We start from the raw sequence: 226,312 nt of genomic DNA on the forward strand, positions 1-226,312 counted from the left end.
TCATCCTGAGCCAGGATCAAACTCTCCGTCAAAAAACACGCCAACCCCCCACCCCAGGAAAATAAGGCAAAGGGCCGGCAGAAAACGATCCGGCATCAAAAACCACCCAGCCACGCACACAGGGGCGCACGCAACCAGGCAACAGACACCAAAAAAATGGCATCAACAAAACTTGGCACACTATTGAGTTCTCAAACAACAAGCACTTACGGGAAACGCGGACGGCCTTTCAGGCCGAACACCTCCCCGCGGCAACAAGATTCAAACTTACCCGCTTCTTCTCACGGAGTCAAACCGACCATTCGGCCGGACTGCTTTCCGCGATGGAACCAAAGCAATGGAATCAAGTGGTTGCCGCTACACGGCGGGGCGATTGCTCGTCCCCTCGTCTGCGGCGCGGATAAAACTATACCACCGCGGGGGTCCCAGCGCCAACTGGAACCCCCGCCGTCCTGCCCGTGTACGGACACCCCCGGTTCGTCAGCGGGAGGGCCGTGCCGCTTCCTCGCTGTCCGGAACGAGGTAGACCGCCCCCAGCGGCGGGAGCGTGAGAACGGCCGAGGCCGGCTTGCCGTCCCACTCCCGGGCCTCAGCCACAACGAGCCCGCCGTTCGTCACGCCGGATCCACCGAACTCGGTCGCGTCGGTGTTCACAGCCTCGCGCCAGCGGCCGGCAAGCGGCATCCCCACCATGTAGTCGAGGTGCGGGTTGCCCGCGAAGTTCACGATGCACACGAGCGGCGTGCCGTCCTTGGACCACCTGATGAACGAGAGCACGTTATGGTCGCCATCGTCGCCCCTGATCCACTCGAAGCCGGCCGGATCGTTGTCCTTCTCGAACAGCGCGGGCGTCTCGCGATACACCGTGTTGAGCTCGCGGATGAGTGTCTGCAGACCCTTGTGGGGCTCCATGTCAGCCATCCACCACTCGAGCCCGTGCTCCTGGTTCCACTCCCCCTCCTGGCCGAACTCGCAGCCCATGAAGATGAGCTGCTTGCCGGGGTGGGCCCACTGGTAGGCGTAGAAGGCGCGGAGGTTGGCCAGCTGCTTCCACCGGTCGCCCGGCATCTTGCGCAGCATGGAGCCCTTGCCGTGCACCACCTCGTCATGGCTGATGGGCAGGAGGAAGTTCTCACTGAACGCGTACACGATCGAGAACGTGATCTGGTTGTGGTGCCACTTCCGGTTGACCGGGTCCTCCTCCATGTACTTGAGGGAGTCGTGCATCCAGCCCATGTTCCACTTCAGTCCGAAGCCGAGGCCATTGAGGGAGGTCGGGCGCGTCACGCCGGGGAAGGCAGTGGACTCCTCGGCGATGGTGACGATGCCGGCGTTGCGCTTGTACGCGGTGGCGTTCGTCTCCTGGAGGAAGGCGATCGCCTCGAGGTTCTCGCGGCCCCCGTACTGGTTGGGCCGCCACTGGCCTTCCTCACGCGAGTAGTCGAGGTACAGCATCGACGCGACAGCGTCGACCCGCAGACCGTCGATGTGGAACTCCTCGAGCCAGAACAGGGCGTTGGCCACGAGGAAGTTGCGCACTTCCGTGCGGCCGAAGTTGAAGATGAGGGTGCCCCAGTCGGGGTGCTCGCCCTGCTGCGGGTCGGCGTGCTCGTACAGAGGCTCGCCGTCGAACTTCGCCAGCGCCCACTCGTCCTTGGGGAAGTGGGCGGGAACCCAGTCCATGATCACGCCGATGCCAGCCTGATGGAGGCTGTCGACGAGGTAGCGGAAGTCGTCGGGGTGGCCGAAGCGGGACGTCGGCGCGTAGTAGGAGGTCACCTGATAGCCCCAGGACCCCCCGAACGGGTGCTCGGCCACGGGCATGAACTCGACGTGGGTGAAGCCCATCGACGTCACATACTCGACCAGCTGTTCCGCGAGCTCGCGATAGCTCAGGCCAAGACGCCACGAGCCGAGGTGCACCTCGTAGACGCTCATGGGGCCGTTGTGAGGATCGGAGGCGGCACGGGCGGCCATCCACTCCTCGTCCTTGAACGCGTAGTTCGACTCGACGACGCGGGACGCGGTCCGCGGGGGGACCTCGGTGCCGAACGCCATCGGGTCCGCCCGCTCTACCCAGTGGCCGTGGCGGGTGAGGATCCCGAACTTGTAGCACATGCCTGCTACTACGCCGGGGATGAAGATCTCCCACACCCCCGAGGAGCCGAGGCTCCGCATGGCATGCTCGCGGCCGTCCCAGCCGTTGAAGTCGCCGCGCACTTGGACCGCCTGGGCGTTCGGGGCCCAGACCTTGAAGGAAGTGCCCTCGACGTTTCCGAGCACGGAGTGGTGCCGTTCGACGTGGGCGCCGAGCGCGCGCCACAGCTCCTCGTGGCGGCCCTCCCCGATGAGATGGAGATCCAGCTCGCCGATGCTCGGCATGTAGCGGTACGGATCGTCGATGGTGACCAGATGGCCCTCGCCGTACTCAACCTCGAGCCGGTAGTCCGGCACATGGCCGGCCTCGAGCTCGGGGACGGTGCCCGTCCACACGCCATGCGCCTCATGGGCAAGGGGGATCCGGCCTTGCGGCGTCACTGCGGTGACCCCGGTTGCCAGATGCTTCAGGGCCCGGAGGGTCACGGTCCCCTCGTCGTCCAGATGCGCTCCGAGGACAGCGTGCGGGGCGTGGTATGCCCCGGCCGCCACCTTGGCGAGGACATCCTGCTCCACCGGGATCGGCGTCCCCTCCCCCGCACCGTCGATCGTGTGGGTGGGCGCCTCTACCGGCCCGGCGCCACTCGCCAGGTGCTCGCCAGGTGCCGCCTCGTGATGTCCCTGTGCCACGTCCTTCTCCTCCCCGGGCCGCGTCTCCGCCGTCCCGCTAGCTGTCCCGTCAGGCTGCCCGTGGGCTCCGCCGGTCACACTGCTTGGGCGCTCGCCCGGCTGGGTCCCCGACGGCGCCGGCAGCCAGGCCGCGAGCGCGGTCCGGGCCGCATGGAGCGGGATCTCGGCCCACGCCGGCCGGTTCCGCTCCTCGTAGGAAACCTCGTACAGGGCCTTGTCCAGCCAGAGGGCGTCGAACAGCGCGGAGCCGAACGGGCTCTCGCCGCCGGCCACAGAGGCATACCCCGCCCAGAAGGCCTGGCCCGCTGCCTCTGCCCATCCCTCCGGCACGCGGGCTGCAGGGTCGGTGCGCTGCGCTGCGCCTGCCGCATAGTCGAACGAGCGGAGCATGCCCACCACGTCGCGGAGCACCACATCGGGGTGGCTCCGCTCGGCCACGGGCCGCAGCGGCTCGCCCTCGAAGTCCAGGATCGCGAACGGCCGGGCGGCGTCCGCGAAGTGCAGGACCTGGCCGAGATGGATGTCGCCGTGGATGCGCTGGACCTCGAGGCTTCCTCCAGAGTGGGAGAGGGCGGCCAGCAGGGCCTCGAGGGCGTCGTCGGGAACGCCCACGCTCGCGCTCACCTCGTCCCACGCCGCCCGGAGTCGGGCGGAGAGGCGGCCCATGAACTGGTCGGCTTCGCCTGGGGACAGAACCTCCGTGCCGAGCGTTCGGGCGAGGGCCTCGTGGATGCGGGCCGTGGCCGCCCCAAGGCCGCGTGCCTCGTCGGACAGGTCGCGCCCCTCCGTGGCCGCCTCGAGCGCGAACCGCCACATGTCCTCGCCGCCCTCGAGGAATTCATGGGCGACGGCGAGCTGTCCCCGCGCGCTGGAGCCCGATGGCTGGCGCCACTCGGCGTCGACCCAGCCCAGTGCCGTTGCGGCGTCGGTGGCGTGGGCGCGGGCGAGCGCGGCTCCGAGCTCGACTTCGGGGTTCGTGCCTTCAGCGAGCTGCCGGAAGACCTTCACCATCGCGTCCCCTCCCGGGGACCGGACGATGATCGAGGAGTTGGACTGCTCCCCGCGCAGCACGGAGGCGGTGAGCCCGCCCGAGGGCAGCGAGCCCTCGCCGCTCGAGGCCCCGATCGCCGTCGTGCCCTCCCCCTCCGCGCGCGAGCCCGAGGCCATCAGGCCGACGAGCGCGCCGACGAAGGCCGGGTCATGTACGCCGTCGTAGACCCACCGGGGGCCGCGCTCGGAGTGCCGGGTCTGGCCGACGAGCGCGTGCTCCGCTCCGGGAAGCGGCTCGGCGCGGTAGGTGAGGGGGACGTTGAGGGTGACCTCAAGCCGCCCGGCGGTGACCCGCACGAAATGGATCTCGATGTCCGCTGCCCCGTCAGCGTCCTCGAGTCGGACGCCGCCTGCGAGGGAGAACTCAGCCTCCCGGCCCTTTGCGGGGTACCAGCGCTGGGACGGCAACCACCTGTCAAGGAGCTCGGACAGCGGCGGGGTCAGGGTCGGTGTGGACGCGTTCGTCATTCGGTCAGCTCCCTGGTCATGGACTCGGGAACGATGACCGGCAGCGCGGTCGTCACCGGGCTCGTCGGCACGGACGCCGCGTTGCGGATTCGCAGCCAGAAGTAACCGTGCGCACCGAGGGTGACATGGAACCGGCCGTCGTCGCCGACTTGCGAGAACGGTTCGCCCCCGAATGCGTCGCGCAGCCCGCGGCCAGCGAACTCGGGCAGGTCCAGAGACGTGGCCACGGGGTGGCCGGCCAGGTTGAACACGCACAGCATGGATTCGCCGCGGAGGTCGTGGGCCGCGTCGTCCGGCATCTCGCGCAGGTAGGCCAGCACGCGCTCGCTCTCGGCGGGCACGTTGCGGTAGCCCCCGAGCCCGAACACGGGGTGCGCGCGCCGGACGCCGAGGATGTTGCGCATCCAGCGCAGCAGGCTGCCCGAGTGCGCCATCTCCGCCTCGACGTTGGCCATGGCGTAGTTGTAGACGAGGGACTGGATGGTGGGCAGGTAGAGCTTGCCCGGGTCTGCCGTGGAGAAGCCGGCGTTTCGGTCGGGGTTCCACTGCATCGGCGTGCGCACCGCGTCCCGGTCCTCGAGCCAGATGTTGTCCCCCATGCCGATCTCGTCGCCGTAGTACAGGAACGGGCTGCCCGGCAGGGAGAGGAGGAGTGCGTTGATGAGCTCGATCTCCGCGCGGGAGTTGTCGAGCAGGGGTGCGAGCCGCCGCCGGATGCCCACGTTGGCGCGCATGCGCGGATCGGAGGCATACCAGCCGAGCATCGCCTCACGCTCCTCGACTGTGACCATCTCGAGGGTCAGCTCATCGTGGTTGCGCAGGAAGGTGCCCCACTGCGCGCCGTCAGGGATGGCAGGGGTGTCGATCATCGTGTCGATGATCGGCTGGGCCCGGCCGTCCCGCAGCGCGTAGTAGAGGCGGGGCATGATCGGGAAGTGGAACGCCATGTGGCACTCCGGGGACTGGGGGGTGCCGAAGTACTCGACGACCTCATGGGGAGGCTGGTTCGCCTCCGCGATGATGATGCGCCCGGGGTACTTGTGGTCCATGAACTCCCGCAGCTTCGCGAGGAAGACGTGCGTCGCGGGAAGGTTCTCGCAGTTGGTCCCCTCCTCCGCGTAGAGGTAGGGGATCGCATCAGCGCGGATGCCGTCCACGCCCTGGTCCAGCCAGAACTGCACGACGCCGAAGATGGCCTCCTGGACCTTCGGATTCTCGTAGTTCAGGTCAGGCTGGTGGCTGAAGAAGCGGTGCCAGAAGAACTGCCGTCGGATGGGGTCGAAGGTCCAGTTGGAGTCCTCCGTATCGATGAAGATGATGCGGGCGTCCTGGTACTTCTCGTCGGTGTCGCTCCACATGTAGAAGTCGCCGTAGGGCCCGTCCGGGTCCCGCCGGGACTCCTGGAACCAGCGGTGCTGGTCGGAAGTGTGGTTCAGCGGCAGGTCGATGATGATGCGGACGCCCCGCGCGTGGGCCTCCGCCACCAGCCGCTGGAAGTCGCTGATCGACCCGAACTCGGGCAGGACCGACTCGTAGTCCGAGACGTCGTAGCCGCCGTCGCGCAGGGGCGACTCGAAGAACGGCGGCAGCCAGAGGCAATCCACACCGAGCCACTGCAGGTAGTCGAGCCGGTCGATGAGCCCCTGGATGTCACCCGAGCCGTCGCCGTTCGCGTCGTTGAACGCGCGCACGAGGACTTCGTAGAAGACGGCCTTCCTGTACCAGGACGGATCGTGCCTGAGGCCGGGGGCGTTGACATTGAAGTTCGGCTGAGCCTGCTGGCCGATGTTCATGGTCTTGGTGGTCTCCTTCGCGGGGGTCGCGCTGGTTCAGGTGTACGACGTTAGCGTGACGCCCTCCCGGGCGGCTAGCGACGCACGTGCAGGATGTGCGCAGGCTCCACGTGTGCGTCGAGCCGCACGTAGTTGTGCTCCCCCCACTGCCATGACTGCCCCGAAAGCAGGTCATCGACACGGAATCGGCCCTCGGCGTCCAGCATGCCGGGGTCCAGCTCAAGGGCTGCGAGGTCCAGGGTCACGGTGCTCTCCCGGGCCGAATGCGGGTCGACGTTCACCACCACGATGACGGTGTCCTTCCTCCCGTCCGGCAGCACCTTGTGCTTCGAGTACACGACCGTCGCGTCGTCAGTGCTCGAGTGCAGCGTGAGGTTCTGCAGGTCGAGCAGGGCCGGATGCGTGCGGCGGATCTCGTTCAGCCGGGTGATGTACGGGGCGAGGGAGCGGCCTGCTGCCTCTTCGGCTGCCCAGTCGCGCTGCTTGTACTCGTACTTCTCGTTGTCGATGTACTCCTCCGCGCCCGGACGCGCCACGTGCTCGAACAGCTCGTATCCGGCGTAGACGCCCCACAGCGGGCTCGCGGTCGAGGCGAGGACCGCTCGGATCTTGAAGGCCGGGTGGCCGCCGAACTGCAGGTACTCGGTGAGGATGTCCGGGGTGTTCACGAAGAGGTTGGGCCGGTAGAACGGCGCCCACTCCCTGGAGATCATCATGAAGAACTCCTCGAGCTCCGCCCGGGTGTTCCGCCACGTGAAGTACGTGTAGGACTGCTGGAATCCGGCGCGCCCGAGCGCCTTCATCATGGCCGGCCGCGTGAACGCCTCGGCCAGGAACACGACCTCGGGGTTCTTCTTGGCCACCTTGCCCAGGAGCCACTCCCAGAACCAGACCGGCTTGGTGTGCGGGTTGTCGACCCGGAAGATCTTCACGCCGTGGTCGATCCACAGGTTCACGATCCGCAGGATCTCCTTCGAGAGCCCCTCCGGGTCGTTGTCGAAGTTGAGCGGGTAGATGTCCTGGTACTTCTTGGGCGGGTTCTCCGCGTACGCGATCGATCCGTCCACGCGCCGCGTGAACCACTCGGGGTGGGACGTGGCCCAGGGGTGGTCCGGTGACGCCTGAAGGGCGAGGTCGAGCGCGACCTCGAGCCCCAGCTCCTCGGCACGGGCCACGAACGCGTCGAAGTCCTCGAACGTGCCGAGATCGGGGTGGATCGCGTCGTGGCCGCCCTCGGCGGCGCCGATCGCCCACGGCGACCCGGGATCGTTGGGCCCCGCGGTGAGCGTGTTGTTCGGACCCTTCCGGAACGCTCGGCCGATCGGATGGATCGGGGGAAGGTAGATGACGTCGAAGCCCATGGACGCGACTCCCGGGAGCCGCTCGGCCGCAGTGCGCAGCGTGCCGGAGGTCCATTCTCCGGTCGCCGGATCGCGGCGTGCCCCCTCGGACCGGGGGAAGAACTCGTACCATGCGCCGCGTCCGGCGCGCTCGCGCTCCACGAGCAGCGGGAAGTGCTGGCTCTCGGTCACGAGTTCGCGGATGGGCAGACGCTCGACGGCGGCAAGCACCTCCTCGCTCTCCCCTGCGGCGAGGCGTTCCTCGACCGGGCGGGACGAGTCTGCGAGCGCCTGGGCCGCCGCGCGGAAGGTGCGGCGGTCCTCGGGAGTGCGGGCCTCGTCGTCGCCCGCCTCCCGCAGCAGCGCGGCGCCCTCGGCGAGCATGAGCTCAACGTCGATGCCGGCGGCGATCTTGACGTCAGCGTTGTGGTGCCACGTGCCGTAGCGGTCGTGCCAGGCCTCGATCGTGAACGTCCACTCCCCCTCCTTGGTGGGGGTGAGCAGTCCGTGCCACCGATCCAGCCCCTGGCCCTGCTCCCGGAGGCGGACCCTCTGCTTCTCCTTGCCCTTCGGCGAATACAGGACGGCGGTCACGCCGAGCGCGTCATGGCCCTCGCGGAAGGCGGTGGCCCCCACAGCGATCCCCTCGCCCACCACGGCCTTGGCCGGAAAGGCACCCCCCTCCACCACGGGTGAGACATCGGTGATGGGGAAGCGTCCGAAGCGGAGCTTGGATGGGATGTTCGGCTCGAGTGCGGGCACGTCACGTCCTTTCGCGAGGTGGTGGCTCGGTCGGCGCCTGTCCTGCGCCACGATAGCCCGCCTCCGAGCCGATTGCGAAGGCCGTGACGCCGCCGCCGGCGCGGGGCGCGGGGCCGGTCCACCGGCGTGTTGGGTGCAGTTCACCGGCGTGTAACGCGGCGCACTTCATCGGTGCTCCCGGCTCGGCTAATGTGGCGCAGGTGAAGGCCATCCGTAGATTCACCGTCCGGACCGTCCTGCCGGAGCCGATCGCTGCGCTCGACACGCTCGCCACCAACCTCCGGTGGTCGTGGCACGAGCCCACGCGCGAGCTGTTCCAGAGCCTCGATCCGGAGCTGTGGGAGGAGAGCCGCCACGATCCGGCGGGCTTCCTCGGGCTCGTGACGAGAGAGCAGTTCCAGCAGCTCGCCCTGGACCCGGATGTGGTCGAGCGGGTGCGGGCGGCGGCCGAGGACCTGCGCCGCTACCTCGAGGAGCCCCGCTGGTACCAGGGCCTCGGCGAAGACCGGCCCCGCTGCATCGCCTACTTCTCTCCCGAATACGGCATCACCGAAGTCCTGCCCCAATATTCCGGCGGCCTCGGCATCCTCGCCGGCGACCACCTCAAGAGCGCCTCCGACCTCGGCGTGCCGCTCATCGGCGTCGGCCTCCTGTACCAGGCCGGCTACTTCAAGCAGGCGCTCTCGCGGGACGCCTGGCAGCAGGAGACCTACCCCGTCATCGACCCGGACGCCCTGCCGCTGACCCTCCTGAAGGAGGAGGACGGCACGCCGTGCACCGTTACCCTTTCGCTGCCCAACGGGCGCAAGCTGCACGCCCAGATCTGGCGCGCTGACGTGGGGCGGGTGCCGCTGCTCCTGCTCGACTCCAACATCCCCTCGAACGACGACGGCGCCCGCTCCATCACCGACCGCCTCTACGGCGGCGGTGGAGATCACCGCCTCCAGCAAGAGCTGCTCCTGGGGATGGGCGGCGTCAAGGCCCTGCGCATCTTCCAGCGGCTCACCGGGGGCCGCGCGCCGGAGGTCTTCCACACGAATGAGGGCCACGCCGGCTTCCTCGGGATCGAGCGGATCCAGGAGCTCATGTCCGGGCCGCAGCCGCTCACGTGGGAAGAGGCCCTCGTGGCGGGGCGCGCCTCGACGGTCTTCACGACCCACACTCCGGTCGCGGCCGGGATCGACAGATTCGACGCCGCGCAGATCAAGTACTTCTTCGACGCCGGGCTCGCCCCGGACGTGCCGACCGCCAAGGTGCTCGAGCTGGGACGCGAGAGCTACGACGGCGGCGATCCCTCGGTGTTCAACATGGCCGTGATGGGCCTGCGGCTCGCCCAGCGGGCCAACGGCGTGGCGAAGCTGCACGGGGTGGTCTCCCGCGAGATGTTCTCCGGGCTGTGGCCTGGATTCGACAGCTCCGAGGTGCCCATCACGTCCGTGACGAACGGCGTGCACGTGCCGACCTGGGTGGACCCCCAGATCACCGCCATGGCGGAGGGCCTCGCCCCGAACGCGGGCGTCGGCAGGCGCTGGGACGTCGTGTTCAACGTGCCGGACGAGCAGATCTGGCAGACGCGGCGCGAGCTGCGCAGCCGCCTCATCGACGATGTGCGGCGCCGGGTTCGCTCGGCCTGGCGCAAGCGCGGCGCGGGCGAGGCCGAGCTGACGTGGACGGACTCGATCCTGAGCCCGGACATCCTGACGATCGGATTCGCCCGCAGGGTCCCGACCTACAAGCGCCTCACGCTCATGCTCCGTGACCCGGACCGGCTCAAGCGCCTCCTCCTGGACCCGGAGCACCCTGTCCAGATCGTCATCGCCGGCAAGTCCCACCCGGCGGACGACGCCGGGAAGAAGATGATCCAGGATCTGGTGCACTTCACGGACGATCCCGAGGTGCGCCACCGCATCGCTTTCCTGCCGAACTACGACATCGCGATGGCCCGCACGCTCTTCCCCGGGTGCGACGTCTGGCTCAACAACCCGCTCCGGCCGCTCGAGGCCTGCGGCACCTCGGGCATGAAGGCGGCCATCAACGGCTCCCTCAACCTCTCGGTCCTCGACGGGTGGTGGGACGAGATGTACGACGGCTCGAACGGGTGGGCCATCCCCACCGCGAGCGGCACCTCCACGCCGCACGAGCGCGACGACATCGAGGCGGCTGCCCTCTACGAGCTCCTCGAGACGCAGATCGCGCCGCGCTTCTACGGCGCCTCCGGGAAGGGCACGGGGGCGGAGTCCGCGGGAGCCGCCGGCCCCTCCTCCGCCGGGGAAGCCGAAGGCACCGGGAGCATCGACGCGGTGCCCACGCACTGGGTCTCGATGATCAAGCACACGCTCTCGCACCTCGGCCCGGCCGTCTCCGCGGACCGCATGGTCGGCGACTATGTCCGCGAGCTGTACACGCCGGCGGCGGTGGCGGGCCGGACCGCCCGTGCCGACGACTACCGGCTGGCCCGGGAGCTCGCGGCCTGGACCAAGCATGTGCGCAGCAACTGGTCTCAGGTCCACGTGGAGCACATCGACTCGGGAGGGCTGTCCGAGATGCCCCAGATCGGCGACAAGCTCCAGGTCAACGCGTACCTCAATCTGGGCGTCCTCAACCCCGCAGACGTCCTCGTCGAACTCGCCTACGGCAAGGTCGACGACTCGGACCAGCTCACCACGGTGGGCCTGGCCGACCTCGAACCGGAGGAGAACCTCGGCAACGGCCGGTACAAGTTCTCCGGTGCGGTCACGATCGAGAACTCGGGCGCGTTCGGCTACACGGTGCGGGTGATCCCGCGGCACACCGGCCTGGCGTCGAAGGCCGAGCTGGGCCTGGTGGTCAACGCCTGACCCGGCTCAGGCCGTGTCGGAGGCAACCGTGCGGACGGTCAGGGTTCCCTCCGAGGCCGCCGCTGCGTCCTCGAGGATGCCCTTCACGACCGCATAGGCGGCCTGGCGCCGGAAGGCGGGGTGCACGTGCCACTCGACCGCGAGCGGCTCGCCTTCGCCGTTGGCCAGCTCGGCGGCGAGGTCCTGGAGGCAGTCGTTGAGGGCGTCGAGGTTGGCGCCGTAGTACTCGGGGAACTCGAGCGCCTTCCCGAACGCCACGAGCACCTCGCGCTTCGACTCCGCGGGCGGCACGACGGCGGTCCTGCGCCGGGCGCTGCTGGGTCCGGTCATCACGTGGAGCCTCACTCTCCCTCGAGGATGAAGCGGAACGACGCATAGTGGTCGTCCGTGTAGTACTTCTCCCCCTGGTCTCCGGCCACGATGCGGCGGGCGCCCCGGTCCTGGGACCCCGGCGTCACGACCGTGTACTCGTGGTAGTAGCCGCTCGCCCTGCTGGGGAGGATCTTCTCGAAGTTGCTGTAGACGATCCCGTCCCGGCTGTACGGGTACGGGCCTCCCCGCTGGATGAGCCCCAGGGTCTCCCGCGCCTCAGGCGGCAGCTGTGAGGCGCCCACTTCGGCCAGCCCGCTCGGATTCGCCACGGTGGCGTGCGCGCGGGCGGAGGGGGCCGGCGTCGTGCGCCGTGAGGCCGCTGCCGCGGACTGGACCGCGCCAGCCGTCGATGCAGGGCCCCCGTCGGCGCTGCTGCCGCCCCGGGCCACGAGGAACCCGATGACGGCGACCGCGAGGATCACGAGCGGAACGAGGGCCCTCCTGAGGGCCGGGCTCATCCGGCGTTCCGCGCGCGGTAGATGGCCAGCGAGTACGGCTCCGCGACGTCCTCCTGCCCGGAGGCGAAGACCGTGCCGATCCGGTGCTCTGCCAAGGGGGAGGTGGAGTACCGCAGCTCGAACGCCAGATCGTGCTCGTAGGCAGGAGAGCCGCCGGGGAGCACGGGGAACGTGACGTCCAGCTTCTCGGGGCCGCCGTTGATCACCACGAACCCGTCGAGATACCCGTTCTTGGAGCCGAGCAGGACCTGGAGGAGCCGCTCATGCGGATCGTGCCAGCGGTTCGGGTCCATGGGACGCCCGTCCGCGCCGAACCAGTGGAAGTAGTTCCCTTCCTCCCGGCCCGGGTAGCTCGTGGGCTGGCGCATGAGGAAGTCCTTGCGGATGCGGATGAGCCACGCCGTGTGGTCGAGCAGCTCGTGCGCCCGGCTGTCGAGGTTCCAGTTCAGCCACGTGAGCTCGTTGTCCTGGCAGTAGGCGTTGTTGTTCCCCTGCTGGGTCCGGCCGAACTCGTCGCCGGCGGTGAGCATGGGAACTCCGAGGGAGACCAGGAGCGTCGCCATGAGGTTCTTGATGGTCTGGGTGCGCGCCGCGACGATGGACTCGACCTCCGTGGGGCCCTCGATCCCATGGTTGTACGAGCGGTTGTGCGTCGCGCCGTCGCGGTTCTGCTCGCCGTTGGCCTCGTTGTGCTTGCGCTGGTAGGACGTCAGGTCCGCGAGCGTGAAGCCGTCATGCGCCGCGATGAAGTTCACCGACGCGAGGGCCGTCCGACCCGAGGCAGCGAACAGTCCATGCGAACCCGTGAGCGCGTCGGCGAGCCGCGCCGTCGTCCCTCCCAGACCGCCCGAGTCGAGTTCGGCCCGGTCCGAGAGCCAGAAGTCACGCACTGCGTCCCGGTAGTGGTCGTTCCAGTCCGCCCAGCCCAGCGGGAAGCGGCCCGTCTGCCACCCGCCGAAGCCGAGGTCCCACGGCTCGGCGATGAGCTTGGTGCGCGAGATGACCGGGTCCGCGGCCGCCGCGACCAGGAAGGGGTGCGCGGGAGTGAAGGAATGCTGGCCGTCCCGACACAGGGACACCGCGAGATCGAACCGGAAGCCGTCGATCCGGTACTCCTCGGCCCACAGCCTCAGCGAGTCGAGGGCGAGCTGGACCACGCGCGGGTTCGAGAAGTCCAGCGTGTTCCCGCACCCGGTGGTGTCGATGTACCGGCCCTCGGGATCGGTCCGGTAGTACTCCCTGTCGCCGAGGCCGCGGAAGCTGATCGGCGGCCCGGCAGCGCCCTCCTCCGCAGTGTGGTTGTACACCACGTCGAGGAACACCTCGAGGCCGGCCTGGTGCAGGAGCTTCACCATGCCCTTGAACTCGTCCTGAATGGCCTGGGGTCCTGCCTTCTGGGCTGCCTTGGTCGCGTAGGCCGGGTGCGGGGCGAAGAACGCCGCCGTGTTGTAGCCCCAGTAGTTCGTGAGGCCCAGATTGTGCAGGTGCGACTCGTCCAGATGGAAATGGACGGGGAGCAGCTGGACGCTCGTGATCCCGAGCGTGCGGAAGTGATCGATCATCACCGGGTGGGCGAGCCCAGCATAGGTGCCCCGGAGCTCCTCCGGGATGTCGGGGTGGAGCATCGACTGGCCCTTGACGTGCGCCTCGTAGATGATCGTGTCCCGCATCGGAACGCCCGGGCGGCCCACCGTGCCCCAGTCGAAGTCAGAGTGCACGCGGACGTTGAGCCAGCGCCGGCCGACCCGGTCCACCGCGCGGCCGTACGGGTCCAGCAGGAGTGTCCCCGTCCCCGGCTCCGGGGCGTCGCCGTCGGCACCGGTGCGGGCAGCGAACGCGTACCGGGTGCCCTCGGGCATGCCGGCCACGAGCCCGTGGTGCACGCCGTCCGTGAATTCGGGCAGCGGCTCCTTCCGCCACGTGCCGCCAGGGCTGATGAAGTGGACGTCCACGGCATCGAGCCCCGGGGCGTAGACCGCGAGGTTGACCGTGTGGCTCGCCTGCTGGTCAGCCGAGCGTGCGGGGGTGAGGCCGAGCGGGAACGGCTGCGACGGCGTCACCACGAACGCCAGGGGCATCGTCATGTTGCTCATTCTCATAGCATTCCTCGGCCCTGTCCGGGGGCCAGGGTCCTTCCTCGTCGGTGACAGGGTCGGCGCCATCGGCCGCCCCCCGGCGGTCCCCATCCTAATATCCGCAGGGCTGGACCCGTCTTGGGAGCGCCGAGCGTCCACGCCACGCTTGTCCGCGGTCCTTCCCCTCGACGAGTGATTCGGGATACTGGTGCCATGCGGATTGCCCTCGCCCAGCTGACCTCATCACGTTCCCTCGACGACAACCTCGCCCTCGTGCGCACCACCCTGGCCGAAGCCGGCCGGCGGAGGGCGGACGTGGTCGTGTTCCCCGAAGCGACCATGCGCGCCTTCGGCAACTCGCTCAGCGACATTGCCGAGCCGCTCGATGGGCCGTGGGCCGCGGGCGTGCGGGAGGCCGCCGACGCGGCTGGCGTCGTCGCCGTCGTCGGAATGTTCACACCCGGAGAAGGGGGGCGCGTGCGGAACACGCTCCTCGTGCACGGCCGCGGCGTGGAGGCCCACTACGACAAGATCCACCTCTACGACGCGTTCGGATTCCTCGAGTCCGACACCGTGACGGCGGGCAAGGAGCCCGTCACATTCACGGTGGACGGCGTCACCTTCGGACTCGCCACGTGCTACGACCTCCGCTTCCCCGACCTCTTCACCGCGACCGCGGACGAGGGGGCCCAGATCCAGCTCGTGCCCGCCTCGTGGGGCGCCGGGCCGGGCAAGGCCGAGCAGTGGGACCTCCTGGTGCGCGCCCGCGCCCTGGACTCCACGTGCTTCGTCGTGGCGGTGGGCCAGTCCGACCCGGAGGCCGCCGGCGTCGAGGCGAAGCGCGGCGCGCCGACAGGAATCGGCCGCTCGGCCGTCGCCAGCCCGCTCGGGCACCTCATCGAACGGCTCGGGTCCGGACCCGACACGCTCTACGTGGACCTCGACCCCGCCGAGGTGGAGAGGGCCCGCACCGCGCTGCCCGTCCTGGCCAACCGGGTCCGCCTCTGAGGCCGGCCGCCGGGAGACCCTGATCGGCCGGCCGCCGGGAGGCCCCGATCGGCCGGCGCCGCAGCGTCAGCTGGCCGGGGCCTCCGCGGCCGCACGGCGCGTCGAGACCTCGTACAGGGAGATCGCCACGGCCATGCCTGCATTGAGCGACTCCATGTCAGAGTCAATGGGGATCGAGACGATCTGGTCGCACAGCTCACGCGTGAGCCGGGACAGTCCCTTCCCCTCAGAGCCCACCACGAGGCACACCGGCTCGGTGGCCATGGCGAGGCCCGGGAGCGCGACGTCGCCGCCGCCGTCGAGCCCGAGGACGAAGATGCCCAGCTCCTTCATCTGGCGCAGCACCGTGTTGAGGTTGGGGGCCTTCGCGACGGGCACGCGGACGGCTGCGCCAGCGGACGTCTTCCATGCCGACGCGGTCATGCCCACCGAGCGGCGCTCCGGGACAATCACGCCGTGGCCCGAGAACGCCGAGACGGAGCGGATGATCGCACCGAGGTTGCGAGGATCCGTGATGCCGTCGAGCGCCACGAACAGGGGTGCGTTCCCGATGTGCCCCTTGCGCCACTTCTCGTAGGTCTGCTCGGCCAGCTCGAACGCGTCCGGGTACTCGTACGGCGGCACCTGGAGGGCGAGGCCCTGATGGATCGCGTCATCGGTCATGCGGTCGAGCTCGGGCTTCTGGGCCTCGAGCAGCGCAATCCCTGCCTCCGCGGCGAGCTTCATGGCCTCACGCACGCGGTCGTCCATCTCGATGCGCACGGCGACGTAGAGCGCCTTCGCGGGAACGCCCGCGCGCAGCGCTTCGACCACCGAGTTGCGCCCGGTGACCATCTCCTCGGCACCCTTGGCACGGCCGGATCCGCCGGCGCGTCCCGCGGCGAGGCGGCCCGGCTGCCCGGCCCGCTTCGCAGCCGACCGCTCGGCGAGCTGCTTGGCGCGGTACGCCTTGTGGTACACGCGGTCCTCGGCTCTGGGCGTGGGGCCCTTGCCCTCGAGTGCCTTGCGGCCATGGCCGCCCGTGCCCGTGGTGGGGCCCTTCTTGTTCTTCGCGGCTCCCGGGCGTCCCTTGGCGGCCATCTATGCTCCCGTTCGGTTGGTGGGCGCGCCTTGGGCGCGTGGTTCAGTCGGTGCGGTGAGGGCCCACGTGGCCCCGTCTGCGGAGTCCTCGACGGCGATGCCCGCAGCCGCGAGCGTGTCCCGGATGGCGTCCGCCGCGGCCCAGTCCTTCGCGGCGCGCGCCGCAGCCCGCGCGGCGAGCTGGGCGTCGACGAGCGCGGACAGGGCACGGTGCGCGCCGCTCTCGGCGCCGTCCGCGGACGACGCTGCGTGGCCGCCGGCGGCGTCGAGGCCCAGGACCGCGGTCATCGCGAGCACCTCGGACAGCGCCTCGGACACGGCGGCTGGGTCTCCTGCCCCGCTGGCGGCGGCGAGTGCCGTGTTGCCGCGGCGCACCGTCTCATGGAGCGCCGCGAGGGCCTGGGGGATGTTCAGATCGTCGTCCATGGCGTCCGCGAAGGCCTCCGGGACCCTTCCGGCGGGCGGTGCGCCGGCGCCGTCGTGCGCGGACTTCCGTGCGTAAGCGGAAGCCTTGGCGATGAACCCGTCGATCCGCTCCACGGCGGCAGCCGCCTCCTGGAGGGAGGTGGGCCGGTAGTCGAGGACGGAGCGGTAGTGGGCCTGGCCGAGGTAGTAGCGGACCACGCGGGGCGAGGCCAGCGCGAGCATTTCCGCCGGCGAGATGACGTTGCCGATGGACTTCGACATCTTCTCGCCCTCGTACGTGACCATGCCGTTATGCATCCAGAAGTTCGCGAACCCGTCGCCAGCCGCGGTGGACTGCGCGAGCTCGTTCTCGTGGTGCGGGAAGCGCAGGTCGAGGCCCCCGCCGTGGATGTCGAAGCGGGGCCCGAGGTACTTGGTGGCCATCGCGGAGCACTCGAGGTGCCAGCCGGGCCTGCCGCGGCCCCACGGCGACGGCCACGACGCTGTCTCCGGCTCGCCGGGCTTGTGTCCCTTCCACAGGGCGAAATCCCGCGGGTCCCGCTTGCCCCGGGGATCAGCATCGGTCGCGGCCTGCATGTCGTCGATGCTCTGGTGCGTGAGGGCCCCGTATTCCGCCCACGAGCGGACATCGAAGTAGACGTCCCCGGAGCCGTCCTCTGCCGGGTACGCGTGGCCACGGTCGATGAGCCGGGCGATCAGCTCGTGCATCTCGGTGATGTGCCCGGTGGCGCGGGGCTCGTAGGTGGGCCGCTGCACGCCGAGCGTCTCGTACGCCGCCTCGAACTCCTGCTCGAACCGGTATGCGAGGGCGAACCACTCCTCATGGGGGATGTAGGAGCCGTCCGGAACGAAGTCGGAGGCGAAGCTCGCCTCCGACTTGGCGAGGATCTTGTCGTCGACGTCCGTGACGTTGCGGACCACCGTGGTGGCGAAGCCGCGGTACTGCAGCCATCGCGTGAGCTGGTCGAAGACGATCGCGGAGCGCACGTGCCCCACGTGGGGCGACCCCTGCACGGTGGCACCGCAGTAGTACACCGAGGCCTTGCCGGGCTCGAGTGGAACGAAGTCACGGACTTCGGCGGTGGCTGAATCGTAGAAGCGCAGGGTCACGGGATAAGGGTATACGGGCGGGTCGCGGCGGGTGCTGGCGCTGCGGCGCACGACGGCGCCGGGCCGGCTAGCCGCCGCAGACCTTGCCGATGCTGTTGAGCGCGTCAGTGAACTGCTGGCGCTCCTGAGGCGTGGCCACGGCGGTGGTGGACTCGGCGACCTTCTTCTGCAGGTCCGCCATGCCCTGGATGAGGGTACTGATCGAGGGGTCGACCTTCTTGGCGAGGTCCGCATAGTGGTCTGCCACCTGCTTCGCCTGCTGCGCCTGGTTGCCGACGGGCTTGAACTGGTCGTTGGTGAGCATCGTGCAGCTGTCGGCGACGCTGAGCCTTCCGTCACCGCCGCATGCCGTGAGCAGCATCGTGGCAGCCAGGGCGGCGGCAGCGAGCGTCTTCTTCATGCAGGACTCCAGAGCTGTCGGGTGCAGGGTTGGCCGGCCCCTGATGGGACCAGCCAACCAGTCTAGTCGATCCGGGTCCTTGTGCCGCACCGCCCCTCAGGGAGCGCTCGAATAGACCAGTGCCGTGGCAATCGCCGCAATGCCCTCGCGCCGGCCGGTGAAGCCGAGATGGTCGGTGGTGGAGGCGGTCACCCCCACGGGAGCGCCGGCGGCCTCGGTGAGCGCCCGCTCCGCCTCAGCCCGCCGGGGCCCGAACTTGGGCCGCTGGCACACGAGCTGGACCGCGACGTTGCCGATCTGGAATCCGGCCTCCCGCACGATGCGCGCCGTCTCGGCCAGCAGCGTCAGTCCCGACGCGCCGGCGTACTCCGGCCGGTCGGTGCCGAAATGCGTGCCGAGGTCTCCCACGCCCGCCGCAGAGAACAGCGCGTTCGCTGCGGCATGGGCCACGGCGTCGGCGTCGGAGTGGCCCGCGAGCCCGCGCTCGCCCTCCCACAGGAGGCCTCCGAGCCAGAGGGGACGCGGTGCGTCGTCCGGCGCGAACGCGTGCACGTCCACCCCGATTCCCGTGCGCGGGATGATCATGGTGCTCCTCGTCTCGGCCCTGCGCTCCAGCTTCTGCCGTGGCGCCCCTCAGGCGGCCCGCCTTCAGCTGCCGGCGGCAAGGATCGTCTCGGCGAAGTGGAGGTCCATCGGCGTGGTGACCTTGAAGGCCTGAAGATCGCCCGGGACCAGGTAAACAGGGGTGCCGAGCGACTCGACGAGCATCGCGTCGTCGGTGATCGCTGCCGCCTGCTCGGGTTCCCACGCGGCGGCGACCTCGTGGGCACGCAGCAGGGTGGCGGCGTCGAACCCCTGCGGTGTCTGCACGGCCCGCAGCTGCTCCCGCACGGCGGTACCGGTGACGACCTCGGCGGCGATCGCGCTCGCCTCGCCCTCCGTGGGCGCCGTGGACTTGATCGTGTCCACCACCGGCATGGCCGGGATCACGGCTGCGGCACCCCTGCCGAGGGCTTCGGCAACGCGGTGGAAGACCTCAGGAGGCGTGAGCGGCCGCGCGGCGTCGTGCACAAGGACGTGACGCGTGCCAGGGGTGAGCGCGGCGAGCGCGGCGCGCACCGAGTCGGCTCGCGTGGCGCCGCCGGGCACAACGGTGATCTCCGGCCCTGCATCGCCGAGCTCCTCGGCGAACGTGCGGCACAGCTCAGTCAGCTCGGTGTCCCCGGGCGGCACTGCGACGCAGACCTGCCGGGCGAGGCCAGCACCCGCGGCCCCGCGGAGCGAGTGGAGCAGGAGCGGCGCGCCCGCGAGCGGCACCAGTGCCTTCGGCATCCCGTACCCGAGCCTGGTCCCGGAGCCGGCCGCCACGATCACGACGGCGGTCGGCAGCGGCTGCGCGGCGGACGGGACGGCTTCAGTCATGGGCCCCAGCCTAGACGACGGGCCGCAGGTGCCCGACGCTGCTGGCCGGAAGCGGCTGGCCGGAGGCGGCTGGTGGCCGGGGATCGCATCCCCGGCCCGGACAGCACGAAGGCCCGGGCAGATGCCCGGGCCTTCCACGCTTCGCTCGCTCAGGAGGCAAGGACCTCGTCAAGCACGGTCGCAGCCTGCTCCTCGTCCGTCTTCTCTGCGAGCGCGAGCTCCGAGATGAGGATCTGGCGGGCCTTGGCCAGCATGCGCTTCTCACCCGCGGAAAGACCGCGGTCCTGATCCCTGCGCCAGAGGTCGCGGACGACCTCCGCAACCTTGATCACATCGCCGGAGGCGAGCTTCTCGAGGTTCGCCTTGTAGCGGCGCGACCAGTTGGTCGGCTCCTCGGTGAACTCGGCACGGAGCACATCGAACACGTGCTCGAGGCCTTCCTTGCCCACGACGTCGCGGACCCCGACAAGGTCCACATTCTCGGCCGGTACTTCAATCGTCAGATCCCCTTGAGCCACCTTGAGCTTGAGGTACATCTTCTCTTCGCCCTTGATGGTGCGCATTTTGATCTCTTCGATCTTGGCTGCACCGTGGTGGGGGTAAACAACCGTCTCGCCAACCTCAAAAACCATGTGGACATTCCCCTTTCCCGCAGACTAGTCTACCACGTCCACCCCGCCCTCCGGGCCCCCGGGTCGCCCGAGATCCGCGGAATCATGCGGAAGTAAGGCATTATCGTCCCGTCACGGGGGTTGACCCGGAGCGAAAAAGATGCTTCACGTCCGCGGGCGCGCGTGTCATTGATGCGTCATCCCCGCCAGGGGGTCGCCGGCGCGGAATCTACAGAACGTCGAAATTGGGGATAGGCTAGGCCCGACCAGACTTCCTCACACCCTCTCCAGGAGCCAGCTGTGCGTTTCACTGCAACGAAGCCGGCCAAGCGCGTCGCCCTCGTCGCCGCGCTGGGCGTCGGCCTGCTGACCGCCACGGGCTGCGGCTACATCAACGCCCAGCAGACCACCCACACGTATTCCGCGTCGGACGGCATCCGGGCTGACATCGGCTCGCTGCAGCTGCGCAACATGCTCATCGTCTCGGCAGACCAGACCGGCTCCGCGGGCTCGGCATCCGCCGGGGGCCCGGGCCGACTGCTCGGCACGGTCTTCAACACCTCCGACCAGGACGTGACCCTCACCGTCAAGGACGACGCGAACACGATCCGCATCGACGTGCCCAAGAAGGGCCAGGTCCAGCTGTCCCAGTCCGGCAAGGACGTGACCCTGAGCAAGGCAGGGGCCGTTCCCGGCTCGCTCGCCAAGCTCGCCGTCACCGCAGGCAGCGCGAGCCAGGACGTCGAGGTCCCCGTGCTCGACGGCTCGCTCGCCGAGTACCGCCAGTACATCCCGACCCCGTCGGCCACCGCCTCCCCGTCGGGTTCCGCCAGCGGTTCCGCATCGGGTTCCGCGAGCGGTTCCGCATCCGGCTCCGCCAGCCCTTCGGCCACGGGCACCGCGTCCGCGACCTCGACCCGGTAGGCAGCAGCACCAGCCTCAGATACGACGGCGGCCGGTCGCCTCCCCCACGGGAGGCGACCGGCCGCCGTCGTACGTCTGGGAGCCGGCCTACGGCTCGAACTTGTACCCCAGGCCACGCACCGTGACGAGGTAGCGGGGGTTCGAGGGATCCGGCTCGATCTTGCTGCGCAGGCGCTTGACGTGCACGTCCAGGGTCTTGGTGTCCCCCACATAGTCCGAGCCCCATACCCGGTCGATGAGCTGCCCCCGGGTCAGGACGCGGCCCGAGTTGCGCAGGAGCATCTCGAGCAGCTCGAACTCCTTCAGGGGCAGCGCGACCTGCTCGCCGTCCACGCTCACCACGTGCCGCTCCACGTCCATGCGCACCGGGCCGGCCTGGACCGTCGAGGAGATCAGCTCCTCCGGTTCGCCATGCCGGCGGAGCACCGCCCGCACGCGCGCCACGAGCTCGCGCGAGGAATAGGGCTTCGTCACATAGTCGTCGGCACCGAGCTCGAGGCCCACGACCTTGTCGATCTCCGAGTCCTTGGCGGTCAGCATGATCACTGGGACGCTCGACCGCGTCCGCAGCTGCCGGCACACCTCGGTCCCCGGGGTCCCGGGGAGCTGCAGGTCCAGGAGGATGAGGTCGGCGCCGTTGCGGTCGAACTCGACGAGGGCGTCGCTGCCGTTGTCCACGACCTCGACCTCGTATCCCTCCTTCGCCAGGAGGAACGAGAGAGGGTCGCTGAACGACTCCTCGTCCTCCACGATCAGGATCCTGCTCACGGAAATGCTCCTTGCTCCGGCGGCCGCCCGGCCGCCCGGTCATGCTGGTTCTGGGACGCGCCCCGGGCGGGGGCGTCTCCCATAGGGGTGTCCTCGGGGTCCTCTTCCATCTCCGGCAGCCGCACCGTGAAGGTCGAGCCCTTCCCGAGCTGCGACCACACCGTCACCTCGCCGCCGTGGTTCTCCATGACGTGCTTGACGATGCTGAGCCCCAGACCGGTGCCTCCGGTCTGGCGGGACCGGGCGGCATCCACGCGGTAGAACCGCTCGAACACCCTCTCCTGGTCCTCGGGCGTCATGCCCTCGCCCTGATCCGTCACGGACACGGAGACGAGCCCGTCCTTGTGCCTGATCCCGACGCCCACCTTGGTGTGCGCAGGCGAGTACCGGATCGCGTTGTCGATGAGGTTGCGCAGAGCGTTGGTGAGCAGGTCGGGATCGCCGAACACGGGCACGTCCACGTGACCGCCGACCCGGACTTCGATGGACTTGGCCTCGGCCGCAAGGCGGGAGCGGTCCACGGCGTCCGCAACCACCTCGTTGACGTCCACGGCCCTGCCCATGTGCACGATGTCCGCCCCCTGGAGGCGGGAGAGCTCGATGATGTCCTGCACGAGGGCGGCCAGCCGGCTCGCCTCCTTACGCATGCGCGCGGCGAACCGGCGCACCGCCTCCTTGTCATCGGGGCTTCCCTCGAGGGCCTCCGCGAGCAGCGAGATGGCGCCGACCGGGGTCTTGAGCTCATGGGAGACGTTGGCCACGAAGTCGTTGCGGATGCGCTCGGTGCGCGTGATCTCGGTGCGGTCGTCCGCGAGGAGCAGGATGTACTCGTCGCCGAGCATGGCGGCCCGGACGTTGACGATGATCGTGCCCTGCCCCAGCGGCCCGCGCGGCAGTTCGAGCTGCCTCTCGAGGATGACGCCGTTGCCGCGCACCTTTGCGGTCATGGCCAGGAGCTCCGCGTGCACCACCGTGTGGCCGCGGACGAGCCCGTAGGCGTAGGCGGCGGGGCTGGCCCGCACGACGCCGTCGATCGCGTCGACGACGACGAACGCCTTGCCGAGCACCGAGAGGACGTCTGTCGCGCCGGCCGGAAGGCTCGGCTCGCCGACGGGGCCGGCGAGCAGGCTCCGCTGCCGCTCGCTCGCCCGGAACGCGAGCACGCCGAAGGCGCCGAAGGACAGGCCGATGAGGCCCGCCACAATGCCGACGACGAGAGGATCCACGTAGCCAGCTTAGGCCGACCTGCTCCCCAGTGAGACCGTGCGGCTGGCCGCCCCGGCGCGGTTCAACTAACGTTCACCGTGGGGCGGGCAACTATTCACCCGCCGCTGAGACTGTGACGAGTCGGAGTGCCCTCGTCTGGGCCCTGTACCCGTCAACCCCTGTGAAAGGACGCCACTGTGCGAAAGGTATTCCAGGAGGAGCTGCAGAAGGTCCACGAAGATCTCGTCGAGATTGCCGCGCTCGTGGCCGAGGCGCTCGAGCGCTCGGTCGAGGCATTCACCTCTGCCGACGTCGAGCTCGCGCAGGAGGTCATCGCGGCCGACGCGCGCATCGACTTCCTCCAGACGGCCCTCGACGAGAAGGCCATCGAGATCCTCGCCCTGCAGGGCCCCGTGGCCTCGGACCTGCGAGTCCTGGTGGGTTCGCTGCGCATGAGCGCCTCGCTCGAGCGCATGGGCGACCTCGCCCGCCATATCGCGCAGCTGGCCCGACTGCGCTACCCCGAGAAGGCCGTGCCGGCGGGGCTCGAGAAGACGTTCGCCCGCATGGCCGAGCTCGACGCCACGATCATCTCCGAGGTGAAGGGCCTCCTCGAGGACCACGACCTCACCCGGACGTCCAAGATCCAGGCCGCGAACGCGGAGCTCGACGAGCTGCACGCCGGGGTGTTCCGCTCCATCGCCGACCCCTCCTGGACCGGCTCCCCCGCCCTCGCGGTGGACGCCGCCCTCGCGAGCCGCTACTTCGAGCGCTTCGCGGACCACGGGGTGTCCGTGAGCCGCAAGGTCTCCTACCTCGTGACCGGGGAGTGGGACGGGGACAACACCTCGAACTGAGCCCTTCTTACGGGAGTACGACGGCGGCCGCCCACCCCGCGCGGGGTGGGCGGCCGCCGTCGTGCCCGGGGCCTTACTTGCCCTGGTTCTTGACCGCCTCGATCGAGGCCGCAGCCGCCTCCGGGTCGAGGTAGGTGCCGCCCGGGTTGGTCGGCTTGAAGTCGTCGTCGAGCTCGTACACGAGCGGGATGCCCGTGGGGATGTTCAGGCCCGCGATGTCATCGTCGCTGATGGCGTCGAGGTGCTTCACGAGCGCGCGGAGCGAGTTGCCGTGCGCGGTCACGAGGACCGTCTTGCCGGCGCTGAGGTCAGGCTTGATCTCTGACTCCCAGTAGGGCATGAGCCGCTCGAGCACGTCCTTGAGGCACTCGGTGCGCGGGATGCTGTCGCCGAGGTCGGCGTAGCGGGGATCGCCCACCTGGGAGAACTCGGAGTCGTCGGGGAGGGGCGGCGGCGGGGTGTCGTAGGAGCGGCGCCAGACCATGAACTGCTCCTCGCCGAACTCCTCGCGGATCTGGGCCTTGTCCTTGCCCTGGAGGGCGCCGTAGTGGCGCTCGTTGAGGCGCCACGAACGCTTGACGTCGATCCAGCCGCGGTCGGCGACGTCGAGTGCGATGTTCGCGGTGTTGATCGCGCGCTTGAGGCGGGAGGTGTGCAGGATGTCCGGCAGGAGGCCCTTGTCCTTGAGCATCTGCCCGCCCGCGCGGGCCTCCTCGCGGCCCTGGTCGTTCAGGTCCACGTCCACCCAGCCGGTGAACAGGTTCTTGGCGTTCCACTCGCTGTGCCCATGGCGCAGCAGGATGAGCGTGTAGGTCATGGGGCCATGCTATCGGGCGCGACGGCCTCCCACCGGACTGTGACCTCGCCCAGGCGCCAGCGCGACGGCCCGTGCATCACCGGCCAGCCGGACGCCTTGGCCGAGCGGCACATGGCCAGCCAGCGCTGCCGCGCGCCGAACGGTGCCAACGGTGCCGCGGCCAGCCATGCGGCGTCGAGCGCGGCGAGGTACGCGTGGATCCGCTCGCCGGGGACGTTGCGGTGGATGAGCGCCTTCGGGAGCCGTTCGGCGACGTCGGACGGCAGCGCGAAGGAGCCGAAGCGCAGGGCGACGGTGAGCGACCGGGGGGCGGCGGCGTCGAGCGTCACCCAGGCGGAGCGGCGGCCGATCTCATCGCACGTGCCCTCCACGAAGATGCCGTCCGGGGCGAGCCGCGAGCGGACGAGGTCCCAGATCCCCGGCACATCGGACTCCTCGTACTGCCGGAGGACGTTGAAGGCCCGCACGAGCACCGGCCGGCCCGCCACGGGCAGCTCGAACCCGCCCACGCGGAAGTCCAGGCCCTCCCGCTCGAGGGGCTTGGCGGCCGCGACGCGCCCGGGCTCGATCTCGATCCCCGTGAGCCGCACATCGGAGCGCACGGCCCGGAGCCGGGTGAACAGCTCGACGGCCGTGATCGGCGACGCGCCGTAGCCGAGGTCGACCGCGTGCGGCGCCTGCGGGTGGGCGAGGAGCCGGCGAGCCTGGGTGCCCGTGATCCAGCGGTCCACCCGGCGCATGCGGTTGGGGTTGGTCGTCCCGCGGGTCACGTTGCCGACGACGATACCCGGCATGCGGCGCACGCCTCCCGTGCCGCCGGAGCCGAGGTGCCCGGACCGGGTCCGGATGGGCCTCGCCTTCTCGACCACGGTTCAGCGCGAGGCGACCGCCGGGCGCACGTCCGCGAGATACACGCCCGCGGCCGTCACCGCGGCGATGTTGAACAGGCCATACCCGCCGAAGCTGAGCAGCCCGCTCGTGGGGAACACGAGCCCGAGCACCGTCACGAACGCCGCGCCGCCGGTGATGGCGAGCCAGAAGCCCTTGGTGCGCTTGGACATCGCCTCGAAGCGCGGGCCCCTGCGGATGAGGCAGTCGACGAAAGCCCACACCGCGATGGCCGCGCAGAGGAACCCGGCCACGTAGAACGTGATCAGCTGGATCCAGGCGATGAGCAGTTTGCCGTCCACGGGATCAGCCTACAGGCCGGACTCGAGCGACTGGCGCAGGTCCTCCCAGAGGTCCTCGACGTTCTCGATGCCCACGCTGAGCCGGACGAGCCCCTCCGGGACCGTGAGCGGCTCCGCGGCATGCCGGCGGCGGCGCTCGATCGTGGACTCGACCCCGCCCAGGCTCGTGGCCGGGAGCCACAGCGCGACCCGCGAGACGAACGCGTCCGCCGCCTCGGCGCCGTCGAGCTCGATGCTCACGATCGAGCCGAACCCCGTCAGCTGGGCGGCGGCGCGCTCGTGGCCGGGGTCTGAGGGAAGGCCCGGGTAGCGCACGCGCACGACGGCGGGGTGAGCCTCGAGCCGCCGGGCGAGCTCTCCCGCAGTGGCCTGCGAGCGCTCGACCCGCAGCGCAAGGGTACGGAGTCCGCGCAGTCCCAGCCAGGCCTCGACCGGTCCCGCGATCGCCCCGTGCAGTGTCCGGTGCTGGTGCAGGCGCCCGCGGAGCTGCTCGCTCGCGGTGACGGCCACCCCGAGCAGCACGTCGGAATGCCCCGCGAGGTACTTCGTGGCCGAGTGCACGACGACGTCCGCCCCCACCCCGAGCGGCTTCTGCCCCAGCGGGGTGGAGAACGTGTTGTCGACGATGACCAGCACGCCGGCCGTCCGGGCGGCCGCGACGAGCGCCGGCAGGTCGGCGACCTCCATCATCGGGTTGGTAGGGCTCTCCACCCAGAGGGCGTCGGCGCCGTCGAGCGCGGCGACGGCCGCCTCCGTGTCGTCGATGTCCACCTCGAGGAGCGTGAGCTCGCCGCGCTCGGCCTTGAGCTGGGCGAGGCCCAGGGTGCCGGAATAGGAGTGGCGCGGGGCCACGAGCACGCCGCCCACCGGCACGAGGCTCATGGCGGCAGCGACGGCGCCCATGCCCGAGCTGAACAGCAGCGCCGGCAGGGGCGAGCCCTCGAGCTTGCCCACGGCGTCCTCGAACGGCTCCCAGGTGGGGTTCGAGAACCGGGCGTACCCGCGCGAGCCCTCGCCGACCCCGCCGAGGCCCACGAACGTCGAGGAGAGCACGATCTCCGGGTTGACCGGGGAATCCGGGCCGCGCTCGGGACGGCCCGCGGCGACGGCGAGCGTCTCGGGGGCAAGCGCGGCCAGCGCTGCGTCGTCGAGGTGGGGGAACGCGGGCTCAGAGGTCATGCCCTCCAATCTAGGACACCGGCGAGGACACCGGCGGCCTGGATCCGGCTGACGGGGGCTCCCTCAACCGCCGGTACGCTTGAGTCAGTGACATCCCCCGCCCCCGACTCCTCCCCGAGCCCCGCCGCATCCACCGCCCCGGGGCTCTTCGTCGCGTTCGAGGGCGGCGACGGCGCCGGCAAGTCGACCCAGGCCCGTCTCCTCGCCGACTCGCTGAGGGCCGAGGGGCGGGAGGTCCTGCTCACGCGTGAGCCGGGCGGCACCGAGATCGGCGAGAAGCTCCGCGCCCTCGTGCTCGAGCACGGCCACGGCGAGATTGATCCGCGCACCGAGGCGCTCATCTTCGCCGCCGCACGGGCCGCCCATGTCATCCAGGTGATCCGGCCCGCGCTGGCGCGGGGCGCCGTCGTGATCACGGACCGCTACATCGGCTCGTCGATCGTGTACCAGGGGATCGCGCGCGGGCTCGGCGCGGGCCAGGTGCGCGGGCTCAACGACTGGGCGACCGAGGGGCTGTGGCCCGACCTGACCGTGGTCCTCGACCTCGACGCCGGGCAGGGGCGCGCCCGGCGCACGGCAGGAGATGCCGCCGAGGACCGCCTCGAGTCCGAGCCGGACGCCTTCCACCGCAGCGTGCGGCAGGCCTTCCTCGACCTCGCCGGATCGCACCCGGCCGCCTATCTGGTCCTCGACGCCGCCCGCGATCCGGGGTCCCTCGCAGCGGATGTCCGTGCACGCGTGGCCGCGGAGCTTCCGGCACCGTCCCGCGGGGGTGCGGCATGAGCGTCTGGGATGACCTGCGGGGCCAGGCACCCGTCGTCGAGCAGCTGCGCCGCGCCGCGGCCGGCGAGGGGCTCACCCACGCCTGGCTCTTCACCGGTCCCCCCGGATCCGGTCGTTCGACGGCGGCGAAGGCCTTCGCGGCGGCGCTCACCTGCGAGGTGGAGGACGTCACGGAGCGCGGCTGCGGGGTGTGCCCGGGCTGCCAAGAGGTCCTTGCGGAGACCCATCCCGACGTCGAGTTCGTGCGCACCGAGAAGGTCACGATCACGATCGACGAGGCCCGCGAGATGGTCGCCAAGGCCGGTGACCGCCCGCAGAGCGGCCGCTACCGCATCATCGTGGTGGAGGATGCGGACCGCATGGCGGAGCGGACCACGAACGTGCTCCTCAAGGCGATCGAGGAGCCCACCCCCCGCACCGTGTGGATGCTGTGCGCGCCGTCGCCCGCGGACGTGCTCGTGACGATCCGGTCGCGCTGCCGCCCGGTGGGGCTGCGCGTGCCCCCGGTGGCCGACGTTGCGGCACTGCTCGTGGAGCGCGACGGCGCCGACCCGGCCCTCGCACTCGAGGCCGCCCGCGCGGCCCAGAGCCACATCGGCATCGCCCGGCGCCTCGCCCATGATGCCGAGGCGCGCGAACGGCGCGACGAGACGGTGCGGGCACCGCTCGACCTCACGACCGTGTCCCGGGCGGTGGCCCTCGCCGAGCGGCTCGTGAAGATCGCCACGGAGGAGGCGAACGCGTCCAATGACGAGCGGGATGCGGCCGAGCGGGCCCACCTCCTCGAGACCCTCGGGGTGGCTGAGGGCGACCGGCTGCCGCCGTCCCTGCGCGGGCAGGTCCGCCAGCTCGAGGAAGAGCAGAAGCGCCGGGCCAAGCGTTCGGTGACCGATTCCCTCGACCGCACCCTCACGGACCTGCTCTCGTTCTACCGGGACGTGCTCATGCTCCAGCTCGACGGGGGCGTGGAACCGGTCAATGCGGGACTGTCCGCCCAGATCCGGGCGTTTGCGGAGTCGTCCACGCCCGAGGCGACCCTCGCCCGCATGGACGCGATCAACACCACCCGTCAGCGCATCACCACCACGAACGTCGCCCCGCTCCTGGCGGTCGAGGCGATGGCCGTGGCCCTGATCTGAGGAGACCAGTGACCCCTGTCCGCAAGCTGTCCGTGCTGCTCGCCGCGCTCGCAGCGGCGCTGCTCGTGCTGACGGGCTGCGTGCCGTTCGGAGGGTCGGCCACGCAGCCGAGCAGTGACGCCGACGCGACGAAGGGCGCGCCGGCCGGGCTCGAGCGGTTCTACAGCCAGGCTGTGTCGTGGTCCTCCTGCGAAGGCGGCAAGTTCGAGTGCGCGACCGTGTCGGTTCCGATCGACTACGCGAATCCGTCCGGTGACACCGCCCAGCTCGCCCTCATCCGCCTCACCGGGCGCAAGGCGAAGGGGACGCTCCTGGTGAACCCCGGCGGTCCTGGCGGCTCGGGCTACGACATGGTCAAGGACTCGGCCCAGACCATGTTCACGGGCCGGCTCCTCGACTCCTACAGCATCATCGGATTCGACCCGCGGGGCGTGAAGCGCTCAGCCCCCGTCACCTGCGTGGGGCCAGCAGAACAGGATGCGCGCCGTCAGGTGAGTGACGACTACAGCACCCCAGCGGGCCTCGAGGCCGCCTTCGCGCGCCAGAAGCAGCTCATCGACGCCTGCACGGCGAATTCAGGCCCCATCCTCGCCCACACCGACACGGTCAGTGCCGCGAAGGACATGGACATCATCCGCGCTGCCGCGGCGCGCCAGAACCAGCTCGACTACCTCGGCTACTCCTACGGGACGTTCCTCGGGGCCACCTACGCTGGCCTGTTCCCCGACCGGGTGGGACGCATGGTGCTCGACGGCGCGCTCGACCCGGCCCTCGGCAGCACCGAAATCACCCGCGGCCAGGCCAAGGCCTTCGAGACCGCCGTCCATACCTACGTCCGGTCGTGCCTGGGCCAGTCGGGGTGCCCCCTGACCGGCCCCGAGGATGCCGCCGTCGAGCAGATCCGGGCTCTGATCTCGTCCGTGGCCGCGCACCCGCTGCCGACCGGGAGCGGCCGGGTCGTCAACGCGACCGACTTCGTCAACGGGTTCATCCTGCCCCTCTACAACGACAGCAACTACCCGGCGCTCACGGCCGCGCTCAAGGGCGCCCTCCGGGGCGACGGCAACGGCATGCTGCGCCTCGCCGACATCGCCGCGGACCGCGAGCAGGACGGCACCTACAGCTCCAACAGCACCTTCGCATTCATGGCCTACAACTGCCTCGACTACCCCGTGGACGCGAGCACGACGGCGATGCGCACCGAGGCGGAGCAGCTCGCCCAGGACTCCCCGACCCTCGGCGCCTACTTCGCGTACGGTGCCGTGAACTGCAGGGACTGGCCGTACAAGCCGGTGCGCACTCCCGCCCCGGCGCACTACACGGGGGCCAGCCCCATCCTCGTCGTGGGCACCACCGGCGATCCGGCCACCCCGGTCGAATGGGCCGGGAACCTCCGGAACGAGCTCGGGAACGCGGCCCTGCTGACCTGGCAGGGCGAGGGCCACACGGCGTACGGCCGGGGCTCCACGTGCGTGGACAACACGGTCGACTCCTACCTCGTCGACAAGAAGGCACCTGCCGACGGCGCGCGCTGCTGAGCCGTGACAGAAGGTTCCGGGAGCATGCGATCGCCCGCCTCCACGCTGGAGCCAGCGGGCGTTTTGACCCGGCGGCACCCCTCGTCTAGAGTGGTTTCCCGGTGGTTCCGCCCGTGCGGAGCACTGGAATGCCTCCTTAGCTCAGACGGTAGAGCGTCTCACTCGTAATGAGAAGGTCAGCAGTTCGATCCTGCTAGGAGGCTCAAAGAACCCCTTCTGGTCGGCGGAAACGCGGACGGGAGGGGTTTTTTCGTGTCGAACGTCCCGAGGCAGCAAGCGCGGGTCACCCGAGCCGGAAACGCATGCCAGGGTGCATGATGAGCGTGACGGGAACCCACGCGAGGGAGCAGCTGTTGTCCGACGAACTCGGTCTTGATCTGGTAGCCCTGCGCCGCGAATTGCATCAGATCCCGGAGACCGGCCTCGACCTGCCCAAGACCCAGGGTCTCATCCTCGAGGCCCTCCGCGGCCTCGAGCTTGAAGTCACCACCGGAACGCAAGCGACGTCGGTCACCGCGGTCCTGCGGGGAGGCAGGCCAGGCGCCGGCAGGGCGAGCGTCCTGCTGCGAGGGGACATGGACGGCCTCCCACTGTCCGAGAACACCGGCCTGCCCTTCGCCTCGCGCAACGGTGCGATGCACGCGTGCGGGCACGACCTCCATATGGCCGGGCTGGTCGGGGCGGCGCGTCTCCTCGACGCTCGGCGCTCCCAGCTGCAGGGGGACGTCATCTTCATGTTCCAGCCCGGCGAAGAAGGCTTCAACGGCGCCCAGGTCATGATCGAGGAAGGAGTCCTCGATGCCGCTGGCACCCGCCCCTCCGGCGCGTACGGGCTCCACGTCGTCTCCGACGCCGCGGCCGGGGTCTTCACCAACCGGCCGGGGCCCTACATGGCAGCCTTCTGCCGGCTCGATGTGGTGGTCAACGGCCGCGGAGGCCATGGCGCCCGCCCGTTCCAGGCGCTCGACCCGATCCAGGTGGGCGCCGAGATCATCGGTGCGCTCCAGACCTACGTCACGCGGCGGTTCGACGTCTTCGACCCCGTCATCCTCACCGTGGGCGAGTTCCACGGGGGAACGGCGCCCAACGTGATCCCGGACAGCGCCGTCTTCAGGGCCGGCATCCGGTGCTTCACCCCCGAGGTTGAAGACCGTCTGGAGGGCGAACTGCCTGATCTGGTCACGGGCATCGCCCACGCCCACGGGCTCAGCGCGGACGTGGCCTTCCGGCGCACGCTCCCTGCGACCATCAACGACGCCGAACACGCCGAATTCTGGGCGTCCACGGCCCAGGACCTCTTCGGCGAGGGCCGGTTCGAGGCACTGCCCAACCCCAAAGCGGGATCCGAAGACTTCTCCCGGATCCTCAACGAGATCCCCGGATCCTACGGACACCTGGGTGCCGGCTCGCGGGACATGGACCCCGTTGACTGGGCGCCGATCCACTCTGCGCGGGCAGTCTTCGAGGACAGCGTCCTCGAAGACCACGCCCTCTTCCTCGCGGCTCTCGCCGAGCGGCGTCTCCAACGTGTCGCGGCGCCCAGCGCCTAGCGCGCGCTGGCGCGATGTGCGGACCCACGCCGGGGGCAGCGGAGTCGACGTCGGCGCCATCACCTGAGAAGTCGCCAGCCGGTTAGAGACCGCTCCAACCGGTTAACTCCCCATGGTGGGCGGATCAACCTAAGGAGGCCCCACCATGCTCTGGATCGCACTGGTGCTTTTCATCATCTGGATCCTCGGTGTTCTCGTGAACATCGGGGTCGGAGTGCACATGTTCCTGATCGCAGCCATCGGGTTCTTCATCGTCGGCGCCATGGGCCGGGCCGCCCACGGGTTGGCCGACGAGGCTGAACACAAGACGAGAGTGCGCGGCGCGAGGCTCTCCAGAGGCGAGCGCCGCAGGGGCGAGATCACGCGCTAAGGCACCCGGCAACGCGAGCCGCGGCCCCGAAGGGGCCGCGGCATGCTGCGTGAAGGAATGTCCAGCTCAGTGCGAGGGCATCACCCGATGGTGCCTCGCCTCGGTGGCCGGCTTGAAGGCCGCGGCTGTCACTGCTGCCGCGATGATGCCGGCAATCCACGAGGTCCAGGATGCCCCTGTATGGCTCGTGTACATCCCGATCCACGGCGACACGAACAGGAGCACGCCAAGGGCGCACTGCACGTATTCGAGCCACGGCGTTCCAGGCATCGACAGATTGAGGACACCGGAAACGATCAGCAGGATCCCGAAGATGAGCATGAGCGACGTCGACGACGCGGTCTGCGCTGTCCATGTCGTTGCCAGCGCGGCATAGAGGCCGCAGATGAGTGCGACATAGTCTTCCCAACGCGTCCACTTTTTCATGGGTTGCTCTCCTCCCAACTCTCAACCCCCGGTCCCCCCGGGGGACTCGGTCAGTGCTGGTGCTGGTCGGTGCACATGCGCCGCGCAAGAAGCGCTGGCCGATTCCAGTACACGCCGGAGATCGCATGCTGTAAAGGGCACGAATCGATCTAGCTGTGGGCCAATTCCTCGGCTCCGGCCTCTTCACCGGCGCGCTCGTCACCGGGTTCGTGGAGCACCATGACGGGACATGCGGCATGCTCGGCACAGGCCCGGCTGACCGAGCCCAGCAGGAGGCCCATGAAGCCGCCGAGTCCCCGGGAGCCGACCACCAGCATCGACGCGTCACGGCTTGCATCGAGGAGCACCTGCGCGGGGCGGCCCTGGACAATGCGTGCCACGAGGCCAGCAGGCGGCTCGTCGCCGAAGGCTTCAGCGAGCGCATCCCGGAGCACGGTTCCGGCGTCCTCCTCGGGGTTCCAGTCGACCCCCGGGTATTCGGCGAAGCTCGCGGCGCTCGCGGGAATGTGCCAGGCGGCGATGGCGGTGATGGGGCCGCCGACGGTCGGCTCCATGCGGGCGGCCCAGCGCAGGGCCTCGATCGAGAGAGGTGAGCCGTCGACGCCGACGACGATGCCGTGCGGGGTGCGGGAGGTGTCCTGTGCTTCGGTCATGGGGCGAGGCTACAGGGCCCCTTCCGGCGACGGTAGGGACTTAGGGCTCCGCCCATCTAGCCGGTGAGCTGGGACCAGACAGCGAGAACGCCGCACACCACCATGATCCCCGCGGTCAGCCAGCCGAGGATGTTGGAGACGAGCCCATTGCGCTCATCGCCCATGATGCGGCGGCTGCGCGCAATGAGGAGCACGACGATGAGGAAGGGTGCAGCGGCCATGGCATTGATCATGGCGCTGAGCACCAGCAGATTGATGGGGTTGTCGAGAACGGCGGCCATCACGACTCCACCGATCGTGGCCACAAGCAGGAGGCTGTAGAAGACGGGCGCCTTGCGCGGACTGCGGTCGAACCCCCAGTCCTTGTCCAGCAGCGCGCTCATCCCCATGCAGGCCGATGAGGCCAGCACCGGGACGCCCAGCAGCCCGGTGCCGATGAATCCCAAGGCGAAGACGGCTCCCGCAAGGGGCCCGGCAATGGGCGCAAGCGCCTTCGCGGCGTCCGCCGCTGACTGGATCGACTGGCCGTGCGCGCCGAGGGTTGCACCGGTGGCGACGACCACCGAGAACATGATGAGCACTGCGAGGGTCATGCCGACAGTCACGTCGATCCGCTGCTGCCGCCGCCGGCGTTGGGCATGATGGAGCGGGATGTCCCGGTCGCCCATCCCCGGCTCCTTGCCCCGGTCCTCGGCATCGCGCATCTCCTCGACACGCTGGCCGCTCTCCCAGAAGAAGAGATAGGGAGAGATCGAGGTGCCGAAGACTCCCGCGACGAGCCCCCAGTAGGACAGGCCGGGAGAGAGCTGCTGGAAGGTCAGGCCCTCCCACACCTTCCCCCAGTCCACCCCCGCCGTGAACATCACCGCCACGTAGGCGAAGAGGGCCACGCACAGCGCCGTGAACACGTGTGCGACGACCCGGTAGGAACCGAGGATGAGAAGGAGCACGATGACAAGCCCGGCGATCCCGCTCCAAAGGTGGGCGGGCCCGGCCCCGAGCAGTTCCATTCCGCTGCCCACGGCCATCAGGTCGGCAGAGAGGTTGACGATGTTGGCCACAGCAAGGAAGACGAGGAGGATCCCCACCGTGACGCGTCCCCCGCGTGGGAAGCACTTCCGCACGATCCCGCCGAGGCTGTCGCCGGTGGCGGTGGCCGTGCGGTCGGACATCTCCTGCACGGCAATCATCAGCGGAAGCACGACCGGCGCTGCCCAGACCATCCCGAAGCCGTAGGTCGCCCCGGCCTGCGCGTAGGTCGCGATGCCGGAGGGGTCGTCGTCGGACGCGCCCGTGATGAGGCCTGGCCCGAAGACCTTGGCCGCGCGCTTCCACCAGGGGCCGCGGGCGGCGTCGTCCGAGCCCTTGCCGAGCGTTCCCCTGTCAGTCGTCGCCATCGCGGTGCTCCTCGTGGGACGGCCGGTCGTCGCCGTCGTGGGTGATGACCTCGCTCTCGGGCAGCTTCGTAGGCTCGGGAACGCGGGAGATCACGGCCGGCACGCCGAGGAACATCACGATCGAGAGCAGGCACAGGCACGCGCCCGCCACCCAGGACTGCCAACGGCCCAGGACCACGTCGAAGATCAGCGCCGAGGTGCCCATGATGAGCAGTGCCGCGAGGCCAAGGGCCACCTTGGCCGCCCACGCGCCGCTGGCCACGAGTCTGTCCTTCACCTGCTTGCGGAAGAGCCACCGATGAACGCTCAGGGGCGTCAGCACGACGACGAGCGCTACGGCCGCAGTGACGACCAGGATGAGGTAGAGCGCTTGGGCGTAGTCGTCGAGGATGGTGAAGCGGTTCTGGAAGGGCAGGGTCAGGAGGAAGCCCGCGACGAGCTGCAGGCCCGTCTGGAGGATGCGGAGCTCCTGGAGGATCTCAGCCCAATTGCGGTCCAGCTTCTCCGCGTACGTCTCGCGCCGGTGGTAGAGCACGTACTTCTGCACTCTGTCTTCCCTTCTTCTCCCACTGCCGTCCCCGCTCACACCGCGCCCTCACGGGCCGGCCTGCAGCCCGCTGTCAGAGAGCGCTTCCGAGGCCTCGACGCTCCGGTCCGTGACCGTCGTCGGGCTCTCGAGGTGGACCGCGTGGGACGGGACGATACCGGCCCCGCCGAACCGCTCCATCACCCTCCACTGGGCCACGACGTCCTCGCCCGCGTGGCCCGGGGGAAGCTCGCGCCAGAAGCCGAAGCCGCCGCACTCCTGAAGCGCCCCACGCCGGTAGAGCACGCACCCTCCGACCCAGGCCACCCTGTACGGAAGCCACTCCCCCGGGGCCAGCCGTCCCTCACGGCGGAGCCGCTCGGCCACATGCGCGAGGTTGGCCGCGTTGTGCAGCCTCCACCGGCCGAAGCCCGGGGCGATGCGGTCCATCCGCTCGGGCTCGACGCCGCGCTCCCACACAGAGAAGTCGCCCACCTCGTCGGGGCGGCGGTCACCGAGATAGGAGAGCCCCTGGACAGCCATCCCCACGAACCCGCACCCGAGGGCATCGAGCGCCGCGACGAGGGTGGTCACTGCTGCGGGGGCCAGCCACACGTCGTCGTCCAGGAAGAGGACCCTGTCCGCGGAGGAGGATTCGAGCAGGAACTGCCGGTGCTCGGCGAGGCCCTGCAGAGGCAGGTGGCGATAGCACCTCACCGGCCGCCCCTGGGCCCGCAGGACCCGGACCATGGCCTCCGCGGCCGGGTGTGACCACCCGGGCGCGCCGTCGCTCTGGTCGCTGACCACGACGCCGAAGTCGGCGTCCTGCGCGGCGAGCCCCCCCAGCGCCGTGGCGAGCTCCGCGGGGCGGTTGCGCGTGGGCACGAGGACCTCGAGGGGCACGGCGGCCGCTTCCCTGGCCGAAGCCGCCCACTCGGCCGGCCCGCGGGGCGTCATCGCTGGGCCTCGTCCGCAGGCTGCCGCGCCTTCCGCGCACCGGGGAGCTTCCGCTCAAGATAGCCGAGCATCTCGAGCCGGCCGCCCGACTCCTCGACCGCGCCGGCCTCGGTGAGCATCCCGGGGAGGTAGTCCCCGCCCTTGACGTAGATATCCGGCGAAAGTGCCCGGATGAGGGGGACCGCCGTCTCGGAGTCGAAGACGAGGGCGTGGTCCACGGAGGCCAGGGCGGCGACGACAGCGGCCCTGTCGTCCTCGCCGATGGCCGGCAGCTCGCCGTGCAGCCGCCGGACGGAATCGTCCGAGTTCACTCCCACGATGAGGAGACCCCCGAGACCCGCGGCCTCCTCGAGGAAGGCCGTGTGGCCCCGGTGGAGCCCGTCGAACACGCCGTTCGTCAGCACCACGGCGCGACCCTCGGAACGCGCTGCGGCGGCCGCGGCACGGGCGGCCTCGAGGGAACTGATTCCCCGCCGCGGACCGCCTCCCAAGGCGGCGGCGAGGCGCTCGGCGCTGCACGTCGTCGTGCCCGGGCGCTCGACGACGACGCCGGCCGCCGCCTGCCCGACGTCCGCCGCGGCGTCCACCGGGAGGCCGACGCCGAGCGCGTAGGCCAGGCCCGCGACGAAGGTGTCCCCGGCGCCGACCGCATTCTGCTCGGGTGCGGGGCGGGAGGCGGTGACGTGGGGGGCGCCAGAGCCGCCGAGGAGGATCGTCCCCTCCGTGTCAAGGGTGACGAGCGTGTGCCGGGCGCCGGTCGCGGCGGCCAGCTCCGAGGCGTGCGCAGTGGCCCACGCCCTGCGGTCCCCGTCCGGGCACGGCTCACCGATGAGCGCGGCGGCCTCCTCAGCGTTGGGGGTGGCCACATCGGCGCCGAGGTTGGCCCACGCGGCGGGGTGTCGGGCATCGACCACGAGCGCCTTGGCCCCGCGCCGCAGCGCGGCCCGATCCAGCGCCGAGAGGGCTCCGAGCCCGTAGTCGCAGACCACCACAGCGTCCGCCGCTGCGACCTCTGCCTGCGCCCTCTCTGCCACCGCTGCCGCCTCCGTTGGGCTGGCCTGCCGGCACGAGTCGACGCGCAGGAGCAGGTGGTCGTGGGCCATCATGCGGGCCTTGACCGACGTCGTCCCGCCGGGCTCGCGCACGAGGAGGCGCGCGCCGTCGTGCGTCCCGACGCCGGCCTCGCCCAGGCACGCCGTCAGCGCGCGGCCCGGCTCATCGTTGCCTATCACGCCGACGAGCACCACCTCCGCGCCGAGGGCCGCGAGGTTGACGGCGGTGTTCGCCGCACCGCCGGGCGCGTCCGTGACGCTCTCGACGTCGAGGACGGGCACGGGGCCTTCCCGGCACAGCCGCGCCGCATCGCCCTCGTGCCAGCGGTCGAGGATCACGTCGCCGAGGACGAGGACCCGCGGACGGCGTGCGTGCAGGGCTGCGAGGATGCTCTGTGCGTCCATGTGTCTCCTTCCGAGGGGCCACGCAGAGCGCTATTACCCCAGCTCTTCTCCCCCAAGCGCCGCAGACTCCCCAGGCACCGCACGGCCCCCAGGCGCCGCAGGGGTTTGCTGCGGGAGGGCTTCGGGTAGCGGCGGGGAAAGAGAAGGGGAGGTCAGCCCGGCATGACGCAGCACGATGGGCCTTTCGAGGACGTCCACAGGATCGCGGTGCTCCGCGGCGGGGGGATCGGGGACCTGCTCTCCGCCTTCCCCGCCCTCAACGCGCTGGCCGCGGCCTATCCCGCCGCCGAGACGACCCTGCTCACCACGCCCCTGCTCGCCGGGCTGCTCGACGGGCGCCCAGCGCCCTTCGAGCGGGTGCGGGTCGTCCCCGTCTTCCCCGAGCCGCCGGGCCCCGACGGCCGGACGTGGCGGGATGACGAGGCGACGGCGCGGCTCGTGGAGGAGCTGCGCGGGGAGGGTGTGGACGTCGGGGTCCAGCTCCACGGCGGCGGCCGGAACTCCAATCCGTTCATCCTCGCGCTCGGCGCGCGGCACACGGTCGGCTGCTCGACGCCGGATGCCGCGCCCCTCGAGCGCCAGCTCGCCCACGTCTACTACCAGCGTGAGGTGGAGCGGTGGCTCGAGGTCGCAGCCCTGGCCGGAGGCGAGGACGTCGGCCACGAGCCGGTCTTCAGCGCGGTCGAGGAGGACCACGAGGCCGCACAGCCTTGGATCGACTCCACCGCGCGTGGGCTCGTTGTGGTCCATCCCGGGGCGACAGACCCGCGGCGGCGGTGGCCCGCGGAGCGGTTCTCGCACGTGAGCGCCGCACTCGCCGAGGACGGCTGGCAGGTGCTGCTCGTCGGGGACACCGGTGAGAAGGCCCTCGCCGAGGCCGTGGCGCACGACGCCGCACGCGCGGCTCCCAGCGCGGCCTCGCGCATCGGTTCGGCGGCGGGCCGGACGGACTTCCATGCCCTCGTCGGGCTGCTCGCGGCTGCCCGGCTCGTGGTGGCCAACGACAGCGGGCCACGGCACCTCGCCCAGGCCCTGGGGACGCCCACGGCATCCGTCTATTGGGGCCCGAACCTTGTGAACGCGGGGCCGCCGCAGCGCCGCCAGCACCGCGTGCAGGTGTCATGGCGGCAGCACTGCCCCTCCTGCGGGGCGGACGGGACGGACCCTCTGGGCCGCTCGTGCTCCCATGAGGATCCCTGGGTGGCCGGGGTGCCGGTGTCCGGCGTCCTCGCCGACGCGAGGGCTCTGCTGGAGGGCCGCTAGAACGCCGGGTCACCGGCACCGGGCTACCGGCGCCGGCTCACCCGTGCCGGCTCACGGCCAGGAATCCTCCATGGACCCGGCCACGAGCAGTTCGCGGACCTCGCAGCCGGTCGGCTGCGACAGCGCGAAGAGCACCGAGCGGGCCACGTCTGAGGGCCGGTTCAGCGTGGTGCGGTCGTGGGGCTTGTACTCCTCGGGGCGGTCATCGAAGAACGGGGTGTCCATGCCGCCGGGGATGAGGGTCGTGACGCCCACCTTGCCCTTGAGCTCCGCCGCGAGGGCCCGGCTGAATCCGATGATGCCGAACTTTGAGGCGCAGTAGGCGGTGGCACCCGCGGCGCCGCGCAGCCCCAGCGTCGAGGCGACCGTCACGACCCGGCCGTGCGATGCCCGCAGGTACGGCAGGGCGGCGCGCACCACGGCAACGGTCCCGAGCAGGTTCACGGCGATGACGCGTTCCCAGTCCTCCGCCGGGACCTCGCCGAGCTCGCCGCAGCGGTCCATTCCCGCGGCGCAGACGACGGCGTCGAGGCCGCCCGCCTCCTCGGCGGCCTGTGCGACGGCGGCCTCGGCCGCCTCACGCTGGGCCAGGTCCACGGTCAAGGACCGCACGCCTGGCTCGCCCGACGTCACGCTCTGGCGGTCCAGCACGATCGGCTGGGCTCCTTCAGCGGATGCGGCGGAGACGATGGCCGCACCGAGGCCGGAGGCGCCGCCTGTCACGAGGATGCGCGCGTTCCGGAGGGGGCTCTGGCTGGTCTGGACGGTCTGGTTGAGGGTCTCAGTCATGATGTCCTTTCTCAGGGATGGTTCTGGGGTGGTGTTTCTGTCTCGTGGGGCCGCGTCTGGTCCGGCCGTCAGTCCAGGCCCGCGATCGCGGTGGCGAGGCCCGTCGTCGACCGTCCCGGTTCGAGCGGCACGGTGACGACTTCGCCCCCCCAGCGGCGCAGCAGGGCGGTCTCGGGAAGCTGCTCGGGATCGTAGTCCGCGCCCTTGACCCAGACGTCGGGGCGCAGCTCGGACAGCAGCTGCTCGGGGGTGTCCTCGGTGAAGACCTCGACGGCGTCCACGCAGCTGAGCCCGAGCAGCAGCTCTGCCCTGTCCTCCTGCGACATGAGGGGCCGAGAGCCGCCCTTGAGGCGCCGGATGGACTCGTCGGAGTTGAGGCACACGACGAGGCAGTCGCCGAGCTCCCGGGCGGCTTCGAGGAGCCGCAGGTGTCCCGCGTGGAGCAGGTCGAAGCAGCCGCCCGCAGCGACCACGCGGCCGCCGAGGGCCTGCACCCGGCGCGCGAGCGCGAAGGCCGTGCTCTCCTCCGGCTCGGCGGCCGGGGGCGTGCGGTGCGGGTGCGCGAGCGATGCGACGCCCCCTCCGCCCAGGAAGGCGACCGAGGCAGAGACGGCCGCCTCAGTGGCTGCCTGGAGGTCCCGCCCCGCACCGAGGGCGCTCGTGAGAGTGGCCGCGAAGCGGTCGCCGGCACCGCAGGAATCCTCGATGCGGAGCCCCGCGGCGGGTGCCGCGATGTGGACGTCCGACTCGGGGCCGCATACGAGCGCCCCACGCTCGGCGAGGGTGACGACGACGGCGCTGGCCCCCCAGCGCTCGCGCAGCCGCCCGGCCGCGCTCGCGACGGCACCGAGACCGTCGACAGGACGGCCGGAGAGGGTGAGGAGTTCGGGCAGGTTCGGGGTGACGGCGGCGGCGTGGGCGATGGGCCGGGCGCCCTGCGGATGCGGGTCCCACACCACGGGTACGCGGCGCGCCGCGGCTGCGAGCGCGGCACGGAGGGTCGGGGCCTCCGCGAGGCGGCGGCCGTAGTCGGCCACGATGATCGCCTCGGCGTTGTCCAGCGTGTCGACCATGTCCTGGTCCACGAGCGGGAACGGGCGGGGGCCGCAGCCCTCGTCGATACGGGCAATCCGCTGGCCATCCGCAGTGACGCGCATCTTCACGGGCGTCGGGCCGCCGAGTTCGCCCGCGCTCACGTGGACTCCCTGCAGGAGGCCGCGGAGCCGTTCGGCAGCGTGGTCGTCCGAGAGTGCGGTGATGAGGTCAACCTCGTGGCCGTCCCCGGCGAGCATGGTCGCCACGAGTCCGGCACCGCCCGCGCGCTCCTGCCGGTCGTCCACGTCGACGACGGGCGCCGGCGCGTCGGGGCAGAGCCGCGCGGCATGCCCGTTCAGGTCGATGTCCATGAGCGTGTCGCCCACCACTGCTATGCGCACGTCATTCCTCCCTTGATCCGGCACTGCCGGAGACCGAGCCGGCAGTGCTGCCGGCGATGCGGGCGTCGAAGCACTCGCAGAGCGCGTGGATGGCCACGAGCTGCGACTCCTGGACGTGACAGTTCCGCCCGTCCAGCACGAGCGCCTCATCCACCACGACTGAGAGCGGGTTGGGTCCGGAGCCGGTCAGGGCCCAGGTCAGGATCCCCTGTTCCCGGGCCGCCCCCGCAGCCGCGATGAGGTTCTGGCTCTTCCCCGAGGTCGACAGCAGGACCAGGACGTCCCCGGGCCTGCCATGCGCCCGCACCTGGCGGGCGAACACCTCGTGGTAGCCGTAGTCGTTGCCGATCGCGGTCACGGCTGAGGTGTCGCCGTGGAGGGCGATGGCCGAGAAGGGGCGCCGATCGCCGTCGTACCGGCCCACGAGCTCGGCGGTGAGGTGTTGGGCCTCGGCTGCGGAGCCGCCATTGCCGGCCACGAGAAGGCGTCCGCCCCGCTCGAGCCGGAGCGCGAGCTCCGCCGCCCATCGGGCCAGGAGCGGAGCGTGCTGCTGGAGCACCTCGAGCGTGGCGATGGACGCCCGGATGTGTTCTGCAACCTCAGGGGCACCGAGCAGGCCCAGTGCGCTGGGGCGCGCGGCGGCGGGGCCGAGCGGGGCGGCGGAGGGGGTAGCGGCGTTCCCGGCGGCGGGCACGGCCCGCAGGGGTGCCGGGCGCCGAGAGGCCTGGGCGGCGTTCGCCCCACGGTAGAGTGCGCACATCCTCAGGCCCCCTCCTCGACGCGGCGGAGGCGCTGGCGCGACCGGGCAACGTCCGGCTCGGGCTGCTCCCAGTGGTCCCGCATGGCGCGGTAGATCCGTTCGGTGTCCGCAGCGATCCGGTCCCAGGTGTAGCGCGAACGGGCGCGCTGGACCCCGGCCTCACCGAGCCGCGAGCGCAGCTGGGGGTCGTCCGCGAGCCGGCCGATGGCTGCGGCGAGCGCCGCGGAATCCTTTGGGGGCACGTGGAGCCCGGTGACGCCGTCGACCGTAGTCTCGGCGAGGCCGCCGACGGCGGCGACCACCGTGGGCACCCCGCTCGCCATGGCCTCGAGGGGCACAATGCCGAACGGCTCGTACCAGGGGCAGCACACCACGACGTCGAGGCTCCGCATGAGCTCCGGCATCCCCTCGCGCGGCACCTGTCCGGTGAAGATGACCTGGCCCGCGACCCCGAGGGACTCCGCCAAGGCCCGAAGGCGGCGCACCTCCGGATCTGAAGCCACACGGTCCTTGGCCAAGGAGCCGCCGACCACGAGCAGCTCGATGTCGGTCCGTCCCTCCTGGGCCAGGCGTGCGAGGGCCTCGATGATGGTGTCGATGCCCTTGCGCGGGACCAGCCGTCCGATGGTGGCGAGCCGCAGCCGGCGCCCCCGGGTGCGCGCCGGGCCGTCTGGTGTGAACACGTCGGTGTCCACCCCGCACGGGGCGATGGAGATGTGCCGCCGGTTCACGCCCAGGCCGCGCAGCTCGAACGCCTCGTCGGGGCAGGTTGCGATCACGCGGTCCACGGACTTCGCCACCCATGGTTCGAGGGATTCGCGTTCGGGCGGGCTCGTGTCCTCGACGCCCTGGTGCCGGCGCTTGACTACGCCGAGGGCGTGGAACGTCTCAGCTACCACGGGTGGGGCGATGCCGCGGTCCTGCAGCTGCCCGACGGCCTCGACGCAGGCCACTCCGGACATCCAGAAGTGCCCGTGGACCACGTCCGGAACCTGCTCGGACCAGAAGCGTGCGAGCCGGTCGGCGAATTCGGGGATGTAGGGCAGGAGCTTGTCCTTCACGATCGCGCGCGGCGGCCCGGCGTCGACGTTCACGAGGCCCACCCCGGTGGGCAGCATCTGCTCCCAGTGGAGCCGCTCGCTGTCGCGGCGGGTGAACACCGTGACAGCGTGGCCCCGCCGGACCAGCGCGGCGGAGAGCTCCGCCACGTGGACGTTCTGGCCGCCCGCGTCCTCGCCGCCGATCGCGGCGAGGGGACTCGCGTGCTCCGAGACCATGGCGATCTTCATGCGATTTCTCCTTCCGGCACCCGCGCGACGTCGGCGAGCACCTCCTCCCAGTCAGCAAGGAAGCGTCCCAGCCCGTAGCGGGCGAGGGCTGCTTCTCGCGCGATGAGGCCCGATTCGCGGGCCTGCTCCGGATACGAGATCAGGTGGCGCGCAGCGGCGGCGAGCTCGGCGGGGCTGGAGCTCACGGAGCCCGCCCCCGCAGGGACGGCGCGCCACGCCTCGGTCGAGCCGATGGCGAGCACGGGCATCCCGAGGTGCATGGCCTCGATGAGGGCCAGTCCGAGCGACGTCCACCGGAAGGGATGCAGGTAGGCCCGGCGCGCGGCGAGCTGCGGGTGGAGCGTCGCGGAGGGGAGGTCTCCTCCCCAGGCGAGCCGTGCGCCGTCGAGCCCCGTCGCGGCCGCGAGCCTGTCGCCGCCCATGCCGTAGACGTCGAGCGGAGCCTCCTGTGCGAACAGCGGCAGCAGGTCGAGGCCCACCACCCTGCCGCGCCGGACGGGCTCGTTGACCACGACGCCCAGCCGCGCCAGCTCGCCGGTGTAGAGCGGGCCCGGGTCACGGACGCCGTGCTCGACGACGTGTACGGGCGCGCTCCCGTTGTCCCACATGAGCGCGTTGAACTGGGTCACGTGCACGATCGGGATGGAACTCTGGTCCGCCAGCGGATGCGGCGTGTCCGGGACCTGGCCGCGGGGCGTGTTGTGCTCCACGTACACCGCCGGCAGGTCGGCCCCCGGCCGCCGGCCCGTCAGCGAGTGCACGAGCTCGATTTCCTCGGGACGTTGGAGCACGACGGCGTCGAGCCGGTCTGCGCTCTCGGCGAGCTCCTCCGCGGTGGTCTCCACTGCGGAGGGCCAGTCCCGGCCCGCGATGCCGAGGCCCCGGGGGCCGCGTTCCGCATCGACCGGGAGGACGTACTCGTGGCTCCCGCGCACGAACCCGTCCATCCAGCCCCCGTGGACGTGCCAGACGAGGATGCGCATCAGGCCACCGCCCCTGACTCGGCGGCGAGGAACTCCTGCACGGCTGCGAGGACATCCTCTGGCCGGACCTCGGTGAGGCAGGGATGCCCCGGGACGGGACAGATCCTGGCCCGGGTGCCCGCGCAGGGGGCGGTCCGGTCTCCGAGGAGCGTGACGGGCGCGCCGCGGGGCTTCCACACCTGCGCAGGGACAACGGGGGCGAAGAGGCTCACCACCGGCGTGCGCACGGCCGCGGCCAAGTGCGCCGGACCGGTGTTGCCGGCCACCACCACGGAGGCGCCTGCGAGGACGTCGACGAGTTCGGGCAGGTCGGTGCGGCCGCCGAGGTCGATGCCGCGGCGCCCCGCCACCCGTGCCGTCAGCGCGCGCTCATCCGGACCGCCGGTCACAGCGACCCGCATCCCCAGAGCGTCGAGGAGCGTGACGAGCGCTGCCGCGTTCTCGGCCGGCCAGGCCCGCGCGGGTGCGTCGGCACCGGGGTGGACAACGACATAGGGCCCGGGGGGCCGGAGCCCGCTGCGACGCTGTGGGCTCAGGGCCGGGAGCGCGTCGTCCTTCGCGGGGAGCGTGAAGCCCGCCGCCGCCGCGATGCCGAGGGCCCGGTCCACCTCGTGGAGTGACCAGGGCAGGTCCCGCGAGGTCACCCGAACGTCGAGGAGCGATCCCGGGTAGTCCTCGGACAGCGCGGTGATCCGCGGCACGCCCGCGAGCCGGAGCTCGAGTGCGAGGGGCAGCGGGGACTGGTGGAAGGAGGTGAAGATGACGGCCTCGTCCGGGGCGATGTCGGCGATGATCCGCTCGAGGCGCCGCATATGGCGCGGCGAGGCCTCCGCTGCCGGGTTGCCGATCCACGGGCAGTCCCACTGGCGGACGTGGTGCACGTGCGGCAGGAGCCGTGCGGCTCCCGCGCCTCGGGGCCCGGTCAGGAGGTACGGCTCCGCGGCACCGGCGATCGCACGGACGGCGGGGCCGGCCATGATGACGTCGCCGAGGCTGTCGAGCCTTACGGCCAGGACCCGCTTCACGCTGCGCTGCCCAGACTCTCGGAGCCGCCCTCGTCCCCCGGATCCGGGTAGGCGGCATCGCCTGCCAGCTCCGGGCCGAGGGCGAGGGTCACGGCCGACCACAGGTCGCCTGCCACCGCCGGCGCGTCGAGGACCTCGCGCCGCAGCGTCGCCGGCCCCGGCACCATGATCCCGCGGGCACCGGCATGGCGGGCCGCACCCATGTCCGAGCCGATGTCACCGATCAGCACCACATCGCGGGGTGAGACGCCGAGGTCACGGCAGGCGGCGAGCACGAGGCCGGCCTTGGGCTTGCGGCATCGGCACCCGTCCTGGGGCCCATGCGGGCAGAACTGCCAGGTGTCGAACGGGCCGAGCAGGTCCTCCACGCGGGCGTTGACGGCGCGCACATCCTCCAGATCCAGGAGTCCGAGGGCCACGCCCGACTGGTTGCTGACCACGCCGATGCGCACCCCGAGCGACCGGAGCCGCTCGAGGGTCTGGCGGGCGCCGGGCACGGGCCGGACGAGTGCCGGATCGCCGTTGTAGGGCACGTCGACCACGAGGGTCCCGTCCCGGTCGAACAGCACCGCGGCGGGGATCCGGGTCCGTCTGCTGGTCACTGGCGTCATGGAGGAGAAGTGCCCGAGCCGGAGTACACTAAACCCATCTCGGGGACTTCTTCTCCTCCCCGCCGCTCAAGCCGAGGGCGAGATCTGCTTCTCGTGCTCAGGAGTGTCCGTGGCCCAGTCTGATACCCGCCCCGTCCTCCTCGCCCTCCGGGCCCTCAAGCTCGGGGACCTCCTCGTTGCCGTCCCGGCGCTCCGTGGACTCCGCCGGGCGTTCCCGGGGCACGAGCTGATTCTCGCAGCGCCGGGCTGGCTCGCGCCGGTGGTGCCTCTCATCGGCGGCATCAACCGCCTGCTCGAGACCCCCGGGCTCGACGATCCCCTGCCCTGGGAGGGCCCGGTGGACATCGCCGTGAACCTCCACGGCAACGGCCCGGAGAGCCGGGGGCGGCTCGAGGAGCTCTCCCCCACCTACCGCATCGGGCACGCCGCACCCGGATGGGCTGGCCCCGAATGGGACGACTCGCTCCACGAGCGGGAGCGGTGGGCGCGGCTCGTGTCCTGGCACGGCATCCCGGCCAGCCCCGATGACTTCCGGCTCTGCCCCCCGGAGACGCCGGCCCCGGCCGAGGGCGCCACGATCATCCATGTAGGTGCCGCCTATGGAAGCCGGCGCTGGCCCATGGAGCGCTTCGCCGACGTCGCCGCCGTCCTCGCGCTCAAGGGCCACCGCGTGATGGTGACCGGCGGACCGGAGGACACGTTCCGTGCGGCCGCGGTGGCACGCGCAGCGGGTCTGCCCCGCACGGCCTGCGCGGCCGGCGTCTGGGCACTGGACGAGTTCGCCGCCGCGATCGCCGCGGCGCGAGTGGTCATCACGGCCGACACGTCCGCCGGCCACCTCGCAAGCGCCTACGGCACGCCCTCGGTGGTGCTGTTCGGCCCCGCCACCCCCGAGCAGTGGGGGCCTCCCGCGGACGGGCCCCACATCGTCCTGACGGATCCGCTCGTGCGCCACGGTGACCCGTTCGCCGAACTCCCGGACCCAGCGCTCCTCGCGGTCCTTCCAGGGCAGGTGCTCGACGCCGTCGACCGGCTCGAGAGCGGTGAGCACCCGGGGAGGGACGACGACGCCGATCACCGCCGTGACGACGTCGCCGTGCGCTGACGGCCCACAGCAGCCGACGCGAAGGGAGGGCTGGCACTCGCCGTGCCAGCCCTCCCTTCGCGCCCGATATGCTCAGGCGGCCATGCGCTGCCGCAGCCTCTCGAGCAGCTTCTTCAGCAGGCGGGACACCTGCATCTGGCTCACACCCAGCTCCTGGGCGATCTGGTCCTGCGTCAGCTCCTCGACGAACCGCAGGTGCAGCAGCCGCTTGTCGGCGTCGCTGGCATCGGCGAGGGCCTCGGCGAGGTCGTCCAGCTGTTCCACACGCTCATAGCCGGGGTCGTCGTCGCCGAGGACGACCATGACCCGCCGCTCCTGGGGATCGTCGGACATGTCGCCGTGCTCGATCGGCTGGCCCACCATCGCGGTGTCGGCGAGCTGTGCCTCCGCCACGTCGCTGGCCGGGACGCCCGCGGCGCTGCTCAGCTCGGCCGTGGACGGGTCGTGGCCGAGGTCCTGGGCGAGCCGCGGCCGGAGCGCGTTGATCTTGAGGCGGAGCTCCTGCAGGGAACGCGGCGGGCGGACCACCCACGACTGGTCGCGGAGGTAGCGCTTGAGCTCCCCCGTGATGGTGGGAACAGCGTAGGGAACGAACCCGTGCCCCCGCGATTCGCGGTACCGCTGGGCTGCTTTGAGCAGGCCCAGCCTCGCAACCTGGCGCAGGTCCTCTGCGTCGTGGCCGGCGCAGCGGAACCTCCTGGCGAGGGCGTCGGCGACGCCGAGGTACTCGAGGACGAGCTTCCCGGCATCGCTGGCTCGGGTGGACGTCGCGGTTGGCCCGGCGCTGCCGGTGAGGGGTGCAGGGGGTGGGGCAAACTCCGTTCCCGGTGGCCCGGCGATTCCGGTGACGAACGGAACGGTGGAGATGGACTGGCTGGGGCTGGTCTTCATGTGCGAGTTTCCTCTCGCTGAGAATGGGGAGTCGTCAAGCCTCAGGCGCCTGCGGGTGCCTCTGCTGTTTCAAAGGCGCGCGCCACTGACACTACTGATCCACGAGACATGGCTCGAGTTGGTCGAGGCAAGGTAGACGAGGACATCAAGCTGGGCGGACTGGGCAGCCGGCTCTTCACCGTCAGTCCCATCGAGCTCCGCCTCGACGGCGGGGTCGATCGAGGGTCCGCCCACAACGACGTTGACGCGGATTCCGCGCCGCATGAGAATCGCCGCCCAATCCTGGGTGGTATCGACGACGGCGGCGGCGAGCGCCTCGTGCGCGGCGGTCAGGGGATCCACCGAGAGCGCGACGACGTTGATGATGCTCGCACCGGGCGACATGGCTTCCAAGGCGGTTTCCGTGGTGGTCACCAGACGCTCCATGAACCGCACGAGTGCGCGTTCCACGTCAGGTGACCGTTGCTCCAGATCCGGGTGGTCGCCCGGGAGTACTGCGGGGCCGATGTTCACGAGGACGTCGAGTCCTCCGAGCTTCTGCACGGCCGCATCTGGGGATGCGGCCACATGGAGCTCCTCATCGGGGAGGCCGTCCGTGGTTCTGACGACAGCGCCTGCGCGCTTGAACACCGTTCCAAGCCTCGCGGCGAGTTCGGCGTCCTCCCCTGTGATGAGTATGCGGCGACTCTCGAGTCGTGCCGCTTGAGTCATGACGACAATGAGCTCCAAGGTCCGCAGCCATCTGGCTGAATGGATCGGCGCCTTCTGCTTGACTCCTACTCCACCGTAGGCACGGAGGCAACTGGTATACAACCCGTTGAGGAGAAGTTCCGGTGCGTAGATACGTGGTCGAGCCCGCTCATTTCTCGTGTTTCACCGTCAGAAAACGGGGTATGGCAACTCGGCGCCGCTGGGCTCAGCCCTTCAAAGATCCCGAGGCGATGCCCTCGATGAAGTACTTCTGGCCCAGTGCGAAGACCACCATCATCGGCAGCGTGACGAGCAGCGATGCGACCATCACATACTGGTAGTCGCCGTGCCCCCCTGCCGTGGGCGAGTACATCGTCATGGCGTAGGCGACGCCCAGCGGGACGGTGTAGCTCGATGGGTCACCGAAGTTGAGGTAGATCAGGGCGCCCGCAAAGTTGTTCCACGAGGCCTGGAACTCGAAGATGAACACGATGATCGCGCTGGGCAGCGCAAGCGGGAACGCGATCCTGCGGAAGAGGCCGAAGAAAGAGCATCCGTCGATGCGGGCCGCCTCGAACAGGTCCCTGGGCAGCGAGAGGTAGAACTGCCGCATGAGGAAGATGTAGAACGCGGAGCCGAACAGGGCGCCGCCCCAGAGGGGGACGGTCGTCCCGAGCCATCCGAGGGTCTTCCAGATGAGGTAGTTGGGGATGAGCGTCACGGCGCCCGGGAGCATCATCGTGCCGAGGAGGACGCTGAACAGCACCTTCTTCCCGGGAAAGCGGAAGTAGGCGAAGCCGAAGGCAATGGCCGAGCTGGTCAGGGTCACGAGGGTCGCAGAGGCCAGGGCAATGAAGACCGAGTTGAAGAACCAGCTCAGCAGGGGCAGCTGGTTCCAGACCTCGGCATAGTTCTCCGGCGTGAACGTGAGCGGGATCAGCCGGTTGTCGAAGACCTCGCCGCGGGGCTTGAGGGATGCGGCCAGAAGCCACGCGAACGGGTACATGAACAGCAGGGCGAAACCGGTGAGCAACACCCACCGGACGCCTTGCCCCAGCCGGTCCGTGAGCCGGCTGCGACGCCCGGACGGCAGCACCGCGCGGCCGCCGGCCGGCGGGCGGCCGGGCTTGCGCTGATCTGTCACCTCCGCGCCCACGGCACCGATCACGGGCGACACCGCCCCGGTCGCCTGGGCGATCGAGGTCGGCTCGAGCTCGGGATTGACATTGGTCACGGCCGATCGCCCCCCTCATAGTGCACGAACCGGTTGCCCACCCTGATCTGGATCACGGTGATGATCATGATGATCACGAACAGCAGCCAGGCCATGGCGGCTGCCGGGCCGAAGTTGAAGTGCTGGAAGGCCTGCTGGTACAGGTAGACGCCGAAGAAGCGGGCGGAGTCGGGCACGCTCGAGTTCCCGTCCCGGTAGAAGAGCAGGTACGCCTGGTCGAAGATCTGCAGGGCTCCGATCGTATTGACGATCGTCAGGAAGAACAGGGTCGGCGAGATGAGCGGGACCGTGATGCTGAAGAACTGCTGCCTGCGGTTTGCGCCGTCCGTCGAGGCCGCCTCGTAGAGCTCCTTCGGCACCGCCTGGAGGGCGGCGAGCAGGATCACGGTTGTCCCACCCACCCCCCACAGGCTCATGATGACGATCGACGGCTTCATCCACGCAGGATCCGACAGCCATTGAGGACCGGCGATCCCGAAGAGCGCGAGGAACTTGTTGATCGCGCCGCTGTTGCCGTTGAGCAGCAGCAGGAAGACCGCTGCGGTCGCGACGCTCGGGGTCATCTTCGGAAGGTAGTAGACCAGCCTGAAGAAGCCGGACCCGCGCTTCACTCCGTTCAGGAGCGAGGCGAGCAGGAGCGCGAACGCGATGTCCAGGGGCACCGCCATGAGCGCGTAGATGAACGTGTTGCCCAGAGAGTTCAGCACGTTCGGGTCCTCGGCCAGCAGCCGGTAGTTCTCCACACCCGCGGGCGTGGCGCTGCCCGTCGCGAGATCGTAGTTCTGGAACGAGAGCACGAGGCTCCAGCCCATCGAGATCACCGTGAAGATGAGCAGCCCGGCGATCCACGGCCCGATGAAGAGGTACCCGGCGAGCGACTCGCGGCGGTTGTACTTCTTGGCCCGCGTGCGCTGACCGGATCGGGCACCGGCAACCGTTCTGCTCATGGCCACGCTCCTGGTATCAGCCGTTCTTTCCGAGCGAGGTCTGCTGCCAGGCCCGCATCGCCGTATCCTGAGCGTCCTTCAGGGCCGTGCTCGGATCCTTTTCCCCGGAGAGCGCGACGGCCACGGCATTCGAGAGCGCGTCCTTGATGCTCTGGCCAGCGGGCGAGCTGCCGAACGTGGCCGTGTTCTCCAGCGTCGAGTAGGAGGTGCTGATGAGCTGGTCGAAGTCGGCGTTCCCGGACGAGCCGACGTGCGCATCGCGCACGGCCTTGTCCGCCGCGGGCGAGCCGGTGAAGAGGCCGGTGTTGATCGAGTTCTTCTGCTTGACCGTCTCGGCACGTGCGTCGCCCGCGGCCTTCCACGCGTCGAGCGAGGTCGCCTTGATCGCCCACGCACACGCCGCGGACGGGTTCTTCGCGGCGGTCGGGACGGCGAGTGCCGTTCCACCTGCATAGCCGATGGACTTGCCGTCATGGGTCTTGATCGGTGCACCGACCACGTGGACGCTGTCCTTCGTGTTGGAGAGCACGTTGATGTACCACTGGGCCCAGGTCTGGGCGCCGACCTCGTGCTTGACGTACTGGTTCTGGTTGCCGAAGACGTCCATCGAGTCCTTGAAGGACTTGATGGACGCGAAGCCGCCCTGGGCATCCATGAGCTTCTTCATCCACGTCAGCGCCGTGACGTTCTGGCCGCTGTCGAGGGTCGGCTTGCCCTTGTCGTCCATCGACTGGCCGCCGAAGACCTGCAGCCACAGGTCCGCCGACCCGGGGAGGTCGGGATCGAAGCCGATGACGGACGGCTTGCCGCCGGAGGCCTTGTACATCTTCTGCGCGGCCGCGACGATCTCGTCCGGCTTGGAGGTGTCGAGCTGGTCGACGCTCACGCCGGCGGACTGCATAACATCCTTGTCGGCGATGAGCATGGACGTCTGGAAGAACTGCGGGACGCCGTACACCTTGCCGTTGAAGGTGACGCTCTTGACGGCGGCCGGGTAGTACTGCTGATCAGGCGTCACGCCCCACAGCGAGTAGCAGCTGTCCAGCGGCTGGATGAGTCCCTTGTCGGCGAGTGTCGGGACCATGCTGCGGTCCACCTGGATGAGATCCGGCACCTGCCCGGATGCAGCCTGCGCAGCGAACTTCTGGGCGTCGAAGTTGGTGGTGTCCATCGTGACGGTCGCGGGGGCCACGGCCTTGGTGGCGAGGTCCGAGCGGGACTTGCCGACCTCGTCGGAGGGGTTGTACCCGCTCGTCTTGAGACTGCCCGAGAGGTCCTTGCTGAAGGACCCGGAACCGCCAGAACCGGCCGGGCTGGCGCCGCCTCCCGAGGGTGCAGCCGGGTTGCACGCAGCCAGCGCCAAGGCGGCGGCGATGGACACTGCAGTAATACCGAACCGGTTCGTGCGGGCCACTGGGGCCCCCTTTCTCGAAGCCCCTGCCGAGATCGGGAGGGGATGAAGTCGTCATCCTTGACGTTCCCTGCTGCCTGAGAACGGTTCCGCTACGCGAAGGCTATCCACGAGAAGTAGAAGCGGCAACTTCCGCCACGCGCAGATCCCGCACGCGGATCGTGGGCAGTGCAGCGGTCTCGGAATACACCCAAGAGTTTTGCGACGGGCCCTCACTGGGTAAAGAAGCGGGCATGACTCATGAGGACCACGACAGTCTCCACCGCCACGAACCGGGCAAGCCCGTGCCCCGAGATCTGGAGAATGAGCGCGACGCCGATGGGCCCGCTGACGTGACGCCCTCCGCACAGGGGCTGGGTGCGGTCTGGGGCGACGCTGAGCGCACCCCCAATCCCGGGCCCGTGAAGCCGCCAAGCGCGGATGACGTTGCCCGCATGCAGGCCGTCGCCGAGGAGTACACGATGGAGACGACCGAGGAGGGCGAGCGCTACCTCACCCCTCGAGACGTCGACGCCGAGTCCCCGGCCACGACCGATGAGTACCCCGACAGCTGATCGGAGCGGCTCATCTACGCCGACGCCGGGACGAGTGCTGGGGCTTCGTCCCGGCGTCCTTTGTTCTGGCGTCCTTCGTCCCTGGGCCGCCCCGCGGAGTGTCGCGGAGCACCCGGGCGAGAGACGCATCCGAGACGGCGCCGCCGTCAAGCCGGCCCTCGTGGAAGGCGAGCAGGAGCCGCGGGTCCACGTAGGAGCCCCGCGCTACCGCGGCAGTGTTGTGCAGCCATTCCGCCGCCTCGGCGACGGCCGCGCGCCACGCGGAATCCGCGTCCGAGCCGGCCGCACCCTCTCGCGCCAGGACCTCGGCAGCCACGACAGTCCCGCGCCACGTCCTGAGGTCCTTGGCGCTGGCCGCCATTCCCGCCTTGTCCCGGAGGTAGCCATTGAGCGCGGAGGCGCTGATGGACTGGGTCCCGGCTCCGTCCTCGTACCCGATGGCGCGGGTCCTCCTGGAGGCTGGAGGCCGGCTCGCCAGGTAGTTGGCCAGGTCGGGGTCCACGAGTTCGAGGGACCATTGCATGCCCGACTTGCCCACGAAGTCGAACGCGACCACGTCGCCGTCGAGCGTCACATGGCGACGCTGCAGGGTGGTCACCCCGAAGGAGCCATTGCGGCGCGCATAGCGCCGGCTCCCCACCCGGAAGCCCGCCCGGTCCACGAGTCGCAGGGCGGCGGCGAGCGCCTGCTCGCGGGGACCTCTCCGTCCGCGCAGGTCCTGGGTCACCGCGCGCCGGATGCCCGGCAGCCGGTCCGCGAGATCGAGGGCCCTGTCGAACTTCCTAGCATCCTGCCGCTCCCGCCACTGGGAATGGTAGAGGTACTGCTTGCGGCCAGCATCGTCGAAGCCCGTGGCCTGCACTCGCGCCTTCGGGGACTGCGCGATCTGCACGTGCCGCCAAGCCGGCGGGATCGCCAACGCATTGATCCTGTCGAGGGTCTCGGTGTCGGTGACCTTGCCGCCCTCGGCGTCCCGGAAGGTGAAGCCGCGACCAGCGCGGCGCCGGAGGATCATGCCGCGGGCAGCGGACCGGCTCTGAGACGTCATGGTCTCGCTACTACCCCCCGACAGAGGCAGGCAATCACCCCTGACCGGAGACCCGCATCCTGAACCGCAACCCCAAGGAGACCGACATGGTTGACTCCACTCCGCACGATCCCCGCACAGCCCGGGACACCGGCAGCCCGCCGGAGCAGCAGCAGGAAGCGCCCGGGACCACCGAGGCCACCGTGCCGCACCCCGACCACGGAGAGAAGAGCTACGAAGGCCACGGCCGGCTCGCCGGGCGCGCGGCTCTCATCACCGGCGGCGACTCAGGCATCGGCCGCGCCGTCGCGATCGCGTTCGCACGGGAGGGGGCCGACGTCGCCCTCACGCATTTGCCCGAGGAAGCCGAGGACGCCTCCGCCGTCACCGATGAGATCCGCAAGGCGGGCGCACGCGCCGAGCTCATCGAGGGCGACCTCAGGGACGAGCAGTTCGCCTGCTCCCTGCCCCAGCGCGTCCTCGACGCCTTCGGGAAGCTTGACACCATCGTCCTCAACGCCGCGTACCAGCAGGAGAGGGACGGCATCGACTCGGTGCCTACCGAGGAGTTCGACAGGGTGCTGCGCACCAACCTCTACAGCCAGTTCTGGATCCTCCGCGAGGCGATGCCCCACCTTCCCGCCGGGGCGTCGGTGATCATCACCAGTTCCATCCAGGCCGCCCACCCCTCGCCGGGCCTCTTCGACTACGCCATGACCAAGGCGGCGCAGGTGGCCCTCGTGAAGGCGCTGGCCCCGGTGCTGGGCAAGAGGGGCATCCGGATCAACGCCGTGGCGCCCGGTCCCGTCTGGACGCCCCTCATCCCCTCCACGGGGTGGCCCGGGCATATCCCGGACTTCGGGAAGGATTCGCCCCTTGGCCGGCCCGCGCAGCCCGCCGAGCTCGCGCCGGCGTACGTCCTCCTCGCGTCAGACGAGGCGAGCTACATCTCCGGCGCGGTGTACCCGGTGACGGGAGGGGAGCCCTTCTGACAGTCGGACTGGCTGCACGACCGAGCCCCATCAGGCCCGTGGCCTGATGGGGCTCGCTGGATTAATGGGACGCGCCCGCTTGACGGGGCTCCTCGGCAGAGCGCGATAGCCCCGCGGGCAGACTCAGCCGGCGTCGAAGCGGTCGTCCCCGCGCTCGTCGTCGTCCGCTTCGACGCCCGCGTCACCGTCATTCCCCCTCTCGGGGTGGTTGCCGGCGTCGGAGATCGCCTGGCTCACCTCGGTGGGTTTGGCGTAGGAACGGTCGGGGATGCTGTTGAGCGCCCGCGTGACGTTGCTGTCGGCACCGTGGCTCTTGGCAGCCTCGAGGAGCTGGGACTTCTCCGCCGGGTAGTCCACACCGGCCAGGAACTTCTGGATCTGGATCGGATTCTCGCTGTTCGTCATGGTCGTCCTCTCAGTCGCGGTCACGGCGACGCCGCTCGGCGTCGTAGACGTCGTCCCGGACGACGCCCTCCTGCGTGCGATGCCGCGCGTCGCCCTGGCGGATCCCCTCATCGCGGACGCCGCCCTCGCGAACATCCCGGACGCCGCCCTCGCGGACATCCCGGGCGCCGTCGTCGCGCACCTCGCGGTCGTCGCGAACCTCACGGCGGACTGCACCGCCCTCGCGGACGTTCTCCCCCTCTCGAACGCGATCATCACGGGCTTCCCCACCGTGGGCCTCGCGGTCGTGGGCGTGCCGGTCGTGGGCGTCGTCCCGATCGGGATCCAGCTCATCGGCCTTCCTGCGCTGCTCGGCAATGCGCGCACGATCGTCGTCGAGTCCCTTGGTCTGCTCCTTGGCCTGCTGGCGCAGCCGTGTGGCCTCAGCCTCCGCCCGTGCAGCGTCGGCCTCAGCCCGAGCAGCGCGCGCCTCAGCCTCCTGGCGGTTCGCCTCCCGCTCACGGACTTCGACTTCCCGGGCTTGTGCTTGGGCGCGCAGCTCTTCGGCCTGAACACGCTGCTTCTCGCGCCGGCCCTCGGACCGCCGGCGTGAGGCCGCTACCGCGATGACGATGATGATGATCACCACGATCACCGCGATCACGATGAGCCAGGTCAGCTGGGTGGAATCCATCGGATACCTCCTGGGGTGAGATTCTTCACCCGCCTCCTACCCCGCTGGGAGGATCTGACGCGAAATCAGTGTTCCTCAGGGGGCAGCTCGCCCGTGAGCATCACGTCGTCAGCCACATCGCGCAGCTTGCGGTTCAGCCGGGAGCTGCTCTGTCTGAGAAGGTCGAACGCCTCCTCCTGGGTGACGTGGTGGGCGTTCATGAGGATGCCGATGGCAGCCCCGATCTGGCGGCTCGTATTCAGGGCGGTCGTGAGGCCTGCGGCCTTGCCGCTGCTGTCGGCATGCAGCAGCAAGACGCGAGCATGTGCTGCGAACAACGCGGCGACCGTCACTGATTCCGCCGTCAGGGCGTCTGGATCGCTGCTGTACAGGTTGAGAGCACAGCGCGCCGGTTCATCCAGCAGGTGGAAGGAAAGAACACCACGGGCGGGGGTTTCGGTGAGCGCCGCGGCCGAGAACCGGGGCCAGCGATCATCCCGGGCAAGATCCGGTACCCACACCACCTCACGGCTCGAGGCCGCATCCAGGCTCGGGCCCTCGCCCAGCCTGTACTGAAGCTCATCGGCTGAGGCGGCGACGGGGCCCGTCGAAGCGATGCTGCGGGGCTTCTCCCCCGTATGCCACGAAGTGATGGCAGCCCACGCGCATCCGGGGACAGTCTTAACTGCATGGACCACGAGCCGCGCGAGCGCAGTGGCGGCGCCGCCGCCGGTGAAGAGGTACTTGTTGAGCTCGACGAAGTCGAGTGCGAGGTCCGTCGGCTCGCTGTTGGCTGACATGCATCCTCCCCGAAGAATCTGCCCATAGGATAAATTGCCCCAAGCGGAAGCTCCAGTCCGATGCTGCCTACCGTCCGGGGCTCCTTCCGCCCTTCAAGCCCTCGGCACGGACCGTCGCGGCAATCTGCTCTGCCACCCGGGCAGGATCCTCGTGGCTCCAATGCCGCAGCACCCGCCAGCCGGCGGAGGTGAGGGCGGCAGTCGTCTCGGCGTCCCGCTCGCGGTTGCGGGCAATCTTGGGCCTCCAGTACTCGACGTTGCTCGCGGGTTCGATGTAATGCTCCGGGCAGCCGTGCCAGTAGCACCCGTCGATGAACACGGCGACCCGGGCCCGGGTGAAGACGAGGTCAGCTGTCCGCCGCAGGGAGGGCTCCGGCCGGTACGCGACCCGGTATCGCAGGCCCATGGCGTGCACCGCCCTGCGCACCTTCAGCTCAGGGGCCGTGTCCCGCGAGCGGTTGCCCAGCATCGTCTTGCGGATGGCCGGCGTGGTGGCCCAGGAGGATGCGGACGACGGCGACGAGCCAGCGGTGGCGGTCGGGTTGCCGACGTCGTCCGCGGCCCTCGAGCGTGCAGTGGGCTCCTCCGCCTGGCTCATGCGGCCAGCGTACGCCGGCCCCGCGGCCGCGCTCCCCCTGCGGGCGCCCTCGCTGGCCGCCGCGGGCCGCCCCGTGTTCGGGCGCCGTGCAGCGGCGTTTCGGTGGGAGCGCGGAGGGTAGTCCCCACGCGGGTCTGCGCAGGAGGGGCCGGATGGCGGGCCCGGCGTGGACACGGAGGGAAGTGATCCGAAGTGGTCCACAGGATGCATCAGCGCGTCTGGGACGCCATGGCCAGTCACCGCGAGAGGGCAGCCCGATGAGCCCGGTGCCTGTCGCGGCGCTGACCGCCGCGGCCTACACCATCCCCACAGACGCTCCTGAGGCGGACGGGACGTTCGCCTGGGACTCGACCACCATCGTCGTGGTGCAGGCAACCGCGGGCGACGCCACCGGCCTCGGCTACACCTACGGGCCCCCCGCACTCGTCTCCTTCATCCAGGAGCTGCTCGAACCCGCTGTCCGGGGCATGGACGCCCTTGCCGTGCCTGCCTGTGCCGAGGCGATGTCCCGTGCGCTGCGCAATGCGGGACAGTCCGGCGCGGGAGCCTATGCCCAGTCCGCGGTGGACTGCGCTCTGTGGGACCTCGCCGCGCGGACGCACGGAGTGGCCCTCCACACGCTCCTTGGCGCGGCGCGCACCGAAGTGCCGGTGTATGGAAGCGGCGGGTTCACGAGCTACTCCGCCGAGCAGCTCACCGACCAGTTGACGGACTGGGTCCAGGGGCAGGGGATTCCCAGGGTCAAGATCAAGATCGGCCAAGACCGGGGCACCAGCGTGGCGCGCGACATCGACCGCATGCTGCTGGCCCGCGAGACCATCGGCAATGAGGCAGAGCTGTTCGTCGATGCGAACGGCGCCTACACCCCCAAACAGGCGGTACGCGTCCTGGATGCGGCCCGCGACGCCCGGATCACATGGTTCGAGGAGCCCGTCTCGAGCGAGAATCTCGAGGGACTGCGCCTCGTCCGGGGAGGGATCGCAGCGGATGTGGCCGCCGGCGAGTACCTCACGCGGGTGGCGGACGCCCAGCGCATGTGCGCGTCCGGCGCGGTGGACTGCCTCCAGGCGGACGTCACGCGATGCGGCGGGATCACCGGGTGGCTGCGCGTTGCGGCAGTCGCGAGGGCACACGGACTCGGGTTCTCGGGGCACTGTGCGCCGGCCCTCTCGGCTGCGCCGGCCGCCGCAGCCCCAGAGCTCCGGCACCTCGAGTGGTTCCACGACCACACGCGCCTCGAGGCCATGCTCTTCGACGGGACGCTGGACCCCTCCGGCGGGACCATCACCCCCGATCCCGACATGCCCGGCAACGGGCTGGTCTTCCGCTCCGCCGACGCCGAGAAGTACCGCGTGCTGTGACGTACCGGGTGTGTCAGCGGGCAGGGCCGCCCGGCTCATCGCCCGACGGCCCTTGACGGCGTCCGCCTGTCAGTCCGGGAGGCCGGACCCTTCATCGTCCGACTCCGAGGAGAACGACTCCCGATGCGCGTCATCCTCAGTGTTGTCATCCTCGATCGGCGCGTCGGTCGACGGCTCCTGGGTGGCGCGCTCGTCGGGGTCCTCCCGGCCGGGCTCGTCCATGTCCACCGGCTCATCGACCTTCTCTGGTGAGACGTTCTCGGGGGTGGTGGCGTCCTCCGCTGCCCCGGCACCGGCAGCCTGGCCGCCGCCGGGGGGCATCTCGTCCTCGGGTGTGGGGCTGCCGTAGCCCTCCTCGTGGGGAAGCGGGTGCTGGGACTCGTCATGGTTGGCCATGGACTCGACGCTAGCGGCGTGCGCCGCGAGAGTCCATGAACCCGCACATGATTCCCTGCCCCAACCCACGACGCCGACGACTCCCCCGCGAAGGGCGAGTCGCCGGCGTCGTGCGCCAGCGGAGAGCGCGGGCAGCGCTCCGGTCAGGCGAAGTCCGCCTCGGCGGGATTGGCGCCGATGCGGCCGTCCTCGCCCTTGTCCAAGCCGTTGATCGCCTCGACTTCATCGGGCGTGAGGGTGAGGGCGAGGGCAGTCCAGTTCTGGGCGATGCGCTCCGGCGTCACGGACTTGGGGATCACCACGTTGCCCACCGCGAGGTGCCAGCCGAGCACAACGTTCGGGATGCTCACGCCGTGGCTCTTCGCAATATCGCCGAGGACCTGGTCCTCGAGAAGGTCCTTGCCCTGGCCCAAGGGCGACCACGCCTCGTGGAGGATCCCCTTGGACTGCTCGTAGGCCCGGAGCTCCTTCTGCGGAAAGTACGGATGGGTCTCGACCTGGTTGATCACGGGGACCACGCCGGTCTCGCGCTCGATCTCCTTGAGCGCGTCGACCGTGAAGTTGGAGACCCCGATCGAGCGGACGCGGCCGGACTCCTTCAGCTTCGCGAACTCCTCCCACGTCTCGAGGTAGAGGCCGCGCTTCGGCTGGAGCCAGTGGATGAGGTACAGGTCCACATAGTCGAGGCCGAGCTTGTCCAAGGAGGTCTCGAAGGCCGGGGCCACCTTGTCGCGGCCCTGGTCCGCGTTCCAGAGCTTCGTGGTGATGAAGAGGTCCTCACGGTCCAGCCCGGAGGAGGCGATGGCGCGGCCCACGCCCGCCTCGTTGCCGTAGATGGCGGCGGTGTCGATGTGGCGGTAGCCCACGCGGAACGCCTCGCCGACCACCCGCTCGGCGACGTCGTCCTCGACCTGCCACACACCGTACCCGAGCTGGGGGATGGTGCGGCCGTCGTGGAACGTGAGCACAGGTGAAGTCAGGGTCTCTGCCGTAGTCATGGCGTCCATCCTGCCACCGGGGGCCCACCGCGGGCAGCCGGGAGGACCGATTTGAGGGTCGTCTTCGCGCAGCGCGAACGGGCGGGGTCAGTGGTCCAGGAGCCGCTCAGCCTCTTCGACGTGCTCGACCACCGCGGCCGCCCTGCGCTGGACGGACAGCGCCCCCATCGGCACGGGACCCACGGCAAGGCGCAGCATGGCCGCCGCCTCGGCCGTCGTGGCGAGCGCGTTCCCCGCCCGCGAGAGCGCGCGGTGGACGGCGGCGAACTCGCCGGGAATGTCGAGCCCGTCGCTCGGCGACCGGCGCTGCGCCTCCATGCACACGGCCCGGACGCGCGGCAGGAGCGCGGCGAGGGTGTTGGCGATGCCGGCGAGCTCGTTGTAGAGCCCGTCGTCGTCGATCCCCTCGAGGACCTGATGGTACCGGTCGAGGCCGCGCCGGAAGCGGTCGTGCGCACGGCGCCACAGCCCCTTGCCCAGCTCGGCGTCGTCTCGGCGGCTCGCGAGGGCCTCCCTGATGAACCCCATCGGCGTTCCGGCGATCAGAGGTACTGGCCGGGGCCGTGTTCGGCGCGGCCCTGCTCGGCCGCCCGCTGCGCCTGGCCCTGCGGGGCGCGCTGCGGCTCGCCGTTCTCCCCGATGATGACCCCCGGCGCGATCACCGTACCCGGCGGCAGCTGGCGCAGCTGCACCTGCGACGCCGCGAGCTGGTGTGCGGCCTGCTGGGCGGCGATCGCGGTCTGGATGCCATGGAAGAGCCCCTCGAGCCAGCCCACGAGCTGTGCCTGGGCCACCCGGAGCTCCGATTCGGAGGGCACCGATGCGTCCGAGAACGGCAGGGAGATGCGGTGGAGCTCATCGACGAGCTCGGGCGCGAGCCCATCTTCGAGCTCTGCGATGGAGCGCTCGTGGATCTCGGCGAGGCGCTCGCGCGCGGCCACGTCGAGAGGCGCGCCCTTCACCTCCTCGAGGAGCTGGCGGATCATCGTGCCGATGCGCATGACCTTGGCCGGCTCGTCGACGAGTTCCTGGAGACTGGACCGCTTGCCCCGGGACTGCCCGGACGACGGCGCGTGCCCGCCGTCCTGCGCGGCCGCACCGTCGACGGGGGTCCCCTCCACGGGAGCCTCGTCCTGACCGCCCGGCGAGGGCGTGTGCTCGTTCCCCGTTGAAGTCATGCGGCCATACTCTCATGTGCCCCGGGTCAGCAGCAGCGGCCCTGGGGGTTGGCGTCCTGCCGGTCCGTGCGGTCACGCCAGAACTCGCGCTCGGTCATCGGCGGGAGCGCACAGCGCCCAGCGGCCTCCTCCGCACGGTGGTGCTCGAGGTACTTCTCGTACGCATCGGCGCCCATGACGCCGCGGAGGTACCTCAGCGCACTGGCGAGCGCCGAACGCACGGCGGCCATCGCCGTCGTGCGCCCGGCGCTGCCTGCGGCCCCGGAGGGCACGGGTGTGGGGTGCATCAGTGGTGGGCCGCCGGCGTCGTGCTCAGCCCGGCGTCCTTCCACTGGGCGAGGACCTCGCGCTCGGCCGGGGTGGGCACAAGGCCCGCCGGGGCGAAGACGCGCGAGGGGACCGCGGGGTCCTCAGTGTCGGCCTCCGCGCCGATCCCGACGCCGCGGAACGCCTTGAACGTTGCGATGAGCGCGGCCACGATCACGATGATGGAGAGCACCACGAACACGACGCTCAGGACACCCTGGACCATGGTGTTGCGCACCACGGCCTCCATCGCAGCGACCGTCTTGGCCGTGCCGAAGGACGTCTTGCCGTCCGCGAGCGCCTTGGCGAACGCCGCGTTCTGCGCGAAGTAGCCCACCGCCGGGACCGGCGAGAAGATCTTGAACGCGCTGGCCGAGATGGTCACGACCGCGGCGAACGCGAGCGGCAGCGCCACGACCCACAGGTGCTTGAAGGTGCGGCGCTTGGCCACGATCGCAAGGACCACCGCCAGGGCAATCGCCGCGAGCAGCTGGTTGGCGATGCCGAAGAGCGGGAAGAACGTGTTGATGCCGCCCAGCGGGTCGGTCACGCCGAGGATGAGGATGTACCCCCAGCCGGCGACCATGACCGCCGTGCACAGCCACGCGCCAAGGCGCCAGGACGTGTCCTTGAACTTCGGGACGAAGTTGCCGATCGAGTCCTGCAGCATGAACCGGGCCACGCGCGTGCCGGCGTCCACCGCGGTGAGGATGAACAGGGCCTCGAACATGATCGCGAAGTGGTACCAGAAGGCTGCGAGGCCGGCTCCGCCGATGAACTGCTGCATGATGTGGCTCAGGCCCACGGCGAGGGTCGGCGCACCGCCCGTGCGGGAGACGATCGACGCCTCGCCGACGTCCTTGGCGGTGCCCGCGAGCATCTCCGGGGTGACGTCCACCCCGGCCAGGCCCAGACCGTTGACCCATGTCGCGGCCTGCTCCACGGTGCCCCCGGTGAGGTTCGCCGGTGAGTTCATGACGAAGTACAGGCCGCGGTCGATCGAGATCGCTGCCACGAGCGCCATGATGGCCACGAAGGACTCCATGAGCATGCCCCCGTAGCCGATGAAGCGCGTCTGCCGCTCCTTCTCGATGAGCTTGGGGGTGGTGCCTGAGGAGATGAGGGCGTGGAAGCCGGAGAGGGCGCCGCACGCGATCGTCACGAAGAGGAAGGGGAAGAGGCCGCCGGCAAAGACGGGGCCGTTGTCCTTGAACGCGTACTCGCTGAACGCCGGCACGGTGATCTCCGGACGGACCACGATGATCGCGATCGCGAGGAGGGCGATGACTCCGATCTTCATGAAGGTGGAGAGGTAGTCACGCGGTGCAAGCAGGAGCCACACCGGCAGGACCGCGGCGACGAAGCCGTAGACGATGAGGCCCCACGCGATCGGGAGCCGGTCGAGGTGGAAGACGGCCTGTCCCCAGCCGGTGTTCGCGACCGCGCCGCCGCCGATGATCGCCGCCATGAGCAGCACGAACCCGATGACCGAGACCTCCATGACCTTGCCCGGGCGGATGAACCGCAGGTACACGCCCATGAAGAGCGCGATCGGGATGGTCATGGCCACGGAGAACACACCCCAGGGGCTCTCGCCGAGGGCGTTGACCACGACGAGGGCGAGGATCGCGACGATGATGATCATGATGAGCAGCGTCGCGATCAGGGCGGCGGTGCCGCCGACGACGCCGAGCTCTTCGCGGGCCATCTGGCCCAGGGAGCGGCCGCCGCGGCGCATCGAGAAGAACATCACGAGGTAGTCCTGCACAGCGCCGGCGAGCACGACGCCGACGATGATCCAGATCGTGCCGGGGAGGTAGCCCATCTGCGCTGCGAGGATCGGGCCCACGAGCGGCCCCGCGCCGGCGATCGCGGCGAAGTGGTGGCCGAAGAGCACATTCCGGTCGGTGCGGACGTAGTCCTTGCCGTCCGCCTTGTACTCGGCCGGGGTCGCGCGGACGTCATTGGGCTTGAGCAGGTACTTCTCGATGTACTTCGAGTAGAACCGGTATCCGATGAGGTACGTGCAGACCGCGGCGAAGACGAACCAGATCGCGTTCACGGTCTCGCCGCGGACCAGCGCGAGCATGACCCAGGCAAGGCCGCCCACGAGCGCGACGGCCACCCAGACGGCGATCTTGGTCGGGGTCCAGCGACGCTCCTCGGCCTCGAGCTTCGCGGGGTCGACGGCGACCGGGGGCAGGGCCGGGTCCTGGACGAGTGTCTCCGGCGCCTCCCCCGCGCCTGGTGAGACGGTGCTCATGGTGCTCCTCCTCGAGCGACAGTGTTGGATGGTCTCGACCATAGCCAGCACGTGTGGCGGCGGGCACCGGATCACGCAGAGTCGGGACGAGCGAGAGACGAGCGGTAGCGTCCGCACGACGAGCGGCGCCCGGCGCCGGGCCGCGACGCCGCCGAGGCTACATCGTGAGGAGGATCTTGCCGACGTGCTCGCCGGAATCGAAGTACTCGTGCGCGGCGGCCACCTCCGCGAGGGGGAAAGCCTTGTCGACGAGGGGCTTGATGCGCCCGTCCGCGACGAGCGGCCACACGTGCTCCTTGACCGCGGACATGATTGCCCCCTTCTCCTCGACCGGGCGGGGGCGGAGGGCAGTGCCGATCACAGCGGCCCGCTTGTTGAGGAGCATGCCGAGGTTCAGCTCAGCCTTGGCCCCGCCCTGCAGGCCGATCACCACGAGCCGGCCGTACGTGGCGAGTGCTTCAACATTGCGCTCGAGGTACTTGGCTCCCACGACGTCGAGGATCACGTCCGCACCGCGGCCTCCGGTGGCCTCGCGGATCGCCTCCACGAAGTCCTGCTCGTGGTAGTTGATCGCCACGTCGACGCCGAGGAACGCCCGTGCCGTCGAGACCTTCTCCTCGGTCCCCGCGGTCGCGGCGACTCGCGCGCCGAACGCCTTGGCCATCTGCACCGCCATGGTGCCGATCCCGCCCGTCGCACCGTGGATGAGCAGCATCTCGCCGGGTTGGAGCTGGGCGGTCATGAAGAGGTTCGAGTAGACGGTGGCGGCGGTCTCCGGCAGCGCGGCGGCGGTCACGAGGTCCACTCCCTGCGGGATGCGCAGCACCTGCTCCGCAGGGACCGCGACCTTCTCCGCGTAGCCGCCGCCGGCCAGGAGCGCCACGACCTTGTCGCCGACCGAGAACGGCCGGGCCACATCCGGCCCGAAGCCCGCGATCCGGCCCGACACCTCCAGGCCCGGGATCTCCGAGGCGCCCGGCGGCGGAGGATAGAAGCCCCGCCGCTGCTGCACATCCGCCCGGTTCACGCCCGCGGCGACAACGTCGATGAGCACCTCCCCCTGCCCGGCCACGGGCGCATCGACCTCGCGCACCTGAAGGACGTCCGGGCCTCCCGGCTCGGTGATGAAGACGGCCTTCATGCTGGTGCTCCTCCTCCCCCGCGGGGACGTCGGTTTCATGAGGTCACTGCGTTATGAAACACTACTAGGCACAGGGAAGGTTGTCCGAGCGGCCTATGGAGCTGGTCTTGAAAACCAGTGTGCGGTAACCCCGTACCAAGGGTTCAAATCCCTTACCTTCCGCGTTCCGCCCTCGCGGCGGCGCGAACCCCCGGTCCTTGCGGCCGGGGGTTCGTCCGTTTCCGGCACGCACGACGGCGGGTTGGCGCGGTGAGTGCGCAGGTGGCCGGGGTGGGGGCGGACCCAACTCGGGACAGCTGCGCACTCACCCTGCCCAGCCCTGACGGCGCAGCACCTCTGCCACCCGACCCGCGACCCACCGGCCACCGTGGCGCATGTCCCCGCGGGTAATGACGAGAAGCCGCCACCCGGCGTCGGCGATCTCCTTGGCCCGCATCGCGTCCCGGGTCTGCTGCTGGGGTGTGAGGTGGTGGACGCCGTCGTACTCCACGGCGAGTCGGTACTGCGGGAAGCCCAGGTCGACGTAGGTGTGCTCGCCGTTCTCGCCCTCGATGAGGCATCCCACGACCGGCTCCGGCAGCCCCGATCTCACCAGGGCGAGGCGGAGTCGTGTCTCCATCGGCGAGTCCGCCCCGACGCGGACGAGCGCAAGGGCTTCACGGGCCCGAGCGGCACCCCGCCGACCGGCCGCGGCCACGACCGCTGCCGTGAGGGGAGCGAGCCGGACGATCGCGGCCTTCGGATACATCGACCGAACGTAGGGAGCGCAGCGCTGGGACAGGGCCTGTTTCACACCCCCGGGATGCGGATCCCACGGCTCGGCACGACGAGGTCCGCCGCCTCGAGCCGGGACGCGGTCACGCCAGCCGAGCGTGCCTCTGCCACCGTGAAGGACGCCGTGGCCAGATGCGGTGGGAGCTGCTGCCTTCTGGTCATGGCCCCATTCAGCCATGCCGCGAGGTGTGTGCGTGGCCAGATGATGGGTTATCCACAGCTCAAGGTGCGAGGGCTGCGCGGGTGCGCAGTTATCCGGGGTGAAGCGCTCACTGACTCCGGTGAGCTACGCACTGACGGCACGCACGACGGCGGGTGGCCGGCTGCGGCGCTCGGGGGCAGCCCGGGCAGGGCTGAGGCAACGCTTGAAAGTGTCAGAGGGGCGGCATAGCGTCGTGCCCGTTCGGCCCGAGACCACCAAGTCGACCTGCCGCGGCACGGCAGCGACCACCCACACGAGGAGCTCTCATGCCCAAGCCAGACCTGACCCCCGGTGCACCCTGCTGGACCGATCTCATGACGAGCAACGTCGAGCGGGCCAAGGACTTCTATGCGGCGCTGTTCGGATGGACCTACGAAGTAGGCGACGAGGAGAAGTACGGCGGCTACGTGACCGCGTCGAAGGACGGCGCACCGGTGGCTGGCCTCATGGCCCCGATGGAGGGCCAGTCCTCAGGACCCGATGCGTGGACCGTCTACCTGAAGTCGGACGACCTGGACGAGACCGCGGCGAAGGTCCAGTCCTCCGGCGGCCAGACTCTCGTGGCGCCCATGGACGTCCCCGACGAAGGCCGCATGGCCGTGTTCACCGACGCCGGAGGGGCCGCCTTCGGCGTCTGGCAGAGCCTGGGCCACACGGGGTTTGAAAAGATGGCCGAGCCGGGTGCGCCGGCGTGGTTCGAGGTCCACACCCGTGCCTTCGGCCCGGCTCTGGCCTTCTATCAGGAGGCGCTCGGCTGGGAGACCGAGACCATGAGCGACACCCCGGAGTTCCGGTACGCGACCCTCGGCTCCGGCCGCGATCAGCGGGCTGGCATCTACGACGCCTCGGCGGACCTCCCGGAAGGCGTGCCCTCCCACTGGATCGTGTACTGGGACGTCGAGAGCACGGACAACACCGTTGAGACGGCAACGCGGCTCGGCGCCACGGTGCTGATCCCGCCCGTCGACACCCCGTACGGCCGGATGGCCGCCCTGACCGACCCGACCGGAGCGCTCTTCCGCCTCATGCAGCATCGCGAGGCCTGATCAGGCCCGAAGACCGCTGAGGTTCTCAACCGGCGTGGCGTCCCAGACTGCGCCACGCCGGTCAAGGGGCTGCCCCTGCGTGAAACCTTTCGTTCACTTTGAGATGGTGGGCTGACCACGCACTACCACTGTCCCCTGTGAGAAAGTTCAAGGAACCATGGGAAATCACCTATGGCGGAGGGCTGTCTGGGCGCTCTCCGCGGCAGCCCTCGTGGCCTCGCTCGCCACCGCGCTGCCCGCCACGGCCGCGGACCCCGCATCCCCTCACCCCGTCATCATCAACGAGGCCTACCTCTCCGGCGGCAGCGCCGGAGCAGCCTTCAAGAACAAGTTCGTGGAGCTCTACAACTCCTCTGACCAGGACGTCGACCTGAGCACGTGGTCGCTGCAGTACCGCTCCGCCACGGGTACCGGCGCCGCAACCGGGGTCGTGGCCCTGGCCGGAAAGAAGATCAAGGCGCACGGCTACCTCCTCGTATCGGGCAATTCCAACGGCACGGCCGGCGCTGAGCTGCCCACCCCGGACGTCACCTCGGGCCTCACCCCGTCCGGGACCACCGGCACCCTCATCCTGGCCCGCAAGCCCTCGGCCCTCACACTCCCCACCGGCAGCCTCACCGGCCATCCGGACGTGGCCGATCTCCTCGGCTACGGCACCTCGAACACGTTCGAGACCAAAGCCGCCGCTGCACCGGCAGGCAACACCGACGTCAAGAGCCTGAATCGCACGAACTTCGCGGATACCGACGACAACTCGGCGGACTTCACGCTGAGCAGCACCATCACCCCGCAGAACTCGGCGTCCGGCGGTGGTGGCACCACCCCCGATCCCACACCGGCCCTCAAGGCCATCGCCGACATCCAGGGCACGGGCACCGCGAGCCCCTTCGCGGGCCAGACCGTCACAACCCGCGGCAAGGTCACCGCCGCCTACGGGACCGGCGGCTTCAACGGCTACTACATCCAGACCCCGGGGACCGGCGGGACCCCGGCCGCCGAGCGCACAGGATCGGACGCGATCTTCGTCTACTCCCCCGCAACGGCCGGCAGCGTGCATCGGGGCGACTACGTCGAGGTCACCGGACCAGTGAGCGAGTACTTCAACCTCACCCAGATGAGCGTCTCGGCCGCGGGCCTCAAGGTCCTCTCGGATCCTGCACCGGAGGTCAAGGCGACTCCGTTCGCCCTCCCGCTGGCCGAATCGGCGAAGGAAGCGCTTGAGGGAATGCTCGTCGCCCCCGAAGGCCCGTTCACGGTCACCGACAACTACTCGCTGAACCAGTACGGGGAGATCCTGCTCGCTGCGGGCACATCCGCCCTCGTACAGCCGACGGCGATCGCCCCCTACGGCTCGGACGCCTACAACGCCGCGGTCGCGGACAATGCGGCACGTAGAGTCACGCTCGACGACGGCGCGACGACCAACTTCCTCAAGGATGCGTTCAGCAAGGCCCAGCCCCTCCCGTACCTCACGGCAACGGACCCGGTCCGGGTCGGCTCACCAGTGACGTTCTCCGGCGAGACGATCTTCGACTGGCGCAACAGCGCGTGGAAGCTGCAGCCGCTCGAGCAGCTCACGCCGTCGAACGCTTCAACCGTGCAGCCCGCCCACTTCGGCAGCACCCGCGCGGACAAGCCGGCGGACGTCGGCGGCACCCTCAAGCTGGCCACGTTCAACGTGCTCAACTACTTCCCCACGACCGGGGACCAGCTCACGGGCTGCACGTACTACACGGACCGCGAGGGCAACCCCGTCACCGTGCGCGGCGGCTGCGACGCCCGTGGCGCGGCGAACGCCGAGAACTTCGAGCGGCAGCAGGCCAAGATCGTGGCGGCCATCAACGGCTCGGGCGCGGACATCGTCTCGCTCGAGGAGATCGAGAACTCGGCGAAGTTCGGGCTCCCGCGCGATGCGGCGGTCGAGAACCTGGTGGGGGCGCTCAACGCCGCGGCCGGGGAGCCGACGTGGGCCTTCGTGCCGACCCCCGCCGTCGTGCCCGCGCAGGAAGACGTGATCCGCACGGCCTTCATCTACAGGAAGCACGTGGCGCAGCCGATTGACGAGTCGGTGATCCTCGACGATCCCGCCTACACCGGGTTGGCCCGCCAGCCGCTCGCCCAGGCGTTCAAGCCCGTGGGCGGCAACAACGCGACCAAGTTCGTCGCGATCGTCAACCACTTCAAGTCCAAGGGGTCCGCGGCCACTCCCGAGGACACGGACAAGGGCCAGGGCGCGTCCAACCTCGCGCGCACCGCGCAGGCCCGCGCGCTCGTGACGTTCGCCGAGCAGATGAAGACCGCTGCCAACACGCAGAAGGTGTTCCTCCTGGGCGACTTCAACTCGTACGCGTACGAGGATCCGATGGCCGTCCTGGCTGCGGCCGGCTACATCGACCAGGCACCGCGCACCGGCGGCAAGCACTCATACGCGTTCGGCGGCATGGTCGGCTCCCTCGACCACGTGCTCGCCTCGCCCGCCGCCGACGCGACGGTGAGCGGCGCGGACATCTGGAACATCAACTCGGTCGAATCGGTGGCGCTCGAGTACAGCCGCTTCAACTACAACGTCACCGACTACTACACATCGGGCCCGTTCCGGTCCTCGGACCACGACCCGTTCGTGATCGGCTTCGACCTGACCTCGAAGTCCGCCAACGCCGGCAACCCACCCGGACAGACCAAGTGAACTCACCCTGGAGGAACAGCACTGTGAAGCACCGATTCCGCCCGCTCTCCGGCGGGTTCGTCGCGGCTGCCCTGGCCGCGACGCCCCTCACTGCGATCCCGCTCGCTGCGGCGCTCGCCGCCCCGGCAGCGGCCGCGGGCACGGTAGATGTACGCCTCATCAACATCAACGACTTCCACGGCCGCATCGACGGCAACACCGTGAAGTTCGCGGGCACAGTCGAGCAGCTCAAGGCCGAGGCGCCCGGCGGCAACGCCGTGTTCCTCTCTGCGGGCGACAACATCGGGGCGTCCCTGTTCGCCTCGGCGAGCCAGAATGACCAGCCGACGATCGACGTCCTCAACGCGCTCGACGCCAAGGCCAGCACCGTGGGCAACCACGAGTTCGACAAGGGCTTCGCGGACCTCACCGGCCGCGTGGTCAACGGCGGCACGAATGCGGCGTTCGACTACCTCGGCGCGAACGTGTACCTCAAGGGCACCCAGACCCCGGCCCTGCCCGAGTACCGCGTCGTGGACGCGAACGGTGTGCGCGTGGCCGTGGTCGGCGTCGTGACCCAGGAGACGCCCGCGCTCGTCTCGCCCGGCGGGATCGCCACCCTCGACTTCGGCGACCCGACGGACGCGGTGAACCGCGTTGCGGGCAAGATCAAGGCCACCAACACGGCCGACGTGATCGTCGCCGAGTACCACGAGGGCGCCGGCGCCGGCACGCCGGACGGCGCGACCCTGGATCAGGAGATCGCCGCGGGCGGCGCGTTCGCGAAGCTCGTGACACAGACGTCGGCGGACGTCGCGGCCATCTTCACGGGCCACACCCACAAGCAGTACGCGTGGGACGCGCCGATCCCGGGCCAGCCCGGCAAGACCCGCCCGGTGCTGCAGACGGGCAGCTACGGCGAGAACGTGGGCCGCATCGACCTGAGCGTCGACACCGCCACGAAGCAGGTCGTCGCGTACTCGCAGGGCAACGTCAAGCGCACCACCGCGGCCGACGCCGATCTGGTCGCCCAGTTCCCGCGCGTCGCCACGGTGCAGGGCATCGTGGACAAGGCACTCATGGCGGCCGACGCGATCGGGGGGACGCCCATCGGTGCAGTCACGGCAGACATCACCACCGCGTTCTCCGGGGGCAAGCGGGACGACCGCTCGTCGTCGTCCACCCTCGCCGGCCTGGTTGCCGACTCGCTGCTCGACTCCCTCAAGGACCCGGGCCTCGGCGGTGCCGAGATCGGCGTCGTGAATCCGGGTGGCCTCCGCTCGGAGCTCTACTACGCCAGTGCCAGTCGACCTTCGGGCACCATCACCTACGCCGAGGCGAACGCCGTCCTGCCGTTCGTGAACAACCTCTGGACCACGTCGCTCACAGGCGCACAGATCAAGACGATGCTCGAGCAGCAGTGGCAGCGCGACGCAGCGGGCAACGTCCCGAGCCGCAGCTACCTCCAGCTGGGCACGTCGAAGAACCTCGTCTACACGTTCGACGCGACTCGGGCCGAGGGCGACCGCATCACGTCGATCCGCGTCAACGACGAGGCTCTCGACCCGCAGCGCTCCTATCGCGTGGGCACGTTCAGTTTCCTCGCGCAGGGCGGGGACAACTTCCACGTCTTCGCACAGGGCGCGAACACGCGTGACTCGGGCCTGATCGACCGGGACGCGTGGATCGGCTACCTGTCCGGCCACAAGCCGGTCTCGCCGGACTTCGCCAAGCGCAGCGCCGAGGTGCTCAACGCCCCGGCCACGGTCATGGGCGGCCAGAAGCTCTCCGTCACCGTGCAGGGCCTCGACCTCACCTCTCTCGGCTCGCCCAAGAACACGCAGGTCTCGCTCACGTACTACCCTGCCTCCGGCGAGCCGCGGGCACTCGGCGTCTTCGCCGTCGTCAACGGCAAGGCGGTCCTCGACGTCACCGTCCCGTACGCGCTGCAGGGTGGACGGCTCGTCGCCTCGGCCCTCGAGTCGAAGACCACGGTCACGCTCCCGATCTCGGTGCCGATCCTGGCGGGCTCGTGCCTGGACCTCGGCCTGAACCTGGACCGGCCGAGCAACCGGGCCCAGCAGTCGGTCGACTCCCTCGTGAAGAACTACGCCAAGGTCTGCGGCCGCTGACCTGACCGGGGACCTTCACCGGGCTTGAGGCCCGCCACGGGGCACGCACGACGACGGCCGGTGCCTTCCGCACGGAAGGCACCGGCCGTTGCCGTACCCACCGCGGCGGCCGGCCGGCCTAGATCAGGCCCCGGAACCGAGGATGCGCCTCGCGATCGCGTCCGCGTCGCGCAGGGTGCGCTGCCCGCTCGGGTAGGGGGCGCCGTCGTGCGCCTCCCCCGGTGCCGCGAACGGGTGTGCCTCCGCGGCGATGGCCGTGCCCCACTGCACGGCGGAGAGCTGGAGCCCCAGCACGTAGAGCCCCTCGACCGGCTGCCCGTTGACGTCAAGGGCACGGTACGGCGGTGCCGTCACGTCCAGGCCGGATCCCGGCTGGGGTACGCCGTCCGCGCCGGCGAGGAACCGGGGCCGCACGAGGCCGTCCGCGAGGAGGCCCGAGACGAGCGTCGAGTCCGCCCGGGCGATGACATTGGCCGGAGCGAGCGCCTCGACGAACCACCGCGCCCGCACGCCCGGGCCGCCCACCCACGGGGAGGCCGCGGTGAAGGCAGGCCCGTCCGGACCGCCGCGGTCGATCGAGAACCTCGGCTCAGGGCCCACCGTGCTCACCACACCGGCCCGCATGAGGGCGGCCAGCTGCCGGATCCGCTCCGCCGGGGGCCCGCTCGCGAGCCCCTCGACGAGCCCCTCGAACCAGCCGCGCAGGCCGGAGACCCACGACGCCTCAGTGATCCCACCGTCCGCGACGGCCTCCTTGAGCACGGCGCGGCCGCGGTGCAGGGCTGCGATCGCCATCTTGAGGGGGTCGTCCTCGCCGGCCGCGGACCCGGCGGCGTCCTCGTCGAGGTGCTCGAGGACCCGGTGGTCCAGCTCAGCACGGTCGCGGGCGTGCCAGCCTGCGAGCGGCGCGCCGAGCGCGCGGAGGTCGAGCCGCCGCGCCGGCGCGACGCCGCTGCGCACCACCTCCGACGCGCGAGGCTCCCACCCGGCCCCCTCCACGGCGAGCACCGCCGCGAGCCCCTCGAGGAAGCCCGCGGACAGCGCCTCGGGCTCCACGCGGGCCAGCGTCGAGTAGTACGCCCAGAGGGTGTCGCGGTGCAGGAGCGGCCACAGATCCTGGTCGAAGGAGGGCTGGATCCCGGCGCGCTTCGGCGCGAGCGCAGCCTCCCGGGTGAACCAGCGCAGCTGGATGGACGGCGCGTAGTAGGCGTCGAGCTCGGCCTTGCCGCGGTACGGAACGCCGCGGCGGGAGGCCGCGACGATGTGCGGCTCGCGTCCGGACGCGGTGTAGACGAGGCGTCCGTCCGGCCCTTCGGTGAATCGGCCGCCGCGGCCGAGCGTCAAGGCGGCCATGACGTCGAAGAAGTTCAGGCCCATGCCACGGACCAGGACGGTCTCGTGGGCCGGCAGTTGCTCCCAGTCCACGTCCGCCGGCGCGGCCGGCGGCAGGTAGTGCAGGTCCAGGCGCGCGGCGGCGTCGGCGAGGGCGCGCTGCTCGCGGTTCAGCTGGGCGGGCACGTGGCCCAGCGCGAGCACGACGGCGTCCGCCTCCTGGGCGCGGCCGTTCAGGCACGTCACGGCGAACCCGTGCGGCGTGCGGCCCACCCGTCCGACCTCCGCCGAAACGTGCCGCACCGTGGCGCCCGCCGGCGCGGCGGCGACGAGGGAGTCCCACGTCGTGGCCAGATAGCGGCCGTAGAGCGCCCGCGGCGGGAAGTCCCGGGATTCGAGGTCTTTGAGCTCGGCCTGCTCATCGGCGTCCAGGGACGAGGTGCCGGCGTCGATCGCCGAGCGCTGGGCGGCACGCCATTCATCGAAGCTGCTGCCTGCGAGCGGCGGGGCGAGGCCCGGCTCGCTGGGGATGAGCGTCGGGTAGAAGGCTTGGGTGTTCATGAGGAACAGCCGCGGCTGCCCGGTGCGCCAGACCTTCCCGGGACCCGCCGGGTAGGGGTCGTAGACGGTGACTTCCAGCCTCGGCGAGCCCGCGCCGTCGTGCGCGTACACCGCGAGGAGCCGCTCGACGGCCGAGGCGCCCCGGGGGCCGCCTCCGATCACCGCGACCCGCAGCACACCTCGCCGAACCATAGGGCTGAGCTTATCCCGCGCGGTGGAGGCACGAGCGTGCAAGGATAGCGCCATGAGTGCCCCCTCGCCAGAGCCCGCCGCGCCCACGACCATGCTCCCCGAGCGCGCCAAGGAGCCCGTCGATGAGAACCTGTGGCTCGAGGACATCCATGGTGAGGACCAGCTCGCCTGGGTGCGCGAGCAGAACGCGCGCACCGAGGAGCTCCTCGAGAACGGCGACTACCCCGAACTCGAGGCGCGCATCCTCGAGGTGATGGACTCGACGGACCGTATCCCGATGGTGGCCAAGCGCGGGAACTGGTACTACAACTTCTGGCGCGACGCGGAGCACCCCAAGGGGCTATGGCGGCGCACCACGTGGGAGTCCTACGTGACGGACGCGCCGCAGTGGGAGACGGTGCTCGACATCGATGCCCTCGCCGCGGCCGAGGGCACCGAGTGGGTCTGGGGCGGGGCGGGCTTCCTGCGCCCGGCCGACGGCGTCTCATGGCGCCGCTGCATGGTGCGCCTCTCCCCCGACGGAGGCGACGCGGCCGCCGTGCGCGAGTACGACGTCGAGGACCGCCGATTCATCGACCCGGCCGGCGGCGGGTTCGTGCTCCCGCCGGCGAAGGGCGGCGTGGACTGGCTGGACGCGGACACGCTGCTCGTCTCCTCGACACTGGGCGAGGACGCCGTCACCACCTCGAGCTACCCGCGCATCGTCCGGAAGCTTCCCCGAGGGGCCGACCTCGCGGACGCCGAGGTGATCTTCGAGGTCCCGGCGGAGCACATGATGGCCAGCGCCGGCTTCGACGACACCCCCGGCTTCGAGCGGATCATCGCGAGCGACCGCATGAGCTTCTTCGACGCGCAGCACTCTGTGTGGCGGGACGGCGCCTGGGCTCCCATCCCCGTGCCCACCGACGTGGACGTGGACCTGCACCGCGAGTGGATCCTCTTCCGGCCTCAGCGCGACTGGACGCTGGACGGCCCCGACGGGACGGAACGCGTCGTCGCGGGCGGTTCGCTCCTCGCGGCGGACTTCGAGCAGTTCATGGGCGGCTCCCGGGACATCACGGTGCTCTTCGCACCGGACGAGCACACCTCGCTGCAGTCCTGGTCGTGGACGAAGAACCACCTCATGCTCAACCTCCTGCGCGACGTGTCCTCGGAGATCCGCATTCTCACCCCGGACGACGGCGCGTGGTCGCCGTCCGTGCTCGACGCCTGCCCGCCGCTCCACCTCGTCGAGAGCTATGCCGTCGACGACGAGGACCCCGAGGCCGGGGACGACTACTGGCTTGTCGTGACGGGCTTCCTCACCCCGACCACCCTGCTGCGCGGCACCCTCGGCGGGGGCCACGCGGACGTCAAGCGAGCGCCGTCGTTCTTCGACGAGTCCCGGTTCGAGGTGGAGCAGCACTTCGCGGTCTCGCAGGATGGGACGAAGGTGCCGTACTTCCAGATCTCTCCCCGCGGCCTCGAGCTGGACGGCACGGCCCCGACGCAGCTGAGCGGGTACGGCGGGTTCGAGATCGCGAGGACGCCCGCCTACTCGGGCACGGTGGGACGGGCGTGGCTCGAGAAGGGCGGCGTGTACGTCGTCGCGAACATCCGCGGCGGGGGCGAGTACGGGCCTGCCTGGCACCAGGCGGCCCTCAAGGCGAACCGTCACCGGGCCTATGAGGACTTCGCCGCGGTGGCGCAGGACCTCATCCGCCGTGACGTGACCTCGCCGGCGCACCTCGGCTGTTCGGGCGGCTCCAACGGCGGCCTGCTCGTGGGCAACATGCTCGTGCACTACCCCGAGCTGTTCGCGGCCATCTCCTGCGGGGTGCCGCTCCTGGACATGCGCCGCTACACGAAGCTCTCCGCCGGCTACTCGTGGATCGCCGAGTACGGCGACCCGGACAAGCCGGAGGAGTGGGAGTTTATCCGCACGTTCTCGCCGTACCACCTCCTGCGTGACGGCGTGGAGTACCCCGACACGTTCATCTGGACGGCGACCTCCGATGACCGGGTGGGGCCGGTCCAGGCCCGCAAGATGGCGGCCCGCATGGAGGCCATGGGAATCCCGAACGTGTGGTTCCACGAGGCGCTGGAGGGCGGGCACGCAGGTGCCTCCGACAACCGGCAGGCGGCCGCACTGCAGGCCCGCAGCCAGAGCTTCCTCTGGCGGGCACTGACGGGGACGCTCGCCACCGGTGGCTGAACCGGGCCCCTCGAGGCCCGCTTTGCGTTGCCAGCGAGAACTTGGGTACGCTTGTCAGGCTGGCGACAGCAAGGAGACGTGCCAGAGCGGCCGAATGGACTTCACTGCTAATGAAGGGTCCGGGGAAACTTGGACCGGGGGTTCAAATCCCCCCGTCTCCGCCGACTGAAACGAGAGGAACGCCCCCGGATCTGATCCGGGGGCGTTCCTCGTTTCCCGCCCGCGTGAGGGCGCCGCGGCGACGTCAGTGCGCGGATGGCGTCGGCGGACGCGCCGCCGGTCCCGCGCCGGTCAGTGACGGGTCTTGAGCCAGAACACGATTCCCCCGGCGAGGGCGACGGCGATCATGATCCCCCACGCGATCGGGCCGGGAGTGCCGACCGAGGCCTGCACGGCGGGCTGGGGGTCGGCGTGGACGTCTGGTTCGTTCCGTGAGGAACCCGGTGCTCCCGCGGACGACGGGCTGTCGGGAGTGGGGGCGGCCGATGGGCCGCCCGGGATGCCGGGGGGAGACGGAACCGAGGCGGCCGAGCCCGGTCCGGTTCCGGCGGGCGCTGCGGGCTCGGGAGCCGCGAGGCAGGGATCGGCCGTGAAGGTGTGGGTCCAGCGCGAGGGCCCGGTCACGGTGTACCCGGAACGGGCCACGGCCTCCACCGTGACCGTCCCCGTCGCCGCGTTGACGCCCGGGACGAGGACCGATCCGCCCGAGACGTAGTCGACCCCGATGATCCTCGGTACCTGGACCGCGTCGCGGTCCGTGCCGCAGGGGTCCGCGAATCCGGGAGCATCCGCCGCAACCGAGACCGTGCACGCCTGCCGGAGGCTGGTCACTCCCGAACTGGCCAGGGTCGCGCCTGTCGCCGGGTCTTCAGCCGTCGCCGTGTACTCGTGGCCCGTGGAGAGGGACAGCGTCATGGACACGGATCCCGTGAAGGTGCCGGACGTGACCGCCCTCCCCGACTCATCTGTGACGCGGTACTCCAAGGGGGTAGCGGAGCCGGATGCGGCGGAGAGCCGTACGGTGTCGCAGTCCACGCGCTCGAGCGTCACCTGCGCTGTGGGGCTAGGGGCCGCCGCAGCGGCTTTCGCGGACGGCGACGGGCTCGGGGTGCCCGATCCGGTGACACTCGGGGACGCGGTCGAGGCGGTGGCCGGCGCGGAACCCTGGACGAGGAGGGCCGAGAGCACGAGGCCGAGAGCGCCGACGAGAACGGCGAGGATCGCCACGTGTCGGGCGGTCGGCGGGGCCAAGCGGCTCACGAGGGCCCTTCCTGGGTTCTTGGGCGATGGTCTGTACCACCCTACCGAAACGTGACCATTCCGTGATCATTTCTTGACGTGCGCCGCGTCACGTTGGAGTCACCCCGCCTGCGCGAGGCTGAGCGGCAGGACGGCTCCGGCCCCATGCTGGCGCAGCATCCGACCCGCCACTGTGACCGTCCACCGGGTGTCGACGAGGTCGTCGACCAGCAGAATGGGCTGACCCGCCACGCCGGCGAGCGCAGAGCGGAGGTCCGGGCCGACGTCGAATGCGCTCCACACCCCAGCGAGCCGGAAGGCGCTGTTGCCGCCCCCCTGCCCGGCCCGGGCGGAGGCCGTCCGCTCCAGGGCACCGAGGTACGGCAGCCGCCCCACCTGCGCGATGCCGCGCGCGAGCGAGTCGACAAGCTGCGGTCTGGTCGCCGAGGGGACGCTCACGACGGCGGCGGGGCGCCCCACGCCGCTCCACGCACCGGCGGCCGCGTCGCCACGGGCCCATGCCGAGAGCAGCTCGACACAGGCGCGGGCGAGCGCCGGGGGAACCTGCGCGTCCGGGGCACCGACGGCGAAGAGCTCGCGCAGGGGGCCGCCGTAGCCGAGGTCGGTGAGGCGAGCCAGCGCCCGGCCCTCGGCAAGCTGCTCGTCGGCGGCAATCCTGCCCTTCACGGGAACGCCCAGCTTGTCCATGCCGGAGGGCCACTGGGCGCGGGGCTCGATCGGTACGCCGGCGTGGCGGAGTTGGCTGCCGGCCCTGTCGAGCAGGCCGGGATCCACGCTGTCAGGGAACCACCGGCCCGCGCAGTTGTCGCACCGACCGCAGGGTGCGGCGGTCTCGTCGTCGAGGACGCTCGTGATGTACTCCATGCGGCATCCGGCCGTCTCCTCGTACACCACCATCGAATCCTGCTCGGCCACACGGGCCTCGCCGATGCGGGCATACCGCTCGGCGTCGTACTCCCAGGGCTGGCCCGTGGCCTGCCAGCCGCCCCCCACCCGCTCCACCGCGCCATCCACCGCGAGGACCTTGAGGAGGAGCTCGAGCTGGGTGCGGCGCAGTTCGACGAGGGCCTCGAGGGCCACCGTGGACAGCGGTCGCCCCGACTCCTGGAGCGCGGCGATGACCGCCTGCGCCTTGCCCTCGTCGGGCATCGAGGCGGTGGCGAAGTACCGCCAGATGTCGCGGTCCTCGGGCCCGGGCAGGAGCAGCACGTCGGCGTTGGCGGCGCCGCGCCCGGCGCGGCCCACCTGCTGGTAGTACGCGACAGGGCTCGACGGGGCCCCGAGATGCACGACGAATCCGAGGTCCGGCTTGTCGAAGCCCATGCCGAGGGCGCTCGTGGCGACGAGCGCCTTGACCTCGTTGTCCTTCAGGAGCTGCTCTGCCCGCTCCCTGTCCTCGGTATCCGTCTTCCCGGTGTACGCCAGAACGCGGTGGCCGGCCTCCGAGAGGATCCTGGCGGTGTCCTCCGCAGCGGAGACGGTCAGGGTGTAGATGATCCCGCTGCCCGGCAGGTCCTCGAGGTGGGCGAGGAGCCACGCGAGGCGATGCCCGGCATCGGGCAGGCGCAGGACGCCGAGGCGCAGCGACTCCCGGCCGAGGGACCCACGGAGGGTGAGCACGCCCGCGCCGAGCTGCTCCTCGATGTCCCGGACCACGCGGGCATTGGCGGTCGCGGTGGTGGCCAGGACGGGAACGGACTCGGGCAGCTCACCGATGAGCGCGGCGATGCGGCGGTAGTCCGGACGGAAGTCGTGGCCCCAGTCCGAGATGCAGTGCGCTTCGTCGACCACGAGGAGCCCGGTCCGGGCAAGCAGCTCGGGCAGGTGCTGCTCGCGGAAACCCGGGTTGGTGAGGCGCTCGGGCGAGATGAGCACCACATCCGCCGTGTCGGCCTCCAGAGCGGCGTGCACCTCGTCCCACTCGAGCCGGTTGGCGGAGTTGATCGCGACGGCGCGCACACCGGCCCGCGCCGCCGCGGCCACCTGGTCCCGCATGAGGGCGAGGAGCGGGGAGACGATGAGCGTTGGCCCCGCCCCGCGGGCCCGCAAAAGCAGGGATGCGACGAAGTAGACGGCCGACTTGCCCCATCCCGTGCGCTGGACCACGAGCGCGCGCCGATGGCTCGCAACGAGGGCCTCGATGGCCTCGAACTGGCCCGGGTGGAAGGCCGCATCCTCGCGGCCGACCAGCGTGCGCAGGACGGCGAGCGCTTCGGCCCGCAGTCCCCCCTGCGCGTCCGGCTCGGGGCCGCGACCGGCGTCGTGCTCCGCGTCACGATCCGTCACATTTTCCGCTGAATGGATGTTTTCCCTCGTCGTCCCGGCCATGCGTCAAGTATGGCGGTGACCTCTGACACTCTTCGCTGACCGCGGGTCCTGCCGACCGTTACCGTGGTGATATCTCAGTGCCAAGAGAAGGAACGTGACATGACGGCAACGGTGCCGCCCCTGACTGATGCCCAGACCCCTGCCGCGCAACAGGCCTCCGGCCAGACCGCGGCGCAGCCGGCGCGCAAGAGTGCCGGCCACGTGATCGTCGACTCGCTCGCCGCCCACGGCGTGAAGCGGACCTACGTGGTCCCCGGCGAGTCGTACCTGGACGTTCTGGACGGGCTCTACCGGTCCGACATCGAGACCATCGTGTGCCGGCACGAGGGCGGCGCCGCCTACATGGCCGAGGCCGACGGCAAGATGAACCAGCTCCCCGGCATCGCCATGGTCACCCGCGGTCCCGGCGCCGCGAACGCCCATGTCGGCCTGCACACCGCATGGCAGGACTCGACGCCGCTCGTGCTCTTCGTGGGCCTCATCCCGTTCGCCCACCGCGGGCGCGAGGCGTTCCAGGAGTTCGACATCAAGTCCTGGTTCGACACCGGGGCAAAGCGCGTCATGGTGCTCGACGCCGCTGAACGCGCCTCCGAGGTCGTGGCCGAGGCCATGTTCTCCGCCATGAGCGGGCGCCCCGGGCCCGTCGTCGTAGGCCTGCCCGAGGACGTCATCCGCGAGGAGATCGACGCGACGCTGCACCCGGTCATCCCCGTGGCCCCCGGAGGCATGACGGTCAACGACTGGAAGGCCCTCAAGTCCGCGCTCGGCGAGGCCGAGAAGCCCCTGTTCGTGGTGGGCGGCAACGACTGGACCCAAGAGGGCGCCACGACGCTGACCAACTGGCTCGAGGACCACCACCTCCCGGCCGCGGCCGAGTGGCGCTGCGAGGGCACCATCCCCTTCGACTCGCCCTCCTACGTGGGCCCGATCGGCTATGGCCGCCCCAAGCCCACGTACAACCTGCTCGAGGAGACGGACCTCCTCGTGTTCGTCGGCACCGTCCCGGGCGACGTCATCACCGACGGCTACCTCGCCCGCCAGGACTGGTCCAAGAAGAACTTCCTCGTCACGATCGACCCGTCCCTGCGCGGCCGTTCGGGCCCCGTCACCCACCAGATCGTCGCGAAGCCGGACGTGTTCGTCCGCGACCTCGCCCTCATGAACCTGCCCGTGCGCGAAGAGTGGAAGGCCTGGACCGAGCGCATGCGCGGCGAGCAGGAGAAGTTCTCCACACCGCCGTCGGCGACCCCGTCCGAGGGCCAGGCGCGCATGGACACGCTCATGGCCAACCTCGTGGCGTCGCTGCCCGAGGACGCCATGGTGACCCTCGGCGCCGGCGAGCACACCAACTGGGCGCACCGCTACTTCCCCACCCAGCGCTACGGCTCGATGATCTCGGCACGCAACGGCTCGATGGGCTACTCCGTGCCGTCGGCCATCGCGGCCTCGCTCGCGTACCCGGGCCGCCGGGTCGTGACCATCGCCGGCGACGGCGAGTTCCTCATGAACGGCCAGGAGCTCGCCACCGCCGCGCAGTATGGCGCCACTCCGCTGGTGGTCGTCATGGACAACCAGGAGTACGGCACCATCCGCTCCCATCAGGAGCGCCAGTACCCCGAGCGCATCTCGGGCACCCAGCTGAAGAACCCCGACTTCGCCCTCATGGCACAGGCGTTCGGCGGGTTCGGCATCCGGGTCGAGAAGGATGCGGACGTCCCCGCAGCCCTCGAGGCCGCCCTCCGGGCGATCGACGAGGACAAGACGTTCGCGCTGATCCACCTCATCGTCGAGCAGCGCGTCAAGGCCTACTGACCTCCGGTCACTGCCCGCACGACGGCGCGTCCCCCACTGCGCGGGGACGCGCCGTCGTGCGTTCAAGGGAGCCCACTGGGTCCGCCGGCCTCGCCGAGAACTGTCGGAGGCGCCCCAGTAGAATCACCCCGTGACCAGCAACGCGAAAGCCCCAGAAGCCACCGGCCGAACCGCCCCCGATCTCTCCGCCTCGTTCAAGGCGTACGACGTGCGCGGGATCGTCGGGCAGACCATCGACGCGACGATCGTCGAGGCCGTCGGGGCCGCGTTCGTGGACGTCCTGGGCCTGGGCGGCCAGCGAGTGCTCGTGGGCGGGGACATGCGCCCCTCCTCCCCCGACTTCATCGACGCCTTCGCGAAGGGCGCGGCGGCCCGCGGAGCAGACGTCGAAACACTGGGCCTGATCTCGACCGACGAGCTCTACTACGCATGCGGCGCGCTCGACGCCGCGGGTGCCACGTTCACCGCGAGCCACAACCCGGCCCAGTACAACGGCATCAAGATGGCCAAGGCCGGTGCCCAGCCCGTCTCGTCCGAGACGGGCCTGAAGGAGATCCAGGCCGCGGCGGAGGCGTACCTCGCGGCCGGCTCCGTGGCCGCGGTGGAGCAGCCCGGCACCGTGGGCACCCGGGACGTCCTCGCGGACTACGCCGCCTACCTCCGCCGGCTCGTGGACCTCTCGGCGATCCGGCCGCTCAAGGTGGTCGTGGACGCCGGGAACGGCATGGCCGGCATGACCACCCCGGCAGTCCTCGGCGACCAGCTCCTGCCGGGGCTTCCACTGGACATCGTCCCGCTGTACTTCGAGCTCGACGGCACGTTCCCGAACCACCCCGCCAACCCCCTCGAGCCGGAGAACCTGCGCGACCTGCAGAAGGCGGTCGTGGAGCACGGGGCGGACATCGGCCTCGCGTTCGACGGCGACGCGGACCGCTGCTTCGTCATCGACGAGAAGGGCGAGCCGGTCTCGCCCTCGGCCATCACCGCCCTCGTGGCACGCCGCGAGATCGCCCGCGCCAAGGCGTCCGGCGAATCCGAGCCGGTGGTCATCCACAACCTCATCACCTCCCGCGCCGTCCCGGAACTCGTCCAGCACGACGGCGGCCGGCCGGTCCGCACCCGGGTGGGCCACTCCTTCATCAAGGCCGTCATGGCGGAGGAGGGCGCGGTGTTCGGCGGCGAGCACTCGGCGCACTACTACTTCCGCGACTTCTGGAACGCGGACACCGGAATGCTCGCCGCCATGCATGTCCTCGCGGCCCTCGGCGGCCAGGATGCCCCGCTCTCCGAGCTCGGCGCCGAGTATGAGCCCTACGTCTCCTCGGGCGAGATCAACTCGGAGATCGATGACAAGGCGGCCGCGGTGGCCCGCGTGCGCGAGGAGTACGAGGGCGACGACGTGGCGATCGACGAGCTCGACGGCACCACGTTCTCTGCAGCGGACGGCACCTGGTGGTTCAACCTGCGCCCGTCCAACACCGAGCCGTTCCTCCGGTTCAACGGAGAGGCCCGGGACCGCGAGACCCTCGAGTCGCTGCGGGATACCGTCCTCGCGATCGTACGGGCCTAGGCGCGGAGCCGGCAGCCCATGAGCACGGACCGCGAGGTTCCCGAGGAGACGCAGCAGGCCCAGCTCCGCGAGGTGCTGGGCACTGCGCTCGGCCTCGCCCAGGAGCACCTCGAGCAGAACGGCGGCTTCCTCCCCTTCGGAGTCACGCTGGACCACGAGGGTGAGCTCCGCCTCGTGATGGTCACCCCGCCGGAGCCGGGGGACGACGGCGAGCTCGACGCCGAGTCGATGATGGCCGACGTCCTGGGGCTCCTGCGTCAAGGCCGCGACGGATACCAGGCGGTGGCGTTCGCCTCGGACGTGTACCTGCCCGAACACCCCTCCTCCACGGGCAGTCTGGGCACCGACGGGATCCACGGCGCGGCGGAGCATTCCGGCGGCGCGGTGATGGCCGCCGTCGTGCCCTACGAGCTCACGGTCGAGGGCTATGCGTTCGGCCCCCTCGAGGCGGACGGGCACGAGGCGTCGGTCTTCGCGCCCTGAGTCTCCGGACAGGCCCGCTCGAAGTGAGAGCGTAGAATATACGCCATGCGCATGACGGCTTTTGAGGATGTCAGTCTGCGCGCGCTCATGCTGCTGGCGGCCAACGACACCGGCCAGCCGCTGCCGACCCGGACGATCGCGGACGGCGTCGGGACCCCGTACAACCACGTGAGCAAGGCTGTCCTCAAGCTCCGGGAGCTCGGATACGTGGAGGCCACGCGCGGGCGCGCGGGCGGCGTGCAGCTGAGCGAGACAGGCCGGAAGGCTACAGTGGGCGGCGTCCTGCGCTCCCTCGACACCCGCGCGGACCTCGTCGATTGCGAGTCGCCCAACGGCGACTGCCCCCTCAATCACGACTGCGGGCTCCGCGGCGCGCTCCGCCGCGCCCGTGAGGCCTTCTACCGGGAGCTCGACGGCGTGGCTGTCGCCTCGCTGCCCACGCAGCGACAGATGGGTCCCGTCCTCGTGCAGATCGGGCTCCGGCCGCCCGGCGCCTGAGCCCGACACCCCTCGTCGTGCCTGCGGGCGCCGTCATCGTGCCTGCCGGCACCGTCGTCATGCCTGCCGGCGCCATCATGCAGCGCGAGCCAACACCCCCATCATGACGCCGCGTGACTATCGTCACAGGTCATGAAATTGCGAATTTCTACGCCGCGTAGAACACTGGAGTCAATTCAGCATCCCAAATGCAGAATAACGGAAGCCTCCCTCCGCGGAGGGCCAGCCCCAGTTGAGGAGTCTCAATGCTCTCGGATACCGCGCGTCCCGTCATCGAAGCCACGCTGCCCCTCGTCGGCAGCCGGATCGGCGACATCACGCCGCTGTTCTACCAGAAGATGTTCGCCGCGCACCCGGAGCTCCTCAACGGCGTGTTCTCCCGTGCCAACCAGGCGAACGGCCAGCAGCGCCAGGCCCTCGCCGGCGCCATCGCCGCCTTTGCGAGCCACCTCGTGAACCACCCCGGCACCCTCCCCGAGGCCGTCCTGAGCCGCATCGCCCACAAGCACACCTCCCTCGGCATCACCGAGGACCAGTACCCGATCGTCTACAAGTACCTCTTCGAGGCCATCGTCGAGGACCTCGGCGAGGCCGTCACCCCCGAGGTCGCGCAGGCATGGACCGAGGTGTACTGGCTCATGGCGGACGCGCTCATCAAGATCGAGAAGGGCCTCTACGCCAAGCAGGCCAACGACAAGATGTGGATGCCCTGGAAGATCGTCGAGAAGACCCCGGCGAGCCCCACCACCATGACCTTCGTGTTCGAGCCCGCGGACGACACCCCCGTCACCCCCGGCGAGCCCGGCCAGTTCGTCTCGGTCCGCATCCCGGTCGCGGACGGTCTCCTCCAGGCCCGCCAGTACACGCTGTCCGCGGACGCCGAGTCCACCGAGCGCCGCGTCATCACCACCAAGTACAACGACGGCGGCGAGGTCTCGCCGATCATGCACGAGAAGTTCCAGGTGGGCGACGTCGTCGAGCTCTCCAACCCGTACGGCGACGTGACGCTCGACGACGGCGACGGGCCCCTCGTGCTCGCGACCGCCGGCATCGGCTGCACTCCGGCCGCCTCGATCCTGCGCGCCCTCGCCACGAACGGCTCGGACCGGGAGGTCCTCGCCCTGCACGCCGACCGCAGCCTCGACACGTGGGCCCTGTCCGACCAGATGCTGGGCGACGTCCAGAAGATCGACGGCGCGAGCCTGAAGGTCTGGCTCGAGCAGCCCCAGCCCGAGCTGGCCGCGGTCGGCACTGCCGGCAGCGGGGTCACGGGTGCCGAGACCCACGAGGGCTTCATGAACCTCGATGAGGTGGACCTGCCCGAGAATGCGAACGTCTACCTCTGCGGACCGCTGCCGTTCATGCAGAAGGTCCGCTCGCAGGCCATCGCCAAGGGCATCCCCGCCACGAAGATCCATTACGAGGTCTTCGGCCCGGACCTCTGGCTGGCCTCGCAGAACTGAGGCCGCAGCCCGCGGCCGGTCTGACGGCCGCCGGGCCTCCAGCGCCCGCTGGCGCCGCCGGTTGGAAGGCACTGGGCGGCGGTGCCGCGGACCGACCTCTCGAGGTCACCACTGGGAGCCATCTCCCGGGAGTCAGGACGTCGGCTCCCTGGGGGTGGCTCCCAGTCGCTGTTCAAGAGGCACTGCTTGAGGCAGCGCTGCTCGAGGGGTGAAGGCGTCTAGTTGGACGCGGTGAAGAACTTTCCGCTGAACTGCGGCCTCTCGAGCTCATCGAGGGCGGCGACGGCGAAGTCCTGGGACGAGATGGATTCACCGGCGGCCGGGACGTCTACCGCCGTGACGTACTTGCCGGTGCGCTCCCCCGGGGCGATGACGGCCGCAGGAGCCTGGACGGTCACGCCGGTGCCCGCGTCCCGGAGCGCCTCGTAGGCGGCGAACGCCGCATCCGACTCGCCCTTGTAGATTGCCGGGAAATCGGGGGTGTCCTTGATCGGCGTGCCATCGGGGGCCTTGAGGCCGCCGAAGCCGCCCACCATGTACAGGCGCGCTGCAGCCGGGACCTTCGCGATCGCTCGGTGCGCCTCGACGTAGGGCTCGCGCGGGCCGCCGGTGCGGTCGGGCGACGTCGCCAGCACCACGGCGTCGTTCGCCTCCGCGATCTCGCGGTACGTCTCAGCGTCCGCCAGATCAGCGGCGCGCGCGACGGCGGCGCCCTCCACCGGGGTCCCCTTCCGGCTGATGGCGGTCACCTCATGGCCGCGGCGGGCGGCTTCGGCAACGATCTGGCTTCCCACCATTCCGGTGGCTCCGTACACGGCGATCTTCATGCGCGCTCCTAAAACTTGAAGTAACAATTACTTCAAGGTGGAAATGGCACACGCTATTCCGCCGGCTGAACCCAACCGCGGTGCCCGCCTCTGGAATCCCGCGCGTTTCCGATGCACTCTGGCTCCATGCGTGCAGTGGTGGTCAAGGAGTACGGCGAACCGCCGCTCCTCACCGAGTTCCCCGATCCTCAGGGCGAGTGGGCGACGGTCATTGCCGCCTCGGCCAACCCGGCGGACATCCTGGTCGCCGCGGGGAGGATGGCCCCCCGACGCCCCGAACCTCCGCTGGTGCTCGGGCTGGACGGCGTCGCCAGGCTAGGTGACGGAACGGTCGTGCAATTTTCCGGGCCGCCCACGCCCTACGGGGCCTACGCCGAGCGCATTCCGCTCGAACGGACCGAGACCCATCCCCTTCCCGCCGGCCTCGACCCGAGCCTTGCTGCCGCGCTAGGGGTATCAGGGACGGCGGCGTGGGGAGGACTCACGGTGACCGGTTCCATCGAAGCGGGGGAATCCGTGCTCGTCCTGGGGGCCAATGGTCAGGTCGGACGCGTGGCTGTCCAAGCCGCTCGGCTGCTCGGCGCTGCGCGGGTGGTCGGGGTCGTGTCAAGCGACGCCCAGTCGTCTGGAGTCATGGAGCTCGGTGCGGATGCCGTCGTCTCGACCTCGGATCTGGCCACGCTGGCCGACCGCCTGCGTGAGGCCGCACCGAACGGCTGCAATCTCGTCATCGACGCCCTCTGGGGACCGGTCATCGCGACGGTCATCCCGTCGCTCGCCTTCGGCGCCCGCGTGGTCCAGATCGGCAACTCCGCGGGCGCCGACGCGACGATCTCGGCCCCGGCCTTCAGGAGCAGGTCGGTGAGCTTCCTGCCGCACGCGAGCCTGCGCATGACCCCTGCGCAGCGTGGGGCGGTGCTGGGGCAGCTGTTGGACGCGGCGGCTGCGGGCCGCATCGTGGTCGAGCGCGAGGACATACCGCTCGCGGACCTGCCCGCGCGCTGGGCCGACCTCGTGGGCGGCCGTGTGAAGGACAAGCTCGTCGTCGTCCCGTGAGGTCGAGGCCCACACGCGTCAGAAGACGCGCCGCCAGTTGGCCCTTGCCAAGTCGAGGACCTCGTCCCCGCGTCCCGAGAGCACCGTCCGCAGGGCGTAGAGCGTGAACCCCCCGGCCTGCTGGGCCGTGATGGTCGGCGGCATGGCAAGCTCCTCGCGCATCGTGGCGACGTCCACGAGTGCGGGACCGTCGTGCGCGAGTGCCTCCTTCAGCCCAGTCTCGAGCTCAGAGGAGTCGTTCACCCGCACGCCCTTGATCCCCATCGCCTCTGCCACCGCGGCGAAGTTCGGGTTGTCCAGGCCCGTGCCGAAGTTCACGAAGCCCACGGACTTCATCTCGAGCTCGATGAAGTTCAGGGACGCGTTGCTGAAGACCACGAGCTTCACCGGCAGCCGATTCTGGACGATAGTCAGGAGCTCGCCGAGGAGCATCGACAGGCCGCCGTCGCCCGCGAGGGCCACCACCTGCCTACCGGGGAATGCGGCCTGCGCGCCCATCGCATGGGGCAGCGCGTTCGCCATGGATCCGTGGGTGAACGAGCCGACCAGGCGGCGTCGGCCGTTCATCGTGAGGTACCGCGCGGCCCAGATCACCGGCGTGCCGACGTCGGCGGTGAAGACCGCGTCCTCCGCTGCGAGCCGATCGAGAGTGCGCGTGATGAACTGCGGGTGGAGGGGCTGGCCCTTCTTGGTCGGGTTCGCGAGGTCGTCCAGCTTGGACCGCGCCTTGGCGTAGTGCTTGAGCGAGGACTCGAGATGCGTGCGGCGCTTCTTGCGCGGCACGAGCGGAAGGAGCGCGGCGGCGGTCTCGCGGACGTCCCCGACGAGGCCGAGGTCCAGCGGCACTCGGCGGCCCAGCTGCTCGCCGCGGATGTCCACCTGGATGATCTTCGCCTTGGACGGATAGAACTGCTGGTACGGGAAGTCGGTGCCGAGCATGAGGAGGGCGTCGCAGTCCTCCATGGCCCGGTACCCCGAGGAGAACCCGAGGAGGCCGGTCATGCCGACGTCGAACGGGTTGTCGTACTCGATGAACTCCTTGCCGCGCATCGCGTGCACGATCGGCGCCGCGAGCGCGTCCGCGAGCGCGACGACCTCGTCGTGTGCGCCCTCCACGCCCGCCCCGGCGAGGATGGTGACCTTGCCGGCGGCGTTCAGGATGTCCGCGGCCTCGCGGAGTTCGGCGTGGCTGGGCACCACGCGGGGGCGCGTCCTGCGCACCACGGTGACGCGATCCGAGTTCATGGCGGTCAGCCCGACGTCGCCGGAGAGCACCACGACCGCGACGCCGCGCTTCTCGACGGCGGTGCGCATCGCAATCTCGAGGATGCGGGGCATCTGGGCGGCATCGGTGACCTGCTCGGCGTAGACGCTGCACTCGCGGAAGACCTCCTGCGGGTGCGTCTCCTGGAAGTAGTTGGAACCGATCTCGGTGCTGGGGATGTGCGCGGCGATGGCCAGGACGGGCACGCGCGACCGGTTGGCGTCGTAGAGGCCGTTGATGAGGTGCAGGTTGCCCGGCCCCGCGGATCCGGCGCAGACGGCGATCTCCCCGGTGAGCGCCGCCTCCGCGGCAGCGGCGAAGGCGCCGGCCTCCTCGTGCCGCACGTGCACCCACTCGATGCTCGGCGTCTCGCGGAGGGCGTCGGTGAAGCCGTTGAGGGAGTCACCGGGGAGCCCGTAGACGCGGCGGACGCCGTTGGCTGCGAGGGTCGCGACGATGTTCTGCGCAATGGTCGTCATGCCCTCCAACCTAGCCGCGTGATGCAGATCGCGGGTACTGCGGGGGAATATCTGGTTGGCCACAGTGTTGAACTTGAGCGTAAGACACTCAACTCTGAGTGAACCCGCTCCTTTGGAGGAAAACGAATGCCCCTGTTCTTCGGCCCCGCCGCAGGCAACGGCTCCTTCGACGAGTTCCTCGCCCGCTACCTGCAGGGCCAGGGTGCTCGCCAGCCCGGCCGCCCCATCGACATGACGCGGCTCGTGAGCCGCGGGACCCAGGCCGTGCTCAACGCGGCCGGACGCTTCGCGAAGGAGCACGGTCACCGCGAGGTCGACGCCCTGCACCTGCTCCGCGCCCTCACGGACACTGAATCGATCTCCGGCATGATCGAGCACGCCGGCGCGGACGCGGAGGCGATCGCCACGGCCGCGGAAGACCGCATGCCCGGCACCGTGGAACGCCCCGGAGACGACGACGCCATGCCGTCCCTCACCACGAGCGCCCAGCACGCCTTCCTCGACGCCTACAAGGTGGCGCGCTCGGTCGGGTCCACGTACATCGACCCCGAGCACCTCTTCGTGGCGCTCGTGCTGAACACCGAGGCGGCCGCAGGCCAGATCCTCGCCGCCGCCGGCGTCACGCCGCAGTCCCTCCAGGACGGCGAGACCGCCGCCCGGGAGGCCCAGACGCACGACGACGCGCCCACGCCCCGCGCTGCCCAGCGCCCCCTGCACGCCACCAAGGCCCAGAAAGGGCGCCGCGGCAAGGACTCCATGCTGGCGAAGTTCGGCACCGACCTCACCGCGCTCGCCCGCGAGGGCAAGCTCGACCCCGTGATCGGCCGTGCCGACGAGATCGAGCAGGCCATCGAGATCCTTGCCCGCCGCACCAAGAACAACCCTGTGCTCATCGGCGAGGCCGGCGTGGGCAAGACCGCGATCGTAGAGGGCCTGGCCCAGGCCGTCGCCGAGGGCGAGGTCCCCGCGCAGATCGCCGGGAAGACAGTCGTCTCGCTCGACCTGCCCGCGATGCTGGCCGGCACCCGCTACCGCGGCGACTTCGAGGAGCGGCTCACCAAGACCATGGACGAGATCGCCCAGGATGGGAATGTCATCGCGTTCGTGGACGAGATCCACACGGTCGTGGGGGCCGGTGGTGGCGGCGAGGGCGGCATGGATGCCGGCAACATCCTCAAGCCGCGCCTGGCCCGCGGCGAGCTGCACCTCATCGGCGCCACCACGCTGGACGAGTACCGCAAGATCGAGAAGGACCCTGCGCTCGAGCGCCGGTTCCAGCCGGTCACTGTGGGCGAACCGAGCGTCGAGGACGCGGTGCAGATCCTGGACGGGCTCAAGTCCCGGTACGAGGAGCACCACGGGGTGACGTACTCCGAGGAGGCGATCCGCGCCGCGGTGGAGCTCTCCCACCGCTACATCACCGACCGGTACCTGCCGGACAAGGCGATCGACCTCGTCGACCAGGCCGGCGCCCGCCTGAGCCTGGCCCGCGGGCCCCGCGTGGACGTCGAAGCCCTCGGCGCCCGGATCGTCGAGCTGACCACCCAGAAGGAGGCGGCCATCGCCCAGGAGGCGTACGAGGAAGCCTCCCGGCTGCGCGATGAGATCGACGCGCTCACCGCGACCATCGAGGCCGAGGTCTCGGGCGCTCCCTTGCCTGCCGACGCCCCCGCCGAGGGCGAGGGAGCGGACACGAGCCAGCCGGGCGCCGTCGTGCGTGAGGCTGCCGTTGTCCGCGAGGCGGACATCGCGGCCGTCGTGGCCCGTGCCACCGGCATTCCCGCTGCACGCCTGACCGAAGGCGAGCGGGAGCGTCTCGCGCGCCTCGAGGACGAGCTCCACGAGCGTGTGATCGGGCAGGAGGATGCGGTCTCCGCGATCGCGAAGTCCGTGCGGCGCAACCGCACGGGCCTCGGCGACGCAGGCCGTCCCGTGGGCAGCTTCCTGTTCCTCGGCCCGACCGGCGTGGGCAAGACCGAGCTCGCGAAGGCCCTCGCTGCGTCGCTGTTCGGCGACGAGTCCGCGATGGTGCGCTTCGACATGAGCGAGTTCGGCGAGCGCCACACCGTCTCCCGCCTTGTCGGTGCCCCTCCGGGGTACGTCGGCTACTCGGAGGCCGGCCAGCTGACCGAGCGGGTGCGCCGTCACCCGTACTCGGTGGTGCTGCTCGACGAGGTCGAGAAGGCTCACCCGGACGTGTTCAACCTGCTCCTGCAGGTCCTGGACGACGGCCGGCTGACCGACGGCCAGGGGCACACGGTCGACTTCCGCAACACCGTGGTGATCATGACCTCGAACCTCGGGTCCGAGTTCCTCGCCACGCGGGGGGCCTCGCTCGGCTTCGCGGCCGGCGGTGCCGAAGGCGGTCCGTCCGAGACCGAGCTGCGGTCCCGGATCATGGGCCGGCTGCGGGAGACCATGCGGCCTGAGTTCCTCAACCGCATCGACGAGATCGTGCTGTTCCGCAAGCTCACCCGCGAGCAGCAGCATGAGATCGTGCGCCTGCAGCTCGGCCAGACCGAGTCGCGGCTCGCGGCCCAGGGCATCGCCCTGGCCGTGGACGAGCACGCCGTGGACTGGATCGCCGAGCGCGGCTACGAGCCCGAGTTCGGTGCCCGGCCGCTGCGCCGCGTGATCCAGCGCGAGCTCGAGGACCGCGTCGCGGACCTGCTCGTGACCGGTGCGGTCGCCGAGGGCGGCCGGGTCTCCGTGGGCGTCTCGGGCGCAGACGGCGGCGCGCCGCACGACGGCGCTGTCCTCACCGTGAGCGCGGACGCGCCCGTCACGGCCTAACGCCCACCCAAGCACGACGGCACCTGACTCTCCCCCCTGAGGCAGGTGCCGTCGTCATGTCCCCACCCCGACCCGGGGCCACCTCCCCGCGGCCCGGGGTCAGGCGCGGTCCACCCGTCCTCTGGTCCCGTCCACGCGGACGGCCTGCCCGTCGGCCAGGAGTACGGTGCCGTTCCCCGTCGCCATGACGGCCGGGACGCCGTACTCCCGGGCCACGATCGCAGCATGGGAACCGAGCCCGCCGGTGTCCACCACGATGGCGGCGGCGCGCGCGAACAGCGGCGTCCAGGAGGGATTCGTGTTGGGGCATACGAGCACCTCTCCCGCCCTGAGCGACGAGAAGCCCTCCGGTCCCAGTACGATCCGCACCGGCCCGGTGGCTGCACCGCCGCTCGCGGGTGTCCCGGTGAGCAGTGCGCCGGGGTCGTCCTCGCCGCCCCGGCGCCGGGCAAACAGCCCCGGATCGAGCATCGGAAGGCGCGCGTACTCCTTCCGGAGGCGCGCACGCCGTTCCGCGAGGCTGCGCACCCGGGAGGCCTCGGCGTCGTCCATCACCACCGGGTCCCGCAGGGCGTGCAGTTCCTCGAGGCGGAGATGGAAGACGTCCTCGGGTGCGGCGAGCGCGCCTGCAGCGACGAGACGCCGCCCGAGTTCGAGGAACGTGGCGCGCAGTGGCGGCATGAGGCGCGTGATGTGGAAGTGGGTGTCCTCCCGGAACGCGAGCCCCCGGCGGCAGGCCTCCACGATCCCACGCGCTGCGGCGGCGGCCCGGGGGAAGCGCAGGAGCGGGTGCTGCAGGAGGTCGGCGAGGGCCTCCGCAGAGGGGTCCCGGGGATTCGGGTGAGGCGGTGCGGCAGCCAGGGACTGCAGGATCGCGGCCACGGGTGTCGGGTCGTCACGCCACGTGGGCGCAGTCGCGATAACAACGCTCAGCGACTCCCGGTGCCCGTACTCGGCGAGGAACGCGCCGAGCTGGACGGCGAACGCGCCGAGTTCGGGCTGGCTCCGGACGGCAGCGAGGAAGCCCGCGGCGTCAAGCTCGCGGGCCGCGCGGGACAGCTCGGGATCCTCCCGGACCACGGCCGCGAGCGCCTCGAGCGCGTCGTTCCCGTCCCGCGTCCGGGTCCGGCCGCCCGCCACGAGCGGCGACGCGAGGCGGCCGCGGCGGAGCACGAGCAGCAGGAGCCGCAGCGGAAGGAACGGCACGAACGCGCTCGGCAGGTAACGCGCGCGGATCCGGCCGAGCGGCTCCATCGCCTCGTTGCAGCGGTCCACGCGCCGGACCAGGTCCGGCCACGGCAGGGCCGCCGGGTCCTCGGCGTCGAGCTCGGCGACAGTTCCCTCGAACCGGCGGAAGAGGGGGTCCTGGGTCCAATGGCGGGTGTCGAACGCGCGGACACGGCGCGCCACGGACAGCGGCGCCCCGACCGCCGCGAGAGTGGGACGCGGTCTGGGCGGGATGAGCTGGAGCGGGACGCCGTCGCGCTCCCGGATGAGCTCCGAAAGGGGCGGGAACCGGACGCCGACGCTCCCGGCCATGAGGTCGAGCATGCGCACGACGCCGGGGCCTAGCCACCCGGTCACGTCCAGCGGGTAGGGGCGCTGGGTGAACATCTCGAGGAAGAAAGGGCCCACGGCGCGCTGGACGGCACCCAGCGAGGGCGGCTCGAGCGGCAGCGCCGTCATCGGGCGCGCCTGGACGATGCTGATCCTGCCGTCCGCGAGCGCCCACTCGATGTCCTGCGGGCGATCCTCCCCCGCCAGGCCGCTGAAGTGCCGCTCGGCTGCGACTGCCACCTCGGCTAGCTGGGCGGCCGCGGCGTCGGGAAGGACCCGTGGTGCGCCGTCGCGCTGGAGGGCCAACGACCGGACGGCACCGTCATGGGCGAGCACGAGGTGCTCGGGCGTGACCTGCCCCGAGACCACCGCGTCGCCGAGCCCGGGGGCGGCGTCCACCACGAGCTCGTCGCGGCGGCCCGTGAGCGGGTTCGCCGTGAAGACGACGCCCGCGGCCTCGGCCCGGACCATCCGCTGGACGACGACGGCGATCGCCACCTCGCGCGGGTCGATCCCCTGCCGCTGCCGATAGTCGACGGCGCGGTCGGTCCAGAGGGAGGCCCAGCAGCTCCGCACGGCCTCGAGCACGTCCTCCGTGCCGGCGACGTCCAGGAAGGTGTCCTGCTGGCCCGCGAAGGCCGCGCCAGGCAGGTCCTCGGCTGTGGCGCTCGAACGGACCGCGACCGCCGTGCCCTCCGGCCCGAGCTCGACCAGCGCGGTGGAGATCGCGTGGCGCGTGGCGGGATCGAGCGGCGTGTCCTCCAGGAGCGTCCGCGCCGCGGCCGGGTGAGCGGCGGCGTCCACCGGGTCAAGCCCCGCGCGGGCGGCGTGGGAGCGGTAGGCGGCCGTCGTGACCACGAAGCCCGGCGGGACTGGGAGCCCGGCCGCGATCAGCTCGCCGAGGTTCGCGCCCTTGCCGCCCGCCGCGGGCAGGTCGGCGGCGCGCACCGAGAAGAGCGGGAGGACCAGGGGTGGGCCGGACGGGCCCGGCGGGATCACGCCGTCGTGCATGCTCCCAACGTACCTCCGCCCCGGCAGGGACGGAGGAAGGGCCGCCCCGCGCGCAGCGGGACGGCCCTCCCAGGGAACCGGCGCGTCCGTGCGGACGCGGTCAACGGCAGCTCAGCGTCAGGAGAGGCGCGCCTTGAGGCCGTCGAGCTCGGCGGTGATGCTCTTGGGCAGCGAGCCGCCGAAGCGGTCGAACCACTCCTCGAGGCCCGGGACCTCGGCCTTCCACTCGTCGGAGTCGAAGCGGACGGCCTCCTGGACCTGCTCGGGGGTCATGTCCAGGCCATCGAGGTCGAGGCTCTCCGCGGTCGGCACAAAGCCGATCGGGGTCTCGACGGCGTCCGCGGTGCCCTCGATGCGCTCGATGGCCCACTTCAGCACACGCGAGTTGTCGCCGAAGCCCGGCCACGCGAAGCCGCCGTCCTGGGTGCGGCGGAACCAGTTCACGAGGAAGATCTTCGGCAGGCGGGCCGGGTTGGCCTTGCCCGAGACCTTGACCCAGTGGCCCAGGTAGTCGCCGGCGTCGTAGCCGATGAAGGGCAGCATGGCCATCGGGTCGCGACGCACGACGCCGACCGCGCCGGCCGCCGCCGCGGTGGTCTCCGAGGAGAGCGTGGCGCCCATGAAGATGCCGTTCGCCCAGCTGCGGGCCTCGGTGACGAGCGGGATGGTGGTCTTGCGGCGGCCGCCGAACAGGATCGCGTTGATCTCGACGCCCTCCGGGGAGAAGTACTCGGGTGCGAGCATGTCGATCTGGTCGATCGGGGTGCAGAACCGGGAATTCGGGTGCGCGGCGGGGTGGCCGGCGTCCGGCGTCCAGTCGTTGCCCTTCCAGTCGGTGAGGTGGGCGGGGACCTCCTCGGTCATGCCCTCCCACCACACACCGCCGTCATCGGTGAGGGCCACGTTGGTGAAGATGCTGTTGCCCTTGGCGATGGCGCGCATCGCGTTCGGGTTGGTGCCCCAGCCCGTGCCGGGCGCGACGCCGAAGAGGCCGGCCTCGGGGTTGACCGCCCGCAGCTCGCCCTGCTTGCCGAAGCGCATCCACGTGATGTCGTCGCCCAGGGTCTCGACCTTCCAGCCCTTGATCGTGGGATCGAGGAGGGCGAGGTTGGTCTTGCCGCACGCCGAGGGGAACGCGGCCGAGATGTGGTACGCCTTGCCCTCAGGGCTGGTCAGCTTGAGGATCAGCATGTGCTCGGCGAGCCAGCCCTCATCGCGGGCCATGACCGAGGCGATGCGCAGGGCGTAGCACTTCTTGCCGAGCAGGGCGTTGCCGCCGTAGCCGGAGCCGTAGGACCAGATGGAGCGCTCCTCGGGGAAGTGCACGATCCACTTCTCCGGGTTGCACGGCCACGGCACATCCTCCTGGCCCTCCTCGAGGGGCGCGCCGACCGAGTGGAGGGCGGGGACGAAGAAGGCCCGCGTCTCCTCGATCTTCTTCAGCACATCGGTGCCGATGCGCGCCATGATGCGCATCGAGGCGACGACGTAGGCCGAGTCGGTGATCTCGACGCCGAACTTCGGGTCCTCCGCGTCGAGGTGGCCCATGACGAAGGGGATGACGTACATGGTGCGGCCGCGCATGGCGCCGTCGAAGAGGCCGTTGAGCTTCTCCTTCATGGCGTCGGGGTCCATCCAGTTGTTGGTGAAGCCGGCGTCGCGCTCGTTCTTCGAGCAGATGAACGTCTGCTCCTCGACGCGGGCCACATCCGCGGGATCGGAGAACGCGGCGAAGGAGTTGGGGAAGAGCTCGGGGTTGAGGCGAGTCAGGGTGCCGGACGCGACCAGCTCGTCTGTCAGCTGGCGGTACTCCGCCTCGGAACCGTCGACCCATTGGATCCGGTCGGGCTTGGTCAGCTCGGCGACTTCCTCGACCCAGGAGAGAAGCGGCTCGTACGTGGTGGGGGCTTCCGCGAGCAGCGGCAGACGAGTATCGCTCATGGTGGTCTCCTTCGTCGGGGCAAGGTGTCATCCCATGGTAGGGAAGGTGGTCTGTACCACCGGTCGCGTTACCCTTCGATTCGAGAGGGAAACTTCCGGAATTCGCGGCATTCCGGGACTCGGGTCGGGAACGCTAGGCATTTTAGTGATCAAGCTCACATAGACCGGTCTACCCAATATGACCTCCCGCGCCTGTGCGAGAGAGCACTCTCCGTCAATTTGGAGTTGCCGTAGTGTTCGCGTACAGTTATTCGAGGCCGAACGGGGCGGAGACAAACCGAAACGGCCGGTATGCGCCCATAGCTCAGCTGGATAGAGCGTCTGTCTACGGAACAGAAGGCCGGGGGTTCGAATCCCTCTGGGCGCACCGATGTGATGTAGCGGGACATCCTTTACGGATGTGGCGAGACATCGTTGACGCCCCCGGTCTTCGGACCGGGGGTGTTCTGTTTTTTGGGTTGGTAGCCCTTGGTGGGGTCGATGTGGAATTCGGCGAGGATCTCCCCGGTGCCGTGCTCGAGGGCGGTGATTTCGGCGTCGTGGACGAGCAGGATGATCCTCTTGTGCTTGTGGGTGCGGCCGATCCCGAGGTGTCTGAGGCGTCCGGCGTGGCGGAGGGTGGCCTTGCCGTCGGCGTCGACGCGGTCGGTGCGCACGCGGAAGTGTTGGCCCTGGGCGGCGATCGCGGGGGCGGCCTTGGGGGTCGCCTCGTAGGCCTGGGCCGGGGTCTGGCGGTTCAGGGCGCGGTGGGGGCGTTCGTGGTTGTAGATGTGGCGGAACTTGGCCAGCTGGTCGTTCAGGTCCGCGATCGTGTGGGCCTCGGGCTGGCCGGTGAGCCATTTCTTCAGGGTCTGGTGGAAGCGCTCGATCTTGCCCTGGGTCTGGGGGTGGCCGGGGGATCCGTTCTTCTGGGTGATGCCCAGGGAGGCGATGAGCGTCTCGAAGGCGTTCCGGCCGCCTTTCCCGCCGGAGAGGCGGGTGGTGTAGACCATGCCGTTGTCGGTCAGGGTCGAGGCTGGGAGCCCGTATTCCTGCGCGGTGTCCACAAAGGCCTCGACCACGGCCGGGCCGGTGACGCGTGGGTGGGCGGTGAGGTGGAGCAGGGTCCGGGAGTGGTCGTCGAGGAAGTCGATGACCTCCACGTCGGTGCCGTCGGCCAGGTGCCAGTGGGTGAAGTCGGACTGCCAGGTCTCGTTGGGCTGGGCGGCTTCGAAGCGGCGCAGCGAGGACTTGGGACGCTTGCGCGGTTCGGGGGCCACGGTGCCGGCGGCGCGCAGGATCCGGCGGACCGTGGTGCTGGCAGGGGCCGGGAGGCCTTCGCGGTCGAGGTGGGCGGCGATCGTCTCGGCGCCGGCGTCCAGCCCCTTGGCGGCGAGCTCGGTGCGCAGGGCCAGGATCCGGTCCCTTACCTGGGTGGAGGTCGCCTGGGGGCTGGTGCGTGGGCGGCGGGAGCGGGCCTCGAGGCCGGCCTCGCCCTGCTCGTCGTACCGGGCGAGGAGCTGGTGGACCCACTGGCGGGTGACCCCGTAGCGGCGGGCGGCCTCGGCCTTGGACATTCCGCCCTCGCGGACCGCGAGGACGATGACCTTGTTCTTCGACATGGCCCATGCTCGACGAGCAGGGTGTCGCCGATGTCCCGCGACATGCCGGGAACCGTCAACAATGTCCCGCCACACCGGTCAACTGTCACCTGTAAACGATGTCCCGCCACATGCGTCAACGATGTCCTGACAGCACACACCTCTGGGCGCACCGATCACCATCATCCGGAACGCCGGAGATCTGCAAGGCCCGTCAGTTCAGCTGACGGGCCTTTTCTTGCGCCCTCACCTGCCCGGCGCATCGTGTGCGGCGGCTCACCCTTCCGGGTGAGAAGGCCGAGCCCCTTGGCAAGTCTGGCCATGAAGCCGGCCGTCAACGGACATTCCCACGCGCACTCGGCAGCTCGGCCACTTACCTGCAGACTCCGGCACGCCTAGCGTGGTGCTTGACCGGTCGAGTCATCAACGGCCGGCACGCTGAAGGGGAGTTGAGACATGGCGGAGAATCTCTTCACCGATAAGGAGATCAACCAGCAACGGGCCCTGCTCACGCACGACAAGCTGCTTCAGTGGGTCATGGACGCCGTGTTCGGCAGGAACGACGAGGCCGGTCCAGGGGTGACCTTTGCGGTGACCGTGTGCGCAGGCGGTCAGGTGATCGGCGGACAGGCGGTCACGTTCAAGGCCTGGATCGAGGGGGTGAAGGAGTCGTTCGTCGCCGCCGATTCGAGGCAGCTTGCCGACGTCCTCGGAAGGTTCGGCGACATCATCTCGGATGTCGCGGGCAGGGCATCAGCCGATGCTGACGAGAGGGGCCTGCTGAGCCCGGGCAGACAGTACCTGCATTTCAGCGAAGTGCACGAGGGTCCCCTGGCAGGACATGAGTGGGTCCGGGTCGACCTCCACAAGGTCGAAGCGTGGTCGTTCGGGTACCGCGGGAGCAACTGACCTGAGCCCAGGCTCAGCACCCGCCGAGGGCGCATGCGGCATGCCTACCGGCGCTGGTGGTGCTCCGCGATGCGCTCCCGGATGCCGTCGAAGTGGCGGTTGAGGCGCTCGGCAGCCAGCGGCACGTCTCCCGCGACGACTGCGTCGTAGATGCCGCGGTGGATGGCCGCAGTGTCCTTCAGGTCCTGCCGGAGGGGCCCGACCTCAAGGTGGATCTTGCGGTACACCTTCCAGAAGACGTCCATGAGGTTCATGAGGAGAGCGTTGTCGAGGGGCTCGAAGAGGAGGCGGTGGAACTCGGCGTCGGCCTCGGGGAAGGACTCGCCACGGGCGGCCGACTCCTCCATGGCGGCGACAGCGGCCGCGATGCGCACATGGTGCTCGGGCTTCATCACGCGCATGGCGCTGCCGATGAGTCCGGACTCGAGGGCCTGGCGCACGTCGACGAGTTCGAGGGCCTCGTGGCCCTCGTGCCGCAGGGAGAGCCGGCCCCGGAAGGTGAGCCCGTCCGTGAGCGCGTCGAAGTTGCTGGGGGCCACGAACATCCCGAAGCCATGCCGGATCTCAATCACGCCCAGCGCCTGAAGAACCTTGAGGGACTCTCGCAGGGTGTTGCGCCCCACCCCCAGCGTGGCCGCGAGCTCGTTCTCGGTGGGCAGTGAGTCGCCCGCCTCGAGCCCCCGTTCGAGGATGAGCTCCATGATGTCCGCCTGAAGGGCGCGCAAGCGCGTCTGGGCGCTGAATCGGGCCGCGGGTGCGGCGCTGCTCGTGGCCATTCGGCTTCTCCCGTACTCTCAAAGAACCTGAGGAAGAGGCTGCGTGGACCTGTGGTCCACCTCACCCCTCGGCTCGATGATATCGGATGTCCCACCTCTGCGCGATAGGCGTGCCATGCGAGGACATCCACCGCCTCCAACTCTCCTTGACGGCCCATGTGACCACCCTTACAGTTGATCCATGACCTCGGACATCCCACATCCGATATTGGAATGTCCGAACGTCCCCCCAGGCATCCGAAACGAACGGTGAGGCACAATGAAGAACCCCATCACCACCACGCCGCTGGTCAATGACGCCAGCCGCCGCTCCTTCCTCAAGCTGAGCGGCGTGCTCGGGACGGCAGCCGCCATCACGGCGTCCGTCGCGGCATGCTCGCCGGCGAGCCAGTCCTCGACCGGCGCCTCCGCCTCCGGCGGGGTGGACCCCACCAAGGAGCTCGTCGCAGGCATCTCGTTCGCGCTCTCCACCGGCTTCGACCCGGGCACCGCTTCAGGCGCCACGCCGGTCGCAGCCGACAACCACATCTTCGAGGGCCTCGTGGACCTGCACCCGGCCACGCGCAAGCCCTACCTCGCGCTCGCGGCGTCCGACCCCAAGAAGGTCGACGACACGCACTGGGAGGTCGAGCTCAAGCAGGGCGCCACCTTCCACGACGGCACGGCCGTGACGGCGGACGACGTGGTCTGGTCCTTCAAGCGCATCCTCGACCCCTCGCTCAAGTCGCTCTTCGCCGGCTTCCTCCCGTTCCTGGCCGACGTGGCCAAGAAGGACGACAAGACGATCGCCTTCACCCTCAAGACGCCGTTCGCCGCCTTCGCCCAGCGCATCGCCGTGGTCAAGGTGGTCCCCAAGGCGCTCACCGACTCCGCCGAGAAGCAGAAGGCGTTCGACGCCAAGCCCGTCGGCTCCGGGCCCTACAAGTTCGTCTCGGCGGCCGCGAACGACAGGATCGTGTTTGCCAAGTTCGACGGCTACAAGGGGCAGTACCCCGCCCGGTCGAACAGCATGACGTGGCTGCTCATCTCCGACGGAACGGCCCGCGTCAACTCGATCCCCTCGCGCACCCAGGCCATCGAGGACGTCCCCTACCTCGACATCGACTCGCTCAAGAGCCGCGTCACCGTGCAGTCCGTGCAGTCCTTCGGCCAGCTGTTCCTCATGTTCAACTGCGCCAAGGCCCCGTTCTCCGACAAGCGCGTGCGGCAGGCGCTCCACTACGCGCTGGACACGGAGAGCATCATCAAGAAGGCCCTCCTCGGCAACGCCAAGGCCGCGTCCTCCTACTTCCAGGAGGGCCACCCGGACTACACGAAGGCCAAGACCCAGTACGACTACAGCGTCGACAAGGCCAAGAGCCTCCTCGCCGAGGCCGGCGTCTCCGGCCTGTCCCTGCGCCTGACGTCGACCCAGAACTCCTGGATCGACCCGATCATGCCGCTCATCAAGGAGAACTGGGACGCCATCGGCGTCAAGACCACGCTGGACATCGTCCCGTCCGCAACGGTCTACAGCAGCCAGCGCGCGGACGGCGGCGACTACGACGTGGTCTGCGCCTCGGGCGACCCGAGCGTGTTCGGCAACGACGGCGACCTCCTCCTGAGCTGGTTCTACCGCCCGGGCACGTGGATGAAGACCCGCGCCCGCTGGGCCGACAGCCCCGAGTTCGCCCAGATTCAGCCTCTGCTCGACCAGGCCGCCCAGGCAGACGCCGACAAGTCCAAGTCCCTGCACGGCCAGGTCGTGGACATCATCGCCGAGCAGGCGCCCCTCTATCCGGTCTTCCACCGCCAGCTGCCCACGGCCTGGGACGAGAAGCAGCTCGACGGCTTCCAGCCGCTGCCCACCACCGGCGTGTCGTTCATCGGGGTCGGCCACAAGTAGCCGCACCGAAGCCGGGCGGACGACGGCGGGTTCCCCACCGCCGTCGTCCGCCCCACTCCCCCAAGATCTGGAGCTTTGAAACCGTGAGTACCCTGATGCGGCTGCTGGGCCGGCGCCTCGCCGCCCTGCCGTTCATGCTGCTGGGAGTCACCATCCTGGTGTTCCTCGTCCTGCAGGTCGCACCCGGCGACCGCGCCACTTTCGTCCTCGGACCGGAGGCGAGCGAGGCCGCCAAGGCCGCATGGCGCCACGACCACGGCCTCGACCAGCCGCTGATCGTGCAGTTCTTCGCCTACCTCGCCAGCCTCGTCACCCTCAACTTCGGGCTGACGAACCCGCCGGAGGAACCGGTGGGCTCCAAGATCGCCTCCGCGTTCCCGATCACGCTAGAGCTGACGTTCCTCGGCGTGCTCATCGCCGTCATCCTCTCCCTGGTCCTCGGCATCCTCGGCGCGCTCTACCGCGACAAGTGGCCCGACCAGCTCATCCGCGTCTTCTCGATCGCTGCGATCGCCACGCCGTCCTTCTGGCTCGGCATCCTGCTCATCCAGTGGTTCGCGCTCCCGCCCGGCTCGCTCTTCCCGGTGGGCGGCCTCGCGTGGGCGGACCAGTACGGGTTCACCGGCTGGCTCTACTCGATGGCGCTGCCCGCCCTCGCGCTCGGTCTGCCCGTGGCCGCCTCGCTCATCCGCGTGGTGCGCACCTCCATGGTCGAGGAACTCGACAAGGACTACGTCCGCACCGCCGTCGGCAACGGCGTCCCGTACCGCACCGTGGTGGCCAAGAACGTGCTGCGCAATGCCCTCGTCACCCCCGTGACCGTCCTCGGCCTGCGCATCGGCTACCTCCTCGGCGGCGCCATCGTCATCGAGGCCATCTTCGACCTCAAGGGCATGGGCCAGCTCATCATCAGCGGCCTCTCCGGCAAGGACACCAACCTGGTCGCCGGCGGCGTCATCACGATCGCCGCGACGTTCGTCCTCGTGAACATCATCGTGGACCTCCTCTACCTGCTCATCAACCCGCGCATCCGGACGGTCTGACATGTCACCAGCACCCCGCCCCGCCGCGACGCTCGCACCGCGCGCCGGCCTCGCGAACCGCCTCGCCGACCAGGGCGCGCGCTTCACGGCCATGCCGGTGGGCTCCAAGATCTCGCTCGCGTTCCTCGCGTTCATCGTGCTCGTGGCCATCTTCGGGCCCATGCTGGCCCCCTACGGCGAGAACGAGTCCTTCATCCCCAAGACGGCCCCCAACGCAGAGCACCTCTTCGGCACCGACCTCGGCGGCCGCGACGTCTTCACCCGCCTCCTGTACGGCGCCCGCATCTCGATCATGATCGGCCTCGGCGCCGTGGCCCTCGCGGTGGTCATCGGCGCAGTCCTCGGCGCGGTTGCGGCGACGAGCCGCAAGTGGGCCGACGAGACGGTCATGCGCATCCTCGACGTCGTGATGGCGTTCCCCGGCATCGCCCTGGCCGCCGCGCTCATGTTCGCACTCTCGGGCGGCGCCCTGAACGCCTTCGGCTCCACCGTGCCGGTGCTGATCCTCTCGATCGCCATTGTGTACTCACCGCAGCTGGCCCGCGTGGTCCGCGCCAACGTCCTCTCCCAGTACGGCGAGGACTACGTCCGCGCGGAGAGGGTCATCGGCGCCGGCCGCTTCTACATCCTGGGCAAGCACATCGTGCGCAACACCGCGGCGCCGGTGCTCGTGTTCGCCACCGTCATGGTCGCCGACGCCATCATCCTCGAGGCATCCCTGTCCTTCCTCGGTGCCGGTGTCCAGCAGCCCGCCGCCTCGTGGGGCAACGTCATGAGCGACGGCCGCCAGCTGGTCTTCTCCGGCGGCTGGTGGCCCACCACGTTCGGCGGCATCACGATCCTGCTGACCGTCCTGGCCCTGAACATCCTCGCCGAGGGCCTCACCGATGCCATGGTGAACCCGCGCCTGCGCAGGGCGCCGAAGGTGAGGGACGACGACGGGTCGGCAGCTACCGTCGCCGGGGCGGCCGTCGAGGAGCTCGCCTCGGGCACCTCCGCCGCAGGCAGCCCAGCCGGCGAGCTGGCCGCCGTCGGCAGCGACGACGCGCCCGACCCCGCGTTCGCCGCCGAGGCGGCCGACGCCGTCGCCCGCCTGGACTCCGACCCGACCGCCCTGCTCGACCTCGAGCTCGCCAAGCTCGCGCAGATCGAGTCCGCCCGCACAGACCGCCTCCCGCAGGTGAGTCCCGATGCCAGGCCCGTGCTCGAGGTCGAGGACCTCTCGATCCGCTTCCCGAACCGCTACGGCGACATCCCGCTCGTGGACGGTGTCTCCTTCATGGTGCGCGAAGGCGAGACCATGGCGCTGGTCGGGGAGTCCGGCTGCGGCAAGTCCATCACCTCCCTCGCCGTCATGGGGCTGCAGGCCCCCACCGCGGAGCTCTCGGGCTCCATCCGGTTCGAGGGCAAGGAGCTGCTCACGAACAGCCCGAAGGAGCGCACCAAGCGCTACGAGGGGCTGCGCGGCGAGCAGATCGCGATGATCTACCAGGACTCCCTGAGCGCGCTCAACCCGTCCATGCTCATCAAGGACCAGATGGAGCAGCTCACCCGGCGCCGCGGACGCAAGAGCCCCCGCGAGCTGCTCGAGCTCGTCAAGCTCGACCCGGACCGAACGCTGCGCTCCTACCCCCACGAGCTCTCGGGCGGCCAGCGGCAGCGCGTCGTCATCGCCATGGCTCTCTCGCGCTCCCCCAAGATCGTCGTCGCGGACGAGCCCACCACGGCGCTGGACGTCACGGTCCAGAAGCAGGTCATCGACCTGCTCAACGAGCTGCGCGAGCAGCTGGGCTTCGCCATGGTGTTCGTCAGCCACGACCTCGCCCTCGTCGCCGAACTCGCCCACCGCGTCACGGTCATGTACGCCGGCCAGGTCGTCGAGACGGCACGCACCTCGGACCTGCTGCGCAACCCGCGGCACGAGTACACCCGCGGCCTCCTCGGCTCCGTCCTCTCGATCGAGGCAGACGCACCCCGCCTGCACCAGATCCGCGGCACCGTCCCATCGCCCCGGGACTTCGCCGCCGGAGACCGCTTCGCCGAGCGCTCCCTGCGCCCCGACGCCGACCCCGACCAGCGCCTGGCATTCGTGCCCGTCGAGGGTGAGCCGGAGCACTACTGGGCCAGCCATGAGAAGACCGCGAGCCGCCACGGCGACCTCGTCAAGGAAGGAGTGCAGTGACTGCGAATACCGGAGCCGGCAACGCTCCCGTCCTTGAGCTGAAGGACCTCAAGGTCCACCACCGCGCGCGCGGCGGTTCCCTGTTCCGGCCCACCATCGTCAAGGCGGTCGACGGCGTGGACTTCTCCGTCAGCCGCGGCGAGACGGTCGGGATCGTGGGAGAGTCAGGCTCGGGCAAGTCCACGCTCGCCAACGTCCTCGTCGGCCTCCAGCCGCCCACCGACGGCACACTGATGTTCCGGGGCAAGCCCGTGAAGCGGCTCGACGGCGCCCTCCGCAAGGAGTTCGGCCGGACGGTCTCCGTGGTCTTCCAGGACCCTGCGACGGCCCTCAACCCCCGCATGACCATCCAGGACATCCTCCTCGACCCGCTCATCGTCCACGGGGTCGGGAACGACGCCTCGCGCCGAGCCCGGGTCCGGGAACTGCTCGCCGTCGTGGGACTGCCGCAGTCCGCGGCGGAGGTCACGCCGTCGAACGTCTCCGGCGGCCAGCGCCAGCGCGTCGCGATTGCCCGTGCCCTCGCGCTCGAGCCGGAGATCATCATCGCCGACGAGCCCACGAGCGCCCTCGACGTCTCCGTGCGCGCCCAGGTGCTCAACCTGCTCAACGACCTCAAGCAGCAGCTCGGGCTCGGCATGGTATTCATCAGCCACGACATCCAGACCGTCCGATACGTCTCTGACCGGATCTGCGTTGTCTTCAAGGGCCGGATCGTCGAGGAGGGCACCGCAGCCCGGGTCTTCGACTCCCCCACCAACGACTACACGCGGAAGCTCCTCGGCGCCGCGCCGAGCCTCCTGCACGCCTGACGCCAGCTTCCCACCCACCACACTCACGGACCCACCCACCCTCCCGAGGAGATTTCTGTGCCCGCCACCTTCCACGGCGTCATCCCGCCCGTCGTCACCCCCCGCCACGCCGACGGCACGCTGGACGTCGAGTCCCTCAAGAACGTCACGAAGCACCTCATCGACGGCGGGGTGACCGGCCTGTTCGTGCTCGGCTCCTCCGGTGAGGTGCCCTACATGACGAACGCCGAGCGCGAGCTCGCGGTCCGCACGATCGCCGAGGCCAACGCGGGCGCCGTCCCGCTCGTGGTGGGCGCGAACGAGCAGACCACCAACCGCGTGATCGACGAGGCCAAGAAGATGGTCGACCTCGGCGCGGACGCACTCGTGATCACGTCCATGTACTACGCGATCGGCAACGCCGCGGAGACCGAGGCCCACTTCCGCGCGATCCACGAGGCCGTCGCCACGCCCATCTTCGCCTACGACGTCCCCGTCCGCACCCACTACAAGCTCCCCACCGACGTGCTCGTCCGCCTCGCTCACGATGGCGTGATCGCGGGCGTCAAGGACTCCTCGGGCGACGACGTCTCCTTCCGCCAGCTCCTGTTGGCCACGAAGGGCCTCGACGGGTTCTCGGTCTTCACCGGCCACGAGGTCGTCGTGGACGGCGCGCTCCTGGGCGGCGCGGCCGGCGTCGTCCCCGGCCTGGGCAACGTGGACCCGGCCGGCTACCGCAGGCTCTACGACCTCGCCAAGGCCGGCGACTGGGCCGGCGCCGCCGCCGAACAGGACCGCCTCGCGCGCGTCTTCGACATCGTGTACGCGCCCGGAAACCGCGTCTCCGGCGGGGCTGCGGGGCTCGGCGCGTTCAAGACCGCCCTGCAGCTCATGGGCATCATCGAGTCCAACACCATGAGCACCCCCATGGAGTCGCTCAATGAGGCCGAGACCGAGACCATCCGCCGCATCCTCGTGGAGACCGGGCTGCTTTGAGGCGCCCCTTCCACCGCGCCCGTCCTTCCGACCCCCACCCGACCCCGAGGAGGCCCACAGCGTGAGGCATGCGATCGGCGTCGACCTCGGCGGCACCAAGACCGCGGGCGGCCTCGTCTCCGAGGACGGCGAGGTGCTGTTCCGGGAGACGATCCCCACGCTCTCCCAGGACGGCGGCGAGGCCATCCTCAACGCGACGGCCGAGCTCATCCTCCGCATCCGGCGGCGCGCCGCCGCGGAGGGCCTCGGGGTGGCTGGGACCGGGGTCGGCTCGGCCGGGGTGATCGACGCCGCGCACGGCACGGTCGTCTCGGCCACCGACGCGATCCGCGGCTGGGCCGGCACCGACATCGCCGGCGGCCTGTCCGGCCGGACGGGGCTGCACACCGCCGTCGTCAACGATGTCCACGCGCACGCGCTCGGCGAGGCGTGGCTGGGAGCTGCCCGCGCGACGTCGTCCTCCCTCCTGCTCGCGTTCGGCACCGGCGTGGGCGGCAGCTTCGTGGTCGGGGGCCGGCCGCTCCTGGGCCACCGCTGGGTGGGCGGCCACGTGGGCCACGTCGCCTCCCCCTTCGCGCACGACGCCGCGGGCTCACCGCTGCCGTGCGTGTGCGGTTCCGCGGGGCACGTCGAGGCGATCGCCTCAGGCCCCGCGCTGCACTCCGAATACCTCCGGCGCGGCGGCGATCCCGCCGTGCCGGACACCAAGGCCGTGTTCGAGCGGGCCGAAGGGGCCTCGTCCGGCGGCGGCCGGTCCGACGGCGGCCGGTCCGGCGGCGACCGGTCCGGCGGCGGCCGGTCCGACGACGGCCGGTCCGGCGGCGGCCGGTCCGACGACGGCCGGTCCGGCGGCGACTCTGTCGCCGTCGCGGCCATCTCCGTCGCCGCGCGGGCGGCCGGTCAGGCAGCCGGCGGCCTGGCGAACATCCTCGACCCCGAGCTCATCGTGGTCTCCGGGGGCCTCGCCGACGCCGGGCCCCTGTGGTGGGAGGCGATGGAGGCAGCGTTCCGGGCCGAACTCATGCCGCCGCTCGCCGCCCTGCCCCTCGTGCGGGCCTCCCTCGGCGGGGCCGCCGCCCTCGCCGGTGCCGCGCGGCTCGTATTCTCGCCCGAGGTCCTCGCGCATTCCTAGCCGATCGCCCAGCGCCCCGTCCTGAAAGGTCCCCCTCCCGTGATCCTCACCCCCGACGCCCTCGAGGCCCTGCGCGGCCAGCTCATCGTCTCGTGCCAGGCCTACCCTGGCGAGCCGCTGCGCGAGCCGCACATCACCGCCCGGATGGCAGAAGCGGTGGTGCAGGGCGGGGCCGCAGCCGTGCGCGTGCAGGGCGTGGCCGACGTGCAGTTCACCCGCACCGCCGTGGAGGTGCCGGTGATCGGACTGTGGAAGGACGGACACAGCGGCGTCTTCATCACGCCCACGCTGCGGCACGCGCTCGCGGTCGCGGCCGCCGGCGCTCACGTCGTGGCGATCGACGGCACGCGGCGCGAGCGGCCGGACGGGCTCTCGCTCGCCCAGACCGTGGCCGGAATCCATGCTGAGTCGCACGCCCTCGTGATGGCCGACTGCGGCTCACTGGACGACGCCCGCGCCGCCGCGGATGCCGGGGCCGACCTCATCGGCACGACCCTGGCGGGGTACACCGGGGAACGTGCCAAGACCGAGGGGCCGGACCTCGAGCTCCTCGCAGACGTGGCTTCCGACGGCCTGGGACGGCCGCTCATCGCGGAGGGCCGCATCCACACCCCCGCCCAGGCCCGCGCCGCGCTCGACGCCGGGGCCTTCGCCGTGGTGGTAGGCACCGCCATCACCCACCCGACGTCGATCACCGGCTGGTTCCGGGACGCCCTCGCCTGAAACGTTGAGGGGTCACTTCCTCTCTGAGGGGTCACATCCCCCCTGAGGGGTCACATCCCCTCTGAGGGGTCACTTCCCCTCTGAGGGGTCACATCCCCTCTGAGGGGTCACTTCCCCTCTGAGGGGTCACATCCCCTCTGAGGGGTCACTTCCCCCCCCGCGACCCCGCAGCGCCCGCGCCGTACCCCCGCGCTCCCGTAGCATGCTGGGGTGGACACCGAGTATGACGTCATCGTGGTCGGCGGCGGGGCGGCGGGCGAGAACGCAGCCGACCGAGCAGTGAAGGGCGGCCTCACCGCCGCCATCGTGGAGAAGAGCCTGCTCGGGGGCGCATGCTCCTATTGGGCCTGCGAGCCCTCCAAGGCCCTCCTGAGGCCGGGCACGGCACTCCACGCGGCGCGGCGGGTGCCCGGAGCGCGTGAAGCGGTGGCCGGAAGCCTCGACGTCCCGGCCGTCCTCGCGCACCGCGACGAGGCCTCGAGCCACTGGGACGACGCCGGCCAGGTCAGCTGGGCGCAGGACGCCGGCATCGCGCTCGTCCGCGGCACGGCCCGGCTCACGGGCGCCAAGCGCCTGTGGGTGACCGACGACGACGGCAACCACTTCACGCTCACGGCGAGGCACGCCGTCGTGCTCGCGACGGGTTCGGTGCCCTCCCTGCCCAAGATCCCGGGACTGCACACCGTCCCGGTCTGGACGACCGCGGACGCGACGAGCACCCAGGAGGTGCCGGAGAGCCTGGCAGTGATCGGCGGGGGCGTCGCCGGCGCCGAGCTGGCCCAGGCGTTCGCCCGGCTCGGGTCGCGGGTCACGGTGCTCGCGCGCGGGTCCTTCCTGAGTGCCTTCCCCGAGGACGCCAGGAGCCTTGTCGCGGACGGGCTGCGCGCGGACGGCGTCGAGATCCTGGAGGGCGTCTCGCCTGAGCTGGCGGAGGAGACGGACGACGGCGCCGTGCGGCTCACGCTCCCGGGCGGCCGCACGCTGGAAGCGGCACGGGTGCTCGTCTCCACCGGGCGCCGCCCGGCGCTGGACGGGCTCGGCCTGCCGGCATTCGGGATCGAGCCCCACGCGCTGCGGGTCGCGGAGACCGGCCGGGTGCAGGGGCTGTCGTGGCTGTACGCCGTGGGCGACTGCTCGGGCGGTCCCAAGCTCACCCATCAGGGCAAGTACCAGGCGCGGATCACCGGGGATGCCATCGTCGCCGCCGCGCGCGGCGAGCTGGAAGCTGCACCTGCCCCGTGGAGCCGCCACGCCCGCACCGCCGACGTGCTCGCCGTGCCCCACGTGGTCTTCACCGATCCTGAGCTCGCCACGGTGGGCCTCACGGAAGAGGACGCCTGGGAGGCGGGCATCCGTGTGCGCGCCGTGGAGCTGCCGATTTCGGTAGCGGGTGCGTGGCAGCACGCGGAGGACTACGAGGGGTGGGCGCAGTTCCTCGTCGACGAGGATGCCCGCACTCTCGTCGGCGCATGCTTCGCAGGACCGGACGTGGCCGAGCTGCTGCACGCGGCGACGATCGCGATCGTGGGCGAGGTTCCGCTCGAGCGCCTGTGGCATGCGACGCCGTCCTTCCCCACCCTCAGCGAGGTATGGCTGAGGTTCCTCGAGGCCTACGGGCTGTAGGGCCCACGAAGAAGTCTCCCCCAGAGGCCCCCAGAGGGCACCCGTGCTCCCCTTGACCCCCGATTTGTACTGACCGGTCAGTTTTCCTACAATCGAGAGCATGCTTTCAGTTCGTGGCCTCCGAGTGTCTGGGCGGCACAGCGACCTCGTCCCTCCCACCTCCTTCGAAGCGCGCCGCGGTGAGCTCGTCCTGGTCCAGGCAGACGGCCGGGACCACCGCACCGCGCTGGCCCTCGCCGTCTCCGGACGCGTGGCCCCCACCGAGGGAACGGCGAGATGGGGCGCCCCGAGGGGGTCGGCCAGGAGGGACCTCGCGGCGCTGCGGCGCGCGAGCGCCGTCGTCGACGCCCCCGAGATCAACGAGGCCGAGCTCCATCTCAGGGTCAGGGACCTCGTGGCAGAGGATCTCGCCCTCCTCCCCCGCCGCCACCGCGGCCCCGGCAACCCCGCGGCGTGGCTCACCGTCAACGCCTTCGAGGACGTCGCCGACCAGTGGGCCGAGGACCTGCCGGCACGCCGTCGGACCGAACTGCTCACCGCGCTTGCCCTCGCCAATCCCGAGACCGGCCTGCTCGTCCTGGACTCCCCCGACCGCCACTCGGACGATCCGCAGGACTGGCTCCCGTTCCTCGCGGCGACCGCCGCACGCCCCGGGCGGCCGCTCGCCGTCGTGGGCATCGTGGCCGCTCTCCCACACGAGTGGGAGGGGCCGGCCGCGGCGGCCGGGAACTCGGTGCGCGGCCAGCTGGGCGAGGTTCTCACGGACCGGCTCGTGGAGGTGACCGCGTGACGGTCCTCCGGCTCGCCCGCTCGGAGCTCAAGCGCATGACCTACGGCCTGCTGCCCAAGCTCACCATTCTGGCGCTCGTCACGGTGCCCCTCCTGTACGGCGCGGTGTACCTGTATGCCAACTGGGATCCCTACCGGAACATGAGCCGGATTCCGGCTGCCCTCGTGGTCGAGGACCGCGGCGCGGACGCGCCCGACGGAACGCACCTCGACGCGGGGAACGAGGTGGCCCAGGCCCTCGTGGACGGGCACCTCTTCGACTGGCACCGAGTGGCCAGCGCGGCGGAGGCCGAGGCGGGCGTCCGCAACGGCACCTACGGCTTCGAGCTGACACTGCCCGGGGACTTCTCCTCGAACCTCGCCTCCCCGGCGAGCTTCGACACCGCCAAGCAGGCCATGCTCCAGGTCACCACGAACGACGCCAACAACTACCTGCTGAGCACCATCGTGGACAAGGTGACCACGGCGGTCCACGACTCCGTCGCGAAGCAGGTGGGCACGGAGACGGCCTCGAGGCTCCTCACCGGCTACGGCGTGATCCACGGGCAGGTCGCCGCCGCGGCCGACGGCGCCGGAACCCTCGCCGACGGCCTCGACGGGCTCCGGGACGGCTCCGTGCAGCTCGCCGACGGCGCATCGCAACTCCACGCGGGCGCGGACCAGCTCGTCGCCGGGCAGACGCAGCTCCGCGACGGCGCCAGCCAGCTCGTGGCCGGCCAGACGCAGCTGCGCGACGGAACCGAACAGCTCGCGGCGGGCTCGGGCCAGCTGGCCTCAGGCCTCGACCAGCTGCGCGGCAAGACGTCTGTGCTGCCCGGCACCACGCGGCAGCTCGCGGACGGCGCGTCGCAGGTGGCCGCGGGCAACGCCGCCCTGAACCAGAAGGTCCAGTCGGCGGTGGGGGCAGTGGATGCGGCCGACGCTGCCGTCCAGGGCCGGGTGAAGGAGACGACAGCGCGGCTCGTCACGGAGGGGGCCCTGACCCAGACCCAGGCGGACGCCATCCTCGCCGACGTCACCGCGGCTCAATCCTCGGCGCCCCTCGCGGATGCCCGGGCACAGCTGCACACCGCCGCCGGCCAGGTCCAGCAGCTCGCGGACGGCTCGCAGAAGGTCGCCGACGGCGCTGCCCAGCTTGCCGGGGCCATGCCTGCGCTGGCCACCGCGGTGGGGCAGGCGGACGACGGCGCGCACCGGCTTTCGCAGGGAGCGTCCCAGCTCGCCGCCGGGCAGCAGTCGGCGCTCGACGGCGCGCAGAGGCTCGCCGCCGGTGAGCAGGCCGCCCTGGACGGCACGCAGAAGCTCGACGACGGCGCGGCCCGGCTCGACAGCGGCGCGGCCCAGCTCCGGGACGGTGCTTCCCAGGCGGACGACGGCGCGCACCGGCTCGCGGAGGGCCTCGCCGAGGGCGCGGGCAAGGTCCCGAACCCGTCCGGCCAGCAGGTGAAGGACGTCTCGGCGGTCATGGGCGACCCGGTCGCGATCGACCACGTCTCCCAGACCAAGGCCGCCTCCTACGGCGCTGGCCTCGCACCCTTCTTCCTCTCCCTCGCGATGTGGGTGGGCATCTTCATGCTCATGCAGGCGATGCGGCCGTTCACCGTCCGGGCCCTCGCCTCGAACGCGCCCGCGTGGAAGATCGCCGTCGGCGGGTGGCTGCCGTTCGCGGTCGTCGCAGCGGTCCAGGCCACCCTGCTGACCGCGGTGGTGGACTTCGCCCTCGGCCTGGCCCCGGCGCACCCGCTGCTCATGTGGCTGTTCCTGCTCCTGGGCGGGATCGCGTTCAGCGCGGTCATCCATGGGATCGTTGCCCTGCTGGGCACATCCGGGAAGTTCGTGGTGCTGATCCTGCTCATCCTCCAGCTCGTCTCCTCCGGCGGGACATTCCCATGGCAGATGACGCCCGAGCCGTTCCGCATCGCACACCAGGTCCTCCCGATGGGCTACGTGGTCCAGGGAATGCGCCATCTCATCTACGGCGGTGACCTCTCGGGGATCCTGCCGACCGTCGTCGGCCTCCTCGGCTACACACTCCTCGGCGGCCTGCTGAACATTGCAGGCACCCGGAAGAGCAAGACGTGGCGGCTCAAGACCCTCCAGCCGGAGATCGCGGTATGAGCGGGCAGAGCCCGGCGAGCGCCCGGACCGAGGCGACCCGGCAGAAGCTCTTCGACGCGGCGATGGAGCTCATCGGACAGCGCGGAGCCGCCGCTGTGACGGTGGACGAGATCGCCGCTGCGGCGGGCGTGGCCAAGGGCACGGTCTACTACAACTTCGGCAGCAAGGACGGGCTCGTGGAGCAGCTCCTCCGCCACGGCATGGCACTGCTGCGGGCGGCACTCGCCGCCGCGGTCGCGCCGCAGACGCCCGACGGCGGGACGTCGCCCCGCACGCGCGACGACCAGGGCGCTGCCCGTCCTCCCCTTCACGAGGTGCGGGCGATGGTGGCGAACGCCCTGGGCTTCATCGAGGCCTACCCGGCGTTCGTGCGGCTGTGGATGGGCGAGCAGTGGCGGCCCGACGGCACGTGGCACTCGGTGCTGGCGGGGATGCGGGCCGAGGTGCTGGGTGAAATCCACGCCGCCCTCGCGCGCGTCGGGCGCCCGCTGCGTCCGGGCCAGGATCTCGACGCCGTGGCGACCGCCCTCTTCGGAGCCTCGTTCGTGGTGGGTGTGGACCGTGTCTCGGCGATGCCGGCCAAGCCGATGGGGCCGGCCGTGGAGGCCGTCGTGGCGCTGGCCGCCGGAGCCTTCTGGGAGACATGACGAGCAACCCATACCAACAACACTGATAACTTGAGAAACAGCTGTCACACTGGGCACATGGCCTCCCGCTTCCTCCCCCTCCGCCGCAGCGCCCGGTTCACCCTCTGGGCCGCCGGCGGGGCTGCGGCGCTGTCTGCGGCAGCCGCCCTCACGCTCGACGCCGGGTGGGCGAGCCTCGCACTGCTGGGGGCCGGAGCCTTCGTGGCCTGCGCCCTCTATGCGGTGCTGGGCATGTCCCGCTACGCCTTGGCAGCCGTGGCCTGCGGCGGATCCGCGCTGGCCATCGGGTCAGCACTGACCTTCCTGAGGATGCTGGGGCTCGCCTGGGACCAGGATCCGAACTCCGTCACGACCGTCTCGAGCCAGGACGCGGACCCCTACTTCTTCGGCGCGGTGGCCGCAGCAGCCTTCACACTGGCCGTGCTGCTTGTCGGTGCGGTCTGGCCGGAGCCGCGTCCTGCGGCCGCGCGGAGCCGCCCAGCCGCCCCCAGGAGTTCCCGCGGCCCGGGCCGAACGGCGTCGCCGGCCAGGAAGCGCTCCTCCGCACGGAAGTCGGTCCCGCGGAAGGCTCCCGCGCCAGCCGTACGCCAGGCGCAGGTCACCGTCCGGCGGATCCCGGTCGGACCGAAAGGTGTCAGCGCTTCTGCGCGCGCGGCACGGCGAAGCTGACGAGGCGGGCATCCTGGCCGTCGAGCTCGGCCCACGGTGCCTCAGTCTCGAGCACTGCGAGGCCCGCAGTGGGGAAATGCGTCGCAGCGTCCATGTATGCGTCCTGGTCCGAATCCCGGGAGGCGAGCCGCAGCGCAAGGTCCTGCACGCCCGGCATATGGGCTACGACCAGCAGGCAGCGAACCGTCTCGGGCACATGGTTCACCACCGCGAGCATCCGGGCCGCGCTTGCGGCATAGAGGCCTGACTCCAGCTTCGGCGTCGGCGCCTTCTCCCCGAGTTCCTCGCACACCCAAGTGGTGGTCTGACGGGTTCTCAGGGCTGTCGAGCACAGGATGAAGTCCGGGATGACGCGGTGCTTCACGAGCCACTTGCCCGCCTCAGGCGCGTCGGCGTGGCCGCGCTCGGCGAGGGGACGGTCCAGATCGGCCACCCCTTCAGGCCACGCCGCCTTCGCATGCCGCAGGACGACGAGGCGCTTGAGGTGGTGCTTGGTCACCCCCTTAGCCTACGGGCAGGGGCGCCTAGTCCGGCTGGGGCCGCCCGGGAGACGACCGCTAGATCGAGTACTCCGGTGCCGCCCAGACGATGACCTCGGGGTGCTCGTAGAAGCGGTAGCCCTGCCCGCGGACCGTGCGCACGGTATTGGCGAGGCGGCCCAGCTTGGAGCGCAGGCGGCGGATATGCACGTCGATGGTGCGCTCGTTCGGGACTTCCTCGGCATTCCTCCAGAGACTCTCGAGCAGTTCGTCACGGCTCACGGTCCGGGCGCCGTTCTCGACCAGGTAGTTCAGAAGCTCGAATTCCTTGAACGTCAGGTTCAGCGTCTCGCCGTCGAGGTGCACCTCGCGGCGGGCCAGATCGATCAGCACGCCGGACGGGCGGCTGTCCGTCACCGGGGCGGGACGCGGTTCGGGACGCTGCGGGCGGCTGGCCACGGTCGGGTCGCCGAAGGTGGATCGCACGACGTCGAGGGATGAGCCCGGAGCATCCGCGGGGGCCACAGCCACTGCCGCATAGCTTTCCACGCCCTCGACGAGGCTCTGGGCGTAGGCCCGGATCTCCTGGGCGATCCTGGCAATCGAGGTTCCGGCAGCGGCGGCCTGCTGCTCGGAGAGGCCTACGTAGACGACGAAGCCGTGCGCAACATTGTCCGGCTGCACGGCGCGCACCTGCTCGGCGCCGGGCTGGATCACCGCTGTCGGTGCAGTGAGGGGCGCATGGTCATCCGACGGCCGGAAGGGCTGGGCCGCGTGGAGGGCTGTGGGGTATTGGCGTGACTCGGCCGCGCCGAAGCGGGCGCCGAACGCAGGGCGGTGGCCCGCCTGCTGGGCCTTCTGGGCATTGCGGACGGAGATGTGGACGTAGCCGGATGCAACAGACATGGATGAACCTCGTGAGACTAGCCGTGACGGCTTCGAATGCGGAGCTGGGACGCCCGCGTGACGGATAGTGCCCGACGCTGGGCGGCAAAAGGACGTGTGCTTGGTGCTTGGGGTGGTGCGGTCAGCTCGACATTCGACAGCAGTGGATGGACCGTGCGGCGGGTGAGCCGAGGGGCCAGACTGCGGCTGCAGGTACTGCTGCGTCTTTGTTCACAGAAAGAGTCTGGGGCGTAACAATGGCTACAGGCAAGTAACAATAGGATCCTCGTCTCACGATTCGAGACGAAGCCCGGCAATTGTGACAAGACTCACAATTCGGCCCCCGGCGGATATGAACGATTTTTTTCAGAACTTCCGGCTTCCTCCACGCCTTTTGTCGAACAATATTCGATGAGATCCCGATCATCTTCATTGCGCTTCTCCCGTGACCGAGGTCTCAGCATGCGAGCAGGGTTCGACGTGGCGCCACGCCGCTTGTAGCCGCGCTGGACAGCGCGGCGTGCGCTGAGCTAGTCACGCAGGGGGCCAGCCGAGATCTGCCGTTACCCAAATGTGACAATGTGGCGATGTTCCCGTAGGGTGGACGGGTGCCTCCGCGACCGGGGGTACCTCCCGACCTTGTCCGCCGAGCTCTGCCGACGCGTCTGGGAGGAAACACAAGGCAGAGACGGAGGACCCACCAGCGGCTGCGCCCGCTCCTGACGAGCGTGTGGTGCAAGCCTCGGGGTTAAGCCCAGGCCACCTAGGCCGGGCCGGATGACTCTCATCCGAACCCGACAGCTAACTTCGCAGGCGCCAACGAGAGGCCCACACGCTTTGAGCAAGACCCCTGCCCGCGATGCCGCACGCCCGCACGGCCGCCGTCGCGCCGTTTCCACCAACTCCTCCGCGCTCGCCCGCGTGGCGGCCAAGGCCGGACTCGCGTCCGGCGACCGCTTCGGCCACCGCAGCGCCGTCGTCGCACTCTCGCTCGGACTGCTCGCCGTAGCCGGTGGCGGTGCGGCCGCAACCGCCAACGCCACGGACCTGGCCCGTGCCTCTGCGGTGACGTCCACGGCGTCCTCGGCGTCCGTCTCGGCAGACCCCAGCGAGAAGACCGTGCTCGCGAGCGCTGCCGCCGACCAGGCCGCTCAGGACAAGGCTGCTGCTCAGAAGGCCGCAGCGGACAAGGCAGCTCAGGACAAGGCCGCCGCCGACAAGGCAGCAGCCGACAAGGCAGCAGCGGACAAGGCCGCCGCCGACAAGGCAGCAGCCGCTCCGCCGCAGGCGGTCAACGATCCGGCGGGGGCCCAGGCCTACGCTGCCAGCCGTCTCTCCGCCTACGGGTGGGGGCAGGATCAGATGAGTGCGCTCATCACCCTGTGGAACAAGGAGTCCGACTGGACTACCACGGCCACGAATGCCTCCAGCGGTGCGTACGGCATCGCGCAGTCGCTTCCGGCGGGCAAGATGGCCAGTGCCGGCGCCGACTGGCAGACCAACTACAAGACCCAGATCGAGTGGGGCCTGAACTACATCAAGCAGAGCTACGGCTCGCCTGCGAACGCCCTCGCGTTCCACCTCGTGCACAACTGGTACTGAGTTCCAGTTCCTGCGGCACGCACGACGGCGCCGCCCGCCTCATGCTCGAGGCGGGCGGCGCCGTCGTTCGCTGCCGCGCGCAGCTTCCTCCCTCGGTGCCGGCTGATGGCCGAAGTCAGTTGGTACTCGACTCCGTCCCGCTCGAGGCGCCCTGGATCATGATGGTCTGCGCCGCAAGCCCGTCCTTGAGCGCGGAGACGGTCACGGTCTGGCCCTGGGCGAGCGTGGCCGACTGCTGACTGCCGTTCCCGCTCTGGCCCCCGTTCCCGCTCTGGCCGCGCACCCCACGGGCGGCGTACTGGGTCGATGAGGAGAGCGCATAGGTCTGCTCGAATCCGTCCGTGCTCTTGACCGTCACCGACTGGCCCGACACGGCCGTCACGGTACCCGTCTGCTCGACCATCGTGACGGTCGCGTTGTCACGGACCACCACGAATTCGCCGTGCAGCACTTGGCCCATCGCGCCGACGCCGAGGCCGCCCGCGCCGAAGCCCTGGCCCCGCGTGCCTCCCTGGGCACCCGGTCCCTGGCCGTTCGTCCCATTCTGGCCGCCCTGGCCCCCGGGGCCGCCTTGTCCGCGGAAGCCGTTCATTCCGTTCTGGGTGCCTTGGGCGTTCGCCGCGTTGGCCGAATTCGCGGAGTTCGCCGCCCAGACGGCCGCTCCCGCCCCGCCAGCGATGACGACGGCGACCGCACCCGCGGCGAGGCCCTTCTGTGCGGTGCTCAGCCGGCGCCAGCGGTCGGCCGCCGGGCGGGGGCTTTGTCCTGCGCGCCCCTGTAGTGGAGCGCCCCAACCGCCCGACTGCTGCGGGTAGATCGGCTCCGCACCGCCCCTCTGATACGGGCCACCCCAGCCCTGGGGCTGCTGGCTCTGCGGCGCACCCCAGCCCTGCGGCTGCTGGCCCGGCTGGCCCTGCGGGGCACCCCAGCCTGAGGCGGGCTGGCCCGGCTGGCCCTGCGGCGCACCCCAGCCCGAGGCGGGCTCACCGCCCTGGTGCGGGCCGGCGTCGTGCGCTTCAGGGTGGGCGGGAGCATCAGGAGCGCTCGCGGCGACGGGCTGCTGGGGCACGGTCTGCGCGGGCTCGTCCGGCTGCGCGGAAAGGGGCGGCTCGTGGTGGGCCATCGGATCCTCCTGGAGTGAGAAGTTCTCGTTCCAGAGTCGGCCCGTATCCTGTGGCCATCCTGTGCCGGCCTCCTGCGGCGACTGTGACGGGCGTACCCTAGCGTCCACAGGCCCCTCACAGCACGCTCTCAGGCTCGGGCTACGTCTCACAGGGAGGCTGGAACCATGGCAAGCCCCTTCTCCACCAACAACCTGCCGGCCCTCACCCACCCGGACGGCACGCCGATCCGCGCCCTCGTGGTCGACGACGAGCCGAGCCTGTCCGAGCTCATGAGCATGGGCCTGCGGATGACGGGCTGGAGCGTCCAGGTCGCCGCGGACGGCCCCTCGGCGGTGAAGGCCGCCCGGGAGTTCCGCCCCGACGTCCTCGTCCTGGACGTCATGATGCCCGGCTTCGACGGGGTGGAGGCCCTCACCCGCATCCGGCAGTTCCTGCCCGAGGTGCCCGCGCTCTTCCTCACGGCCAAGGACGCCGTGGAGGACCGCATCACGGGGCTCGCCGCCGGCGGGGACGACTACGTCACCAAGCCCTTCAGCATGGAGGAGGTCATGCTCCGCCTCCACCGGCTCGTGCAGCGCTCCGGCGTGGCCGCCCAGGACGATGCCGAGCTCGTGGTCGGGGACCTCGTGCTGAACACTGACACGCGGGAGGTGACCCGCGGCGGCGAGGACATCCAGCTCACAGCCACCCAGTTCGAGCTCCTGCGCTACCTCATGGAGAACCCGAAGCGGGTGGTCAGCAAGTCCCAGATCCTCGACCGCGTCTGGCAGTACGACTTCGGGGGCCAGGCGAACATCGTGGAGCTCTACATCTCCTACCTGCGCAAGAAGATCGACGTGGACCGGGCTCCGATGATCCACACGGTCCGCGGAGCGGGCTACGTGATCAAGCCCGCCGAAGCCTGAGGGAAGCATGGCCATGAGTACGCTCTCGGGCGCGGAGCCGCGTACCGGGCACAGCTGGCTCCACCCCGACACGTGGCACCTGCGCACCAAGCTGGTCGCCGTGACCACGCTGCTCCTCGTGGGCATCTGCACGGTGGTCGGCACCGTCCTGTACGCGAGCATGGAGCGCGTGCTGACCCAGCAGCTCGACAGCCAGCTCGCCCAGGCCAGCTACCGTGCGGCGGAGTTCAGCAGCCCCTCCACTACCGGCACTCCTCGCAGGAACCCGATCGAGGCACCCGGCCAGGGCGCCGGAACCCTCAACGCGCGGATCAGCAACGGCGTCCTCGTCACGAGCAGCCTCATCACCTCGGACGGCAGGGTCGCCTCCCCCACGGCGTCCGACGCCGCGCAGCTGGCCTCCGTACCCATCTCGCCCGCGCGGTCCGGGCCGGGGAGGCCGGGCGCCGACGAGCTCACCCCCGTGGACCGCAAGCTCAGCGCCGGCACCTACCGCCTGGTTGCCGTGCAGACCGAGTACGGGGACGTGGTGGTCACGGGGCTTCCCATGGCCGCCACCGAGGCGACCCTCGGCTCCCTCGTGCTCACAACAGTCATCGTCTCGCTCGGCGGCCTCATGCTCGTGGGGCTGCTGGGCACCATCATCATCCGGCGCACCATGAAGCCGCTCGACCAGCTCTCGCACGTGGCCGGTCAGGTCGCGCAGCTGCCGCTCGACGCCGGCGAGGTCGCCCTCGCGGTGCGAGTCCCGGCGTCGGCCGCGAACCCCGGCACCGAGGTGGGCCAAGTCGGCAATGCCCTCAACCGCATGCTCGACAACGTCTCAGGCGCGCTCGAGGCGCGGCAGGCGTCCGAGATGAAGGTGCGCCAGTTCGTCGCGGACGCCTCCCACGAGCTGCGCACGCCGCTCACCGCGATCCGCGGGTACACGGATATGCTGCGGCTCACCGAACCGCTCACGGAGCAGGGCGCCGAGTCGCTCGGGCGCGTGGAGACGCAGTCGCTGCGCATGTCCCGGCTGGTCGAGGACCTCCTGACGCTTGCCCGGCTCGACGAGGGCCAACCGCTCAAGCGCGGGCCCGTGGACCTCACGCAGCTCGTCGTCGAGACCGTGACGGACCAGAAGGTCATCGCGCCGGACCACACCTGGCGGCTCGAGCTGCCCGACGAGCCGCTCGAGATCACGGCCGACGGCGCCAAGCTGCACCAGGTGCTCGTCAACCTCCTCAGCAACGCCCGCAAGCACACCCCGCCCGGGACCACCGTGACGGCCTCCGCCGGACGCTCCGCCCGCGGGGATGCGGTGCTGACCGTGACCGACGACGGCCCCGGCATCCCCCCCGACCTGCAGCGCACGGTCTTCTCGCGGTTCACCCGGGCCGACAAGGCCCGCGCCGCAGGCGGCGAGGGGTCCACCGGGCTCGGGCTCTCGATCGTGGAGGCGATCGTGAAGGCGCACGGCGGCTCCATCGACCTCACCTCGCGTCCGGGTCGGACCGAGTTCGCGGTGTACCTCCCGGCCACGCCGGTGTCGCAGCCGGTCCCAACACCCGCTCCGGCCGCTTAGGGCGGATGCGGGCGCGGCGCACTGACCGCTCGCTGGCGGCAGGCCCTGCCCGGCATGGCAGGCCGTGGCGCCGGCCTGCTGTGCCGGTCACGGCCTGCTGTGCCGGTCACGGCCTGCTGTGCCGGTCACGGCCTGCTGTGGCGGTTTCCCCCAGCCTCGGCGCGCGGCTCGCGCCGGCCCAGCTAGGTCATCGACGCCGACTGGCCCGCTTCCACCGGCTCGGCCTCGCGCACACTCCGTCGGGTCGCCATGAACACGCCCGCAAGCACAAGGATCGCCCCGAGCCCGATAAGCGGCGTCAGCGGGTCGCCGTGGAGACTCACGCCGAGCGCGAGGGCCACGACGGGGTTGACATAGGCGATCGCTGTCGCACGCGCGGGGCCCGCCTCCGAGATCAGGCGGAAGAACAGCAGGAACGCGAGGGCGGTGCACAGCAGGCCGAGGAGCACGAGCGAGCCGGTCGCGAGTCCGGACGGCGATGCGGAGGGCCAGGATGCCGCGGCGAAGGGCGCCGCAAGCACCGCACTGATGCTCAGGCAGGCCGCCGTGAGCGGCAGGGCCGGGACCTCGCGCAGCTTCGTCGCGGCGATCTGCGGCGCCACCGCGTAGCAGACGGCCACAAGCAGCATCTCCGCCACCGGCCATGCGCCAGAGGCCTCCATCCCGCCCCCGCCGAGCGCGGCGACACCGGCCACGGCGACCACGAGCCCCACGATCCGCAACCGGCCGATCCGCTTCTCGAGGCCGATCAGTCGCGCGACCACGAGCGCGAGCACCGGCGCGAATGCGATGAGGAGGCCCGCGAGCGAGCTCGTGATGAACCGCTCGGCATCGCTGAGCAGGAACCACGCCCCGACCATCTCCAGCAGCGCGAACGCGAGCACCGCCCACCGGTGCTCCCATACGGTGCGCATCCCGCGCCGGGCGAACGGCAGAAGCACGACGGCGCCGATCGCCGTGCGCGCGAACACCACCACGGCGGGGCTCACCTCAGCCACGGCCTGGCTGATCAGCAGATAGGGCACTCCCCAGATCAGGCTCATGGCCACAAACAGGATCCACGCGCGGCGGCTCATCCGGCCATCACCTGCGTGGCAGAGGTCTGCATCACGCGGCCACTCTATGCCCGGGCGCCGAGACCGATGAACGATTCGGGCACGGCCGAATCGTGCGAGCCACGCCGAATCGCCCCGGCCGCCGCGCTCACAGTTGGGGCACAGGATCCCTGTACCGGCGTCACATGCCGGTCCGGGAAAGTCGTAGGCATGACGCTCACGGATCCCGCCCTCACTGGCACCTCGGATGCCCCAGCCGCCGGTGCAGGCGAGCCGACAGACCCGGCGGACGGCGGCGTCGTGCGTTCCGAGGGGAATGCGGGACCAAGACTTCCGATGCTCCGGCCCGGGACCGCCATCGATACCGCCGCACTGGACGCGGCAGGCATCCCCGTCCTGGACGTCACCATCCCCGTGTACAACGAGGAGAAGGACCTCGAGGAGTGTGTCCGCCGCCTCCACGCGCACTTGGGGCGCACGTTCGAGCACGGCTTCCGCATCACCGTCGCGGACAACGCCTCCACCGACGCCACGCTGCGGGTGGCCGAGCGGCTCGCCCGCGAGCTGCGGGAGGTCCGAGCCGTCCACCTCGACCAGAAGGGCCGTGGCAATGCGCTGCGGCGCGTCTGGCTCGCCTCGGACGCGCCGGTGCTCGCCTACATGGACGTTGACCTCTCCACCGACCTCGCCGCGCTCGGCCCGCTCGTCGCGCCTCTGCTGTCGGGGCACTCCGACCTCGCGATCGGGACCCGCCTGGCCAGAAGCTCGCGGGTGATCCGCGGGCCGAAGCGAGAGTTCGTCTCGCGCTCCTACAACTTCCTCCTGCACTCCCTCATGGGTGCGGGGTTCTCCGACGCCCAGTGCGGGTTCAAGGCCATCCGCGCGGACGTGGCCCAGGAGCTCCTCCCCCACACGCTGGACACGGCGTGGTTCTTCGACACGGAGCTGCTCGTCCTGGCCGAGCGCTGCGGGCTGCGCTGCCACGAGGTTCCCGTGGACTGGACCGACGATCCGGACTCCAAGGTGGACGTCCTGCGCACCGCCGTCGACGACCTCCGCGGCATGTACCGCCTCACCCAGGACATGGCCCGCGGCCGGATCCCGCTCGCCGAGCTGCGCGCCGCCCTGGCCCGCGGGCCGCTGCCCGCCTGCGAGCGCACGGCCGAGGCGGGACGGCGCCAGAGCCTGTTCGGCCAGCTCGCCCGCTTCGGCGCGATCGGAGTCGCCTCAACCTTGGCCTACGCTGCCCTGTTCCTGCTCGGGCGCGAGTTCATGGACGCCCAGGCCGCGAACTTCGCCGCCCTCCTGATCACGGCCGTGGCGAACACGGCCGCGAACCGGCGCTTCACCTTCGGGGTGCTCGGTGCGGAGCGGCTGGGCCGGCACCATCTCGAGGGCCTCATGGTCTTCGGGATCGGCTGGGCCCTGACCGCAGGCGCGCTCGCCTGGATGCACACGCTCACCAACCCGGCCAGGTGGCTCGAGCTCGCGGTGCTCGTCGTGGCCAACCTCGCCGCGACCGCCGTCAAGTTCCTCCTCTTCCGCCACTGGGTGTTCCGCAGGCGGCGCGAACCGCTGGTCGCCGCCTCCCGGACCTGACCGGCCGCGCGGAACCCAGACCTCCCCACGTCACACCCCAGAAGAGCTTGGACCATGACAACCTCCCTCACCCCAGACAGCGCGGCTGCGCCCGCCCAGGACGAGCGCACGACGGCGGCCGCTTCCCGCCGTCGTGCGCCTGCCCTGGGCGGGGGGACAGCCGGATGGCGGCGCTTCGCCTTCGGCACCGACCAGCCCCGCTGGGTGCGCCCCTCCGCGTTCTCCCTCGTGGTCGCCTCCGGGTTCCTGTATCTGTGGAACCTGACCAACTCCGGATGGGCCAACGAGTTCTATGCCGCGGCCATCCAGGCTGGCAGCAAGGACTGGACCGCGTGGTTCTTCGGCTCGCTCGATGCCGGCAACGCGATCACCGTGGACAAGCCGCCTGCCGCATTCTGGATCCCGGGCCTGCTGGGCAGGATCTTCGGCTTCAGCTCCTTCACGATGCTCCTGCCCGAGGCGCTCATGGGCGTGGCGTCCGTGGCGCTCCTGTACGCGGCCGTGAAGCGGGTGAGCGGGCCGGCCGCGGGGCTCATCGCCGGGGGCGCGCTCGCCGCCACACCGGTCGCGGCCCTCATGTTCCGGTTCAACAACCCGGACGCGATGCTCACGTTCTGCCTCGTAGCGGCGGCCTACATGACCGTCCGGGCCATCGAGAAGGCCGGCTGGAAGTGGCTCGTGGGCGCCGGCGCGCTGCTGGGACTGGCGTTCCTGACCAAGATGCTCGCCGGCCTCATCATCGTCCCGGCCCTCGGGCTAGCGTACCTGTGGGCTGCGCCGACCCCGCTGCGGCGGCGCCTGCTCCACCTGCTCGGCGCCCTCGGCTCCCTTGCGGCCGTCTCAGGCGCGTACATCCTCGCCTTCACCCTGACGCCCACGAGCGTGCGCCCCTACATGGCCGGCTCGCAGACCAACAGCTTCCTCGAGCTCACGTTCGGGTACAACGGCCTCGCACGGATCTTCGGCAATCGCGGAGGCGGAGGACAGGGCGCCTTCCGCGGGCAGGCGGCCGACGCCGGTGCTGCCGCCGGCGGATTCGCGGGCGGCGCGCTCGCCGGCGGTGCACCGGGCGGCCCCGGCGGCGGGGGCTTCGGCGGGGCAGCAGGCATCACCCGCATGTTCGGCCCGACCTTCGGCGCCGAGATCTCCTGGCTGCTGCCTGCGGCGCTGCTCCTGCTGGTCGCCGGGCTGTGGTTCACGCGCCGCGCCGTGCGGACGGACCGGGTGCGGGCCTCGCTCATCGTGTGGGGCGGCTGGACCGTCCTCACCGCGACGGTCTTCTCGTTCATGACCGGCACGGTGCACAACTACTACGCGATCGCCCTCGCGCCGGGCATCGCGGGAGTCGTGGGCATCGGAGCGGTCGAGCTGTGGCGGGGCCGGGCCTACTGGGCCCCGCGGATCATCCTCGCCGTGGCAGTGCTCGGCACGAGTGTCTGGACGTCGGTGCTCCTGGGCCGCGACGCCTCGTGGCTCCCGTGGCTTCAGGTGGCGGTCGTGGTGCTCGGCGTGCTCGCGGCGCTCGGCCTCGTCCTCCGGGTCGACCGCTTCCGGGCAGCGGGCATGCAGGCGGGCGCGCTGGCGCTCGCCGTCGTCGCGCTGCTCGCGGGGGGCCTCGGCCCGGCCGCGTTCACGATTGCCACGGCCTCCGTGGGGCACAGCGGAGCGATCCCGACATCCGGGCCATCCGGCGGAGACGGCTTCGGCAGCCGAGCGGGGTTCGCCCAGTTCCGCGACCGTACAGGCGCCCGGCCCGACGGCTCCGGGCAGGGAGGCCCGGGCGAGGGCGCGGCGGCCTCGCCCGAGCTGGTCAGCCTCCTGCAGGCCACCACCACGAAGTGGTCGGCGGCCACGACCGGCGCCAACTCAGCCGCGTCGCTTGAGCTCGCCTCGAACACCAACGTCATTGCGATGGGCGGCTTCATGGGCAGCGACCCCTACCCCACGCTGGACGAGTTCAAGGCCATGGTCGCCAACGGGCAGGTCACGTACTTCATCGCCGGCGGCGGCATGGGCGGCGGCTTCGCAGGCCGCGGCGGGAGCGACTCCTCGGCGATCGCGCAGTGGGTCGAGGCCACCTTCCAGGCGCAGACGGTCGGCTCCAGCACCGTCTACAAGCTGGTGGGCTGATGGCGGGCACTCTCGGCTTCGAGTCTCCCGGGATCCGCCCGGGGGCCGCGGATCTGCCAACGGCCGGGGACCGGCCGGCGGCGCGCGGTACGGCCTCCGCGGAACGGCCCAGGACCCTCCGGACCGCATGGGGTGCGGCGCGGCGGCGGGCAGAGCTCGCCGTCGTCCTCGCCGCGGTCGCGGCCCTGTACCTGTGGAACCTGGCGGCCAACGGCTGGGCGAACGCCTTCTACGCGGCCGCCGCCCAGGCGGGCAGCCAGAACTGGGAGGCGTTCTTCTTCGGGTCCTCGGACGCGGCGAACTCGATCACCGTGGACAAGCCGCCGGCCTCGCTGTGGATCGTGGACCTCGCGGTCAGGGTGTTCGGGCTCAACTCGTGGTCGATCCTCGTGCCCGAGGTGCTCATGGGCGTGGGGACGGCGTGGATCCTGTACCTCGCGGTCCGCCGCGCCGTCCTGGCGGCGACCGGAAGCGGCCCAGCGGCCCACCGCGCGGGGCTCCTGGCCGCCGTCGTGCTCGCCCTGACACCGGTCGCGGCGCTCATGTTCCGCTTCAACAACCCGGACGCGCTGCTCGTGCTGCTCATGACCGCCGCGGGGTACGCGACGGTGAGGGCGATCCAGGACGCGAAGGTCCGCTGGCTCGTCGGGGCGGGTGTGCTCCTCGGACTCGGCTTCCTCACCAAGCAGCTCCAGGTGCTCCTCGTGGTGCCGGGATTCGCGCTCGCCTACCTCTGGGCGGCACCGTTCCAGCTGGGGCGCCGGCTCCTGCACCTGCTCGCGGCGCTGGGCGCGATGCTCGCCGCGGCGGGCTGGTGGATTGCCGCGGTCGAGCTGACGCCGGCGAGCGCACGCCCGTTCATCGGCGGTTCGCAGACCAATTCGATCCTCGAGCTCACCTTCGGGTACAACGGCTTCGGCCGGCTCGACGGCAACGAGGTGGGATCCGTGGGCGGCGGCAACGGCTGGGGCCAGCCGGGTCTCCTGCGGCTCTTCTCGGACTCGTTCGGCGGCCAGATCGCGTGGCTCGTGCCGAGCGCGCTGATCCTCGGAGCGGCGGTCCTGTGGGCGGGGCGCCGCGCCCCGCGCACCGATGCCGTCCGTGCTTCCGTGATCGCGTGGGGCGGCTGGGTCCTGGCGACCGGCCTGACGTTCAGCCTCGCCTCCGGCATCATCCACGAGTACTACTCGGTGGCCCTCGCCCCCGGCATCGCTGCCGTGGTCGGACTCGGCGCCGGGATCCTGTGGCAGCGGCGCCGCGCGGGTCTCGAGGGCGTTGCCCTCGCCGCCGCAGTCCTCGCCGCAGGCCTGATGGGCGCCCTCCTCGTGGGGCGCGCCGCCGGTTTCCTTCCGTGGATGCCGCCGGTGCTCGCCGTGGCGGGAATCCTCGCGGCCCTCGGCGTGCTGGCCCTCGCCTTCCGGGAGCGGCTCACCGCGCGCTGGGCCTGGGCGCAGCGCACGACGGCGGCATTCGCCCTCGTCGCGGCCCTCGCCGGGCCGCTCGCGTTCACCGTGCAGACCGTCAGCACCGCGCACAGCGGGGCCATCGTGACGGCGGGGCCCTCCTCCGGGTTCGGCTTCGGCGGCCGCGGGATCGGCGGCCAGCGGCAGTTCGTCCAGAGCCGGCTCGGCCAGGGCACCTCCGGCCCGGCCGGGGGCGGCTTCGGGCAGCCGGGCGGGCAGGCCGGCTTCGGCGGCGCCCCGGGACGCGGCGGTGCGGGGGGCCTGCTCGGTGCGGCCACGCCGTCGGCCGCACTGGTTTCCGCCCTCGGAACGGATGCGTCCGCCTACACCTGGGCGGCCGCAGTGATCGGATCCAACAATGCCGCCGGCTACCAGCTCGCCTCGCAGCTTCCGGTCATGGCAGTCGGCGGCTTCAACGGAACGGACCCGTCCCCCACGCTCGCGCAGTTCCAGGAGTTGGTAGCCCAGCACCGAATCCATTGGTTCATCGCCGCGAACCTCATGCAGGGCAGCTCCGGCTCCGACGTGCCGCGACAGATTGCCGCCTGGGTGGAGGCGAACTACACCGCCCAGACCATCGGCGGGGCCACCGTGTACGAGCTCGGGTAACGACGGGAGGCACTGCCGGCGGCTACGGTGGGCCCATGGCGGATTCCGAGATCCTGCACGTGGACGGCCCCGACGGTGAGCGGACGGTGAAGCTGACCAGCCCTGACAGGGTGCTGTGGCCCAGCGCGGACGGGCGGGAGGCCATCACCAAGCGCGGACTGGCTGCCTACCTCATCGCGGTGTCCGGCCCGTTCCTGGCACTCAACGGCGACCGTCCCATGACCCTGCAGCGCTTTCCCGAGGGGATCGAGGGCGAGGAGTTCTTCTCCAAGCGCCCGCCGCGCGGCGCGCCGTCCTACCTCAGGACGGTGACGTGCACCTACCCGTCGCGGCGCCGGCACGACCAGCTGGTGTTCGATGAGCCCGCCGCCCTCGCCTGGGCGGCGCAGATGGGCACCGTGACGTTCCACCCGTGGCCGGTGCGTACTGCCAACCTGGACAATCCGGACGAGCTGCGCATCGACCTCGACCCCCAGCCGGGCCGTGGCTTCCGCGATGCCGTCACCGCGGCGCATGCACTGCGGGAGGTCATGGCCGAGGCGGGCCTCACAGCCTTCGCGAAGACCTCCGGCAACCGTGGGGTGCACGTCTACGCCCGCATCCAGCCGGACCATGAGTTCCAGGAGGTGCGGCACGGCGTCATCGGCATTGCCCGGGAACTCGAGCGGCGCCTGCCGGACCTCGTGACCACATCCTGGTGGAAGGAGGAGCGCGGCGAACGCGTCTTCGTCGACTTCAATCAGGCCAACCGGGACCGCACGATTGCGGCCGCCTACTCCCCGCGCCCGCTGCCCCACGCGCCGGTTTCCACCCCACTCGCGTGGGACGAGCTGGACTCCGCCGATCCGCGGGACTTCACGGTCCACACGGTGCCGGAGCTCCTCGCGTCGAGAGAATGCCCCTGGGCCGGGATCGACGCCACGGCGGCGCGCCTGAACGGGGCACTGGCCCTGTGGGAGCGGGATCTCGAAAACGGGCTCGGCGAGCTGAACTTCCCGCCGGACTACCCCAAGATGCCGGGCGAACCCCCGCGGGTCCCCCCCAGCAAGCGGCGGGCTGACCGGGCCGACGAGGAGTACATGGCGCCCAAGGCTGAGAGGGACGCCGAGTGGGGCACCGCCATCGCCCCTCCCTACGGGCCGATGCTCGCCAAGCCGGTCAAGAAGCTGCCCGAGGGCGACTACCTCTACGAGCCCAAGTGGGACGGCTTCCGGTCGATCGTGTGGCGCTCCGGGAACCGGGTTGAGATCGGCTCGCGCAACGCACTCCCCATGACCCGGTACTTCCCCGAGCTCGTGGAGGCCTTCGTGGCGAACCTGCCCGATCACTCGGTGGTCGACGGCGAGATCATCCTCGTCGACCCGGAGTCCGGGGACCGGCTCGACTTCGACGCGCTGCAGCAGCGGATCCACCCCGCTGCCTCACGCATCGCCAAGCTCGCTGCGGCCACCCCGGCGAGCTTCGTCGCCTTCGACCTGCTCGCGCTCGGACAGGAGAACTACGTCGAGCGGCCGTTCCGGGAGCGGCGCGCGGCCCTCGAGGAGGCGCTCGAGGGCACGCAGCCGCCCGTCTACCTCACGCAGGCGACGCGGGATCCCGCGCTCGCCCTCGAATGGTTCAGCAGATTCGAGGGGGCGGGCCTGGACGGCGTCATCGCCAAGCCCCTCGGGGAGCCGTACGCCGAGGACAAGCGGATCATGGCCAAGCTCAAGCACGAGCGCACGGCCGACTGCGTCCTCGCGGGCTACCGGCTGTACAAGAATGAGCGCGATGCCATCGGCTCCCTCCTTCTCGGACTGTACGACGCCGAGGGCCAGCTCCATTCGGTGGGGGTCATCGGGGCGTTCCCGATGGCCCGTCGGCGGGAGCTGTTCGCCGAGCTGCAGCCTCTCGTGACCACGTTCGAGGGGCATCCCTGGGCGTGGGCGCAGCCAGCAGCGGACACCACGCCGGACAACCGCGACCAGTCGATCCCCCGCACCCCGACCGCTGCGGCCCACTCCCGGTGGAACGCCAACAAGGATCTCTCCTTCACCCCGCTGCGCCCTGAACGGGTAGTCGAGGTCCGCTACGACCACATGGAGGGGGACCGCTTCCGCCATACCGCCCAGTGGGTGCGCTGGCGCGACGACAGGAGCCCTGAGTCCTGCACCTATGAGCAGCTCGACGAGCCCGTCAGCTACGACCTCGCCTCCGTCCTGGACGCCGACCGCCGGGCCTAGCCTCTCGTCGGGGCCTGCGCGTCGGGCTATCCGTTGGGCCGGTTCGGCAGGTACTGGATCGCCCACCGGTTCGCGTCCGGATCCTCGAAGGTCACGAAGTGCCCCCAGTCGAGGACCTGCACATCGCTCACCTCGACGCCGCGCGAGGCGAGCTCGTCGTGGGCCTCCTGGATGTCCGCCACGACGACCTGGAGCGCCGAGGTGCCCGGCGGGACGGGCGCGAGCCCCTCACCGAACGCGATCGAGCAGGCCGAACCCGGAGGGGTGATCTGCACGAACCGCAGGTTCTCATTGACGCGCTGGTCGTAGTCGAGGTGGAAGCCCACCTTGTTCACATAGAAGTCGATCGAACGGTCCACGTCGCTGACGGGGATGAAGACGAGTTCCAGTTTCCAGTCCATAGACCCACGCTAGGGGCCCGCACCGGCGAGCGGAACCTCCCGCGGACCGGCTGCGGACAGCTCCGTTCCGCTCTCTCCGCAGCCGCTACCGGCCGTGGAATCCTTTCTGGAACTTTTTTCGCGGATCGAGTGACCTTTCGGGGAACGGGATCGGTTCAAGGGATGTAGGCCGCCGCAGAGCGGCCTGTCGCCCGGTCCCGATCCTCCAGGAGATTGCCCATGTCTGTTTTCGCTGCCCTCGTCTCGAGCAAGGTCGCGGTGAGCGCCGCGGCACTCGGCGCACTGACCGTCGGCGGCCTCGGAACCGCCGCCTACACCGGTTCGCTGCCCACCGATGCCCAGCAGGTGGCCCACCAGGCCATCGGTGCCCCTGCCCCGAAGCCGGTGCAGGACGCCAAGGACGCCGCGGACGCAGCCTCCCAGCAGGCCAAGGGCGAGGCGGGGAAGCCCGCCGGGACGGCGACGGCGGCGGCATCCCATGCGGCCGGGGAGGCCAGCGCGGCCGCAGGCAGCGCTGCGGCGAACGCTGGCCGTCCCGTGTCTGGTGCCGCGGATACCGAGATCCTCGGCCTGTGCCACGCCAACGCCCAGGGCACCCTTGGCGCGGCGTCCGCGGGCTTCAAGACCCTGGCCCTCGCGGCCCAGGGCGAGGCGAACGTCTCCGCCTTCTGTCAGGCCCATGGCGTCTCCGCCTCCGACGAGGGCGCCGCCGGCGGCGACTCGGCCCTGAACGCCACCGTTCCCGGTGCCCCGACCCTGCCGGCGGCCCCTGCCCTCCCGGGCCAGAACAGCCTGCCCTCGGCGCCCGCCGTCCCCTCCTCGGTTCCTGCCGTGCCGACCGCTGCCCCGGCACTGCCGTCCGAGGCGACGCAGGCTGTCCGCCCGTAGCGTCGGGTAGGCTGGCTCACCGTGCCGGGGCCCCGCGTGCGCGGCCCCGGCACATCACCACGGCGCGCGGCGCGCCCGACCGGGGCCGCTGCAGCGCCGTTCGCCGACGGACAGGACCCACTGGTTGCAGACCGCAGAGAATGCCGGACCCGTGATCGCCTCAGACGATCACGGGGGCCCCGCCGCGCTGTTCACGGCGGCGTACCGCGCGTTCTCAGGCCCCGTGCAGGGGTACCTCCGGGCGCGCGGCGTCGATGATCCGGACGCCGCGACGCACGATGTCTTCCTGTCGCTGTACACCCGCATGGTCCCCTCCGGACAGGGCGGAGACGGCACACCGGGCATCACCGAGGGGCCGGGCATCACCGGGGGGCTTGAGGGGGCCAAGGCCCTCGCCTTCACCATCGCCCACGGGCGCGCCGTGGACCACCACCGCCGTCGCGCGAGGACCCCGTACCTCGTTCCGCACGAGGCCGAGAGAGACCCGCGCCGAGCACCGACAACGCCCGAAGATGACGTCCTCGCAGGAAGCGCTGCCCTCGCACTCCTCGATAGGCTCCCCGAGGACTACCGGGAGGTCCTCCTGCTGCGCATCGTCGCGGACCTCTCCATCGAACAGACCGCGACAGTCATGGGCCGGACGACCGGAGCGGTCAAGCAGCTCCAGCGCCGCGCGCTGAAGGAACTCCGAACCCACGTGCCCACGAGAGAACTGAGCAGGCCATGACATCAGCACCAGATCGTGACGAGCCGGGCGTCATCGACGAGCTCCTTGCTGGCATGGGATCCGAGGACGCGGAGCCGCTCAGGCCCGTCCTCGAGGACCTGCGTTCCCTCGCCGCAGCGGCACCCGTGCTGCCCAACCGGCGCCTCGCCGCGCTCCTGGTCGACGACACCCCGGTGACCGCTCCCCTCGCCGTTCCGCCGACGGCCCTGCACGGCTCGGCGCACGGCGCCCCGGAGACCGTCGCACTTCCCACGTCCCAGGCCGCGGCTGACCTGCTGGACGGTATCCGCGGACTGAGGGCCGACGGCGGTGGGGAGGCCATGGTCGGGAACCGGGCCGCAGTCGTGGACCTGGCCGCCGCGCGCAGTGAACGTGCCGACAGCGAGCGGACCGCCCCGGGGCAGCGCCGGCGCAGGCGGCGTCCCGTCGCCACGGCCATGGCGATCGCTCTCGCCGCGGGTGCGGCGACCGCAGCCGCCGCCGTGGCCCAGAGCGCACTCTTCCCTGCCCCGGACACCGGCAGGCCGGGGATCGAGCGCCCTGCCACGAGTGAATCAGGCCAAGCACCTTCCCAGGCCCCGGCGCAGCCCGGCTCTGATGTGAGCCCGCGGCTTGCCCCGGCCGAGCATGCCCCGCAGGACCCATCTCCCGCGAGTACGACCGGCCCGACCGTTGCCCCGTCATCGACGCCCCGGACCTCATCACCGCTGTCCGAAGGAGGAGCACCCGCGGTGCCCCTGCCCTCGCTGCCGATCCCGTCCGCGCCCACCGCAGTGCCCACCACCGCGCCGACGGCGCCGGATCTCCTGCCGCTGCCCCACCCATCCATCCTCCCGGGGGGCCAGCTGCCCCTGCCGTGAGCAGAGGTCCGGCAACCGCGCTGCCTCGGGAACCGGGCCGCCTCGGACCCGCTACTTGGCCAGACCGTACAGCCGGTCTCCCGCGTCGCCGAGGCCCGGGACGATGTAGGCCTTCTCGTTGAGGCGCTCGTCGATCGAAGCGAGGACCACCGTGACATTCGCGTCGCCGAGCCCGTCTTCGAGCCGCTTGAGGCCCTCGGGCGCTGCGAGAAGGCAGATGCAGGTGACGTCGCTTGCCCCTCGTCGGAAGAGGAACGTGATGGCCTCGGTCAGCGTGCCGCCGGTGGCGAGCATCGGATCGAGGACGAAGACCTGCCGGCCGGTGAGGTCTTCGGGGAGCCGCTCGGCATAGGTGACGATGTCCAGCGTCTCCTCGTCGCGGGCCATGCCGAGGAATCCCACCTCGGCGGTGGGGACGAGTTTCACCATTCCCTCGAGCATGCCCAGGCCTGCGCGCAGGATCGGCACGACGAGCGGGGTCGGCTTCGTGAAGGCGGTGCCCACGGTCGTCGCGACGGGCGTCTCGATCGTGACCGACTCGGTGCGCACCTCGCGGGTGGCCTCGTACGCCAGCAGCGTCACGAGCTCCTCGGTGAGCTGCCTGAAGACGGGGCTGGGGGTGTTCTTGTCCCGCAGCACCGTGAGCTTGTGCGCCACGAGCGGATGGTCCACAACGAGAGTTCGCATGGCAGAGAACCTACCAGCCTCACCCTGCAGCGGCGTCCCCGCGGGAGGAGGACGACGACGGCGGCCCGGCGGCGGCGTCGTGCGCACCGGCGGCGGCATTGGCCACACGGGCGAGCCGGACGAGGTGGAAGACGCGGTGGGCGACGATCACGAACGTGAGCCAGGCGAGGCCCAGGAACCATGCCGCCACCACGTCGGTGAGCCAGTGGTGGCCGAGGAACACGCGCGAGAGCCCGATGGCGACCGCGTAGAGGGCTGCAGCAGCGATCACGGCCACGCGCGCCCACGTCTGCCTCAGCTTGAGGCAGACGAGATAGGCGACGATCCCGGCGATCACGGTCGCGTTGAGGGTGTGCCCGCTGGGGAACGAGGGGGTGTGCTCATACGGCGGGACGGCGAGGGTCAGGGGCGGCCGCGCCCGGCCCGTGACCTGCTTGCCGAAGACGGTCGCGAGGAGGGATCCGAGGGCCGCGGCCGGGATGAGGACGAGCGGGCGCCAGTGGCGCATCCACAACGTGAGCAGAGCGGTTGCCGCAGCCGCCACGATCGGGGCGATCACGCCGCCGCCCACATTCGTGAAGGCGGTCACCGCGCTGTTCAGGGCTGGAGTGCGCGCCGCGACCGCCCAGTTGAGCACGGGCTGGTCGAGCGAGGCGAGCGCGTCGTGCTGGACCACCGACTCGTACACCTCCCCGCCCGCCCACGAGAACGCCAGGACGAGCGCAGCCCCCACGGCAAGGAGGATCCACATGGATGCGTGGGGTCCGAGCCACCGGGCCATGGTCCTGGCAAGCTTCCGAAGGGCGCTCCGGTCGCCCATGGCCACTCCTCTCCCGGGCCGCGGGTGCCGCCCCCACTGTGCGGGCCAGTCCACGTGCCCGTGGAGCCAATACCCGCACCTGCCGAGCCCGTACCCGCACCTGCCGCCGAACCTATCATTGGACCCATGCCTGCCACGCCCCACGGACCGCGCGACCAGGAGCGTGCCCACAGAGCGTGGATGCGGCTTGCGCTGGACGAGGCCCGCGAGGCGGAGGCCACGGGCGACGTGCCGATCGGGGCGGTGGTGGTCGGGCCGGAGGGGCAGGTGCTCGCCGTCGGCCGCAATGAGCGTGAAGCGCTCGGCGACCCGACGGCCCACGCCGAGGTCCAGGCGATCCGGGCCGCGGCCCGTGCCCTCGCCGACGACGGCGGCGGCGACGGCTGGCGGCTGTCCGACTGCACGCTCGTGGTCACCCTCGAGCCGTGCGCGATGTGCGCTGGCGCGATCGTGCTCGCGAGGATTCCCCGGGTCGTGTTCGGCGCGTGGGACGAGAAGGCGGGCGCGGCCGGGAGCGTCTTCGACATCCTGCGCGAGCGGCGCCTCAACCACTGGGTCGAGGTGTACCCGGGCGTGCTCGAGGACGAGTGCGCGACGCTCCTGCGCGGGTTCTTCGCCCAGCACCGCTGAGGGCCCTTCGCGGATGGTGGAATGATGGGGCTGAACGTCGGGACACGCCGCCGACCTCACATTCCCGGTGCCCGGGGCGTCTACAGAGTGATGGACACGAAACAGCCCTTCGAAATGCTCGTCGAGCTCCACGGAGCCACCGTGCTGCGGGTCTGCCGAGCCGTCGTGGGGCCGCTGGACGCCGACGACGTCTGGCAGGAGACCTTCATCTCGGCGTTGCGCGCCTACACCGACCTCCCGGCCGACGCCAACGTGGAGGCCTGGCTTGTGCGGATCGCCCACAGGAGGTCGCTGGACGCCGTTCGGGCGGCGGGGCGCCGTGCGGTCCCCGTCGAGTCGGTTCCGGAAGGGACCTCCGAGCTCGGGAATCCGGAGGAGCCAGGAGGGATCTGGGGCCATGTCGCCCGGCTCCCGGACAAGCAGCGCCGCGTCATCGCCTACCGCTACCTCGGCGACCTCCCCTTCGGGGAGATTGCCGGCATCGTCGGGGGAACCCCGGCCTCCGCGCGCCGCTCCGCCGCGGACGGCCTGAAGAAGCTCCGCACTCTCATTGCGGCAGACCAGCCGGAAGGAAGCTTGCCATGACCAGCACCGACCAGACCGCGAGCGCGCCAGGCATTGGACCCGTGGACCTCGCGTTCCCACCCCACCTGGCGGTCATCGAGCCGGGAGTCCTCGAGGGCCTCCGGCGTTCCCTCGCCGCGAAGGCCAACCGGGAAGGCCTGCTCGACGTCGCGTACTGCGTGGTCGACTCGCCCGTGGGCCGGCTGCTCATCGCCGCCACCGAGCGCGGCCTCGTCAGGGTCGCCTTCGAGCGGGAGGGACACGAGGCGGTCCTGCAGTCGCTCGCGCAGAAGCTCAGCCCGCGCATTCTCGAGGCCCCCGCCCGTCTGGGCTCGGCGGCCCGCGAGATCGAGGAGTACTTCGGGGGCAAGCGCACCTCGTTCGACCTGCCGCTCGACCTCAGCCTTTCCGCCGGGTTCCGGCGCACAGTCCTCGCCCATCTCGGCCGGATTCCCTTCGGCGGCACTGAGAGCTACACCGAGGTGGCGCGCGCGGTGGGAAACCCGCGAGCCGTGCGCGCCGTGGGGACGGCGTGCGCCACGAATCCGCTTCCCGTGGTGGTGCCGTGCCATCGCGTTCTCCGCTCGGACGGCAGTCTCGGCGGCTACATCGGTGGCCTCGAGGCCAAGAACGCGCTCCTTGTGCTCGAGGGATCGGCATGACGGCCGCCCTGTTCGGGGACGAGCTGGTGGAACGGCCACGGCGCGAAGTGTCACCGGGGGCGGTCCACGTGCCCGGCTGGCTCAGCCTCTCCCAACAGGCCTGGATTGCAGAGCGCTTCCACGAGTGGGCCAGGGGGCCTGTTCCTCTCCGAGCCGCCCGAGTACGCGGACACGAGATGTCCGTCCGGACCGTGTGCCTCGGGTGGCACTGGCAGCCATACCGGTACACCCGGGAGGCCGGGGATGTGAACGGCGCCCCGGTCCTGCCCTTCCCTGACTGGCTCGTCCGCGTGGGCCGCCTCGCCGTCGCGGAGGCCTACGGCCGGCAGGCCGGCGCGGCCGACTACACGCCGGATACGGCGCTCGTGAACTTCTACGATGACGCCGCGAGGATGGGCATGCACCAGGACAAGGACGAGGTCTCCCGGGAGCCGGTCGTGTCGCTGTCCATCGGTGACAGCTGCCTGTTCCGGTTCGGCAACACCGAGACGCGCGCGCGGCCCTATGAGGACCTGGCCCTCGCCTCGGGCGACCTATTCGTCTTCGGCGGCCCCTCGCGCCTCGCGTTCCACGGCGTCATGAAGACCTACCCGGGCACCGCCCCGGAGGGCTGCGGGCTCGCAGCCGGGCGGATCAACCTCACCCTGCGCGTCACCGGACTGGACTGAAAGGCAGACACCCATGAGCGAGGCAGCACTCATCACCGGCGAGGACGGCCTTGCACGCCCGTCCTGGGCCAGCACAGACGCCCTCATGCGCGAGTACTACGACACCGAATGGGGCATGCCGGTGCGGGACGAGCAAGGCCTGTACGAGAGGATCTCCCTCGAGGGGTTCCAGGCCGGGTTGTCCTGGGCCACGATCCTGCGCAAGAGGCCCGCGTTCCGGGCGGCTTTCGCGGACTTCGACCCGGAGGCCGTGGCCGTGTTCGGGGACGACGACGTCGAGCGGCTGATGCTCGATAGCGGCATTGTGCGGAACCGGGCCAAGATCAACGCGGCGATCACCAATGCGAGGGCCACGCTCGCGCTGCGCGACGAGGGCGGTCTCGTGGAGTTCGTCTGGTCGTTCCAGCCTGACGAGACTCCGGCGCCCCGATCGTTCGCTGAGATCCCCTCCTCCTCCCCCGAATCGGTCGCACTCTCGAAGGCGCTGCGGAAGAAGGGCTTCGCCTTCGTCGGCCCGACCACGATGCATGCGCTCATGGAGGCCATCGGCATGATCGACACCCACCTCGTGGGAAGCCACCGGCGCGGAAGCTCGGGCGTGTGGACCTAGACGCCGTGGACGCAGACACGGTGGTCAGGCGCGGCAGCACCGCGTCGAAGCACATCCGCCTCGGCGCGAACGGCGGCCTCGAGGCCGCCGCGATGCTCGCGAGCCTCGCGGCGCACTCGGTCCCCGGCGCCGAGCGCACCGACCTCGCCGCGGGGACGCACGAGCGCCTCATCCACACGGCGCACGGACCGGTTGCGGCATCGATCCGGCTCGACCCCGCCGGGGCGGAGGCGACGTTGCACGGCCCCGCGGCCGGCGGGGACGAGGCCGTGGCGACCCTCCGCCTCTGGCTCGACCTCGACACGGACGTCGCCGAAGTCCGGTCGGCACTGGGCGGCGACCCCGTTCTGGCCCCGCTCCTCGAGGCGCGTCCGGCGCTGCGTGTCATCGGCACCACCGACGCGTTCCAGACGGCCATCACCACCGTGCTGGGCCAACAGGTCTCCCTCGCTGCGGGAAGGACGTTCGCGGGCCGGCTGGTCCAGGCGTACGGCACACCCGGTCCGCTGGGCCTGATGCGGTTCCCCGGCCCGGCGGCCCTTGCCCGGGCGGACCGCGAAGAACTGCGGGCCGCCGTCGGGCTCACGGCCTCCCGGGCGAGGACGGTCCTTGCCGTGGCCAGTGCCTTCGCGGACCGCGCGGGCGCGGCCGACCGCGGACGGCTCGTGCTCACCCGGGACGAGCTCCTGACGCTGCCGGGGGTGGGCCCGTGGACCGCCGACTACCTCGAGGTGCGCACGGGGCACAGGGACGCCTTCGCCCCCGGGGACCTCCTCCTGCGGCGCTCGCTCGGCGGCATCACGGCCAAGGAAGCCGCCGCGCGTGCCGAGGGCTGGAGCCCCTTCCGTGCCTACGCGCTCGTGCACCTGTGGACCGCCTCCGCCTACCTGTGAGGGGCCCAGTTTGGAGCTGGACCTCCGTCCCGGTACAGTTGATGCCTGCTGGTGGTGTGTCCGAGCGGCCGAAGGTGCATCACTCGAAATGATGTTTGGGGCAACCCAACGGGGGTTCAAATCCCTCCACCACCGCCCAGCACGAAGGCCCGGAGTCCTCAGGATTCCGGGCCTTCGCCATGTCCGCCGGGGCTGTGCCGTCAGCCCAGCAGGGTCTCGCCGATGAACCCGCGTTCCCGGCAGCCGGGCGGGACCGCGAACACGGCCGAGCCGACCGGCGTCGTCCACCGGTTCAGGAGGTCGAGCTCGTCGAGCCGCCGCTGGATCGGCACGAACTGGCGGTCGATATCCGCTTGGTACGAGACGAAGATGAGCCCGGAATTCGAGATCTCGCCGCCGGTGGGCTCGTCGTCGTAGTTGTACCCGCGGCGGAAGATCCGCTCTGCCGGGCTTCCGGGGGCCTCTCCTCGCGCTCGCCGCAGGTGGGAGAACTCCGCGATCCGCGGGAACCCGAGCGGGGTGGTCGCGGCGAAGTCGGGCTGATCGTGCTCCTCGGTGCCAGTCAGAGGCGCACCGTTCGAGAGCTTCCGGCCCACCGACGCCTCCTTCGCCACCGCATCGAGCTGGTCCCAGCCCTCGAGGTCCATGTGGATGCGCCGCACCACGAGGCCCGTCCCCCCGGCCAGCCACCCCGCCCCCGACCACACCACCCCGTCGAACTCCTCGCTGCCGGGAACCGGGTTGGACGTGCCGTCGACCTGGCCGAACAGATTCCTCATGGTCGTCCCCGCAGCGGTGGATCCATGGGCCCACCGGAATCCGCGCTGCGTCCAGCGCACTGCCGCAAAGGAGCGGGCGTCCTTGAGGAGCATGCGGGTCGCATGGGCCACGGTGAGCGGATCGTCTGCGGCAACCTGCAGCAGGAGGTCTCCATCGCTGAACTCGGGGCGGAGCCGGTCGACTGCGAAGGCAGGCAGCGGCCTGAGCCACTCGGGGACCCGCCCTCCAGCCCGGGCCACGAACGCGGGGCCGAACCCGAACGTCACGGTCAGCCTCGCGGGAACCGAGGCGAGCTCGGGCTCCGTGTCCGCGAGGGCGGGGCTGCCGGCGGCGAGGCGGGCGGCGTCGTCGCTGAGGAGCCGCATCAGACGGCGGAGGGCGTCCCGGTCCACGCCGTCGCGAAGATCCAGCGCCACGAGCCTCGAGTGGGCCTGGGCGGGGGTCGCGATGCCCGCCTGATGGTCCCCGTAGAACGGGATGGTCTGCGCACCATTCAGGACGGGATCGACCGCGGAGGCAGGCGCCGGAGTCTCGAACGCCCGCGTCGCGCCGAGAGCCGCGGCGGCGCCGGCCCCGGCGGCAGCCCCTCCGATGAGGAACTGACGCCGGGTGTGCCGCGCGCGGTCAAGGTCCTGGCCGGCCCTCGTCATCAGTGGTCCATGCCCATCGAGGAAGCGGAAGCCGTGGCCCCCATGCCGCCGCCGGCGCTCGGGCTGCTGCCGGTGTAGGTCTCGTTCGCCCCTGAGAAGTCCTTGACACGAGCGGTGAATCCCACGGTGGAGTGGTCCGAGAAGGTGAGCGTGAGCGTGACGTCGTCGCCGGCGCGGAGCGGTGCGGAGACGTCCATGAGCATGATGTGGCTCGCCCCGGGCGCTAAGGTGAGCGTCCCTCCGGCGGGGATAGTGAACCCACCCTCTTTGGCGCGCATGGCCTGCTGGCCGCCCGCCGTGGTGATGGTCTCGTGCAGTTCCGTCCGGCCCGCGGCGGCAGCTGTTGCCGACACGAGCGTGATGTCCGCGCTGCCGTTGTTGGCAATCGTGCCGAAGGCCCCCGTCATGCCCTAGTCTGCCGCCTTGGCCCAGGCATCGGAGACGGTCACCGAGGCAGCCGCGTGGGAGGCGGCGGGAACGGCTGGTGCGCCCGCGCCGGCGCAGCCGGTCAGGGCCAGTGCGGCGGACGCGGCAAGAGCCGCGGTGGTGGCACGGAGGAGCGTACGGATGGTCATGGTGATGTTTCCCTTCACAGGTCCCGGCGGCCGCGCGTCGGCGCGCTCCACCGGCGCCGCACACGGGTGCGCGAGCGGCGTCACGGGTCTTTGATGGCTTCCGAGCAGGCCTGAGGGCGCGCGGGACGGTTCCGTTCGGCGCGGTCAGACCGTGAAGGGGCGCGGTGGCCCCCGCCGCTGGAGGGGACAGCGCTGCGGTGCCGGACGGAGCCGCGCCACCGGCCGCGCGGCTGCGGCGATGCGGGGCCGATTGGCCGGAACCATCACGAACAGGATGAGGACCAGCGCCGAGCGGGCCCATTCAGCAATGCGCGTGGCCAAGTCCTGCAGGCCGCCCAGGAGCGCCTCGCCGCGATGGAACGCCGCAATGGTCACCAGAGCGGCGACCGCGTGCCACATCCACATCGAGGGATCGGTGGGCATCATCTCGGGCAGCGCACCGATCCCCGGCATGTCGGCGGCAGACATCACCGGGGCCATGTGCGCGTGGTGGGCTGGCAGGGGCGAGGCCGGCGCCGGCGTCGTGCCCAGGACAAAGAGCGCGTGGAACAGGAGCTGGCTGGTAGCGACTCCAAGCGAGAGGCGCCAGAGCGAGGGCCGCGCGCCGATCGCCGTGCAGACGAAGACAGAAAGGACCCAGGGAACGGCCAGTCCGACCACGCCGGGGACAGGGCCACCGCCGGCGAGGTGGGACACGAACGCCCCGAACGTCGCGAACGAGGCCGCGGCGAGCCCACGGGCTGCGCGGCGGCTTCTCGGCGTGGGGGCCATCCACCTATTATCTCCGAACGGAGACCATCCCGCACCGCCGGTCCGGCGGCGGGGAATATGATGCAGGCCACATGGTGCGTAGCAGCGCCCGCGCTGAGAGGAGCATTCCATGGCTGTGACCTGGCTCGACGAGCCGGAGGAGCACGACTACCCGGCTGCTGCCGCCTACCTCGCACTGCTTGCCGGCCCCGACCAGGTCATGGCGCTCGTCAAGGCGCTGCGCCAGGCCCCCCTCACGCACCAGAAGGCCAAGGACATCCTCCGGGCGTCCCGCCTGGCGCTGCTTGAGGAGACGAATGCCCACGTCCGCTCGGACCTCGTGAAGGTCCACAAGGGCGAGAGGCTCTCACCCATTCTGCTTGTGCGCGGAGACCTCGCCTCCGGGGCCGCGCTCCAGATCGCCGACGGATACCACCGCGTGTGCGCCAGCTATCACACGGACGAGAACACGGACATCCCGGTCAAGATCGCCGACTTCCCCGTCACGGGCGTGTGAGGCCGGCCCCAGGTGTCCTTCGTCGAACTCTCGCTCATCTGCGTCGTCGCGCTCGCGGGGCCGGCGCTGGCCGCACGGAAGTCCTGGCACCTCCCGCTCGTCCTGGGCGAGCTGGTCGCGGGGGTCCTCGTGGGCAAGTCCCTGCTGGGCTGGCTCAACGCCGACAATGAGACGTTCACGTTCCTCGCCGACATCGGGTTCGCCCTGATGATGTTCGTCGCGGGAACGCACGTTCCGATGCGGGACCGCACCATCCGCGGCGCGATCGGCAAGGGCTCGCTCCGTGTCGTGACCGCCGCGGTGGTGGCCACTGCGCTCGGGGTTGCCCTGGCCATGCTGTTCGGCTCCGCGAACGCGCCGCTGTACGTGGTGCTGATGGCTTCGTCGTCGGCAGCGCTGGTCCTGCCCATTGTGGATTCGCTCAAGCTGACCGGCACGAGCGTCCTCGAGCTCACCGCCCAGGTGGCGCTGGCCGACGTCGCCGCAATCGTCGCCCTGCCCCTCGCGATCGACCCCGCCAACGCGGGTCCCAAGGCACTCGGCGCGCTGGCGGTCGCGGCGTGCGCACTCGGGGTCTGGTGGGTGCTGCGCTTCTTCGAGACCAACGGCGGGCGGCAGAGGCTGCATCATGTCTCAGAGGAGCGGAAGTTCGCCCTAGAGCTGCGCATCCAGCTCACGATCCTCTTCGCCCTCGCAGGCCTGGCCGTCTTCACTCACGTCTCGATCATGCTCGCGGGGTTCGCGTTCGGCCTCGCGGTCTCCGCGGTCGGCGAACCGCGGCGCCTCGCCCGGCAGCTGTTCGCCCTCAACGACGGCTTCCTCGGGCCGGTCTTCTTCGTATGGCTCGGGGCATCGATCGACCTGAGACAGCTCGGCGGGCATCCGCAGATGATCGTCCTCGGCCTCCTCCTCGGGATCGGCGCAGTGGGGGCGCACGCCGTCAATCGGGTCGCGGGGCTGCCCCTGCCGTTCGCGATCGGCTCCGCCGCGCAGTTGGGCGTGCCGGTGGCCGCTGCCACGATCGGCCGCAGCTCGGGGGCCCTTCGCCCCGGGGAGGACTCGGCGCTCCTCCTCGGCGCCCTCGTCACCATCGGATGCACGACGGCGGCCGCGGCCTGGGCGGCGCGTCGCGGCGCTGCGGACGCAGCGCCGCCTGCGGCACCCGTGGAGCGGTGACCCCGGGGGGTTCTACGGGCGGTAGAATAAGCCGCCAGTGAGGACCAACCGTGCACGGGGAGGTGGGCATGGGCCGGACCGGCATCAGAGCCCTCCTGCGTTCCCTGCGTGCGACGGCGCTCGGCGGCTCGGTCATCGCGCTCGCCGCAGGCGCACACGCGTGGGCAGGCGCCGATCTCCCGCACCCGCTCATCCTCGCAGCGCTCGTCGCGGTGACCGGACTCGCCTCCACCGTCCTCAGCCGCGTGATGCTGCGCCTCCCGGCGCTCATGGCCGTGCTGGGCGCCGGTCAGCTGGCGCTGCACGAGGCCTTCGCCGCGCTCGCCCCGACGGGCGAGGCCTCGCCGTCGTCCGCGGCCGCCCTCGGAAGGGGATGGCACCAGCACAGCGGGGACGCGCTCTCCGCGCTCACCTCCCTGGACAGCGGCGCAGCCGCTGCGGCCCACAGCCACTCGTCCCCGCTCATGCCCGTGCTGCACGGAGGCGCCACCGTGGCGTGCGCGTTCGCGATCCGCGGCGCCGAGCGCGCGCTCGAGCTGCTCGCCGCGTGGCTGCGGCCGCTGACCCGCCTGCCGGAGCCGGCCGCCGTCGTGCCTCCCGCACCGGTCCTGCCCGCGGCCCCCAGGGCTGCCCACCGCGTTCTGCCGTGGCGCCAGCTCGCCCCGCCGCCCCTTCGCGGGCCACCACCAGCACCAGCCTTCGCCTGACAACGCGCCGCCGGCCATCCGATGGCGCCCTCACCCCTCCTCGGCGCGCCTGTCTGCGCGCCGCGAAAGGCCATGCTGTGAACACCCTGACTACCCATACCCGCCGCGCCTCGCGCATCATCGTCCCCACCGCCCTCGCCGCAGGCCTCCTGCTCGGGGCCGCCGGGGCCGCCTCCGCCCACGTGGGCATCACACCATCCTCCACAGATGCCGGCTCGTCCTCGCTGCTGACCGTCGCGGTCCCGCATGGCTGCGGTGAGAGCCCCACCACGAAGGTGGCCATCTCCCTTCCCGCCGAGCTCGTCGACGCACAGCCAACCGTCAACGCCAACTGGACCGTGGAGAAGGTCGTCCAGAAGCTGGACGCTCCCCAGAAGCTCGCGGACGGCGCGAGCGTGACGCAACGGACCTCGCAGGTGGTCTACACGGCCAAGACCCCGCTGGAATCCCACCTGCGCGACACCTTCGTGCTCAGCGTCAAGCTCCCGGCCGACGCCGCGGGCAAGACGCTCTACTTCCCCACCCTCCAGACGTGTGAGAAGGGCTCCACGGACTGGAACGAGATACCCGCGGCCGGCGCCGCCCACGATTCGGTCAAGTCGCCGGCGCCCTCGGTGACGGTGGCCGGGGCGAAGGCCCCGGCCGGCGAGCATGCCGAGCACGGCGCCGTGGACACCGCCGATCCGGCGTCCACGACAGCCTCCTCCACGGGCGGTGCCGCCGTGGCCGGCTGGGCAGGACTCGCCGCGGGGCTCGCAGGCCTGGCACTGGGAGCTGCCGCACTCGTGCGGACGCGCGGGCGCAAGGCCTGAGACGTCCCTCCATCCGGCCCCGTGTTCCGGGCTTGCGCGGAACACGGGGCAACGCCATCCGCACCCTGCGGGCAGCAAGGCGAAGTCGTCGCGGGATCGTTGCCGGGTCGTGTCTTGACGCCCCGTGGGACTGAAGTGAATGGTGGGACTATGAACCGCTTCCAGCGCGCCCTGGTCCTCGCCTCCCCCCTACTCCTCGCGGGAGCCCTGACCGGGTGCGGCGGCGGGACATCCACACCGGGGTCATCGTCATCGGCTTCGGCTTCGGCTTCGCAGAGCCCCTCGGCAAGCTCGGCTTCGGCCACCCCGTCGGCGAGCGCGACCACGAGCGCCTCCGCCTCTGCGAGCGGGAGCACACCGCCAGCGGGGAGCCAGCCGCCCCCCGCCACGACGCCCGCCGCCGGCGGCCCGGCACGCTGCCTCTCGACGCAGCTCGAGGGGAGCATCCAGCCGGGCGCGGGCGGTGCCGCCGGCACCGTCTACCAGAAGATCGCGCTGAAGAACGTCTCGCCGACGCCGTGCCTGCTCCAGGGCTTCGCTGGCGTGTCCCTCACCAACGGCCCTCAGGGGGAGCCGATCGGTGCCCCGGCCGACCGTGACTCGTCGGTGCCGGTCGTCGCGGTCGTGCTGCAGCCGGGCCAGAGCGGGGCGGCGGACTTCGGCCTGCACCAGGCCGGCAATTACCAGGACTGCGTCAGGGTGCAGGCTGCGGGCTACCGCGTGTACCCTCCGGAGGACTACGGCTCGCTGTTCATTCCGGCGCCGGCCACAGCGTGCAGCAACGCCGATATCCATCTGCTGACACTGCGCGCTTTCCAGCCGTTCTCCTAGGATTCCTTGCCGTGCGCGTTCCGAGGGCCGGCAATGACGCCCAGGAAATCCTGGCGAAAAGAGAGGACGGCCGGAGCGCGGCATGCCCTCCGGCCGTCCGGCCGGCAGCCTCGGACGCGACTCGACGCAGAAGAATGCGGAATCGTCGCTGCCGGCAGGCCCCCTGGTCCCGGGTGTTTGGACAACCCCTGGGCTATCTCAGAGGGCGCCCTTGCGGCGCCGCGGAAGGAATTGCTCCTCCGCCGCCTTCGCCTTCTTCTCGGCACGCTTGGCCTTGATGGACTTTCCCTGCTTGAGGTTCTTGGAATTGCGCGGCGACTTTCCTGACATTTCAGCTCCCCGTGGAATTAATTGAAAACTGGAATACCTGCACTTCCGACCATACCCGAGAAAAAAACAAAAGCCAGCTGGCAGCAGCGGGCGGCGTGGGCGAGGACTGTCGGTGGGGTGGAGGATGATGGTGCCGTGAGTCGGGGACCGGGAGGGCAGGTGCGGGCGGCCGTGATGGACCGCTTCGGCACTGCCACGCGCGAATGGTTCCTCGGCGCCTTCCGCGAGCCCACTCCTGCCCAGGCCGGAGCATGGGAGGCCATCTCCTCGGGGCGGCACGCTCTGGTCGTGGCTCCGACAGGTTCCGGCAAGACCCTCGCGGCGTTCCTCTGGTCGCTCGACCGCCTCCTTGCCCATGGCGGCGCTGCGTCCGCGCCCGCCGCAAGCGCGCACGGCGCGGCCGGATCCCCGCTACCCGGCCTCGAAGCCGCACGCGCTGCCGGCGGCACCACTCAAGGAGGGCCGGCGGCGCCAGGAGGGCGGCGCCGTCGTGCGCCCAAGAACCACACCAAGGTCCTCTATATCTCCCCCCTGAAGGCGCTCGGAGTGGACGTCGAGCGGAACCTGCGCGCGCCGCTCATCGGCATCTCCCAGACGGCACACCGCCTGGGCCTCCCCGCGCCCGAGGTGAGCGTGGGGGTGCGCAGCGGCGACACCTCGGCGTCGGACCGGCGGGCGCTCCTCTCCAACCCGCCGGACATCCTCATCACCACCCCCGAATCGCTCTACCTGATGCTCACCTCGCAGGCCAAGGAGACGCTCACCCAGGTCGAGACCGTCATCGTGGACGAGGTCCACGCCGTAGCGGGCACCAAGCGCGGCGCCCACCTGGCCGTCACGCTCGAGCGGCTCGACGCGATCCTGGCCACGCCCGCGCAGCGCATCGGGCTGTCCGCCACGGTCGAACCGAAGGAGCTCGTGGCACAGTTCCTTGCCGGCCAGGCGCCGTGCGAGATCGTGGCGCCGCCCGCCGCGAAGACCTGGGAGCTCACCGTCACCGTTCCCGTCGAGGACATGAGCGACCTGCAGGGTGCGGCCGCGGCGAATGACACGGGCCCGGCGTCCGGCCTGCAGCCGCAGGCGTCCATCTGGCCGCACGTCGAAGAGAGGATTGTGGACCTGATCCTCGCCAACCGGTCCACGATCGTCTTCTCCAACTCCCGGCGGCTCGCCGAACGGCTCACGGGCCGGCTGAACGAGATCTACGCCGAACGGATGCAGCCGAGCGTCTGGGACGAGCCGGCGTCCGAGGGCCAAGGCCCGGTGGACGACGGCCCGGTGGATGACGGCCCAGGCGACGCAGGTCCCGGCCTCACGACGGCGGCCCGTGCCGTGGGTGCCGCGGCGGCCACCCTGGCGAAGCGCACCCCTGCCGAGATGATGGCGCAGGCCGGCCAGTCCGCTGGAGCGGACCCGGTGCTGGCCCGGGCTCACCACGGCTCGGTGTCGAAGGAGCAGCGCGCCCAGATCGAGGACGACCTCAAGTCGGGCCGGCTGCGCTGCGTCGTTGCAACGAGCAGCCTCGAACTCGGCATCGACATGGGGCTCGTGGACCTCGTCATCCAAGTGGAGTCGCCGCCGTCGGTCGCCTCGGGGCTGCAGCGGGTGGGCCGTGCCGGCCACCAGGTCGGGGAGGTGTCCCAGGGAGTGCTGTTCCCGAAGCACCGCGCGGACCTCGTCCACACCGCGATCACTGTGGAGCGGATGCTTGCGGGGCAGATCGAGGCACTCCGGATTCCGGCGAACCCGCTCGACATCCTCGCGCAGCAGACCGTCGCCGCCACGGCGCTCGGACCGGTTGACGTCGAGGAGTGGTTCGACGTGGTGCGGCGTTCGGCACCCTTCGCGACCCTGCCGCGCTCCGCGTTCGACGCCACGCTCGACCTGCTCTCCGGCAAGTACCCATCGGACGAATTCGCCGAGCTGCGCCCGCGCATCGTCTGGGACCGCACCGAGGGGACCATCACGGGCAGGCCGGGCGCCCAGAGGCTCGCCGTGACCTCCGGCGGGACCATCCCCGACCGGGGGCTGTTCGGCGTGTACATCGTGGGCAGCGAGGCCGAGGGCTCCGCCCGCGAGGCGGCGCGCGGCGGCCGGCGCGTGGGCGAACTCGACGAGGAGATGGTCTACGAGTCCCGCGTCGGCGACGTGTTCGCGCTCGGTGCCACGAGCTGGAAGATCGAGGACATCACCCATGACCGGGTCCTCGTCTCCCCCGCCTTCGGCCAGCCCGGCAAACTGCCCTTCTGGAAGGGCGACGGCTTGGGCCGGCCGGTGGAGCTCGGACGTGCGCTCGGCGCCTTCCAGCGCGAGGTCTCGGGGGCAGACCGGGAGCGCGCGGCGGAGCGGGTCGAGGCCGCGGGGCTGGACGCCTTCGCGGCCGGGAACCTCCTGCAGTACCTGGACGAGCAGAAGCAGGCCACGTCCGTGGTTCCGAGCGACAGGACGCTCGTGGTCGAGCGGTTCCAGGACGAGCTCGGCGACTGGCGGGTCGTGCTGCACTCCCCGTTCGGAATGCCCGTCCACGCCCCGTGGGCGCTGGCCGTGGGCCGCCGGCTCAGCGAGCGCTACGGCCTGGACGGCTCGGCGATGGCCGCCGACGACGGCATCGTGCTGCGCGTGCCCATGATGGAGGACGAGCCGCCCGGCGCAGACCTGTTCGTGTTCGAGCCCGAGGAGCTCGACGGGATCGTGACCGAGGAGGTCGGCGGCTCCGCGCTGTTCGCCGCGCGGTTCCGCGAGTGCGCCGCCCGTGCACTCCTGCTCCCCCGGCCCAATCCCGGCAAGCGGCAGCCCCTCTGGCAGCAGCGCCAGCGCGCCTCCCAGCTGCTCGACGTCGCGAAGAAGTACCCGCAGTTCCCGATCATCCTCGAGGCGGTGCGCGAATGCCTCCAGGACGTCTACGACCTCCCCGGCCTGCGTGACATCGCCTCGGCCGTGCAGCGGCGCGAGCTGCGGCTCGTCGAGACCACCACCCAGCAGCCCTCCCCGTTCGCGCGGTCGCTCCTCTTCGGCTACGTGGCCCAGTTCCTCTACGAAGGCGACTCGCCGCTCGCAGAGCGCCGTGCCGCGGCCCTCTCCCTCGACTCGACCCTCCTCAACGAGCTCCTCGGCCGTGCGGAACTCAGCGAGCTCCTCGACGAGAAGGTCATCGAGCAGACCGAGCGCGAGCTGCAGCGGCTCGCAGAGGACCGGAAGCTCACGGGCCTCGAGGGAGCGGCCGACCTGCTGCGGCTGCTGGGGCCTCTAAGCCTCGACGAGGTTGGCGCTCGCCTCCAGGTCTCCGGGGATGAGGGGGCCGCCGCCCGCTTCGCGGACGCCCACCACGCCCGCGGCCCCCTCATCCCCTCCGACCTTCCGGGTCATCTCGCCGAAGTTCTTGGGTACCTCCAGGAGCTCCTGGCCGCTCGGCGGGCCCTCTTGGTGAATGTTGGGGGTGTGGAGCGGTATGCCGCTGTTGAAGATGCCTCACGGTTGAGGGATGCGCTGGGGGTTCCTCTGCCCATTGGGGTTCCTCTTGCGTTCATCGAGCCCGTCGGCGATCCGCTCGGGGACCTCGTGGGACGCTATGCGCGGACGCACGGGCCTTTTGCCGCAGGGGAGGCCGCGGCGCGGCTCGGGCTCGGCGTCGCCGTCGTGCACACCACGCTCAAGCGGCTCGCGGCCGACGGCCGTGTCATCGAGGGGTCGTTCCGCCCGCGGGCCGGCGACGCCGTTGCCTCCCGGGCGGAGGAGTGGTGTGACGCCGAGGTGCTGCGGAGGATCCGCCGCCGCTCGCTCGCGGCGCTGCGGGCCGACGTCGAGCCCGTGGAGCAGCCGGCGTTCACGCGGTTCCTGGCCGCGTGGCAGCACATCGGCCCCACCACGGCGGCAGGGCGGCGCGGAACCCTCAAGGGGCACGACGGCGTGCTCACGGTGGTCGACCAGCTCGCCGGAGTGCCCATCCCGGCCAGCGCGTGGGAGCCGCTCGTGCTGCGCTCGCGCGTGTCCGACTACGCGCCGCCACTCCTGGACGAGCTCATGTCCAGCGGCGAGATCCTCTGGACGGGCGCCGGGTCGATCCCCGGCAACGACGGCTGGATCAGCCTCCATGTGGCCGACTCGGCTCCACTGACACTGGCACCCGACCCCGAGTTCGCGCCCGACGACGCGCAGCAGCGCATCCTCGACTTCCTTGCGGGCGGCGGCGGGTACTTCTTCCGGCAGCTCTCGGAGGCTGGCGGCGGCATGGACTCGGTCCTCTCCGACGACGCCGCGCTCACCGCGCTCTGGGGCCTCGTGTGGGCCGGGCGCATCACGGGGGACACCTTCGCACCCGTGCGTGCCATGCTCGACGCCGGCCACACCGCCCACCGGCAGCCCTCCCGCACGCCCCGCGTCCGCTCCTACGGCTATGGGCGGCCGATCCGATCGGGGCGCCTCGGCGCCCTCGGTGCGCGCAGCCTCGATCCGCCCGCCGCACCCGTTCCCCCGATGGCCGCAGGACGATGGTCGGCGGTGCGCGGCGCAGAGCTGGACACGACCGTGAAGATGCATGCCCTCGCACAGCTGCTCATGGACCGGTACGGGGTCCTGACGCGCGGCTCGGTCATGAGTGAGAACGTGCCGGGCGGGTTCGGCCTGCTCTACAAGGTGCTCGCGCGTCTGGAGGAGTCCGGGACGTGCCGCCGCGGGTACTTCGTGGACCGCCTCGGAGCGGCCCAGTTCGCCGTCCCCGCAACGGTGGACCGGCTGCGGACGTTCTCCCGCGACGATCCAGCGGGCGCGCACCCCGCCGACGCCGCCGCGAACCCTCCCCGGGACGCCCTCGCCCTCGCGGCGACCGACCCCGCCAACCCCTATGGCGCCGCGCTCGCGTGGCCGGACGTGCCCGGCGCGGCCACGGGTCACCGGCCGGGACGCAAGGCGGGCGCCCTCGTCGTCACGGTCGACGGCGCGCTCGCCCTCTATGTGGAACGCGGCGGCAAGACGCTGCTCGCCTTCACCGACGACGAGGACGTACTGGCCCCGGCCGCGGCGGCACTGGTCGGGGTGGTGCGGGCTGGAGCGGTGGACAGGCTCGCGATGGAGAAGGTCAACGGGCACGACCTCCTCGACACGCCCCTCGCCCGTGCGCTGACGGGTGCCGGCGCGTACTCGACCCCCCGCGGCGTGAGGATCAGGTCGTGAGGCGGTGAGGGTGCGTGCCTGAGGGCGACAACGTCTACCAGGCAGCGCGCAGGATGCAGGCGGCCCTCGGAGGCAAGCGGCTCGCCGCGAGCGACTTCCGCGTGCCGGCCTTCGCGACCCTGGACCTCGCCGGGTGGACCGTGCTCGAGGTCGTCTCCCGCGGCAAGCACCTTCTGCACCGCCTCGCCCCACCGGCGCCCGACGGCGGCCCCTCCCCCAGTCCAGAAGGCCGGCTGAGCATCCACTCCCACCTCTCCATGGAGGGCTCGTGGCAGGTTTACGGCGCTGGAGAGCGGTGGCGGAAGCCGGCCCACACGGCGCGTGCGGCGCTCAGGGCGGAGGACGGCACGAGCGCGGTCGGCTTCTCGCTCGGCGTGCTCGAGGTGATCCCCACCGCCGAGGAGGGCAGCGTCGTCGGCCATCTGGGACCGGACCTGCTCGGACCCGACTGGGACGCGGCCCGTGCCGAGGCGAACCTGCGCGCGGAGCCGGAGCGCGCCGTCGGCCTTGCGCTCCTCGACCAGCGCAACCTTGCCGGGATCGGCAACATCTACCGCTGCGAGGTGTGCTTCCTCGGGCGCGTCCACCCCGCCACTCCCGTGGGCCGTGTGCCGGACCTTCCGGGCATCGTCGCCATGGCCAAGCGCCTGCTCGAGGCGAACAAGGCGCGCCCGCGCAACACGGTGGGCGGGTTCGGGCCGCGCAACTCGACCTGGGTCTACGGGCGCGCCGGCCAGCCCTGCCTGCGCTGCCGCACGCGCATCGAGCACGCCACCCTCGCGGAGCCCACCCCGGGCACGGGGCCGCTCCTCGGGGAGACCCGGGAGCGGGACATCTGGTTCTGCCCGAGCTGCCAGCCCCTCCTCTGACCGGCACCCCCGGAAATGGTGGGTTGAGCAGGGTGCGGGCCGCCCGGACCCTGCAGAACCCAGCATTTGCCGGGACGGGGGCAGGGGCGGCGGGGCAGGGCGGCCCGGCGGACAGAGTGCGGGTCAGCGGCGCCCGGCGGCCACGCCGTGCCCTGGCGGCCGGCGGAACCGAGGCTTGCCCGTGTGCACGAGGAACGGCACGGCACGCCGGTGCACCCGGGCGCGCCCGTGGTGCAGCACGGAAAGCCGCGCCGCACGCCGGGCCTCCGCGCGGGCCGGCGCCTCGCGGGCCGCGCGCGCGTCCTCGGCGCGGTAGTAGAAGTGCTTGGCGGTCTCCACGAGGACGAGGTACAGCAGGACCATCCCGACGAGGGCGAGGAAGAAGTCCGCCGGGAGCGGCCAGAACCCGATGAGCGCCCCGATCGGTGTGTACGGCAGCACCGCGCCGATCGCCACGACGGCCAGCACGCTCAGGGTCAGCGCCGCGGAGGCGCGGGATCGGAGGAAGGGGATCCGGCGCGTGCGGATCACGAACACGATGAGCGTTTGCGTCGCGAGCGACTCGACGAACCAGCCGGCGCGGAACTCCTCTGGCGCGGCCTGGAAGACCCAGAGCATGAGCCCGAACGTCGCGAAGTCGAAGAGCGAGGAGATCGGCCCGAAGGCGATCATGAACCGGCGGATTCCTGCGATGTCCCAGTGCGCGGGCTTGCGGAGCTGCTCGCGGTCCACCTTGTCGGTCGGGATGGCGAGCTGGCTCGAGTCGTAGAGCAGGTTGTTCAGCAGGATCTGCCCGGGGAGCATCGGCAGGAACGTCAGGAACGCGCTCGCGGCCGCGGCGGAGAACATGTTGCCGAAGTTGCTGCTCGTGCCCATGAGCAGGTACTTGATGGTGTTCGCGAAGATCCGCCGGCCGCCCATGACGCCGTCCGCGAGGACCCCGAGGTCCTTCTCGAGGAGCACGACGTCGGCCGCGTCCTTCGCGACGTCGGTCGCCGAGTCGACGGAGATCCCGACGTCGGCGCGGTTGAGCGCGAGTGCGTCGTTGACCCCGTCGCCGAGGAACCCCACCGAGTGCGAGCGGCGCAGGATGCCGACGATCTGGGCCTTCTGCTCGGGGGAGACGCGCGCGAATACCCTCGCACCGGGCACGGCCGCGGCCAGTGCGGCCTCGTCCATCGCCTCGATCTCGGTTCCGGTCAGGACCGCCCCCGGGCGCATCTTCAGCACGGAGACCACGTGCTCCGCCACGAGGGCGTTGTCCCCCGTGGCGATCCTGACGTCCACGCCGAGGCCGTCCAGGCGCGCGAGGGATGCCCTCGCGTCGGCCTTCGGCCTGTCGATGAAGCTCAGGTACCCGGCGAGGGCGAGCGGGCCCGCGGCGTCGTGCGCGCCGGGGAGCTGGTGCGAGCTGGCGACGGCGACCACGCGGGCGCCTCGCCGGAACAGCGCGTCGAGGGCGGCGCGGTCCGCCTCCGTCACCCCGGTGCACGCGTCCAGCACCGCCTCGGGAGCGCCCTTGAGGATGCGCACGGGGCCTCCCCCGGCGGGTCCCGCGGCCACGACGGTCTCCATGGTGCGGGTCTCGTGGTCGAACGGGCGCAGCGAGATGCGGGTCCGCCCCGCGAGCGTGGCCGGAAGGTGAGGGAACGCCTCCCAGAGGGCGGCGTCGACCGGGTTCTGCCCCTCGCCGGAGGCACCGGGCGCGCACGGGTCGACCTCGCAGCAGAGCATCGCGAGCTCGGTGAGCTGCTGCGAGTCAGCCGCGGCACTCGGCACGGCCTCCTCGAACCCGATCCGCCCCTCAGTGAGCGTGCCGGTCTTGTCCGTGACGAGGACATCGAGGTTGCCGAGGTCCTCGATCGCAAGGAGCCGCTTGACGAGCACGCCCCGCTTGGCGAGGAGGCGCGATCCCGCGGCGAGGGAGGTGCTCACGACGGCGGGCAGCAGCTGTGGCGTGATGCCCACCGCGATGGCGAGGGAGAACAGCACCGAGTCGAGGAAGGGCCGCTGCAGGAGCAGGTTGATGATGAGGATCCCGGCGGTGAGGAACACCCCGACCCACAGCAGCATGAGCGAGAACTCCTTGAGCCCGCGCTGGAACGTCGTCTCGGGCAGGCCCTGTGCGAGGCCGGCGGCGATGCGGCCGAACTCGGTGTCGGGACCGGTGGCCGTGACGACCGCACGGGCCGACCCGGCGTGGACCACGGTGCCCATGAGGATGGTGCCTGTCAGTTCGGCGAGCGCCGGGGCGGCCCCGTTCGGCCCCGGGGCGACAGGGGCGGCGGACTTCTCGACGGCCGCGGACTCGCCGGTCAGGACGCCCTCGTCGGTCTCGAGACCCACGGACTCGAGCACGCGCGCGTCGGCAGGGATGATGGCGCCCAGGCCCACCCGGATGATGTCCCCTGGCACGAGCTCGCGGACGGGCACCTGGCGCTCAGCGCCGCCGCGCACCACCACGACGGTGTGCGAGATCCGCTCGTGGAGGTCCGCCGCGGTCTTCTCGGCGCGGAACTCGTTCACGAATCCCAGCAGGGCACTGCCGAGGAGGATCACGACGATGATGGTGGCGTTGAGCTGGTCCCCGGTGGCGAAGGACATGGCCGCGGCGGCCACCAGGAGGCCCTGCAGGGGGCTCGCGAACTGGCGCACGAGCACGTGGAACCAGCTCACGCGGCGTGCTTCGAGGACGTTGGCGCCCTGCGCGAGGCGTCGGGATGCCTCGGCCTCGTCGAGGCCCTGGCTGGAGGTGCCGAGGGCGGCAAGGACTGCCTCACCGGGCATGGACGCGGCCGTCACGGCCGGAAGCTGGGCCCGCTCGGGTACCGTCTCGACGCTCACGGGGTCATGCTACGCGCCGAGGATGGCCGTTCCGCGCGCGGGCCTCGCGGCTACGCGTACAGCGCTGCGAGGTGCTCGCCCCACGCGGCGGCGAGCTCGGCCGACCGTGCCGCGCGGGCGGCGTCGTCCGCGAGGGCGAGCGAGAAGTCATGGAGGGTCAGGCCCACCCGGTCGCCGAAGAGGTTGCGGCCGAACACGCGGACGAGGGCGGCCTCGGACCGCAGCCCCAGGAAGTACGGGGTGGAGTAGTCCACGGTCGCCTCGACGAGGCCGAGGCCGGGCAGGCTGAGGTCGCGCTTCTCGCCGGCGATCACGCCCGTGAGCCCGAAGGCCGCGAGGAACCTCTCGAACGCGTCCGGCGCCGCGGCGCCCTCGGGGCCCCGGACGTCGGCGAAGGCCACCGGGCGGCCGTCGAAGTGCTTGAGGTACTCCCCGAGGGTGTGGAGGTAGAAGAGCGTGTGCTTCGCGGCGCCGCCGTACTGCTGCTCCCAGTTGTCCGTCATGACCCCTGAGTGGACGTAGTGCAGGTGGGTGCCGTCCGGGCCCGGGGTCAGGACGTGCTCAAGCTGGTTGAACCAGCCGTCGGCTCCCTCCATGCGGGTGACGAGATGGGTGGGGAACTCGTTGACGGTCGTCACGGCGGGCCACTGGTCGGTCGGGAACATCCAGGCGGCGGTGTCCTCGGTGACGGCCTTCCAGATCCGGTCCGGCGCCGCCTGGAGCACGACGTCCTGGACGATCTCGAAGGGATGGTTCTCTGTCATGGCTGCACTTCCTTGGGATTCGGGTCTTCCTTGAGGGCCGGGTGGAGGGCGACGACGAGGCGGTGCTTCCGCCCGCCCGCCGCCCCCGGGTCGTGGTACTTGGCGGCGAGCCGGGCCACCTCGGCGCCGAGCTCGGAGGCGAACGCGGCCCGGGACGCCGCGGATGCGAAGGTGACCTCGCCGTCCACGGCGAAGGTGGCGAGCTGCTGCCGGGCGGCGACCGCCCCGGAGAGCAGGCGCCCCACGTCGCGCAGCAAGCGCGCAGCAAGGGCCACGAGCCAGTAGGCGCTGAAGCGGTCGCGCAGGTGCTCCGGGTCCGGCTGGACGAGCGAGATCACCGACGGGGAGATCACGTACGAGGAGGCGGTGGCCTGGAGGACCCGTTCCATGACGTTGCCCTTGCGGCGCTCCTCGACGAGTTCCACGAGTCCGTGCTCCTCGAGCGCGTGGAGGTGGTAGTTCACCTTCTGCCGCGGCAGCCCCACCTTCGCGGCGAGTCCCGCGGCGGACGACGGCGCGGCCAGCTCGCGCAGGAGCCTCGCCCTGAGGGGGTCGAGACTCGCCGCGGCCGCCGCGGCGTCCTCGATCACGACAACCTCTTGCATGTCTCCAGAGTGCTACCGACAAGAAAAGTTGTCAAGGAAATCAGAGGTATCGGTTCTCGCCCCTGCCGTAAGTCCCTAGCCCGGGCCACTCCCGCGGGACAAGAATGGTGCTGGTCACGGCAGACCGCCAGAGAAGAGGACCATCGTGGAGAGAACAGCAGACGCGCAGGCCAGCGGAGCGCACCCCCTGCGGGTCTTCATCCTCGATGACCACGAGCTTGTGCGCCGCGGCCTGAAGGAACTCCTCGAGGACGAGGGCTTCGAGGTCGTGGGAACCTCGGGAACGGCAGCGGAGGCGACCCGCCGGATACCGGCGCTCAAGCCGGACGTCTCGGTCCTGGACGTGCGCCTGCCGGACGGTACGGGCATCGAGGTGTGCCGCGACGTCCACGCCGTGGACCCGAGCCTTCCGTGCGTCATGCTCACGAGCTACGACGACGAGGACTCGCTCCGGGGAGCGATCGTCGCCGGCGCCAACGGCTACGTCCTGAAGGAGATCCGCGGCACCGAGCTCGTCACGGCCCTGCGCCGCGCGGCCGCCGGGGAGTCCCTGTTCGACCCGGCACTCAAGGCGAAGGTCATCGCCGGGCTAGCCCCGCACCACGAGGCGACCGACCCCCGGCTCGAGCTGCTCAGCCCCCAGGAGCGCCGCGTGCTGGGCCTGATCGGCGAGGGCATGACCAACCGGGAGATCGGCGAGCACCTGTTCCTCGCGGAGAAGACCGTCAAGAACTACGTCTCGTCCCTGCTCGCCAAGCTCGGCTATGAGCGCCGCACCCAAGCCGCGCTGTTCATCGCCCGCGCCACGGACAACGGGCACTGACCTCAGCCGGCGTTGAGGGGCACGGCCCACCGCACGCGCGTCCCGGCGCCGTCCTCGGCGGGACCGACCTCGAATGAGCCCCCGAGGGCGACGGCCCGGTCCTGGACGTTCTTCAGCCCGCTGCGGCGGGTGCTCTCGCCGAGGCCCTGGCCGTCGTCGGCCACCACGATCTCGAACTCGCCGTCAGCCACACGCGCGGTGACCCACAGCGAGTCGGCCTGCGCATGACGGGCCACGTTGGAGACACCCTCCGTGAGGACCGCGAGCGCCTGGTCCGCGAGGGCAACGGGCACCGCCGTGTCGAGGGGCCCGAAGAGTTCGACGCGGGGCGTGGTGGGAAGCTCCTCCGTGCCCTCCTGGACCACGCGGACGAGCCGCGCGCTCAGGCTGTCCCCGCTCTTGGCCTCATTGAGGGAGTAGATCGTGGTGCGGAGGGCGGCAATCGTCTCGTCGAGCTCCTCGGTGATCGAATCGATCTTGCCGGCGGCCCTCTCGCCATCCGGGCCCTGCACCGCGAAGCGGCGGAGGCCCTGGAGGCTCAGGCCGGCGGCGAAGAGGCGCTGGATGACCACGTCGTGCAGGTCCCGCGCGATCCTGTCGCGGTCGGTGAAGACCATGAGCTCCTCGCGCTGGCGGTGCTGCCGGGCGACCTGCAGGGCGAGCGAGGTGTAGGCGCAGAACACGGGCGCCATCTCGACGTCCACGGAGGCGTATTCCTCGCCTCCCGCCAGCCGGCCGAAGACCACCGTGCCGCGGTCCTGCCCGGGCTGGCCGCACGGGACCACGAGGACGGGGCCCAGAGGAGTGCCGGGGCCGAACACCTCAGGCCCCGTCAGGACCAGCGTCTCCCCCACGATCGAGACCTTCCCGGCCACGGCGAGGGCTCCCGCGCGCGCGACCTCGCCGAAGGAGTCCGCGGCGCCCCCGGCGACAGCGCGCCATTCGTGGCCCCGGCCGCCCGCCCGCGGCCGCGCGATGGCCACGAAGGCAGACCTGGAGAGGGCCAGCGCCGCCTCGGCGATGCAGGCACTTCCGGTGGAGAGGTCCTCGAGGGCGAGGAGCTTCCCCGCAACCTCCATGCCGGCCATGCGCCACTCCTGCCGACGGGCCGTATCGGCGAAGAGGCGGGCATTCTGGATGGCCACGCCGGCCGCAGCGGCGAGCGCCACGGCAAGTTCCTCATCCTCGGCCGTGAAGTCCGCACCGCCCGCCTTCTCCGTCAGGTAGAGGTTGCCGAACACGGCATCGCGCACCCTGATGGGCACCCCGAGGAAGGTCCTCATCGGCGGGTGTCCGGCGGGGAAGCCATACGAGTCCGGGTGCGCGCTGAGGTCATGGAGGCGGATCGGATGCGGTTCGTCGATGAGCAGGCCGAGCACGCCGTGCCCAGTGGGATAGGGGCCAATCCTGTGCACGGTCTCCTCATCCATCCCCACCGTGAGGAAATGGCTCAGGTCGGTTCCCCGCGGACCCAGGACCCCCAGGGCCGCATACTGCGACCCGACGAGGTCGCGGGCCGCGGTCACCACTCGCTCGAGGACCGCCTCGAGGGTCAGCTCCTCCGCGATGGAGACGATCGCCGCGACGAGTCCCCGCGTCCGCTCCTGGGCCTCGAGCAGCTCGTGCGCACGCGAGACGAACTGCCGCAGCACCTCCTCGGCCCTGCCCGCCTCGGCTGGCCCCATGCTTCCAGACGCCATCAGCCCATGTCCCATCCAGCAGCCACCGCCCCTTCTGCCGTTCCCCAGTATGCCCGCAGGATCCGGACCCTGCATACCCCCGGGCGCATGCGCGTGGGACCAAAGACCCTCCCGCCGCCCCCGGTGGGGGACGACGATGAGGGGAGGATCGGCGTCGACCGCCTCCGACGCCGCCAGAGCAGCAGGAGCGCACATGTCCCACGCCCGCCAGGCCCTCGTTGTCCATCCCGCCGCCCCCGATATGGAGGAGGCAGAGCGCACTGCGCTGAGCGAGTGCATCGACGCCGCGCTCCGATGTGCCCAGGCCTGCACTACCGGCGCGGACAGCTGCCTCGAAGAGCCGGGGGTCGCGCACCTGCGGCACCTCATCCGCGCCCAGCAGAACTGCGCGGCGATGTCCTCGGCGACCGCGCAGATCCTCTCGCGCTTCGGCTCCGACTTCGGCCCCACCCCAGCCTCGGTGCTCCACGCGCTCGATGACCTGAGCGCGTTCTGCGAGGACGTGTGCCGCGTGTACGCGGGGGCCTATCCGCACTGCCGCGTCACCGCCGACGCCTGCCGGAGCCTCCAGACCGCCGTCGCCGCGCTGCTGGCCGCGCGCTGAGCCGATGAGCGCCCCCGCCCGGACCGGAACGGCACTGGTCCTGCCCTTCGACGCCGTCGGGATCGCCGACGTGCCCAGCGTAGGCGGCAAGAACGCCTCCCTCGGCGAGCTGACCCAGCACCTCCGCGCCGCGGGGGTCGCCGTGCCCGAGGGCTTCGCGACCACCGCGGACGCCTACCGCCTCTACCTGGGCGCCAACGGCATCCGCGATTCCCTCGCCCCCCTGCTGGACGCGTTCCGAGACGGCCGCGCGAGCCTGAAGGACACGGGGGCCGCCGCGCGCTCCCTGCTGCTCTCCGGAACCTTCCCCGAAGCGCTCACGACGGCGATCACCTCCGCCTACAGCGACCTCGCCGCCCGCGTGGGCCGGGAGCAGCCGGCCGTCGCCGTGCGCAGCAGCGCGACCGCAGAGGACCTTCCCGAGGCCAGCTTCGCGGGGCAGCAGGAGACCTTCCTCAACGTCTCGGGCGAGGAGGCCCTCCTGGACGCGTGCCGGCGCTGCTTCGCCTCGCTGTTCACGGACCGCGCCATCACCTACCGCGAGCTGCGCGGAATCGACCACCTCGACGTCGCGCTCTCCATCGGCGTGCAGCGCATGGTGCGCTCCGACCTGGCGGGCTCCGGGGTGATGTTCTCCCTCGACACGGAGTCCGGCTTCCCGCGCGTCGTGTCGATCAGCGCCGCATGGGGCCTGGGCGAGACCGTGGTGCAGGGGACGGTCAACCCCGACCACTACGAGGTGTTCTCGCCGCTCCTGGAGGACCATGCCCTCACGCCAGTGATCGGGCGCACGGCGGGCGCCAAGGAGCACAAGCTCGTGTTCGCGCCCGCCGGCTCCGGCACCGTGCTGCTCGAGACGTCGCCCTCCGAGCGGGAAGCGCTCGTGCTCAGCGACGAGGAGATCCTCACGCTCGCCCGCTGGGCCGTGGCCGTGGCCGAGCACTACGGCCGGCCCATGGACATGGAGTGGGCCAAGGATGGGTCCACGGGCGAGCTGTTCATGGTCCAGGCCCGCCCGGAGACGGTCCAGGCGCAGCGGAGCGCCTCCTCCTTCCGGGTCCACCGGCTCACCGGGACGGGCCCCGTCCTGGCCCGGGGCGCCGCGATCGGGGACGCCGTGGCCTCCGGGGAGGCGTGCGTCATCGCCGACACCTCGGACATCGGGCGGTTCCGTGACGGTGCCGTGCTCGTGACCACGATGACGGACCCGGACTGGGTGCCGATCATGAAGCGCGCCTCTGGGATTGTGACGGACCACGGCGGCCCCACAAGCCATGCCGCGATCGTGAGCCGCGAGCTCGGCGTTCCCGCCGTGGTGGGCACCGTGCAGGGCACGACGGCGATCGCGGACGGCGCCCCCATCACCGTCTCCTGCGCGCAGGGCGCCGAGGGCCTCGTCCTGGGCGGCCTCGTCCCCTACGAGGTGGAAGAAGCCGACATCGGGTCCCTGCCCGCCACGCGCACCCACGTCATGGTGAACCTCGCCGACCCCTCAGCGGCGTTCCGGTGGTGGCGCCTGCCCACGGCCGGCGTGGGCCTGGCACGGATGGAGTTCATCATCTCCACCCTGATCCGGATCCACCCGATGGCGCTCGTGCACCCGGAACGGGTCGAGGACGCCGAGGACCGCGCGGAGATCGGCCGTCTCACCCGCGGCTATGCGGACCCGACCGAGTACTTCGTGGACCGTCTGGCCAGGGGCATTGCCAAGATCGCCGCGCCGTTCCACCCGGGACCGGCCATCGTCCGCCTGAGCGACTTCAAGACCAACGAGTATGCGGGCCTGCTCGGCGGCGCGGCGTTCGAGGACGCCGAGGAGAACCCCATGCTCGGCTTCCGCGGCGCGTCCCGGTACTACGACGAGCGCTACCGGGAGGGCTTCGCGCTCGAGTGCCGGGCGCTGAAAAAGGCACGCGAGGAGCTCGGGTTCGCCAACGTCGTCGTGATGGTGCCGTTCTGCCGCACCCCGGACGAGGCGGACGCCGTCCTCGCGGCGATGGCCGAGCACGGCCTTGCCCGCGGCGAGAACGGCCTCAAGGTGTACATGATGTGCGAGATCCCCTCGAACGTGATCCGCGCGGAGGAGTTCGCGGCCCGGTTCGACGGGTTCTCCATCGGCTCCAACGACCTCACCCAGCTCGTGCTCGGGGTGGACCGCGACTCGGCCCTGCTCTCCGCCCGCTTCGACGAGCGCGACCCGGCCGTGACGGCCATGATCGCCGAGGCCATCCGCAAGGCGCACGAGGCCGGCATCCCGATCGGCATCTGCGGCCAGGGTCCGAGCAACCACCCGGACTTCGCCCAGTTCCTCGTGGGCGAGGGCATCGACTCGATCTCCCTGAATCCGGACAGCGTGCTGCGCACCATCCCGGTCATCGCGGCGGCGGAGGAGCGCCGGCCCCCCACCTGAGACCCGGGGTCACGTCCCCGCCACCCGGGGTCACGTCCCTGCTCTGGGACGCGCACGACGGCGGCGACTCGCCCACGCGGGCGCGCCGCCGCCGTCGCACGTCCTGCCAGGCGGCCTCAGCCGCGGGTGACGTTGATCTTGGACTTCGGGGGGGTGGGCGGCGTCTGCGGGACGGGCACTCGGACCTCCAGCACTCCGTCCTTGTAGGTGGCCGTGACGGACTCCGCCGTGGCACCCTCGGGGAGCGGAAGCGTGCGCGAGAACGATCCGTACCTGAACTCGCTGCGGTAGGAGTCCTTCTCCTTCTGCTCCGTCTTCTCCTCCCGGTAGCCCGAGATGTGGAGGCTGCCGTCCGTGATGCTCACGTCGACGTCCTTCTCGGGATCGATGCCCGGCAGCTCGGCACGGACAACCAGTGAATCGCCGTCCCGGACCTCCTCGACCTTGATGGCCGCGCTCGAGGTCGAATCCCCCTCGAAGAACTTCTCCAGCAGCTCGAACGGCCGACGCCGCGGGTCCAGCCAGTGGGCAAGCTCGGACATGACTGATCACCTTTCTTCACCGTACGGGCACCGCTTCCTCGGTCCCTCACGTTCCAGCGTGCCCCGGAGAGGGAGGCATGGGAAGAGCCGGAGGTCCTATCTGGCAGGGTCCGTCAAGGAAGAATCAGCCGGTGTTGCGGAGTCCGGCCGCGATCCCGTTGATCGTCACGAGGAGGGCCCTCTTGAGCTGCTCCCCGACCTCCCCGACCTCCCCGACCTCCCCGCTCGCAGCACCACCGCCGGCCCCAGTCTCACCGCCACCCCCGGAGCGGAGGCGTCGGAGCAGCTCCACCTGGAGGTAGCTGATGGGGTCGAGGTACTGGTCCCGGATCTCCAGGGTCCGCTTGAGGGTGGGAGCGGTGTCGAGGAGCTCGTCCTCGCCGGAGAGGCGCCGCACCTCGGCGACCGTGAGCTCGTACTCGGCGCGGATCGAGGCGAAGATGCCGTGCAGCCCGGGAGGGACGAGGGTCGAGACGTAGTGGGAGGCGATCTCGAGGTCCGTCTTGGCCAGCGTCATCTCCACATTGGAGATCACCGAGGCGAAGATGGGCCACTTCCGGAACATCTCCCGCAGCTCACGGTCCCGACCTGCCTCGCGGGCGGCACGCAGCCCCGAGCCGACCCCGAACCACCCGGGGACGATCTGCCGCGACTGGGTCCAGCCGAACACCCACGTGATGGCCCGCATCCCCTCGAAGCCCGGGATGCCGTCCGGCGCCACGTCCGTGGCCGGCCGGCGTGCGGGACGCGAGCCGATGTTGAGCTGGCCGATGAGCTCCACGGGAGTGGAGGCGGCGAAGTAGGCGGGCAGGTGCGGATCGTCGATGAGGCCGCGGTACCGCGCGTAGGCGGCGTCGGAGACGAGGTCCATGAGGGCGCTGAACCGCTCACGGTCCGCGAGCGCCGTGTGCGGGTCCCGGTGGAGGGCGGTCGCCCGCATCACGGCCGCGAGGGAGAGCTCGAGGTTCTCCCTCGCGAGCCCGGGCAGCGAATACTTGTCGCTGATGACCTCGCCCTGCTCGGTGAACTTGATCTCGCCCTCGAGGACACCGTTGGGCTGGGCCATGATGGCCTCGTGGGTCGGGCCGCCGCCGCGGCCCACGGAGCCGCCGCGGCCGTGGAACAGCCGGAGCCGGACCCCGTGCCGCGCCGCGACGTCGCGCAGGGTGCGCTGGGCCTTGTGGATCTCCCACTGGGACGTGAACACCCCGGACTCCATGTTCGAGTCCGAGTACCCGAGCATGACCTCCTGGATGTCGCCGCGCAGCCGCACGAGCTCCCGATACGCGGGATCGTCCAGGAGGCGGTCCACAATCTCCGCGGCGCGGCGCAGCTCCTCGAGCGTCTCCAGAAGCGGTGCGAAACCGATGTGCGCGTAGGGCTCGTCCCCGTGCAGCCGGACGAGCCCGGCCTCGCGGGCCAGGAGCGCGGCGGCGAGGACGTCGTCCGGGCCCCGGGTGACGGAGACGATGTACGTCTCGATGACATCGGGCCCCAGGAGCCGCCGTGACTGCCGGATCACCCGCATCGTCTCGTACACGCGGCCCGCATGCCCGGGCAGCACCACGGGATGGCCGGTGAGCGGGCGGCGCGAGGCCAGCTCGCGGCTCAGGACGCGCCGCCGCTCCTCGCGGGGAAGGTCTGCGTAGGGTCCCGGCAGCTCCCCCAGCGGATCGAGCAGGAGCCCCACGGCCTCGTGGTGGTAGTCGGCCTGCTCGCGGATATCCAGGGTTGCGAGGTGCAGACCGCACGAGGCGAGGATCCTTCGGGCGGTGCCCAGCGCGCCGTCGGCCGCGAGCGGGGAGTGGACCCGCAGCGAGCGCTCCATGACGTCGAAGTCCGCGGCGAGCTGGGCCGCGTTGACGTAGTCGCGGCCGGGCTCGTGCGGTGCGCCCGCAGCCACCCGGCGGGAGGTGTTGAGCAGCTTGGCCTTGATGCACGTGAGCTTGAGCCGGTACGGCTCGTGGGCGTTGAGCTCCATGACGCGCGGGTCCAGCGCAGGCAGCTTCGCGAGGTCGGCACGGATCGACTCCTCGAGCTCGGGCAGCACCGACGTGAGGTCCGTCGAGTTCGAGAGCGTGCTGATGAGCTCGTCCACGATCCCGACGGCGATCCGCACCGCCGTCTGGTTCTGCAGCCCCAGGATCTCCCGGGTGACCTCCGCGGTCACGTTGGGGTTGCCGTCGCGGTCGCCGCCGATCCACGAGCCGAACCGCAGCGGCGAGCGCCCGGCCGGCAGGGCGACGCCGTGCTCCGCGAGCAGGCCCGCGAGCTCGTCGAGGACGTCCGGCAGGGGCCCGGCGAGGATCGTGCTGAGGTAGTAGACGGCGTTGCGGGCCTCGTCGAGCGGGGCGGGGGCCACGAGCCGCACCTCGTCGGTCTGCCACATCTGGTCGATGATCTCGGCAAGGCGCCGGTCCTGCCGGCGCCGCAGCACCGTTCCCTCCCGGGACGGCACCTCGAGGATCCGGTCGATCGCGCGCAGCTTGTCGAGGACGGACCGGCGGGTCGCCTCGGTCGGGTGGGCTGTGAAGACGGGCCGGACGTCGAGGGAATCGGCGACGTGCTGCAGCGTCTCCGTCCCGGCCTGCGCGGCGATGTCGCGGACCGCGGAGGCCAGCCACCCGACGTCGTCCACGGCGGCGGCGAGCTCGCGCACCCGGTGGAGCTGCTCGGCCGCGTTCGCCAGGTGGAAGTAGAACGCGAAGGCCCGCACGAGCTCCGTGGCCTCCGTGAGCGGCAGGGAGGCGAGGAGCTCGCGGACCTGTTCGGCGACGTCGGCCGCGTTCCACGGCCCGAGCGCCCCCGCGCCGCCGCGCGCGGCCTCCTTGGACTCCTTGGTCAGCAGGCGCACCTCCTCGACGAGGCGCAGCAGCTTGGGCCCCCGCTGGCGCACGAGCGACTCGCCGAGCAGCGTCGAGAGGCGGCGCACGTCGGCCCTCAGCTCCGCCGCGGGACCGGCGGCCGCCGTCCCGGCGGCCGCGCCGGCAGCGCCCTGGGCGGCATCCGGCGCAGTTCCGGGCATCGGGTCGGCGTGCACGCAGGGCCTCCAGCGGGTAGGGGTTCCAGCCCATAACGCTACCCTTGATGGGTGATGAAATCCCCCCTCCCCGTCCGCGACGGCGTGAACGCGACGCGCCTGCGCCTGCCCGCGCAGGGGCCGTGGGAGACCGCGCTGGACTACATGCTCCACCGGTGGGGGCACGTGGATCCGGAGGGCATCCTGGAGAGGTTCGACGGCGGCGAGATCGTCGCCGCGGACGGCTCGCCCCTGTCCCGGGAGACTCCCCTCGAGGAGCACACGTTCATCTGGTACTACCGGACGCTGCCCGCGGAGGAGCGGCTGCCGGTGGAGCTCTCCGTGCTGCACCGGGACGAGCACCTGCTCGTGGTGGACAAGCCGCACTTCCTCCCCACGACCCCGGGCGGAACGTACATCCAGGAGTCGGCGCTCGTGCGCCTGCGCAACGCTCTCGACCTTCCCGACCTCATCCCGATGCACCGGCTGGACCGGATGACCGCCGGCGTGCTGCTGTTCTCGGTCAACCCCGCCACCCGCGGCCGGTACCAGGTGCTCTTCGAGCGGCGCGCGGTGCAGAAGGTGTACGAGTGCGTCTCGGCGCTGGATCCCTCCGGCGGGGACCGGACAGGTGGCGCGCACGACGCCGGGTGGGCGGCACAGCGGTTCGGCTCGCCCGCCGTCGTGCGCAACAGGATGGTGAAGTCGCGCGACTACCTGCTCGCCTCGGTGGTGGACGGGGAGCCGAACGCGGAGACGACCGTGAGCCTGGAGCGCGTGGGCGGGCCGGCCGAGGCGCCGCGGGCACTGTTCCGGCTCAAGCCGCGCACGGGCAAGACGCACCAGCTGCGGGTGCACATGGCCGGCCTCGGGCTCGGGATCATGAACGACCCGTTCTACCCCGTGCTCCTGGACAAGGCGCCCGACGACTACTCGCGTCCCCTCCAGCTCCTCGCCCGCGGCATCAGCTTCCGCGACCCGCTGACGGGCCACGAGGTCGAGTACCGCAGCCGGCTCACGCTCCAGGAGGCGCCGGCCTGAGGCCTGCCCGGCCGCCGGCCAGCCGTGCCGGACCGTGCCGTGCCGTGCCGGACCGTGCCGTGCCGGGCGGCACCTGCCGGAGCGGGCACGTGTGGCGCACACTGGACCCATGCGGATCGAGATCGTCGAAGGGGACATCACGGCCCGGCACGTGGACGCCGTCGTCAACGCGGCCAATTCCTCCCTCCTCGGGGGCGGCGGCGTGGACGGGGCCATCCACCGCGCCGCCGGCCCCGAACTGCTCGAGGCGTGCCGCGAACTGCGCCGCACGCGCCTGCCCACCGGGCTGCCCGTCGGCTCCGCAGTAGCGACCCCGGGGTTCCGGCTGCCCGCCCAGTGGGTGATCCACACGGTCGGCCCGAACTGGAACGCCGGCCAGCGGGACCGGGACCTGCTCGCCTCGTGCTTCGCCGAGAGCCTCGCGGTGGCGCGGGACCTGCGGGCGGCCTCGGTCGCGTTCCCCGCCATCTCGGCAGGGATCTACGGCTGGGACCGCGACGTCGTGGCGGCCACCGCCGTCGAGACGGTGCTGGGCGCTCCGGAGGGGAGCGTCGAGACGGTCGAGTTCGTGCTCTTCAGCGACGCGACAGCCGCGGCCTTCGCCGCGGCGCTGCACCGGGCAGGCTGAGTGGACCCCGCGGTCGCCGCCTGGCTGTCCGGGCCGTGGATGCTCGTGTGGCTCGCCGGGCTCATCGCCCTCGACGGGCTCTTCCCCCCGGTCCCGTCCGAGATCGCGCTCCTCACGGCCGGCAGCTACGCCGCGGAGGGGCGGTCCAGCGCCAGCGTGCTCGTCGCCGTGGGCACGCTCGGCTCGTGGCTCGGCGACGTCGGAGTCTACCTGCTGTTCCGGCACCAGCTCACGGGGTTCCTCGACCGGAGCCGCTGGGGCCGGAAGGTCCACGGCACCGTCCACCGCGTGGTCGAGAGGTTCGGCGCGTCCTCGACCTATGGAGCCATCATCGGCGTCCGCTTCCTCACCGGCGGCCGGCTGACCGCGAGCGCCACCTCCGGGATCGGCGAGGTCCCCTTCCGGCGGTTCGCCGTCGCCGCGGCCGCAGGCGGATTCCTCTGGTCCGCGTGGCACGTGGCCCTGGGGTTCATCACGGGACGCGCCACGGGGCTGCCGTTCTGGATGAGCGCCATCATCGGCACGGGAGTGGGGCTGGCGATCGGACTCGTCGTCGCAGGGGCCGTCGCGGCGCGGCATCGCCGGGGGCGGCACCGGGAAGCCAGCGGCCCCGACCTCGAGCCGCCCGCAGAGCCTGAGGAGGGGCCTGATGCAGCCTGACCCGCGCCAGGCGGCCCCCTACACCGGCAGCCACGCGCCGCGCCGGCGACGCAGCACCTGGAGCCGGCCGGTCGTGGCAACACCCTCCACCGCGTCCTGCATCGCGAGGGCGGCCCGGCGCGCGGAGGCGAGCTCGGCGTCGTCATTCTCCGCCTCGACAAGGAAGCGGAGGGTGATCTGCGGCACCCCGCGCACCACGTCGATCTGGTGCGCCTCGACGTGGTGGATCGACCCGAGGGCCTCGCGGGCGGCGTCCATGACCCGCTCGGGCGCGATGCCCGGGCGCAGGCCCGTGATCTGCAGGACGGCTCGGTAGCTCGGCATGGTCCCCACGGTATCGGCTGCGCCGGAGGACCTGGACGGGGTCCCCCACACCGGCGCCCTCGGCCATCCGCGAGCGGCTGGGACACCATGAGCCCCTGGTGGGCCGTAGTCCTCGGCCTGGTGCCGGTCGTCGCGGCCGATGTCTTCTTCCCCATGGTCCCGGCCGAGGTCGCCGTCGCAACCGCCGGAGCCCTCGCCTCGGAGGGCCACGTGGACTTCACCTCGGTCGTGGTGGCCTCCGCCGTCGGCTCGTGGCTGGGGGACGTGGGGCTGTTCCTCCTCGTCCGCCACAGCCTGAGCCAGTTCGTGGACCGGTGGCGGTGGGGACGCAAGCTGCACCTGGGCACACGGGAGGCGCTCGACCAGCTCGGCCGGATCGGCGCGTTCGTCGGGATCGTCGGCTCCCGATTCCTCCCCGGCGGGCGTCTCGCCGTCACGGTCACGGCCGGAATGTCCCAGGTCCCCGCACGCGGCTTCGCGGTCAGCGATGCTGTGGGCGGCCTGCTCTGGTCCCTGTGGATGGCGGGGATCGGCTACGTGGCGCACCAGACCACTGGCCTGCCGTTCTGGGCCGCGGCGCTCGTGAGCGCCGGAGCGAGCACCCTCCTCGGCCTCGCGCTCGCGGCGGTGCTCGCTCGGCGCCGTCGGCACCGCTCCCCCGAGCCCGACGCACCGCCCCGCATCCTCGACAAGTGACCTCCAGGAATCCCTCCTCGGCATCGCGGCGCCGGCGGGGCTCCGATCAGCCGAAGAGGGCCGAGACCTTCATGAGCGTGGTCGCGATCCCGTACACGAGCGGCACCCCCACGAGGATCCAGCCGAGGGCAAGGCGTGCATTCTTCATGTCAGCTCTCCTTCGCTGCACCGGCCGCGACCGGGGCTGTGGGTTCGTGGAACTTCGGGGCGACCGGCCGGATCGCGAGGTTCGCGAGGAACCCGACCACGAGCAGGACCACCATGATGAGCAGTGCCGGCTGGTAGGCGCCGGCGGTGAGCTTGCCCGGGGTGCCCTGGGCATCGAGCACCGCGTTGACGATGAGCGGGCCCACGACGCCGGCCGCGGACCACGCGGTGAGGAGCCGGCCGTGGATGGCCCCCACCTCGAGGGTGCCGAACAGGTCCCGCAGGTAGGCGGGAGCGGTCGAGAAGCCGCCGCCGTAGAAGGAGATGATCACGAACGCGAACAGCACGAACAGCGCTGTGGACGTGTGGCCGGCGAAGGCCAGGAGCAGGTACAGGACGGTGCCGACCCCCAGGTAGCCCATGTACATCCGCTTCCGCCCGATCACGTCCGACGTCGCCGACCAGGCGAAACGGCCGGCCATGTTCCCGACCGAGAGCAGGCCCACGAACCCTCCGGCCACGGACGCGGCGACGAGCGACTTCCCGTCGGGCTGCCGGAAGAAGTCCTGGATCATCGGCGCGGCCTGCTCGAGGATGCCGATCCCGGCGGTCACGTTGCAGAACAGGGCCGTCCAGAGGAGCCAGAACTGGGGGGTCTTGATCGCGTTCGACGCCGTGACGTTGGCGGTGGTGATGAGCTCGTGCGAGCGCACGGTTGCCGGGTCGAAGCCCGCTGGCGCCCACCCCGGCGGCGGCACCTTGATGGTGAAGGCGCCGAAGAGCATGTAGGCGAAGTACAGGACGGCGAGCGTGAGGAACAGCATGCCGACCGCCTGGCCGCTGGCGACCGCGCCGGGGGCTGAGGATGCCGGGTCATAGACCGCCAGCAGCGCCGTCGAGAGGGGGCTCGCGATGAGCGCGCCGCCGCCGAACCCCATGATCGCCATGCCGGTCGCGAGCCCGGGCCTGTCAGGGAACCACTTGATGAGCGTCGAGACCGGCGAGATGTAGCCGATCCCGAGGCCGATCCCGCCGATCACCCCGTAGCCGAGGTACACGAGCCACAGCTGCCGCGAGAAGATGCCCGCAGCCCCGACCAGAAAGCCACCCGCCCAGAACACCGCCGCGACGAACATGGCCTTGCGCGGGCCGTTGCGGTCGACCCACGTCCCCATGACCGCGGCAGAGAGCCCGAGCATCACGATGGCCACCGAGAAGATGACCCCGATCTCGGTCAGGCTCGCCCCGAAGTGCTTCACGAGCGCCGTCTTGTAGACGCTCGTGGCATACGCCTGGCCGATGCACAGGTGCACAGCGAGCGCCGCGGGTGGGATGAGCCATCGGTTGAATCCTGGCTGGGCGACACTGTGCGCCCTGTCGAGCCACGCCATTGGGGGTCCTCCTGTCTCAGCCCGGCCCGGCCGCGGCTGCTGCCGACTAAGCTAGGCCCCCGACTAGTGACTTTCCTCACAATTGCGCCGAGCGGTAGCTCCGGTGCGACGAATGGCGGCCGGGGAGGGCCCGGCGTCGGCCGATATCCTTGACCGGTGACGCTCCAGGAATCCCTCCTCGGCTTCGCGGCCATCGCCGCGCTCATCACTGTCCTGCCGGGGACGGACACGGCCCTCGTGCTGCGGTACACGCTCAGCCAGGGCCGCCGCCACGCGTACACGGCCGCGCTGGGGATGATCAGCGGTGCTTTCGTATGGGGGGCAGCGGCGGCCACCGGGGTCTCCGCGCTCCTGACCGTCTCGGAGGTCGCCTACGACATCCTGCGGATCGCCGGCGCCCTGTACATGCTGTGGCTCGGAGTGGGGCTGTGGCGCGCCTCGTTCACCAAGCACGACGCCGACCTGCCCCCGGGCGCGCTCCCGCACCACAGCCTCGAGCCGCTCAGGCGGACGTGGGCGAAGGGCTTCATCTCGAACATCCTCAACCCCAAGTACGGGATGTTCTGCATCGCCGTGATCCCGCAGTTCCTCGTCCCGGGGGTGCCGTCCGTGTGGATGGGACTCCTGCTCTCCGTCGTGGCGAACATCGAGGCGATCATCTGGTTCATCGCGATCGTCGCGGCGGCGCAGTTCTTCGGCCGGTGGCTCAACGGGGGCACGTTCCGCAAGTGGATCGACCGCGTGACCGGCACGGCGCTCGGGGCGTTCGGCGTCGTGGCGATCCTGGAGACGCGGCACGCCTGAGCCGGGGCGGCCCGCGGACTTCCGGCGCACTGGGAATGCCGCCGCCCTCTGGGGCATTCTTGGTGGCATGACTCAGACTGCCGCCTCCGATTCCCAGCTCGCCCGCTGGCAGCGCTTCCGGGAGAACCGCAATGCCGCCCTCGCCGAGGAGCACGGCTGGCTGACCCTGACCTCGTTCCAGTGGCTCGAGCCCACACCCTCCCCCGTGGAACTGGTTCCGGGGCTGTGGTCCACGTCCGAGGAGACGGGCGTCGAGGCGGCCGTCCTCACGGCGCGCGCCGAGGAGGGACTTGTCTTCGACGAGGAGGGCACGCCCGTGGACGGGACGTTCAGCGCGCATCTGTCGGAGGACGAGTCCCTGAACTGGGTGCGGTACGGGACGATCGTGGTGGAGCTGGCCATGCGCGGCGGCCGGTACGCGATCCGCACGCGTGACTCCGCCTCGCCCACGCGGACCGAGTTCCACGGTGTCCCCACGTTCCCCTACGCCCCTGAATGGGTTGTCGAGGCTCGCTGGGAGCCGTACCCGGAGCCGCGCGCCGTGCCGATCTCCACCGCCAACCCGCTCGTGGACGGCGTGCACCTCTCCGCCGGGGAGGTCGTGTTCAGCCGGCACGGGCACGAGTACCGTCTGCAGGCGGAGCAGGGCAGGCTCGGCGGGCTGACCATCACGTTCCACGACGAGACCAACGGGAAGACCACGGACGACTGGCGCAAGGTCGAGACGCCGCGTCCGCGCCCCGACGGCACCGTGGTGCTGGACTTCAACCGGGCCATCAACTATCCCAGCGCCTTCACCCCCTACGGCACGTGCCCCATGCCCGTGCGCGGCAATTCGCTGGACCTCGCGGTGGAGGCCGGCGAGAGGACGCCCGAGGCGGAGTAGCGCGTCAGGAAGCCGCTCTCACTTGGGCGCCATGCGGATCGCGCCGTCGAGCCGGATGGTCTCGCCGTTGAGCATGGCGTTGTCCACGATGTGCGCCACGAGGTTCGCGTACTCTGCGGGCCGGCCGAGCCGGGCGGGGTGCGGCACCTGATGCCCGAGCGAATCCTGGGCCTCCTGCGACAGGCCGGCCATCATGGGGGTCTCGAAGATCCCCGGGGCGATCGTCACCACCCGGATGAGCGAGCGGGCCAGCTCGCGGGCGATCGGCAGGGTCATCGCGTGCACCGCGCCCTTCGACGCGGAGTAGGCGGGCTGGCCGATCTGGCCGTCGAACGCGGCGACGGACGCCGTGTTGACGATGACTCCCCGCTCCGGGCCGCCGAGGTCGGTCGAGACGGGGTCGGTGGCCGCGATGGCCTCGGCGGCCAGCCGGATCACGTTGAACGTCCCCACGAGGTTGACGCGGATGACGCGCTCGAACTGCTCGAGCGGCAGCACGCCGTCGCGCCCCAGCACCTTGCCCGGCGTCGCGATCCCCGCGCAGTTCACCACCACGCGCAGCGGCGCGAACCCGCCCGCCCGCACGACGGCGGCGCGCACCTGCTGCTCGTCGGTCACGTCCGCGGGGGCGAACGCCGCGCGCTCGCCCAGCTCGGCCGCGAGCGCCTCGCCCGCACTGCCCGGCAGGTCCACGAGCACGACGGCGGCACCCTCCGCGTGCAACCGGCGCGCCGTCGCGGCCCCGAGGCCCGAGGCCCCTCCGGTGATGAGTGCGCTCGCGCCGCGAAGCTCCATGGTTCCTCCCGATCGGTTCGAGTTAATGGTCGCTAACCGGGATCGATCCTAGCGGACGGGGGTGACGCAGGCCACGTGCGGCGCCCCACTACGCTGGTGGCCATGCAGCCAACGACCTGGGCGGAGCGCGCCCAAGCCGCAGCGGACAGCGTCAACGAGGGCTTCGGGCACCGGATCCTCCGCGTCATCCCCGGCACGTGGATCGCCTCGGTCGCGCGGCCGGCGCGGAAGATCGCGCGCCCCTGGGACCCGTGGCACTACTGGTGGCAGGCCCACTACCTGGACTGCCTCGTGGATGCGTCGTGGCGGCAGCTGGGTGACCGCGGGCCGCAGGGAGGTGATCCCGAGTCCGGAGGGGAGGCCCGCGAGCCCCGCGAGCTCGTCCTGGCCCGGCACCTGCTCACCGGCATCCGGATCCGCAACGTCTTCCAGTACCGCAACGCGTTCTACGACGACATGGCCTGGCTGGCCCTCTCCGCGGCCCGCGCCGAGCACCTCTCGGGGCTCGTGGCCCACCGAAGCCTCCCCAACGCCCGCACCATCGCCCGCGTGCTCGGCCGCCAGCTCGTGCTGGCCAGCACGCCGGAGGGCGGAGGGGGGACCTACTGGAACACCCAGCGCCGTTTCAAGAACACCCCGGCCACGTCACCGGCGGCGCTCTTCTTTGCCCGCAGCGGCGACCGCGAGCGCGCCCAGGCGCTCGTCGACTGGCTCGATGCCACCCTGTTCGATCCCTCCCAGGGCCTCTACCTCGACGGCATCAACCTCAACCGCGACGGCACCACCGAGCTCAAGCCGGACATCTGGACCTACAACCAGGGGCCCGTCCTGGGCGCGCTCGTGACCCTCGGGGGCGCGGAGAACCTCGCCCGCGCCGAGACGCTCATCGCGGCTGTGGACGAGCACCTCACAGCGAACTGGGAGACGCACGACGGCGCGCTCCGCCGCACGCTGCGGGGCGACGGGGGCGGGGACGCCGGGCTCTTCATGGGCATCCTCGCGCGCTACCTGACCGTGGCCGCAGTCCACGAGGGCCTCTCCGCGGACGCCAGGGCGACGGCGCGACGGCTTGTGCTGGACACGGCGGAGGCGCTCTGGGCCGGCGCGGAGGAACGGTGCGGCCGGACGGACGGCGAGGGGGACGAGACCTACTGGACATTCCCCCAGAGACCCGGCCAGACGGCGTCGGACGAGTACCCGCCGGGCCGGCGCGTCGAGCTCTCCACCCAGCTGCAGGCCTGGATGGTGCTCGAGTTCGCGCATCAGTTGACCCGGTAGATGCTCTCCTCGAGGTAATCCGCCGGCATTAGCGAAGCTCAAGGTTGCGTAATTGTCGTGATTTGCGTCACATTAAGACAGGAATAGACGGTTTCTTAGGTGTGGCTAACCTACAGTCGATCCTGACGTCGTCACTCCACCACCGTGACCCCACGAAAGGGACGCTTCCATGAAGTTCCGCCCCCGAGCCCTGGCCGGCCTCGCGATGGCCGCCGCGGCCACCCTCTCGATGGCCGCCTGCGGCACGTCCGCGAACTCCGCCGGCGCCTCCGGCGCCGCCACCCCGGGAACGACCATCACCGTGTACAACGCCCAGCACGAGTCGCTCACCAAGGAGTGGATCGACGCGTTCACCGCCGAGACCGGCATCAAGGTGGACTACCGCCAGGGCGATGACACCGAGATGTCCAACCAGATCGTCCAGGAGGGCGCGAACTCGCCCGCGGACGTCTTCCTCACCGAGAACTCCCCCGCGATGACGCAGGTGGAGAACGCGGGCCTCTTCACGGACATCGACCCGGCAACGATCGCGCAGGTCCCAGCCGAGTACCGCCCCTCCACGAACAAGTGGATCGGCATCGCCGCCCGCTCCACCGTCTTCGCATACAACAAGGACAAGCTCTCCCAGGACCAGCTGCCGAAGTCGATCATGGACCTCGAGAAGCCGGAGTGGAAGGGCCGCTGGGCTGCCTCGCCCTCCGGCGCGGACTTCCAGGCGATCATCTCCGCGATGCTCGAGCTCAAGGGCGAGTCCGCCACCGGCGACTGGCTCAAGGCCATGAAGGACAACGCCAAGGCCTACAAGGGCAACTCGACGGCCATGAAGGCCGTCAACGCCGGCGAGGTCGAGGGCGCAGTCATCTACCACTACTACTGGTTCGGCGACCAGGCCAAGACCGGCGAGAACTCCAAGAACGTGGGCCTCGAGTACTTCAAGAACCAGGATCCCGGCGCCTTCGTCTCCGTCTCGGGCGGCGGCGTGCTCAAGTCCTCGAAGAAGCAGGCCGCGGCGCAGGCCTTCCTGAAGTTCGTCACCGGCAAGAAGGGCCAGGAGGTCCTCCAGAAGGGAACGTCCTTCGAGTACGCGGTCGGCTCCGACGTGCCGTCCAATGACAAGCTCGTGCCGCTCAAGGACCTGGACGCGCCCAAGGTCGATCCGGCCAAGCTCAACTCCAAGAAGGTCAACGACCTCATGACCTCGGCAGGACTCCTCTAACCCTTGGACCAGGCCCCAGCCACCGCTCTCCCCGCCGGCGTCCCGCAGGCGGGCGAGGCGACCACGGCGGCGGGCGAGGGCACGCGCCCTCGCCCGCTGCGCCGTCGTCCGCCAGCCCTCATCGTCCTCGTGGCGTGCCTCATCACCGCCGCCTCGCTCGTCCCGCTCGGGTTCGTGGTCACCACCACCATCTCGACGGGGTGGGACACGGCCACGGCACTCATCTTCCGGCCCCGCACGCTCGAGCTCCTGGGCAACACCCTTGAGCTCATGCTCATCACGGTGCCGCTGTGCATCGTGCTCGGGGTCGGCGGGGCGTGGCTCGTGGAGCGGACCTGGCTCAAGGGGAACAAGGTCTGGGCGGTGCTGCTCGCGGCGCCCCTCGCGATTCCCGCGTTCGTGAACTCGTACGCGTGGGTCTCCGCAGTTCCTGGGCTCCAGGGCATCTTCTCGGGCGTCCTCATCGCGACCCTCTCGTACTACCCCCTCGTGTACATCCCCGCCGCGGCGACCCTGTCCCGCATGGACCCCGCGATCGAGCAGTCGGCGGCCTCCCTCGGGCTGGGCGCGTGGCGGGTGTTCTTCCGCGTGGTGCTGCCGCAGCTGCGGATCGCCGTGGCCGGCGGCGCGCTCCTCGTCGCGCTGCACCTCCTCGCGGAGTACGGCGCGTTCGCCATGATCCGCTTCGACACCTTCACCACGGCGATCATGGAGCAGTACCGCTCCACCTTCAACGGGGCCGCGGGCAACATGCTCGCTTCCGTGCTCGTCGCGGTGTGCCTCGTGCTGCTCGTGGTCGAGGCGCGCCTGCGGGGCAACGCTCGGTACGCCCGCATCGGCTCCGGCGCCCAGGCCCTCCCCGCCCGCCTGCCGCTCGGCCGGTGGCAGGCCCCGGCCCAGGCTGGCCTGCTCGCGCTCGCGGTGCTCGCGGTCGGCGTGCCGCTGTGGATGACCCTCACGTGGACCATGCAGGGAGGCGCGCAGATCTGGGAGACCGACGAGCTGGCCGGGGCATTGTGGTCCAGCCTCTGGCTCGGACTCCTCGGGGCTGTCGTGACCACCGCCGTCGCCTTCCCCCTCGCCTTCCTCGCGGACCGGTACTCCGGCTGGCTCTCGCGCGCGCTTGAGCTGGCCAACTACGTCACGAGCTCGATGCCCGGGATCGTGCTGGCCCTCGCGTTCGTCACCGTGGCACTGCGGGCTGTGCCGGGCGTCTACCAGACCACCGGCCTCCTCGTCGCCGCGTACGTCCTGCTCTTCATTCCCCGCGCCCTCGTCAACCTCCGGGCCGGGCTGGCCCAGGCGCCGAAGGAGCTCGAGGAGGCGGCCCGTGCGCTCGGTAAGCCGCCGGCCGTGGCCCTCGTCCGCGTCACGCTGCGCCTGGCCGCGCCGGCCGCTGCCGGCGGCGCGGCACTCGTGTTCCTCGCCGTCCTGAACGAGCTCACGGCCACGCTCCTGCTCTCCCCGCTCGGCACGAAGACCCTCGCCACCGAGTTCTGGGCCCTCTCGAGCGAGATCGACTATGCGGGCGCGGCCCCCTACGCGCTCCTCATGATCGGGCTCTCCGCACCCATGACGTACCTGTTGTTCCAGCAGTCCAAGAAAGCAGCCGGACAGTGACCGAACAGATCCCCACTCCCGTGACGTCGGCCCGCCTGCCGGAGCCCCGCATCTCCCCCGAGATCGCAAGGACCGCGGACCACCACCTTGACATCGAGGGCGTGACGAAGAACTTCGGGCACCAGCAGGTGCTCAAAGGCGTCAACCTCTCAGTGGCACGCGGGGGGACGACAGCGATCGTGGGCCCGAGCGGCTCCGGCAAGACCACAATGCTGCGCCTCATCGCGGGGTTCGAGGCCCCGGACACAGGGCGCATCCTCATGGACGGGCGCGAGGTGGCCGGCGGGACGTGGGTGCCCGCGCACCGGCGCAACATCGGCTACGTGGCGCAGGACGGTGCTCTGTTCCCGCACCTCTCCGTGGGGCAGAACGTCGCGTTCGGCCTGGACCGGGAGAAGTTCCGCGGGCGCAAGGAAGTCGCCGCGCGCGTCGAGGAGCTGCTGGACATGGTGGCCCTCGACGGCTCCTATGCGAAGCGCCGTCCCCACCAGCTCTCCGGCGGCCAGCAGCAGCGCATCGCCCTCGCCCGCGCGATGGCGTGCGAGCCGGAGGTCATGCTGCTGGACGAGCCGTTCTCGGCCCTGGACGCGGGCCTGCGCGTGGCGACCCGCCGCGCGATCGGCAAGGTCCTGCACGACGCCGGGGTCACCACCATCCTCGTCACCCACGACCAGGCCGAGGCGCTCTCCTTCGCGGACCAGGTCGCCGTGATGCGCGGCGGGAAGCTCGCCCAGATCGGCAACCCCTTCGTCGTGTACACGCGCCCGGCGGACCGGGCCACCGCCGAGTTCCTCGGCGACGCCGTGATCCTCGATGCGTGGCTCGAGGGCTCCCTCGCGATGTGCTCCCTGGGTGCCATCCCCGTGAGGCGTCCGCCCGCCCAGGGGCGCGTGCAGATCATGCTCCGTCCCGAGCAGATCCGCATCGCCGCGGACTCCCGCATCCACGGCACGGTGCTCGACTGGGACTACTTCGGCCCCGAGTCGTCGGTACGGATCAAGCTGCCCGAGCGGCCCGCGGATCCGCGCATCCCCGGAGGCGGGGAGGTCATCACGATCCGCCACTGGAACGCCGCCATGGCAAGGGCAGGGATGGACCTCGCGCTCAAGGTCATCGGTGAGGGCGTGGCCTTCCCGGTCGACTGAGTCGGGGACCCACCTCAGGCGCGCCACGTATCAACGCCCGCGGCATTAAGACTTCGTAAGGACCGCACCAGCCCCTGCCTGCAGCGGCGTAGCATCACGTACCAGGTGAGCCGGGAAGTCTGGTCGGCAGCGTGTGCAGCCGTTGTCTGACCGGAGGTGCCCCCCATGTTCCCTGTTGCCTTGCGCCCGATCCTCCCTGCCGTCACGGTCGCCGTCGCCAGCGAGGGCTCGCGGTGAGGCCCGCGACGTCGGCGGCGGACCGCCGTCCGCTGCTCCACTCGCGGCTCGCGCTGCTGCTGGCCTTCGCGTTTGCGGTGATGGCGGACCCGGTGTCCTCGGTCGCCTACGCCATCGAGGCAGCCCTGCGTGCGCTCGACGGCGATGTGGCCCTGCTCGGAGCGACCATGGGCCTCGTGGTGGCGATCATCGCCCTGGTGATCCTGAACTACCGGCAGCTGGTGGGCCGCTACCCCCAGGGCGGGGGCGCCTCGGCGGCCGTCGGGGAGGCGTTCGGGGACGGATGGTCCTTCCTGCCGATCGGGGCACTCGTGGTGGACTTCGTCCTCACGATTGCGATCAGCGTCTCCGCCGGGGCGTCTGCGGTGATCGCCTACTTCCCGGCGCTGGCACCATGGCGGCTGCCGCTGGCGCTGGCCCTGATCGTGGTGGTCGGGTCGCTGACGTGGTTCGGACACCTCGGCCGCCTGGTGTTCGCGGCGATGACCATCGCGTTCGTCGCCGTGGCGGCCCTCGTCCTGGGGTACGGGCTCTTCGCGGAGCCCCACACTGTCGGGACGGTCACGGCGGCGGCCGGGCAGCCGCCCGTGCTCGCCGTCGTGCTGGCCTTCCCCGTGGCCATGGCCCTCGCCACGGGAGTGGAGGCGCCGTCGTCGGCCATCGCTCAGCTCGGCCAGCTCGACGACCCAGACCGTGCCCGCTTCGGCCGGGTCACGCTGTGGCTCACGCTCGGCATCGTCGGTGCCATCACCCTCGGCCTCACCCTCGAGGCAGTGCGCCTCGGCGTCGGCATCCCGCCGGAGGACAGCACTCAGATCGCCGAGCTCGCGCGCATCGCTGCCCCCGCTCCCGTCTTCGCCGCATTCCAGCTCGTCACCGCGCTCCTGCTGCTCTCCGCCGCCAGTTCCTCGTTCCAGGCGGGACCGGGCCTGCTCAAGGCCCTCGCGCTCCACACCACCCGTCGTGGCGAAACCGTGGGGATCCTCCCGGGCGCCCTCGGCCGGACCGATGCCGACCACACCCCCTACTGGGGAGTCGCCCTGTTCATCCTCCTTGCCGGAGCCATTACCGGCGCGGCCGGGGGAAACGACCAGGAGCTCGTCCTCTTCTACGCCGTCTCCGTGTTCCTGAGCTTCCTCGCCGGACTGGTGTCCATGGCCGTCTTCTCCCACCGTGACCGCCGCCCGTGGTCGCTGGCCCTGAACATCGCCGGCGCCCTCGTCGTCTCCTTCACCCTCGCCGCCAACCTCACCCGTGGCCTGCCGATCATCAGCCTGGCTGCCGCCGTCCTCATCGCGGGCATGCTCTACACCGCGTGGACCCGGGCCGGGAGGCCACGAGGGGTCCGCAACGCCGAGTCCGAGAGCGAGCGGGAGGAGGACTCCCTGGCCTGACCATCGCTGGAGCGGGCACCCCTGCGCATGCATTGGTGAATCTATTGCATGCTCGCAATTATCACCCTAAGCTTCCAGTGTCGCCGGGAGGAGTCCGCGGCCCTCCGCGCTGAGGGGGTGCACGTCCTCTCCGGCCGCGCTGCCAGCGGGACCGCGGACAACGGATCGCGGACCACGGAGAGAAGAGGCATGATGCGCATTCGGTCCATGAAGCCCTTGGGCTTTGCCCTCGCTGCCGCCGCTGTCGGCGCGCTGGCGCTGTCCGGCTGCAGCGCAGTCAATCCGCAGGAGACGAAGTCCATCGTCGCCGCCGTGCCCGGCGTCCGCGGGGAGATCGGCTCGCTCCGGGTCGAGGACCTCACGGTGGTCTCGTCAGGAGGGGGAAGCGGATCGGCAAGCCTCAGCCCCGACACGCCCGGCCGGCTCGCCGGCACCGTCTTCAACGGATCGTCCTCTCCCGTGTCCGTCTCCTTCTCGACCCAGGATTCGAGCACCGTCCAGGTCACCGTTCCGAAGAACGGAGAGGTGATGCTCGGCTCGGCACAGGGCCTCGCTCCCCTCAGCCGGGCAGGCGCCATCCCTGGCGGGATGACGACCGTCACGATGGACGCCGGGGGCACTGCCCTGAAGCTGCAGGTCCCCGTGGTGGACGGCACCCTCGCCCAGTACCGGTCCCTCCTCCCGACCCCCTCGTCCACCGGCTCGCCGGCCACCGGCTCGCCGTCCGGCAGCGGCTCGCCGTCCAGCACCGCGTCCGCGACGGGCGGAGCAACCACCGCGACGCCCACCACAACCGCAACGGCCTCGGACACGGGACGGCCGTCCCCGTCGCTGAGCATCACCCCTTCTCGCTAGGGGTCTGCCAGAGGCCGCCGTGCGCCGGGCTACGCTGAAGCCATGGCCGACGACGTGACCCCCTTGCGCGACCAGCCCGCCACGCGGTGGGTCGCGAGCTCTGCCCTGACCCGGTACCGCCTGGCGCCCAACCCCGGGCCGATGAGCCTGGACGGGACGAACTCATACGTCATCGCGGCGCCCGGGGCGGACTCCGTCGTCGTCGTCGACCCCGGCCCGCTCGACGGCGAGCACCTCCGCGAGCTCGCCGAGTCGGGCCGCGTGGGGCTCGTCATCCTCACCCACCACCACCCCGACCACACGGAGGCGGCCGAGGAGTTCCACCGCATGACGGGCGGCCCGGTGCGCGCGCGTGACGCCGCCCTGTGCCTCGACGCGGCCCCGCTCGAAGACGGCGAGCGCCTCGACGCCGCAGGGGTGCGGATCGAGGTCCTCGCCACGCCCGGCCACACGGCCGACTCGATCTGCCTCCACCTCCCCGAGGACGGCGAGCGGGGCTCCGTGCTGACCGGCGACACGATCCTCGGACGCGGCACCACGGTGGTCATGTACCCGGACGGCCGCCTCGGCGACTACCTCGCCACGCTCCGCCGGCTCGAGGCGCTGGGGCCGGCCACGGTGCTGCCGGCCCACGGGCCGGTGCTGCCGGACCTCGGGCAGATCGCCGCGGCCTACCTCGCCCACCGCGAGGAGCGGCTCGACCAGGTGCGGGGAGCGCTCGCCCAGCTCGGCCAGGACGCGTCGATCGCGGCCGTCACGGACGCCGTCTACACGGACATCGACGCGAGCGTGCGCCGCGCCGCGGAGAACTCGGTTGCCGCCCAGCTCGACTACCTGCGCGGCTGGGCCTAGACGGCGCCGGAACCGGCGCCCCCGAGTACAGGCCGTAGCCCCCGGAATGTGCAGGCCGGGGCTCAGTACAGGCTGAACCGGCTGAACTCCCCCGTTGCAGGCCCGATGCCCGCCTCGACCTGGTCCACGCGCCCGGGCGTCCCATCGGACCGGAGCCACGCCAGCAGCCCCTCGACCTCGCCACGCGGCCCTTCCGCGACGACCTTCACCGTCCCGTCGGGGAGGTTGCCCGCAGACCCCACCAGGCCGCGCTTCTCCGCCTCCCCCAGCGTCCAGTAGCGGAATCCCACTCCCTGCACCACCCCGGAGACCCGCGCCTCGAGCCGTGCCTGCCCGCCTGCGGCGCCGGAAGCGCCGGAAGCGCCGGGCGAGCTGTCAGGGCGAGGCGGGGAGTCGGCGTCGTGCGTTCCGTGGCGGCGGAAGAGCGGCATGCCTCAAGTCTCCGCCGAGGACCGGGAGCGCGCCACCTCCGTATCGACAGCCCGGGCCGACTCCCCCGGCTCCGGGAGGCGGAGCGAGTCGATCCACACCACCGTGGCGAGCACGAGGGCGCTGATCGCCCAGGAGGCCAGCACATCGGTGAACCAGTGCATGCCCAGATACAGGTCGCAGGCACCCACGGCGAGCCCCACGAGCGCGGCAGCGAGCGCGGCAGGTCCCGTTCCCCGCGACGCGGAGCGCCGCGAGTGGGCCAGGTACAGCCCGGCGAACAGCAGCGTCAGGACTGCGGAGGCATGGCCGGCCGGGAAGGCCGGCATGCCCGAGCTGCCCATTGCCTCGAACCACACCGGCGGCCGGGCGCGGTCCACCCAGAGGCGGACACCGGCCACGAGGAGCACATCGGCGAGGACCGCGCCGACCAGGAGCAGCGGCCGCATGAGCTCTCGCCGGGACACGCCCCATGCGAGGCCCGCGACCGCCGCGATTCCCAGTGCGATGAGCGGACCCGACCCCGTGCGGAGTGCCACCGCGACGGCGGTCAGCGACCCCGAGCGGTGGGAGGCGAGCCAGTCGAGGATCGGCCAGTCGAGGTCGGCGAGGCCCCAGTCACCCGCCACGGATTCGAGCAGCCACCCGAACACCAGGATGCCCGCCGCTCCGAGGGCGACGGCCGCGGCGCGCCTCGAGGATGGACGGACATGGAGCATCCTTCGAGTCTCGCGCGGAGACGTTGGAGCGTGCCGGGAGGAAGCTCGGCGGCAGCTGGGAATCACGCGGGCGTGGCGTGGCCGCTCGGCTCGGCGGACCGTTCCGGTGCGGCCGCACCGGCGGTAGCGTGGCGGCATGAGCGAGCTCCTGCAGCCGTCCCTGCACCGCCAGCACGTCGCAGTGGCCGCACCCTCCCAGGTGTGGCTGGGGCCCGACGGCCGGCTCACACCCGAACCCGCCGGCCTCACCGGCGTCTTCCATGCCGACACGCGCTTCCTGCACCGCGTGCAGGTGACGGTGGACGGCGCCGAGCCGCAGCCGGTGGGAGTGTCCTCCGCAGGGGGCGTGCTCACCGTGGAGGGCCTCGCCCGCAACATCCCGGGGCCCACGCTGGACCCCGCGGTCCGGGTGGTGCAGACCTGGACCGTCATGCCCGGCGCGGTGCGGCACCGGATCGAGCTCTCCACGGCCCTCCCGGACCTCGACTGCACCCTCGCGGTGCACCTCGGCGCGGACTTCGCGCCCATGGCAGCGGTGAGGGTCGGGGGCACCGCGGTGCCGGTGGAGCCCTCGCACGACGCCGGGCGGCTCGTCTGGGCGGCGGACGGCAAGAGCGCGGTGGTCACCCCGGAGACCCCCGGCGCACGCGTCGCGACGGCGATCGACGTGGAATCGGACGACACGGACGGCTTCCCGTCCGGGCACCCGTCCCTCGTCTGGTCGGCCACGGTGCGCCGCGGAGTGCCGTACGCCGCGGAGTGGAGCGTCGCGCTCGAGGATGCCGGCGCCGTCGTGCGCGCCGCCCCTCCCGCGGACGGCGCCGAGACAGCCGGAACAGGTCCCGCCGCCCGGCTCGAGGCCGCCTCGCTGCGCCAGCTCGCGGGGCTGCGGCTCGCCACGACCCGCGAGCCGGACGCACCGTTCCTGGCCGCGGGTGCGCCATGGTACTTCACGCTGTTCGGACGCGACTCGCTGTGGGCCGCGCGGCTCCTGCTGCCCCGCGATTCCGCGCTCGGGGCCGGCACACTGCGGGCGCTCGCGGCCTACCAGGGGTCAGAGCGGGACGTGGAGTCCGCGGAGGAGCCGGGGAAGATCCCGCACGAGATCCGCGCACGGGAACTTGTGGTCTCGCACGGGCCCGGCGGCGACCAGCTCCGCCTGCCGCCCGTGTACTACGGCACGGTCGACGCAACCGCGCTGTGGCTCTGCCTCCTCGGAGAGCTGTGGGCCACGGGCAGGGCGCCGGAGGCCGTCCGCGCGCTCGTGCCGGCCGCGAGGCGCGCAGCCGACTGGCTGCTCGCCTCGGCCACGGGCCCGGGCGGCTTCCTCGCCTACCGCGACGAGTCCGGTCACGGCCTGAGCAACCAGGGCTGGAAGGACTCGGCAGACGCGATGCAGTTCATGGACGGCCGCCACGCGCAGGGGCCGATCGCACTCGCCGAGGTGCAGGGGTATGCGCACCAGGCCGCGGTCGCTGCCGCGGACCTGTTCGACGAGCTCCCCGGCGGCGGTGGGTCGGGCCTGCGCACCGCGGCGGCGGAGCTGCGGGAGTTCGCCTCGGCGCTCAGGGCCCGCTTCCGGGAGTCCTTCTGGGTGGACGACGCCGTGGGCCCGTTCCCGGCGATGGCGCTCGACGGCGGCGGCACTCCCCTCGATGCCCCCGGCTCGAACATGGGCCATCTCCTCGGCACCGGACTGCTCGACGCGGAGGAGGCACAGCTCGTGGTGGACCGGCTGCTCGAGCCCGAACTGTTCAGCGGGTACGGGATCCGGACCCTCACCACGGCCGCCGCCGGCTACTGGCCGCTGAGCTACCACTGCGGCTCCGTCTGGGCGCACGACACCGCCATCGCGATCCGCGGCATGCGGGCGGAGGGCTTCAACCCCGAGGCGGCGAAGGTGGCGCGCGGCCTGCTGCGTGCCTCGGAGTCGTTCGGCGGGTCACTGCCGGAGCTTTTCTCGGGCGTTGGCACCGACTCGTCCGACCGGGCCCTCGCCTATCCCGCGGCCTGCCATCCGCAGGCATGGAGCGCAGCGTCGGCGGTCGTGGTGGCCCAGGCCCTCGCTCCCTGACCTGCACCCGGTGCCAGTCCGCGCCCACCGCAGCCGTCAGGGGCGCTTCTTCTGCGGGTAGATCGTCTCGTGCCGGGCAAGCATGGCCACGTACTCGCCGATCTTGCGCGCCCGCGTCTCGGGCCGCTTCACCGAGGTGGTCCGGTAGATGAGCGCGAACCGGTTGGTGGAGGTCAGGACCTCGAACATCGCCTGCGCCTCCGGCACCGCCGCGATGGCGGCGGCGAGGTCCTCGGGCACCTCGGCGGTGGCGGCTCCTCCGTAGGCGCGTTCCCACCGCCCGTCCGCCTTGGCGGCCTCGACGGCGGAGCGCCCGGCGTCCGTCATGCGCCCCTCGGCCTCGAGCCGCGCCACCCGTTCCACGTTCGCCTTGGACCACAGGCTCCCCCGCCTCCGAGGCGTGAAGCGGACCGCCGAGCTCTCCGCATCGCGGGTCCGCAGCTGGCCGTCGATCCAGCCGAAGCACAGTGCCTCGAGCACCGCAGGCTCGTACTGCAGCCCGGTGACGCTGCCGCCCTTCTTGTGGAGCACGAGCCACACGCCCGGGCTCTCGGCATGATGAGCGGTGAGCCACTCGCGCCACGCGGGGGCATCGGGGACCAAGAGCTCGGGCAGTTCCACGGCCATGGCCCCAAGGCTTCCGCGCCGAGGCCGCTCCGCGCAACCATGGAGCCATGCTCCGTGTCCTCCCCACCCGTTTCACGTCCGCGCTGCCCGAGCTCCGGCGGCTCCTGCTCGACCTCGGGCTCGTCCCCGCCGAGGAGGGCCAGGGCTGGGCCGTCCTGGACTCGCGCAGCGGGCGGGTGCGCCTGCGCACGGCGGACCCCGGCTCGGAGCGTGACGGCACCGTGGTGTTCGGCGTGGAGATCCGCGACCCGGCGGAGTTCGCGCGCCGGACCGCGGACGACGGCGGCAGCGCAGCCCTCGTCGAGAGCCCGGCCGGCGCGCGGGTGCTCGTCACGGGCCCGGATGGCTTCTCGTTCTACGCCGAACCCACCGGGCACACGGGCCAGTATGTCGACGCGGACCCTGATCTGGCGGTGCGGCTCGAGTGGCGTACCCCCGATCCCGGTGGCGCCGCGGCAACGCTCGCCGCGATCGGCGCACGACGCCGGGCCGACACCCTGGGGCCGGAGGGCTCGCGTGAGTTCACGGCCAAGAACGGCGGCGTCCTGGCCGCAGTGCCCGCACCCATGGCCTCCGCTGCACTCGCCTTCGAGTACGCGGGTCCGCTCGGGGAACTCGAGGCCCGGCTGGCCCTGGCCGGCTGGACCGTGGAGCACGACGGCGCGGACCACGGCGGCGCAGGAGACGCGGTGCGGGAGGCGGCCGAGGCGCCCGGGCGAGCGGACGGCGTCGTGCACGTCACCGTGCCGCTGCCGGACGGGAGCGACGTCATGGTGCTCGTCTCCAAGGGCCACGTCCCGGCATCGATGCGGTAGAACAGTAGGCATGGCAGTTCGCACCCCCGACCCGTATCCCGGCTGGCTCTCCCCCGAGGACCTCTACGAGGCGCGGAACCGGCTGCCCATGCTGTACGTCGAGGCGCTTCCCGTGCGGCTGGACCCGCTCGGCTACGTCAACGAGGTGGGCCTCCTGCTCCAGGCCGACGATGAGGGCAACATGATGCGCTCCCTGGTCTCCGGCCGGGTGCTGTACAAGGAGACCATCCGCGCCGCCCTCCTGCGCCACCTCGAGAAGGACCTCGGCCCCCTCGCCCTGCCGCAGCTGCCCGTGAGCCCGGTGCCGTTCACGGTGGTCGAGTACTTCCCCTCCCCGTCCCAGACCGGATTCACGGACGAGCGCCAGCACGCCGTCTCCCTCGCGTACGTCATCCCCGTGACCGGCGAGTGCCAGCCGCGCCAGGACGCCCTCGAGCTGACCTGGATGTCCCCGGCCGAGGTGCTCAGCGGCCCGGTGCAGATGGAGTTCGTGGGCGGTCGCGGCGAGCTGGTGAGGCAGGCCCTCGCGTTCGCGGGGATCGCACCCTAGCCCAGCGCGCCTCGGTGTGGCCGTTACCAATTGTTTATAAGGTGGAACCGGACCGACAGCCATCACGGAGGACCCAGATGCAGCACAGCTCGGGGCCGCACGAGCGGCCAGGAACCGCGGAGTTCCACGAGATCGACGCCCACGAGCTAAAGCCCGGCCTGCGGTTGCTCCTGCCTGAGCCCGAGGGCGACGCGGCCGGTGCCAACGGGCCGGCCGCCCGCACAGCCGCCGGCGACGGCACTGGTCCGGAGGACGCTGAGACGGCGGAGATCCTCGAGATCGACACGGTGCTGGACGACTACGGGAACCCGGCGCTGTACTTCGCCGTCATGGACAACCACATCAACCTGAGGGTGGCGCACGGCACCCGCGTGAAGGTCAGCCGGGGCAAGGCCGCGCGGCCCGCGGACCTGCTGTTCTCGGGCCCGGTCCCCTCGCCGGCTGCGGGGGCGGCGGCCCCTGAGCCCGACGCCGGATCCCCCACGGCTGACGCCGCGCCAGCCGAAGCCGATCCAGAGGCGGCACCCTCCGCCGCACGGCCGGGCCTTGAGCCCTCCACGCCGCCTGCGCCGCTCCGAGGCCCTGCGCAGATCACCCTCGACACCGGGGACGTCGTCGTGGTCCCGGGCGCGGCGCCGGCAGGCCCGCTCGGCGCCCGGCCCGATCTGGTGGCCCGCATCCCGGTTCCGTCGGAGGAGCCCGAGGAGCTCATGGCTCGCATCGACTCCGAACACCCTGGGCGCCATGCGGTCAATGAACTCGCCCGGCGGCTCGAACGCGGCATCAACGTCAAGTCCGGCGCATGCCTGAAGGACCTCCGCGACCTCGCCTATGAGCTCTACGTGGGCCAGGCGGATCCCGCCGCAGCGCTCCAGGTGGCGGACCTGCTCACCGTCCTGCCCTACGACGGCAACCCCGCCCGCTGGTCCTCCATCGAGTCCGCCCTGGCCCTGGCCGCCCACTTGGCCCGCGAGAGCGGGGACGAGGACCGGGCAGCCGTGTACAGCCAGCTCCTGCGAGCCCCTGACACGGTTGAAACTGACCCATTCCGCGCCAAGATGGCCGAGCGCGTGCGCGAGCGGGTCCTCAACCAGCCCAATTTGTACGACAAGGAGGTTGCCCGCGCCGCTGGCGCGAAGGACCACGCCGAGGAGCGTGCCTGGCGCATGCTGCGGCTCGGCAGCCTCCTGCACCTGCGGGCCCACGGCGGCTCGAGGGCCTTCCCTGCCGACGAGCTGGACCGCCGCATCGACGTGGAGCTGGACGCCGTCCGCGGCTGACGCCCTCCGCGCCCGGGGTCACCTCCTCGTTCCGGGGTCACCTCCGCGCCCGGGGTCACCTCCTCGTTCCGGGGTCACCTCCGCGCCCGGGGTCACCTCCCTGCAGGGACGTGACCCCGGGACCGCGAGAGGCGGGACTACGCGACCGGGGAGGTCGGCCCCGCGGTGGCCTCGATCTGCTTGACCTTCGGATCGGTCTCGTCTGCCCCGTAGTCAGAGTGCCGGGTGGAGTCGATCCCCTGCGGGACCTTGAGGGCCCGGAACACTAGCGTGAGCACCGCGGCCACCACAAGGTTCAGCACGAAGGCCGAGACCGCGATGTACACGCTGAAGGTGGTCCCGGGGATCGCGGCGACGGACCCGCCGAAATGCGCCCCCGTGGCCGGATTGACCACGTTGTACGCCGAGACGGTGCCGAAGATGATGCCCACAGCCCAGCCGATGAGCAGCGCCCACCGGTCGAACCACCGCGTGTACAGGCCCGCGACGACGGCCGGGAACGTCTGCAGGATCCAGATGCCGCCGAGCAGCTGCATGTTGATCGCCGCCGACTGGTCCATCGCGATGACGAACACGAGTGCACCGACCTTGACCACGAGCGAGACGATCTTGGAGACGTTCGCCTCGGTCTTCGGATCCGCGTTGGGCCGGAAGAAGTCCCGGTAGACATTGCGGGTGAACAGGTTGGCGGCGGCGATGGACATGATCGCGGCGGGGACGAGGGCGCCGATGGCGATGGCCGCGAGGGCGATCCCGGCAAACCACGAGGGGAAGTGGTCGAGGAACAGCTGCGGCACCACGAGCTGCGGGTTGGCCTTCCCATCGAGGTCGATGGGTTTGGTGCCCGCCTTGATCGCCACGAACCCCAGGAGCGCGAGGAACCCGAGCATGAGGGAGTACAGCGGCAGGATCGCGGCGTTGCGGCGGATCGTGTTGCGCGCCTTGGACGCGAGCACGCCGGTGACCGAGTGCGGGTACATGAACAGTGCCATGGCGGAGCCCAGGGCGAGCGACCAGTATGCCGAGTAGCTGCCCTCGGTGGGGATGAAGACGCCCGCCGGCTTGCCCGTGGCCGGGCTCGGGGTGGCCAGCTTGGTCTGTGCGGCACCGAAGATGGTGTCCCAGCCGCCGAACTTGATCGGCAGGTAGATCACGGCCACGATCACCGCGAGGTAGATCAGCAGGTCCTTCACGACGGCGATCATGGCCGGAGCCCGCAGGCCGGACGTGTACGTGTATGCCGCCAGGACCACGAAGGCGATGATGAGCGGCAGGTCGGTGAGGAACGCGTTGTCCGGGCTGCCGAGGCCCAGCACCGTCAGGACGGCCTTGATGCCCACCAGCTGCAGGGCGATGTACGGCATGGTCGCGACGATGCCCGTGATCGCAACGGCGAGGGACAGCCACCGGCTCCCGTAGCGGCCCCCCACGAAGTCGGCGCTCGTGACGTAGCCGTGCCGGTGGGAGACGGACCAGAGCCGGCTCATGATGATGAAGATGATCGGGTAGAGCACGATCGTGTAGGGCACGGCGAAGAAGCCGCTCACCGCGCCGGTGGCCCACATGGCGGCGGGGACGGCCACGAAGGTGTAGGCCGTGTAGAGGTCACCGCCGAGCAGGAACCACGTGATCCATGTGCCGAACCCGCGGCCGCCCAGGCCCCATTCATCGAGGCTGTGAAGGCCGGTCTCCTCTTTCGAGCGGCGCCAGCGCGCGGCCATGAACCCCATGACGGCCACGATGAGGAACAGCAGGATCACGATGATGAGCGCGACCCAGTCGATCGGACGGTTGCTCACCGCGCCTCGCCTCCCTCGGCCTCGCCGGGCGTTTCAGTATCATCGGACGACGCCGCGTGCCGGCCTCCGCCGCCCGGCGCACCCGCGCCCGGGCTGCTGCCAGCACCACCGCCGCCGGCGGGCCGGGCGCCGCGCACGGCCGCGCGCCGTCGTCGGTCCTCACCCGTGACCAGCCAGTACGCGACCCCGCTCAGCGCCGCCGAGATGGGGACCCAGACGAGCTGGTACCAGTAGAAGAACGGCATGCCGCCCCAGCGCGGCTGGTCGAAGGAGTAGAGCTGCGGCATGAGCGGGAGCACGATGGCCACCGCGAGCAGGATGCCGGCCACGACATACGGAAGGGGTTTGGCCGGACCACGCGTGGGTGTGTCGCGGGTCGGCAGGGTGGAATCGGACAACGAGACCTCCTCTGGCCTCGCCCGGCGGGGTCCTCCCGGATACGGGAACGCCGGACGTCGTACATGTCCCCCGGCGTATTTGTACCGCAGGTCATGCCGAACGTGAAGAGGCCGTCAGCCGAAATTCGCGAGGCTCGGCTCGAGCTGCCTGAACAGGATCGCCGGCCCGTTCGGGTTGGGCAGCTGAGTGTTGATGAGGATCGCGATAGTCATCCCCGTCTCGGGGTTGTACATGGTCAGCGACTCGTAGCCGAGCCCGGTGCCGGTGTGACCCCACCAGCCGTCGAGGCTCCCGGCGGCGAGCCCGTACGCGTCGTAGTCCGGGCTGCCGGGGTCATCGGCCTGCGGGTCGGAGGCCCCGGTGAGGCGGGCCTGCTGGAGGGCGGGGCTGACGAGCGAGCCCGAGCCCAGCGCGCGGCCCCACGTGAGGAGGTCCCCAATGTCGCCGAAGAGGCCGCCCGAGGCGCCGTACAGGGAGGGGCTGACCTGTGCGAGGCTCTCGAGGCCGGAGTCGTCGGCCTGGTACGGGGTTGCGACGGGGCCCGCCGGAGGCTGCGCTCCCGAGTATGCGACGGACGTGAGTCCGAGCGGGCCGAGGATCCGGGACTGGACCTCGGCGTCCCAGGCCTGGCCCGTGACGGCCTGGATGACCTTGCCCAGGAGGACCGAGTTCGTGTTGCTGTACTCGTACGCGCTGCCGGGGGCGAAGTCGAGCTGCTGGGTGAACGCGTAGCCGAGGAGCTGATCGTCGGTGAAGGCTCCCGTGTAGTCGGTGTCGAGCTGGGTCGAGAAGTCGGCGGTGCCGGAGAATTCGGGGATGCCGGTACGCATCTCGAGCGCCTCGCGGACGGTGATCTGGTTGCCCATGGCGCCGCCGTCGAACTGCAGGTCGGCGACGCCGGGCACGTACTTCGCGATCGGGTCGTCGAGGCCGAGCTTGCCTTCGCCGACGAGCTGCAGCACCACCGTGCCGACGAAGCTCTTGGTGATGCTGCGGTACGCCGAGCGGGTGTCGGTGGACCACGGCGTGTCCGCGGCCGCCTGCCCCGCGGTGGCGAGGTACCGGTCCTGGGTGGTGCCCCCGTTGCCTGTCGAGACCGCCACGGCGACGCCGGCCGCACCCTGGCTGGCGAGGAAGCCGTTGATGATTCCGGTGATGTCCTGCGGCATGCCCTGCCACGCGGGCTGCGCGGACGACGGCGCCGGGCTGGCCTGCGTGGTCGCGGCGGGAGGGGCTGGGGTCGCCTTCTGGGACGGGGGGACGCCGACCGCGGAGGGCGGCGGAGTGGGGGGCGCCTTCGCGGAGTGCTTGGCCGCGGCCGATGCGCGGTCCGGCTCGGCGAGCCTTCCGACGGTCGCGACCGACCCGCCCACGAGCAGCGCGGCGACGACCGCCGCAGCGCCGAGCCGCCGGCGTCGGGCGCGGGGGGAGCGCCCGAGAAGGCGCCGCAGACGCGCGCCGGGCCCGCCCTCGAGGCGCCGTGCTCCCGCCGTGTGCCTCACGGATGCTCCTGATCTCTTGGGCCTTCGAAGGGCGCTTCTTCCGCCGTGCGCACCACCCTAGGAGCCGATCCTGTGTGGACATTATGCGGCGGCACAGCGGACCTACAGAAGGTGCTGGACACCGAGGCGAGAGGGACCTTCCGCAGAGTGCTACCCGCTGGTAACTTTGGGCTCGTCGTGGGGGCCGTCACATGGCCAGCGCAGCGGCCAGCACTGTACGAAGGAGTACCTGTTGCAGCACCGTTCAACGCCGTGGCCAACGCCGTTGCCCAGAGCGGCCTCGCGAACGTCAAGACGGTTGACCTCGCCTCCGCCTTCACCGGGCGCCGGCTGTGCGAGAACACCGTGGGCCTGCTCGAGGAGAAGGGCCTCACCTCGTGGACGCAGCCCGGCGCCGTGGACTCGACCGAGTGGGTCAACCAGATCCGCACGGCGAGCACCGCGACTTCGGACTACTACATCCAGGAGTCCCTGCACCCGAACTACTGGGGCCAGCTCGCCCTGCGCTCGTGCCTTCGCCAGGCGTACAACGGCGGCGCCCCGAAGGGCGGCACGTGCACGCGCTCGGGCACCGGGCTGGTGGGCGGGGAGCCCGGTGATGTCGCTGAAGTGAGCCCGTCAACGGCCTGATCCGACGCACGACGGCGCGTGCCCAGCTCAGGCGGGCACGCGCCGTCGTGCGTCGTGGGACCGTCAGCCGACGACGTCCGCGAGGGAGACGACCTCGCACATGGGCGAGAGCATCTGGAGCAGAGCCAGCGCCTGATCGTGCGCCTCGTCGGTCGCCCCGGCGCAGGCCTCCCGGACAACTGTCACGTAGCGGCCGGCGTCCACGGCGCCGAGCGCCGTCGAGAGGACGCAGCAGTCGGTGGCAACGCCGGCGAGGACCATCCTCTCCCCGACCGGGATCTCCGCCGCCAGCTCAGGCCCCCACTTGCTGAACGTCGGCGCGTCCATCACGCTGGATCCGCTCGGCGGCTCCTCGACGAAGTCCCACTCCGGCGCCTCGGCCGGGAGGCGCGTTTCCGGCCACCGGTCATAGTAGGCCGACCAGGCGCCCTCCTCTCCGGCCCCGCGGACAAACCGGGTGTAGATGCCGGGGCGCGCCAGGGATTGTTCGAGCGACGCGATGGCCTCGGCGGCTTCGTCGAACCGCGGCACGTTCCAGACAGTCTCGTCACGGAAGATCCGTTGCATGTCGATCACCACGAGTCGGGCGTTCACGAGGGCTCCTTGGTTCACAGGGTCTGCGCCGCCGGGTCGCGATCGAGCTGGTCGCGGCCGGAGAGCCTGCGGAGCCGGTAGGTCGCAAAGTACACGATGACCGCGACGAGGGCGCCGACGTAGTAGGAGAGATCGCCCAGCTGGGGCAGGGCCTTGGCGATGGGGCCGGTGTAGATCGCGGACATCCAGAAGGGTGAGGAGAGGAGCACGCCGGCGGCCCAGGCGACGAATCCCCACTCGAACTTGCGGGTCTTGTCGAAGAGCTCGCGGAGGCCCCGTTCGGTGCGGCGACCGCCGAACAGGTAGTCGCAGACCAGAACGGCCACGTACGGCGCGATGCAGTAGGCCGTGAGGTTCAGGAACGCGGTGAAGCCCTCGTTGAAGCCCTCCTGGCCCCACAGCGCCACGATGTAGGAGGCGACGCAGATGATCACGACGCCAATGTGGCGCTTGACCGGGATGCCCATGGTCTGGATGGAGATCGCGCCGCCGTAGACGTTGAGGAAGTTCTGGGTGAACGAGGACAGTGCCACGATGCCGAGGCCGATCGGGGCCCAGGGGCCCATGATCTCCTTGAGGGCGCCGATGCTGTCCGTGGCGGTCGCGGCTGAGCCGAGGACCGTGCCGAGCACGCCCATCCAGATCATGGTGACGGAGTTGCCGAGCATGGTGGCCCAGCCCGCGCCCCTGCGGTTCCCGGGGGTGTTGGGGAGGTAGCGGGAGTAGTCGGACGCGAACGGCATCCAGGCGACGATGAACGAGAAGAACCAGCCGAAGAAGACGATCCAGCCGCCCACACCGTTGAAGCCCTCGGCGGCGGTGTTGACCTCGTTGACGATGTGGCCGTTGGCTGCGGCCACGACGGTGATGAAGACGAAGCCGATGACGAGGACGAAGGAGAGGATCCGCTGAAGGAAGTGGATCAGGTTGTACCCGATGACGGCGACGGCGAGCTGGATGCCCATGAGGATCAGGGAGGAGACCCAGAACGGGATGTCGGTCAGCAGTGCGATGGCCTTGCCGCCAAGGATCACGGTCACCGCGGCCCAGCCGATGCCTGCGAAGACGTTGACGTACGCGACGGGGAAGAGGTTGCCGATGAACCCTAGCGGGCCGCGGCCCTGCATCTGCTGCGGAACGCCCAGGCGCACGCCCATGGCCGAGAGGTAGCCCATGCCGGCCGAGGAGATGACGCCCGCGAGGAAGATTGCGAGCACGGCGGCCCAGAACGGGAGGCCGAAGTACGTCGCGCTGAAGCCGAGGACGACGATGGGAAAGTTCATGCCAGCCGCGAACCAGAGGAAGAACTGGGACCGGGGCTTTCCGTGTCGCTCGACGTCGGGGATGTGTTCGACGCCGTACGGTTCGATCTTGGTGAGGCTGTCGCGGTAGCCGCGGTCTTCGGCGATGCTGTCTTCGCTGACTGCACGCATGGTCTCAGAGCTCATGTCTGTCCTAGTGTGGTAGGCGCACCTCGGTGCGCTGCTTTCGAGAGAAGCAATTACGGCTGGGGCGGCCTGTTCCCTTGCGACGGTGCCGGCCGCCCCGGCTCTTTAGAGTTCGACGAGCTTGGCGCCGTCGAAGAAGTGGCCGGCCTTGTAGACCATGGGCTCGGCGTCGGCAACCTCGGCGTGGCGTACACGCCCGACGAAGATCGTGTGGGTCTTTGCCTGGAAGCGCTCCTTAATCTCGGCCTCGAGGGAGGCGCCTGATCCGTCGATGAGTGGCGACCCGTTGGGCCCCGCGTGCCACTCGAGGTCCGCGAACTTGTCCGAGGCCTTGGAGGCAAAGGTCCGCACCGTGCCGAGCTGGGTGTTGCTGAGGACGTTGATGCCCAGATGGCTCGATCCGAAAAGCGCCGAATAGGTCGACGACGTCTTCTGCACGCACACCAGCACGAGCGGCGGGTCGAGGGAGATCGAGGCGAACGAGTTCGCTGCGAGACCCCGAGGGGTGCCTGTCTCGTCGATGGTTGTCACAACGGTGACACCGGTGATGAACTGCCGGTTGAAGCCCTTCATGACGTCCAGGGTGGGGCTGCCCGTGAGCTCGTCCACGACGACGTCGGGAATCTCCTCGAACGCGGAGCCGAGGGACGGGACGCCGAGGTGGGCGAGGAGCTCTCCCGCGTCCCAGGTGACGCGTTCGGAGGCGATGCGGCCGTCGCGAAGCGTCAGGGCGTTCGAGCCGTGGGTGACCACGCGGCGGCCGGTCGGCGGCACACCGCGGAGCGGGTTCGAGAACGTGCCCGTGGACGTCCAGAAGACCGCCACGTCGTCGCCACTCGCGATGACCTTGTCGATGCGGGTCTCAAGATCGGGGAACGCTGCACGGACGTCCAGGATCTCCTGCTTGAGCTCAGCCAGGCCCGTGGCCTTACGCGTCCCCGTGCTCTCGCGCCGGTAGTCGTCGGTGACTATCGCGTCGAAGGCATCGACGTCACCCTCGTCCCACGCGGCGGTCCATGCTGCGGTGACGCTGTCATTGATCGTCTGTTGCATGCCAATACCGTACGGTGCACTGTGATACACGTCAACACCCATCAAGCAATATCCCGTATTTACGGGGATATTGCTGCCAGTCTTGACGGCAACCTTGTATGCAACCTAGGTTTGATGCATGCAAGAGATCGCCCAGCTTCGTCCCGAGGACCGAGCCCCCAAAGAAGAGCTGCCACTGTTGGACAAGCTCCGCAAGCTCGTCCTGAGCGGGGAGTACCCGCCCGGGGCCCCGCTGCCGGAGATGTTCCTTGCCCAGCAGTTCGAGGTGAGCAGGACCCCGATCCGGGAGTCGCTCAAGCAGCTCGAGAACGAGGGGCTCGTGGAGATACGGCCCAAGGTCGGCACCTTCGTCCGGATCCCCACGCGCCGCGAGATCGTCGAGCTCTTCCAGCTCAAGGAGAGCCTCGAGGGCCTGGCGGCCAACCTGCTGGCAAAGCGAGGCCCGGTTCCCGAGCTTGCAGAGCTGACGAGGAACATCGAGGCCTCCGAGCGGGCGGAACGGAACGGCGACAGCCGTGCCTACGCAGATCTCGTGCATGACTTCCACTGGACGCTCATGACGGGCTCCGACAACTCGAAGCTAGTGGAGCACTACGGGCGGCTCATGAACCAGCTCGCGTACCACCGGATCGTGCTCAAGACCGTCGAGCGGCCCGCGCGGATGCGCGCGTCCATCGCCGAGCACCGCGCGGTGCTGGACGCCATCCTCGACAAGGACCCGATCGGCGCCGAGCTCGCCATGCGGGGCCACGTCAACGCTTCCAGCCTCGCCGCTGCCCGTGAGGAAGAAGTCCAGGAGCCCACGCAGGGCTGAGGCTCCTCCCCAGATCCACAGAAAGGAGATGCCTCATGGGCACTCTCACCACCCTCACCGGCCGCGGCCCCGCCGCATCGCTGGAAGAGGCCGCCCGCGCCGTGGGCGTCCGCCGGATCGTCGTCCAGCAGGAGGAGATCCTCCGCGACGGCCCCGGCATCGTCCCCACGAGCGTCACCCAAGCCGCAGCCGCGGCCGTCATCCGCAATCCCTGGGCCGGCTCGGACGTTTCCACCGATCTGGCCCCGGAAACGGAACGGATTGCCCCCGTCCTCGCCAAGGTCCTGACGGACCGGCTCAATGCGGTGCTGGGCGGCAGCGACGAGATCGAAGCGTTCGGCAAGTCCGCCGTCGTCGGGCTCTCCGGCGAGACTGAGCACGCAGCCGCCCTCGTCCACACGCCCTTCTTCGGGAACCTGGTCCGCGAATTCCTGGACGGCTCCTCGATCCTCTGCTTCTCGGATGATCGGTCGGAACCTGGAACGTCCATTGCCGTCCCCATGTGGCACAAGACCGCGGCCGCGACGCGAAGCCACTACCAGACCATCACGCTGAACCTGAACGATGCGCCCCACCCCGACGAGATCGTGGTGATCGCCGCGGCATCCACAGGTCCTCGCCCCCATCCCCGCATCGGTGACCGAACCACCGACCGACCCGTGACCGCCGAAATCCTGGAGGGAATCCTGCCATGAACGTCCGTAAGATCGTCACCCTGTCCGAAGAGATCCTGAGCGAGGGCGGCCGCCCGGTCTCCCCCGCGGCGCGCGTTGCCGTTGCCATCGCGGTGGTCGACAACCCGTGGGCCGGTCAGGGCTTCGTCGAGGACCTCACCGAGGGCATCGACGCGACCGCCTCGGACCTCGGCGCGCTCCTCGCACCCAAGGTCATCGAGGCGCTCGGAGCACCGGTCGAGGCCTACGGAAAGGCGGCCATCGTAGGCATCGACGGCGAGATCGAGCACGGTTCCGCCCTCATCCACACGCTCAAATTCGGCGACCACTACCGCCGAGCCGCTCAGGCGACAACCCTCCTCCCTGCCGTCGAGAAGCGCGCCGCCGCGGGGACCGTGTTCGACATTCCGATGAAGCACATCACCGATGCCACCATCCGCTCGCACCACCAGACCGTCGAGGTGAGGGTCGCCGACGCGCCGCACCCGGGCGAGATCCTCATCGCCCTCGCAGCCTCGGCGCAGGGCCGGCCCCAGGAGCGCCTCGCGCCCCTGTCCACCGAACGGTGACCGGCGTGTCCACCATCCCCGTTGTCCTCCTGCACGGCGTGGGCCTCGACTCGTCGATGTGGACGCCGGTGCGGGAGGCCCTCGGCCGCGAGTCGGTGGCGCTGGACCTGCCCGGCCATGGCGGGCAGCCGCCGCTGACGCAGCCGGTGACGCTCGCGGAAATGGCCGACGGCGTGCTGGCGCGGCTCCCCGAGCGCTCTCACCTCGTGGGGTTCTCGCTCGGCGCCCTTGTAGCCCAGCACATCGCGGCATTCCACCCCGAGCGTGTCGAGACGCTCACGTGCGTCAGCTCGGTCTGCAGGCGCACCGAGGCCGAGTCCCGTGCCGTCGAGGACCGGCTCGCCGTGGCGGAAGCCGACTTCGCGGCGAGCACCGAGGCGTCGATCGAGCGCTGGTACGCCGGGACCACGGTGCCCGAGGCCCTCGTCGAGGACACTCGGCGGGTTCTTCAGGCCAACGATCCCGAGTCCTTCCTGCACGCCTACCGCGTGTTCGCGCGTGGAGACGCGGCCATCGCGCCCGAGCTCGGCCACATGGGGGCACCGACACTCGCCCTCACGGGCGAGCTGGACCCGGGGTCCACCCCGGACATGACCAGGCGCCTCGCCGAGGCCATTCCGGGGGCGCGGGCGCTCATCGTCCCGGGCGCCCGGCACATGCTGCCGGTCCAGGACCCTCAAGCCCTGGTTCTGGCGCTCAACGAATTCATCCACGACACCGAAGGAGCAGTCGCATGACGCTTCGCCTCGACCATTTCATCGGGGGCACGTGGTCCGCGCCCGCGGGCGGCGAGTACTTCGCCAGCACCAACCCCGCGACCCTCGAGGTGCTCTACGAGGCCGCACGCGGCACCGAGGAGGACGTCCGCCGCGCGGTCGCATCGGCCCGCAGTGCGTTCGAAGCGCGCCAGTGGCGCGAGACGACGGCGACCAAGCGGGGGCACCTGCTCCGGCGCCTCGGCGACCTGGTCGGCGAGCACGCGGAGGAGCTCGCCGAGCTCGAGACCCTGGACAACGGCAAGCTCCTGCGCGAAATGCGCGGCCAGCTCGCCACGCTGCCCGAGTACCTGTACTACTACGCGGGCCTGGCGGACAAGGTCCAGGGCAGCCAGATCCCCACAAGCTCGGTCACGATGCTGAACTACACGCAGCGCGAGCCGCTCGGCGTCGTCGGCGCCATCACGCCGTGGAACTCGCCGCTGACGCTCACGACGTCGAAGCTCGCTCCGGCGCTGGCGGCGGGCAACACGATCGTCATCAAGCCGAGCGAGTACACTTCGCGGACCATCCTGCGTTTCGCGGAGCTCGCCTCCCAAGCGGGGTTCCCCGACGGCGTCGTGAACGTGGTCACCGGCTTCGGCAACGAGGCCGGTGCGGCGCTCGTGAGCCACCGGGACCTCGCCAAGATCTCCTTCACCGGGTCCACCCAGACCGGCGCCCGCATCGCCTCCGAGACGGCGTCGCGCTTCATCGGCTCCACGCTCGAGCTCGGCGGCAAGAGCCCCAACATCGTGTTCGGCGACGCGGACGTCGCCAACGCCTCGATGGGCGTCGTCGCGGGGATCTTCGCCGCCGCGGGCCAGACCTGCATCGCCGGCAGCCGCGTCTTCGCGCACCGCAGCGTGTACGACGAGCTGGTCGAGCGCGTGTCAGAGCGCGCCGCGTCCATCATCATCGGCGACCCCCTCGTCGACGCCACAGAGCTCGGCCCGCTCGCGTTCGGCGCCCAGCTGGAGAAGGTTAGCTCGTACGTCAGCCTCGGCGTCAGTGAGGGCGCCACCGTCCGCACCGGCGGCGGCAGGCCCGACGTCGACCTCGCCGGCTACTTCTTCGCGCCCACCGTCCTGACCAACGTCGACAACTCGATGCGCGTGGTGCGCGAGGAGATCTTCGGCCCCGTCGCCGCGATCATGCCGTTCGACACCGAGGACGAGGTCGTGGGCCTGGCCAACGACACCGACTACGGGCTCGCCGCCGGTGTGTGGACCCAGAACCTCGCGCGCGCCCACCGCATGGCCCGCAGGCTCGACGCGGGCACTGTGTGGGTCAACACCTACCGCGCGATGTCCCCCATGTCGCCGCGGCAGGGCTTCAAGAGCTCTGGGGTCGGGATCGAGCACGGCCTCGAGTCGATGCACGAGTACACGCGGCTCAAGAGCGTCTGGATCAACACCGACGAGGGCCCTGTCGCCGACCCGTTCGTCATGCGCGGCTGAGAGGCAAACCGTCATGCCACTCATCGACGTGTCCATCGCCCGCGGGCGCGCCCCCGAGGAACTGCGGGCCTTCATCGACGCGCTTCACCAGGCCGCCGAGCGCACCGTGGGGGCACTGCCCGAGAACACCACAGTCATCGTCCGCGAGATCGAGCACGAGCACTGGTCCCGCGCCAACCAGACCATTACCGAACGCAACACTGCTGCGGAGCAGCAGACAACGCAGCAGCTGTAAGAAAAAGGAGTCACAACATGCGCTTCTCCCTCTTCGTCCACATGGAGCGCTGGGACGAGTCCGTCTCGCACCAGGAGTGCTTCGAGAACCTCACGGAGCTCGCTCTCATCGCCGAGGCGGGCGGCTTCAGCACCGTATGGATCGGCGAGCACCACTCGATGGAGTACACCATCTCCCCGAGCCCGCTCCCGCAGCTCGCCTACCTCGCCGCCCGGACGTCGAAGATCCGGCTGGGGGCCGGCACGATCATCGCGCCGTTCTGGAACCCGCTCCGGGCGGCCGGCGAGACCGCGCTGCTGGACGTCATCAGCAACGGCCGCATGGAGGTAGGCCTCGCGCGCGGCGCCTACCAGTTCGAGTTCGACCGGCTCATGGGCGGCATGTCGGCGGTCGACGGCGGCAAGCACCTCCGCGAGCTCGTGCCGGCCGTGCGCGCGCTCTGGCAGGGCGACTACGCCCACGACGGCGAGATCTGGCAGTTCCCTACGTCGACGAGCGTGCCGAAGCCCGTGCAGAAGCCCACTCCCCCAATGTGGATCGCGGCGCGGGACATCTCCTCGCACGAGTTCGCGGTCGAGAACGGCTGCAACGTCATGGTCACCCCGCTCATGAAGGGCGACGAGGAGGTCGAGGACCTCGTGGGCAAGTTCAACAGCGCGATTGCCAAGCACGGGGCAGCGTTCGCCGCCAAGAACCCCGGCGGCGCGGAGCGTCCCGACCTCATGGTCCTGCGCCACACGCACGTCCATTCAGCGGACGACCCCGAGGGCTGGCGCCGCCCGGCCGAAGGCATCCAGAAGTACTACCGGACGTTCGATGCCTGGTTCGGAAACAAGACGACCCCCGTGAACGGCTTCCTCGAGCCCAGCCCGGCTGAGAAGTTCGCGGACCGGCCCGAGTTCCAGCCCGAGTCGCTGCACAAGACGGCGATGATCGGCACCCCGGAGGAGATCATCGAGCGGCTGCGCCACTACGAGGCCCTCGGCGTCACCGAGTTCAGCATCTGGTCGGACAACAGCCTCACCCACGAGGAGAAGAAGCGCTCGCTCGAGCTCTTCATCGAGCAGGTGGCACCCGCGTTCCAGGAGCAGCCGGCGGCCGCCGCGCACTGACCCTTAACGCACGACGGCGCGTGCCCGCTGGCTTTCCTGCCTGCGGCGGGCACGCGCCGTCGCGCGTCTGCTCACCCCCAGCCGGGTGGCAGACTGGACGGGTGCCAGATTCCGTCCCCGTCGCCCGCGAAGCCGCCCACGCGCCGTCGTCCGTTCCAGCGCACCCGCGCCAGTCCGAGTTCTCGTTCGAGGTCGGCACGCGGCTCACCGACCCTGACGGTGCGCCGTCGCTGGGCCGCACCGGGACGATCACGACGCCGCACGGGACGATCCAGACGCCTGCTTTCATCGCCGTCGGCACGAAGGCCACGGTCAAGGCCGTCCTGCCGGAGGCGATCCGCGACCTCGGGGCGCAGGCCGTCCTCGCCAACGCCTACCACCTCTACCTCCAGCCGGGCGCCGACATCCTCGACGAGGCCGGCGGGCTCGGGAGGTTCATGAACTGGGCGGGGCCCACCTTCACGGACTCGGGCGGGTTCCAGGTCATGAGCCTCGGCTCGGGCTTCAAGAAGGTCATCGACATGAAGGGCCCGGACGCCCCGTCAAAGGCCGGCGCCGACGACGCCGTGGCCCCCGGCAAGGAGCGGCTCGCCCACATCGACGACGACGGCGTGTGGTTCAAGAGCCACCTCAACGGGGACAGGCACCGGTTCACCCCAGAGATCTCGATGCAGGTCCAGCACCAGATCGGCGCCGACATCATGTTCGCGTTCGACGAGCTCACCACCCTGCACAACTCCCGCGGCTACCAGGAGGAGGCGCTCGAGCGCACACGGCTGTGGGCGCAGCGCTGCGTCGACGAGCACTTCCGGCTCACGGACGAGCGCGCCGGCAAGCCCTACCAGGCGCTGTTCGGCGTGATCCAGGGGGCGCAGTACGAGGACCTGCGGCGCAAGGCGTGCGGCGATCTGGGGGCGATGCCGTTCGACGGGTTCGGGATCGGTGGCGCACTCGAGAAGGAGAACCTCGGCACGATCGTGGGCTGGTGCTCCGAGGTGCTCCCGGAGGACAAGCCGCGGCACCTGCTCGGCATCTCCGAGCCAGACGACATCTTCGTGGCCATCGAGGCCGGCGCCGACACGTTCGACTGCGTCTCCCCCACCCGGGTGGCCCGCAATTCCGCGTTCTACACGGCCGAGGGCCGGCTGAACCTCTCCGGCGCGAAGTACAAGCGGGACTGGGGCCCGCTCCAGGACGGCTGCGACTGCTACACGTGCGCCAACTACTCGCGGGCCTACATCCGGCACCTCTACAAGGCCTCCGAGATGCTCTCGCACACGCTCATCTCGATCCACAACGAGCGCTTCGTGGTCCGGATGGTCGACGACGCCCGCCACGCCATCGAGAATGGCACGTTCCACGGGTTCAAGGCAGAGACCTTGGGCCTGTACTACGGCTGACCTCCCGCCACCCCGGTTGAGGGGTCACATCCCGGTCCAGAGGTTGCATCCCTCGGCCGGCCGAGTCATGTCCTGCCCAGACCCGCATCTCCTTGCGGTATTTACGCAGGAGATGCGGGCATCGGCAGGACATGCGAGATGCGGGGGGAGGCAGTGACCCCCAGAACGTGACCCCCAGACGCGGCGGGCGCACGACGGCGGGCGCGCACCCGTCGTCGTGCGCCCACCGGAGACGGCTCCCGCCTCAGCGGTGGTGGCGCACAGCCATCCGCACGGCCACTCCCGTGCCCACGAGGAACGCGACCACGGAGACGACCACGACGGCGAGCGGCGGGTCCCACGATCCGGTCCCGGCATGGATCCAGCCGAGGAGGGTGGGCGCCGCAGCCGCGAGCGCATAGCCAACGCCCTGCACGATCGCGGACATGCGCCCGGCGGAGACCTGGTCCCGCGCGATCACATTGATCTCCGTGAAGATGAGCGTGATGCCGCCGCCCTGCGCGGCTCCGCCGAGGGAGGACCACAGCGGCCACAGCTCCGGTGCCACGAGGAGTCCCACGGGGACCGAGATCCACAGGACGCCGAGGACGATGACGGCGGCCATGGTCCCGGCGTACCGGGCGAGGATCGGCGTGCCGAGGGCACCGAGGATCGCGATGATCTGGAAGAGGGACGCTCCAGCCCCGGCCGCGGACGGGGAGAGGCCGAGCTCGTCGCTGAGCAGGCTCGGCAGCCAGGCCGTGACGCCGTAGTAGGAGAACGCCTGCCCGCCGAACCCGATGAGGAGGGCGACCGTCACAGCGGCGAGGCTCCGGCGCGGAGGCGAGCCGGCGCCGTCGTGCGTCGGCGCCTCCGGCGTGACCGGCTCTGGCCTGAGCGCGCGCACCCCCGCGGCGGCCGCCCAGAACGCGGCCGCGACCGCCGCGAACACGGCACTGCCCGCGAGCGCGACGCGCCAGCCGGTCGCCTCGGCCAGCGGCGCCGTCGCGACCGACGTGACAAACGAGCCGACGTTGAGCGCGGCCGTGTAGACGCCCATCGCCATGCCCTGGCGCCCCTTGGTGAAGTCCCGGCGGATGATGAGCGGTACGGCGATGTTGACGATGGTGATCGCGACGCCGAGCAGCACCGTTCCGAGCATCACCACCGCGGTGCCGTCCACCGAGCGGATCACGACGCCGGCCAGCACGCCGAGCAGCGTGATCGTCACCGCCATCTCCGCGCCGAGCCGCCGCGCGGTCAGGGACGCGAGCGGCGAGGCCAGCGCGAAGCACAGCACCGGGATGCCCGTCAGCAGGCCGAGCTCGCCGGGCGTGAGGGCGAGGTCCACGGAGAGCGGCTTCGCGAGGGGCGCCACGGCCACGAACGGGCCGCGCATGTTCACGGCGATGAGCGCGATCGCGACGAGGAGCAGCCAGGCGGGTCGGGCGCGGGCGGTCCCGGCAGCGTGCGGTGTCATGCCCTCGTTCGTATCACGCTGCGACGGACTCTCCTGCCTCCGCGGCCGCATAGGTCGGCTCAGCGCGCTTGATCGCCCGGATCACGAGGGACGTCACGGGGACCAGGACGTACTCGACGCCGGTCTTGTAGACGAAGCCCACCACCGCGTAGTTCAGGTACGAGCCGAAGTCCGTGATGCCGATGACCGGCGACGCGATCGCGCAGAAGATGAGCGTGTCCACGAGCTCCCCCACACCGGAGGACCCCATCAGCCGGGCCCACAGGGACTTCTCGCCCGAGCGGGCCTTCATGCGGACCATGATCCAGGAGTTGATGGTCTGGCCGGCCAGGAACGCGAGCAGCGAGCCGAGCACGATCAGCGGAACCGGGCCGAGCGCCTCCTCGATCGCGGCCTGCTTGGCGACGCCGTAGTCGTCGGTGAAGCCCGGGAGGACGATGATCACCCAGTAGCACGCCGAGGCGAAGACAGAGAGCGCGAAGGTCGTGAAGATCGCGCGCCGGGCGGCCTTGAAGCCGTACACCTCGCTCACCACGTCCCCCATCACGTAGGCGAGCGGGAAGAGGAAGAACCCGCCGTCGGTGATGATGGGGCCGAACTGGACGCCCTTGGACGCGCCGATATTGCTCAGGATCACCACCACGGCCATGAGGGCCAGGAGGATGCCGTAGACGGGGCTGCCGATGGATGCGTAGCGCGCGCGGGGATTCACGGCCAGCATTCTCCCACGGCGAGCTGCCCCCCGGCCGACTCTGGGAGTCAGCTCCTGAAGGTCAGCTCCTGAAGGTCACGTCCCGGGGGTCACGTCCAGTGGGTTGTCCGGATGGGGACCCACGGGATGTGACTCTCAGGAGATGACCCCCAGAAGGTGACCCCCAGAAGGTGACCCCCGGAAGGTGACCCCCAGAATCGGCGCCGCCGGCCGCCGCCCCGCTGCGGCGACCGGCGGCGAAGGCTCAGCCGACCCGGGAAGGCTCGCGGCCGTCGTCGTCCGCTTCGGAGTCCCGGACCGACGCAACCCCGGCACCCACGCCGGCACCCACCGCGACGGGCAGCTCGCCGTAGGCGGCGCCGAACTCGTGGTCGAGCGGGGTGTGCTTCTTGTTCGGCAGGAAGAAGATGTACACGATCAGCGAGAGGACGATCGTGATCGTCACGTACGTGAACAGCCAGTCCTTGTGCCCGGCGCTGGAGAGCCACTCGCCGATGAACGGCACCGTGCCGCCGAACAGCGAGTTCGCCACGGCGTACCCGAGGCCAACGCCGAGGGCCCGCACCGAGGAGGGGAACAGCTCGGCCTTCACGAGGGCGCTGATGGACGTGTAGTTCACCACGATGACCAGTCCGGCGAGCATGAGCCAGAACGCGGCGCCCGGATCCTTGACGCCGGCGAGGGTGGACATGATCGGCCAGGTGAAGATCGCGCCGAGGACGCCGAACGTGACGAGCAGCGGCTTGCGGCCGACCTTGTCGGACAGGAGGCCGAACACCGGCTGGAGGAGCATGAAGATCAGCAGCGCCCAGAAGTTGATCACCGAGGTCTGCGTCTTCGGGATGCCCGAGACGTTGTTCATGAAGCTGAGGATGTAGGTCGTGTACAGATAGAAAGCGCACGTTCCGCCCATGGTCAGGAACACGACGATCACGAACGGCTTCCAGTGCTTGGTAAACAGGAGCCGGAGGGAACCGGGCTCCCCGCCGCCCGCGGCGACGGCGCCGTGGGTCTTCGCCGCGGCGACCTGCTCCTTGGAAATGCTCTCGTCCATGGTGCGGCGCAGCCACAGGACCAGGAGAGCGGCCGCGGCGCCGATGAAGAACGGGATGCGCCAGCCCCACGACTTCAGGGCCGCCTCACCGAGGGTGGACTGCAGGACCACGAGGGTCGCCAGTGCGAGCACCTGCCCGCCCACGAGCGTGACGTACTGGAAGCTCGAGAAGAAGCCGCGCCGCTTGGCCGTGGCGACCTCCGACATGTAGGTAGCCGAGGTGCCGTACTCGCCGCCCACCGAGAAGCCCTGGAGCAGGCGCGAGATGTACATGAGGACGGTGGACCACACGCCGATCTGCGCCACGCCGGGCAGGACCGCGACCATGAGCGAACCCACGCCCATGAGGCTCACGCTCAGCGTCAGCGCCGCTCGCCGGCCGTGGCGGTCCGCGTACCGGCCGAAGAACCACGAGCCCACCGGCCGCATGAGGAACGTCAGCGCGAACGTCAGGTACGCGTCGATCTGCGCCTGGACGGGGTCCTTGGCGTTGAAGAAGTACGTGGCGAAGTATGCCGAGAACGCCGCGTAGACGTAGAGGTCGTACCATTCGATGAGGTTGCCGGCCGATCCCTTGAGAGTGTTCGCGATGGCACGCCGCGTCGCTGCGGCGCCCCCGGGCGAGGTGGTTTGCATGGTGGTCATGCCTTCGACGCTACGGGTGACGCCGGACACAGCCCAAGCCGCCCGGGTGATTCCTAACACTTCCTTAAGTCTTCGGCGCCACGCGGTACTCTCGGCGGTGGAGAACGGCGGTGGACGCCGGGAGGAGACTGCCATGCGGGTGCTCATCGTCGAGGACGACGACGCGATGGCCTCCGCGCTCATCGCCGCCGTCGGCTCGGCCGGGCTCGAGGCGACGCGGGTCAGCCGGGGTGCCGACGCGCTGCTGAAGCACCGGGAGCACGACGCGATCCTCCTCGACCTCGGCCTGCCGGACATGGACGGCCTCGAGGTTCTCCGCAAGCTCCGCCAGGTCACACTCGCCCCGATCCTCATCCTCACGGCGCGCGACGACGAACGCAGCGTGGTGCTCGGCCTGCGCTCCGGCGCGGACGACTACCTCGTCAAGCCCGTGAAGCTCGTGGAGCTCCTGGCCCGCATCGAGGCGGTGGCACGCCGGACCATCCGCGCCGGCGCCACCCGCGGCGCGGAACAGCGCAGCAGGCTCCACGTCGGGGAGGTGAGCATCGACCTCGACAGGCGCGTTGCCGCCGTCGGCGATCGCGAGCTCAACCTCACCGCGACCGAGTACGACCTGCTCGCACTCCTCGCGGCCCATGCCGGCTCGGTGGTGACCAGGGAGCAGATCCTCGACGCGCTCTGGGGGGACGCGTTCGTGGCGAGCTCGCGCTCCCTCGACGTGCACCTGACAGGGCTGCGGTCCAAGCTCAAGCTGCCGGGGTTCATCATCAACGTCCGCGGCGTGGGGTACCGCGTCGAGGCAGGGGCGCGGCCCGAGCCCCACGGCGGGCAGCAGCCGTGAGGCTGCGCGTGCTGGGCATCCTGAGCCTGTTCTCGCTGTTCATCGTGGTGGCCCTGTCCGCGTCGATCCTCGCCTCCGTGAGCCGCGAGCTCACCCAGGAGCTGCAGATCAACCGCGTCGCCGCGCTCAACCGGTTCGCGCAGGTCGCCAACGACGCGACGTCTACCGGCGACACCGTCCCGCTCCAGCGCGACATGGACCGGTACTCGGCCCTCTACGGGGAGGGCATCGTGGTCCGGACGCCGCAGTCGGTGCTGACCTCCGGCGGCCTCAGCCCCGATCAGCCCGACGTGCGGGACGCCCTCGCCCAGGCGCGCCTCGGCCTGACCACCACGTCCCTCGCGGCCGTGCAGCCGTTCGGCGCCCGGACCCAGGTGATCGCACGCTCGTTCGGGACGGCGAACCAGGTCCTCGGGGAGGCGGCGCTCGACGTCGATCTGGGCGCCGCCCAGCAGAAGCTGCGGGAGCGCTGGCTCCTGGTGGTCCTCGGCGCCGTGGCCGTGGCCGCCCTGCTCGTGGCCGGCGCGGAGCGGCTCACGGTGTGGGTGCTGCGGCCCGTGCACCGGCTCACCGACGCGGTGGCCGCGTTCGAGGAGTCGGGCCGCGCCACGCCCCTGCGCGAGGACGGTCCGCCCGAGCTGCAGCGGCTCTCGAGGGCCTTCTCGACCATGGCGGAGCACGTGGGCGAGAGCATGGAGGCCCAACGCCAGCTCATCGCCGACGCCTCCCATCAGCTCCGGAACCCGATCGGGGCGCTTCGCCTGCGGACGGACCTCCTCGCCATCGCCCTCGAGACGGCCCCCCAGAAGGAGGCGGCGGCGGGCATGACCCGGGAGCTCGAGCACGTCGAGGAGATCCTCGACGGGCTCCTCCGCCTCGCCTCCGCGGAGCACCGCGTGCAGGAGGGCCTGGCGCCCGGCGGCAGCGCGGCCGGCCACGGCGAGCGGACCGGTCTCCTCGACGCGTGGACGGTCCTTGCGGACGCCGTCGCGCGTGTTGCGCCCGCCGCGGAGCGGGCCGGTGCCCGGATCGACCTCTGCGAGCCCCCTGCGCGGCCGCTCAGGTTCCGCGCGAACCGCTCGGACCTGACGGACATCGTCTCGGAGCTGCTCGAGAACGCGGTCAAGTACGGCGCGGCCGACGGCGAGCCCGCCCACGTGCACTGCAGCGTCTCCCTCCGAGCGGGCAGGGTCGTGATCGAGATCGCCGACGAGGGCCCCGGCCTGACCGCCGACGAGCGCGCCGCCTCGACGACCCGCTTCTGGCGCTCCCCGAAGTCGGCCGGGACCCGGGGAACCGGGCTCGGCCTGTCCATCGTCGAGCAACTCGCGAACGCGAATGGCGGCTGGCTCGTCCTCGCCCCCGGGGAGCCGCAGGGCCTCGTGGCGCGGGTGGAGTTCCCGGCGGCGCAGGCTGCCGCGCACGACGCCGGTCTCCCGGACAGCGGCGAGAACGTCACCGGCGGTGGGGAGGGACTCCGTGGCTGAGGGCCGCGGGATCACTCGCCGCAGCCTGCTGCGCGCCGGCCTCGCCGCCACCGCGGCTGGTCTCGTCCTCCCTGCCGCTGCCTGCGCCCCGGGACCGGTGGCCGACGCGATCACGGTGGCTGGCGGCGAGCAGGGAGGCTTCTACCTCGAGTTCGCCACGCTGCTCGCGCAGTCGCTCGAACGCCACGGCGTGACCCGTCATGGGTCCACGATCGAGACCGGGGGCAGCGTGGACAACATGGCCAGGATCTCCTCCGGGGCTGCCACGCTCGGCATCTCCCTCGCCGACGCCGCGGCCAACGCGCTCACCGCCCCGTCGTCAGCCGGGCTCCCAATGCCAGCCGGTCCGGCGCCGTCGTCCGCAGCCACCCCCAAGCTCGTCGCCCTCGCGAGGGTGTACGAGAACTACGTGCACTGCCTCGTGCGGAAGGACGGCGGGATCGCTGCCGTCGCGGACCTCGCCGGCCGCGCGGTAGCGATGGGGGCGCCGGGGGCCGGCACGAGCTTCACGGCCCGCCGCCTGCTCGAGACAGCGGGCGTCGCGGTCAGGGAGGAGGCCCTCGGCCTGAACCAGGGCCTGGCCGCCCTGCGTGCGGGCAGCGTCGAGGCCCTGTTCTGGTCCGGAGGCGTTCCTACGGCCGCCGTCGCCGCTGCGGCGAACCAGACGGGCCTGCGCCTGATCGACCTCTCGCCGCTCATCGTGCCCACGCGCACCCGCTTCGGGGAGTACTACGAGCGCGTCCTCGTCCCCGCAGGCGCGTACGAGGGCATCCCGTCAACGTGGACCGTCGGCGCGGCGAACCTGCTGCTGTGCCGCGACGACCTCTCCCCCGACGCCGTCCGTGCGACCGTGGACCTCCTGCTCACCCGCGGAAGCGAGCTCGTGCCGAGCACGAGCCTCGGGGTCCAGTTCCTGAGCCCAGAGACCCTCATCAACACCGCCGGCATCCCACTGCACCCCGCGGCCACTGCGGCGTACCGGGACTTCCACGGCTAGCTCGGCTCACCCTGCCGGTGCGTCTCCAGCCGGTCCCGCCGCCTCCGTGCCTTGGCGCGTCCCGAGCATCTCGTGGAGCAGTACCGGCCCCGGCCGTCTCGGCTACCGTCCAGGAAGGGGAGCCCGCACCACGGCTCGGAGCAGTGCCGGAGGCCGGATCGGCGACCGGTTGCAGCAAACCCCATCGCGGACATCACGAGCTCCCGAGCGAGCTGTGGCAGGAAACCCTCCTGCCGGGACACGGTGATGGGCTGGCACAGGGCATCGAGGCCCGGATGGAGCTCCCACTCGATGCTCAGCTCCGTGAGGAGCTTGGCGCACATGGCGTCCGAATCCGCGCGCAGCGCTGCCGCGAGCCGATCGCGCAGGCGGGCAGCCGGCCGCACGTCGTCGAGCGTGGGCCCGGGACAGCCGTAGGGGCCGGCATCCGACGCGGCGTTCTCCCCGGGGCCTTCCCCCGCCTCACCCTCGCCCTCGCCGGGGCTCTCACCCTCGCCCTCGCCGGACTCCCAGCCCAGCCGTCGCCGCGTCTGCGCGATGACCTGCTCGAGGCTGAACTCCGCCTCCATGCTGAGCCCGGCGGCCTCGCCGATGGCCCTCAGTTGGGACGGATAGTGGAGGCCTTCGGGCAGCCCCGGCACGGGAGCAGTGCGGAGGAGTAGAAGCAGCGCCCGGGACCCTTCGGGCTCGCCGGGCCGGTTCGAGGCCACGGCCCATACCCTTCCTCCTGAGAAGTAACCGGTCAAATCACTGAGGATGGGTTACTTCTGGAAGGAGAATGGTGTGGCCGCCGAGCGATGCCCAGATACCTTCGGCCAGAACGTTCGGCCAGACACGTTCGGCACGAGAAGTAACCGGTCAGATCGCTTTGGACGGGGTACGTCGCGACGGAAAGGGCCTCCTGCCCGTGGCGCTCCCCCGCGCGGGGCTATTCGGCGTATGGTGAGGGTGCGAGCTGGATTACCACGGATTCGCGCAGAATCCACCCCTGAGGAGGACGTCATGGGCCTTTTCAAGAAGCACGAGAAGCCTTCCACGCAGGAAGAGGGCACGGCCAGGGACGTGAAGCCCGAGCGCCGGCCGAAGCGTGAGGCCCATGCCTTCAACCAGGTCCCCCCGTGGGAGATGAACGAGGAGCTCGCCGAGCGCATCGCGATGCGCGCCTACGGCGACAAGGACCACGACGGCAAGCCGGACATCCCGGCCGCGCCCTTCCCCGGATTCTGACCGTCTGACCGCTGGATCCCTCAGGCCCCGGAGTGGGCCTCGAGGAACGAGTAGACCTCGGTCTCGTCCACGCCCGGGAACGCTCCCGGCGGCATCGCGGCGAGCAGGTGCGAGTGCGCGCGCGCCGAGGGCCACGCGTTGCCTGCCCAGTGGTCGCTGAGCTCCGCCGGCGGCCGGCGGCAGCAGTCCGGATCCGGGCAGCGCGAGGTGGCGCGCGCCGTCGTCTCACGCCCACGGAACCACTTCACGTGGTGGTACGGGACGCCGATGCTCAGGGAGAACTCGCCGCTCGCGCTGCGCTCGGTGCGGGCGGTACACCAGAAGGTGCCCGTCACCGTGTCCGTGTACTGGCAGTACGGGCTGAACTTGTCCGGCACGTCGAAGACGGCCCGGCTCGTCCACGCCTTGCACGATGGCTGCCCCTCGATGGCCCCGGTGTGGTCCATGGGGAAGTTCACGCCGTCGTTCTCGTAGGCCTTGTAGATGATGCCCGACTGGTGCGTCTTCTGGAAGTGGGTCGTGAGGCCGAGGTGCTGGGTGGCGAGGTTCGTGAACCGGTGTGCGGCGGTCTCGTAGCTCACCGAGAACGTGTCGCGCAGGTCCTCGACGGAGATCTCCTTGGCCGCCTTCGCGCGGGAGAGGAACTCCACGGTCGCGTGCTCGGGCAGCAGGAGCGCCGCTGCGAAGTAGTTCGTCGCGACGCGCTGGGCGAGGAAATCGCCATAGGACTTGGGGGTCTCGTGGCCCAGCACGTAGTGGCCGAGCGCCTGGAGCAGCACCGAGCGGGGGTCGTGGTCCGAGCGTGCGTTCTGCGTGAGGTAAATCCGGCGGTTCTTCAAGTCGGTCACGCTACGCGTGGAATGGGGCAGATCGCCCACGTGGTGGAGGGTGAATCCGAGATGCGTGGCGATGTCCGAGATGGTGTGCTGGCTCAGCGGCCCTGACGTGTACCCGACCTGCTTGAGGACCTTCTGCGCCTCGGCCTCGTACTCCGGGAAGTAGTTGCCACGCTCGCGCATCATCCTGCGCAGCTCACCATTGGCGCGCCGGGCCTCCTCGGGGGTGGCGATCTGCTCGTTCATCTTCCGCTCGAGCTCGTGGAGGAGCCCGAGCTGGGATTCGAGCACGTCGAGCGGCAGGCGCGAGGAGACGCGGATCTTCGGCAGGTTCAGGCTCTCGTACAGGGGGCTGCGCTGGTACCGCTCGAGCTCGATCTCGAGCGCGGCGCGGCGGCTCGGGGGCTCTGCGCCGAGCAGTGAATCAACCCCCACTCCCAAGGCGTCGGCGAGCTGCTGGAGCAGGCCCAGCTTGGGCTCGCGCTTGCCGTTCTCGATGAGGCTGAGCTGGCTGGCGGCGGCCCCGACGGCGGTGCCGAGCTCGTCCAGTGTGAGGCCAGCGGCCTTGCGCAGGTGGCGGACGCGGCGGCCCAGGCTGATGACGTCGGCGGCACTCCCCTTCGCCGGCGCGGCGGGGGCGGCGGGGGCCGCAGGGCGGGCCCAGGAGGCTTGACGAGGCATTTCTTGAGAATACGTGAAGATCCGCATTTCTTTCCAGCATTTTTTCTCTCTGAGGGGGTTGCAGAGATGGAAAAGTTGTTCTCACGAAGAAGCCACCGGCGGCCGAGCGAAGCCCGACCCCCGCCGCACCGAGTCGAAGGAGACCCGCCATGACCGCACAGCCGGAGCCCCAGAACCAGACCCTCGAGCAGCAGGCCGAGGCCCTCACGCTCGAGTGGAACGCCGACCCCCGCTGGGAGGGCGTCACCCGCGACTACACGGCGGAGGACGTCGTGAAGCTGCGCGGCCGGGTGCCCGAGGAGCACACCCTCGCCCGCCGCGGCGCCGAGAAGCTCTGGAAGGCCGTGACCGAGGGCCGCGCGGACGGCGAGGGCTACATCAATGCCCTCGGCGCGCTCACCGGCAACCAGGCCGTGCAGCAGGTCAAGGCCGGCCTCAAGGCCATCTACCTCTCCGGCTGGCAGGTCGCCGCGGACGCCAACCTCTCCGGCAACACCTACCCGGACCAGTCGCTCTACCCCGCGAACTCGGTGCCCGCCGTCGTGCGCCGCATCAACAACGCCCTGCAGCGTGCGGACCAGATCGAGTTCTCCGAGGGCAAGCAGACGGTCGAGGACTGGCTGGTCCCGATTGTTGCCGACGCCGAGGCCGGCTTCGGCGGCCCGCTCAACGCCTACGAGCTCATGAAGTCCATGATCCAGGCCGGCGCCGCCGGCGTGCACTGGGAGGACCAGCTCGCGAGCGAGAAGAAGTGCGGCCACCTCGGCGGCAAGGTCCTCATCCCGACCCAGCAGCACATCCGCACCCTGAACGCCGCGCGCCTCGCCGCGGACGTCTCGGGAGTGCCGAGCGTCATCATCGCCCGCACCGACGCCGAGGCCGCGACCCTCATCACCACCGATGTGGACGAGCGGGACCGGGAGTTCATCACGGGAGAGCGCACGGCAGAGGGCTTCTACCGGGTGCAGAACGGCGTCGAGCCCTGCATCGCCCGCGCCAAGGCCTACGCCCCGTACTCCGACCTCATCTGGATGGAGACCGGCACCCCGGACCTCGCGCTGGCCCGCAAGTTCGCCGAGGCCGTCAAGGCCGAGTTCCCGGACCAGATGCTCGCGTACAACTGCTCGCCGTCGTTCAACTGGAAGAAGCACCTCGACGACGACACGATCGCCAAGTTCCAGCGCGAGCTCGGCGCGATGGGCTTCAAGTTCCAGTTCATCACCCTCGCGGGCTTCCACGCCCTCAACTACTCGATGTTCGACCTCGCCCACGGCTACGCCCGCAACGGCATGAGCGCGTACGTCGACCTCCAGGAGCGCGAGTTCGCCTCCGAAGAACGCGGCTACACCGCAACCAAGCACCAGCGCGAAGTGGGCACCGGCTACTTCGATCTGGTCTCCACGGCGCTGAACCCGAACGCCAGCACCCTCGCCCTCGTGGGATCCACCGAAGAGGGCCAGTTCCACTAAGACAGATTCGGCTCAGCCGCACGACGGCGGTGGGCCGGCACCGCAGCCGGCCCACCGCCGTCGTACACCACCAGGAGACCGCCATGAACACCTTCAGCACTGACACCACGATCAACGGCGTGACCATCACCGCTCAGCCCATCGCGCGGCAGCGCGAGATCCTCACCCCGGACGCCCTCGCCTTCATTGCACGCCTGCACCGCGCCACCGCCGCGCGCCGGCAGGAGCTCCTCGAGGCCCGGCACGCCCGCCGCGCGGAGATCGCCCGCGGCCGCGACCCGCGCTTCCCCCGGGAGACCGAGGGGATCCGCCGGGACGCCGCATGGCGGGTCGCCCCGCCGGCGCCGGGCCTGACGGACCGCCGGGTCGAGATCACGGGCCCGGTGGACCGCAAGTCGGCCGTGCACGCGCTGAACTCGGGGGCCAACGTCTGGCTCGCCGACATGGAGGACTCCCTCACCCCGTCCTGGCGGAACCTCATCCAGGGCCAGATCAACCTGTTCGACGCGCTGCGCGACCAGATCGACTTCGTCGCACCCGCAGGGGGCACAGGCGGCAAGGAGTACCGGGTCAAGCCCTTCGCCGAGCGGCCCACCACGGTGCTGCGCCCCCGTGCGCTGCACCTGCCGGAGAAGAACATGCTCGTGGACGGCAAGCCCGTGGCTGGCGCCGTCATGGACTTCGGGCTGTACTTCTTCCACAACGCTGCACGGCTCATTGCCCTCGGCCACGGCCCGTACTTCTACCTGCCCAAGATCGAGAACCGCTTCGAGGCGCGCCTGTGGAACGAGCTGTTCGTGCTCGCCCAGGATCTGCTCGGCATCCCGCAGGGCACCATCCGGGCCACCGTGCTCATCGAGACCATCACGGCCGCCTTCGAGATGGAGGAGATCCTCTACGAGCTGCGTGACCACGCCGCCGGCCTCAACGCGGGCCGCTGGGACTACATCTTCTCGATCATCAAGAACTTCCGCACCCGCGGGCCGCGCTTCGTGCTCCCGGACCGCGAGCAGGTCACGATGACGCAGCCGTTCATGAAGGCGTACACCGACCAGCTCGTGCGGGCATGCCACCGGCGCGGCGCCATGGCGATCGCGGCGCCGGCCGCGTTCGTCCCGAGCCGCCGCGACCCCGCCGCCAACGCCGAGGCGCTCCTGAAGACCCGCGAGGACAAGCTGCGCGAGGCCCAGGAGGGGTTCGACGGCGCGTGGGTGGCCCACCCGGAGTTCGTCTCCGTGGTGCGCGATGCCTTCGACTCGGTGCTCGGCGACCGCCCCAACCAGCTCGACCGGCTGCGGGACGACGTGGTGCCGGACGACCGCGCGCTCATCGACCTGAGCACGTGCCGGGGGACGATCACCGAGGAGGGCATCCGCAACAACATCGAGGTGGGCATCCGCTACATCGAGACGTGGCTGCGGGGCAATGGCGCCGTGACGATCCACAGCCTCATGGAGGACGCTGCGACGGCCGAGATCTCCCGCTCGCAGATCTGGCAGTGGATCTACGCCCGGGCCATCACCGACCAGGGTGAGATCGTGACCCGCGAGTGGGTCGAGGAGCTGCTCGACGAGGAGTTCCACAAGCTCGAGCGCTTCGACGGCGACCGCTTCCGCGACGCCCGGGAGCTGTTCGGCGAGGTGGCCCTCGGCACCGAGTTCCCGACCTTCCTCACCATGCCGGCCTACGCACGGTACCTGTGCGAGACCGCCGGCAAGGAGGACGAGTACGAGGCCGGACTGCCCGAGCGCCAGTTCGCCGCCGTCTGAGTCCATACACTTCCCGGACCCTGCACGCTTCCATCGCAACAAAGCACCCCGAAGGCCGGGGGCAGGTGCACCGGGGAACCCGTTGAGGGGCCGCCTCGCGTAGTGGTGCTGCGCGGGGACGGCCCCTCAACCCCTGTCCGGCGTGCGCCCGGCGGCTAATGCGGGAAGGCGAACTCGCCGATCATGAAGTAGAGGGCGAAGATCGCCGGGAGCACCGTCAGCAGCACGATGAGGGAACGCTCGCCGCGCCGGAACCACCCGACCATCGCCGCGATCCCACCGCCCACCATTGCGGCGAAGCCTGCGATGAAGAACGCCGAGAGCGAGAGCACCGGCCCCTCCGTCTCCGGCCGCATGCCCATGACGATGGCCGGAACCGCGCCGGTCAGGAGGAAGCCGGCGATCGTCAGCCCCAGGGCCCACCATCCGGCAGCGGTCGTGGGCCGGGCCGAGGGCCGGGCGTGCGCGGTGCGGAGCCGAGCGACCGCGGCAAGCAGCACAGCAGCTGCGGCCACGAGGAAGGCGACCGTGAACAGCCACGCCGCCACGGGGCCGTTCGGGAGGAAGAACACCGGCACCAGCAGGACGACGGCGGCCAGTCCCCCTATCGCCGCCACTCTCCCGAGCCTGGACTTCTGGAGGACTGCCATGACCCTCACCTTCCTGATGCTCCCGGATTCCCGGGCAAGGCCATTGTCCCCATCTGCTACGCCGCGTAGAAGAGTCGGAATACCCTACGCGCGCGAGTACTTGAACCTTGTATGAACGTTGACATCTGGTCTGACATCGCCTGCCCCTGGTGCTTCATCGGAAAGCGCCGCTTCGAAGCCGCCCTCGAGCAGTTCCCGCATAAGGACCAGGTCACGGTGACGTGGCACAGCTACCAGCTCGACCCCACGCTTCCCGAGCACTATGACGGCACCGAGCTCGAGTACCTGGCCGAGCGCAAGGGCATGCCGGCCGACCGTGTGGCCCAGATGTTCGACCACGTCACCCGGGTGGCGGCGGGCGAGGGCCTCGCCTACGACTTCGGCCGCATCGTGGTCGCCAACTCCTTCCCCGCCCACGAGCTGCTGCATCTGGCGAAGTCGGTGGACGCGGCGACAGGCGGCAGGAAGGCCGACGCCGTCAAGGAAGCCCTGCTCTCGGCCCACTTCGAGCACGGCGAGGACATCGGAGCACGCGAGGTCCTCGTGCGGATCGGCACGGAGGCGGGGCTCGACGCGGCCGAGATCGCCGAGGCGCTCGATGCCGGCACCTACCGCGACGCGGTCCACGCGGACATCGCCCAGGCACGGGCGCTCGGCATCCAGGGCGTGCCCTTCTTCGTTCTCGACCAGAAGTACGGGGTCTCGGGCGCCCAGCCGTCCGAGCTGTTCGCCCAAGCGCTCGAGACCGCGTGGCGGGAGGCCAATCCCCTCGTCATGGTCGGCCAGCCGGCCGCTGGTGACGGTGCGGATCAGGACGGGCTCAACGGGGAGGTCTGCGGCCCCGACGGCTGCGCCTGAGCGCCGCCGGCGCCGACAGCCCTGTTCGCCGACAGCCCTACTCGCCGACGATCATGCGGCCCACGATGAGCCGCATGATCTCGTTGGATCCCTCGAGGATCTGGTGGACCCTGAGGTCGCGGGCGATCTTCTCGATCCCGTACTCGTGGAGGTAGCCGTACCCGCCGTGCAGCTGGATGGCCTCGTTCGCCACCTCGAAGCCGGCATCGGTGGCCACCCGCTTGGCGATCGCGCACAGCCGGACGGCGTCGCGGTCGCCCCTGTCCAGGGCTTCGGCGGCGCGCCTGAGCAGGGTGCGGGCGGCCTCGAGCTTCATGTCCATGTCCGCGAGGTCGAACATGAGGGACTGCTTGTCCGCTAGCCGCCCTCCGAACGCCGTGCGCTCCTTGAGGTACGCGACCGTCTTCTCGAGCGCGGCCTGTCCTCCCCCGAGGGAGCACGCGGCGATGTTGAGGCGCCCGCCGTTGAGCCCCTTCATGGCGATGCCGAACCCGTCGCCCTCCTCGCCGAGCCTGTTCGAGGCGGGGATGCGCACGTGGTCGAGGACCACCTGCCGAGTGGGCTGGGCATTCCAGCCCATCTTCTTCTCGTTGGCGCCGAAGGACAGGCCCTGCGCCCCGTCGGGGACGAGGAACGCTGTGATCCCGCGGTGCCCGGTGTCGGCCGTGCGCGCCATGACGATGTACAGCGCGGAGTAGCCGGCACCGGAGATGAACTGCTTGACTCCGGTGAGCACGTAGTCGTCCCCATCGCGCACGGCCTTCGTGGTCAGGGCCGCCGCATCCGAACCCACGCCGGGCTCGGTCAGGCAGTAGCTGCCGAGCGCCTCCATGGTGACGAGCTGGGGCACCCACTCCTTCCGCTGGACGTCGGTGCCGAACGCGTCCACCATCCACACCACCATGTTGTGGATGGAGATGTAGGCGGCGACGCTGGGATCGGCCTTGGCGAGTTCCTCGAAGATGAGGGCCGCGTCGAAGCGCGTCAGCCCAGAGCCGCCGTGCTCCTCACTCGCGTAGACGCCACCGAGCCCGAGCTCGCCCGCTTCCCGGAGCACATCCACCGGGAAGTGCTTCTCCGCGTCCCACTCGAGTGCCTTGGGCGCCAGCCTGTCGGTGGCGAAGTCCCGGACCGTGGCGACGAGGTCGCGCTGGTCCTCCGTGAGCTCGGACATCTCAGGTTCCGGGCGCCTTCTCGACCGAGAAGTCGCCCCCCGGGAACACGATCGACTCGTGCCCGTCGTCGAATCGGACGCGGTACGGCGGCTGGCCATCGGCGCCCTTGACCTCGATGATCTCCCCGTGCCGGTCCGAGGTCTCCACGGTCCGGCCCCTGATGACGATCCGGTCGCCCTGCTGCAGTGCACTCATGGCGGATCACCTCCATTCACGAGCGTACGGAAGCCGCCCACCGCGGGGAAGGGCCTGCGACGCGAGGCGGCCACCCGGCGTCGTGCGCGGTCTTGCGCGCCGGCCGCCGCGCCGGATAGACCGGAGGAATGGACATCCACGACAAGCCGGGACCGAGCGAATTCTGGGACGGGTTCTACCGTGAGCGCCAGCGCGTCTGGAGCGGCAAGCCGAACGCGGCGCTGGTCCGCGAGGTGAGCATGATCGCCCCGGGCCGCGCGATCGACCTCGGCTGCGGCGAGGGCGCGGACGCAATCTGGCTGGCCGAGCGCGGCTGGACCGTCACCGGGGTGGACGTCTCCGCGGTCGCCCTGGGCCGAGCGGCGGAGCACGCCCGGGACGCCGGGGTAGAGGACCGTACCACCTGGCTGGCCCGGGACCTCGCCCAGTGGGAACCCGAGGAGACCTACGATCTCGTCACGGCCTCCTTCCTCCACTCCCCCATCGACATCCCGCGGGAGACGATCCTGCTCGCCGCCACTCGGGCCGTGGCGCCCGGCGGAACGCTCTTCGTGGTGGGGCACACCGCGTTCCCGCCGTGGGGGCGGCACGATCACGACGACGTGCACATGCCTTCCGCGGACGAGCTCGCCTCGGCGCTGGGGCTGCGCACGGGCGAGTGGGAGATCGAGACCAGCGCGTCCGAGGACCGCGAGGCGACCGGGCCCGAGGGCCAGAAGGCCGTGCTCACCGATGCGGTGCTGAAGGCGCGGCGGCTGGGGTCCTGAGGGACGCCAACCGGCGATTAATAAACACCGAGAATACTGGATTATCCTCGAAGGGAGCGATTCTTTCTTCCGAGGTGATGTTGCGTGGCTGTGTCGACGGCTGTTCTCGTGGCGGCGGCGTTCGTGTGGCTGGGGATGGTGCTGGCCATCTCCTTCATCGAGGCCCCGCTGAAGTTCCAGGCACCCGGGATCACGATCGAGCTGGGCGTGGGGATCGGGCGTCTCGTGTTCAAGGCTCTCAACATCGTCGAGTGCGTGCTCGCCGCCGCGGTCCTCGCGGTACTGGCGCTCGGCGCCCATCCGGGGGCCCTCGCGTGGAGCCTGGCCGTGGTGCTGGCCGTGATCGTGGTGCTCGACGTCGCTGTGCTGCGGCCGCGCATGGACCGCCGCGTCACCGGCGGGAACCTCAGCGACGCCATGCCCCGGCACACCCTGCACTTCACCTATGTGGGCCTGGAGGTCCTCAAGGTCGTGGGCCTCGTGTGGCTCGGGATCGTGGCGCTCGCAGCGTAGGGCACGCGCGCGGCGGCCCGCTGGCCCTCCGCGGCACAGAATCGCAGCAGCTCTGGCCCTCCCCTGCGTGCGCCCCAAGGGGCAGACTGGAGCCCATGACCTACTCCGTCCAGCTCTACTCCGTGCGCGACGCGGCCGACGCCGACCTTCCGGGCACCATCGCCCGGCTCGCCGAGATCGGGTACACCCAGGTGGAGCCCTACGACTTTGTGGCCCGCGCCGGCGAGCTCGGCGACGCGCTGGCCGAGCACGGCATGACGGCGCCGACGGCGCACGCGCCGCTGCTCTCCGCAGACCAGGACGAGATCTTCGCGGCGGCCGCACGCCTGGGCATCGGCACGGTGATCGAGCCCCACGTCCCTGCCGAGCGCTGGCAGGATGCCGAGGCCATCGAAAACACTGCGGCCCGGCTCAACGCGGCGGCCAAGAAGGGTGCCGAGCACGGCATCAGGGTCGGCTACCACAACCACGACTGGGAGGTCTCCTCCACGATCGGGGACGCGACCGTCCTCGAGTACTTCGCGGGCCTGCTCGACCCCGGGGTGATCCTCGAGGTGGACGTCTACTGGGCCGCTGTGGGCGGCGAGGACCCCGTGGCCCTGCTGAACCGGCTCGGCGACCGCGTTGCTGCCATCCACCTCAAGGATGGGCCCGTGAGCCAGGACCGCAAGGCGCAGCTGTCCGCGGGCCAGGGTGAGATCGGCGTCTGGAGGATCCTGGCCGCTGCAAAGGACCTCGACGTCTGCGTGGTCGAGTTCGACGACTACGACGGGGACATCTTCGACGCCCTGAGCGCCTCGCTGCACTACCTCGAGACGGGAGCCCCCTCTGCCTCCCCGGAGGAGCCGGCCTCCGGCGGGGAGAGCACCCCGTGAGCCGCGGACCGGTCGGCGTCGCGCTCATCGGCGCCGGGGTCATCTCGAAGCAGTACCTGGACAACCTCGTCGCCTTCCCGGACGTGCAGGTCCACGCGATCGCGGATCTCTTCCCCGAGGCGGCCCGCGCCCGCGCAGAGGAGTACGGGATCAAGGAGTCCGGGCCCCCCGAGCTCGCGCTGGACCATCCGGACGTGGAGATCATCGTCAACCTCACGGTCCCCGCCGCCCACGTCGATGTGGCCGCAGCCGCGATCCGGGCGGGCAAGCACGTGTGGACGGAGAAGCCGTTCTCCCTCGACCGCCCGAGCGGACTCGCGCTGCTCGAGCAGGCAGACGACGCCGGGCTGCGGCTCGGGTGCGCGCCGGACACCTTCCTCGGCGCCGGGCTGCAGACGGCGCGGCGGGTGATCGAACGGGGAGACGTCGGCGTCCCGCTCACGGCGCACACCGTGTTCCAGACCCCGGGCCCGGAGTCATGGCACCCCAACCCGGCCTTCCTCTTCCAGCCCGGTGCCGGGCCGCTGTTCGACATGGGCCCGTACTACCTCACTGCCCTCGTGCAGACGTTCGGGAGCATCCGCCGCGTTGCAGCGCTCGGGTCGCGGGCGAAGGCCACCCGCGTGATCGGCTCGGGCCCCAAGGCGGGCGAGGAGTTCCCGGTCGAGGTGCCCACCCACGTGAGCGCCCTGGCCCAGTTCGAATCGGGGGCGTCCTCGCACAGCATCTTCAGCTTCGAATCTCCCCGCCCGCGGATGGGGTTCGTGGAGATCACGGGCACAGAGGCGACCCTGTCCCTGCCCGACCCGAACTACTTCGACGGGGACCTGCGGATCTGCCGCATCGGCGAGACCGACTGGACCGCCATTCCCACCACCGGCCCTGCCAACGGGCGGGGCATGGGAGTCCTCGACATGGCACGGTCCCTCCGCGCCGGCGAGCCCCACCGTGCCACGGGCCAGCTCGCGTACCACGTCGTGGACGCGATGGTCTCGATGTCCGAGTCGATCGAGCTCGGCGAGTTCGTCGCGCTGGGCAGCAGCGCGCCGTCGTCCGCTGCCCTGCCCGAGGACTGGGCGCCCACCGCCGCCACGCTGGACGGAGTGCAGGCGTGAGCCCGGACGTCCTGGGAACGGGCCGGACCGGTCCGCTGCGGGTGGCGATGATCGGCTACGCGTTCATGGGCAAGGCGCACTCGCACGCGTGGCGCACTGTCGGGGCGTTCTTCGACGTGCCCGCCATCGAGCAGAGGGTGCTCGTGGGGCGCCATGCCGGGCAGGCGGCCGCCGCGGCGGCCCGGTATGGGTGGGCTGAGGCCGCAACGGACTGGCGCGAGGTGGTCGCCCGCGATGATATCGACATCGTGGACATCTGCGTCCCGGGGTGGCTGCACGCGGACATCGCGGTGGCGGCGCTCCGAGCGGGCAAGCACGTGCTGGTCGAGAAGCCGCTGGCGAACACGGTCGAGGAGGCGGAGCGGATGGCCGCGGCCGCGCGGGAGGCGCGCGCTCAAGGCGTCGTCTCCATGGTCGGCTTCACCTACCGGAGGGTCCCCGCGCTGGCCTACGCGCAGCGCCTCATCGCCGAGGGGCGGCTCGGCGCCGTCCGCGAGGTCCGCGCCTCCTACCTCCAGGACTGGCTCGCCGACGCCCAGACGCCGATGACGTGGCGCCTTCGCAAGGAGTCCGCCGGATCGGGGGCGCTCGGGGACATCGCCTCGCACGCCATCGACCAGGTGCAGTTCCTCACCGGCGACGCCGTCGTGGAGGTCTCGGGGCGGCTGCACACCTTCGTGGAACGGCGCCCGGGCCCCGACGGGCCGGAGGACGTGACGGTCGACGACGCCGCGTGGGCCACGCTGTCCCTCGGCTCCGGGGCCATCGCCTCGGTCGAGGTCTCGCGCGTGGCGACGGGGCGGAAGAACTCGCTGCGGATCGAGGCCTACGGCACGGGCGGCGCCCTCGCGTTCGACCTCGAGCGTCCATCCGAGCTCGACTTCCACGACGGTTCCGTCCCGGCCGAGGAGGCCGGCTTCCGCCGGATCGTCGTGACGGAACCGGGCCATCCCTACATGGACGCGTGGTGGCCCCCGGGCCACGTGATCGGGTGGGAGCACGCCTTCACCCATGAGGTGCGTGACTTCCTTGCCGCGATCCGCGACGGAGGGGACCCCTCGCCGTCGTTCGAGGAGGGCCTGCAGGTGCAGCGGGTCCTCGCCGCCGTCGAGGAGTCGGCCGCCGCCCGTTCCGCGATCGTGCCGCTCTGACCCGCCTGCCAAGGAGGAGACCCATGCCGCGCCCGTTCACCCTGTTCACCGGCCAGTGGGCGGACCTGACCCTCGAGGAGGTCGCCGGCCTCGCCGCGGGCTGGGGCTATGACGGCCTCGAGATCGCGGTCTCCGGCGAGCACCTCGACGCCTCCCGGTGGAACGACCAGGCGTACATCGACGACCGGCTCGGCATCCTCGACCGGCACGGCCTGGCGGTGTTCGCGATCTCGAACCACCTCAAAGGACAGGCGGTGTGCGACGACCCCATCGACTTCCGCCACCGGGACATCGTGGGCTCCCGGGTGTGGGGCGACGGCGACCCCGAGGGGGTCAGGCAGCGCGCCGCGGAGGACCTGAAGGACACCGCCCGGCTCGCCAGGGCCCTCGGAGTGAAGACCGTGGTGGGCTTCACCGGCTCCTCGATCTGGAAGTACGTCGCGATGTTCCCGCCCGTGCCCGCGACCGTGATCGACGCCGGATACGAAGACTTCGCCGACCGGTGGAACCCCATCCTGGACGTCTTCGACGAGTGCGGGGTGCGGTTCGCCCACGAGGTCCACCCCTCCGAGATCGCCTACGACTACGTCACCACACAGCGCGCCCTCGAGGCCATCGGCCACCGCGAGGCCTTCGGCCTGAACTGGGACCCGTCCCACATGATGTGGCAGGGCCTGGACCCCGTCGCGTTCATCACGGACTTCGCCGAGAGGATCTACCACGTGGACTGCAAGGACACCAGGATGCGCATGGGCAACGGCCGCTCCGGGATCCTCTCCTCCCACCTGCCGTGGGGCGACCCGCGCCGGGGATGGGACTTCGTCTCCGCCGGCCGCGGCGACGTCCCCTGGGAGGACTGCTTCCGCGCCCTCACCGCGATCGGCTACGACGGGCCCATCTCCGTGGAGTGGGAGGACGCGGGAATGGACCGCCTCCAGGGCGCGCCGGAGGCCCTCGCGGCGCTGAAGAAGTTCGACTTCGGCCCCTCCACCGCTTCCTTCGACGCCGCCTTCAGCAACCAGGGCTGAGTCGGGCCCGAACCCAGGACCTGCGCAGGAGGCGGGCGCACGACGGCCGCCGGGTGCCCGCCGTCGTGCGCCCGCCTGAACTGGGAGTGCTACCGCACAGGGTGCGCGCGGCGGGCGAGCCCGATCTGCACGTCGTCGGTGCGCTGGAACATCCGGCGCCCCTCGACGCCGCCGAACTGGACCCAGAGGGTCGAGCCGTCGCGGCTGAGCCCGTCCACCGTGCCCTCCCCGAGATACCGCCCGTCTGCCTTGATCCGCACGAGGACCCCGCGGCGCAGCCCCAGCCACGGGCGCACGGCGACGGCCTGCACGCTCACCGCCCCTTCCCGGTGAAGGCGAACTCGGGCAGGTCGAGGTTGTTGAACGTGAAGAGGTGGATGCCTGTCAGGCCCCTGCGCGGCGCCGAGAGGTCCCGCACGAGCGCCTCGGACGAGTACGCGTCGGCGCGGAGGATCCGGCGAGCGAGCGGGCCCTTGCGCGTGATGAACTTCAGCGACGGGCCCACGCCGATCCGGGTGGCGAGGGAGATGAGGCGCGCCCGGCCCACCGGTCCGGTCACGCCGGCCCACACGGGCAGCTCGACTCCCTCGGTCCGCAGGAGCGAGACGTAGTCCCCGATGGCCGAGGCCGAGAAGCACATCTGCGTCACGAGGCTCGAGGCGAGGTGCTGCTTCTCCAGGAGGGCGTCGAGGACCTCGACGGGACCCAGCGACGGGTGCCCCTCGGGGTAGCCCGCGACGCCGATCGCGATCCTGCCGCCCGTGAGCTCGGCAACGTCTTCCATGAGTGCGAGGGCGTTGGCGTAGGGCCCCGCGGGCTGGGGAGCGTCGCCGCCGATCGCGAACACCTCGGTGATCCCGGCCGTCTCGAAAGCGCGAAGGGCGCGGGCGAGCCGGGCCCGGTCCGCGATCCCGCGGGCGGCGAGGTGCGGGACCACGCGGTAGCCGAGGCCGGCGAGCCGCAGCGAGGCCTCGGTGGTCGCGTGGACGCCGTGGCGCGGCAGGCAGGTCACGCTCAGGGCTGTCCCCTCGGGCACTCTCGTGGCGACGGCAGGGAGGATGTCCTCGGTCGGGACGATCTCGAGCCGGACGGGGAGGCGGGTGCCGAGGCGGGCCTCGCCCGCGTCGGCGGCGTGCTGGATGGACTGGACGGACATGATTGACTCCAGGGTCTGGCCGGGCGGTGCCCAAGGCCGTATCGAAGGCATGATGAGGGAGCCGGCGGACGACGCCGGGTGGTGCCTCAGGGGGCTAGGTCGCCGCCGCTCTCACTGGGCGCGATCGGCGGTGCGGGCGGACTCCTTGCGGGCCGCCTCCTCGAGGGCGGCCTCCTCCGCGAGGTCGCGGCGGAAGGCCTCGTAGCGTGCCACGTGGGCGGGGCGGCGGCGCATGACCGCCCAGGCGATGCCGAGGACGATGAACCACACGGGCGTGACGGCCAGAGCGAGGAACGTGTCCGGCTGGGTGGTCAGGGTCCACAGGACGAACACGAAGAAGGCGAACACGACCCAGACCATGGGCACCCCGCCGGGCATCTTGAACACCGACTCCTCGTGGGCGCGCTGGCGGCGGCGCCGGAACACGAGGTAGCTGACGAGGATGATGGACCAGACGAAGATGAAGCACACGGCCGAGACGGTCGTGACCATGTCGAACGCCTTGCCGATGTCCTGCCCCGCATAGAGGAGCACGATGCCGGAGAGGAGCAGGACGCACGAGAGGAACAGGGCGTTCTGGGGGACCCTGCGCCGGGACAGGCGGGAGAAGACCGCCGGTGCGTCGCCCTCCTGGGCCAGGCCGTAGACCATGCGGGACGTCGAGTAGATGCCCGAGTTGGCGCTCGACATCGCGGAGGTGAGGACCACGAGGTTGACGATCGTCGCGGCCGCGCCGAGTCCGGCGAGGGAGAACATCGCGATGAACGGGCTGTGGCCGGCGGCGAACTGCGTCCACGGGATGACGGACATGAGGATCACGAGGGCGCCCACGTAGAAGAGGAGGACGCGGATCGGAATCGAGTTGATGGCCTTGGGGAGGTTCTTCTCGGGGTCCTTCGCCTCGGCGGCGGTGGTGCCGACGAGCTCGATGCCCACGAACGCGAACACGGCGATCTGGAAGCCGGCCACGAAGCCCATGAACTCGTGCGGGAAGAAGCCGCCGTGGGACCAGAGGTTCGTGAAGGCAGCCGGTCCCGAGTCGGAGGAGAAGCCCGTGAAGATCATGACCAGGCCGGTGATGATGAGGGCCACGATCGCGACGATCTTGATGAGGGCGAACCAGAACTCGGTCTCGCCGAAGGCCCGGACAGCGGTGAGGTTCAGCAGCAGGAGGATCGCGATGGTGATCAGGCCGGGGACCCACACCGGAATCCCGGGGATGAGCTCCTGCGCGTACCCGGCGATCGCCACGACGTCCGCAATGCCGGTGACCACCCAGCAGAACCAGTACGTCCAGCCGGTGAAAAAGCCCGCCCACGGCCCGAGGAGATCCGCCGCGAAGTCGCCGAAGGACTTGTAGTGGAGGTTGGACAGGAGCAGCTCCCCCATGGCGCGCATGACGAAGAACAGCATGAAGCCGATGATCATGTACACGAAGATCACGGAGGGGCCGGCCGCGGAGATGGTCTTGCCCGACCCCATGAAGAGGCCTGTGCCGATCGCGCCGCCGATGGCGATGAGCTGGATATGCCGGTTGCTGAGCTGCCTGTCGAGGTGGGGCTGCGCCTCGTTGAGCGCGGTCCCCGGGGGGTTTGTCGTCATGGGGGTCTCCACCGTCCTGCGGCACGTCGGTGTGCCGCGATGATTGGGATCCTCCCCGCTCTGTCATGGACCTGAGAGATTCCGCTTCCCGCTGTGGCGGGTCGCTTGCACCGTCGGTGAGCCCGTGGTCCGGGCTGCTTTCCAGAGTTGCCTGTCCGCGGCGGTACGTGGGCCTGAGAGATTCCTGGGGAGGAGTTGCTCCTACGGCACCTGCGGCAGTGGCAGGGTTCTCCCGCAGCGGATGGTCAGCGTGTTCACTTGTACGCCGCGAACCCGGCCGCGACTGGTTCAGTGTGGGACAGATCACCGGGGGGTGTCAATGTGAGAGTCATGTTCGGACACGCTGCTCCAGCCTGTTTGGTGACACATCGACCTAAAATGGGCATATGCCCCGCATCCAGGCCGAGACGAACGCAGCGCAGCGCGCACTGACCCAGCGCCGCATCCTCGACGCCTTCGGGCAGCTGCTCTT

General features: G+C 70.8%; 204 protein-coding genes, 5 tRNA genes, 1 pseudogene and 3 riboswitches (1 of these 213 cut by a window edge). Of the genes and pseudogenes, 110 read left to right on the plus strand and 100 right to left on the minus strand.

What is annotated here, in order from left to right; genetic code table 11:
* Window positions 1-480: 480 nt before the first annotated feature.
* The 3 genes from glgB to IE231_RS02195 all read right to left on the minus strand — a co-directional run bounded on the left by glgB (window position 481) and on the right by IE231_RS02195 (window position 8,200).
* Window positions 481-4,305 carry a 1,4-alpha-glucan branching protein GlgB gene (gene glgB / locus IE231_RS02185; protein ID WP_189692326.1) on the minus strand — a complete coding sequence of 1,275 codons (3,825 nt, stop codon included), beginning with the start codon at window positions 4,303-4,305 and terminating at the stop codon, window positions 481-483.
* Window positions 4,302-6,098, minus strand: coding sequence for a maltose alpha-D-glucosyltransferase (gene treS, locus IE231_RS02190; protein ID WP_189692327.1), 1,797 nt, complete (start codon window positions 6,096-6,098; stop codon window positions 4,302-4,304). The genes glgB and treS overlap by 4 nt, the downstream gene beginning before the upstream one ends.
* Window positions 6,099-6,172: 74 nt before the next feature.
* Complete coding sequence (locus tag IE231_RS02195) at window positions 6,173-8,200, minus strand: alpha-1,4-glucan--maltose-1-phosphate maltosyltransferase (protein ID WP_229866446.1); 2,028 nt, start codon at window positions 8,198-8,200, stop codon at window positions 6,173-6,175.
* A 200-nt stretch (window positions 8,201-8,400) separates the two neighbouring features.
* Here IE231_RS02195 and glgP point away from each other — a divergent pair, with 200 nt between their 5' ends.
* Entirely contained in the window at window positions 8,401-11,037 is a 2,637-nt protein-coding gene (glgP, locus tag IE231_RS02200; RefSeq protein WP_189692329.1) for an alpha-glucan family phosphorylase, read from the plus strand.
* Between the two features lie 6 nt (window positions 11,038-11,043).
* Here glgP and IE231_RS02205 read toward each other — a convergent pair whose 3' ends face one another.
* The 3 genes from IE231_RS02205 to glgX are packed head-to-tail and all read right to left on the minus strand — an operon-like array spanning window position 11,044 to window position 13,951.
* Complete coding sequence (locus tag IE231_RS02205; RefSeq protein WP_189692330.1) at window positions 11,044-11,367, minus strand: barstar family protein; 324 nt, start codon at window positions 11,365-11,367, stop codon at window positions 11,044-11,046.
* Window positions 11,368-11,378: 11 nt separating this feature from the next.
* Window positions 11,379-11,867, minus strand: a complete 489-nt coding sequence (locus tag IE231_RS02210) for a guanyl-specific ribonuclease (RefSeq protein ID WP_189692331.1) — start codon at window positions 11,865-11,867, stop codon at window positions 11,379-11,381.
* Window positions 11,864-13,951: a glycogen debranching protein GlgX gene (gene glgX / locus IE231_RS02215; protein ID WP_189692644.1), complete on the minus strand. Its 2,088-nt coding sequence runs from the start codon at window positions 13,949-13,951 to the stop codon at window positions 11,864-11,866. Before glgX ends, IE231_RS02210 begins: the two co-directional genes overlap by 4 nt.
* Before the next feature lie 204 nt (window positions 13,952-14,155).
* Here glgX and IE231_RS02220 point away from each other — a divergent pair, with 204 nt between their 5' ends.
* Window positions 14,156-14,950: a carbon-nitrogen hydrolase family protein gene (locus IE231_RS02220; RefSeq protein ID WP_189692332.1), complete on the plus strand. Its 795-nt coding sequence runs from the start codon at window positions 14,156-14,158 to the stop codon at window positions 14,948-14,950.
* Window positions 14,951-15,016: 66 nt separating this feature from the next.
* Here IE231_RS02220 and rlmB read toward each other — a convergent pair whose 3' ends face one another.
* The 6 genes from rlmB to IE231_RS02250 form a co-directional block, all read right to left on the minus strand.
* Entirely contained in the window at window positions 15,017-16,030 is a 1,014-nt protein-coding gene (gene rlmB / locus IE231_RS02225) for a 23S rRNA (guanosine(2251)-2'-O)-methyltransferase RlmB (RefSeq protein ID WP_189692333.1), read from the minus strand.
* On the minus strand, window positions 16,031-17,566 hold the full coding sequence (gene cysS, locus IE231_RS02230) for a cysteine--tRNA ligase (protein WP_189692334.1): 1,536 nt from the start codon (window positions 17,564-17,566) through the stop codon (window positions 16,031-16,033).
* A 67-nt stretch (window positions 17,567-17,633) separates the two neighbouring features.
* The gene (locus IE231_RS02235) at window positions 17,634-17,966 is read right to left on the minus strand and encodes a hypothetical protein (protein WP_189692335.1); all 333 of its coding nucleotides are present in this window, start codon (window positions 17,964-17,966) and stop codon (window positions 17,634-17,636) included.
* Between the two features lie 96 nt (window positions 17,967-18,062).
* Window positions 18,063-18,551 carry a 2-C-methyl-D-erythritol 2,4-cyclodiphosphate synthase gene (gene ispF / locus IE231_RS02240; RefSeq protein ID WP_189692336.1) on the minus strand — a complete coding sequence of 163 codons (489 nt, stop codon included), beginning with the start codon at window positions 18,549-18,551 and terminating at the stop codon, window positions 18,063-18,065.
* A 63-nt stretch (window positions 18,552-18,614) separates the two neighbouring features.
* Window positions 18,615-19,388 (minus strand): 2-C-methyl-D-erythritol 4-phosphate cytidylyltransferase, encoded by a 774-nt coding sequence (ispD, locus tag IE231_RS02245; protein WP_189692337.1) that lies wholly within the window; start codon window positions 19,386-19,388, stop codon window positions 18,615-18,617.
* Window positions 19,389-19,537: 149 nt separating this feature from the next.
* Window positions 19,538-20,020: a CarD family transcriptional regulator gene (locus IE231_RS02250; protein WP_066495480.1), complete on the minus strand. Its 483-nt coding sequence runs from the start codon at window positions 20,018-20,020 to the stop codon at window positions 19,538-19,540.
* Window positions 20,021-20,299: 279 nt separating this feature from the next.
* On the opposite strand from IE231_RS02250, the gene IE231_RS02255 reads away from it, so the two are divergent.
* Window positions 20,300-20,923, plus strand: a complete 624-nt coding sequence (locus tag IE231_RS02255) for a hypothetical protein (protein ID WP_189692338.1) — start codon at window positions 20,300-20,302, stop codon at window positions 20,921-20,923.
* 87 nt (window positions 20,924-21,010) lie between these two features.
* Here IE231_RS02255 and IE231_RS02260 read toward each other — a convergent pair whose 3' ends face one another.
* The gene (locus IE231_RS02260; RefSeq protein WP_189692339.1) at window positions 21,011-21,691 is read right to left on the minus strand and encodes a winged helix-turn-helix domain-containing protein; all 681 of its coding nucleotides are present in this window, start codon (window positions 21,689-21,691) and stop codon (window positions 21,011-21,013) included.
* The gene (locus IE231_RS02265) at window positions 21,688-22,917 is read right to left on the minus strand and encodes a sensor histidine kinase (protein WP_189692340.1); all 1,230 of its coding nucleotides are present in this window, start codon (window positions 22,915-22,917) and stop codon (window positions 21,688-21,690) included. Before IE231_RS02265 ends, IE231_RS02260 begins: the two co-directional genes overlap by 4 nt.
* 177 nt (window positions 22,918-23,094) lie before the next feature.
* On the opposite strand from IE231_RS02265, the gene phoU reads away from it, so the two are divergent.
* Window positions 23,095-23,754 (plus strand): phosphate signaling complex protein PhoU, encoded by a 660-nt coding sequence (gene phoU, locus IE231_RS02270; RefSeq protein WP_189692341.1) that lies wholly within the window; start codon window positions 23,095-23,097, stop codon window positions 23,752-23,754.
* Between the two features lie 73 nt (window positions 23,755-23,827).
* Here phoU and IE231_RS02275 read toward each other — a convergent pair whose 3' ends face one another.
* The 4 genes from IE231_RS02275 to IE231_RS02290 all read right to left on the minus strand — a co-directional run bounded on the left by IE231_RS02275 (window position 23,828) and on the right by IE231_RS02290 (window position 26,940).
* Window positions 23,828-24,571, minus strand: coding sequence for a phosphoglyceromutase (locus tag IE231_RS02275; protein WP_189692342.1), 744 nt, complete (start codon window positions 24,569-24,571; stop codon window positions 23,828-23,830).
* Entirely contained in the window at window positions 24,568-25,365 is a 798-nt protein-coding gene (locus IE231_RS02280; protein WP_189692343.1) for an O-methyltransferase, read from the minus strand. Before IE231_RS02280 ends, IE231_RS02275 begins: the two co-directional genes overlap by 4 nt.
* 78 nt (window positions 25,366-25,443) lie before the next feature.
* Window positions 25,444-25,761, minus strand: a complete 318-nt coding sequence (locus IE231_RS02285) for a DUF2516 family protein (protein WP_189692344.1) — start codon at window positions 25,759-25,761, stop codon at window positions 25,444-25,446.
* A 9-nt stretch (window positions 25,762-25,770) separates the two neighbouring features.
* Window positions 25,771-26,940: a trans-sulfuration enzyme family protein gene (locus tag IE231_RS02290; RefSeq protein ID WP_189692345.1), complete on the minus strand. Its 1,170-nt coding sequence runs from the start codon at window positions 26,938-26,940 to the stop codon at window positions 25,771-25,773.
* Between the two features lie 87 nt (window positions 26,941-27,027).
* Here IE231_RS02290 and tmk point away from each other — a divergent pair, with 87 nt between their 5' ends.
* The 6 genes from tmk to IE231_RS02320 all read left to right on the plus strand — a co-directional run bounded on the left by tmk (window position 27,028) and on the right by IE231_RS02320 (window position 32,320).
* A complete protein-coding gene (tmk, locus tag IE231_RS02295; RefSeq protein ID WP_189692346.1) occupies window positions 27,028-27,723 on the plus strand; it encodes a dTMP kinase in 696 nt (231 codons plus the stop codon).
* Entirely contained in the window at window positions 27,720-28,862 is a 1,143-nt protein-coding gene (locus IE231_RS02300) for a DNA polymerase III subunit delta' (RefSeq protein ID WP_189692347.1), read from the plus strand. Before tmk ends, IE231_RS02300 begins: the two co-directional genes overlap by 4 nt.
* 8 nt (window positions 28,863-28,870) lie before the next feature.
* Window positions 28,871-30,400 (plus strand): alpha/beta hydrolase, encoded by a 1,530-nt coding sequence (locus IE231_RS02305; protein WP_229866447.1) that lies wholly within the window; start codon window positions 28,871-28,873, stop codon window positions 30,398-30,400.
* Window positions 30,401-30,530: 130 nt separating this feature from the next.
* Window positions 30,531-30,603: transfer RNA gene (locus IE231_RS02310), tRNA-Thr, on the plus strand.
* A gap of 150 nt (window positions 30,604-30,753) precedes the next feature.
* Entirely contained in the window at window positions 30,754-31,950 is a 1,197-nt protein-coding gene (locus IE231_RS02315) for a M20 metallopeptidase family protein (protein WP_229866448.1), read from the plus strand.
* A 145-nt stretch (window positions 31,951-32,095) separates the two neighbouring features.
* Window positions 32,096-32,320 (plus strand): hypothetical protein, encoded by a 225-nt coding sequence (locus IE231_RS02320; protein ID WP_189692348.1) that lies wholly within the window; start codon window positions 32,096-32,098, stop codon window positions 32,318-32,320.
* 66 nt (window positions 32,321-32,386) lie between these two features.
* Here the strand turns inward: IE231_RS02320 and IE231_RS02325 are convergent, their stop codons facing one another.
* From IE231_RS02325 to IE231_RS02350, 6 genes are all read right to left on the minus strand, one after another.
* The gene (locus tag IE231_RS02325) at window positions 32,387-32,746 is read right to left on the minus strand and encodes an SPW repeat domain-containing protein (protein ID WP_189692349.1); all 360 of its coding nucleotides are present in this window, start codon (window positions 32,744-32,746) and stop codon (window positions 32,387-32,389) included.
* A gap of 149 nt (window positions 32,747-32,895) precedes the next feature.
* Entirely contained in the window at window positions 32,896-33,399 is a 504-nt protein-coding gene (locus IE231_RS02330) for a universal stress protein (RefSeq protein WP_189692350.1), read from the minus strand.
* Between the two features lie 56 nt (window positions 33,400-33,455).
* Window positions 33,456-34,796 (minus strand): Nramp family divalent metal transporter, encoded by a 1,341-nt coding sequence (locus IE231_RS02335; protein WP_189692351.1) that lies wholly within the window; start codon window positions 34,794-34,796, stop codon window positions 33,456-33,458.
* The gene (locus IE231_RS02340) at window positions 34,783-35,343 is read right to left on the minus strand and encodes a DUF6328 family protein (protein ID WP_189692352.1); all 561 of its coding nucleotides are present in this window, start codon (window positions 35,341-35,343) and stop codon (window positions 34,783-34,785) included. The genes IE231_RS02335 and IE231_RS02340 overlap by 14 nt, the downstream gene beginning before the upstream one ends.
* 48 nt (window positions 35,344-35,391) lie before the next feature.
* Window positions 35,392-36,279 (minus strand): glycosyltransferase, encoded by an 888-nt coding sequence (locus IE231_RS02345; RefSeq protein ID WP_189692353.1) that lies wholly within the window; start codon window positions 36,277-36,279, stop codon window positions 35,392-35,394.
* Window positions 36,276-37,736, minus strand: coding sequence for a PfkB family carbohydrate kinase (locus IE231_RS02350; protein ID WP_189692354.1), 1,461 nt, complete (start codon window positions 37,734-37,736; stop codon window positions 36,276-36,278). The genes IE231_RS02345 and IE231_RS02350 overlap by 4 nt, the downstream gene beginning before the upstream one ends.
* A 162-nt stretch (window positions 37,737-37,898) precedes the next feature.
* Here IE231_RS02350 and IE231_RS02355 point away from each other — a divergent pair, with 162 nt between their 5' ends.
* Window positions 37,899-38,999, plus strand: coding sequence for a glycosyltransferase family 9 protein (locus IE231_RS02355; protein ID WP_189692355.1), 1,101 nt, complete (start codon window positions 37,899-37,901; stop codon window positions 38,997-38,999).
* Between the two features lie 51 nt (window positions 39,000-39,050).
* On the opposite strand, the gene IE231_RS02360 is transcribed toward IE231_RS02355, so the two are convergent.
* From IE231_RS02360 to IE231_RS02390, 7 genes are all read right to left on the minus strand, one after another.
* Window positions 39,051-39,788, minus strand: a complete 738-nt coding sequence (locus IE231_RS02360; protein WP_189692356.1) for an SDR family oxidoreductase — start codon at window positions 39,786-39,788, stop codon at window positions 39,051-39,053.
* 68 nt (window positions 39,789-39,856) lie between these two features.
* Window positions 39,857-41,224, minus strand: a complete 1,368-nt coding sequence (gene rfaE2, locus IE231_RS02365) for a D-glycero-beta-D-manno-heptose 1-phosphate adenylyltransferase (protein WP_189692357.1) — start codon at window positions 41,222-41,224, stop codon at window positions 39,857-39,859.
* Window position 41,225: 1 nt separating this feature from the next.
* Window positions 41,226-41,984, minus strand: coding sequence for a D-sedoheptulose-7-phosphate isomerase (locus IE231_RS02370; RefSeq protein WP_189692358.1), 759 nt, complete (start codon window positions 41,982-41,984; stop codon window positions 41,226-41,228).
* A gap of 2 nt (window positions 41,985-41,986) precedes the next feature.
* Window positions 41,987-43,273 carry a glycosyltransferase gene (locus IE231_RS02375; RefSeq protein ID WP_189692359.1) on the minus strand — a complete coding sequence of 429 codons (1,287 nt, stop codon included), beginning with the start codon at window positions 43,271-43,273 and terminating at the stop codon, window positions 41,987-41,989.
* On the minus strand, window positions 43,270-44,256 hold the full coding sequence (locus IE231_RS02380; RefSeq protein ID WP_189692360.1) for a glycosyltransferase: 987 nt from the start codon (window positions 44,254-44,256) through the stop codon (window positions 43,270-43,272). Before IE231_RS02380 ends, IE231_RS02375 begins: the two co-directional genes overlap by 4 nt.
* Window positions 44,256-45,281 carry a glycosyltransferase family 9 protein gene (locus tag IE231_RS02385; protein ID WP_189692361.1) on the minus strand — a complete coding sequence of 342 codons (1,026 nt, stop codon included), beginning with the start codon at window positions 45,279-45,281 and terminating at the stop codon, window positions 44,256-44,258. The genes IE231_RS02380 and IE231_RS02385 overlap by 1 nt, the downstream gene beginning before the upstream one ends.
* Window positions 45,278-45,892, minus strand: coding sequence for a D-glycero-alpha-D-manno-heptose-1,7-bisphosphate 7-phosphatase (locus IE231_RS02390; protein WP_189692362.1), 615 nt, complete (start codon window positions 45,890-45,892; stop codon window positions 45,278-45,280). Before IE231_RS02390 ends, IE231_RS02385 begins: the two co-directional genes overlap by 4 nt.
* A 109-nt stretch (window positions 45,893-46,001) precedes the next feature.
* Here IE231_RS02390 and IE231_RS02395 point away from each other — a divergent pair, with 109 nt between their 5' ends.
* Window positions 46,002-46,997, plus strand: coding sequence for a glycosyltransferase family 9 protein (locus IE231_RS02395; protein WP_229866449.1), 996 nt, complete (start codon window positions 46,002-46,004; stop codon window positions 46,995-46,997).
* Between the two features lie 72 nt (window positions 46,998-47,069).
* Here the strand turns inward: IE231_RS02395 and IE231_RS02400 are convergent, their stop codons facing one another.
* The 5 genes from IE231_RS02400 to IE231_RS02420 all read right to left on the minus strand — a co-directional run bounded on the left by IE231_RS02400 (window position 47,070) and on the right by IE231_RS02420 (window position 52,173).
* Window positions 47,070-47,888, minus strand: coding sequence for a sigma-70 family RNA polymerase sigma factor (locus IE231_RS02400; RefSeq protein ID WP_189692364.1), 819 nt, complete (start codon window positions 47,886-47,888; stop codon window positions 47,070-47,072).
* 69 nt (window positions 47,889-47,957) lie between these two features.
* A complete protein-coding gene (locus tag IE231_RS02405; protein ID WP_229866478.1) occupies window positions 47,958-48,599 on the minus strand; it encodes an SDR family oxidoreductase in 642 nt (213 codons plus the stop codon).
* 205 nt (window positions 48,600-48,804) lie between these two features.
* Window positions 48,805-49,812, minus strand: coding sequence for a carbohydrate ABC transporter permease (locus IE231_RS02410; protein WP_229866450.1), 1,008 nt, complete (start codon window positions 49,810-49,812; stop codon window positions 48,805-48,807).
* A complete protein-coding gene (locus IE231_RS02415) occupies window positions 49,809-50,759 on the minus strand; it encodes a carbohydrate ABC transporter permease (RefSeq protein ID WP_189692366.1) in 951 nt (316 codons plus the stop codon). The genes IE231_RS02410 and IE231_RS02415 overlap by 4 nt, the downstream gene beginning before the upstream one ends.
* Window positions 50,760-50,775: 16 nt before the next feature.
* Complete coding sequence (locus tag IE231_RS02420; protein ID WP_189692367.1) at window positions 50,776-52,173, minus strand: extracellular solute-binding protein; 1,398 nt, start codon at window positions 52,171-52,173, stop codon at window positions 50,776-50,778.
* A 230-nt stretch (window positions 52,174-52,403) separates the two neighbouring features.
* On the opposite strand from IE231_RS02420, the gene IE231_RS02425 reads away from it, so the two are divergent.
* Entirely contained in the window at window positions 52,404-52,724 is a 321-nt protein-coding gene (locus IE231_RS02425) for a hypothetical protein (protein ID WP_189692368.1), read from the plus strand.
* 10 nt (window positions 52,725-52,734) lie between these two features.
* On the opposite strand, the gene IE231_RS02430 is transcribed toward IE231_RS02425, so the two are convergent.
* Window positions 52,735-53,772: a DNA topoisomerase IB gene (locus tag IE231_RS02430; protein WP_189692369.1), complete on the minus strand. Its 1,038-nt coding sequence runs from the start codon at window positions 53,770-53,772 to the stop codon at window positions 52,735-52,737.
* Window positions 53,773-53,858: 86 nt separating this feature from the next.
* On the opposite strand from IE231_RS02430, the gene IE231_RS02435 reads away from it, so the two are divergent.
* Window positions 53,859-54,743 carry an SDR family oxidoreductase gene (locus IE231_RS02435; RefSeq protein WP_189692370.1) on the plus strand — a complete coding sequence of 295 codons (885 nt, stop codon included), beginning with the start codon at window positions 53,859-53,861 and terminating at the stop codon, window positions 54,741-54,743.
* Window positions 54,744-54,866: 123 nt separating this feature from the next.
* Here the strand turns inward: IE231_RS02435 and IE231_RS02440 are convergent, their stop codons facing one another.
* Window positions 54,867-55,148, minus strand: a complete 282-nt coding sequence (locus tag IE231_RS02440) for a DUF2795 domain-containing protein (RefSeq protein WP_189692371.1) — start codon at window positions 55,146-55,148, stop codon at window positions 54,867-54,869.
* On the opposite strand from IE231_RS02440, the gene IE231_RS02445 reads away from it, so the two are divergent.
* Complete coding sequence (locus IE231_RS02445) at window positions 55,147-55,740, plus strand: hypothetical protein (RefSeq protein WP_189692372.1); 594 nt, start codon at window positions 55,147-55,149, stop codon at window positions 55,738-55,740. The two genes, IE231_RS02440 and IE231_RS02445, sit on opposite strands and share 2 nt — an antisense overlap.
* A gap of 146 nt (window positions 55,741-55,886) precedes the next feature.
* Here the strand turns inward: IE231_RS02445 and IE231_RS02450 are convergent, their stop codons facing one another.
* A complete protein-coding gene (locus IE231_RS02450) occupies window positions 55,887-56,600 on the minus strand; it encodes a GAF and ANTAR domain-containing protein (RefSeq protein ID WP_189692373.1) in 714 nt (237 codons plus the stop codon).
* Between the two features lie 67 nt (window positions 56,601-56,667).
* A complete protein-coding gene (locus tag IE231_RS02455; protein WP_189692374.1) occupies window positions 56,668-57,198 on the minus strand; it encodes a very short patch repair endonuclease in 531 nt (176 codons plus the stop codon).
* Window positions 57,199-57,455: 257 nt separating this feature from the next.
* Here IE231_RS02455 and IE231_RS02460 point away from each other — a divergent pair, with 257 nt between their 5' ends.
* Window positions 57,456-58,559: an enolase C-terminal domain-like protein gene (locus tag IE231_RS02460; protein WP_189692375.1), complete on the plus strand. Its 1,104-nt coding sequence runs from the start codon at window positions 57,456-57,458 to the stop codon at window positions 58,557-58,559.
* Window positions 58,560-58,628: 69 nt separating this feature from the next.
* On the opposite strand, the gene IE231_RS02465 is transcribed toward IE231_RS02460, so the two are convergent.
* The 7 genes from IE231_RS02465 to IE231_RS02495 form a co-directional block, all read right to left on the minus strand.
* On the minus strand, window positions 58,629-58,955 hold the full coding sequence (locus tag IE231_RS02465; protein WP_189692376.1) for a hypothetical protein: 327 nt from the start codon (window positions 58,953-58,955) through the stop codon (window positions 58,629-58,631).
* A 143-nt stretch (window positions 58,956-59,098) separates the two neighbouring features.
* Complete coding sequence (locus IE231_RS02470) at window positions 59,099-59,953, minus strand: aldo/keto reductase (RefSeq protein ID WP_189692377.1); 855 nt, start codon at window positions 59,951-59,953, stop codon at window positions 59,099-59,101.
* An 87-nt stretch (window positions 59,954-60,040) separates the two neighbouring features.
* Window positions 60,041-60,481 carry a hypothetical protein gene (locus IE231_RS02475; RefSeq protein ID WP_189692378.1) on the minus strand — a complete coding sequence of 147 codons (441 nt, stop codon included), beginning with the start codon at window positions 60,479-60,481 and terminating at the stop codon, window positions 60,041-60,043.
* A gap of 14 nt (window positions 60,482-60,495) precedes the next feature.
* Entirely contained in the window at window positions 60,496-61,131 is a 636-nt protein-coding gene (locus IE231_RS02480) for a bacterial proteasome activator family protein (protein WP_189692379.1), read from the minus strand.
* Window positions 61,132-61,157: 26 nt separating this feature from the next.
* The gene (locus IE231_RS02485) at window positions 61,158-61,361 is read right to left on the minus strand and encodes a YbdD/YjiX family protein (RefSeq protein ID WP_189692648.1); all 204 of its coding nucleotides are present in this window, start codon (window positions 61,359-61,361) and stop codon (window positions 61,158-61,160) included.
* 56 nt (window positions 61,362-61,417) lie between these two features.
* Window positions 61,418-63,700 (minus strand): carbon starvation CstA family protein, encoded by a 2,283-nt coding sequence (locus tag IE231_RS02490; protein ID WP_189692380.1) that lies wholly within the window; start codon window positions 63,698-63,700, stop codon window positions 61,418-61,420.
* A 157-nt stretch (window positions 63,701-63,857) separates the two neighbouring features.
* Window positions 63,858-64,841 (minus strand): NAD(P)H-quinone oxidoreductase, encoded by a 984-nt coding sequence (locus tag IE231_RS02495; protein WP_189692381.1) that lies wholly within the window; start codon window positions 64,839-64,841, stop codon window positions 63,858-63,860.
* A gap of 74 nt (window positions 64,842-64,915) precedes the next feature.
* Between IE231_RS02495 and IE231_RS02500 the strand changes: the two genes are divergently transcribed.
* Window positions 64,916-65,003 (plus strand) — tRNA-Ser (locus tag IE231_RS02500).
* Window positions 65,004-65,145: 142 nt separating this feature from the next.
* Here the strand turns inward: IE231_RS02500 and IE231_RS02505 are convergent.
* Together IE231_RS02505 and IE231_RS02510 are read right to left on the minus strand one after the other, a co-directional pair.
* Window positions 65,146-65,589, minus strand: a complete 444-nt coding sequence (locus tag IE231_RS02505) for an endonuclease domain-containing protein (RefSeq protein WP_189692382.1) — start codon at window positions 65,587-65,589, stop codon at window positions 65,146-65,148.
* A 41-nt stretch (window positions 65,590-65,630) separates the two neighbouring features.
* Complete coding sequence (locus IE231_RS02510; protein WP_189692383.1) at window positions 65,631-65,777, minus strand: hypothetical protein; 147 nt, start codon at window positions 65,775-65,777, stop codon at window positions 65,631-65,633.
* A gap of 306 nt (window positions 65,778-66,083) precedes the next feature.
* Between IE231_RS02510 and IE231_RS02515 the strand changes: the two genes are divergently transcribed.
* From IE231_RS02515 to IE231_RS02525, 3 genes and pseudogenes are all read left to right on the plus strand, one after another.
* Window positions 66,084-66,863 carry a VOC family protein gene (locus IE231_RS02515; RefSeq protein WP_189692384.1) on the plus strand — a complete coding sequence of 260 codons (780 nt, stop codon included), beginning with the start codon at window positions 66,084-66,086 and terminating at the stop codon, window positions 66,861-66,863.
* Window positions 66,864-67,020: 157 nt separating this feature from the next.
* Complete coding sequence (locus tag IE231_RS02520; protein ID WP_189692385.1) at window positions 67,021-69,549, plus strand: ExeM/NucH family extracellular endonuclease; 2,529 nt, start codon at window positions 67,021-67,023, stop codon at window positions 69,547-69,549.
* Between the two features lie 137 nt (window positions 69,550-69,686).
* Window positions 69,687-71,660: pseudogene (locus IE231_RS02525) on the plus strand (bifunctional metallophosphatase/5'-nucleotidase); the annotation flags it as partial.
* Window positions 71,661-71,783: 123 nt separating this feature from the next.
* Here IE231_RS02525 and IE231_RS02530 read toward each other — a convergent pair.
* Complete coding sequence (locus tag IE231_RS02530) at window positions 71,784-73,745, minus strand: FAD/NAD(P)-binding protein (RefSeq protein ID WP_189692386.1); 1,962 nt, start codon at window positions 73,743-73,745, stop codon at window positions 71,784-71,786.
* Between the two features lie 52 nt (window positions 73,746-73,797).
* On the opposite strand from IE231_RS02530, the gene IE231_RS02535 reads away from it, so the two are divergent.
* Both IE231_RS02535 and IE231_RS02540 read left to right on the plus strand, forming a co-directional pair.
* Complete coding sequence (locus tag IE231_RS02535; protein ID WP_189692387.1) at window positions 73,798-75,939, plus strand: prolyl oligopeptidase family serine peptidase; 2,142 nt, start codon at window positions 73,798-73,800, stop codon at window positions 75,937-75,939.
* A 72-nt stretch (window positions 75,940-76,011) separates the two neighbouring features.
* Window positions 76,012-76,100: transfer RNA gene (locus tag IE231_RS02540), tRNA-Ser, on the plus strand.
* A gap of 130 nt (window positions 76,101-76,230) precedes the next feature.
* Here the strand turns inward: IE231_RS02540 and IE231_RS02545 are convergent.
* Together IE231_RS02545 and IE231_RS02550 are read right to left on the minus strand one after the other, a co-directional pair.
* A complete protein-coding gene (locus IE231_RS02545; protein ID WP_189692388.1) occupies window positions 76,231-77,199 on the minus strand; it encodes a hypothetical protein in 969 nt (322 codons plus the stop codon).
* A gap of 99 nt (window positions 77,200-77,298) precedes the next feature.
* A complete protein-coding gene (locus tag IE231_RS02550) occupies window positions 77,299-79,422 on the minus strand; it encodes a RecQ family ATP-dependent DNA helicase (RefSeq protein WP_229866479.1) in 2,124 nt (707 codons plus the stop codon).
* A gap of 204 nt (window positions 79,423-79,626) precedes the next feature.
* Between IE231_RS02550 and IE231_RS02555 the strand changes: the two genes are divergently transcribed.
* From IE231_RS02555 to IE231_RS02575, 5 genes are all read left to right on the plus strand, one after another.
* A complete protein-coding gene (locus IE231_RS02555; RefSeq protein ID WP_189692390.1) occupies window positions 79,627-81,339 on the plus strand; it encodes a thiamine pyrophosphate-dependent enzyme in 1,713 nt (570 codons plus the stop codon).
* A 130-nt stretch (window positions 81,340-81,469) separates the two neighbouring features.
* Window positions 81,470-82,909: a phosphomannomutase/phosphoglucomutase gene (locus tag IE231_RS02560; protein WP_189692391.1), complete on the plus strand. Its 1,440-nt coding sequence runs from the start codon at window positions 81,470-81,472 to the stop codon at window positions 82,907-82,909.
* Between the two features lie 18 nt (window positions 82,910-82,927).
* The gene (locus tag IE231_RS02565; protein WP_189692392.1) at window positions 82,928-83,392 is read left to right on the plus strand and encodes a hypothetical protein; all 465 of its coding nucleotides are present in this window, start codon (window positions 82,928-82,930) and stop codon (window positions 83,390-83,392) included.
* 45 nt (window positions 83,393-83,437) lie between these two features.
* Window positions 83,438-83,890 carry an RrF2 family transcriptional regulator gene (locus IE231_RS02570; RefSeq protein ID WP_189692393.1) on the plus strand — a complete coding sequence of 151 codons (453 nt, stop codon included), beginning with the start codon at window positions 83,438-83,440 and terminating at the stop codon, window positions 83,888-83,890.
* Between the two features lie 245 nt (window positions 83,891-84,135).
* Window positions 84,136-85,353, plus strand: coding sequence for a globin domain-containing protein (locus IE231_RS02575; protein WP_189692394.1), 1,218 nt, complete (start codon window positions 84,136-84,138; stop codon window positions 85,351-85,353).
* Window positions 85,354-85,571: 218 nt separating this feature from the next.
* Here the strand turns inward: IE231_RS02575 and IE231_RS02580 are convergent, their stop codons facing one another.
* Window positions 85,572-86,180 (minus strand): NAD(P)-dependent oxidoreductase, encoded by a 609-nt coding sequence (locus IE231_RS02580; protein ID WP_189692395.1) that lies wholly within the window; start codon window positions 86,178-86,180, stop codon window positions 85,572-85,574.
* Between the two features lie 126 nt (window positions 86,181-86,306).
* Between IE231_RS02580 and IE231_RS02585 the strand changes: the two genes are divergently transcribed.
* The gene (locus IE231_RS02585) at window positions 86,307-87,236 is read left to right on the plus strand and encodes a quinone oxidoreductase family protein (protein ID WP_189692396.1); all 930 of its coding nucleotides are present in this window, start codon (window positions 86,307-86,309) and stop codon (window positions 87,234-87,236) included.
* 18 nt (window positions 87,237-87,254) lie between these two features.
* Here IE231_RS02585 and poxB read toward each other — a convergent pair whose 3' ends face one another.
* The gene (poxB, locus tag IE231_RS02590; protein ID WP_189692397.1) at window positions 87,255-88,979 is read right to left on the minus strand and encodes a ubiquinone-dependent pyruvate dehydrogenase; all 1,725 of its coding nucleotides are present in this window, start codon (window positions 88,977-88,979) and stop codon (window positions 87,255-87,257) included.
* Between the two features lie 126 nt (window positions 88,980-89,105).
* Here poxB and IE231_RS02595 point away from each other — a divergent pair, with 126 nt between their 5' ends.
* Window positions 89,106-91,772: an ATP-dependent Clp protease ATP-binding subunit gene (locus IE231_RS02595; protein ID WP_189692398.1), complete on the plus strand. Its 2,667-nt coding sequence runs from the start codon at window positions 89,106-89,108 to the stop codon at window positions 91,770-91,772.
* Between the two features lie 99 nt (window positions 91,773-91,871).
* Here IE231_RS02595 and IE231_RS02600 read toward each other — a convergent pair whose 3' ends face one another.
* On the minus strand, window positions 91,872-94,340 hold the full coding sequence (locus IE231_RS02600; protein ID WP_189692399.1) for a PEP/pyruvate-binding domain-containing protein: 2,469 nt from the start codon (window positions 94,338-94,340) through the stop codon (window positions 91,872-91,874).
* A 117-nt stretch (window positions 94,341-94,457) separates the two neighbouring features.
* On the minus strand, window positions 94,458-96,281 hold the full coding sequence (locus IE231_RS02605) for a phosphoenolpyruvate carboxykinase (GTP) (RefSeq protein WP_189692400.1): 1,824 nt from the start codon (window positions 96,279-96,281) through the stop codon (window positions 94,458-94,460).
* Between the two features lie 293 nt (window positions 96,282-96,574).
* Here IE231_RS02605 and IE231_RS02610 point away from each other — a divergent pair.
* Window positions 96,575-96,648, plus strand: a tRNA-Arg gene (locus IE231_RS02610).
* A gap of 25 nt (window positions 96,649-96,673) precedes the next feature.
* Here IE231_RS02610 and IE231_RS02615 read toward each other — a convergent pair.
* Complete coding sequence (locus IE231_RS02615; RefSeq protein WP_189692401.1) at window positions 96,674-97,882, minus strand: IS481 family transposase; 1,209 nt, start codon at window positions 97,880-97,882, stop codon at window positions 96,674-96,676.
* 435 nt (window positions 97,883-98,317) lie between these two features.
* Between IE231_RS02615 and IE231_RS02620 the strand changes: the two genes are divergently transcribed.
* Window positions 98,318-98,770, plus strand: a complete 453-nt coding sequence (locus IE231_RS02620) for a hypothetical protein (RefSeq protein WP_189692402.1) — start codon at window positions 98,318-98,320, stop codon at window positions 98,768-98,770.
* Between the two features lie 44 nt (window positions 98,771-98,814).
* On the opposite strand, the gene IE231_RS02625 is transcribed toward IE231_RS02620, so the two are convergent.
* Window positions 98,815-99,546 carry a FadR/GntR family transcriptional regulator gene (locus IE231_RS02625; RefSeq protein ID WP_189692403.1) on the minus strand — a complete coding sequence of 244 codons (732 nt, stop codon included), beginning with the start codon at window positions 99,544-99,546 and terminating at the stop codon, window positions 98,815-98,817.
* A gap of 259 nt (window positions 99,547-99,805) precedes the next feature.
* Here IE231_RS02625 and IE231_RS02630 point away from each other — a divergent pair, with 259 nt between their 5' ends.
* From IE231_RS02630 to IE231_RS02685, 12 genes are all read left to right on the plus strand, one after another.
* Window positions 99,806-101,431, plus strand: a complete 1,626-nt coding sequence (locus IE231_RS02630; RefSeq protein ID WP_189692404.1) for an ABC transporter substrate-binding protein — start codon at window positions 99,806-99,808, stop codon at window positions 101,429-101,431.
* 83 nt (window positions 101,432-101,514) lie between these two features.
* On the plus strand, window positions 101,515-102,474 hold the full coding sequence (locus IE231_RS02635; RefSeq protein WP_189692405.1) for an ABC transporter permease: 960 nt from the start codon (window positions 101,515-101,517) through the stop codon (window positions 102,472-102,474).
* A gap of 1 nt (window position 102,475) precedes the next feature.
* Window positions 102,476-104,656: a dipeptide/oligopeptide/nickel ABC transporter permease/ATP-binding protein gene (locus IE231_RS02640; protein ID WP_229866451.1), complete on the plus strand. Its 2,181-nt coding sequence runs from the start codon at window positions 102,476-102,478 to the stop codon at window positions 104,654-104,656.
* Window positions 104,653-105,468 (plus strand): ATP-binding cassette domain-containing protein, encoded by an 816-nt coding sequence (locus IE231_RS02645; protein WP_189692406.1) that lies wholly within the window; start codon window positions 104,653-104,655, stop codon window positions 105,466-105,468. Before IE231_RS02640 ends, IE231_RS02645 begins: the two co-directional genes overlap by 4 nt.
* A 57-nt stretch (window positions 105,469-105,525) precedes the next feature.
* Entirely contained in the window at window positions 105,526-106,443 is a 918-nt protein-coding gene (locus IE231_RS02650; RefSeq protein ID WP_189692407.1) for a dihydrodipicolinate synthase family protein, read from the plus strand.
* A 61-nt stretch (window positions 106,444-106,504) separates the two neighbouring features.
* Window positions 106,505-107,575 carry an ROK family protein gene (locus IE231_RS02655; RefSeq protein ID WP_201896917.1) on the plus strand — a complete coding sequence of 357 codons (1,071 nt, stop codon included), beginning with the start codon at window positions 106,505-106,507 and terminating at the stop codon, window positions 107,573-107,575.
* 39 nt (window positions 107,576-107,614) lie between these two features.
* Window positions 107,615-108,298 (plus strand): N-acetylmannosamine-6-phosphate 2-epimerase, encoded by a 684-nt coding sequence (locus IE231_RS02660; RefSeq protein ID WP_189692409.1) that lies wholly within the window; start codon window positions 107,615-107,617, stop codon window positions 108,296-108,298.
* Between the two features lie 210 nt (window positions 108,299-108,508).
* Window positions 108,509-109,921, plus strand: a complete 1,413-nt coding sequence (locus tag IE231_RS02665; protein ID WP_229866452.1) for a dihydrolipoyl dehydrogenase family protein — start codon at window positions 108,509-108,511, stop codon at window positions 109,919-109,921.
* Between the two features lie 100 nt (window positions 109,922-110,021).
* Window positions 110,022-110,711 carry a sugar ABC transporter ATP-binding protein gene (locus tag IE231_RS02670; protein WP_189692410.1) on the plus strand — a complete coding sequence of 230 codons (690 nt, stop codon included), beginning with the start codon at window positions 110,022-110,024 and terminating at the stop codon, window positions 110,709-110,711.
* Window positions 110,708-112,828: a YhgE/Pip domain-containing protein gene (locus tag IE231_RS02675; RefSeq protein ID WP_189692411.1), complete on the plus strand. Its 2,121-nt coding sequence runs from the start codon at window positions 110,708-110,710 to the stop codon at window positions 112,826-112,828. Before IE231_RS02670 ends, IE231_RS02675 begins: the two co-directional genes overlap by 4 nt.
* On the plus strand, window positions 112,825-113,475 hold the full coding sequence (locus IE231_RS02680; RefSeq protein WP_189692412.1) for a TetR/AcrR family transcriptional regulator: 651 nt from the start codon (window positions 112,825-112,827) through the stop codon (window positions 113,473-113,475). Before IE231_RS02675 ends, IE231_RS02680 begins: the two co-directional genes overlap by 4 nt.
* A gap of 57 nt (window positions 113,476-113,532) precedes the next feature.
* On the plus strand, window positions 113,533-114,144 hold the full coding sequence (locus IE231_RS02685; RefSeq protein WP_189692413.1) for a hypothetical protein: 612 nt from the start codon (window positions 113,533-113,535) through the stop codon (window positions 114,142-114,144).
* Here the strand turns inward: IE231_RS02685 and IE231_RS02690 are convergent.
* Both IE231_RS02690 and IE231_RS02695 read right to left on the minus strand, forming a co-directional pair.
* Window positions 114,110-114,643 (minus strand): SixA phosphatase family protein, encoded by a 534-nt coding sequence (locus IE231_RS02690; RefSeq protein ID WP_189692414.1) that lies wholly within the window; start codon window positions 114,641-114,643, stop codon window positions 114,110-114,112. The two genes, IE231_RS02685 and IE231_RS02690, sit on opposite strands and share 35 nt — an antisense overlap.
* A 58-nt stretch (window positions 114,644-114,701) precedes the next feature.
* Window positions 114,702-115,529, minus strand: coding sequence for a winged helix-turn-helix domain-containing protein (locus IE231_RS02695; RefSeq protein ID WP_189692415.1), 828 nt, complete (start codon window positions 115,527-115,529; stop codon window positions 114,702-114,704).
* Between the two features lie 613 nt (window positions 115,530-116,142).
* Window positions 116,143-116,339: riboswitch (cyclic di-AMP (ydaO/yuaA leader) on the plus strand.
* 6 nt (window positions 116,340-116,345) lie between these two features.
* Here IE231_RS02695 and IE231_RS02700 point away from each other — a divergent pair.
* The gene (locus IE231_RS02700) at window positions 116,346-117,110 is read left to right on the plus strand and encodes an aggregation-promoting factor C-terminal-like domain-containing protein (protein ID WP_229866453.1); all 765 of its coding nucleotides are present in this window, start codon (window positions 116,346-116,348) and stop codon (window positions 117,108-117,110) included.
* Between the two features lie 115 nt (window positions 117,111-117,225).
* Here the strand turns inward: IE231_RS02700 and IE231_RS02705 are convergent, their stop codons facing one another.
* Window positions 117,226-118,233: a hypothetical protein gene (locus tag IE231_RS02705; protein WP_189692417.1), complete on the minus strand. Its 1,008-nt coding sequence runs from the start codon at window positions 118,231-118,233 to the stop codon at window positions 117,226-117,228.
* 165 nt (window positions 118,234-118,398) lie between these two features.
* On the opposite strand from IE231_RS02705, the gene IE231_RS02710 reads away from it, so the two are divergent.
* Together IE231_RS02710 and IE231_RS02715 are read left to right on the plus strand one after the other, a co-directional pair.
* Window positions 118,399-119,139: a response regulator transcription factor gene (locus IE231_RS02710; protein WP_189692418.1), complete on the plus strand. Its 741-nt coding sequence runs from the start codon at window positions 118,399-118,401 to the stop codon at window positions 119,137-119,139.
* Between the two features lie 13 nt (window positions 119,140-119,152).
* Window positions 119,153-120,706, plus strand: a complete 1,554-nt coding sequence (locus IE231_RS02715; RefSeq protein ID WP_189692419.1) for a sensor histidine kinase — start codon at window positions 119,153-119,155, stop codon at window positions 120,704-120,706.
* A gap of 182 nt (window positions 120,707-120,888) precedes the next feature.
* Here IE231_RS02715 and IE231_RS02720 read toward each other — a convergent pair whose 3' ends face one another.
* Window positions 120,889-121,782 (minus strand): DMT family transporter, encoded by an 894-nt coding sequence (locus tag IE231_RS02720; RefSeq protein ID WP_189692420.1) that lies wholly within the window; start codon window positions 121,780-121,782, stop codon window positions 120,889-120,891.
* A 189-nt stretch (window positions 121,783-121,971) separates the two neighbouring features.
* On the opposite strand from IE231_RS02720, the gene IE231_RS02725 reads away from it, so the two are divergent.
* The 4 genes from IE231_RS02725 to IE231_RS02740 are packed head-to-tail and all read left to right on the plus strand — an operon-like array spanning window position 121,972 to window position 129,784.
* A complete protein-coding gene (locus IE231_RS02725) occupies window positions 121,972-123,360 on the plus strand; it encodes a bifunctional glycosyltransferase family 2/GtrA family protein (RefSeq protein WP_189692421.1) in 1,389 nt (462 codons plus the stop codon).
* A 54-nt stretch (window positions 123,361-123,414) separates the two neighbouring features.
* The gene (locus IE231_RS02730; protein WP_189692422.1) at window positions 123,415-125,490 is read left to right on the plus strand and encodes an ArnT family glycosyltransferase; all 2,076 of its coding nucleotides are present in this window, start codon (window positions 123,415-123,417) and stop codon (window positions 125,488-125,490) included.
* Window positions 125,490-127,562, plus strand: coding sequence for a glycosyltransferase family 39 protein (locus IE231_RS02735; RefSeq protein WP_189692423.1), 2,073 nt, complete (start codon window positions 125,490-125,492; stop codon window positions 127,560-127,562). Before IE231_RS02730 ends, IE231_RS02735 begins: the two co-directional genes overlap by 1 nt.
* Before the next feature lie 35 nt (window positions 127,563-127,597).
* Window positions 127,598-129,784, plus strand: a complete 2,187-nt coding sequence (locus IE231_RS02740) for an ATP-dependent DNA ligase (protein ID WP_189692424.1) — start codon at window positions 127,598-127,600, stop codon at window positions 129,782-129,784.
* Between the two features lie 26 nt (window positions 129,785-129,810).
* Here IE231_RS02740 and IE231_RS02745 read toward each other — a convergent pair whose 3' ends face one another.
* Entirely contained in the window at window positions 129,811-130,185 is a 375-nt protein-coding gene (locus IE231_RS02745; RefSeq protein WP_189692425.1) for a VOC family protein, read from the minus strand.
* Window positions 130,186-130,404: 219 nt separating this feature from the next.
* On the opposite strand from IE231_RS02745, the gene IE231_RS02750 reads away from it, so the two are divergent.
* From IE231_RS02750 to IE231_RS02760, 3 genes are all read left to right on the plus strand, one after another.
* Window positions 130,405-131,073 (plus strand): protein tyrosine phosphatase, encoded by a 669-nt coding sequence (locus IE231_RS02750; protein WP_189692426.1) that lies wholly within the window; start codon window positions 130,405-130,407, stop codon window positions 131,071-131,073.
* Between the two features lie 151 nt (window positions 131,074-131,224).
* Entirely contained in the window at window positions 131,225-131,800 is a 576-nt protein-coding gene (locus IE231_RS02755) for an RNA polymerase sigma factor (RefSeq protein WP_189692427.1), read from the plus strand.
* A complete protein-coding gene (locus IE231_RS02760) occupies window positions 131,797-132,660 on the plus strand; it encodes a hypothetical protein (protein ID WP_189692428.1) in 864 nt (287 codons plus the stop codon). Before IE231_RS02755 ends, IE231_RS02760 begins: the two co-directional genes overlap by 4 nt.
* Window positions 132,661-132,711: 51 nt before the next feature.
* On the opposite strand, the gene upp is transcribed toward IE231_RS02760, so the two are convergent.
* Both upp and IE231_RS02770 read right to left on the minus strand, forming a co-directional pair.
* Complete coding sequence (gene upp, locus IE231_RS02765; protein WP_189692429.1) at window positions 132,712-133,347, minus strand: uracil phosphoribosyltransferase; 636 nt, start codon at window positions 133,345-133,347, stop codon at window positions 132,712-132,714.
* 19 nt (window positions 133,348-133,366) lie between these two features.
* Entirely contained in the window at window positions 133,367-134,167 is an 801-nt protein-coding gene (locus IE231_RS02770) for a phosphatase PAP2 family protein (RefSeq protein ID WP_189692430.1), read from the minus strand.
* A 126-nt stretch (window positions 134,168-134,293) separates the two neighbouring features.
* Between IE231_RS02770 and tadA the strand changes: the two genes are divergently transcribed.
* The 7 genes from tadA to IE231_RS02805 all read left to right on the plus strand — a co-directional run bounded on the left by tadA (window position 134,294) and on the right by IE231_RS02805 (window position 138,329).
* Window positions 134,294-134,797, plus strand: a complete 504-nt coding sequence (tadA, locus tag IE231_RS02775; RefSeq protein WP_189692431.1) for a tRNA adenosine(34) deaminase TadA — start codon at window positions 134,294-134,296, stop codon at window positions 134,795-134,797.
* 90 nt (window positions 134,798-134,887) lie between these two features.
* Window positions 134,888-135,382 (plus strand): RNA polymerase sigma factor, encoded by a 495-nt coding sequence (locus tag IE231_RS02780; protein WP_189692432.1) that lies wholly within the window; start codon window positions 134,888-134,890, stop codon window positions 135,380-135,382.
* Entirely contained in the window at window positions 135,379-136,023 is a 645-nt protein-coding gene (locus tag IE231_RS02785; RefSeq protein WP_189692433.1) for a methylated-DNA--[protein]-cysteine S-methyltransferase, read from the plus strand. Before IE231_RS02780 ends, IE231_RS02785 begins: the two co-directional genes overlap by 4 nt.
* Entirely contained in the window at window positions 136,020-136,691 is a 672-nt protein-coding gene (locus tag IE231_RS02790) for an alpha-ketoglutarate-dependent dioxygenase AlkB family protein (protein WP_189692434.1), read from the plus strand. Before IE231_RS02785 ends, IE231_RS02790 begins: the two co-directional genes overlap by 4 nt.
* Before the next feature lie 13 nt (window positions 136,692-136,704).
* Complete coding sequence (locus tag IE231_RS02795) at window positions 136,705-137,301, plus strand: DNA-3-methyladenine glycosylase I (RefSeq protein WP_189692435.1); 597 nt, start codon at window positions 136,705-136,707, stop codon at window positions 137,299-137,301.
* A gap of 5 nt (window positions 137,302-137,306) precedes the next feature.
* Window positions 137,307-138,194, plus strand: coding sequence for a DNA-3-methyladenine glycosylase family protein (locus tag IE231_RS02800; protein ID WP_229866454.1), 888 nt, complete (start codon window positions 137,307-137,309; stop codon window positions 138,192-138,194).
* Between the two features lie 50 nt (window positions 138,195-138,244).
* Window positions 138,245-138,329, plus strand: a tRNA-Ser gene (locus IE231_RS02805).
* Between the two features lie 65 nt (window positions 138,330-138,394).
* On the opposite strand, the gene IE231_RS02810 is transcribed toward IE231_RS02805, so the two are convergent.
* The 4 genes from IE231_RS02810 to IE231_RS02820 form a co-directional block, all read right to left on the minus strand.
* Window positions 138,395-139,624 carry a Dyp-type peroxidase gene (locus IE231_RS02810; protein WP_189692436.1) on the minus strand — a complete coding sequence of 410 codons (1,230 nt, stop codon included), beginning with the start codon at window positions 139,622-139,624 and terminating at the stop codon, window positions 138,395-138,397.
* Entirely contained in the window at window positions 139,624-140,031 is a 408-nt protein-coding gene (locus IE231_RS02815; RefSeq protein ID WP_229866455.1) for a copper chaperone PCu(A)C, read from the minus strand. The genes IE231_RS02810 and IE231_RS02815 overlap by 1 nt, the downstream gene beginning before the upstream one ends.
* 3 nt (window positions 140,032-140,034) lie before the next feature.
* On the minus strand, window positions 140,035-140,199 hold the full coding sequence (locus tag IE231_RS18165; RefSeq protein WP_229866456.1) for a hypothetical protein: 165 nt from the start codon (window positions 140,197-140,199) through the stop codon (window positions 140,035-140,037).
* Between the two features lie 144 nt (window positions 140,200-140,343).
* Window positions 140,344-140,970 carry a hypothetical protein gene (locus tag IE231_RS02820; protein WP_189692437.1) on the minus strand — a complete coding sequence of 209 codons (627 nt, stop codon included), beginning with the start codon at window positions 140,968-140,970 and terminating at the stop codon, window positions 140,344-140,346.
* A 109-nt stretch (window positions 140,971-141,079) separates the two neighbouring features.
* On the opposite strand from IE231_RS02820, the gene IE231_RS02825 reads away from it, so the two are divergent.
* The 5 genes from IE231_RS02825 (at window position 141,080) to IE231_RS02845 (ending at window position 144,992) form a co-directional block, all read left to right on the plus strand.
* On the plus strand, window positions 141,080-141,466 hold the full coding sequence (locus IE231_RS02825) for a hypothetical protein (protein ID WP_189692438.1): 387 nt from the start codon (window positions 141,080-141,082) through the stop codon (window positions 141,464-141,466).
* 12 nt (window positions 141,467-141,478) lie between these two features.
* Complete coding sequence (locus IE231_RS02830) at window positions 141,479-142,642, plus strand: cation:proton antiporter (RefSeq protein WP_189692439.1); 1,164 nt, start codon at window positions 141,479-141,481, stop codon at window positions 142,640-142,642.
* A 50-nt stretch (window positions 142,643-142,692) separates the two neighbouring features.
* Window positions 142,693-143,349 carry a hypothetical protein gene (locus IE231_RS02835; RefSeq protein ID WP_189692440.1) on the plus strand — a complete coding sequence of 219 codons (657 nt, stop codon included), beginning with the start codon at window positions 142,693-142,695 and terminating at the stop codon, window positions 143,347-143,349.
* 77 nt (window positions 143,350-143,426) lie between these two features.
* Window positions 143,427-144,161 (plus strand): YcnI family copper-binding membrane protein, encoded by a 735-nt coding sequence (locus IE231_RS02840; RefSeq protein WP_229866457.1) that lies wholly within the window; start codon window positions 143,427-143,429, stop codon window positions 144,159-144,161.
* 150 nt (window positions 144,162-144,311) lie between these two features.
* On the plus strand, window positions 144,312-144,992 hold the full coding sequence (locus IE231_RS02845) for a DUF4232 domain-containing protein (RefSeq protein ID WP_189692441.1): 681 nt from the start codon (window positions 144,312-144,314) through the stop codon (window positions 144,990-144,992).
* A gap of 198 nt (window positions 144,993-145,190) precedes the next feature.
* Here the strand turns inward: IE231_RS02845 and IE231_RS18400 are convergent, their stop codons facing one another.
* Window positions 145,191-145,322 carry a hypothetical protein gene (locus IE231_RS18400; RefSeq protein WP_255429866.1) on the minus strand — a complete coding sequence of 44 codons (132 nt, stop codon included), beginning with the start codon at window positions 145,320-145,322 and terminating at the stop codon, window positions 145,191-145,193.
* A gap of 174 nt (window positions 145,323-145,496) precedes the next feature.
* Between IE231_RS18400 and IE231_RS02850 the strand changes: the two genes are divergently transcribed.
* Both IE231_RS02850 and IE231_RS02855 read left to right on the plus strand, forming a co-directional pair.
* Entirely contained in the window at window positions 145,497-150,491 is a 4,995-nt protein-coding gene (locus tag IE231_RS02850; protein WP_189692654.1) for an Lhr family helicase, read from the plus strand.
* A gap of 14 nt (window positions 150,492-150,505) precedes the next feature.
* On the plus strand, window positions 150,506-151,360 hold the full coding sequence (locus IE231_RS02855) for a DNA-formamidopyrimidine glycosylase family protein (protein ID WP_189692442.1): 855 nt from the start codon (window positions 150,506-150,508) through the stop codon (window positions 151,358-151,360).
* Between the two features lie 123 nt (window positions 151,361-151,483).
* Here the strand turns inward: IE231_RS02855 and mgtA are convergent, their stop codons facing one another.
* Genes mgtA through IE231_RS02870 form a run of 3 tightly spaced genes read right to left on the minus strand, consistent with a single transcriptional unit; the run spans window position 151,484 to window position 155,573 of the window.
* Complete coding sequence (mgtA, locus tag IE231_RS02860) at window positions 151,484-154,204, minus strand: magnesium-translocating P-type ATPase (protein ID WP_229866458.1); 2,721 nt, start codon at window positions 154,202-154,204, stop codon at window positions 151,484-151,486.
* A 50-nt stretch (window positions 154,205-154,254) separates the two neighbouring features.
* Entirely contained in the window at window positions 154,255-154,968 is a 714-nt protein-coding gene (locus IE231_RS02865; RefSeq protein ID WP_189692443.1) for an SRPBCC family protein, read from the minus strand.
* Window positions 154,965-155,573: an ArsR/SmtB family transcription factor gene (locus IE231_RS02870; RefSeq protein ID WP_189692444.1), complete on the minus strand. Its 609-nt coding sequence runs from the start codon at window positions 155,571-155,573 to the stop codon at window positions 154,965-154,967. The genes IE231_RS02865 and IE231_RS02870 overlap by 4 nt, the downstream gene beginning before the upstream one ends.
* A 145-nt stretch (window positions 155,574-155,718) precedes the next feature.
* On the opposite strand from IE231_RS02870, the gene IE231_RS02875 reads away from it, so the two are divergent.
* Window positions 155,719-156,396, plus strand: a complete 678-nt coding sequence (locus IE231_RS02875) for a response regulator (protein ID WP_189692445.1) — start codon at window positions 155,719-155,721, stop codon at window positions 156,394-156,396.
* Between the two features lie 2 nt (window positions 156,397-156,398).
* On the opposite strand, the gene IE231_RS02880 is transcribed toward IE231_RS02875, so the two are convergent.
* Window positions 156,399-158,096, minus strand: coding sequence for a GAF domain-containing sensor histidine kinase (locus tag IE231_RS02880; RefSeq protein ID WP_229866459.1), 1,698 nt, complete (start codon window positions 158,094-158,096; stop codon window positions 156,399-156,401).
* Between the two features lie 193 nt (window positions 158,097-158,289).
* Here IE231_RS02880 and IE231_RS02885 point away from each other — a divergent pair, with 193 nt between their 5' ends.
* On the plus strand, window positions 158,290-158,700 hold the full coding sequence (locus IE231_RS02885) for a four-helix bundle copper-binding protein (RefSeq protein ID WP_189692447.1): 411 nt from the start codon (window positions 158,290-158,292) through the stop codon (window positions 158,698-158,700).
* A gap of 4 nt (window positions 158,701-158,704) precedes the next feature.
* Complete coding sequence (gene ppsA, locus IE231_RS02890; protein WP_189692448.1) at window positions 158,705-161,110, plus strand: phosphoenolpyruvate synthase; 2,406 nt, start codon at window positions 158,705-158,707, stop codon at window positions 161,108-161,110.
* A 116-nt stretch (window positions 161,111-161,226) separates the two neighbouring features.
* Here the strand turns inward: ppsA and IE231_RS02895 are convergent, their stop codons facing one another.
* Together IE231_RS02895 and ppc are read right to left on the minus strand one after the other, a co-directional pair.
* Window positions 161,227-161,652 (minus strand): Hsp20/alpha crystallin family protein, encoded by a 426-nt coding sequence (locus IE231_RS02895; protein WP_189692449.1) that lies wholly within the window; start codon window positions 161,650-161,652, stop codon window positions 161,227-161,229.
* 124 nt (window positions 161,653-161,776) lie between these two features.
* The gene (gene ppc, locus IE231_RS02900; protein ID WP_189692656.1) at window positions 161,777-164,677 is read right to left on the minus strand and encodes a phosphoenolpyruvate carboxylase; all 2,901 of its coding nucleotides are present in this window, start codon (window positions 164,675-164,677) and stop codon (window positions 161,777-161,779) included.
* 69 nt (window positions 164,678-164,746) lie between these two features.
* On the opposite strand from ppc, the gene IE231_RS02905 reads away from it, so the two are divergent.
* The 3 genes from IE231_RS02905 to IE231_RS02915 all read left to right on the plus strand — a co-directional run bounded on the left by IE231_RS02905 (window position 164,747) and on the right by IE231_RS02915 (window position 167,000).
* Window positions 164,747-165,712 carry a pseudouridine synthase gene (locus tag IE231_RS02905; RefSeq protein WP_189692450.1) on the plus strand — a complete coding sequence of 322 codons (966 nt, stop codon included), beginning with the start codon at window positions 164,747-164,749 and terminating at the stop codon, window positions 165,710-165,712.
* 109 nt (window positions 165,713-165,821) lie between these two features.
* Window positions 165,822-166,340, plus strand: a complete 519-nt coding sequence (locus tag IE231_RS02910) for an O-acetyl-ADP-ribose deacetylase (RefSeq protein WP_189692451.1) — start codon at window positions 165,822-165,824, stop codon at window positions 166,338-166,340.
* The gene (locus IE231_RS02915) at window positions 166,341-167,000 is read left to right on the plus strand and encodes a DedA family protein (protein ID WP_189692452.1); all 660 of its coding nucleotides are present in this window, start codon (window positions 166,341-166,343) and stop codon (window positions 166,998-167,000) included.
* A gap of 18 nt (window positions 167,001-167,018) precedes the next feature.
* Here the strand turns inward: IE231_RS02915 and IE231_RS02920 are convergent, their stop codons facing one another.
* On the minus strand, window positions 167,019-167,324 hold the full coding sequence (locus IE231_RS02920) for a hypothetical protein (protein WP_189692453.1): 306 nt from the start codon (window positions 167,322-167,324) through the stop codon (window positions 167,019-167,021).
* Window positions 167,325-167,411: 87 nt separating this feature from the next.
* Between IE231_RS02920 and IE231_RS02925 the strand changes: the two genes are divergently transcribed.
* Entirely contained in the window at window positions 167,412-168,020 is a 609-nt protein-coding gene (locus IE231_RS02925) for a DedA family protein (protein WP_189692454.1), read from the plus strand.
* Window positions 168,021-168,066: 46 nt separating this feature from the next.
* Here the strand turns inward: IE231_RS02925 and IE231_RS18590 are convergent, their stop codons facing one another.
* Complete coding sequence (locus IE231_RS18590; protein WP_445977847.1) at window positions 168,067-168,168, minus strand: MFS transporter small subunit; 102 nt, start codon at window positions 168,166-168,168, stop codon at window positions 168,067-168,069.
* Between the two features lies 1 nt (window position 168,169).
* Window positions 168,170-169,558: an OFA family MFS transporter gene (locus IE231_RS02930; RefSeq protein ID WP_189692455.1), complete on the minus strand. Its 1,389-nt coding sequence runs from the start codon at window positions 169,556-169,558 to the stop codon at window positions 168,170-168,172.
* Between the two features lie 156 nt (window positions 169,559-169,714).
* On the opposite strand from IE231_RS02930, the gene IE231_RS02935 reads away from it, so the two are divergent.
* Complete coding sequence (locus IE231_RS02935; RefSeq protein WP_189692456.1) at window positions 169,715-170,362, plus strand: LysE family translocator; 648 nt, start codon at window positions 169,715-169,717, stop codon at window positions 170,360-170,362.
* A 67-nt stretch (window positions 170,363-170,429) separates the two neighbouring features.
* Window positions 170,430-171,248, plus strand: coding sequence for a DUF1684 domain-containing protein (locus IE231_RS02940; protein ID WP_189692457.1), 819 nt, complete (start codon window positions 170,430-170,432; stop codon window positions 171,246-171,248).
* An 18-nt stretch (window positions 171,249-171,266) separates the two neighbouring features.
* On the opposite strand, the gene IE231_RS02945 is transcribed toward IE231_RS02940, so the two are convergent.
* Window positions 171,267-172,043 carry an SDR family NAD(P)-dependent oxidoreductase gene (locus tag IE231_RS02945; protein WP_189692458.1) on the minus strand — a complete coding sequence of 259 codons (777 nt, stop codon included), beginning with the start codon at window positions 172,041-172,043 and terminating at the stop codon, window positions 171,267-171,269.
* A 102-nt stretch (window positions 172,044-172,145) separates the two neighbouring features.
* Here IE231_RS02945 and IE231_RS02950 point away from each other — a divergent pair, with 102 nt between their 5' ends.
* From IE231_RS02950 to IE231_RS02980, 7 genes are all read left to right on the plus strand, one after another.
* Window positions 172,146-173,321, plus strand: a complete 1,176-nt coding sequence (locus IE231_RS02950; protein WP_189692459.1) for a glycoside hydrolase family 76 protein — start codon at window positions 172,146-172,148, stop codon at window positions 173,319-173,321.
* Window positions 173,322-173,490: 169 nt separating this feature from the next.
* A complete protein-coding gene (locus tag IE231_RS02955) occupies window positions 173,491-174,537 on the plus strand; it encodes an iron ABC transporter substrate-binding protein (RefSeq protein ID WP_189692460.1) in 1,047 nt (348 codons plus the stop codon).
* A 3-nt stretch (window positions 174,538-174,540) separates the two neighbouring features.
* Window positions 174,541-176,157, plus strand: a complete 1,617-nt coding sequence (locus IE231_RS02960; protein WP_229866461.1) for an ABC transporter permease — start codon at window positions 174,541-174,543, stop codon at window positions 176,155-176,157.
* The gene (locus IE231_RS02965) at window positions 176,154-177,302 is read left to right on the plus strand and encodes an ABC transporter ATP-binding protein (protein ID WP_374189400.1); all 1,149 of its coding nucleotides are present in this window, start codon (window positions 176,154-176,156) and stop codon (window positions 177,300-177,302) included. The genes IE231_RS02960 and IE231_RS02965 overlap by 4 nt, the downstream gene beginning before the upstream one ends.
* Window positions 177,303-177,535: 233 nt before the next feature.
* Complete coding sequence (locus tag IE231_RS02970; protein ID WP_201896919.1) at window positions 177,536-178,933, plus strand: APC family permease; 1,398 nt, start codon at window positions 177,536-177,538, stop codon at window positions 178,931-178,933.
* A gap of 189 nt (window positions 178,934-179,122) precedes the next feature.
* Entirely contained in the window at window positions 179,123-179,788 is a 666-nt protein-coding gene (locus IE231_RS02975; RefSeq protein ID WP_189692461.1) for a hypothetical protein, read from the plus strand.
* Between the two features lie 42 nt (window positions 179,789-179,830).
* On the plus strand, window positions 179,831-180,640 hold the full coding sequence (locus tag IE231_RS02980) for an MBL fold metallo-hydrolase (protein ID WP_189692462.1): 810 nt from the start codon (window positions 179,831-179,833) through the stop codon (window positions 180,638-180,640).
* Window positions 180,641-180,702: 62 nt separating this feature from the next.
* On the opposite strand, the gene IE231_RS02985 is transcribed toward IE231_RS02980, so the two are convergent.
* Together IE231_RS02985 and IE231_RS02990 are read right to left on the minus strand one after the other, a co-directional pair.
* A complete protein-coding gene (locus tag IE231_RS02985; protein ID WP_189692463.1) occupies window positions 180,703-181,071 on the minus strand; it encodes an acylphosphatase in 369 nt (122 codons plus the stop codon).
* Between the two features lie 3 nt (window positions 181,072-181,074).
* A complete protein-coding gene (locus IE231_RS02990) occupies window positions 181,075-181,788 on the minus strand; it encodes a phosphatase PAP2 family protein (RefSeq protein ID WP_189692464.1) in 714 nt (237 codons plus the stop codon).
* A 136-nt stretch (window positions 181,789-181,924) separates the two neighbouring features.
* Between IE231_RS02990 and IE231_RS02995 the strand changes: the two genes are divergently transcribed.
* Entirely contained in the window at window positions 181,925-183,862 is a 1,938-nt protein-coding gene (locus tag IE231_RS02995) for a glycogen debranching N-terminal domain-containing protein (protein WP_189692465.1), read from the plus strand.
* 36 nt (window positions 183,863-183,898) lie between these two features.
* On the opposite strand, the gene IE231_RS03000 is transcribed toward IE231_RS02995, so the two are convergent.
* The gene (locus tag IE231_RS03000; RefSeq protein ID WP_189692466.1) at window positions 183,899-184,489 is read right to left on the minus strand and encodes a YdeI/OmpD-associated family protein; all 591 of its coding nucleotides are present in this window, start codon (window positions 184,487-184,489) and stop codon (window positions 183,899-183,901) included.
* A 47-nt stretch (window positions 184,490-184,536) separates the two neighbouring features.
* Between IE231_RS03000 and IE231_RS03005 the strand changes: the two genes are divergently transcribed.
* From IE231_RS03005 to IE231_RS03015, 3 genes are all read left to right on the plus strand, one after another.
* Window positions 184,537-185,304, plus strand: coding sequence for a VOC family protein (locus IE231_RS03005; protein ID WP_189692467.1), 768 nt, complete (start codon window positions 184,537-184,539; stop codon window positions 185,302-185,304).
* Between the two features lie 10 nt (window positions 185,305-185,314).
* A complete protein-coding gene (locus IE231_RS03010) occupies window positions 185,315-185,854 on the plus strand; it encodes an NUDIX hydrolase family protein (protein ID WP_189692468.1) in 540 nt (179 codons plus the stop codon).
* A gap of 77 nt (window positions 185,855-185,931) precedes the next feature.
* Entirely contained in the window at window positions 185,932-187,134 is a 1,203-nt protein-coding gene (locus tag IE231_RS03015; RefSeq protein ID WP_189692469.1) for a DUF6707 family protein, read from the plus strand.
* Between the two features lie 137 nt (window positions 187,135-187,271).
* Here the strand turns inward: IE231_RS03015 and mctP are convergent, their stop codons facing one another.
* From mctP to IE231_RS03030, 3 genes are all read right to left on the minus strand, one after another.
* Entirely contained in the window at window positions 187,272-188,933 is a 1,662-nt protein-coding gene (mctP, locus tag IE231_RS03020) for a monocarboxylate uptake permease MctP (protein ID WP_229866462.1), read from the minus strand.
* Entirely contained in the window at window positions 188,930-189,331 is a 402-nt protein-coding gene (locus IE231_RS03025) for a DUF3311 domain-containing protein (RefSeq protein ID WP_189692470.1), read from the minus strand. Before IE231_RS03025 ends, mctP begins: the two co-directional genes overlap by 4 nt.
* 114 nt (window positions 189,332-189,445) lie before the next feature.
* Complete coding sequence (locus IE231_RS03030; protein WP_189692471.1) at window positions 189,446-190,834, minus strand: serine hydrolase domain-containing protein; 1,389 nt, start codon at window positions 190,832-190,834, stop codon at window positions 189,446-189,448.
* A 252-nt stretch (window positions 190,835-191,086) separates the two neighbouring features.
* Here IE231_RS03030 and IE231_RS03035 point away from each other — a divergent pair, with 252 nt between their 5' ends.
* Window positions 191,087-191,464, plus strand: coding sequence for a hypothetical protein (locus tag IE231_RS03035; RefSeq protein WP_201896920.1), 378 nt, complete (start codon window positions 191,087-191,089; stop codon window positions 191,462-191,464).
* A 63-nt stretch (window positions 191,465-191,527) separates the two neighbouring features.
* On the opposite strand, the gene IE231_RS03040 is transcribed toward IE231_RS03035, so the two are convergent.
* From IE231_RS03040 to IE231_RS03050, 3 genes are all read right to left on the minus strand, one after another.
* Entirely contained in the window at window positions 191,528-192,058 is a 531-nt protein-coding gene (locus tag IE231_RS03040; protein WP_189692472.1) for a cysteine hydrolase family protein, read from the minus strand.
* 14 nt (window positions 192,059-192,072) lie between these two features.
* Complete coding sequence (locus IE231_RS03045) at window positions 192,073-193,506, minus strand: purine-cytosine permease family protein (protein ID WP_189692473.1); 1,434 nt, start codon at window positions 193,504-193,506, stop codon at window positions 192,073-192,075.
* 105 nt (window positions 193,507-193,611) lie between these two features.
* Window positions 193,612-194,559, minus strand: a complete 948-nt coding sequence (locus IE231_RS03050) for a flavin reductase (RefSeq protein WP_189692474.1) — start codon at window positions 194,557-194,559, stop codon at window positions 193,612-193,614.
* 118 nt (window positions 194,560-194,677) lie between these two features.
* On the opposite strand from IE231_RS03050, the gene IE231_RS03055 reads away from it, so the two are divergent.
* The 8 genes from IE231_RS03055 to tgt all read left to right on the plus strand — a co-directional run bounded on the left by IE231_RS03055 (window position 194,678) and on the right by tgt (window position 201,578).
* Window positions 194,678-195,373 (plus strand): GntR family transcriptional regulator, encoded by a 696-nt coding sequence (locus IE231_RS03055; protein ID WP_189692475.1) that lies wholly within the window; start codon window positions 194,678-194,680, stop codon window positions 195,371-195,373.
* Window positions 195,374-195,408: 35 nt separating this feature from the next.
* Window positions 195,409-196,068 carry an amino acid synthesis family protein gene (locus IE231_RS03060; protein WP_189692476.1) on the plus strand — a complete coding sequence of 220 codons (660 nt, stop codon included), beginning with the start codon at window positions 195,409-195,411 and terminating at the stop codon, window positions 196,066-196,068.
* Window positions 196,065-196,616: an amino acid synthesis family protein gene (locus tag IE231_RS03065; protein ID WP_189692477.1), complete on the plus strand. Its 552-nt coding sequence runs from the start codon at window positions 196,065-196,067 to the stop codon at window positions 196,614-196,616. Before IE231_RS03060 ends, IE231_RS03065 begins: the two co-directional genes overlap by 4 nt.
* Before the next feature lie 5 nt (window positions 196,617-196,621).
* Window positions 196,622-197,353, plus strand: coding sequence for an alpha/beta fold hydrolase (locus IE231_RS03070; protein ID WP_189692478.1), 732 nt, complete (start codon window positions 196,622-196,624; stop codon window positions 197,351-197,353).
* Entirely contained in the window at window positions 197,350-198,831 is a 1,482-nt protein-coding gene (locus IE231_RS03075) for an aldehyde dehydrogenase (RefSeq protein WP_189692479.1), read from the plus strand. Before IE231_RS03070 ends, IE231_RS03075 begins: the two co-directional genes overlap by 4 nt.
* Window positions 198,832-198,844: 13 nt before the next feature.
* A complete protein-coding gene (locus IE231_RS03080) occupies window positions 198,845-199,066 on the plus strand; it encodes a tautomerase family protein (protein ID WP_189692480.1) in 222 nt (73 codons plus the stop codon).
* 17 nt (window positions 199,067-199,083) lie between these two features.
* Window positions 199,084-200,178: an LLM class flavin-dependent oxidoreductase gene (locus IE231_RS03085; protein WP_189692481.1), complete on the plus strand. Its 1,095-nt coding sequence runs from the start codon at window positions 199,084-199,086 to the stop codon at window positions 200,176-200,178.
* Window positions 200,179-200,279: 101 nt separating this feature from the next.
* A complete protein-coding gene (gene tgt / locus IE231_RS03090; RefSeq protein ID WP_189692482.1) occupies window positions 200,280-201,578 on the plus strand; it encodes a tRNA guanosine(34) transglycosylase Tgt in 1,299 nt (432 codons plus the stop codon).
* Between the two features lie 244 nt (window positions 201,579-201,822).
* Here tgt and IE231_RS03095 read toward each other — a convergent pair whose 3' ends face one another.
* The 3 genes from IE231_RS03095 to IE231_RS03105 all read right to left on the minus strand — a co-directional run bounded on the left by IE231_RS03095 (window position 201,823) and on the right by IE231_RS03105 (window position 205,448).
* Window positions 201,823-203,037: an MFS transporter gene (locus IE231_RS03095; protein WP_189692483.1), complete on the minus strand. Its 1,215-nt coding sequence runs from the start codon at window positions 203,035-203,037 to the stop codon at window positions 201,823-201,825.
* 13 nt (window positions 203,038-203,050) lie between these two features.
* A complete protein-coding gene (locus tag IE231_RS03100) occupies window positions 203,051-203,758 on the minus strand; it encodes a queuosine precursor transporter (protein ID WP_189692484.1) in 708 nt (235 codons plus the stop codon).
* 235 nt (window positions 203,759-203,993) lie between these two features.
* Window positions 203,994-205,448 (minus strand): MFS transporter, encoded by a 1,455-nt coding sequence (locus tag IE231_RS03105; protein ID WP_189692485.1) that lies wholly within the window; start codon window positions 205,446-205,448, stop codon window positions 203,994-203,996.
* Window positions 205,449-205,581: 133 nt separating this feature from the next.
* Between IE231_RS03105 and IE231_RS03110 the strand changes: the two genes are divergently transcribed.
* Genes IE231_RS03110 through IE231_RS03120 form a run of 3 tightly spaced genes read left to right on the plus strand, consistent with a single transcriptional unit; the run spans window position 205,582 to window position 208,773 of the window.
* The gene (locus IE231_RS03110; protein WP_189692486.1) at window positions 205,582-206,289 is read left to right on the plus strand and encodes a response regulator transcription factor; all 708 of its coding nucleotides are present in this window, start codon (window positions 205,582-205,584) and stop codon (window positions 206,287-206,289) included.
* Window positions 206,286-207,776 carry a sensor histidine kinase gene (locus tag IE231_RS03115; protein ID WP_189692487.1) on the plus strand — a complete coding sequence of 497 codons (1,491 nt, stop codon included), beginning with the start codon at window positions 206,286-206,288 and terminating at the stop codon, window positions 207,774-207,776. The genes IE231_RS03110 and IE231_RS03115 overlap by 4 nt, the downstream gene beginning before the upstream one ends.
* On the plus strand, window positions 207,769-208,773 hold the full coding sequence (locus IE231_RS03120) for a TAXI family TRAP transporter solute-binding subunit (RefSeq protein ID WP_189692679.1): 1,005 nt from the start codon (window positions 207,769-207,771) through the stop codon (window positions 208,771-208,773). The genes IE231_RS03115 and IE231_RS03120 overlap by 8 nt, the downstream gene beginning before the upstream one ends.
* Here IE231_RS03120 and IE231_RS03125 read toward each other — a convergent pair.
* Window positions 208,770-209,483 carry a CGNR zinc finger domain-containing protein gene (locus tag IE231_RS03125; RefSeq protein WP_189692488.1) on the minus strand — a complete coding sequence of 238 codons (714 nt, stop codon included), beginning with the start codon at window positions 209,481-209,483 and terminating at the stop codon, window positions 208,770-208,772. The two genes, IE231_RS03120 and IE231_RS03125, sit on opposite strands and share 4 nt — an antisense overlap.
* Before the next feature lie 292 nt (window positions 209,484-209,775).
* Between IE231_RS03125 and IE231_RS03130 the strand changes: the two genes are divergently transcribed.
* Window positions 209,776-210,000, plus strand: a complete 225-nt coding sequence (locus IE231_RS03130) for a hypothetical protein (protein ID WP_189692489.1) — start codon at window positions 209,776-209,778, stop codon at window positions 209,998-210,000.
* Between the two features lie 20 nt (window positions 210,001-210,020).
* Here the strand turns inward: IE231_RS03130 and IE231_RS03135 are convergent, their stop codons facing one another.
* Window positions 210,021-211,544, minus strand: a complete 1,524-nt coding sequence (locus IE231_RS03135) for a helix-turn-helix transcriptional regulator (RefSeq protein WP_189692490.1) — start codon at window positions 211,542-211,544, stop codon at window positions 210,021-210,023.
* Between the two features lie 122 nt (window positions 211,545-211,666).
* On the opposite strand from IE231_RS03135, the gene aceA reads away from it, so the two are divergent.
* Entirely contained in the window at window positions 211,667-212,986 is a 1,320-nt protein-coding gene (gene aceA, locus IE231_RS03140) for an isocitrate lyase (RefSeq protein ID WP_189692491.1), read from the plus strand.
* Between the two features lie 83 nt (window positions 212,987-213,069).
* Window positions 213,070-214,755 (plus strand): malate synthase A, encoded by a 1,686-nt coding sequence (aceB, locus tag IE231_RS03145; protein ID WP_189692492.1) that lies wholly within the window; start codon window positions 213,070-213,072, stop codon window positions 214,753-214,755.
* A gap of 155 nt (window positions 214,756-214,910) precedes the next feature.
* Here aceB and IE231_RS03150 read toward each other — a convergent pair whose 3' ends face one another.
* Window positions 214,911-215,405, minus strand: coding sequence for a hypothetical protein (locus tag IE231_RS03150; protein ID WP_189692493.1), 495 nt, complete (start codon window positions 215,403-215,405; stop codon window positions 214,911-214,913).
* A gap of 111 nt (window positions 215,406-215,516) precedes the next feature.
* Here IE231_RS03150 and IE231_RS03155 point away from each other — a divergent pair, with 111 nt between their 5' ends.
* Complete coding sequence (locus IE231_RS03155; protein WP_189692494.1) at window positions 215,517-216,263, plus strand: DsbA family oxidoreductase; 747 nt, start codon at window positions 215,517-215,519, stop codon at window positions 216,261-216,263.
* A gap of 37 nt (window positions 216,264-216,300) precedes the next feature.
* On the opposite strand, the gene IE231_RS03160 is transcribed toward IE231_RS03155, so the two are convergent.
* Both IE231_RS03160 and IE231_RS03165 read right to left on the minus strand, forming a co-directional pair.
* Complete coding sequence (locus tag IE231_RS03160; protein ID WP_189692495.1) at window positions 216,301-217,437, minus strand: acyl-CoA dehydrogenase family protein; 1,137 nt, start codon at window positions 217,435-217,437, stop codon at window positions 216,301-216,303.
* A gap of 1 nt (window position 217,438) precedes the next feature.
* Complete coding sequence (locus IE231_RS03165; protein WP_189692496.1) at window positions 217,439-217,633, minus strand: DUF1918 domain-containing protein; 195 nt, start codon at window positions 217,631-217,633, stop codon at window positions 217,439-217,441.
* Window positions 217,634-217,761: 128 nt separating this feature from the next.
* On the opposite strand from IE231_RS03165, the gene IE231_RS03170 reads away from it, so the two are divergent.
* The 6 genes from IE231_RS03170 to IE231_RS03195 all read left to right on the plus strand — a co-directional run bounded on the left by IE231_RS03170 (window position 217,762) and on the right by IE231_RS03195 (window position 223,082).
* On the plus strand, window positions 217,762-218,400 hold the full coding sequence (locus tag IE231_RS03170; RefSeq protein WP_189692497.1) for an SAM-dependent methyltransferase: 639 nt from the start codon (window positions 217,762-217,764) through the stop codon (window positions 218,398-218,400).
* Between the two features lie 84 nt (window positions 218,401-218,484).
* Complete coding sequence (locus tag IE231_RS03175) at window positions 218,485-218,913, plus strand: hypothetical protein (protein ID WP_189692498.1); 429 nt, start codon at window positions 218,485-218,487, stop codon at window positions 218,911-218,913.
* Between the two features lie 95 nt (window positions 218,914-219,008).
* Entirely contained in the window at window positions 219,009-219,788 is a 780-nt protein-coding gene (locus tag IE231_RS03180) for a sugar phosphate isomerase/epimerase family protein (protein ID WP_189692499.1), read from the plus strand.
* A complete protein-coding gene (locus IE231_RS03185; protein ID WP_189692500.1) occupies window positions 219,785-220,903 on the plus strand; it encodes a Gfo/Idh/MocA family protein in 1,119 nt (372 codons plus the stop codon). Before IE231_RS03180 ends, IE231_RS03185 begins: the two co-directional genes overlap by 4 nt.
* Before the next feature lie 47 nt (window positions 220,904-220,950).
* Window positions 220,951-222,054 (plus strand): Gfo/Idh/MocA family protein, encoded by a 1,104-nt coding sequence (locus IE231_RS03190; RefSeq protein ID WP_189692661.1) that lies wholly within the window; start codon window positions 220,951-220,953, stop codon window positions 222,052-222,054.
* A 23-nt stretch (window positions 222,055-222,077) separates the two neighbouring features.
* On the plus strand, window positions 222,078-223,082 hold the full coding sequence (locus IE231_RS03195; protein ID WP_189692501.1) for a sugar phosphate isomerase/epimerase family protein: 1,005 nt from the start codon (window positions 222,078-222,080) through the stop codon (window positions 223,080-223,082).
* A gap of 89 nt (window positions 223,083-223,171) precedes the next feature.
* On the opposite strand, the gene IE231_RS03200 is transcribed toward IE231_RS03195, so the two are convergent.
* The 3 genes from IE231_RS03200 to cycA all read right to left on the minus strand — a co-directional run bounded on the left by IE231_RS03200 (window position 223,172) and on the right by cycA (window position 225,840).
* Complete coding sequence (locus tag IE231_RS03200; protein WP_189692502.1) at window positions 223,172-223,399, minus strand: hypothetical protein; 228 nt, start codon at window positions 223,397-223,399, stop codon at window positions 223,172-223,174.
* Entirely contained in the window at window positions 223,396-224,238 is an 843-nt protein-coding gene (locus IE231_RS03205; RefSeq protein ID WP_189692503.1) for a methylenetetrahydrofolate reductase, read from the minus strand. Before IE231_RS03205 ends, IE231_RS03200 begins: the two co-directional genes overlap by 4 nt.
* Window positions 224,239-224,349: 111 nt before the next feature.
* Window positions 224,350-225,840: a D-serine/D-alanine/glycine transporter gene (cycA, locus tag IE231_RS03210; protein ID WP_189692504.1), complete on the minus strand. Its 1,491-nt coding sequence runs from the start codon at window positions 225,838-225,840 to the stop codon at window positions 224,350-224,352.
* A 50-nt stretch (window positions 225,841-225,890) separates the two neighbouring features.
* A riboswitch (glycine riboswitch) is annotated at window positions 225,891-225,991 on the minus strand.
* Window positions 225,992-226,085: riboswitch (glycine riboswitch) on the minus strand.
* Between the two features lie 141 nt (window positions 226,086-226,226).
* Between cycA and IE231_RS03215 the strand changes: the two genes are divergently transcribed.
* Window positions 226,227-226,312 carry the 5' portion of a TetR/AcrR family transcriptional regulator gene (locus IE231_RS03215; protein WP_189692505.1) on the plus strand. Its footprint extends 559 nt past the window's final position, so only the first 86 of its 645 coding nucleotides appear in the window; its start codon is at window positions 226,227-226,229; its stop codon lies beyond the right edge, outside the window.

The sequence above is a fragment of the Sinomonas cellulolyticus genome, assembly GCF_014656475.1.
In the GTDB taxonomy this organism is placed as follows: Bacteria; Actinomycetota; Actinomycetes; order Actinomycetales; family Micrococcaceae; genus Sinomonas; species Sinomonas cellulolyticus.

What these genes read in the sequence shown, in the direction of transcription:
- glgB (WP_189692326.1), bottom strand. Translation starts at nt 4,305, where the DNA reads ATGACGAACGCGTCCACACCGACCCTGACCCCGCCGCTGTCCGAGCTC.
- treS (WP_189692327.1), bottom strand. Translation starts at nt 6,098, where the DNA reads ATGAACATCGGCCAGCAGGCTCAGCCGAACTTCAATGTCAACGCCCCC.
- IE231_RS02205 (WP_189692330.1), bottom strand. Translation starts at nt 11,367, where the DNA reads ATGACCGGACCCAGCAGCGCCCGGCGCAGGACCGCCGTCGTGCCGCCC.
- IE231_RS02210 (WP_189692331.1), bottom strand. Translation starts at nt 11,867, where the DNA reads ATGAGCCCGGCCCTCAGGAGGGCCCTCGTTCCGCTCGTGATCCTCGCG.
- glgX (WP_189692644.1), bottom strand. Translation starts at nt 13,951, where the DNA reads ATGACGATGCCCCTGGCGTTCGTGGTGACGCCGTCGCAGCCGTTCCCG.
- IE231_RS02220 (WP_189692332.1), top strand. Translation starts at nt 14,156, where the DNA reads ATGCGGATTGCCCTCGCCCAGCTGACCTCATCACGTTCCCTCGACGAC.
- rlmB (WP_189692333.1), bottom strand. Translation starts at nt 16,030, where the DNA reads ATGGCCGCCAAGGGACGCCCGGGAGCCGCGAAGAACAAGAAGGGCCCC.
- IE231_RS02235 (WP_189692335.1), bottom strand. Translation starts at nt 17,966, where the DNA reads ATGAAGAAGACGCTCGCTGCCGCCGCCCTGGCTGCCACGATGCTGCTC.
- ispF (WP_189692336.1), bottom strand. Translation starts at nt 18,551, where the DNA reads ATGATCATCCCGCGCACGGGAATCGGGGTGGACGTGCACGCGTTCGCG.
- ispD (WP_189692337.1), bottom strand. Translation starts at nt 19,388, where the DNA reads ATGACTGAAGCCGTCCCGTCCGCCGCGCAGCCGCTGCCGACCGCCGTC.
- IE231_RS02250 (WP_066495480.1), bottom strand. Translation starts at nt 20,020, where the DNA reads ATGGTTTTTGAGGTTGGCGAGACGGTTGTTTACCCCCACCACGGTGCA.
- IE231_RS02275 (WP_189692342.1), bottom strand. Translation starts at nt 24,571, where the DNA reads ATGACCTACACGCTCATCCTGCTGCGCCATGGGCACAGCGAGTGGAAC.
- IE231_RS02280 (WP_189692343.1), bottom strand. Translation starts at nt 25,365, where the DNA reads ATGCCGGGTATCGTCGTCGGCAACGTGACCCGCGGGACGACCAACCCC.
- IE231_RS02290 (WP_189692345.1), bottom strand. Translation starts at nt 26,940, where the DNA reads ATGACCTCTGAGCCCGCGTTCCCCCACCTCGACGACGCAGCGCTGGCC.
- IE231_RS02300 (WP_189692347.1), top strand. Translation starts at nt 27,720, where the DNA reads ATGAGCGTCTGGGATGACCTGCGGGGCCAGGCACCCGTCGTCGAGCAG.
- IE231_RS02320 (WP_189692348.1), top strand. Translation starts at nt 32,096, where the DNA reads ATGCTCTGGATCGCACTGGTGCTTTTCATCATCTGGATCCTCGGTGTT.
- IE231_RS02325 (WP_189692349.1), bottom strand. Translation starts at nt 32,746, where the DNA reads ATGAAAAAGTGGACGCGTTGGGAAGACTATGTCGCACTCATCTGCGGC.
- IE231_RS02330 (WP_189692350.1), bottom strand. Translation starts at nt 33,399, where the DNA reads ATGACCGAAGCACAGGACACCTCCCGCACCCCGCACGGCATCGTCGTC.
- IE231_RS02335 (WP_189692351.1), bottom strand. Translation starts at nt 34,796, where the DNA reads ATGGCGACGACTGACAGGGGAACGCTCGGCAAGGGCTCGGACGACGCC.
- IE231_RS02345 (WP_189692353.1), bottom strand. Translation starts at nt 36,279, where the DNA reads ATGACGCCCCGCGGGCCGGCCGAGTGGGCGGCTTCGGCCAGGGAAGCG.
- IE231_RS02350 (WP_189692354.1), bottom strand. Translation starts at nt 37,736, where the DNA reads ATGGACGCACAGAGCATCCTCGCAGCCCTGCACGCACGCCGTCCGCGG.
- IE231_RS02355 (WP_189692355.1), top strand. Translation starts at nt 37,899, where the DNA reads ATGACGCAGCACGATGGGCCTTTCGAGGACGTCCACAGGATCGCGGTG.
- IE231_RS02360 (WP_189692356.1), bottom strand. Translation starts at nt 39,788, where the DNA reads ATGACTGAGACCCTCAACCAGACCGTCCAGACCAGCCAGAGCCCCCTC.
- IE231_RS02370 (WP_189692358.1), bottom strand. Translation starts at nt 41,984, where the DNA reads ATGTGCGCACTCTACCGTGGGGCGAACGCCGCCCAGGCCTCTCGGCGC.
- IE231_RS02375 (WP_189692359.1), bottom strand. Translation starts at nt 43,273, where the DNA reads ATGAAGATCGCCATGGTCTCGGAGCACGCGAGTCCCCTCGCCGCGATC.
- IE231_RS02380 (WP_189692360.1), bottom strand. Translation starts at nt 44,256, where the DNA reads ATGCGCATCCTCGTCTGGCACGTCCACGGGGGCTGGATGGACGGGTTC.
- IE231_RS02390 (WP_189692362.1), bottom strand. Translation starts at nt 45,892, where the DNA reads ATGACGCCAGTGACCAGCAGACGGACCCGGATCCCCGCCGCGGTGCTG.
- IE231_RS02400 (WP_189692364.1), bottom strand. Translation starts at nt 47,888, where the DNA reads ATGAAGACCAGCCCCAGCCAGTCCATCTCCACCGTTCCGTTCGTCACC.
- IE231_RS02405 (WP_229866478.1), bottom strand. Translation starts at nt 48,599, where the DNA reads ATGACTCAAGCGGCACGACTCGAGAGTCGCCGCATACTCATCACAGGG.
- IE231_RS02415 (WP_189692366.1), bottom strand. Translation starts at nt 50,759, where the DNA reads ATGAGCAGAACGGTTGCCGGTGCCCGATCCGGTCAGCGCACGCGGGCC.
- IE231_RS02425 (WP_189692368.1), top strand. Translation starts at nt 52,404, where the DNA reads ATGACTCATGAGGACCACGACAGTCTCCACCGCCACGAACCGGGCAAG.
- IE231_RS02430 (WP_189692369.1), bottom strand. Translation starts at nt 53,772, where the DNA reads ATGACGTCTCAGAGCCGGTCCGCTGCCCGCGGCATGATCCTCCGGCGC.
- IE231_RS02435 (WP_189692370.1), top strand. Translation starts at nt 53,859, where the DNA reads ATGGTTGACTCCACTCCGCACGATCCCCGCACAGCCCGGGACACCGGC.
- IE231_RS02445 (WP_189692372.1), top strand. Translation starts at nt 55,147, where the DNA reads ATGGTCGTCCTCTCAGTCGCGGTCACGGCGACGCCGCTCGGCGTCGTA.
- IE231_RS02440 (WP_189692371.1), bottom strand. Translation starts at nt 55,148, where the DNA reads ATGACGAACAGCGAGAATCCGATCCAGATCCAGAAGTTCCTGGCCGGT.
- IE231_RS02450 (WP_189692373.1), bottom strand. Translation starts at nt 56,600, where the DNA reads ATGTCAGCCAACAGCGAGCCGACGGACCTCGCACTCGACTTCGTCGAG.
- IE231_RS02455 (WP_189692374.1), bottom strand. Translation starts at nt 57,198, where the DNA reads ATGAGCCAGGCGGAGGAGCCCACTGCACGCTCGAGGGCCGCGGACGAC.
- IE231_RS02460 (WP_189692375.1), top strand. Translation starts at nt 57,456, where the DNA reads ATGAGCCCGGTGCCTGTCGCGGCGCTGACCGCCGCGGCCTACACCATC.
- IE231_RS02465 (WP_189692376.1), bottom strand. Translation starts at nt 58,955, where the DNA reads ATGGCCAACCATGACGAGTCCCAGCACCCGCTTCCCCACGAGGAGGGC.
- IE231_RS02470 (WP_189692377.1), bottom strand. Translation starts at nt 59,953, where the DNA reads ATGACTACGGCAGAGACCCTGACTTCACCTGTGCTCACGTTCCACGAC.
- IE231_RS02475 (WP_189692378.1), bottom strand. Translation starts at nt 60,481, where the DNA reads ATGGGGTTCATCAGGGAGGCCCTCGCGAGCCGCCGAGACGACGCCGAG.
- IE231_RS02480 (WP_189692379.1), bottom strand. Translation starts at nt 61,131, where the DNA reads ATGACTTCAACGGGGAACGAGCACACGCCCTCGCCGGGCGGTCAGGAC.
- IE231_RS02485 (WP_189692648.1), bottom strand. Translation starts at nt 61,361, where the DNA reads ATGGCCGCCGTGCGTTCGGCGCTCGCCAGTGCGCTGAGGTACCTCCGC.
- IE231_RS02490 (WP_189692380.1), bottom strand. Translation starts at nt 63,700, where the DNA reads ATGAGCACCGTCTCACCAGGCGCGGGGGAGGCGCCGGAGACACTCGTC.
- IE231_RS02495 (WP_189692381.1), bottom strand. Translation starts at nt 64,841, where the DNA reads ATGAAGGCCGTCTTCATCACCGAGCCGGGAGGCCCGGACGTCCTTCAG.
- IE231_RS02505 (WP_189692382.1), bottom strand. Translation starts at nt 65,589, where the DNA reads ATGTATCCGAAGGCCGCGATCGTCCGGCTCGCTCCCCTCACGGCAGCG.
- IE231_RS02510 (WP_189692383.1), bottom strand. Translation starts at nt 65,777, where the DNA reads ATGACCAGAAGGCAGCAGCTCCCACCGCATCTGGCCACGGCGTCCTTC.
- IE231_RS02515 (WP_189692384.1), top strand. Translation starts at nt 66,084, where the DNA reads ATGCCCAAGCCAGACCTGACCCCCGGTGCACCCTGCTGGACCGATCTC.
- IE231_RS02520 (WP_189692385.1), top strand. Translation starts at nt 67,021, where the DNA reads ATGGGAAATCACCTATGGCGGAGGGCTGTCTGGGCGCTCTCCGCGGCA.
- IE231_RS02530 (WP_189692386.1), bottom strand. Translation starts at nt 73,745, where the DNA reads ATGGTTCGGCGAGGTGTGCTGCGGGTCGCGGTGATCGGAGGCGGCCCC.
- IE231_RS02535 (WP_189692387.1), top strand. Translation starts at nt 73,798, where the DNA reads ATGAGTGCCCCCTCGCCAGAGCCCGCCGCGCCCACGACCATGCTCCCC.
- IE231_RS02555 (WP_189692390.1), top strand. Translation starts at nt 79,627, where the DNA reads ATGACGGCAACGGTGCCGCCCCTGACTGATGCCCAGACCCCTGCCGCG.
- IE231_RS02565 (WP_189692392.1), top strand. Translation starts at nt 82,928, where the DNA reads ATGAGCACGGACCGCGAGGTTCCCGAGGAGACGCAGCAGGCCCAGCTC.
- IE231_RS02570 (WP_189692393.1), top strand. Translation starts at nt 83,438, where the DNA reads ATGCGCATGACGGCTTTTGAGGATGTCAGTCTGCGCGCGCTCATGCTG.
- IE231_RS02575 (WP_189692394.1), top strand. Translation starts at nt 84,136, where the DNA reads ATGCTCTCGGATACCGCGCGTCCCGTCATCGAAGCCACGCTGCCCCTC.
- IE231_RS02580 (WP_189692395.1), bottom strand. Translation starts at nt 86,180, where the DNA reads ATGAAGATCGCCGTGTACGGAGCCACCGGAATGGTGGGAAGCCAGATC.
- IE231_RS02585 (WP_189692396.1), top strand. Translation starts at nt 86,307, where the DNA reads ATGCGTGCAGTGGTGGTCAAGGAGTACGGCGAACCGCCGCTCCTCACC.
- poxB (WP_189692397.1), bottom strand. Translation starts at nt 88,979, where the DNA reads ATGACGACCATTGCGCAGAACATCGTCGCGACCCTCGCAGCCAACGGC.
- IE231_RS02595 (WP_189692398.1), top strand. Translation starts at nt 89,106, where the DNA reads ATGCCCCTGTTCTTCGGCCCCGCCGCAGGCAACGGCTCCTTCGACGAG.
- IE231_RS02600 (WP_189692399.1), bottom strand. Translation starts at nt 94,340, where the DNA reads ATGCACGACGGCGTGATCCCGCCGGGCCCGTCCGGCCCACCCCTGGTC.
- IE231_RS02605 (WP_189692400.1), bottom strand. Translation starts at nt 96,281, where the DNA reads ATGAGCGATACTCGTCTGCCGCTGCTCGCGGAAGCCCCCACCACGTAC.
- IE231_RS02615 (WP_189692401.1), bottom strand. Translation starts at nt 97,882, where the DNA reads ATGTCGAAGAACAAGGTCATCGTCCTCGCGGTCCGCGAGGGCGGAATG.
- IE231_RS02620 (WP_189692402.1), top strand. Translation starts at nt 98,318, where the DNA reads ATGGCGGAGAATCTCTTCACCGATAAGGAGATCAACCAGCAACGGGCC.
- IE231_RS02625 (WP_189692403.1), bottom strand. Translation starts at nt 99,546, where the DNA reads ATGGCCACGAGCAGCGCCGCACCCGCGGCCCGATTCAGCGCCCAGACG.
- IE231_RS02630 (WP_189692404.1), top strand. Translation starts at nt 99,806, where the DNA reads ATGAAGAACCCCATCACCACCACGCCGCTGGTCAATGACGCCAGCCGC.
- IE231_RS02640 (WP_229866451.1), top strand. Translation starts at nt 102,476, where the DNA reads ATGTCACCAGCACCCCGCCCCGCCGCGACGCTCGCACCGCGCGCCGGC.
- IE231_RS02670 (WP_189692410.1), top strand. Translation starts at nt 110,022, where the DNA reads ATGCTTTCAGTTCGTGGCCTCCGAGTGTCTGGGCGGCACAGCGACCTC.
- IE231_RS02680 (WP_189692412.1), top strand. Translation starts at nt 112,825, where the DNA reads ATGAGCGGGCAGAGCCCGGCGAGCGCCCGGACCGAGGCGACCCGGCAG.
- IE231_RS02685 (WP_189692413.1), top strand. Translation starts at nt 113,533, where the DNA reads ATGGCCTCCCGCTTCCTCCCCCTCCGCCGCAGCGCCCGGTTCACCCTC.
- IE231_RS02695 (WP_189692415.1), bottom strand. Translation starts at nt 115,529, where the DNA reads ATGTCTGTTGCATCCGGCTACGTCCACATCTCCGTCCGCAATGCCCAG.
- IE231_RS02705 (WP_189692417.1), bottom strand. Translation starts at nt 118,233, where the DNA reads ATGGCCCACCACGAGCCGCCCCTTTCCGCGCAGCCGGACGAGCCCGCG.
- IE231_RS02710 (WP_189692418.1), top strand. Translation starts at nt 118,399, where the DNA reads ATGGCAAGCCCCTTCTCCACCAACAACCTGCCGGCCCTCACCCACCCG.
- IE231_RS02715 (WP_189692419.1), top strand. Translation starts at nt 119,153, where the DNA reads ATGAGTACGCTCTCGGGCGCGGAGCCGCGTACCGGGCACAGCTGGCTC.
- IE231_RS02720 (WP_189692420.1), bottom strand. Translation starts at nt 121,782, where the DNA reads ATGAGCCGCCGCGCGTGGATCCTGTTTGTGGCCATGAGCCTGATCTGG.
- IE231_RS02725 (WP_189692421.1), top strand. Translation starts at nt 121,972, where the DNA reads ATGACGCTCACGGATCCCGCCCTCACTGGCACCTCGGATGCCCCAGCC.
- IE231_RS02730 (WP_189692422.1), top strand. Translation starts at nt 123,415, where the DNA reads ATGACAACCTCCCTCACCCCAGACAGCGCGGCTGCGCCCGCCCAGGAC.
- IE231_RS02735 (WP_189692423.1), top strand. Translation starts at nt 125,490, where the DNA reads ATGGCGGGCACTCTCGGCTTCGAGTCTCCCGGGATCCGCCCGGGGGCC.
- IE231_RS02740 (WP_189692424.1), top strand. Translation starts at nt 127,598, where the DNA reads ATGGCGGATTCCGAGATCCTGCACGTGGACGGCCCCGACGGTGAGCGG.
- IE231_RS02745 (WP_189692425.1), bottom strand. Translation starts at nt 130,185, where the DNA reads ATGGACTGGAAACTGGAACTCGTCTTCATCCCCGTCAGCGACGTGGAC.
- IE231_RS02750 (WP_189692426.1), top strand. Translation starts at nt 130,405, where the DNA reads ATGTCTGTTTTCGCTGCCCTCGTCTCGAGCAAGGTCGCGGTGAGCGCC.
- IE231_RS02760 (WP_189692428.1), top strand. Translation starts at nt 131,797, where the DNA reads ATGACATCAGCACCAGATCGTGACGAGCCGGGCGTCATCGACGAGCTC.
- upp (WP_189692429.1), bottom strand. Translation starts at nt 133,347, where the DNA reads ATGCGAACTCTCGTTGTGGACCATCCGCTCGTGGCGCACAAGCTCACG.
- IE231_RS02770 (WP_189692430.1), bottom strand. Translation starts at nt 134,167, where the DNA reads ATGGGCGACCGGAGCGCCCTTCGGAAGCTTGCCAGGACCATGGCCCGG.
- tadA (WP_189692431.1), top strand. Translation starts at nt 134,294, where the DNA reads ATGCCTGCCACGCCCCACGGACCGCGCGACCAGGAGCGTGCCCACAGA.
- IE231_RS02780 (WP_189692432.1), top strand. Translation starts at nt 134,888, where the DNA reads ATGGACACGAAACAGCCCTTCGAAATGCTCGTCGAGCTCCACGGAGCC.
- IE231_RS02785 (WP_189692433.1), top strand. Translation starts at nt 135,379, where the DNA reads ATGACCAGCACCGACCAGACCGCGAGCGCGCCAGGCATTGGACCCGTG.
- IE231_RS02790 (WP_189692434.1), top strand. Translation starts at nt 136,020, where the DNA reads ATGACGGCCGCCCTGTTCGGGGACGAGCTGGTGGAACGGCCACGGCGC.
- IE231_RS02795 (WP_189692435.1), top strand. Translation starts at nt 136,705, where the DNA reads ATGAGCGAGGCAGCACTCATCACCGGCGAGGACGGCCTTGCACGCCCG.
- IE231_RS02810 (WP_189692436.1), bottom strand. Translation starts at nt 139,624, where the DNA reads ATGACGAGGGCCGGCCAGGACCTTGACCGCGCGCGGCACACCCGGCGT.
- IE231_RS02815 (WP_229866455.1), bottom strand. Translation starts at nt 140,031, where the DNA reads ATGACGGGGGCCTTCGGCACGATTGCCAACAACGGCAGCGCGGACATC.
- IE231_RS18165 (WP_229866456.1), bottom strand. Translation starts at nt 140,199, where the DNA reads ATGACCATCCGTACGCTCCTCCGTGCCACCACCGCGGCTCTTGCCGCG.
- IE231_RS02820 (WP_189692437.1), bottom strand. Translation starts at nt 140,970, where the DNA reads ATGGCCCCCACGCCGAGAAGCCGCCGCGCAGCCCGTGGGCTCGCCGCG.
- IE231_RS02825 (WP_189692438.1), top strand. Translation starts at nt 141,080, where the DNA reads ATGGCTGTGACCTGGCTCGACGAGCCGGAGGAGCACGACTACCCGGCT.
- IE231_RS02845 (WP_189692441.1), top strand. Translation starts at nt 144,312, where the DNA reads ATGAACCGCTTCCAGCGCGCCCTGGTCCTCGCCTCCCCCCTACTCCTC.
- IE231_RS18400 (WP_255429866.1), bottom strand. Translation starts at nt 145,322, where the DNA reads ATGTCAGGAAAGTCGCCGCGCAATTCCAAGAACCTCAAGCAGGGAAAG.
- IE231_RS02850 (WP_189692654.1), top strand. Translation starts at nt 145,497, where the DNA reads ATGGACCGCTTCGGCACTGCCACGCGCGAATGGTTCCTCGGCGCCTTC.
- IE231_RS02865 (WP_189692443.1), bottom strand. Translation starts at nt 154,968, where the DNA reads ATGACAGAGAACCATCCCTTCGAGATCGTCCAGGACGTCGTGCTCCAG.
- IE231_RS02870 (WP_189692444.1), bottom strand. Translation starts at nt 155,573, where the DNA reads ATGCAAGAGGTTGTCGTGATCGAGGACGCCGCGGCGGCCGCGGCGAGT.
- IE231_RS02880 (WP_229866459.1), bottom strand. Translation starts at nt 158,096, where the DNA reads ATGGCGTCTGGAAGCATGGGGCCAGCCGAGGCGGGCAGGGCCGAGGAG.
- IE231_RS02885 (WP_189692447.1), top strand. Translation starts at nt 158,290, where the DNA reads ATGTCCCACGCCCGCCAGGCCCTCGTTGTCCATCCCGCCGCCCCCGAT.
- ppsA (WP_189692448.1), top strand. Translation starts at nt 158,705, where the DNA reads ATGAGCGCCCCCGCCCGGACCGGAACGGCACTGGTCCTGCCCTTCGAC.
- IE231_RS02895 (WP_189692449.1), bottom strand. Translation starts at nt 161,652, where the DNA reads ATGTCCGAGCTTGCCCACTGGCTGGACCCGCGGCGTCGGCCGTTCGAG.
- ppc (WP_189692656.1), bottom strand. Translation starts at nt 164,677, where the DNA reads ATGCCCGGAACTGCGCCGGATGCCGCCCAGGGCGCTGCCGGCGCGGCC.
- IE231_RS02905 (WP_189692450.1), top strand. Translation starts at nt 164,747, where the DNA reads ATGAAATCCCCCCTCCCCGTCCGCGACGGCGTGAACGCGACGCGCCTG.
- IE231_RS02910 (WP_189692451.1), top strand. Translation starts at nt 165,822, where the DNA reads ATGCGGATCGAGATCGTCGAAGGGGACATCACGGCCCGGCACGTGGAC.
- IE231_RS02920 (WP_189692453.1), bottom strand. Translation starts at nt 167,324, where the DNA reads ATGCCGAGCTACCGAGCCGTCCTGCAGATCACGGGCCTGCGCCCGGGC.
- IE231_RS02925 (WP_189692454.1), top strand. Translation starts at nt 167,412, where the DNA reads ATGAGCCCCTGGTGGGCCGTAGTCCTCGGCCTGGTGCCGGTCGTCGCG.
- IE231_RS18590 (WP_445977847.1), bottom strand. Translation starts at nt 168,168, where the DNA reads ATGAAGAATGCACGCCTTGCCCTCGGCTGGATCCTCGTGGGGGTGCCG.
- IE231_RS02930 (WP_189692455.1), bottom strand. Translation starts at nt 169,558, where the DNA reads ATGGCGTGGCTCGACAGGGCGCACAGTGTCGCCCAGCCAGGATTCAAC.
- IE231_RS02940 (WP_189692457.1), top strand. Translation starts at nt 170,430, where the DNA reads ATGACTCAGACTGCCGCCTCCGATTCCCAGCTCGCCCGCTGGCAGCGC.
- IE231_RS02945 (WP_189692458.1), bottom strand. Translation starts at nt 172,043, where the DNA reads ATGGAGCTTCGCGGCGCGAGCGCACTCATCACCGGAGGGGCCTCGGGC.
- IE231_RS02950 (WP_189692459.1), top strand. Translation starts at nt 172,146, where the DNA reads ATGCAGCCAACGACCTGGGCGGAGCGCGCCCAAGCCGCAGCGGACAGC.
- IE231_RS02955 (WP_189692460.1), top strand. Translation starts at nt 173,491, where the DNA reads ATGAAGTTCCGCCCCCGAGCCCTGGCCGGCCTCGCGATGGCCGCCGCG.
- IE231_RS02975 (WP_189692461.1), top strand. Translation starts at nt 179,123, where the DNA reads ATGATGCGCATTCGGTCCATGAAGCCCTTGGGCTTTGCCCTCGCTGCC.
- IE231_RS02980 (WP_189692462.1), top strand. Translation starts at nt 179,831, where the DNA reads ATGGCCGACGACGTGACCCCCTTGCGCGACCAGCCCGCCACGCGGTGG.
- IE231_RS02985 (WP_189692463.1), bottom strand. Translation starts at nt 181,071, where the DNA reads ATGCCGCTCTTCCGCCGCCACGGAACGCACGACGCCGACTCCCCGCCT.
- IE231_RS02990 (WP_189692464.1), bottom strand. Translation starts at nt 181,788, where the DNA reads ATGCTCCATGTCCGTCCATCCTCGAGGCGCGCCGCGGCCGTCGCCCTC.
- IE231_RS02995 (WP_189692465.1), top strand. Translation starts at nt 181,925, where the DNA reads ATGAGCGAGCTCCTGCAGCCGTCCCTGCACCGCCAGCACGTCGCAGTG.
- IE231_RS03000 (WP_189692466.1), bottom strand. Translation starts at nt 184,489, where the DNA reads ATGGCCGTGGAACTGCCCGAGCTCTTGGTCCCCGATGCCCCCGCGTGG.
- IE231_RS03005 (WP_189692467.1), top strand. Translation starts at nt 184,537, where the DNA reads ATGCTCCGTGTCCTCCCCACCCGTTTCACGTCCGCGCTGCCCGAGCTC.
- IE231_RS03010 (WP_189692468.1), top strand. Translation starts at nt 185,315, where the DNA reads ATGGCAGTTCGCACCCCCGACCCGTATCCCGGCTGGCTCTCCCCCGAG.
- IE231_RS03015 (WP_189692469.1), top strand. Translation starts at nt 185,932, where the DNA reads ATGCAGCACAGCTCGGGGCCGCACGAGCGGCCAGGAACCGCGGAGTTC.
- IE231_RS03045 (WP_189692473.1), bottom strand. Translation starts at nt 193,506, where the DNA reads ATGAGCTCTGAGACCATGCGTGCAGTCAGCGAAGACAGCATCGCCGAA.
- IE231_RS03050 (WP_189692474.1), bottom strand. Translation starts at nt 194,559, where the DNA reads ATGCAACAGACGATCAATGACAGCGTCACCGCAGCATGGACCGCCGCG.
- IE231_RS03055 (WP_189692475.1), top strand. Translation starts at nt 194,678, where the DNA reads ATGCAAGAGATCGCCCAGCTTCGTCCCGAGGACCGAGCCCCCAAAGAA.
- IE231_RS03060 (WP_189692476.1), top strand. Translation starts at nt 195,409, where the DNA reads ATGGGCACTCTCACCACCCTCACCGGCCGCGGCCCCGCCGCATCGCTG.
- IE231_RS03065 (WP_189692477.1), top strand. Translation starts at nt 196,065, where the DNA reads ATGAACGTCCGTAAGATCGTCACCCTGTCCGAAGAGATCCTGAGCGAG.
- IE231_RS03075 (WP_189692479.1), top strand. Translation starts at nt 197,350, where the DNA reads ATGACGCTTCGCCTCGACCATTTCATCGGGGGCACGTGGTCCGCGCCC.
- IE231_RS03080 (WP_189692480.1), top strand. Translation starts at nt 198,845, where the DNA reads ATGCCACTCATCGACGTGTCCATCGCCCGCGGGCGCGCCCCCGAGGAA.
- IE231_RS03085 (WP_189692481.1), top strand. Translation starts at nt 199,084, where the DNA reads ATGCGCTTCTCCCTCTTCGTCCACATGGAGCGCTGGGACGAGTCCGTC.
- IE231_RS03095 (WP_189692483.1), bottom strand. Translation starts at nt 203,037, where the DNA reads ATGACACCGCACGCTGCCGGGACCGCCCGCGCCCGACCCGCCTGGCTG.
- IE231_RS03100 (WP_189692484.1), bottom strand. Translation starts at nt 203,758, where the DNA reads ATGCTGGCCGTGAATCCCCGCGCGCGCTACGCATCCATCGGCAGCCCC.
- IE231_RS03105 (WP_189692485.1), bottom strand. Translation starts at nt 205,448, where the DNA reads ATGACCACCATGCAAACCACCTCGCCCGGGGGCGCCGCAGCGACGCGG.
- IE231_RS03110 (WP_189692486.1), top strand. Translation starts at nt 205,582, where the DNA reads ATGCGGGTGCTCATCGTCGAGGACGACGACGCGATGGCCTCCGCGCTC.
- IE231_RS03130 (WP_189692489.1), top strand. Translation starts at nt 209,776, where the DNA reads ATGGGCCTTTTCAAGAAGCACGAGAAGCCTTCCACGCAGGAAGAGGGC.
- IE231_RS03135 (WP_189692490.1), bottom strand. Translation starts at nt 211,544, where the DNA reads ATGCGGATCTTCACGTATTCTCAAGAAATGCCTCGTCAAGCCTCCTGG.
- aceA (WP_189692491.1), top strand. Translation starts at nt 211,667, where the DNA reads ATGACCGCACAGCCGGAGCCCCAGAACCAGACCCTCGAGCAGCAGGCC.
- aceB (WP_189692492.1), top strand. Translation starts at nt 213,070, where the DNA reads ATGAACACCTTCAGCACTGACACCACGATCAACGGCGTGACCATCACC.
- IE231_RS03150 (WP_189692493.1), bottom strand. Translation starts at nt 215,405, where the DNA reads ATGGCAGTCCTCCAGAAGTCCAGGCTCGGGAGAGTGGCGGCGATAGGG.
- IE231_RS03155 (WP_189692494.1), top strand. Translation starts at nt 215,517, where the DNA reads ATGAACGTTGACATCTGGTCTGACATCGCCTGCCCCTGGTGCTTCATC.
- IE231_RS03160 (WP_189692495.1), bottom strand. Translation starts at nt 217,437, where the DNA reads ATGTCCGAGCTCACGGAGGACCAGCGCGACCTCGTCGCCACGGTCCGG.
- IE231_RS03165 (WP_189692496.1), bottom strand. Translation starts at nt 217,633, where the DNA reads ATGAGTGCACTGCAGCAGGGCGACCGGATCGTCATCAGGGGCCGGACC.
- IE231_RS03170 (WP_189692497.1), top strand. Translation starts at nt 217,762, where the DNA reads ATGGACATCCACGACAAGCCGGGACCGAGCGAATTCTGGGACGGGTTC.
- IE231_RS03180 (WP_189692499.1), top strand. Translation starts at nt 219,009, where the DNA reads ATGACCTACTCCGTCCAGCTCTACTCCGTGCGCGACGCGGCCGACGCC.
- IE231_RS03190 (WP_189692661.1), top strand. Translation starts at nt 220,951, where the DNA reads ATGATCGGCTACGCGTTCATGGGCAAGGCGCACTCGCACGCGTGGCGC.
- IE231_RS03195 (WP_189692501.1), top strand. Translation starts at nt 222,078, where the DNA reads ATGCCGCGCCCGTTCACCCTGTTCACCGGCCAGTGGGCGGACCTGACC.
- IE231_RS03205 (WP_189692503.1), bottom strand. Translation starts at nt 224,238, where the DNA reads ATGTCCGTCCAGTCCATCCAGCACGCCGCCGACGCGGGCGAGGCCCGC.
- cycA (WP_189692504.1), bottom strand. Translation starts at nt 225,840, where the DNA reads ATGACGACAAACCCCCCGGGGACCGCGCTCAACGAGGCGCAGCCCCAC.